Source organism: Paenibacillus pasadenensis, assembly GCF_023715725.1.
Taxonomy (GTDB): Bacteria; Bacillota; Bacilli; order Paenibacillales; family Paenibacillaceae; genus Paenibacillus_O; species Paenibacillus_O pasadenensis_A.
Genome location: NZ_JAMBOT010000004.1, coordinates 172557 through 401956, shown reverse-complemented (window position 1 = coordinate 401956; position 229400 = coordinate 172557). Strand labels below are relative to the sequence as shown.

At 54.2% G+C, this 229400-nt stretch carries 215 protein-coding genes, 5 tRNA genes, 1 pseudogene and 2 riboswitches (1 of these 223 only partly in view); of the genes and pseudogenes, 159 read left to right on the top strand and 62 right to left on the bottom strand.

What is annotated here, in order from left to right; all coding sequences use genetic code 11:
- The 7 genes from M3223_RS13300 to M3223_RS13270 all read left to right on the top strand — a co-directional run.
- Window positions 1-123, top strand: partial view of a PA14 domain-containing protein gene (locus M3223_RS13300; protein WP_251562146.1) — the 3' portion only. Its footprint begins 1821 nt before the window's first position; only the last 123 of its 1944 coding nucleotides appear in the window; its start codon lies beyond the left edge, outside the window; its stop codon occupies window positions 121-123.
- A 32-nt stretch (window positions 124-155) separates the two neighbouring features.
- Window positions 156-1859, top strand: coding sequence for a carbohydrate binding domain-containing protein (locus M3223_RS13295; protein ID WP_251562144.1), 1704 nt, complete (start codon window positions 156-158; stop codon window positions 1857-1859).
- Window positions 1860-1872: 13 nt separating this feature from the next.
- Window positions 1873-4065, top strand: coding sequence for a hypothetical protein (locus M3223_RS13290; protein WP_251562143.1), 2193 nt, complete (start codon window positions 1873-1875; stop codon window positions 4063-4065).
- 369 nt (window positions 4066-4434) lie between these two features.
- The gene (locus M3223_RS13285; protein ID WP_251562140.1) at window positions 4435-5343 is read left to right on the top strand and encodes a haloalkane dehalogenase; all 909 of its coding nucleotides are present in this window, start codon (window positions 4435-4437) and stop codon (window positions 5341-5343) included.
- An 89-nt stretch (window positions 5344-5432) separates the two neighbouring features.
- Window positions 5433-5777, top strand: coding sequence for an ArsR/SmtB family transcription factor (locus M3223_RS13280; protein ID WP_285891276.1), 345 nt, complete (start codon window positions 5433-5435; stop codon window positions 5775-5777).
- Window positions 5778-5845: 68 nt separating this feature from the next.
- Window positions 5846-6346, top strand: a complete 501-nt coding sequence (locus tag M3223_RS13275) for an SRPBCC family protein (RefSeq protein WP_251562323.1) — start codon at window positions 5846-5848, stop codon at window positions 6344-6346.
- Entirely contained in the window at window positions 6346-6891 is a 546-nt protein-coding gene (locus M3223_RS13270) for a hypothetical protein (protein WP_251562136.1), read from the top strand. The genes M3223_RS13275 and M3223_RS13270 overlap by 1 nt, the downstream gene beginning before the upstream one ends.
- Window positions 6892-7008: 117 nt before the next feature.
- Here M3223_RS13270 and M3223_RS13265 read toward each other — a convergent pair whose 3' ends face one another.
- The 4 genes from M3223_RS13265 to M3223_RS13250 form a co-directional block, all read right to left on the bottom strand.
- A complete protein-coding gene (locus tag M3223_RS13265; protein WP_251562134.1) occupies window positions 7009-7434 on the bottom strand; it encodes a helix-turn-helix domain-containing protein in 426 nt (141 codons plus the stop codon).
- 205 nt (window positions 7435-7639) lie between these two features.
- Entirely contained in the window at window positions 7640-8473 is an 834-nt protein-coding gene (locus tag M3223_RS13260; protein WP_251562132.1) for a lipase family protein, read from the bottom strand.
- A 171-nt stretch (window positions 8474-8644) separates the two neighbouring features.
- Window positions 8645-10570, bottom strand: coding sequence for an NAD(P)H-hydrate dehydratase (locus M3223_RS13255; protein ID WP_251562131.1), 1926 nt, complete (start codon window positions 10568-10570; stop codon window positions 8645-8647).
- 486 nt (window positions 10571-11056) lie between these two features.
- The gene (locus tag M3223_RS13250; protein WP_251562129.1) at window positions 11057-11221 is read right to left on the bottom strand and encodes a DUF1328 domain-containing protein; all 165 of its coding nucleotides are present in this window, start codon (window positions 11219-11221) and stop codon (window positions 11057-11059) included.
- Window positions 11222-11489: 268 nt separating this feature from the next.
- Here M3223_RS13250 and M3223_RS13245 point away from each other — a divergent pair, with 268 nt between their 5' ends.
- The gene (locus tag M3223_RS13245) at window positions 11490-12089 is read left to right on the top strand and encodes a DUF948 domain-containing protein (protein WP_251562126.1); all 600 of its coding nucleotides are present in this window, start codon (window positions 11490-11492) and stop codon (window positions 12087-12089) included.
- A gap of 179 nt (window positions 12090-12268) precedes the next feature.
- Here the strand turns inward: M3223_RS13245 and M3223_RS13240 are convergent, their stop codons facing one another.
- The gene (locus M3223_RS13240) at window positions 12269-15475 is read right to left on the bottom strand and encodes a LamG-like jellyroll fold domain-containing protein (RefSeq protein WP_251562124.1); all 3207 of its coding nucleotides are present in this window, start codon (window positions 15473-15475) and stop codon (window positions 12269-12271) included.
- A 518-nt stretch (window positions 15476-15993) separates the two neighbouring features.
- Between M3223_RS13240 and M3223_RS13235 the strand changes: the two genes are divergently transcribed.
- The gene (locus M3223_RS13235) at window positions 15994-17151 is read left to right on the top strand and encodes a PP2C family protein-serine/threonine phosphatase (protein ID WP_251562122.1); all 1158 of its coding nucleotides are present in this window, start codon (window positions 15994-15996) and stop codon (window positions 17149-17151) included.
- 53 nt (window positions 17152-17204) lie between these two features.
- Here M3223_RS13235 and M3223_RS13230 read toward each other — a convergent pair whose 3' ends face one another.
- From M3223_RS13230 to M3223_RS13215, 4 genes are all read right to left on the bottom strand, one after another.
- Window positions 17205-18533 carry a magnesium transporter CorA family protein gene (locus M3223_RS13230; protein ID WP_251562120.1) on the bottom strand — a complete coding sequence of 443 codons (1329 nt, stop codon included), beginning with the start codon at window positions 18531-18533 and terminating at the stop codon, window positions 17205-17207.
- A gap of 192 nt (window positions 18534-18725) precedes the next feature.
- Window positions 18726-19508 carry a sigma-70 family RNA polymerase sigma factor gene (locus M3223_RS13225; protein ID WP_251562118.1) on the bottom strand — a complete coding sequence of 261 codons (783 nt, stop codon included), beginning with the start codon at window positions 19506-19508 and terminating at the stop codon, window positions 18726-18728.
- The gene (gene rsbW, locus M3223_RS13220; RefSeq protein WP_251562116.1) at window positions 19505-19963 is read right to left on the bottom strand and encodes an anti-sigma B factor RsbW; all 459 of its coding nucleotides are present in this window, start codon (window positions 19961-19963) and stop codon (window positions 19505-19507) included. Before rsbW ends, M3223_RS13225 begins: the two co-directional genes overlap by 4 nt.
- Before the next feature lie 32 nt (window positions 19964-19995).
- On the bottom strand, window positions 19996-20316 hold the full coding sequence (locus tag M3223_RS13215) for an STAS domain-containing protein (RefSeq protein ID WP_028600769.1): 321 nt from the start codon (window positions 20314-20316) through the stop codon (window positions 19996-19998).
- A gap of 210 nt (window positions 20317-20526) precedes the next feature.
- On the opposite strand from M3223_RS13215, the gene M3223_RS13210 reads away from it, so the two are divergent.
- From M3223_RS13210 to M3223_RS13200, 3 genes are all read left to right on the top strand, one after another.
- Window positions 20527-20685, top strand: a complete 159-nt coding sequence (locus tag M3223_RS13210) for a hypothetical protein (protein ID WP_251562114.1) — start codon at window positions 20527-20529, stop codon at window positions 20683-20685.
- Between the two features lie 102 nt (window positions 20686-20787).
- Complete coding sequence (locus M3223_RS13205; RefSeq protein ID WP_251562112.1) at window positions 20788-21330, top strand: general stress protein; 543 nt, start codon at window positions 20788-20790, stop codon at window positions 21328-21330.
- Window positions 21331-21398: 68 nt separating this feature from the next.
- Window positions 21399-21788, top strand: a complete 390-nt coding sequence (locus M3223_RS13200) for a hypothetical protein (RefSeq protein WP_251562110.1) — start codon at window positions 21399-21401, stop codon at window positions 21786-21788.
- Window positions 21789-21853: 65 nt separating this feature from the next.
- Here the strand turns inward: M3223_RS13200 and M3223_RS13195 are convergent, their stop codons facing one another.
- Window positions 21854-23083 carry an NAD(P)/FAD-dependent oxidoreductase gene (locus M3223_RS13195; RefSeq protein WP_251562108.1) on the bottom strand — a complete coding sequence of 410 codons (1230 nt, stop codon included), beginning with the start codon at window positions 23081-23083 and terminating at the stop codon, window positions 21854-21856.
- A 57-nt stretch (window positions 23084-23140) separates the two neighbouring features.
- Between M3223_RS13195 and M3223_RS13190 the strand changes: the two genes are divergently transcribed.
- Window positions 23141-23290 carry a hypothetical protein gene (locus tag M3223_RS13190; RefSeq protein WP_251562105.1) on the top strand — a complete coding sequence of 50 codons (150 nt, stop codon included), beginning with the start codon at window positions 23141-23143 and terminating at the stop codon, window positions 23288-23290.
- Here M3223_RS13190 and M3223_RS13185 read toward each other — a convergent pair.
- On the bottom strand, window positions 23281-23481 hold the full coding sequence (locus tag M3223_RS13185) for a hypothetical protein (RefSeq protein WP_251562103.1): 201 nt from the start codon (window positions 23479-23481) through the stop codon (window positions 23281-23283). The two genes, M3223_RS13190 and M3223_RS13185, sit on opposite strands and share 10 nt — an antisense overlap.
- 12 nt (window positions 23482-23493) lie before the next feature.
- On the bottom strand, window positions 23494-23979 hold the full coding sequence (locus tag M3223_RS13180) for a YtxH domain-containing protein (protein WP_251562101.1): 486 nt from the start codon (window positions 23977-23979) through the stop codon (window positions 23494-23496).
- A gap of 200 nt (window positions 23980-24179) precedes the next feature.
- Between M3223_RS13180 and M3223_RS13175 the strand changes: the two genes are divergently transcribed.
- From M3223_RS13175 to M3223_RS13165, 3 genes are all read left to right on the top strand, one after another.
- Window positions 24180-25265 (top strand): asparaginase, encoded by a 1086-nt coding sequence (locus M3223_RS13175; RefSeq protein ID WP_251562098.1) that lies wholly within the window; start codon window positions 24180-24182, stop codon window positions 25263-25265.
- A gap of 431 nt (window positions 25266-25696) precedes the next feature.
- Complete coding sequence (locus M3223_RS13170) at window positions 25697-25861, top strand: hypothetical protein (RefSeq protein WP_251562096.1); 165 nt, start codon at window positions 25697-25699, stop codon at window positions 25859-25861.
- On the top strand, window positions 25858-26124 hold the full coding sequence (locus M3223_RS13165) for a hypothetical protein (protein WP_251562094.1): 267 nt from the start codon (window positions 25858-25860) through the stop codon (window positions 26122-26124). Before M3223_RS13170 ends, M3223_RS13165 begins: the two co-directional genes overlap by 4 nt.
- A gap of 67 nt (window positions 26125-26191) precedes the next feature.
- Here the strand turns inward: M3223_RS13165 and M3223_RS13160 are convergent, their stop codons facing one another.
- Window positions 26192-27040: an AraC family transcriptional regulator gene (locus M3223_RS13160; protein WP_251562092.1), complete on the bottom strand. Its 849-nt coding sequence runs from the start codon at window positions 27038-27040 to the stop codon at window positions 26192-26194.
- Between the two features lie 262 nt (window positions 27041-27302).
- On the opposite strand from M3223_RS13160, the gene M3223_RS13155 reads away from it, so the two are divergent.
- The 4 genes from M3223_RS13155 (at window position 27303) to M3223_RS13140 (ending at window position 32131) form a co-directional block, all read left to right on the top strand.
- A complete protein-coding gene (locus M3223_RS13155) occupies window positions 27303-28493 on the top strand; it encodes a galactokinase (RefSeq protein WP_251562090.1) in 1191 nt (396 codons plus the stop codon).
- Window positions 28494-28612: 119 nt separating this feature from the next.
- Complete coding sequence (galE, locus tag M3223_RS13150) at window positions 28613-29599, top strand: UDP-glucose 4-epimerase GalE (RefSeq protein WP_251562088.1); 987 nt, start codon at window positions 28613-28615, stop codon at window positions 29597-29599.
- Window positions 29600-29686: 87 nt separating this feature from the next.
- A complete protein-coding gene (locus tag M3223_RS13145; RefSeq protein ID WP_251562086.1) occupies window positions 29687-31363 on the top strand; it encodes a UDP-glucose--hexose-1-phosphate uridylyltransferase in 1677 nt (558 codons plus the stop codon).
- 300 nt (window positions 31364-31663) lie between these two features.
- Window positions 31664-32131: a hypothetical protein gene (locus tag M3223_RS13140; RefSeq protein WP_251562084.1), complete on the top strand. Its 468-nt coding sequence runs from the start codon at window positions 31664-31666 to the stop codon at window positions 32129-32131.
- A gap of 98 nt (window positions 32132-32229) precedes the next feature.
- Here M3223_RS13140 and M3223_RS13135 read toward each other — a convergent pair whose 3' ends face one another.
- A complete protein-coding gene (locus M3223_RS13135; RefSeq protein WP_251562082.1) occupies window positions 32230-32457 on the bottom strand; it encodes a DUF1128 domain-containing protein in 228 nt (75 codons plus the stop codon).
- A 226-nt stretch (window positions 32458-32683) separates the two neighbouring features.
- On the opposite strand from M3223_RS13135, the gene yyaC reads away from it, so the two are divergent.
- The 8 genes from yyaC (at window position 32684) to M3223_RS13095 (ending at window position 41969) form a co-directional block, all read left to right on the top strand.
- A complete protein-coding gene (yyaC, locus tag M3223_RS13130; RefSeq protein WP_251562080.1) occupies window positions 32684-33274 on the top strand; it encodes a spore protease YyaC in 591 nt (196 codons plus the stop codon).
- 39 nt (window positions 33275-33313) lie between these two features.
- Entirely contained in the window at window positions 33314-34150 is an 837-nt protein-coding gene (locus tag M3223_RS13125) for an alpha/beta fold hydrolase (RefSeq protein ID WP_251562078.1), read from the top strand.
- Between the two features lie 38 nt (window positions 34151-34188).
- Window positions 34189-34863 carry a DUF6483 family protein gene (locus M3223_RS13120; RefSeq protein ID WP_251562076.1) on the top strand — a complete coding sequence of 225 codons (675 nt, stop codon included), beginning with the start codon at window positions 34189-34191 and terminating at the stop codon, window positions 34861-34863.
- 68 nt (window positions 34864-34931) lie between these two features.
- Window positions 34932-36122: a class I SAM-dependent methyltransferase gene (locus tag M3223_RS13115; RefSeq protein WP_251562074.1), complete on the top strand. Its 1191-nt coding sequence runs from the start codon at window positions 34932-34934 to the stop codon at window positions 36120-36122.
- 123 nt (window positions 36123-36245) lie between these two features.
- Window positions 36246-37934, top strand: a complete 1689-nt coding sequence (locus M3223_RS13110; RefSeq protein WP_251562072.1) for a histidine kinase N-terminal 7TM domain-containing diguanylate cyclase — start codon at window positions 36246-36248, stop codon at window positions 37932-37934.
- Between the two features lie 156 nt (window positions 37935-38090).
- Window positions 38091-39173, top strand: coding sequence for an HD-GYP domain-containing protein (locus M3223_RS13105; protein WP_251562070.1), 1083 nt, complete (start codon window positions 38091-38093; stop codon window positions 39171-39173).
- Between the two features lie 30 nt (window positions 39174-39203).
- Entirely contained in the window at window positions 39204-40109 is a 906-nt protein-coding gene (locus M3223_RS13100) for a hypothetical protein (RefSeq protein ID WP_251562068.1), read from the top strand.
- 150 nt (window positions 40110-40259) lie between these two features.
- On the top strand, window positions 40260-41969 hold the full coding sequence (locus tag M3223_RS13095) for an O-antigen ligase family protein (RefSeq protein WP_251562066.1): 1710 nt from the start codon (window positions 40260-40262) through the stop codon (window positions 41967-41969).
- On the opposite strand, the gene M3223_RS13090 is transcribed toward M3223_RS13095, so the two are convergent.
- Both M3223_RS13090 and M3223_RS13085 read right to left on the bottom strand, forming a co-directional pair.
- On the bottom strand, window positions 41890-42213 hold the full coding sequence (locus tag M3223_RS13090) for a dehydrogenase (protein WP_251562064.1): 324 nt from the start codon (window positions 42211-42213) through the stop codon (window positions 41890-41892). The two genes, M3223_RS13095 and M3223_RS13090, sit on opposite strands and share 80 nt — an antisense overlap.
- A gap of 218 nt (window positions 42214-42431) precedes the next feature.
- Window positions 42432-42896 carry a cupredoxin domain-containing protein gene (locus tag M3223_RS13085; protein WP_251562062.1) on the bottom strand — a complete coding sequence of 155 codons (465 nt, stop codon included), beginning with the start codon at window positions 42894-42896 and terminating at the stop codon, window positions 42432-42434.
- A 222-nt stretch (window positions 42897-43118) separates the two neighbouring features.
- Here M3223_RS13085 and M3223_RS13080 point away from each other — a divergent pair, with 222 nt between their 5' ends.
- The 4 genes from M3223_RS13080 to M3223_RS13065 all read left to right on the top strand — a co-directional run bounded on the left by M3223_RS13080 (window position 43119) and on the right by M3223_RS13065 (window position 47381).
- A complete protein-coding gene (locus M3223_RS13080) occupies window positions 43119-43727 on the top strand; it encodes a DedA family protein (protein WP_251562060.1) in 609 nt (202 codons plus the stop codon).
- A gap of 132 nt (window positions 43728-43859) precedes the next feature.
- A complete protein-coding gene (locus M3223_RS13075) occupies window positions 43860-44426 on the top strand; it encodes a thioredoxin family protein (protein WP_251562059.1) in 567 nt (188 codons plus the stop codon).
- 8 nt (window positions 44427-44434) lie between these two features.
- Window positions 44435-45070, top strand: a complete 636-nt coding sequence (locus tag M3223_RS13070) for an MBL fold metallo-hydrolase (RefSeq protein WP_251562057.1) — start codon at window positions 44435-44437, stop codon at window positions 45068-45070.
- Between the two features lie 82 nt (window positions 45071-45152).
- On the top strand, window positions 45153-47381 hold the full coding sequence (locus M3223_RS13065; protein ID WP_251562055.1) for a Tex family protein: 2229 nt from the start codon (window positions 45153-45155) through the stop codon (window positions 47379-47381).
- Window positions 47382-47515: 134 nt separating this feature from the next.
- Here the strand turns inward: M3223_RS13065 and cmpA are convergent, their stop codons facing one another.
- Both cmpA and M3223_RS13055 read right to left on the bottom strand, forming a co-directional pair.
- Entirely contained in the window at window positions 47516-47662 is a 147-nt protein-coding gene (cmpA, locus tag M3223_RS13060) for a cortex morphogenetic protein CmpA (RefSeq protein WP_251562053.1), read from the bottom strand.
- A gap of 105 nt (window positions 47663-47767) precedes the next feature.
- Window positions 47768-48121, bottom strand: a complete 354-nt coding sequence (locus M3223_RS13055) for a hydrolase/acyltransferase (protein WP_251562051.1) — start codon at window positions 48119-48121, stop codon at window positions 47768-47770.
- A gap of 96 nt (window positions 48122-48217) precedes the next feature.
- Here M3223_RS13055 and M3223_RS13050 point away from each other — a divergent pair, with 96 nt between their 5' ends.
- The 6 genes from M3223_RS13050 (at window position 48218) to M3223_RS13025 (ending at window position 49330) form a co-directional block, all read left to right on the top strand.
- The gene (locus M3223_RS13050) at window positions 48218-48697 is read left to right on the top strand and encodes a SprT family protein (protein WP_251562050.1); all 480 of its coding nucleotides are present in this window, start codon (window positions 48218-48220) and stop codon (window positions 48695-48697) included.
- 36 nt (window positions 48698-48733) lie between these two features.
- A tRNA-Asn gene (locus M3223_RS13045) sits at window positions 48734-48809 on the top strand.
- A 4-nt stretch (window positions 48810-48813) separates the two neighbouring features.
- A tRNA-Ser gene (locus tag M3223_RS13040) sits at window positions 48814-48904 on the top strand.
- A 155-nt stretch (window positions 48905-49059) separates the two neighbouring features.
- Window positions 49060-49134 (top strand) — tRNA-Glu (locus tag M3223_RS13035).
- A 13-nt stretch (window positions 49135-49147) separates the two neighbouring features.
- A tRNA-Lys gene (locus tag M3223_RS13030) sits at window positions 49148-49223 on the top strand.
- Window positions 49224-49244: 21 nt separating this feature from the next.
- Window positions 49245-49330: transfer RNA gene (locus tag M3223_RS13025), tRNA-Leu, on the top strand.
- A gap of 53 nt (window positions 49331-49383) precedes the next feature.
- Here the strand turns inward: M3223_RS13025 and M3223_RS24505 are convergent.
- Entirely contained in the window at window positions 49384-50319 is a 936-nt protein-coding gene (locus tag M3223_RS24505) for a helix-turn-helix transcriptional regulator (protein WP_251562048.1), read from the bottom strand.
- Between the two features lie 116 nt (window positions 50320-50435).
- Between M3223_RS24505 and M3223_RS13015 the strand changes: the two genes are divergently transcribed.
- The 7 genes from M3223_RS13015 (at window position 50436) to M3223_RS12985 (ending at window position 59306) form a co-directional block, all read left to right on the top strand.
- Window positions 50436-50879, top strand: a complete 444-nt coding sequence (locus M3223_RS13015; RefSeq protein ID WP_251562046.1) for a VOC family protein — start codon at window positions 50436-50438, stop codon at window positions 50877-50879.
- Window positions 50880-51834: 955 nt separating this feature from the next.
- The gene (locus M3223_RS13010) at window positions 51835-52908 is read left to right on the top strand and encodes a M42 family metallopeptidase (protein ID WP_251562044.1); all 1074 of its coding nucleotides are present in this window, start codon (window positions 51835-51837) and stop codon (window positions 52906-52908) included.
- A 517-nt stretch (window positions 52909-53425) separates the two neighbouring features.
- Window positions 53426-55183, top strand: a complete 1758-nt coding sequence (locus M3223_RS13005) for an ABC transporter substrate-binding protein (protein ID WP_353057695.1) — start codon at window positions 53426-53428, stop codon at window positions 55181-55183.
- Between the two features lie 151 nt (window positions 55184-55334).
- Window positions 55335-56303, top strand: coding sequence for an ABC transporter permease (locus M3223_RS13000; RefSeq protein ID WP_251562042.1), 969 nt, complete (start codon window positions 55335-55337; stop codon window positions 56301-56303).
- Window positions 56300-57277: an ABC transporter permease gene (locus M3223_RS12995; protein WP_251562040.1), complete on the top strand. Its 978-nt coding sequence runs from the start codon at window positions 56300-56302 to the stop codon at window positions 57275-57277. The genes M3223_RS13000 and M3223_RS12995 overlap by 4 nt, the downstream gene beginning before the upstream one ends.
- Window positions 57244-58281, top strand: a complete 1038-nt coding sequence (locus M3223_RS12990) for an ABC transporter ATP-binding protein (RefSeq protein WP_251562038.1) — start codon at window positions 57244-57246, stop codon at window positions 58279-58281. Before M3223_RS12995 ends, M3223_RS12990 begins: the two co-directional genes overlap by 34 nt.
- Complete coding sequence (locus M3223_RS12985; RefSeq protein ID WP_251562036.1) at window positions 58278-59306, top strand: ABC transporter ATP-binding protein; 1029 nt, start codon at window positions 58278-58280, stop codon at window positions 59304-59306. Before M3223_RS12990 ends, M3223_RS12985 begins: the two co-directional genes overlap by 4 nt.
- 82 nt (window positions 59307-59388) lie before the next feature.
- Here M3223_RS12985 and M3223_RS12980 read toward each other — a convergent pair whose 3' ends face one another.
- Window positions 59389-59877: a hypothetical protein gene (locus M3223_RS12980; RefSeq protein WP_251562034.1), complete on the bottom strand. Its 489-nt coding sequence runs from the start codon at window positions 59875-59877 to the stop codon at window positions 59389-59391.
- A gap of 171 nt (window positions 59878-60048) precedes the next feature.
- Between M3223_RS12980 and M3223_RS12975 the strand changes: the two genes are divergently transcribed.
- On the top strand, window positions 60049-60450 hold the full coding sequence (locus M3223_RS12975; protein WP_251562032.1) for a DUF2500 domain-containing protein: 402 nt from the start codon (window positions 60049-60051) through the stop codon (window positions 60448-60450).
- Between the two features lie 76 nt (window positions 60451-60526).
- Here the strand turns inward: M3223_RS12975 and M3223_RS12970 are convergent, their stop codons facing one another.
- The 3 genes from M3223_RS12970 to M3223_RS12960 form a co-directional block, all read right to left on the bottom strand.
- Window positions 60527-61513 carry a lipoate--protein ligase gene (locus M3223_RS12970; protein WP_251562030.1) on the bottom strand — a complete coding sequence of 329 codons (987 nt, stop codon included), beginning with the start codon at window positions 61511-61513 and terminating at the stop codon, window positions 60527-60529.
- 181 nt (window positions 61514-61694) lie between these two features.
- Complete coding sequence (locus tag M3223_RS12965) at window positions 61695-61925, bottom strand: 3-dehydroquinate dehydratase (protein WP_251562028.1); 231 nt, start codon at window positions 61923-61925, stop codon at window positions 61695-61697.
- Between the two features lie 406 nt (window positions 61926-62331).
- The gene (locus M3223_RS12960; protein ID WP_251562026.1) at window positions 62332-63225 is read right to left on the bottom strand and encodes a phosphatidylinositol-specific phospholipase C/glycerophosphodiester phosphodiesterase family protein; all 894 of its coding nucleotides are present in this window, start codon (window positions 63223-63225) and stop codon (window positions 62332-62334) included.
- 240 nt (window positions 63226-63465) lie between these two features.
- Here M3223_RS12960 and M3223_RS12955 point away from each other — a divergent pair, with 240 nt between their 5' ends.
- The 23 genes from M3223_RS12955 to M3223_RS12840 all read left to right on the top strand — a co-directional run bounded on the left by M3223_RS12955 (window position 63466) and on the right by M3223_RS12840 (window position 91346).
- Complete coding sequence (locus M3223_RS12955; protein ID WP_251562024.1) at window positions 63466-63900, top strand: GtrA family protein; 435 nt, start codon at window positions 63466-63468, stop codon at window positions 63898-63900.
- Between the two features lie 67 nt (window positions 63901-63967).
- Entirely contained in the window at window positions 63968-64177 is a 210-nt protein-coding gene (locus tag M3223_RS12950) for a hypothetical protein (RefSeq protein WP_251562022.1), read from the top strand.
- 215 nt (window positions 64178-64392) lie between these two features.
- Window positions 64393-64695 carry a hypothetical protein gene (locus tag M3223_RS12945; protein WP_251562020.1) on the top strand — a complete coding sequence of 101 codons (303 nt, stop codon included), beginning with the start codon at window positions 64393-64395 and terminating at the stop codon, window positions 64693-64695.
- A gap of 109 nt (window positions 64696-64804) precedes the next feature.
- Window positions 64805-65578 (top strand): YveK family protein, encoded by a 774-nt coding sequence (locus M3223_RS12940; protein ID WP_251562018.1) that lies wholly within the window; start codon window positions 64805-64807, stop codon window positions 65576-65578.
- On the top strand, window positions 65559-66260 hold the full coding sequence (locus M3223_RS12935; RefSeq protein ID WP_251562015.1) for a CpsD/CapB family tyrosine-protein kinase: 702 nt from the start codon (window positions 65559-65561) through the stop codon (window positions 66258-66260). The genes M3223_RS12940 and M3223_RS12935 overlap by 20 nt, the downstream gene beginning before the upstream one ends.
- Window positions 66261-66700: 440 nt before the next feature.
- The gene (galU, locus tag M3223_RS12930) at window positions 66701-67615 is read left to right on the top strand and encodes a UTP--glucose-1-phosphate uridylyltransferase GalU (RefSeq protein WP_251562013.1); all 915 of its coding nucleotides are present in this window, start codon (window positions 66701-66703) and stop codon (window positions 67613-67615) included.
- Between the two features lie 29 nt (window positions 67616-67644).
- The gene (locus M3223_RS12925) at window positions 67645-68544 is read left to right on the top strand and encodes a glycosyltransferase (protein ID WP_251562011.1); all 900 of its coding nucleotides are present in this window, start codon (window positions 67645-67647) and stop codon (window positions 68542-68544) included.
- Between the two features lie 110 nt (window positions 68545-68654).
- Window positions 68655-70358 (top strand): lipopolysaccharide biosynthesis protein, encoded by a 1704-nt coding sequence (locus M3223_RS12920; protein WP_251562009.1) that lies wholly within the window; start codon window positions 68655-68657, stop codon window positions 70356-70358.
- Window positions 70355-71350, top strand: a complete 996-nt coding sequence (locus M3223_RS12915) for a polysaccharide pyruvyl transferase family protein (protein ID WP_251562007.1) — start codon at window positions 70355-70357, stop codon at window positions 71348-71350. Before M3223_RS12920 ends, M3223_RS12915 begins: the two co-directional genes overlap by 4 nt.
- Before the next feature lie 36 nt (window positions 71351-71386).
- A complete protein-coding gene (locus M3223_RS12910; RefSeq protein ID WP_251562005.1) occupies window positions 71387-72064 on the top strand; it encodes a sugar transferase in 678 nt (225 codons plus the stop codon).
- Between the two features lie 544 nt (window positions 72065-72608).
- Window positions 72609-73541, top strand: a complete 933-nt coding sequence (locus tag M3223_RS12905) for a GDP-L-fucose synthase family protein (protein WP_251562003.1) — start codon at window positions 72609-72611, stop codon at window positions 73539-73541.
- Window positions 73542-73713: 172 nt separating this feature from the next.
- A complete protein-coding gene (gmd, locus tag M3223_RS12900) occupies window positions 73714-74709 on the top strand; it encodes a GDP-mannose 4,6-dehydratase (RefSeq protein WP_251562001.1) in 996 nt (331 codons plus the stop codon).
- A gap of 42 nt (window positions 74710-74751) precedes the next feature.
- On the top strand, window positions 74752-76290 hold the full coding sequence (locus M3223_RS12895; RefSeq protein WP_251561999.1) for a hypothetical protein: 1539 nt from the start codon (window positions 74752-74754) through the stop codon (window positions 76288-76290).
- Window positions 76291-76296: 6 nt separating this feature from the next.
- A complete protein-coding gene (locus tag M3223_RS12890; protein WP_251561997.1) occupies window positions 76297-77442 on the top strand; it encodes a glycosyltransferase family 4 protein in 1146 nt (381 codons plus the stop codon).
- 26 nt (window positions 77443-77468) lie between these two features.
- On the top strand, window positions 77469-78689 hold the full coding sequence (locus M3223_RS12885; protein WP_251561994.1) for a glycosyltransferase: 1221 nt from the start codon (window positions 77469-77471) through the stop codon (window positions 78687-78689).
- On the top strand, window positions 78686-79501 hold the full coding sequence (locus M3223_RS12880) for a WcaF family extracellular polysaccharide biosynthesis acetyltransferase (RefSeq protein ID WP_285891253.1): 816 nt from the start codon (window positions 78686-78688) through the stop codon (window positions 79499-79501). The genes M3223_RS12885 and M3223_RS12880 overlap by 4 nt, the downstream gene beginning before the upstream one ends.
- Before the next feature lie 792 nt (window positions 79502-80293).
- Complete coding sequence (locus M3223_RS12875; RefSeq protein WP_251561992.1) at window positions 80294-81679, top strand: glycosyltransferase family 4 protein; 1386 nt, start codon at window positions 80294-80296, stop codon at window positions 81677-81679.
- A 51-nt stretch (window positions 81680-81730) separates the two neighbouring features.
- Window positions 81731-83107 carry a sugar phosphate nucleotidyltransferase gene (locus M3223_RS12870; protein ID WP_251561991.1) on the top strand — a complete coding sequence of 459 codons (1377 nt, stop codon included), beginning with the start codon at window positions 81731-81733 and terminating at the stop codon, window positions 83105-83107.
- Window positions 83108-84568: 1461 nt separating this feature from the next.
- Window positions 84569-85912: a UDP-glucose dehydrogenase family protein gene (locus M3223_RS12865; protein ID WP_251562317.1), complete on the top strand. Its 1344-nt coding sequence runs from the start codon at window positions 84569-84571 to the stop codon at window positions 85910-85912.
- 46 nt (window positions 85913-85958) lie between these two features.
- Window positions 85959-88598, top strand: a complete 2640-nt coding sequence (locus M3223_RS12860) for an S-layer homology domain-containing protein (protein ID WP_251561988.1) — start codon at window positions 85959-85961, stop codon at window positions 88596-88598.
- Between the two features lie 131 nt (window positions 88599-88729).
- Complete coding sequence (locus M3223_RS12855; RefSeq protein WP_251561987.1) at window positions 88730-89311, top strand: hypothetical protein; 582 nt, start codon at window positions 88730-88732, stop codon at window positions 89309-89311.
- A 51-nt stretch (window positions 89312-89362) separates the two neighbouring features.
- Entirely contained in the window at window positions 89363-90523 is a 1161-nt protein-coding gene (locus M3223_RS24285) for a copper amine oxidase N-terminal domain-containing protein (protein WP_285891252.1), read from the top strand.
- A gap of 13 nt (window positions 90524-90536) precedes the next feature.
- Window positions 90537-91346: a hypothetical protein gene (locus tag M3223_RS12840; RefSeq protein ID WP_251561985.1), complete on the top strand. Its 810-nt coding sequence runs from the start codon at window positions 90537-90539 to the stop codon at window positions 91344-91346.
- A gap of 48 nt (window positions 91347-91394) precedes the next feature.
- Here the strand turns inward: M3223_RS12840 and M3223_RS12835 are convergent, their stop codons facing one another.
- Window positions 91395-91760, bottom strand: a complete 366-nt coding sequence (locus M3223_RS12835; RefSeq protein ID WP_251561983.1) for a helix-turn-helix domain-containing protein — start codon at window positions 91758-91760, stop codon at window positions 91395-91397.
- A 365-nt stretch (window positions 91761-92125) separates the two neighbouring features.
- Between M3223_RS12835 and M3223_RS12830 the strand changes: the two genes are divergently transcribed.
- The 3 genes from M3223_RS12830 (at window position 92126) to M3223_RS12820 (ending at window position 95124) form a co-directional block, all read left to right on the top strand.
- The gene (locus tag M3223_RS12830; RefSeq protein WP_251561981.1) at window positions 92126-93001 is read left to right on the top strand and encodes an HNH endonuclease; all 876 of its coding nucleotides are present in this window, start codon (window positions 92126-92128) and stop codon (window positions 92999-93001) included.
- Between the two features lie 301 nt (window positions 93002-93302).
- Window positions 93303-94106 carry a CAP domain-containing protein gene (locus M3223_RS12825; protein ID WP_251561979.1) on the top strand — a complete coding sequence of 268 codons (804 nt, stop codon included), beginning with the start codon at window positions 93303-93305 and terminating at the stop codon, window positions 94104-94106.
- A gap of 322 nt (window positions 94107-94428) precedes the next feature.
- Window positions 94429-95124, top strand: a complete 696-nt coding sequence (locus tag M3223_RS12820; protein ID WP_251561976.1) for a 3D domain-containing protein — start codon at window positions 94429-94431, stop codon at window positions 95122-95124.
- 50 nt (window positions 95125-95174) lie between these two features.
- Here M3223_RS12820 and M3223_RS12815 read toward each other — a convergent pair whose 3' ends face one another.
- Window positions 95175-96041 (bottom strand): polysaccharide deacetylase family protein, encoded by an 867-nt coding sequence (locus M3223_RS12815; protein WP_251561974.1) that lies wholly within the window; start codon window positions 96039-96041, stop codon window positions 95175-95177.
- Between the two features lie 113 nt (window positions 96042-96154).
- Window positions 96155-97411, bottom strand: coding sequence for a methyl-accepting chemotaxis protein (locus M3223_RS12810; protein ID WP_251561972.1), 1257 nt, complete (start codon window positions 97409-97411; stop codon window positions 96155-96157).
- 311 nt (window positions 97412-97722) lie between these two features.
- Here M3223_RS12810 and M3223_RS12805 point away from each other — a divergent pair, with 311 nt between their 5' ends.
- The gene (locus M3223_RS12805) at window positions 97723-98139 is read left to right on the top strand and encodes an O-methyltransferase (RefSeq protein WP_251561970.1); all 417 of its coding nucleotides are present in this window, start codon (window positions 97723-97725) and stop codon (window positions 98137-98139) included.
- A gap of 63 nt (window positions 98140-98202) precedes the next feature.
- Here the strand turns inward: M3223_RS12805 and M3223_RS12800 are convergent, their stop codons facing one another.
- From M3223_RS12800 to M3223_RS12790, 3 genes are read right to left on the bottom strand one after another with little or no spacing between them, the layout of a single operon-like run.
- Window positions 98203-98427 carry an alpha/beta-type small acid-soluble spore protein gene (locus M3223_RS12800; RefSeq protein WP_251561960.1) on the bottom strand — a complete coding sequence of 75 codons (225 nt, stop codon included), beginning with the start codon at window positions 98425-98427 and terminating at the stop codon, window positions 98203-98205.
- A gap of 55 nt (window positions 98428-98482) precedes the next feature.
- Window positions 98483-98905: a DUF1980 domain-containing protein gene (locus M3223_RS12795; protein WP_251561958.1), complete on the bottom strand. Its 423-nt coding sequence runs from the start codon at window positions 98903-98905 to the stop codon at window positions 98483-98485.
- Between the two features lie 11 nt (window positions 98906-98916).
- Window positions 98917-99921: a permease gene (locus tag M3223_RS12790; protein WP_251561956.1), complete on the bottom strand. Its 1005-nt coding sequence runs from the start codon at window positions 99919-99921 to the stop codon at window positions 98917-98919.
- 435 nt (window positions 99922-100356) lie between these two features.
- Between M3223_RS12790 and trpS the strand changes: the two genes are divergently transcribed.
- Window positions 100357-101340: a tryptophan--tRNA ligase gene (gene trpS / locus M3223_RS12785; protein WP_251562314.1), complete on the top strand. Its 984-nt coding sequence runs from the start codon at window positions 100357-100359 to the stop codon at window positions 101338-101340.
- A gap of 456 nt (window positions 101341-101796) precedes the next feature.
- Here trpS and M3223_RS12780 read toward each other — a convergent pair whose 3' ends face one another.
- The gene (locus M3223_RS12780; protein WP_251561954.1) at window positions 101797-101964 is read right to left on the bottom strand and encodes a hypothetical protein; all 168 of its coding nucleotides are present in this window, start codon (window positions 101962-101964) and stop codon (window positions 101797-101799) included.
- A 133-nt stretch (window positions 101965-102097) separates the two neighbouring features.
- Between M3223_RS12780 and M3223_RS12775 the strand changes: the two genes are divergently transcribed.
- A complete protein-coding gene (locus M3223_RS12775) occupies window positions 102098-102319 on the top strand; it encodes an alpha/beta-type small acid-soluble spore protein (RefSeq protein WP_251561952.1) in 222 nt (73 codons plus the stop codon).
- Between the two features lie 161 nt (window positions 102320-102480).
- Here the strand turns inward: M3223_RS12775 and M3223_RS12770 are convergent, their stop codons facing one another.
- Complete coding sequence (locus tag M3223_RS12770; RefSeq protein ID WP_251562312.1) at window positions 102481-103467, bottom strand: metal-dependent hydrolase; 987 nt, start codon at window positions 103465-103467, stop codon at window positions 102481-102483.
- A 161-nt stretch (window positions 103468-103628) separates the two neighbouring features.
- Between M3223_RS12770 and M3223_RS12765 the strand changes: the two genes are divergently transcribed.
- Window positions 103629-103916: a hypothetical protein gene (locus M3223_RS12765; protein ID WP_251561950.1), complete on the top strand. Its 288-nt coding sequence runs from the start codon at window positions 103629-103631 to the stop codon at window positions 103914-103916.
- A gap of 12 nt (window positions 103917-103928) precedes the next feature.
- Here M3223_RS12765 and gerQ read toward each other — a convergent pair whose 3' ends face one another.
- Together gerQ and M3223_RS12755 are read right to left on the bottom strand one after the other, a co-directional pair.
- Window positions 103929-104399: a spore coat protein GerQ gene (gene gerQ / locus M3223_RS12760; RefSeq protein ID WP_435368014.1), complete on the bottom strand. Its 471-nt coding sequence runs from the start codon at window positions 104397-104399 to the stop codon at window positions 103929-103931.
- A gap of 49 nt (window positions 104400-104448) precedes the next feature.
- Window positions 104449-104871 (bottom strand): cell wall hydrolase, encoded by a 423-nt coding sequence (locus tag M3223_RS12755; RefSeq protein WP_251561948.1) that lies wholly within the window; start codon window positions 104869-104871, stop codon window positions 104449-104451.
- Between the two features lie 295 nt (window positions 104872-105166).
- On the opposite strand from M3223_RS12755, the gene cyoE reads away from it, so the two are divergent.
- From cyoE to M3223_RS12735, 4 genes are all read left to right on the top strand, one after another.
- Entirely contained in the window at window positions 105167-106069 is a 903-nt protein-coding gene (cyoE, locus tag M3223_RS12750) for a heme o synthase (RefSeq protein WP_251561946.1), read from the top strand.
- Between the two features lie 157 nt (window positions 106070-106226).
- Window positions 106227-106862, top strand: coding sequence for an SCO family protein (locus tag M3223_RS12745; RefSeq protein WP_251561944.1), 636 nt, complete (start codon window positions 106227-106229; stop codon window positions 106860-106862).
- A gap of 102 nt (window positions 106863-106964) precedes the next feature.
- Window positions 106965-107897: an AEC family transporter gene (locus M3223_RS12740; RefSeq protein WP_251561942.1), complete on the top strand. Its 933-nt coding sequence runs from the start codon at window positions 106965-106967 to the stop codon at window positions 107895-107897.
- Window positions 107898-108021: 124 nt separating this feature from the next.
- Window positions 108022-110379, top strand: a complete 2358-nt coding sequence (locus M3223_RS12735; RefSeq protein ID WP_251561941.1) for a bifunctional diguanylate cyclase/phosphodiesterase — start codon at window positions 108022-108024, stop codon at window positions 110377-110379.
- Between the two features lie 22 nt (window positions 110380-110401).
- Here the strand turns inward: M3223_RS12735 and M3223_RS12730 are convergent, their stop codons facing one another.
- From M3223_RS12730 to M3223_RS12720, 3 genes are all read right to left on the bottom strand, one after another.
- On the bottom strand, window positions 110402-110776 hold the full coding sequence (locus tag M3223_RS12730; RefSeq protein ID WP_251561938.1) for a toprim domain-containing protein: 375 nt from the start codon (window positions 110774-110776) through the stop codon (window positions 110402-110404).
- 113 nt (window positions 110777-110889) lie between these two features.
- Window positions 110890-111033 (bottom strand): YjcZ family sporulation protein, encoded by a 144-nt coding sequence (locus M3223_RS12725; protein WP_251561936.1) that lies wholly within the window; start codon window positions 111031-111033, stop codon window positions 110890-110892.
- Between the two features lie 129 nt (window positions 111034-111162).
- Window positions 111163-112356, bottom strand: coding sequence for an MFS transporter (locus M3223_RS12720; protein ID WP_251561934.1), 1194 nt, complete (start codon window positions 112354-112356; stop codon window positions 111163-111165).
- 270 nt (window positions 112357-112626) lie between these two features.
- Here M3223_RS12720 and M3223_RS12715 point away from each other — a divergent pair, with 270 nt between their 5' ends.
- The 9 genes from M3223_RS12715 (at window position 112627) to M3223_RS12675 (ending at window position 120853) form a co-directional block, all read left to right on the top strand.
- A complete protein-coding gene (locus M3223_RS12715; RefSeq protein ID WP_251561932.1) occupies window positions 112627-113055 on the top strand; it encodes a hypothetical protein in 429 nt (142 codons plus the stop codon).
- A gap of 53 nt (window positions 113056-113108) precedes the next feature.
- A complete protein-coding gene (locus M3223_RS12710) occupies window positions 113109-114467 on the top strand; it encodes a transglutaminase-like domain-containing protein (RefSeq protein ID WP_251561930.1) in 1359 nt (452 codons plus the stop codon).
- 215 nt (window positions 114468-114682) lie between these two features.
- Complete coding sequence (locus M3223_RS12705; RefSeq protein ID WP_251561928.1) at window positions 114683-115630, top strand: metal ABC transporter solute-binding protein, Zn/Mn family; 948 nt, start codon at window positions 114683-114685, stop codon at window positions 115628-115630.
- A 73-nt stretch (window positions 115631-115703) separates the two neighbouring features.
- The gene (locus M3223_RS12700; RefSeq protein ID WP_251562308.1) at window positions 115704-116477 is read left to right on the top strand and encodes a metal ABC transporter ATP-binding protein; all 774 of its coding nucleotides are present in this window, start codon (window positions 115704-115706) and stop codon (window positions 116475-116477) included.
- Window positions 116474-117409 carry a metal ABC transporter permease gene (locus M3223_RS12695; RefSeq protein ID WP_251561926.1) on the top strand — a complete coding sequence of 312 codons (936 nt, stop codon included), beginning with the start codon at window positions 116474-116476 and terminating at the stop codon, window positions 117407-117409. The genes M3223_RS12700 and M3223_RS12695 overlap by 4 nt, the downstream gene beginning before the upstream one ends.
- Before the next feature lie 11 nt (window positions 117410-117420).
- Window positions 117421-118299 carry a metal ABC transporter permease gene (locus tag M3223_RS12690; protein WP_285891271.1) on the top strand — a complete coding sequence of 293 codons (879 nt, stop codon included), beginning with the start codon at window positions 117421-117423 and terminating at the stop codon, window positions 118297-118299.
- A 544-nt stretch (window positions 118300-118843) separates the two neighbouring features.
- Complete coding sequence (locus M3223_RS12685; protein WP_251561921.1) at window positions 118844-119596, top strand: Cof-type HAD-IIB family hydrolase; 753 nt, start codon at window positions 118844-118846, stop codon at window positions 119594-119596.
- Between the two features lie 7 nt (window positions 119597-119603).
- A complete protein-coding gene (locus tag M3223_RS12680) occupies window positions 119604-120083 on the top strand; it encodes a DUF456 domain-containing protein (protein WP_251562305.1) in 480 nt (159 codons plus the stop codon).
- 41 nt (window positions 120084-120124) lie between these two features.
- Window positions 120125-120853 carry a ThuA domain-containing protein gene (locus tag M3223_RS12675; RefSeq protein WP_251561919.1) on the top strand — a complete coding sequence of 243 codons (729 nt, stop codon included), beginning with the start codon at window positions 120125-120127 and terminating at the stop codon, window positions 120851-120853.
- Window positions 120854-120963: 110 nt separating this feature from the next.
- Here the strand turns inward: M3223_RS12675 and M3223_RS24500 are convergent.
- A pseudogene (locus M3223_RS24500) lies at window positions 120964-121038 on the bottom strand (hypothetical protein); the annotation flags it as partial.
- Window positions 121039-121189: 151 nt separating this feature from the next.
- Here M3223_RS24500 and M3223_RS12670 point away from each other — a divergent pair.
- From M3223_RS12670 to M3223_RS12640, 7 genes are all read left to right on the top strand, one after another.
- Window positions 121190-122869 (top strand): putative polysaccharide biosynthesis protein, encoded by a 1680-nt coding sequence (locus M3223_RS12670; protein ID WP_251561917.1) that lies wholly within the window; start codon window positions 121190-121192, stop codon window positions 122867-122869.
- Between the two features lie 75 nt (window positions 122870-122944).
- Window positions 122945-124567, top strand: coding sequence for a copper amine oxidase N-terminal domain-containing protein (locus M3223_RS12665; RefSeq protein WP_251561915.1), 1623 nt, complete (start codon window positions 122945-122947; stop codon window positions 124565-124567).
- 18 nt (window positions 124568-124585) lie between these two features.
- Complete coding sequence (locus M3223_RS12660; RefSeq protein WP_251561913.1) at window positions 124586-124930, top strand: thioredoxin family protein; 345 nt, start codon at window positions 124586-124588, stop codon at window positions 124928-124930.
- Window positions 124931-125159: 229 nt separating this feature from the next.
- Window positions 125160-126092, top strand: coding sequence for a COX15/CtaA family protein (locus M3223_RS12655; RefSeq protein WP_251561911.1), 933 nt, complete (start codon window positions 125160-125162; stop codon window positions 126090-126092).
- Window positions 126089-127861: a UbiD family decarboxylase gene (locus tag M3223_RS12650; protein WP_251561908.1), complete on the top strand. Its 1773-nt coding sequence runs from the start codon at window positions 126089-126091 to the stop codon at window positions 127859-127861. Before M3223_RS12655 ends, M3223_RS12650 begins: the two co-directional genes overlap by 4 nt.
- Window positions 127862-127888: 27 nt before the next feature.
- Entirely contained in the window at window positions 127889-128614 is a 726-nt protein-coding gene (locus M3223_RS12645; RefSeq protein WP_251561906.1) for a Cthe_2314 family HEPN domain-containing protein, read from the top strand.
- Between the two features lie 31 nt (window positions 128615-128645).
- On the top strand, window positions 128646-129434 hold the full coding sequence (locus tag M3223_RS12640; RefSeq protein WP_251562303.1) for an SDR family oxidoreductase: 789 nt from the start codon (window positions 128646-128648) through the stop codon (window positions 129432-129434).
- A gap of 69 nt (window positions 129435-129503) precedes the next feature.
- On the opposite strand, the gene M3223_RS12635 is transcribed toward M3223_RS12640, so the two are convergent.
- On the bottom strand, window positions 129504-129749 hold the full coding sequence (locus M3223_RS12635) for a NifU family protein (RefSeq protein WP_028600524.1): 246 nt from the start codon (window positions 129747-129749) through the stop codon (window positions 129504-129506).
- Between the two features lie 111 nt (window positions 129750-129860).
- On the opposite strand from M3223_RS12635, the gene M3223_RS12630 reads away from it, so the two are divergent.
- Window positions 129861-130130, top strand: a complete 270-nt coding sequence (locus M3223_RS12630; protein WP_251562301.1) for a YuzB family protein — start codon at window positions 129861-129863, stop codon at window positions 130128-130130.
- Between the two features lie 25 nt (window positions 130131-130155).
- On the opposite strand, the gene M3223_RS12625 is transcribed toward M3223_RS12630, so the two are convergent.
- On the bottom strand, window positions 130156-131223 hold the full coding sequence (locus M3223_RS12625) for an NAD(P)/FAD-dependent oxidoreductase (protein WP_251561903.1): 1068 nt from the start codon (window positions 131221-131223) through the stop codon (window positions 130156-130158).
- Window positions 131224-131288: 65 nt separating this feature from the next.
- On the bottom strand, window positions 131289-132392 hold the full coding sequence (gene mqnE / locus M3223_RS12620; protein ID WP_435368013.1) for an aminofutalosine synthase MqnE: 1104 nt from the start codon (window positions 132390-132392) through the stop codon (window positions 131289-131291).
- Window positions 132393-132932: 540 nt separating this feature from the next.
- Here mqnE and erpA point away from each other — a divergent pair.
- Entirely contained in the window at window positions 132933-133295 is a 363-nt protein-coding gene (gene erpA, locus M3223_RS12615; protein WP_251561902.1) for an iron-sulfur cluster insertion protein ErpA, read from the top strand.
- Between the two features lie 175 nt (window positions 133296-133470).
- Here the strand turns inward: erpA and M3223_RS12610 are convergent, their stop codons facing one another.
- Complete coding sequence (locus tag M3223_RS12610) at window positions 133471-134865, bottom strand: TraB/GumN family protein (RefSeq protein ID WP_251561900.1); 1395 nt, start codon at window positions 134863-134865, stop codon at window positions 133471-133473.
- A gap of 280 nt (window positions 134866-135145) precedes the next feature.
- Between M3223_RS12610 and M3223_RS12605 the strand changes: the two genes are divergently transcribed.
- Both M3223_RS12605 and M3223_RS12600 read left to right on the top strand, forming a co-directional pair.
- Window positions 135146-135559 carry a thiol-disulfide oxidoreductase DCC family protein gene (locus tag M3223_RS12605; protein WP_251561898.1) on the top strand — a complete coding sequence of 138 codons (414 nt, stop codon included), beginning with the start codon at window positions 135146-135148 and terminating at the stop codon, window positions 135557-135559.
- Window positions 135560-135755: 196 nt separating this feature from the next.
- Window positions 135756-136439 (top strand): hypothetical protein, encoded by a 684-nt coding sequence (locus tag M3223_RS12600; protein WP_251561896.1) that lies wholly within the window; start codon window positions 135756-135758, stop codon window positions 136437-136439.
- Between the two features lie 328 nt (window positions 136440-136767).
- On the opposite strand, the gene M3223_RS12595 is transcribed toward M3223_RS12600, so the two are convergent.
- The gene (locus tag M3223_RS12595) at window positions 136768-139089 is read right to left on the bottom strand and encodes a helix-turn-helix domain-containing protein (RefSeq protein ID WP_251561894.1); all 2322 of its coding nucleotides are present in this window, start codon (window positions 139087-139089) and stop codon (window positions 136768-136770) included.
- A gap of 236 nt (window positions 139090-139325) precedes the next feature.
- On the opposite strand from M3223_RS12595, the gene M3223_RS12590 reads away from it, so the two are divergent.
- The 7 genes from M3223_RS12590 (at window position 139326) to M3223_RS12560 (ending at window position 146532) form a co-directional block, all read left to right on the top strand.
- Window positions 139326-140660: an ABC transporter substrate-binding protein gene (locus M3223_RS12590; protein WP_251561891.1), complete on the top strand. Its 1335-nt coding sequence runs from the start codon at window positions 139326-139328 to the stop codon at window positions 140658-140660.
- A gap of 249 nt (window positions 140661-140909) precedes the next feature.
- The gene (locus tag M3223_RS12585; protein WP_251561889.1) at window positions 140910-141887 is read left to right on the top strand and encodes a carbohydrate ABC transporter permease; all 978 of its coding nucleotides are present in this window, start codon (window positions 140910-140912) and stop codon (window positions 141885-141887) included.
- Window positions 141841-142698: a carbohydrate ABC transporter permease gene (locus M3223_RS12580; RefSeq protein ID WP_251561886.1), complete on the top strand. Its 858-nt coding sequence runs from the start codon at window positions 141841-141843 to the stop codon at window positions 142696-142698. The genes M3223_RS12585 and M3223_RS12580 overlap by 47 nt, the downstream gene beginning before the upstream one ends.
- A 150-nt stretch (window positions 142699-142848) precedes the next feature.
- The gene (locus M3223_RS12575; RefSeq protein WP_251561885.1) at window positions 142849-143760 is read left to right on the top strand and encodes a YncE family protein; all 912 of its coding nucleotides are present in this window, start codon (window positions 142849-142851) and stop codon (window positions 143758-143760) included.
- A 40-nt stretch (window positions 143761-143800) separates the two neighbouring features.
- Entirely contained in the window at window positions 143801-144670 is an 870-nt protein-coding gene (locus tag M3223_RS12570; protein ID WP_251561883.1) for a hypothetical protein, read from the top strand.
- A gap of 19 nt (window positions 144671-144689) precedes the next feature.
- Window positions 144690-145622 (top strand): hypothetical protein, encoded by a 933-nt coding sequence (locus M3223_RS12565; protein WP_251561881.1) that lies wholly within the window; start codon window positions 144690-144692, stop codon window positions 145620-145622.
- Window positions 145615-146532: a cytochrome D1 domain-containing protein gene (locus tag M3223_RS12560; RefSeq protein WP_251561879.1), complete on the top strand. Its 918-nt coding sequence runs from the start codon at window positions 145615-145617 to the stop codon at window positions 146530-146532. The genes M3223_RS12565 and M3223_RS12560 overlap by 8 nt, the downstream gene beginning before the upstream one ends.
- Window positions 146533-146640: 108 nt before the next feature.
- Here the strand turns inward: M3223_RS12560 and M3223_RS12555 are convergent, their stop codons facing one another.
- From M3223_RS12555 to M3223_RS12540, 4 genes are all read right to left on the bottom strand, one after another.
- Window positions 146641-146955: a DMT family transporter gene (locus M3223_RS12555; protein ID WP_251561877.1), complete on the bottom strand. Its 315-nt coding sequence runs from the start codon at window positions 146953-146955 to the stop codon at window positions 146641-146643.
- A 16-nt stretch (window positions 146956-146971) separates the two neighbouring features.
- On the bottom strand, window positions 146972-147349 hold the full coding sequence (locus M3223_RS12550) for a DMT family transporter (protein ID WP_251561875.1): 378 nt from the start codon (window positions 147347-147349) through the stop codon (window positions 146972-146974).
- A gap of 133 nt (window positions 147350-147482) precedes the next feature.
- Complete coding sequence (locus tag M3223_RS12545; protein WP_251561873.1) at window positions 147483-148058, bottom strand: TetR family transcriptional regulator; 576 nt, start codon at window positions 148056-148058, stop codon at window positions 147483-147485.
- 159 nt (window positions 148059-148217) lie between these two features.
- Window positions 148218-148547 carry a hypothetical protein gene (locus tag M3223_RS12540; protein WP_251561871.1) on the bottom strand — a complete coding sequence of 110 codons (330 nt, stop codon included), beginning with the start codon at window positions 148545-148547 and terminating at the stop codon, window positions 148218-148220.
- Window positions 148548-148726: 179 nt separating this feature from the next.
- On the opposite strand from M3223_RS12540, the gene M3223_RS12535 reads away from it, so the two are divergent.
- From M3223_RS12535 to M3223_RS12520, 4 genes are all read left to right on the top strand, one after another.
- Window positions 148727-149563: a response regulator transcription factor gene (locus M3223_RS12535; RefSeq protein ID WP_285891251.1), complete on the top strand. Its 837-nt coding sequence runs from the start codon at window positions 148727-148729 to the stop codon at window positions 149561-149563.
- Window positions 149560-150675: a sensor histidine kinase gene (locus M3223_RS12530; protein WP_251561869.1), complete on the top strand. Its 1116-nt coding sequence runs from the start codon at window positions 149560-149562 to the stop codon at window positions 150673-150675. Before M3223_RS12535 ends, M3223_RS12530 begins: the two co-directional genes overlap by 4 nt.
- A gap of 174 nt (window positions 150676-150849) precedes the next feature.
- Complete coding sequence (locus tag M3223_RS12525) at window positions 150850-151626, top strand: ABC transporter ATP-binding protein (RefSeq protein WP_251561867.1); 777 nt, start codon at window positions 150850-150852, stop codon at window positions 151624-151626.
- Entirely contained in the window at window positions 151601-153577 is a 1977-nt protein-coding gene (locus M3223_RS12520) for an FtsX-like permease family protein (RefSeq protein WP_251561865.1), read from the top strand. The genes M3223_RS12525 and M3223_RS12520 overlap by 26 nt, the downstream gene beginning before the upstream one ends.
- A gap of 72 nt (window positions 153578-153649) precedes the next feature.
- Here M3223_RS12520 and M3223_RS12515 read toward each other — a convergent pair whose 3' ends face one another.
- Complete coding sequence (locus tag M3223_RS12515; protein WP_251561864.1) at window positions 153650-154162, bottom strand: hypothetical protein; 513 nt, start codon at window positions 154160-154162, stop codon at window positions 153650-153652.
- 265 nt (window positions 154163-154427) lie between these two features.
- Between M3223_RS12515 and M3223_RS12510 the strand changes: the two genes are divergently transcribed.
- Together M3223_RS12510 and M3223_RS12505 are read left to right on the top strand one after the other, a co-directional pair.
- Window positions 154428-155348, top strand: coding sequence for a YheC/YheD family protein (locus tag M3223_RS12510; protein ID WP_353057694.1), 921 nt, complete (start codon window positions 154428-154430; stop codon window positions 155346-155348).
- 259 nt (window positions 155349-155607) lie between these two features.
- Entirely contained in the window at window positions 155608-155751 is a 144-nt protein-coding gene (locus M3223_RS12505; RefSeq protein WP_251561862.1) for a sporulation histidine kinase inhibitor Sda, read from the top strand.
- A gap of 392 nt (window positions 155752-156143) precedes the next feature.
- On the opposite strand, the gene M3223_RS12500 is transcribed toward M3223_RS12505, so the two are convergent.
- Window positions 156144-157145, bottom strand: coding sequence for an NAD(P)/FAD-dependent oxidoreductase (locus tag M3223_RS12500; RefSeq protein WP_251561860.1), 1002 nt, complete (start codon window positions 157143-157145; stop codon window positions 156144-156146).
- Window positions 157146-157348: 203 nt separating this feature from the next.
- On the opposite strand from M3223_RS12500, the gene M3223_RS12495 reads away from it, so the two are divergent.
- Together M3223_RS12495 and M3223_RS12490 are read left to right on the top strand one after the other, a co-directional pair.
- The gene (locus M3223_RS12495; RefSeq protein WP_251561858.1) at window positions 157349-158542 is read left to right on the top strand and encodes an NAD(P)/FAD-dependent oxidoreductase; all 1194 of its coding nucleotides are present in this window, start codon (window positions 157349-157351) and stop codon (window positions 158540-158542) included.
- On the top strand, window positions 158542-158820 hold the full coding sequence (locus tag M3223_RS12490) for a hypothetical protein (protein WP_251561856.1): 279 nt from the start codon (window positions 158542-158544) through the stop codon (window positions 158818-158820). Before M3223_RS12495 ends, M3223_RS12490 begins: the two co-directional genes overlap by 1 nt.
- A 729-nt stretch (window positions 158821-159549) precedes the next feature.
- Here M3223_RS12490 and hemQ read toward each other — a convergent pair.
- Window positions 159550-160296 (bottom strand): hydrogen peroxide-dependent heme synthase, encoded by a 747-nt coding sequence (gene hemQ / locus M3223_RS12485; protein ID WP_251561853.1) that lies wholly within the window; start codon window positions 160294-160296, stop codon window positions 159550-159552.
- 153 nt (window positions 160297-160449) lie between these two features.
- Between hemQ and M3223_RS12480 the strand changes: the two genes are divergently transcribed.
- The 7 genes from M3223_RS12480 (at window position 160450) to M3223_RS12450 (ending at window position 166975) form a co-directional block, all read left to right on the top strand.
- Window positions 160450-160737, top strand: a complete 288-nt coding sequence (locus M3223_RS12480) for a YuiB family protein (RefSeq protein WP_251561851.1) — start codon at window positions 160450-160452, stop codon at window positions 160735-160737.
- 258 nt (window positions 160738-160995) lie between these two features.
- Window positions 160996-162522, top strand: coding sequence for a helicase DnaB (locus tag M3223_RS12475; protein ID WP_251561849.1), 1527 nt, complete (start codon window positions 160996-160998; stop codon window positions 162520-162522).
- Window positions 162523-162642: 120 nt separating this feature from the next.
- Window positions 162643-163617, top strand: a complete 975-nt coding sequence (gene dnaI, locus M3223_RS12470; RefSeq protein ID WP_251561847.1) for a primosomal protein DnaI — start codon at window positions 162643-162645, stop codon at window positions 163615-163617.
- Between the two features lie 251 nt (window positions 163618-163868).
- On the top strand, window positions 163869-164999 hold the full coding sequence (locus tag M3223_RS12465; protein WP_251561845.1) for a sulfate ABC transporter substrate-binding protein: 1131 nt from the start codon (window positions 163869-163871) through the stop codon (window positions 164997-164999).
- Window positions 165000-165041: 42 nt separating this feature from the next.
- Window positions 165042-165875: a sulfate ABC transporter permease subunit CysT gene (gene cysT, locus M3223_RS12460; protein ID WP_251561843.1), complete on the top strand. Its 834-nt coding sequence runs from the start codon at window positions 165042-165044 to the stop codon at window positions 165873-165875.
- 11 nt (window positions 165876-165886) lie between these two features.
- Window positions 165887-166783 carry a sulfate ABC transporter permease subunit CysW gene (cysW, locus tag M3223_RS12455; RefSeq protein WP_251561841.1) on the top strand — a complete coding sequence of 299 codons (897 nt, stop codon included), beginning with the start codon at window positions 165887-165889 and terminating at the stop codon, window positions 166781-166783.
- Between the two features lie 3 nt (window positions 166784-166786).
- Complete coding sequence (locus M3223_RS12450; protein WP_251561838.1) at window positions 166787-166975, top strand: YezD family protein; 189 nt, start codon at window positions 166787-166789, stop codon at window positions 166973-166975.
- A gap of 146 nt (window positions 166976-167121) precedes the next feature.
- On the opposite strand, the gene M3223_RS12445 is transcribed toward M3223_RS12450, so the two are convergent.
- On the bottom strand, window positions 167122-167274 hold the full coding sequence (locus M3223_RS12445) for a YqzM family protein (RefSeq protein ID WP_251561837.1): 153 nt from the start codon (window positions 167272-167274) through the stop codon (window positions 167122-167124).
- A 277-nt stretch (window positions 167275-167551) separates the two neighbouring features.
- Here M3223_RS12445 and uvrC point away from each other — a divergent pair, with 277 nt between their 5' ends.
- Complete coding sequence (gene uvrC, locus M3223_RS12440; protein WP_251561835.1) at window positions 167552-169495, top strand: excinuclease ABC subunit UvrC; 1944 nt, start codon at window positions 167552-167554, stop codon at window positions 169493-169495.
- A 3-nt stretch (window positions 169496-169498) separates the two neighbouring features.
- Complete coding sequence (locus tag M3223_RS12435; RefSeq protein WP_251561833.1) at window positions 169499-170473, top strand: hypothetical protein; 975 nt, start codon at window positions 169499-169501, stop codon at window positions 170471-170473.
- A 536-nt stretch (window positions 170474-171009) separates the two neighbouring features.
- Here the strand turns inward: M3223_RS12435 and M3223_RS12430 are convergent.
- On the bottom strand, window positions 171010-172638 hold the full coding sequence (locus tag M3223_RS12430; RefSeq protein ID WP_251561830.1) for a CPBP family intramembrane glutamic endopeptidase: 1629 nt from the start codon (window positions 172636-172638) through the stop codon (window positions 171010-171012).
- 236 nt (window positions 172639-172874) lie between these two features.
- Window positions 172875-173056, top strand: a riboswitch (cyclic di-AMP (ydaO/yuaA leader).
- A gap of 85 nt (window positions 173057-173141) precedes the next feature.
- Here M3223_RS12430 and M3223_RS12425 point away from each other — a divergent pair.
- Window positions 173142-174497 carry a TrkH family potassium uptake protein gene (locus M3223_RS12425; protein WP_251561828.1) on the top strand — a complete coding sequence of 452 codons (1356 nt, stop codon included), beginning with the start codon at window positions 173142-173144 and terminating at the stop codon, window positions 174495-174497.
- A 19-nt stretch (window positions 174498-174516) separates the two neighbouring features.
- Window positions 174517-175194: a potassium channel family protein gene (locus M3223_RS12420; RefSeq protein ID WP_251561826.1), complete on the top strand. Its 678-nt coding sequence runs from the start codon at window positions 174517-174519 to the stop codon at window positions 175192-175194.
- A gap of 105 nt (window positions 175195-175299) precedes the next feature.
- Here the strand turns inward: M3223_RS12420 and M3223_RS12415 are convergent, their stop codons facing one another.
- On the bottom strand, window positions 175300-176229 hold the full coding sequence (locus M3223_RS12415) for a LysR family transcriptional regulator (protein ID WP_251561824.1): 930 nt from the start codon (window positions 176227-176229) through the stop codon (window positions 175300-175302).
- Window positions 176230-176469: 240 nt separating this feature from the next.
- Between M3223_RS12415 and M3223_RS12410 the strand changes: the two genes are divergently transcribed.
- Genes M3223_RS12410 through sdhB form a run of 3 tightly spaced genes read left to right on the top strand, consistent with a single transcriptional unit; the run spans window position 176470 to window position 179702 of the window.
- Window positions 176470-177135: a succinate dehydrogenase cytochrome b558 subunit gene (locus M3223_RS12410; protein WP_251561822.1), complete on the top strand. Its 666-nt coding sequence runs from the start codon at window positions 176470-176472 to the stop codon at window positions 177133-177135.
- A gap of 29 nt (window positions 177136-177164) precedes the next feature.
- Window positions 177165-178913 (top strand): succinate dehydrogenase flavoprotein subunit, encoded by a 1749-nt coding sequence (gene sdhA, locus M3223_RS12405; RefSeq protein ID WP_251561820.1) that lies wholly within the window; start codon window positions 177165-177167, stop codon window positions 178911-178913.
- A gap of 18 nt (window positions 178914-178931) precedes the next feature.
- A complete protein-coding gene (gene sdhB / locus M3223_RS12400; protein WP_251561818.1) occupies window positions 178932-179702 on the top strand; it encodes a succinate dehydrogenase iron-sulfur subunit in 771 nt (256 codons plus the stop codon).
- Between the two features lie 116 nt (window positions 179703-179818).
- Here the strand turns inward: sdhB and M3223_RS12395 are convergent, their stop codons facing one another.
- Complete coding sequence (locus M3223_RS12395) at window positions 179819-180751, bottom strand: J domain-containing protein (protein WP_251561816.1); 933 nt, start codon at window positions 180749-180751, stop codon at window positions 179819-179821.
- A gap of 151 nt (window positions 180752-180902) precedes the next feature.
- Window positions 180903-181211 (bottom strand): winged helix-turn-helix transcriptional regulator, encoded by a 309-nt coding sequence (locus M3223_RS12390; protein ID WP_251561814.1) that lies wholly within the window; start codon window positions 181209-181211, stop codon window positions 180903-180905.
- 168 nt (window positions 181212-181379) lie between these two features.
- Here M3223_RS12390 and M3223_RS12385 point away from each other — a divergent pair, with 168 nt between their 5' ends.
- From M3223_RS12385 to M3223_RS12350, 8 genes are all read left to right on the top strand, one after another.
- A complete protein-coding gene (locus M3223_RS12385) occupies window positions 181380-181775 on the top strand; it encodes a DoxX family protein (RefSeq protein ID WP_251561812.1) in 396 nt (131 codons plus the stop codon).
- 187 nt (window positions 181776-181962) lie between these two features.
- Window positions 181963-182784: a DUF695 domain-containing protein gene (locus M3223_RS12380; protein ID WP_251561810.1), complete on the top strand. Its 822-nt coding sequence runs from the start codon at window positions 181963-181965 to the stop codon at window positions 182782-182784.
- Between the two features lie 143 nt (window positions 182785-182927).
- Window positions 182928-184670: a sensor histidine kinase gene (locus M3223_RS12375; protein ID WP_251561808.1), complete on the top strand. Its 1743-nt coding sequence runs from the start codon at window positions 182928-182930 to the stop codon at window positions 184668-184670.
- Window positions 184671-184674: 4 nt separating this feature from the next.
- Entirely contained in the window at window positions 184675-186342 is a 1668-nt protein-coding gene (locus M3223_RS12370; protein ID WP_251561807.1) for a response regulator transcription factor, read from the top strand.
- Between the two features lie 96 nt (window positions 186343-186438).
- The gene (locus M3223_RS12365; protein WP_251561805.1) at window positions 186439-188166 is read left to right on the top strand and encodes an extracellular solute-binding protein; all 1728 of its coding nucleotides are present in this window, start codon (window positions 186439-186441) and stop codon (window positions 188164-188166) included.
- A 183-nt stretch (window positions 188167-188349) separates the two neighbouring features.
- A complete protein-coding gene (locus tag M3223_RS12360; RefSeq protein ID WP_251562295.1) occupies window positions 188350-189204 on the top strand; it encodes an ABC transporter permease in 855 nt (284 codons plus the stop codon).
- A gap of 17 nt (window positions 189205-189221) precedes the next feature.
- On the top strand, window positions 189222-190109 hold the full coding sequence (locus M3223_RS12355; protein ID WP_251561802.1) for a carbohydrate ABC transporter permease: 888 nt from the start codon (window positions 189222-189224) through the stop codon (window positions 190107-190109).
- A 27-nt stretch (window positions 190110-190136) separates the two neighbouring features.
- Window positions 190137-191396, top strand: a complete 1260-nt coding sequence (locus M3223_RS12350; protein WP_251561800.1) for a Gfo/Idh/MocA family protein — start codon at window positions 190137-190139, stop codon at window positions 191394-191396.
- Here M3223_RS12350 and M3223_RS12345 read toward each other — a convergent pair.
- From M3223_RS12345 to M3223_RS12335, 3 genes are all read right to left on the bottom strand, one after another.
- Complete coding sequence (locus M3223_RS12345; protein ID WP_251561798.1) at window positions 191393-192295, bottom strand: EamA family transporter; 903 nt, start codon at window positions 192293-192295, stop codon at window positions 191393-191395. The two genes, M3223_RS12350 and M3223_RS12345, sit on opposite strands and share 4 nt — an antisense overlap.
- A 280-nt stretch (window positions 192296-192575) precedes the next feature.
- Entirely contained in the window at window positions 192576-193385 is an 810-nt protein-coding gene (locus tag M3223_RS12340; RefSeq protein WP_251561796.1) for a histidinol-phosphatase, read from the bottom strand.
- A gap of 48 nt (window positions 193386-193433) precedes the next feature.
- Complete coding sequence (locus M3223_RS12335) at window positions 193434-194336, bottom strand: LysR family transcriptional regulator (RefSeq protein ID WP_251562293.1); 903 nt, start codon at window positions 194334-194336, stop codon at window positions 193434-193436.
- 186 nt (window positions 194337-194522) lie between these two features.
- On the opposite strand from M3223_RS12335, the gene M3223_RS12330 reads away from it, so the two are divergent.
- Window positions 194523-195848: an MFS transporter gene (locus M3223_RS12330; RefSeq protein WP_251561794.1), complete on the top strand. Its 1326-nt coding sequence runs from the start codon at window positions 194523-194525 to the stop codon at window positions 195846-195848.
- Window positions 195849-195957: 109 nt separating this feature from the next.
- On the opposite strand, the gene corA is transcribed toward M3223_RS12330, so the two are convergent.
- Window positions 195958-196893, bottom strand: coding sequence for a magnesium/cobalt transporter CorA (gene corA, locus M3223_RS12325; protein ID WP_251561792.1), 936 nt, complete (start codon window positions 196891-196893; stop codon window positions 195958-195960).
- 512 nt (window positions 196894-197405) lie between these two features.
- Window positions 197406-198704 (bottom strand): uracil permease, encoded by a 1299-nt coding sequence (uraA, locus tag M3223_RS12320; protein ID WP_251561790.1) that lies wholly within the window; start codon window positions 198702-198704, stop codon window positions 197406-197408.
- A 230-nt stretch (window positions 198705-198934) separates the two neighbouring features.
- Window positions 198935-199051, top strand: a riboswitch (SAM riboswitch).
- A gap of 125 nt (window positions 199052-199176) precedes the next feature.
- Between uraA and metA the strand changes: the two genes are divergently transcribed.
- From metA to mqnC, 4 genes are all read left to right on the top strand, one after another.
- A complete protein-coding gene (gene metA / locus M3223_RS12315; protein WP_251561788.1) occupies window positions 199177-200094 on the top strand; it encodes a homoserine O-acetyltransferase MetA in 918 nt (305 codons plus the stop codon).
- A 35-nt stretch (window positions 200095-200129) separates the two neighbouring features.
- The gene (locus M3223_RS12310; RefSeq protein ID WP_251561786.1) at window positions 200130-201299 is read left to right on the top strand and encodes an aminotransferase class I/II-fold pyridoxal phosphate-dependent enzyme; all 1170 of its coding nucleotides are present in this window, start codon (window positions 200130-200132) and stop codon (window positions 201297-201299) included.
- Window positions 201296-202465 (top strand): aminotransferase class V-fold PLP-dependent enzyme, encoded by a 1170-nt coding sequence (locus tag M3223_RS12305; protein ID WP_251561784.1) that lies wholly within the window; start codon window positions 201296-201298, stop codon window positions 202463-202465. The genes M3223_RS12310 and M3223_RS12305 overlap by 4 nt, the downstream gene beginning before the upstream one ends.
- 303 nt (window positions 202466-202768) lie before the next feature.
- The gene (gene mqnC / locus M3223_RS12300) at window positions 202769-203902 is read left to right on the top strand and encodes a cyclic dehypoxanthinyl futalosine synthase (RefSeq protein WP_251561781.1); all 1134 of its coding nucleotides are present in this window, start codon (window positions 202769-202771) and stop codon (window positions 203900-203902) included.
- Between the two features lie 113 nt (window positions 203903-204015).
- On the opposite strand, the gene M3223_RS12295 is transcribed toward mqnC, so the two are convergent.
- Window positions 204016-205404, bottom strand: a complete 1389-nt coding sequence (locus M3223_RS12295) for an MFS transporter (protein ID WP_251561779.1) — start codon at window positions 205402-205404, stop codon at window positions 204016-204018.
- Between the two features lie 110 nt (window positions 205405-205514).
- Between M3223_RS12295 and M3223_RS12290 the strand changes: the two genes are divergently transcribed.
- On the top strand, window positions 205515-206402 hold the full coding sequence (locus M3223_RS12290) for a LysR family transcriptional regulator (protein WP_251561777.1): 888 nt from the start codon (window positions 205515-205517) through the stop codon (window positions 206400-206402).
- Window positions 206403-206453: 51 nt separating this feature from the next.
- Here M3223_RS12290 and M3223_RS12285 read toward each other — a convergent pair whose 3' ends face one another.
- The gene (locus M3223_RS12285; RefSeq protein ID WP_251561775.1) at window positions 206454-207572 is read right to left on the bottom strand and encodes a GGDEF domain-containing protein; all 1119 of its coding nucleotides are present in this window, start codon (window positions 207570-207572) and stop codon (window positions 206454-206456) included.
- 208 nt (window positions 207573-207780) lie between these two features.
- Here M3223_RS12285 and ytxC point away from each other — a divergent pair, with 208 nt between their 5' ends.
- The 3 genes from ytxC (at window position 207781) to M3223_RS24645 (ending at window position 211963) form a co-directional block, all read left to right on the top strand.
- Entirely contained in the window at window positions 207781-208728 is a 948-nt protein-coding gene (gene ytxC, locus M3223_RS12280; protein WP_251561773.1) for a putative sporulation protein YtxC, read from the top strand.
- A gap of 355 nt (window positions 208729-209083) precedes the next feature.
- Entirely contained in the window at window positions 209084-211021 is a 1938-nt protein-coding gene (gene thrS / locus M3223_RS12275; protein ID WP_251561770.1) for a threonine--tRNA ligase, read from the top strand.
- A 111-nt stretch (window positions 211022-211132) separates the two neighbouring features.
- Window positions 211133-211963 (top strand): 3D domain-containing protein, encoded by an 831-nt coding sequence (locus M3223_RS24645; RefSeq protein WP_435368012.1) that lies wholly within the window; start codon window positions 211133-211135, stop codon window positions 211961-211963.
- A 42-nt stretch (window positions 211964-212005) separates the two neighbouring features.
- Here M3223_RS24645 and M3223_RS12265 read toward each other — a convergent pair whose 3' ends face one another.
- Entirely contained in the window at window positions 212006-212464 is a 459-nt protein-coding gene (locus M3223_RS12265; RefSeq protein WP_251561769.1) for an Lrp/AsnC family transcriptional regulator, read from the bottom strand.
- 369 nt (window positions 212465-212833) lie between these two features.
- Between M3223_RS12265 and liaF the strand changes: the two genes are divergently transcribed.
- From liaF to M3223_RS12200, 13 genes are all read left to right on the top strand, one after another.
- On the top strand, window positions 212834-213988 hold the full coding sequence (gene liaF, locus M3223_RS12260) for a cell wall-active antibiotics response protein LiaF (protein ID WP_251561767.1): 1155 nt from the start codon (window positions 212834-212836) through the stop codon (window positions 213986-213988).
- 10 nt (window positions 213989-213998) lie between these two features.
- Window positions 213999-215036 carry a sensor histidine kinase gene (locus M3223_RS12255; protein WP_251561765.1) on the top strand — a complete coding sequence of 346 codons (1038 nt, stop codon included), beginning with the start codon at window positions 213999-214001 and terminating at the stop codon, window positions 215034-215036.
- A complete protein-coding gene (locus M3223_RS12250) occupies window positions 215033-215695 on the top strand; it encodes a response regulator (protein WP_251561763.1) in 663 nt (220 codons plus the stop codon). Before M3223_RS12255 ends, M3223_RS12250 begins: the two co-directional genes overlap by 4 nt.
- 161 nt (window positions 215696-215856) lie before the next feature.
- Window positions 215857-216276: a YugN family protein gene (locus tag M3223_RS12245; RefSeq protein WP_251561761.1), complete on the top strand. Its 420-nt coding sequence runs from the start codon at window positions 215857-215859 to the stop codon at window positions 216274-216276.
- A gap of 180 nt (window positions 216277-216456) precedes the next feature.
- A complete protein-coding gene (locus M3223_RS12240) occupies window positions 216457-218115 on the top strand; it encodes a S1C family serine protease (protein ID WP_251561759.1) in 1659 nt (552 codons plus the stop codon).
- A gap of 133 nt (window positions 218116-218248) precedes the next feature.
- Window positions 218249-218944: a response regulator transcription factor gene (locus tag M3223_RS12235; protein WP_251561757.1), complete on the top strand. Its 696-nt coding sequence runs from the start codon at window positions 218249-218251 to the stop codon at window positions 218942-218944.
- Window positions 218945-218947: 3 nt separating this feature from the next.
- A complete protein-coding gene (locus tag M3223_RS12230; RefSeq protein WP_251561755.1) occupies window positions 218948-220429 on the top strand; it encodes a sensor histidine kinase in 1482 nt (493 codons plus the stop codon).
- A gap of 78 nt (window positions 220430-220507) precedes the next feature.
- Complete coding sequence (locus M3223_RS12225; RefSeq protein WP_251561752.1) at window positions 220508-221458, top strand: 4-hydroxy-3-methylbut-2-enyl diphosphate reductase; 951 nt, start codon at window positions 220508-220510, stop codon at window positions 221456-221458.
- On the top strand, window positions 221458-221997 hold the full coding sequence (locus tag M3223_RS12220) for a DUF2062 domain-containing protein (RefSeq protein ID WP_251561750.1): 540 nt from the start codon (window positions 221458-221460) through the stop codon (window positions 221995-221997). Before M3223_RS12225 ends, M3223_RS12220 begins: the two co-directional genes overlap by 1 nt.
- Window positions 221998-222109: 112 nt before the next feature.
- On the top strand, window positions 222110-224368 hold the full coding sequence (locus M3223_RS12215; protein ID WP_251561747.1) for a glycosyltransferase family 39 protein: 2259 nt from the start codon (window positions 222110-222112) through the stop codon (window positions 224366-224368).
- Between the two features lie 286 nt (window positions 224369-224654).
- Complete coding sequence (gene aroF, locus M3223_RS12210) at window positions 224655-225716, top strand: 3-deoxy-7-phosphoheptulonate synthase (RefSeq protein WP_251561745.1); 1062 nt, start codon at window positions 224655-224657, stop codon at window positions 225714-225716.
- A gap of 334 nt (window positions 225717-226050) precedes the next feature.
- Window positions 226051-227475 (top strand): type I glutamate--ammonia ligase, encoded by a 1425-nt coding sequence (glnA, locus tag M3223_RS12205; RefSeq protein WP_251561743.1) that lies wholly within the window; start codon window positions 226051-226053, stop codon window positions 227473-227475.
- Window positions 227476-227621: 146 nt separating this feature from the next.
- Window positions 227622-229343 (top strand): methyl-accepting chemotaxis protein, encoded by a 1722-nt coding sequence (locus M3223_RS12200; protein WP_251561741.1) that lies wholly within the window; start codon window positions 227622-227624, stop codon window positions 229341-229343.
- Window positions 229344-229400: the final 57 nt, after the last annotated feature.

The window sequence follows — 229400 nt, the reverse complement described above, 5'->3', positions numbered from 1 at the left end:
GGAAAAATTGAATACCACTATGATGCAGCAGGCAGGTTAATTCGTATTCAATATCCGACCGGCGAGCAAATTATTTTTGACTATGATGAGAATGGTAATTTGTTGAAGAAATATGATGCGTAAGTAGTCGAATAACGGTTAATGGAGGAAATTTAATGCCGCCGAAAAAGGCGTTTCTAAGTTTTTTCATAATTTGGTTTATCTTTCTCAATACGATTCCCGCAGCATCTGCGGGGGATAACTCGCTTAACTATCACTACAACGAGTCCAACCAGCTCATTAAAACTGAATCTCCTAAAGGAGAGTACGTATTCGCGACTGATTTTGCGTATGACTCAAACGGTAATCTTAAATCGAAAAAATTTAGAAAAGAGACGAGAAACTTTTTAGTAAATGGAGGCTTCGAAAAATATACGGGCACAAACGGAGTGGCTGACGGCTGGAGGAGCTTTGACGGTTCAGGTGTCGGAGGTACTTACGAGGTAATTTCAAGTGAGGCACCCGCCGGGGCGAAAAGCCAGAGGGTGGCAGTAAACGGCATGGGAGCCGGAGGATATTTAAATGTTGTCCAGGACGTGGCCATCATGGGAAATAAATCGTATGCTTTCAATGGACGAATTTGGATAAAGTCGATTAACAATGCAAAGTTTCAGATCGTGATGCAGTACTATAACTCGGCAGGAACTTTAGTCGGAGATTCCGTACCGGTTGAACTTAGTAAGGCTACAAATGATTGGGTTAGTATAAGCGGAATAAATACTCCTCCATCAAGTGCGGTAATAGCGCGTATTCATATTCACGGAACAGCTACCGCAGCCAACGCCTCCATTGATTTTCTGGCAGATAGCATGACGATCACTCAAAGTACCGTTTTCAATATGCTTAGTAATCCCGGTTTTGAAAGCAATCAGAGGCTGAACGGGGTTGCAGACGGCTGGAGGAAGTTTGAGGGTTCTGGAATGGCGGGGACCTTTGAGGTTGCGACAAACGATGCGGCTTCTGGAATTAAGAGCCAGCGTTTAGCCGTAAACGGAATGGGAACCGGCGGATACTTAAATGTTGTGCAGGACGTTGCTGTTGCCGGAAACACTACGTACGCGGTAAACGGAAGAGTGTGGATTAAGTCCATTAACCGCGCTAAATTCCAAATCGTAATGCAATATTTTAATAATTCTGGAGCATTGGTAGGAGAAGCGGTTCCCGCCGAGCTCACTCATTCTACAAATGGATGGGTAACTGTTGGAGGAGCATTTACTACATCGGCCACCGCTGTAAAAGCGCGAATCCATATTCATGGAACAGCAACTGCAGCTAATAGTTCTATTGATTTTCTGGCAGATAGCATAACCATGGCTAAAGGCAGCACAGCTAACTTACTTAGCAATTCCGGGTTCGAAGATTTTCTTGGGTTTAACGGAGTCGCTGACGGCTGGAGAATGTTTTACGGTGCTGGCGTTGAAGGCACCTACGAGGTAATGACAAGCGGAGTTGCTGCAGGGACTAAAAGTCAGAGAATAGCAGCGAGCGGCATGGGGGCCGGAGGATATATAAATATTGTTCAGGACATTGGGGTACTGGGCAATACGGCTTACACAGTGAATGGGCGTCTGTCGATTAAATCCATCCAGAATGCCAAATTTCAAGTGGTCATGCAATACTACAACGCTGCTGGAGAAATCATGGAGTACTCGTTTCCCATTGAAATGAGTCAAACTACCAATGGCTGGATAAACGTTACCGGAACGTTTACGGCACCGGTAAATGCTGTAAAAGCGCGAATCCATATTCATGCGGCTGCTTCGACAGCAAACGCTTCTGTGGACTTTTCAGTTGATTCATTTTCTATAACTAAAAATTGAGAGCAGGGTAAATATGCAAAAGAAAGTTCTTTTATTTCTGTTAATGTTAATGCTGGTCACTCCGTCTTTGGCTGTCTATCCGACAGCCTCTGCTAACTCTACTGATAGTAAGGTTATTCAGAATCCTGATTTTAATGACTATACAGGTACTAATGGCTTAGCTGATTTCTGGAGTCCGATCAACTGGAGCTCAGGCCAGGCTTCTTTTGAAACGTTAACGGATTACAACGGTGTGAAGATACAAAGAGTTACAGGAGCAAATATTAATACCAATGAAATCGTTGGTGTAAGTCAAATTATTGACGTTGAGCCGGGAAAACCCTATACGCTGCAATCAAGAATACATGTCGAGAATCTTCAAAATGCAATCGTTCAGATGTATGTGGATTTTAGTAATGGAAGCGGAACAACGGGTTACGATGTAGTTGATCATGCTAAAGCAACTGGTGGGTTCATTACGTTAACTACGAGCGGTACCGTCCCAAAAGGAACTTCAAAAGCCAGAATATATATCTTGATCCGTTCTCAAGGCTCCAGCGGCTCCGGCGTTGTACAAGTAGACTATCTGAACATAGACTACAAAGAAACCTCTCAAATCTATAATTCCGATTTTCAGCGCTACTCAAACACACCCACCGGAGTGATAAATGGATGGTATAGTGTAAACTGGCAAGCGAATGCAGCTTCTTATGAGAAATTGACTACCCCAGAAGGAAACGGCTATCAGAAAATTGGCGGATCTGGTATAGCGCCTAACGGAAATGTAGGTATATTCCAATACATTCAAGTAAGCGCGGGTAAACCTTTTAACGTTCAATCAAGAATTAGGATATCTAGCTTATCTCAAGCAAAAGTACAAATGTATGTCGATTTTGAAGGAGACGCGGGATACACTGGCAGCAACATAACCGAGCATTCATTTGTGACAGACAGGTTCATTACGTTAAGCAATAGCGGGGTCGTTCCAACAGGGACAAAGTTTGCTAGAGTTCACATACTTATTCGTTCTTTAAGCAATAATGCCCAAGGAGAAGTCTTTGTTGATTCAGTCGAATTTAATCAGAACCAACAGGCGCTCCCTGAATCCATTCTGTATAATCCAAACTTTAACAAGCCGTATCCAAGTAACGGAGTGGCTGAAGGCTGGGATATTTGGAACTGGCAAGCAAGTCAATCTGCATTTGAAACTCCAATTAATTCGGAAGGGAAGAGAGTTCAGAGAATTCAAGGCTCTGGAATTAATGCTAACGGCTATGTTTCCATTAATCAGTCTGTTCAGTTGGCTCCTGGGAAACCGTATCATATAAAGTCCAGGCTTAAAGTAGAAAGTTTAAACAATGCAAAAGTTCAGCTGTATATTGATTTTATTGGCGTTAACGGAATCGTGAACGCTCATGTTCTGGATCACGCCATTGTACGAGACGAATATGTCACATTATCCAGCTCCGGTGTTGTTCCAACGGATGCAATTGCGGCAAAGGTGTACATCATTATTCGTTCAACGGGTGTAAACGGCGCGGGTTCCATCTTAGTGGAGTCAATGGATATGAATTACGGTAATTCCGACGGATTACTAATAGATTCTAAATTTGAGCAATCGAACCGTGAACTAAGCTCTGCTTGGAACTTGATTCGTGATGTTAGTTCAGACAAGTGGGGAGTCAACCCGTCTCAAGCCGGCCAATCCGCGATTTATGAGTATAACAATTCAGGACAATTATTATTCATCCAGCAAAAACAGGCAAACGCAGCCGTCTTTGCCGCTTACAAATATGATTTGAACGGCAATTTAATTAAACGAATCAAAGCCCAGGGAACGCAAGTCGTGTCGCCTTTATTCGAGGGGAATCGGAGTTTTAAGCTATCTGCATGGTGGGTAAAGCAGCATGATATTAGGGGTATACATCAATTTGTGAAAGCAGAGCCGAATAAATTGCTGAAGGTCAAAGCTTCTGTCAATATTCAGAGTCTATATAAAGCGAAAGTACAGCTTTATGTCGATTATTACAACGCTTCAGGACAAATTATTGATGCTTCTGTAACGGATCTGGCTGGAACGACAAACGGCTCTTTTAGTAACATGCAGCTCCAAAAAACTACACCTCCACAAACTGCTTATGCCCGAGTATTAGTCATTCTCAGAGCTCTTGAAGACGACGCGGGCGGAGTATTTTATGTGGACGATGTAAACGTCACTTATGGATAAACTTGTTTTTCATTAAAATATCGATTAATGGCGATTGCCTCTACGGTTTTCAACCGAAGAGCGGTCGCTATTTTTCATTCACATATATTTCAATATCGAGTTACAATAATACGAGTAAATGATTTGATCTCGGAAAGGGAAACTTTGATTCTGCTTAAACGATTCCAGCCCTATCCGATTTTGAGCCGTTATATGGAGAGCATTTTAGTTCAAGAGGATATGACGCCAATCAATTACTGCTGCGAGCCATGTGATGTATCACTAATACGGGATAATGTCTTGAATATTGACGCTTTTTTACAATGGCGCTTCGGGCTGGAATGATACGATAGAACTCGTTAGCTTATCCATAAGGAGTGACAAGAGTTCATGTCCTATATTGATCATAAATCTATACGCAAAGACTATCCCTTCCAGTCTCGTTTTCTCGAAATTAACGGCCACCGGCTCCATTACATTGAAGAGGGGACGGGCGATCATACCGTTTTATTTTTGCATGGCAACCCGGAATGGTCGTATTACTACCGCAATGTCATTCCCTATCTGTCGCAATCTGCCCGTTGCATTGCGGTTGACAACATTGGGATGGGCCGTTCGGATAAACCGGATATCGGTTATACGTTTTTGGAGCAAGTTGATTATATCAGCCAGTTTATTGAAAAGCTGAACCTGAACCAAATCGTTCTAGTTGGTCATGACTGGGGTGTTGCCATCGGCTTGCAGTATGCCCTGCATCATCCCGGCAAGGTTAAAGCGGTTGCCATGATTGAGCCTCAAGCTTTGAAGCCGTGCAGCTGGTCGGAATTTTCCCCTCCGGAAGCTGCGGATCTTTTCAAAAAACTGAGAGATCCCGAAGAGGGCTGGGAGTTTATGAGAGACAACAGCGTGTTCATTGAAGGCCTGACCCAATCGATTATCAGCCGGAGCATTACGCCGGAGGAGCATGATTTTTTCCGTGAGCCAGCCAGAGAGATCGAGAAACGCAAGCCGATGTGGGTGTTTCCGAATCAAATCCCGATTGAAGGGCAACCGGCCGAGGTGGTAGAGGCGGTTCAGGCGCGCAACGATTGGTTCACGGCTTCGAGTATTCCGAAACTTCTCATTTATGCGCAGCCGGGATGTAACGTAAGGGAGCCGGAAATAAAGTGGTGCCAGGAGCATTTGCCCAATCTGAGCTTGTTTGACAGCGGTAAAGGCTTTCATTATTTGCTTGAAGAAAATCCGCATGGCATCGGAGAAGAGCTTTTGCGCTGGTATTCGGAGGATGTTTTAGGTTAATAGAAACGGCAGTCACCGGGGGCGTGTTTAACGCCTCCTTTTTCATTTTCCAGTTGAACTCTGTTCGTCTTGCACTTATACTTAACCATATGGTTAACAATATAGAAGAAGAGCAATTAACTTTAATCTTTAGAGCGCTTGCAGATCCTACCCGAAGGGGCATGCTACAGTTATTGACCAGCGGTGACAAAAGCATTTCCGAGCTTGCGGAGCCGTTTGAGATGTCGCTCGTAGCTGCGTCCAAACACGTTAAGGTGCTGGAAAGGGCTCGTTTGCTGGAGCGGTCAATTGCTGGTAGAACGCATTGCTGCCGGCTGAACGGAGATACTCTCTCCCGCGCCTCGCAATGGCTCGACATGTACGAGCGTTTCTGGGACAGACGGTTTGACCTGCTGGAGCAGGAGCTGCTGAAGGAAAAGCGGAAAGAGCATTGACACCGCGGTTAACAAACAAGGAGGAATATGAATTGAGCACAAAGCCTTTTTCCACGACAACTCTTGTAATGAAGCGCCACTTTGATGTGAAGGCGGAGCGTTTGTACGATGCCTGGCTGAATCCTCAGATGATGCGCAAATGGCTGTTCACGATGGATGCCTCCAATAAAGTATGCGTTAACGATCCGCGTGTAGGCGGGGAATGGGAGATCGTTGATCACCGGGGCGGCGTGGACTATCGCGCAGTTGGCAATTATGTGGAGCTGACGCCTCCAAGCAAAATCGTGCTGACGTTTCGGATGCCGCAGTTCAGCGACACGGAGGATGTTATTACGGTGGAAATCGAAGCTCTCGGCGACAGCTGCGAGATGACATTTACGCAAGAGATCGTCGTGCCGCATGAGGAAGGCTGGACGGCTGACGATGTGGCCAAGGCGCTCGGAGAATACCGCGATGGCACAGAGCATGGCTTCAGCCTGATGTTTGGCGGCCTGAAGCAGCTGCTTGAACAGGGCATTACGCCGGTCATGCCTGATTTTGGTACAGGCTCTGACAGCGAGAAAGGCTGATGAACAAGAGGGCGGAGCAGCTTTTTCAAGAGCTGGAGGGAGACGACAAGTCTTTACAAATGGAAGCTTTTTCTTCGCTTGTTCAGGAGATGGAGAACCCGGTCGATTGGGCTTACGAAGTATGGGACAAGCTGGAGAGCTGGCTGACCGATAAGGACAACCATAAACGCTCTCGAGGCGCTCAATTTCTTGCGGCGCTTGCCAAGAGCGACCCGGAAAAAAGGTTATTATCTGCTTTTCCTGCGCTGTGGAAAGTAACCTTTGACGATAAAACAGTCACCGCCCGCCATGCGCTGCAAAATATTTGGAAGGCTGCTCTGTCCGGACCGGAACAGAACGAGTTAGTTGTAAACCATCTCGAACAGAGGTTTCGGAAGGCGGCGGAGGATAAACATCCAACGCTCGTCCGGTTCGATATTACGGAATCGCTCCGCAAGCTGTACGATAAACAGCCGGATGAACGGCTGCGCGTCCTGGCGCTGGAGCTGATCGAACGGGAACAGGATGCCAAATATAAAAAGAAGTACGCTGCGCTTTGGAAGTGAATCAGCGGTGGAGCAAGGGCCGGATGAGTGCGGAACGAGTGTGCGGAGTGGAACAGGATTAAAAAGCGGAGGCTCAGCCTCCGCTTTTTAGCATAATTAGCGCGAGCATAAGGCCGCTTATTGTTTTAAACGTTGAGCCTGCCGGTAGGCGTCCAGACTGGCAAGCAGAAAAACTTTCTCATCAGCAGTCAAAGTCATTTCCGGTGCGTTGAGCTCCTGTTCCATGCTGGCTGCTGGAGCCGGAGAGGCGATGCTCAGCTCCGCTGGCTGCCCTGAACCGGAGGGCTGTCCGGTTTTATTTTCATCCGGAGGAGGCTTGTCCAAGCCAAGCATATAATCCGACGTTACGTCAAGCAGACGGCAAAGCCGGATCAATACGGCATAGTCGGGCTCGTTGATGTTATTTTCATATTGGGAGACAGTTGATTTGGCCAGGCCCAGCCGATTCGCCAGCTGCAGCTGGGTCCAGCCGAGCAGCTGGCGCTGCCTGCGCAGCCTGGAGCCGATGCCGCTCCAGCCGTTATTTGTCGTCGCAGCGCTCACGAAGCCGCTCCTTTCCATAAGGGAATAGGGGCAATGGATGAAGTCGTCCTATTATACCGTACTCACTAGGGGAAGCAAGGGAAATGCAGCCTCTGCTCTCGCGAACGAAGGAGAATTACAAGCCATATAGCCCGGAAGTGCCGCGTCTGAGACGACGGTCTGCCGGGCTTTTTAACGTACAGAAGTTAATTCCTAGCCGTTCTTTTCAGCTGCCCTGTCCGGGCAGAATTTGCTCATGCGGGCACCACCCGATTGGATTCCGGCACATGGCCAGGGCAAATTCGGGGTCCTCTGCCGCAAGCGCTTTAAAGTAGCCGACCAGCACATGGTTTCCCGCAACGCTTCCGCCGTTAAAATCCAGCTCGTACAGCTCGCTGACATGAGAGTAATAATAGATAACTTCTGTGCGCGGGTCCTTGAAAATAAGCGGAGGCAAATGCGCGACGAGATCCTGGCTGTTCGCCAGCCGGAAGCTGCGGGGAACGTATTTGCCAAACGTTCTAGCGAAACCGCCGTTTCCCACTCTCGGTGAACCGAACGTGTAGATGATCGGGGCTCTGCCTCTGACATTTGCAGCCAGATCAATACTTGCTAGCGTAGCAAGAGCGGCGCCAAGGCTGTGCCCCGTCACGAACAGCGGCTTGCGGGCGGATGTTTGTTCAATTAACCTCATCAGCTGCGGCCGCAGGCTTTTGTACAAGGCGGTGAATCCCCTATGCGTGAACCCGCCATCCTTGACCAGATCGAATTCGGTCTGATCGGCCATGAAATCGGTCATCCAATCGGAAGGCGACACGGTTCCGCGAAATGCGGCCACGACGGAATGCGGCGACTCCGCGACAAAACCAAACGGCTCCGGGGCTGTCCCGGTGCTGGCTGAAGATTGAATGATTCCCGTTATGTTAAAATCCTCCGGCAGCCGGATCTGTCCCGTTCCGTTGAGAAGCATATAGCTTTGTCCGCACATTGCCGCTAAAAAGAGGGCCGTAGGAGTATCCATGGTAAGGTTGGCGCTGCTGAGTTTTATTTTTTTGCTCATGCTGCCCAGCTCCTTTCCCGCTTATGGCTTATAGTGCCAGTATATGCAGGCGATAGTGGAGTTGCGCCGGGGAGCATGAGGAAAAAAGGAGCGGACAAAGGAGAAATTTAGTGGGAATTGGAAGCGGAAAAAAATTCGCCAAGCTCGGAGCTGATCGAGCTTGGCTGAATGCTACAGCCAGTCTAAAATATCGCCCGCGATAAGGGACGCAGGCGATTGAAGGGCTGCGGCGGCACGGTCGCCGGCGGCCCCATGCCGCCAGACGCCGAGCGCAGCTGCGGCCGGAGCGGGCAGCCCCTGCGCCAGCAGGCTGCCGATGACGCCGGCAAGCACATCGCCTGTGCCGCCGGTCGCCATGCCGGCGTTGCCTGTGGGGTTAATATAAGCGGAGCCGTCCGGAGCTGCAATGACGGTTCGAGCTCCTTTGAGCACGACGGTTACTTCGTGCTCAAGCGCATACCGCATCGCGCAGCCGATGCGGTCCCGCTGCACTTCGGCTGTGGGAATGCCAAGCAGCCGGCCCATTTCGCCGGGATGAGGCGTCAGTACGACGCCTCCTTCCCGGCGGGGCCAGGCGGCGAAGCTGTCCGCCGCCGCATGGTTCAGCCCGTCCGCATCGAGGACGAGCGGCAGCTTTGCCGGCAGCAGCTCCCATAGCTGCCGCAGCCATCCGCCGGGCAGCTTGCCCATGCCCGGCCCAATGACGAGCGCGTCGCGCTGCTTCGCCAGCGCGGCGAGCTCCTCCGGCGCCGCCTGCTGCCAGGCGCCGGTGCCGCCGTCTTCGACGGCGGCAAGCATGAGCTCAGGCCGCAGCCCTGCGGCGGCCGGGGCGAGGCTTTGGGGCACGGCCCATGTAACGAGGCCGGCCCCTGCGCGCAGCGCCGCGGTCGCTGAGAGCAGCCCGGCGCCGCTCATGGAAAGCGTGCCAGCGGCCACAAGCACATGGCCGTACGTGCCTTTATGGCTGTCGGCTTCGCGCTGATCGCGAACCTCAACATGCAGCCTTTCCCGCAGCAGCTGCGGAGTTAGCAGGAAAACTCCCGAAGCTTGAGCTTGCAGCTCGGATTCGCTGCTAGGTTCTGCGAAGTCTGTTTGCGGCTTGCCGGTAAGCTCCTCTTTAAAGCCGGATGCAGCATTGATTCTAGTTCCTCTGTTGGTCTCCGCTCCAGCACTGGAAGCGGCATCTCTTTCGCTTTCTGCTCCATTGCCTTGCCAGTTTTTGTTGTCCGGTCCCAACGGGACTCCCAGCGGAGCAACGAGGACGGTGCCTGCATGACCGGCGCCCGGGTACTGAGCCAGTCCGCGTTTTGCCAGACCAAAGGTGACCGTAACTGCCGCGCGGATAGCAGGATCGGCAACGGCTCCGGTATCCGGGTCCAAGCCGCTTGGCAGGTCGGCCGCTACAATTGGGAGGGCGCTGGCGTTAACTTCCCGAATCAGCGAAGCGAGCGGCTCGCGCGGAGCGACGACGGAGGAGCCCGTTCCGAGCAGAGCGTCGATTATACCTTCACAGCGGCTCCAGTTCTGTTTATTCGGACTGTAAATGGTCCATGGCAGTCCGCAGCGGGCGGCGAGCTGCCGCTGCCGTTCTGCTTCAGAGTTAAGCTTTTGCGGGGATTCGGCAAAAACAATCCATACCGGCACGCCAAGCTGATGAAGATGTCTCGCTGCGACAAGCCCGTCGCCTCCGTTGTTTCCTTTTCCGACGAGTATGGCCCATGGCTTGGCAGTCTCCGCATACGATTCATTCGAGTCCGGCACGTTGAACGCCCCCTGTGTGATCCCTCCTACTGCTGCCCTCCCGAGTTCCGAACACCGCGGTTGAACCTGTTTGCTGGAATTCAAGCGCCCGTTATGGAATTCATCCCGTGTTTCTGCCGCTCTCGGGTATCCAGTCTCATATTCAGCTTCTGCACTATATGAACCCGGAAGATGTGCGGCATAGGGCCCGTTCAGAGGGAGGCTTTGCCGATAGCGGAACACTGCCTCAGCGAGCGCCCGTCCTGCCGTTTCCATTAAAATAGATGCCGTCATCCATCCGTCCTTCATCGCTTCTTTTTCCCATTGCCTGATTTCTGACGATGTGGCTAACCTCATATTGGTGGCCTCCTTTTTACTGTAATAATAGCTTCTGTTCTCCAACAGAATGTGCTTAAGCCCAATCGAAGCAGAGCGAGTTCATCGCTAACGCAACTGAGAAGCGCTAAACGTGCATTTCTAGCCGGTTTTAAATTCTAACGAAACTCACAAGCGTTATAAGTGGAATTTTATCGTGGCTTGGTGCGAAAAGGCTCGAATAAGGCGTTACAGTTGCGTTACGTTTGAAAAAGGTGGTTTTTCGGCTAAATAAGCTCTCTCAGTAGCGTTAGAAAATTGAAGGGGACTGCACCACGTAGTTTGTCCCGCAGGTACAGCAGTTAGAGGAACTGTGACCTCAATTAAGCCCGTCTCCGCAGGTGAGGCGAATGTGGTTCACGTTTTGCAAACCATCCCGCAGGCAGAGGCGGCACTAGGCCTAACCTTCCAGTCCACGCAAACATCCCGGCCCCCTGAATGGGGGCCGGGATGTTTATGCTCATTCGGCTAATTTGTCGTTTTGCGTCCCGTTATGAGGGAAACAACGAACAGAATCAGGAAGACGAAGAACAGCACTTTGGCAATGCCTGCAGCTGCTCCTACAATGCCGCCAAAGCCGAAAATGGCTGCGACGATCGCGATAATCAGAAAAATAACCGCCCATCTTAACATGGGAATCACCTTGCCTTTCAAAAGGAATTTTAACGCGGATTTTAAGGTTAACATCCGTGTTGGCGGCCGCCCTGACTGTTGAACCTGCCGGACCGGCCATCCGCTGTTGTAGCAGTATTAACCCCTGCCTCACCGGGCGAAACAACCATCGCTTCTGCCAAAATAATCCTGTTCCTTCGTTCTCCATCATTGATTGGAACGCCCGCGCCGGGGGTATTAACGCTTAAATCAACCCGGACCGTCAAGGCCGTCAAAGGGAGGACATGAAATGAATACAGTCATTGGAATCAGCGTGCTGATCATCGCGGTTTCGATTGCGGTTCTCGTCGTTTTTCTCGTTCAAACGCTGCAAAAGGTTCAAACTTCGCTGGAAGCGGCAAGCGGCGCTATCCGCGAGGTGCAGGGCGCGGTTAAGGAATGGAAGGGCGACGTGGATGAGCTTGTGATTAGCGTTAAGGATTTGACCAAACAGGTCAATCATCAGATTGATGCGGTCGACCCGCTGATGGCTTCTGTGCGTGAGGTCGGAACGACGGTCCACGAAGTGGCGGCGGCAGCGCGCGAATTCTCCAGCGGCTGGACGAGCCGGCTGCGCCGCAAGGCGCATGACTCTGCAGTAGCGGCTGAACTCGAGGAGGAGGGCATTACGGCGGACGTGACCCCGGCACCGGCTCCGATGCGTGCCAGCGCAGCCGCTTATACGGGAACGGCAGTACCGCTCCGTTCCGGCGCAGCCGCAGTAGGGCAGCCTCCGAAAAAGGTTCCCGTTGTCGCCGAAGAGCCGGCCGGAGCTCCGGCCTGGGTCGGCTGGCTGGATGTAGGCATTCAGGCAGCACGTCTCATCCGTTCCAGCCGCACGAAGGCTTAAACAAACGGCCTCTAAAACCTCGCTGGTTGCCCGTCTCTCTATCAAAAGAGCAGCTGGTGTTCAGCGCATGCCTCTCATCCGATAATAACCAAAAGGAGCGAACCCCGTCGGGGCTCGCTCCTTTTCTCTTTTCTTAAAATTCCTAAAATCCCTAAAATTCCTAAAATTACCAAAACGTGTTACGGCGTCAAGTTATACAGATTGCTAATCTGAGCGGCTGTGAAAGCTTTTTTAGAAAGCTTCACTTCATCAATAGCGCCGTTCCAGTTCGCGCTTGTTGCGGAAGGAGACTTATGCGCGCCAATGCGGAAATTGCCGGTGGAGGACTCTGCCGTCACGGTTCCCGTTGTATCCAGCGCGCCGTTGATATAGAGCTGAATGGCGCTTCCGCTTTTGACCAAGGCAACATGGGTCCAGCTGCCCACCGGTATAGAAGCTGTCGAGGTTGTATTAACGCCGCCAAGATAAGATTTCAGCTTACCCGTATCCACGTCTCTGAATAGGATGCTGCGTCCCACTGCGCCCTCCTGGGCCAATATCGTCTGATTAGAGCCGGCAGACGATGCTTGATCGAGCTTGACCCAGGCGGCCACGGTAAAATCGGTAGCGGCAGGGTCGAAGAAATTCGGAACATTTACGTAATAGTTGCCGTAAAGATTTGATCCCGTTGGCGCAAAAGCAATAGCTCCGTTCACTTTTCCTTGCGCTGCCCACGTTACGGCTCCTCCGGCGGACGAGACATAGCCCGTATAAAAATTGCCCGAGGAGTCGTGAGCGACAGTCCCTGAAGCCTCATCCAATGGGTAAAAAACCGTGCCGTTAAAAACGTTGCTCACCTGGGCTGCTGTCAGCGCTGTTTTGGAAATTTGCACTTCATCCATGGCGCCGTTCCAGTTGGCGCTTGTCGCGGAAGGCGACTTATGCGCGCCGATCCGGAAATCGCCGGTTGAGGATTGCGAGGCTGCTGTCCGGGTTGAATCCAGCACGCCGTTGATATAAAACTGAAGACTGCTGCCGTTTTTGACCAGTGCCACATGGGTCCATGCTCCCGTTGGAATGGCGCCAACAGAGCTTGAGGTGACACCTCCGAGATAGGATCTGAGCTGACCGGAATTGACATCCCGGTAAAGGATGCTGCGTCCAGTGCCGCCCTCCTGGGCAAATATCGTTTGATTAGAGCCGGCATCCGACGCTTGATCGAGCCTCACCCAGGCTGCCATCGTGAAGTCAGTCGCCGCAGGATCGAAGAAATTTGGAACCCGGATATAATAATCGCCAAAAGTGCTCGTTCCCGCAGGCGAAAGATCAATCGCTCCGCCTGATTTGCCTTGTGGAATCCATGCTGCCGTTCCGCCGGTGGACGAAACCGTGCCTGTGTGGTTATTGCCCGAAGAATCGGCCGCTAGTGAACCGGAGGTTTCATCCAGCTTGTACTGCGCTGTGCCGCTATCGTAAGGAAGCGAGATTGAACCCGTTAATTTGATTGCGGTCAAGGTGTGAGCAGGAAAGGTATAAGTGAACGAGCTTCCCGGCACAGGAATCGTCGAAACCTGATTCACAACCGTCGGCGCTTGACCGGATACATTCTGTTGGTCCAGTGCCAGCCCTTCTCCAAGCTTCCAAACCGTGGCGGTTGCTCCCGGCGTATAATTCGCAATGTTCATGCTTGTGGTGTGGTCATTTGCCGGATCTTCATTCATGACAAGCAAGAACAAATCGCCATTGGCATCCTTGGTTGCCACTGCATTAAGCGAATTTGCCGGTTTCGGATTTGTGCCCGGCGGAGTGTAGGTAGGCATATTTTGAATCGAAGGCGCGTCCAGCGCCGTTGACCCTGTCATATTAACGAGCATTTTGAACATGTGAGCCGTTGCGCTTTGCGAGAAATTATAGGGGCTGCCCGGCGTATTGTTGCTGTTGAAAATGGCTGCAGGCCCATTTCCCAAGGTGTCGTTTGTCGCCCAATCATCAATCATGCTATGTTTGGCTGCGACCGGAACGCCGTTTTGAATAAAATTGAACTGGTGTTTGGCTACAATCAAAGCGCTGCCTAACCCGAGCTGATAGGTTTTGGATACGTCCGGGTGAGAATCCTGGCCAAGCCCGTATTCGGAGGGATAAACGATTCCGCCGGATAAGGGGTCATTTTTTAAAAGCCTCTGCAAATTATTCACTTCATAGAGGGCGGCGCCGGCTTGGCTCATCGTGGCTTTATAGTAATCGACCAGGCTTAAAGATCTGTTTTGATTTACGGTATAGGGATGAATGGCCATGCCGTCGTAAGTCACGTTGGCAGCGTCAAGCGCCGCTATTGTTTTGCCGTCATGCAAGCAGCTGAGCACCTTTATGGACGGATCTGCGTTTTTCATAGCTGTAATGTAGTCTTTATACCCGGAATGGTAGGAGCTATAGGATACAGTGATAGCCGCGCCAGCCGGCGGAATTTTGCCGTTTAAGCCATTGCCGAAAGTAATGAGGCCGCTGCTGTTGTCCAGCTGGTAAACCTGATCGTTCGGGCCGTAACCCGCAAAGGAAGACACTTTTGTCCACGCGGTATTGTTCACATATACGGAGTCGGTTCCCGCTGTGACAGGTCCGTAGGCGGCATAAACCTGCTGTCCCACAGTTCCTGTGCTGGAATACTTGTTGTTTAAAGAGCTCCAATCGCTTTTCAGGACAACAGGCTGTTTCGTGAACGACACCGTGCCGCCATTCACGTAATACGTTTGGAAGTCTTGTCCTGCCGGAATTCCATTTAACCAGTACTTTTGATAACCGAGATACATCTCATTCCCGATTTCAAAATAGTTGATGTTATACGGCGCGGGATGGCCATTGCTGATCCGCAGCTGCACATAAGGATTATTCGTATCCGTGCCGTTCAAATATTGCACCAGATTAGCGGCATCCGCCGGACTGCCATTGCCCATATTGTACATGTACGTCAGTTCGGTTCCCGTATCCTCGGAGAATTCAAGCGCTGCATCCAGATTGAAGTCGGAAATTTCCGGTGCGTACGTTTTGCCGTGAATTTGAGGCAGTCCGCTGTCTGGATTCGTATTGTTGCCGTTGCCCACGCCGCGCTGCCACTGAAACAGGTTGGCAATGGTGCCGCCAGGATACCGCATTGTTTTTAGGCCGATTTCGTTATAGCTGGTTTCAAAATCAGGATATACTTGCTGGCTTACCGAATCATACATGCCAATTCCATTTTTGTAATACCGGTTATTGCCGCCAAACAGCAGGGGGGAGACGCTTGTGGCATTGGTATTTGCATTAAATGATATAACCGGATTCGCCGTTGCATGAACTGCGGATAGAGGCACCAGTGTACTGGCCAGCGTGAAAGTGCTTAGCAGCGTCATGAAACGCTTTTTAAATTTCATTACCGTTCACCTCGTTTGAAGTAGTTTGTTTGTATCGATGCACGTAAGTTGCATCCGTATCCTTAAATGTCCAGCCCCTCCTTTTTGAAGCCGGGCTTCCAACTTCTACTACAATTATATTGAAACCGTTTTCATTTTTTAGTCAAATGTTCTGGTTTTTTGGTCATAACTTCGGAAATGCAAGGCCGGCTGACGCATCGGTTCAGGCAGCCCGTTTAATCCGGCCCGGCTTCGGTTAATGTGGTCTTAATAGTAGTGCAGTTGCTGGCCGTTTGGAAAAAATCATATTTTGACCGTGCAGTCCGCAATTAAGGACGGACTGTGTGCCGGGACGGAAGTCCGGCATAGCGGGGCTTCCGTCCCGCTGGACTTTGCCGGAAAGTTCCGCTACGATAAATCACGAGAATCATTTCGGATAACGCTTACGTCACGGTACGGCACGGCACAGGTTATGACTCAGCTTTTAAACAGGCAAGCAGTTCATCTGCTTTGCTATGATTTGGGGAGAATGAATCTACATGCGCATTGTGGTAGTTGACGATAACGCGATGAATATTACCGTTGTTCAGGAAATGCTCAAACGGGCGGGCTACTGGGACGTCCGCGCGGCATCCTCCGGTATGGAGCTGTTTGCCTTGTTTGGGCTGCGGGAGGACGGAACGGAGCCGGAGGGCAGCTTGCCTGCGCCGGGCGTTGACCTGATCCTGCTGGATATGATGATGCCCCGGATAGACGGCATAGCGGCTTGCCAGGCGATACAGGCGTCTGACCGCTTGCGCGATATTCCGGTCATTATGGTAACGGCGATTGGCGATTCCAAAAAGCTCGCCGAGGCGCTGGACGCCGGAGCAATCGATTATGTGACAAAACCGATCAACCGGATCGAGCTGCTTGCCCGCATCCGGGTGGCGCTGCGGCTGAAGCAGGAGAAGGATTGGCATAAGGAACGCGACCGCCGCATTCGGGAAGAATTGCAGCTGGCCAAGGAGGTTCAGTCGGCAGCTCTGCCGTCCAGGCTGGATGAAAAGGGCATCGTTATCGATGCCATCTACCAGCCGTCGGAGGAGCTGTCCGGGGATTTGTACGCCTGGAACCGGATTGATGACAACCGTTATGGCATTGCCGTCATCGATGCGATGGGACACGGCATTTCCTCATCGCTCGTATGCATGTTCATCGCTTCCGTGCTGCGGGACGCGATGGTGACCAAGGTGGAGCCGGTGCGTGTTATGGAGGAGCTCAACCGCCGCGCGCTGCAGCTGCAGTTTGCGGATCAGCTGATCCAGTATTATTTCACGGCGCTCTATTTGGTCGTTGATCTTGGCCGGGGCACGGTGGAGTATGTCAATGCTGGACATCCGCCCGGACTGCTCGTGCGGAGCAACCCCGATCTGCAGCCGGAGCGGCTGTCGGGCGGCGGGATGGCGGTCGGTCTGTTCGAGGATGTTTCGTTTACGAAACAGGTGCTGAACGTCCAGGAGGGCGATCAGCTTGTGCTCTTTACGGATGGGCTGCTGGAGCTTGTGAGCGGCCCCGAGGAAAGCAGGCTCGATTTGCTGCTGGAGCGGATGGCCGGCTCGATGCGGCAAAACGCTTCCTTGCAGGAGCTGGTCCAGAGCGACCCCGGACAGCCGCGTCCGGACGATTGCTGTCTGGTGCAGATTGGAATTCGTTGAACTTAAAAACCTTCCTTCGGTCGATCCGAAGGAAGGTTTTTTGAATGGAACATCTAATGCTCTCCGGAACCGGGCCCAGTCCCGTCCTGTCCGGGATACGGGCGGCTGCTGCGGCTGCCGCCGGATGATTTGCCGGAGGCTTTTGAAGGCTTGCGCTTTGTCTTGCCGCGCATACGGGATAGAGGAGCAGCCTCAGCATGTGAACCTGCCGCCGCTCCGTTAACCCGGCTTCCTTGCGGGAAGCGCGCCTGATTTACCGCCGCTCCGGCTGAGCCGCGCCCTGATTGTTTTCTATTTTTACGTTTCGTTGATCGGGAGCTGACGCGGTCGGTCAGCAGGTCGCCCGTCCAGCCTTTATACCATAACCATGTGTACAGGCAGGCTGCGAACAGCGCGATAGCAACGCATAAAATAGCAAAGCCAAAGCGGCTGTTTGTTCCCGGCAAATAGTTAAAATTCACGCCCCAGAGAGAGCCTGCGATTGTCGGCGGGACGGACAGGGCGGTGAAAATCGTCAGCGTCTTCATAATATCGTTGCCGCGAAAGCTGGCAATGGCATCGTCCATGGCGATGAGAGTGTCCATTTCAGCGGTATAGCGGGTTAACAGCGTGTCGATACGCTCCAGCTTGTAGCTGAGCCGCTGAAAGGCCGGCGTGTCGATCAGCTCGTCCATGAAAGCTTCCTTGGCGGAGTCCTGTATTTCCCGGATCGGCAAAAACTGATGAGTCCAATGGAGCAGCTCATGTCTCCGCTCAAAAATAACAGGCAGCAGGGCGGTTTTGTTGCTGCTGCGCATTTCCCGCTCCAGCTCCGTCAGCTTGCGCTCATATTCGTCGAGTCCGCTATGGAAAACTTCCAGCAGCGCTCCTAACAGAACGAGAAAGGCTTCGCGGGCGGAGGTGCAGGTTTCCAAAGTAGAGGACCATGCGCCTGTCTGCAGCCGGAGCGGAAGCCGGGCATTCTCGTGCCAGGTGACGAGCCGGCTGCCGCTCAGCCAAAAATGGATCGGCTGCAGCTCAAAATCCAGCTCGGTCGGCTGCACCATCAGCGTGCCCGACAATACCGGCTGGGAATCCTCATCCAGCGAAAAGCTGATCTGATTAAAGGTGCGGTCCGCCGTTTCCCGCAGCCAGGCTTTGCAAAAGCCGAGCTCGCCGCCCAGCTGCTCCGCCTCGCGTGAGCGCTGCTCCGCAAGCGCCGCCGCAGCTTCACTTCCGGGGGGAGCGCCGCCTTGCTCATCCGTTTTTGCCGCCGGTTTCTGTTTGCGCGCGGAACGGGAAGGGGGCAGAGGCATGTCTCGATCCGTTTCGCCGTCTAATGAACGATTTTGAATAAAATGCCACTCCCAGCCTGACGCGTAGCGCAGCTTGCGATAAATCATGCCTCTAACCTCCTTTCCGTATGATGTGAACCAATCCTCAACATCATACCCCGAAGCAGCGGCTCTTACAACTTGCGGAAGGACCGGAGCGAAGGCTTGAAAAGGCTGCGAACAGGTAAACAAAAGCCGCATCCGTTACAAGCCGGATGCGGCCTCGTGTGCGTGCGGATAGAGATAACCGACCCAATTGGCTCAGCTCTCGTCATAGGGTTGCCCGTCTTCGGATAACAGCCGTTTGAGCTTTTCGATCGCACGTCTTTGAATGCGTGAGATGCTCATCTGGGAGACGCCAAGCCGGTCGGCGATCAGCCGCTGCGGAATGCCTTCCTCAAATGCCAGCTGCAGCACCTGCTGCTCCTCAGGCTTCAGCTGCTCCAGCGCAGACTGGAGGTCCATTTTTTTGTCGACGGAATCAAAATCATCCGCTTGGGAGCCAATCAGCTCGCCGAGCGTTGTTGTGCTCTCGTCCTCGGAAATTGGCGTATCAAGCGAAATATAATGATATAAGTCCCGTCCGCCGAGAATTTCCAGCGTTTCCTCAACTGACAGCTCCATCCGCTCGGCGATTTCTTCTACTCGCGGAGAGCGCTCAAGGCGCACGGTCAGCTCGTCAATCGCTTGCTGAACGGCTATGCCTTTTTCCTTAATGCGGCGGGGTACTTGAATGTACCAGGACTTGTCGCGCAAATAATTTTTCATATGGCCGATAATGCTCTTCATGGCATAAGGCTCAAACTGTACGCCCATGGAGGCGTCGAATTGAGCGAACAGGCGGAGCAGCGCCATCTGGCCTACCTGATACAAATCCTCATACAAGTCCGGACGGTTACGGGCAATTTTGCCTGCAGCCATCTTCACCATCGGCTCATAGTGGGTAATGAGCGTTGTAGCGATTTCGTTGTTGGGATTGTTCTGATATTCCAGAATAAGAGCTGTCCCCGCTTGGGAGGATTGACTGGCGGGTTGCATGGTCATGCCATCTCCCCACTTTTTACCAGACGTTTGGTAAGAACAACCTCCGTCCCTTTTTCGCTGCGCACTTCTACTTCATCCATAAGCGCCTGCATGAGATAAAGGCCGAGTCCTCCCGCCTGAATATCGTTGATCGATTTGCCATGGAGCGGTTCGGAGCGCTGGGCCACGGAAGCGGCGTCAAAGCTTTCGCCCTCGTCCTTAACGACAATGGACAGGGAATCATTTGTGCGGACAAAGCTGACTTCCATATCTCCGTGAGGATCGGAGGCAGGACGATCGGCATAAGCGTACAAAACGGCATTGTTGCAGGCTTCCGACACGGCTACTTTCATATCCTCGATCTCTTCGTAGGAAAAGCCGATTTTCGTGGCGACTCCATACAAGGTGAGACGGATCAGGTCCAAATAATCCGATTTAGCCGGCAGTCTGAGTGTAATTTTTTCTTCAGCAGTCATGTTGGTTCGGTCCTTTCTGGGCGCTTGCGGCTTCAGGATTTGGTAAGGAATGAAGTAATGCCGGTCATGTCAAACAGCTTGCGGATGCCGGGCGGAATCGCCTCGACTTCGAACGGGGCGTTTTTCGCGTGACGCGCTTTTAGCACCGAGACAAAAATACCGATGCCAGTGCTGTCGATGTATTTGAGGTCTCTCAAGTTAAGGATCAGTTCCCGGTCCGTCAGCTCCATGAGCGGCGCCATGGCGGCGCGAAGCTGGGACGCGGAATCAAGGTCGAGCTCTCCGCTCAGATAGACGATGCAGCGTCCTTCCTGAGTCTCGGTGCGTAATTGAAACTTTTCATTCTGGTTCATAGATCCCTCTCCTGATAAAGTGACTTGGCACATAATTGTTTATCTCTACCTACATAAGTAAATAATAACCCGTCCCAGCCGGGTTGAAACGCATTTTGAGCTGGCGAATCCATATATTTTTTTGCCTTGTTTTGGAACCAAAAACGGTTTTTAGCGGCTTGACCTGGGTAATACAGCAATAAGCGGCAAAATCGAAGGAGGTCAATCGTTATGGACAACCGAAATGTGCAGGTCGAAGAAAGACATGTCGAGCATAAATCGGATTCCAGCATGGTGGCGTCAACGTTTATCAAGTACGCGGCATATCTGATTATTTTTTTCGGAGTTCTGTATTTCTTAGTTAAATATATCATCCCCATGGTCGGATAAAGCTATCCTGGCAGCAGGCAGGACAGGCAGTACGGAGAGCGCTGCGGATGCGGGCCGGACGAGCGGGGAATAGTGAAAAGAGATCAAAGGAGGAGAAAGCCTATGAGCAAAACGATCGCGATTTTTAACAATCAGGAAAGTGTAATCCAGGCCGTAAAATCACTGCGTGACAGCGGATTTGCCGCCGATGAAATTAAAGTAGTAGGGCGTGACAGGGAATCGGTGCGTTTTGTGGAATCGGACACGGATGTGCACGCGGAAGAGCTTCAGGAGATCAGGGATGCGCGCGGCGCGGACGGCGCATTCATTCCTGGAGACGGATTTATTGTAGGAGCGGCTCCGCTCGGCGGTTCCTCCGTATCCGGAACAGGTGCAGCTCCATACTGGGGAGGAGCATATCCAGCCGCAGTAGGAACGGGCATTTTTAGCGACGATACGCCATTTGAGGATATTTTCAAGGATTTTGGCCTCAGCGAAAAGAACGCCGAGCGCTGCCGGGACGCAATCTCTGAAGGAGGGATCGTTGTTGTCGCTGAGCGCGAGGACGGGTCCAAAGACAACTATGTTGCTGACGGCCCGACGGATGATTCGTTAGCCAGCGCGGAGACAATTTTACGTTCCAATGGAGCATCCGAGATTCTGTAAGGCTATTGCTGCCGCGTCTATATGAAGCCCGAAAAACCGCCTTCCCATGGGAGCGCGGTTTTTTAATTTTGACCGAGCCGTGCGAGCCGCTGCACATCGATTTCCATTTGACCGTTCTATACGGCACGGCGATGTCCAATACGCTGAGAACGGTTGGCGGCGCGCTCGGTACGGCGCTTCTCGTTTCCATTATGAGCAGCCGCGCTAAGCAGCAGGCCGCTGACATGATTCAGGCGGCGGGCATCAACCCGCAGGATGCGGCGGCCAATAAGGAGGCCGTCGCTTATATTGCGATGGAATCCACCATTCACGGCATTAACACCGCCTTTGTGGTAGCAACTTGTATTTCGGCGATTGCGCTGGTGCTGGCCTTTTTTATCCGAAAAACCTCGCCGCATGAGCAGGTTAGGCCTACTGTTTCGGCGAGACAAGCGGCAGACCGCGGCATGGAGGGCTGATCTTTAACGCAAAAACCCGCTGCCAACCGTTTCGCTGAAACGGGGCTGCGGGTTTATCTGCTTTTTCAAACATTAGCCAGCGTAGGACGCGTCAACCCGACAATCTCCTCCAACGGATGGGATTCGCCTCGAATGAGATCCCTCAGCATATGGGCGGCCATCATGCTGTATACCGTCCCGTTGCCTCCGTAGCCAAGGCAGTAATACACGTTGGTTTGGGATGGATCGCGCCCGATAAACGGAAGATTGTCGCGCGATTCGCCAAATGCGGCGCTCCATTCGTATTCCAGCTCGGAGTCGAGCATAGGAAACAGGTTAGAGAGCTGCTCCGAAAGCTGGCGAATCCGTTTGTGGCGGGCATTCTCTCCTTGAACCGGATTTGGATTTTCCTCGTCTAGCCCGCCAATGACAATCCGCCCGTCGATCGTTGTCCTCATATAAAGATAAGGACGGGCCGTTTCCCAAATCATCATCTGCTGATGCCAAGGGGAGAGCGACTGCTGGACGCGGGTCACTCCCGCAAAGGAGCGGTTGATGGATGCCTTGACCAGCTGTCCGCGCAGCTCTTCCGGTTCATATCCGACCGCGTAAATAACATGCTCCGCCTCAATTGAGGAGCCGTCGGCCGACTCCAGCCGATGAATGCCAGTGTTAGTTGCCGTATGGCTGACGATATCGGTATGCTCGCGAATCAGCAGCCCTTCCGCAGCACCGGCGCGAGCCATCGACTGTACAAAATGAAATGGATTCACATCGGCATCTCCGCTTGTGACAATGGCGCCGGGCTTACGGAACGGAAAGCGGGACGCGATATCGTCCGGGCCCCACCAGTCCACGGCAAATCCGTTGCTGTGAAGCATGTCGTATTCAGCGCGCAGCTTGGGAAGGTCCTGCTCCGAGCTGGCGTAGTACAGGCTTCGCTGCCTGCGGAATGCGGTTCCCCCGGGAAGCGAGGCAGCTACGATTGCCAGCTGCTCTACGGCATGCACGCAAGCTTGATAGAAACGGACGGCATCCTTGCGCCCGATCTGTCCGGCTAGCTCGCTTAACATGACGTCATTCGAAAACTGCAGCAAGCCTGTATTAGCCGAGGTGCTCGCTCCGGCGACCTGCTCGCGTTCAATGACGCAGGCGGAGATGCCGCTGCGCGCCAGCACAAGGCCGCAGCAAATGCCCGACATGCCTCCGCCGATAATCGCTACCTGAACCTTTTCTTTTCCGCTCAGGACAGGATATTTTTCTACATGGGTCATTGTCAGCGGCCAGTAAAGCTTGCCGGTATGGTGGTCCATCATTATCAGCTCCCGATGTTAATATGACCCAAGCCGCAGCGTTCCTATGCGATATGCGAAATGGTTTTCGGACCTAGCGGCAAGCGGGAGGAAGCCCCGCCTGCATCCAGAAGGATGCAGGCGGGGCTTCCGTTTGAGTTGAATCAGTCCATCATGAAGGATGACACCGCATCGGAGCTTCGGCAGTTCCCGAATGCCGCTTATTCCTGAATCGGATCGGGCACAAGCCCGTCCTTTTCCAGCTCGGCATTGGTCCGGACGCGCTCCATATCCTTGCCGAGCCTTTTCATATCTTGCTCGTCTTGAACCATAGAGCCGTTATTCGCTTTGCTGACATCCCGGTGAGGGGTGCCGGCTTGTCCGTCGCGCATCGGGAAGGCTTCCAGGTCGCGGCCGCTCATTTTCTCATCCCCTTAATTGGAGTAGGTGCTGCCGTTCATGGAGTTGGTCGTTCTCATCGCTTCCTCGCGGTTGTTGTCGGCTTCCTTTTTAATATTGTCCATATGGCGGCCCGCTTCGGAGGTGACCTGCCGCGCATGATCCTTCACTTCATTGATTGCTTCCTTCGTTTCAGCCATCGCGGTCGCCGCAGTTTCCTTAACGCCTTCCTGATGAATCATCGCTGCATCCTTGGCTTTAATCGCCAGCTCTTGAACTTTGGAGCCGATAGCCGACGCTTTGTCGCTGCATACCGCAGCGGTTGACTTAGCCTGCTCAGCGAGCAGCGCGCCTTGGCGCTTCGCGTAATCCGCCGCATCGGACGACTTGCGGGCAATGTCGGAGCGGAACTCCTTGCCGGTTTTCGGGGCGAAGAGCAGAGCCGCCGCCGCGCCGATCGCTCCACCGATCAGAATACCTTTTGCCATGTTGCCGCCTTTAACTGCTGTTTCGTTTGCCATAACCGTTCATCTCCTTTAGTCGTTGTTGATGATTTATAAACGCATTGGGCAGGCTTGAAACGAAACGGACGAGTGGTGAAGGCGGGCTTCCGGCTGTTATAATGGATTGCTGATCGCTGCCAGGCCTAACTGGCGCCCTAATTTTTTTGCGTAAAGTCAATTATATATAGGAAATGAAATGGAAAGGATGCTTGCCGACTATGGAATCTATTCAGCAACGTTTCCCTGGCGTACCGTTATCGGGCACGACTAGAGGACAATGGACGGAAAATCTGCATACCGGTTTTGCCGCAATCGTGTCCGCTCGACAACCGGAACGTCCATTGGCTGCGGCGGGGGATTCTGAGGCCATGGTATTTATGCGTTCAACAGCAAAGCCGATTCAGGCTGCGGCGGGCATAACGGCCGGATTAATGGAGCATTACGGTCTGCCGGAAGCGTCCATTGCGCTGATGTCCGCCTCTCATCGGGGAGGCCCGGAGCATATCGAGCTGCTGGAGCGCATGCTGGAGCTAACCGGCGTTCGGGAAGAGCAGCTTGCCTTTGGCGACGATCTTCCTTTAGGGCCAATAGAGCGGGATTATGCCATGCGTTCCGGTTTTGGTCCCCGCAAGCTATATCATACCTGTTCCGGCAAACATATCGGTCTGCTTGCATACTGCCGCATGATGGGTTGGCCCATGGAGGGCTATACCGATTCTGGACATCCGCTGCAGGCTAAGCTGCTGGAATCTGTCGCTGCCTATACGGGCATGGAGCAGAGCTCCATCGGCCGGGCGATAGACGGCTGCGGGCTGCCGGTATTCCGTATGCCGCTCTCACGGCTGGCGTTAGCTTATGCCAAACTGGGGGATGTTTCTCCGGCGGCAGAGGCTGCAGGCCCGTTATCCGCAGCTTCCCGAATAGCCGCTGCGATGCAGGCTTGGCCGGAAATGGTCGAGGGTGAGGGGAGGCTTGCAACCGTGCTGCTGCAGCGCGGAATCGTCGCCAAAAGCGGCGCGCAGGGCGTATTTGCCTTGGCTGTGCCCGCTGCGGCGATTGGAGCCGCTGTACAGGTGGACGACGGCGGGGAGTCGGCTTGGCCGGTTATTGTTGCGGAGCTGCTGGACCAGCTGCGGCTGCATTTGAACGAGGCCGGCGTGCCGGAGGACCGGCAGCCGGAGCTGGAGCGGCAGCTGTCAGGCGCCGCCGAGGCGGTGCGCGGACAGTTCCCGGAGCGCATGTTCAGCTCAACAGGGGCAGAGACGGGCGCGCGGCAGGCGCTTTTACAGCTTAATTGGGCCTAATTTCCCTGGAAGATGCAGTGTAAGAGCATAAGGTAAATCTATTCAATATTCACGAGTGCTAGGTTATTATCTCTGTCCGTCATGCTCTCGCTTTCATATAGTAGTAGAAAAGAAAGCAAGGGAGAATATCCGCTATGAACGGTTATTGCAGAAATTGCTGCTGCTGGTGCTGGTGCTGGTGCCCGTGGCGATGCTGCTGGGTGCCATGCCGCTGCTGGACGCCTTGCCGCTGCAGGTAGTAGAGGTGTAATTCAATTTTAATCCGCTCGTCGGCCGCAAGCCGGCGGAACTATGGGACAAGAAGGGCCTCTCTCAATAAAAAAGAGGGGCTCTTACCTGTTTTCTGACAATTGGGCACCTATCTCTGTCAGGCAGTCTCTCACTTTCATATGAGTAGTAGAGAAGAGAGGGAAGGGAGAAGAGCTGCATGCATGAGAATCCGAGATACCGCGCTTACGGCTGTTGCGGCAAATGCTGTTGCCTCCGTGCCTGCAAATGCAGCTGGCGGCCAACCCGCTGCGGCCCGCAGGACGGGCAAAGCGAAAATGCAGCGGGACTTATTGTCCGGTGGGTGGATACAAACGGGAATCCAATGAGAAATGCACAGGGTTACATCGCATGGTTGACGTACGGAAATCCCGGTGGAGGAAATCCCAATGCCGCTTACAACAGTTTTGACAACAACGCCGTCACTGCGCTTAACGTCAACGTTCCGACTGAGGTACTGTATAAATTGGAAATATTCACGCCAACCTTAAATCCGCGACTGGTGCAGTCCGTGTACATTCAGAGAGGAACGACGGAATACACCGTTCGGAGCGGTGCCTCTCTGCGCCTGCAAGCATCTCGGCGTGGCTAAAGCAAGCATAAGCTCCTCTACCGGTACGGTGAGGGGCCTTTTGCTGTGCTGATAGCCGGACAAGCCCTCATCCGCCCCATACCGCTTCGCGGTATTCGCTCGGGGATTCTCCGTAGAAGCGCCGGAACTGCCTGGAAAAATATAAAGCATCCTGAATGCCGATGCTGGATGCAACCTGCTCCACGGTCAGGCTGCGATGCTCGCGCAGCATGAGCCGTCCCTTGTCGATGCGCAGGCGGAGCAGATAAGACACCGGCGAGACGCCGGTTTGCCGTTTGAATACGCGGGACAAGTACGCCCGGCTGTAGCCTAGCGATTCGGCCAGCCCTTCCATCGTTATCGGCTCCGCATACTGGGTTTCCAGTAGGCGAAGCAGGCTTTTGACCAATCCGTTATCTTCGTCGCCATCGCCGTCCCGGTCCGGCTCGTTCCTTGCGGCGGTTGAGGCGGCGATATCGGCCAGCACCAGCTGCAGGCATCCGGCAGCGCCAAGCTGAGCGCCGGCAGGCTGCTTTAAATAGTCCATCGCTCTGCGCAGCGCAGCGGCGGGACGGCGGTGTCGCCCGGTATCGGCAATCGGCAGGCTGCTGCCGAAAGCAGCCACTGCCTCGCGGGCGAGCGGGCCCCGAAAGGCTATCCAGCGGTACGCCCAAGGTTCCTCGGGATCGGAAGCATAGGCGACGAGCTGTTCCGGCTCGATCAGAAACGACTGCCCGGCCTCCAGCCGGTGAACAACTCCTCGGCTTGTGAACTCCCCTTTGCCCGACAGGACATGATGCAGCAAATAAAAGTCGAACACTCTTGGACCGAGCCGATGGCCGGGCCTCGTTTGGCTTTCGCCGGCGTAAAGCACGTCATAGGCATCCCCGTGCTCCGCTTCCGGGCTCAACGCGACGCGGTAGTAGAACTCCTTCAACGGTTCACCCCCTTATCGTTTTCCCTCTAGTAAAATTGTATCCATTTTTCGCTTCCCCGAATAGAAGAAGTCACAAATATCCATATACAGTTCACATCATGCCATTCCGTGTTAGCTAACCCCGGAGTATACTGGCACTATACTCGCAAAAAGAATTTAAGTTTGGCAACCGATTGCAGATGGGTAACGGCATGCCCGATTTATCCTCAAGCAGCATGCGTATCAGCGACTTTTTAAATAATAGAAGAAAAGGATGATCAACATGGCGGATCTGAAGCAGCTGACGGAGCAGTTCCTTACTTTGTTTGGTGGAGAGGCCGACGGAATCAGGTATTACCAGGCTCCAGGCCGGGTTAATCTGATCGGCGAGCATACCGACTACAACGGCGGCTACGTATTCCCTGCGGCTCTGACGTTTGGAACGACGCTTCTTCTTCGTCCACGCGGCGACCGTGTGCTCAAAATGGCATCCACAAACTTTCCCAATACGCTTGGCGAAGTCTCTCTGGATTCGATTGAATACCGTGAGGAAGACGACTGGATGAACTATCCGAAGGGAGTCGTCAAGGAGCTGCAAAACCGCGGCCGCGGCCCGGCGGCCGGGTACGATTTCCTCTACCATGGAGAAATTCCGAACGGCGCAGGTTTGTCCTCCTCCGCTTCCATCGAGGTGCTGACGGGGTACGCGCTTCTCTCCGAAGGCGGCCACCCGGTCGACCGGACGGAGCTGGCGCTCATTTCGCAAAAATCCGAGAACGAATTCAACGGCGTTCAATGCGGCATTATGGACCAGTTCGCCGTTGCAAACGGCAAGAAGGATCAAGCGATTTTGCTGATGTGCGATACGCTTGAGTACCGCCATGTTCCATTTCAATCGGAGGACTACGTGCTTGTTATCGGCAATACCAACAAGCGCCGCGGACTGGTTGATTCCAAATATAATGAGCGCCGCTCCGAGTGCGAGCAGGCCGTGCAGGAGCTTAAAGGGGCTTATCCGGAGCTGACGCTGCTTGGCCAGCTGACGCCGGAGCAGTTCCATGCCGAGTGCGAGCGCATCGAGAGCGACACGGTTCGCCGCCGCGCGCTGCATGTCGTGGATGAGATCGACCGCGTGCTCCAATCGGTAGCTGTTTTGGAAAAAGGCGATCTGGAGTCGTTCGGCAAGCTGATGAACGCTTCTCATGATTCGCTTCGCGATCTGTACGAGGTAACCGGCAAGGAGCTCGACGCAATGGTCGAGGCTGCACGCAAGGTGCCGGGCGTTCTCGGCTCCCGCATGACGGGCGCAGGTTTTGGCGGCTGCACCGTATCGCTCGTCCACAAAGACAGCGTAGACCGCTTCCGCGAGCAGGTTGCTGCGGAATACACGGAGGCAACCGGTCTTGTGCCTGACTTCTACGTCTGCTCCATTGGCGACGGCGCTTCCCGCCTGGACTCTCCCGCTCAGCCGTAACAGGCTTTGGAGCGCCTGAAGCCTAGTTCCCCGGACAGTAGGCCGCTTCAGCGTAATGTCGTATGATCGTAGAGGCGGTTCGCCAGACATAGACGAGATTCGGAGAGGAGAGAACGCACATGGCAGTTTTGGTTACAGGAGGAGCCGGTTACATCGGCTCTCATGCAGTTGCGGCGCTTTTGGAAAAGGGAGAAGAGGTTGTTGTTGTTGACAACCTGCAGCAGGGGCATCGCGCCGCGCTGCTCGGCGGCGTCTTGTATGAAGGGGATTTGCGCGACGAGGAGCTGCTCGACCGCGTTTTCCGCGAGAACAAGATTGACTCGGTGATCCACTTTGCGGCTAACTCGCTTGTTGGCGAAAGCATGAAGCTCCCCGGCAAGTACTACCATAACAACGTATACGGCACGTTGTGCCTTCTTGAAGCGATGAACCGCGCCGACGTAAAGCGGATTGTTTTCTCCAGTACGGCTGCCACATACGGCGAACCGGAGCAGGTGCCAATTCGCGAAACGGACCGCACCGAACCGACGAACGCATACGGCGAAACGAAGCTTGCCATGGAGAAAATGATCCGCTGGTTCGAGGTTGCGCATGAGTTCCGCTTTGTGTCGCTGCGCTACTTTAACGCTGCCGGAGCCCATGAAAGCGGCCGGATCGGCGAGGATCACAGCCCTGAAACGCATCTGGTGCCGCTAGTGCTGCAGGCAGCGCTCGGCAAACGCCCGCATATTTCGGTGTTTGGCGAAGATTATCCGACTGAGGACGGCAGCTGCGTGCGCGATTACATTCACGTGAGCGACCTTGCAGACGCCCATATTCTGGCTGTAGAGCGGCTGCGCCGCGGTGAAGGCAGCGCGGTTTACAATCTCGGCAACGGCTTCGGCTTCTCCGTTAAGCAGGTCATCGACATCGCCCGCCGCGTGACCGGCCGGGAAATCCCGGTAGTTATGGAAGACCGCCGTGCGGGAGATCCTGCCGTGCTTGTCGCTTCCTCTGAGAAGGCCCGCACGGAGCTGGGCTGGAATCCCCGCCGCAGCGACCTGGAGAACATTATCGGCTCGGCCTGGAAGTGGCATTTGGACCGTCCGGAAGGTTATAACGACTAATTCGGACTGAATAACTTTGCGCCGGAACGGGAGGAGGTCTCACCGCGATCCCGTCCTGCGCCCGATTTGAGAAAGGAGCTGTACCCCATGTCAACGCATCGATCCGCGCCGTCTGCCGAAGAGGCGCTCCAGGCTGTCGAGCGCTTAGTCGCCGGCGCTTTGAATAAAGGGATGCTGGAGCTGCTCGACGCCGGCGCTGCCCGCAACGCCATTCTGGACTTGCTTGGCTTTAACGAACCGCTTCCAGGCACGGAGGAGCGGCCCGCCTGGAATCAAGCGCTGCTGGAGCTGCCCGCATGGGCTGGCGGCGCGCCGGCTCCCGCCGAAGCTGATTCCGGGAATGGCCAGCCGGGAATTCCCGAGCTGCTTGCTCCGCTGCTTGATTATGCCGCGGCAGCCGGCATTGTGCCCGACCATACGGTGACGCAGCGGGATTTAATGGATGCGCGTATCATGGGGCTGCTCATGCCTCGCCCTTCGGAGACGCAGGCCCGGTTTGCTTTGACCGCTTTAAAGGACGGTATTGGCGCGGCAACGGACTGGTTCTATCAGTTGAACGTGAACAGCAACTATATCCGCATGGACCGCGTGGCGCTTAACCAGAGCTGGAAACATGCGACGAAGTATGGCGAGCTGGAAATTACGGTCAATCTGTCCAAGCCGGAGAAAGACCCTGCCGAGATCGCTCTGCTCAAAACGCTGCCCCCGTCCAGTTACCCGAAATGCCTTCTCTGCAAGGAGAACATGGGCTATGCGGGAAGAAGTGATCATCCTGCACGCCAAAATCACCGGATTTTGCCGATGCAGCTGAACGGCGAAGCGTGGTTTCTTCAGTATTCGCCTTACGTGTATTACAAGGAGCACTGCATCGTATTCCGGGCGGAGCATCTTCCGATGGCGATCAGCCGCGACAGCTTCGGCAGGCTGCTGGAATTCACGGAGCAGATTCCGCATTATTTCGTCGGCTCCAACGCCGATCTGCCGATTGTAGGCGGATCGATTTTAAGCCATGACCATTTCCAGGGCGGAAACTATACGTTCCCGATGGAGACGGCTCCTGTTGAAGCGGAATTCCGCCATCCCGATCATCCGGGCGTTTCGTTCGGTATTGTGAATTGGCCGATGAGCGTGCTCCGCTTGAACGGAATGGACCGCGAGCGGATTCAGGAAGCGGCAAGCGATGTGCTGGATGCATGGCGCGGGTACAGCGATCCCGAGGCGGACGTGCTGGCCTTTACAGACAAGGACGGACAGCGTATTCCGCATAACACGATCACGCCGGTGGCGCGCCGCCGCAAGGACGGCTCCTTTGAGCTCGATTTGGTGCTGCGCAACAACCGTACGAGCGAGGAGCATCCGGACGGCATTTTCCATCCGCATCGCGAGCTGCATCACATCAAGAAGGAAAATATCGGTCTGATCGAAGTGATGGGTCTTGCCGTGCTTCCGGGACGGTTGAAGCAGGAGCTCGAACTGGTTGCCGCTTGTCTCGACGGTTCGATGACGTGGGAGGAAGCGCTGGCGGCAGGGCCGGCTACGATGTCTCAGCACCGGCTTTGGCTCGATGAGCTGCAGGAGGCGTATTCTGCTTCCGCTGTACGGGGTCACGAAGAGGCGCTGGCAGCGGTTCAGGCTTCTGCCGGAGACAAGTTCCTGCAAGTGCTGCGGGATGCCGGCGTTTATAAGCTGACCGAGGATGGAAGACAGGCATTCCGCCGCTTCCTGCTTGCTTCAGGTCATATGGCCGGAGTTGCAGCGGAATAGGATCAAAAAGACGGCGCCAGTTAGCGCCGTCTTTTTGGTATTCACTCCAGATTTCACCAAAACTAATGTCGCAATCTGTTACCCGTTGTCGACATATATGGTTTTTGAACAAATTTTCTGAATGATTTTAACGAATGTGCACGATTGTGAAAAATGTGGATCAAATACTAGACTTTTTTCATAATTATTTTTGAAAAAATGAATTGTATAACGAGCTTACTTATGGTATTTTTTTATATATAAACGTTAATTAATAGACTAATGTCACAATCGATATGTTAATGGAGGGAAACAAGCACGATGCCAATTATGCCGCTTGAGGATTTTTTGAAACTCGATTCCGACGAACAGGTAGAGAAGCTTAAACGCTGGAAGACGGATTACACGCTGAAGGACATCCGCGAAGCTTGGAACTTCAAACATTCCGCTCAATACTACATGCTGCTCAAAAAGCTTCGCATTTACGAGCGTGTCGTGAACAAATCCGATAAATTCTACCCGGACCAGCTTTCCAGCCAATCCGGCGCAAGCGACCGTAGCGGAGATTATTCCTATGGCGCACGCGAGCAAAAGCTTCCAGCCGATCAATTCGGCTACCAGCTTAACGTTGCTCTGACCGGCCCTGAGCTGGCTGACAAGCTGGAGCGTCTGGCTACCTTCCTCCGTGGTGAGCAAAAGCTGGTCAACGTGCGTCTGGCCGTTGAAGCGGCAGCTGAAGAAGCGGCTGCTTCTGAAGAAGCAAATGCAGTAGAGCAAGCGGCAGTTTAAGGATTTATTTACCAATTAATAAAAAGGTACCCGCAGCTGCGGGTACCTTTTTGCAGCCATAGGGCTGTTTTTGTTTGGTTATGTTTGTACAGAGCGCTCTAGCTGTTTCTAAGCTTGCCAAGCTCCGATACAAGCGCCTCCACCTCGGAGATGCTGAACGAAGGTTTGGAAGCAACGACCTCGTACAGGTCGCGGATATCCTCATACTTGTCCGTCCCGAAATGCGAAGCTTGCATCGCGGCGGCTGTTGCCATGCGGAGCTTGGATTTGATTTCTTCAATCATGAATTCCACGTTCTGCTGGGTTGGCTGGTTAAGATCTGGCATGGGGGCCTCCTATGCGTTATTGTCGGCTGTAGACGAATGATTTGGGTCGCCAGCGGGCATTCTTCAAAGCGGTCTGCTTGAAGCGTCGTCCACATTGTACCACGAACCGCCTCCTTCTGTCCGAGAGGCGGCGGCAAATTGAATCTGCCTGCTTGAATCCGTTACAATAGTAACAGAAAGAATTACGGGACTTACCAAATCTGCCAGGGCAAAGAGGTTGCAGACCATGAGTCGGGAGACAAAAGTAAACCGGACCGAAGATGCCGCCAAATGGGCGCGTGTGGACAAGGCTGGATTGGTAACCTTTTTCGAGGCAATCGCAGCCAAATATCCGACCCGGAACGAGGTCGTGTTTCTTTGCGTCGGAAGCGACCGTTCCACCGGGGACTCCCTCGGACCGCTGGTCGGCTCGCTTTTGTCGGAGCAGGGTTTTCCTCATGTGGTGGGCACACTGGAACAGCCCTGCGATTCAGAGCAGGTGGGTCCGATGCTGGCATCGCTTCGCGAGGCAACCTGTGTCATAGCGATCGACGCCTGCCTGGGGCGGGCGGAATCGACGGGACTGTACCTTGTCCGCAGCGGACCGCTTCAACCGGGCCAAGCCATTGGGCAGCATTTGCCTGCAGTAGGAGACTTTAGCGTTGCGGCAGTTGTTAATACCCAAGGCCATAAACCTTACTGGATCATTCAGACGACGAGCCTTTACCGGGTGCTGGGGATGGCCCGCACCATTGCGGATGCTGCAGCGGCCGTCTGGCCGTCTCCAGATGCGCAGACCGCCTCAAGCGGAAGTTTGATTCCCGGCTCGTTGCGTTAATGACGACAGAACTAAGATGGAGATGGAAGGATGATGAGCATGTCGAACCGTTCTTTGGCGAACCGCAGGTTGACGCTGCCTGGCGGTGCGGATTTGGCCTACCGCGATAATGGGAGAGGTCCGGAAGCTGCTGCTGCGCAGCCGGCTATTGTGCTGCTGCACGGCTTCTGCGGCAGCTCCGCCTACTGGGAGAAGCTGCTGCCGATGCTGGAGAGCCGGCACCGGGTCATTGCTGTAGATTTGCGCGGTCACGGCAAATCTTCGGGCGCAGGGGATCAAATTTTGCCGATGGAGCAGCTTGGGGAAGATGTGGCCGAGCTGCTGAAAAGCCTGGAGACAGGCCCCGTCGTGCTGATGGGCCATTCGATGGGCGGGTACGCCGCGCTTGCGCTGGCTGAGAAATATCCTGAGCTGCTGGCGGGTTTTGGCCTTATTCATTCCACGCCGCTGCCGGACAGCCCCGAAGCTCGCGAAGGCCGCGACAAAGCCGCCGCCGCTTTGGCGGATAATGGAATTGTTCCATTTGTGGACGGGCTTGTGCCTAAGCTGTTCGCTCCTGCCTACGCCGGCACTGAGCTGGCGGACCGGGCCAAGGAGATCGGCTACGGTACCGCTCCAGCAGATGCAGCCGCTGCCGCGCTGGGCATGAAACAGCGGCCTGACCGCAGCGCCGTGCTTGAAGCGCTGGAGCTGCCGCTGCTGCTTGTGGCGGGCAGCGAGGACGGCGTCATCCCGCCCGCAAAGGTGTTTGCGGCAAAGGGCAGCCGCACCCGCGCGGAGGTGCTGGACGGCGCAGGCCATATGAGCATGCTGGAGCAGCCCGAGCAGCTGGCCTCCCTGATCGGGAGCTGGCTGGAGAACGATACGACGGCTTGATGCTGCGCGGCCATACAGCCGCATGAAGGAGAGATGGAATGTTCCAGCGGGATTATTTCATGCGGATGATTGAGCAGATGGCTGAGGTTTCAGCGGCGATTCTCGGTCTCAAAAAAGCCGGTAAGCAGGAAGAGGCTTTGCAGGTGATCGAGGAGCTGCTGGACAAACATTTTCGGATGAACGCCCGGCTGCTTAAGGGGCTGTCGGACGAGGATCTGGTGCGCATGATGTCGCGCTCCGGCGTGCCGGACGCTTCCATGCTGCACGCGCTGGCGCTGCTGGTCAAGGAGGAGGCGGACTTGCACGAGGAGTCTGGCCGGGAAGGACTGGCGTTCCAGTCGCGGCTCAAGTCGCTTCATCTTTTGCTGCGCGTCTCTTCGCTTGGTGCGGAGCCAAGCCCGGACGACACGATAAGAGAGCAGCTTCGCCGCCTTGCGGCCTATGAGCTGCCTCCGGCTACAAAGCGGCTCCTGGCCTGCTGGCGCGAGGAGCAGGGCGAATATGCGATGGCCGAGGATCTCTGGCATGAGCTGCTGGAGGACGGAGAGCTTGAGCCGGCTGAAATGGGCGAGTTCTACCGCAGGCTTCTTCCGCTGGAAGAGGCGGCTTTAACCGCTGGCGGGTTAAGCCGCAGCGAAGTGCGGGAAGCGGCGGAGCCGTGGGTATCCGGTGGCGCCAGCCTGGCGTCGTCGGCGAATAACCGATTGGATTAGCGGAAAGGCCCCAAGCCGGACGACGGCATGGGGCCTTGTTGCTGAATAAGGAAAGGGGCAGGATCAGCATGGCACAGGAACAATGGGAACAGGAGCTGGCCGACACGGTCGGGAAGGGCAGTCTGCTGCAGGCTACATTCAGCGGACCTTCCGGCGGGGGCGAGCTGCCGCCGCGTACGGTGGTGCGCCCGGTGAGGCTGAAGGCGGGGCTGCGCTATCAGTTTGAACTGCATTATCCGACCAAGGTGCTGCACGAAAATGTTCCGCCGGAGGAAGCTGCTCTCAAGATGGCGGGCCTTCTTAAAGGCGGTTACCGCCAGGCGCTGGTCAAAACCGAGGAAGCGGATTTGCAAATTTTGCTGAGCAAAAAAGGCAAAGCCGCCCTGCTGCGCAAACCGCCGACGGCAAAGCCGAAGGAAGGGGCGCCTGCTCATGACCGCAGCAAAAAACGTGTTTTGGCGCAGGGAGAACCGCCCGCCTTTTTGCAGGAGCTGGGCATTTTGACTCAGGAAGGAAAAGTGAAGGCGGACAAGCAGGACAAATACCGCCAGATCAACCGTTTCCTCGAAATGGTTACCGATGTCGCAGGCGATCTGCCGCAAGGAAGGGAAATTACGATTGTCGATTTTGGATGCGGCAAATCGTATCTTACGTTTGCGCTGTACCATCTGCTGGCGATCGAGCAGAAGCGCAGCATCCGTGTCATCGGGCTCGATCTCAAGCAGGACGTCATCGCCTTCTGTTCGAAGCTTGCCGACCGGCTCGGGTATGACCGGCTGAGCTTTCAGGTCGGGGATATCGGCCAATTCGGCGGTCTGGATAAAGCCGATATGGTCGTAACGCTGCATGCCTGCGATACCGCAACCGACGCTGCGCTGGCTAAAGCGGTCGGCTGGCAGGCCTCCGTCATCCTGTCAGTTCCGTGCTGCCAGCATGAGGCGTTCCGCCAAATTCAAAACGAGGAGCTGGCGCCGCTGCTCGGACACGGGCTGCTGAAGGAAAGGTTTGCAGCGCTCGCTACGGATGCTGCGCGGGCTGCGCTGCTGGAAAGTGTCGGCTACAAAACGCAGATGCTTGAGTTTATCGATCCCGAGCATACTCCCAAAAATTTGCTTATACGAGCGGTGCGCAGACAAGGGTATAACAAACCGACACAGCGCGAGCAGCAAAAATGGGAAGAATACGTCCGCTACCGCGATGCGTTAAGCCTGGACCCCGCTTTGGAAAGAATGCTGGCTCGTATGCCGGAGCAAGCTTAACCGCCCTGCTTTGGAGCGGGCGTCGTGTCCCGCTCCGGCTTTGTCCTATTCCCTGCTGTCAATGTCAGCCTGCTATGCTATAATGGAAGACAATGGATGCTGTCGCAGGGATGGGTGAAGAGCTTGGAATCATGGGTATGGATTGATTTCAGTTTGTCGGTCTTCATGCTTAGCCTGTTTGGTTATGTTTTTCTCCGCAATCCTATAACACGTCTCCATAAGGCCTATTTATCCTTTCATTTTTTAATGCTGATGTGGCCTGTCTCCCATTTTCTTATGCATATGACTGAACCGCCTGCGGTTCAGCTGTTTTTCTTTTCTCTCTCTTTCGCCGCGTTATCGCTTCAGGGTCTTGGGTGGGCGGTGTTCATCTATTTTTTAACGGGACGTTCCTACTTGCTGACCCGGCGCATCTGGATTCTGCTTGCAGCGCCTACGGCGCTGTCCGTTTTGTTGATTATCTCGAATCCTTCCCACCGATTCGTAGGGTTTGGCACGGAAGCCGATTTTGATTTTGGCCCCTTCTTTTTGATATTCCTCACCCAGCTGTTCCTATGTTTCTTGGTTTCAATTAACTGCATCATCCGTTCCCGGCTGGAGGGGATGCCGGTCCGGCGCCGCGGCCAAGTCAGCATGGCGCTGAAAGGGCAGCTGATGTTTTTGCTGTTTGTCGGAGCGGATATTTTACTGAATGTGCTATTTGACGACCGCTTTCCCGATATTGCTGGTTTAACCTCGTTCGGCATGGCTGTTGCTGCACTTTATTTCTGTATCTCGATTCAAAGATATCGAGTATTTGATATTGTGAGAATTGCCCAGCGCGATATTGCCAACTCCATGACGTCCGGATTAATGGTGTTGGATGCCGACGGCACTGTGCTGGAGGTCAATCATGCTCTGCAGTCATATTTGTCCGTTCGAAGCGGCGACCGTTTCGATATGAGGGCGTATTTACGTTCCCGGCAGCTTCCGGCTCATACCGTTGAACCTTTTCTTCGGCGTTATAGCGATATTGTGCCCCACCGGGCTGTACAGGAGCTTGCTCTGGAGCTTGATGAAGGGCCGTTTTCCGGCTCGCTCCGCCATGTTCAGATGGAGGCCTCGCCGATCCTGACGCCGGAGAAAGAGCTGCTTGGCCGGGTTATCACATTCCAGGACGTCACGGAAATCCGGCATCTGGTGGAAGAAAAGCATCGCCAGAACGAAATTTTGCAGCTGCGCAACCGCGAGCTGGTGCAAATCCGGGACGAGCTGTTCAAAGCCAATCTCAAGCTGGAGGAGCTGGCGACTACCGACAGCCTGACCGGCTGTTACAATCGCAGGTTTTTGATGCAGCGGTTAGAGCATGAGGTCGTGTCCAATATGCGCTACCGTATTCCGTACGCAATTATCGTTTTTGATATCGATCATTTCAAAGGAATCAATGACAGATACGGCCATTTGGTTGGCGATGAGGTGCTGCTTGCAACGGCGGTTGCGGTAAAAGACATGCTGCGGCGCTCGGATGTGCTGGCCCGATACGGCGGGGAGGAATTCACCGTTTATCTGCCGCATACGACGCGGGCTCAGGCGGAGCGGCTTGCTGAACGGCTGAAACTGGGCGTTGAATCCAACCGGGTCCGAATCGGCGATTCGGAGATGACGCTTTCGATTACAATCAGCCTGGGCCTATTATCCATAGAGAACCAAAGTCCACTGACGGTAATGGAACCGAAGTCCTATTTGCGCGATCTGTTTCAGGAAGCGGACAATGCTCTGTACGAAGCCAAAAACAACGGGCGGAACTGCGTAGTCGGACGGATGAGGGCCTGATTCGCAAAGAGGGACATTCGACCCCCTCAAAGGAATGACAAGATTCCGAACCATCTGATAGAATAGAACCAAATCCTGCACAATCAGCTCATTTACAGGGTCGGGACTGACGGTCACGATCCCGCGGGGCTGTACGTTAGAAAGTGGAGCCCAAGCATGAGAAAAGTACAATTGGACCGGATCATTCCCGGCGCAAAGCTGGCAAGACCGATCTTACGCGAGGATGGCAATGTTCTGCTTGGAACGGGAATGCCTTTAAGCGACCGCTTTATTCAGCGTCTGATGGATCTTGGCGTGGACAGCGTTTACATCGAGGATGAGCTTACCGATGGCATCGAGCCGAATGAGACGCTGCGGGACGAGACCAGAAAAAAAGCAGCAGAGGCGCTTCACAAGCTGATGACCACACAAATGGACCAGACTGGGGCGAAGGGCCGGGCGGCGCGTCCAGAGCTTGGCCGAACATTCCGCACGGTGTTTAATGACATTTTAAACGATGTGATGACGCGGGAGGATGTATTTGCGGGGCTGAGCCAGATGCATACGCATGACTCATATCTGTTCCATCATTCGGTCAATGTGGCGGTGCTGGCAGGTATTATCGGCATTGCTAAAGGTTACAACCGCAACCAGCTGGAGGAACTAGGCATCGGAGCGCTGCTATTCGACATCGGCATGACTAAAGTACCGCGCGAGCTGTTGAACAAAAAAGGGCCTTTAACACCGCAAGAAAGAGAAATCATGCAGCGGCATACGACGGACGGCTACGACCTGCTGCGTAAAGAGCATGATTTGTCGCTGCTGTCCGCTCATTGCGCGCTGCAGCACCATGAGCGTTATGACGGAAGCGGTTACCCGCGCGGCATCTGCCGGAACGAGATTCATGAGTATGCTCAGATCATCGGCATTGCGGATGTGTTTGACGCCTTAACCTCGTATCGGCCTTACCGCAAGCGGTATTCTCCTTCGGAAGCGATTGAGTTTTTGTTTGCGGCCGGCAATACTTATTTTGATCTGGATCTGGTGCGGTTGTTCTGCAATCATGTGTCCATGTATCCGGTATCGACCAGCGTTTTGCTGAATACCGGACAGGTTGGCGTCGTTGCGCGCAACTTCCAGGTTGCTGTGCATCGGCCGGTGCTGCGGATCATTCGCGAAGCTGACGGGTCGATGCCTGCGGAATCCTACGAGTTGGATCTGCGGGACCAGCTTCATCTTACGATTATCCGCGAGGTATAACTTGGAATTAAGAATTGGGGAGGATCTACTATGATGCAGCCTGATTCATCGTCCGCAATGACGGAAGCGGAGGATAAGCTGCCCGTTCAAGAGAGCGAAGGATTAGAGACAACGCTTATACCGGCGCTTCTGCTGGGCAGCCGCACGTTTGTGGAGCAGGAACATTGCTCGGCGTCCGGCACGCTGACATTGCTGGAAGGCGACTTGATCGAGGTGGAGGTAGAGCAGCCTGATCGCTTCAAGCTGGGCGACTCAATCTGGCTGACGGTGGAGTCCCCGTCCGGCAGCTACCGGATGCCAACACGGGTAATTGGGCGCAGAAGCAAATCGCTGGCGCTGCTTTTCCCATACGAGAGATACCGGCTCATGACCGAAAAAAGGGTCCATCCGCGTGTTGAGGTCAATTGTCCGGGCAGATTGTTGCTGGAGGACCAGCGCTGGAAATACGAGCCAAGCCAGACAGACCTGCTGCGCAACCGCTGGTCGGACGAGCTCCGTCATGAGGGTTTGGACGAAGCGCTGCTGCAAAAGCTGGTCAAGCTGATGGATGAGGACGATTTGAACGGACTGGCTGAAGAGGACCGCAATCGCCGGGAGCAGGCTGCCCGCGCCGAAATTACGGTATCCAATATCAGCCTGGAAGGCGTCGGTTTCCGCACAAGCGGCGGCATGGAGCTGAACTGCCACGGGACGGTTGGCGCCGTGCTGGATCTCGGGTTTGAGCTGAGCTGCACGCTGGAGATTTTGTGGCGTCAGGATGCAGGCGGCATACTCAGCTATGGAGCGCGCATGAGCGGTTTGACTGCTGAGGGTGCGCGTCAGCTGCGGGCGTTCGTGCTGCATGAACAGATGAAGCAGTATTATCAATCCCGCCGCAGTAATACGCCGGAGGAAGAAACGGCGACAGCGCAGGAAGATGCGGAGCCGGGTCAATAAGCAGGCCTCTCTTTAGCCGTAACGGCTAGAGAGAGGCTTTTTTTATATGCGAGAAAAGATCGGCTTGGCCGCTCCTAAAGGTTACCAGGATTCCAATCGGGCAAAGCTTTTACTAAATGGCCTGTAGCGGGAAAGACGGGAGGGCGAAAGTTGCAAAAGCCAAGTTTGGAGTTTAACGGTGTATGGAAAAGGTATAACCTCATAGCTGGGGCCGCAGCGCTAGGAGCGGCCGTGCTGCTCGCCTCCGTTTTCCGCCGTGCAGGCTGGTTTTTTGATCGGGATGGGGATGGAATTGCGCTTTTGTTAGGCGTACTGGGAATCATTACGCTGGTGATAAAAGGCTGGCAGCATCGGCGGGAATCCAGGCTGGATGCAGCGGATATATACGTTATGGGCGGCCTGTCCTCAACAGTCTCTGCTCCGGGCGAATTAGTCCGGCATCGGCCGTTTAGGGCAATGGATGCCGCAGCATTTTGCTGCTTCGGCTTGGCCCTCATGTATACAGCCGGCTTGCTTGCGGAGCCGGTCTCGCCGGAAGGAAACGTACAGGAGGCTTTGCGCTGGGCGGCTTACGGCTCCTTTGGACTGCTGCTCGCGGGCTGGCAGGCGATGCAATCAAAGCTGTTGCAGGCAAGCGGCAGCGGTCGGCGGAGGAGCAGCACTGAAAAGCTGCCCGCAGCTGCCAGTGATGCGGCTGCATGGGGTGTGCAGCTTTTTACACTATATGCCGTAGGGAGTTCTCTAGCGGTCTGGCTGGGATGGATCGGCGGTACGGACTATATGCTGAGAACCGGCGATATCCGCTTAAGCTCCGCAGCCGCCAGACTGGCCGGTTATGTTCAATACAGCAATACGTTGGGAGCCATCGCGGCTGCGCTGCTCGTCTGGCAATGGCTGCTTCAGCAGCTTTCCCGCAGCCGGTTGCTGCGGATCAGCGGCGCACTGCTTGCCGCCCCCTGTTTAACGGTGTTGCTGCTGACGGAGTCGAGAGGGGCGCTGCTTGTTCTTCTAGCCGCTGCTGCCGGCGGAGTGCTGCTTGCGCCCCGAGGGAGCAGGCTGAACTGGGCAGGCAGGGTCGCTTGGACGTTTCCGGGAGCGATTGCCGCTGCGGCGATGGCCTGGAGCTGGGAAGCAGGCGGCGGAGCGGATAATGGAGCGGGGCAGAATATCGCCGCTGTTCTCATGGCTGGCCTGTTATACGCATCAAGCGCCGTGCTGCTGATCCAGACTTCACTTCACAGCACACACTCCGCTGCCGCTGGCATGAAAAGAATGCAAAGCGTTATAGGAATTCTGCTAGCTTTTACCGCTCTTCGGACGGTTGCCTACAGCTGGAGCTCCGCCAGGTTCAACCCGGGTGAGGAGGAGGCGCTGGCAACCGGCATGTCCCGTCTGAGCATGTATAAGGACGGCTGGCATGCAGCCGGGGATTCCTGGCTGCTTGGCTACGGAGCGCGCGCCTGGGAATTGCTGCGCGGCTCGCTCCCGTCGGCGCCGCATGCCTCCACCGAAATTCACAACGGCTACTTGGACATGCTTTTGACCGGCGGAGCGGTCGGGCTGCTCCTGCTCGCCGGGCTCGGCGTCTTGCTCATGAGAGAGGCCGGTGCAAAGTCGAGGCTGGGCATGCTGCCGCCGTTTGTTCTGCTTCTGCACGCTGCGATAGACGTGGACATGTGCTTCGGCATCTTTTGGCTGCTGCTGTTTGTGCTTGCTGCTGCAGGCTCAGGGCTTGAGATGACCGCAGAGCAGTCAAAAACCGGGGAGGCGTCTCCCCGGTTCAGCCGCCGAACGCATCCCGAAATGCTTGACGCAGTCGCTCCGGATCAACTTCCCACAGCTCCGCGATTTCGGCGCTGACGTTTTCGTCCCACCAATCACAAAGCTTTTTGCGGTTGTCATGGTTTTCATGTACAAAAACAATGCTTAAACACACTTTTTTCGTATAAAGCTTTTCCGCTTCCTCAACTTTTTCCTTGGAAATAAACGTTTTGAGGCGTTTGACGGTCCGATACAGCTCATTGCTGCAGGCGCGCCGGATTTTGCGGACGGTGGGGAGGTTTGGCTGATGCTTTTTGGAAGACGGGTTCTGGCTGCCGTTCATAAAGCCCACTCCTTTCGCTCTCCACATGTATATGCCGGGCGGCCTGCGGTGTGCAGCGCATGAAACATCCTGTTCAGCTGGCATGCCAGGCTCAATGCGCGGCTTCGTTCCAATAGAATTAGTTCAAAATAAGCGCAAATAAGCCCCCGTCCTGCCGGCCGCTGCCGCATGGAAAGGGGGCTTATGGATTATGCGCTGCACAGGTTCGGGCTTGCCTGTTAATGCACCGTGATATATCCGACCATCGGACCGTTATGCTTCAGATCGGTATGAATTTGGCATTCAATAGGGTAGGTGCCGGCTTTGGCAGCGGTGAAGCTGACTTCGGTCGTTTCGCCCTTTTTCACCTCGCCATTAACGCCAAGTCCTTTAATTGTAAAAGGGTGGGATTCTCCATTAACGCCGGTAATGCGCAGCGTGACCTTTACACCTTTCGGCACGGTCAGCGAGCTCGGACTCCACTGGTACACCTCAAGCTCCTCGCCGCCGCGCGTCGTTGAACTGAATTCGCCGGTGACCATCTCATACACATGCCCGCCGTCTGGCTGCTGCAACGCTGCAGAGACGGGAGCCTCTGAAGCGTTCCAAGGATAGAGCTGCCAGCAGGCAAAAGCGAGTACCGCAATAGCAACGGCAAGCCCGGTAACCCTCAGCTGCCGCTTTGTAATAATGATTGCTCTCATAACGTTTCCCTCCTCGTCCGTATCGAAGCCTATTCTCAAAATCGGCGGAAGCCGCCGAGACGGCAGCGCCGCATGGCTTGTATCGCTGTCCTATTTTTATGCGGGGAGTTGTCCTTCCATGCCAGCTTTGGACAACATTCTCATCTGGCATGTCTTCCCAGATCCATGCTAGAATACCGTTGAATATTATAAGAGCGGATAAAGAGAAGGAGTGGAGAGTAAATGCAGCTGCTGCATGATTTGGCGGATTATTTGCTCGGCATCGTCGAGCAGCTAGGTTATTTTGGCATCATTCTTGGACTTGCCATGGAAGTGATTCCGAGCGAAATTGTGCTAGGTTATGCCGGTTATATGGTTTCAGGAGGCAGCATGACGTTCTGGGGAGCGGTCGTTTGCGGCACGATCGGCGCTGTGGTCCAGCAGTGGATTCTTTATGGGATCGGGCTGTATGGCGGGAGGCCGTTTCTGGACAGATACGGCAAATACCTCAAGCTCAAACCAAAACATATGGATATGGCCGAGAGCTGGTTCCAGCGGTACGGCTCCGGCATCGTGTTCACGGCCCGTTTTGTGCCGGTAATGCGGCAGGCCATCTCCATTCCCGCCGGCATCGCGCGCATGCCGCTGGGACGGTTCACGATGTTAACCGCGATCGCCTCGCTGCCATGGTCGATTCTTTTTGTGTCGATTGGACAAAGTCTCGGCAGCAATTGGGGACAGATCAAAGAGACAGCCGCCCCGTATACCATTCCGGCGGTCATTGTAGCGCTTGCTGTACTCATCGGTTATGTGCTGTTCAAACAGCTGCGCTCGCGCGGTAAAACAGTTTAATTGAGACGAGTCCTCGTCATTTGTTACAATGGAGGAACGTGGACAAAGGTCTCATAGGATACAGACAGGAGAATGTACGGCGTCCCCATTTAAATCGTAACCAATTACATTTTGAGCAGGGAGTGGTATTTAATGGCGCGCAGCGTAGCAAATAAGCTGAATAAAGGTATTTCCCCCCGTCAATTTCGCGAAGGCATGACGAAAAATCAGGAGGCGTTCGACAGCTGGGGAGAGAAGTTCCAGTGGGCGAGCGACGAGGACCGCGAGTTTTTTGAGCAGCTGAACAACCGGGACGATCTGCGGGTGCTTATTTTGATGGCGGAATGGTGCGGCGACGTCGTGCGCAATATTCCGGTCGTCTTCCGTGCGCTGGAAAACAGCGGCGTGCCGGTGGAGGTGCTCGTTATGGAGGAGCATCTGGATACGATGGACGAGTTCCTGACGATGGGCGGCCGCGCCGTTCCGGTTGTCATCGTTGCAGATACGGGCGGTCATGTGCTCGGAACGTGGGGCCCTCGTCCGAAGCATGTCCAAGAGGCGATGACGGCATTTAAGCTGGAAAATCCCGACCGCGAAGCGCCTGACTACCAGGACAAGCTGTCGCAGGTGCGCCAGGAAATGGGCCGCCGCTACGGCGAAGGCACGGAATATCAAGCCGTCATCGTCCGCGAGCTGCGCGAGCTCATTTCCCAGTTCTGATGAGCGCGATGAGAATAGAGTCGTTTGTGCTTGGTCCCATTCAGACCAACTGTTACTTGCTCGTCAACGAAGAGACGAACGAGGCTGTCGTCATCGATCCCGGCATGAATCCGAAGCCGCTGCTGAACCGGATTGCAAAAGAGGGCATCAAGCTGCAGGCGATCCTGCTTACGCATGCCCATCTCGATCATATGGGCGGCGTGGACGAGGTGCGCAAAACGGCCGGCTGCCCCGTTTACATTCATGATCTGGAGGCGGACTGGCTCACGGATCCGGCGCTCAACGGCTCGCTTCGCTGGAGCCATATGACGCCTCCGCTGACGACGGAACCCGCTGAATACGCGCTGGCGGAAGGGCAGCGGCTGCAGCTGGCCGGGTTTGAATTTCTGGTGATGCATACGCCGGGCCACAGTCCCGGCAGCGTCAGCTTCCTGCACGGCAATAATCTGTTCTCCGGCGATGTGCTGTTCCGGCAGTCAATCGGACGGACCGACCTTCCTGGCGGGCGTGAAGCCGATCTGTACAATTCCATCCGGGGCAAGCTGTACCGGCTTGACCCTGAGGTTACGGTATATAACGGGCATGGGCCCAAGACAACCATTGGCTATGAGATGGCGAACAACCCTTACGTTCGTCTGGGCTAGCCGTTTCTCCGCTTCCTTTTGCCGAATGAACGGCGGAAGGAAGCGTCTCTTTTTGCACGGATTGACGGGAGGAAGTGGAACGATGGACAAAAGCATCATGCAGGAGGAAAACGTCGCTGCGGCGTTAACGCCGGAGCAGAAGGCGGCGGAGCAGGAGCGGATCGTGAAAGGCATCGCCGCGGAGCTTGGCTTGCCCCACAGCAAGGTGAAGTCGGCGGTAGGCCTGCTTGACGAGGGCAATACGATTCCGTTTATTGCCCGCTACCGGAAGGAAATGACCGGTGAGCTGGACGAGAACGAGCTTCGCTCTATCGAGGAAAGGCTGGCTTACCGCCGCAATTTGGAAGAGCGCAAGCGCGAGGTGCTCCGGCTGATCGGCGAGCAGGGCAAGCTTACCCCGGAGCTGGAACAAGCGGTTGTTGCGGCTGTAAAGCTGCAGGAGGTCGAGGATCTGTACCGCCCCTACCGCCAAAAGCGCAAAACCCGGGCCTCCGTCGCCCGCGAGCGGGGCTTGGAGCCGCTGGCCAATTGGCTGCTTTCCCAGCCTAGACAGGGTGAGCCTTTAACGGAGGCGCGCCGCTATATAAACGAAGAGCTGGGCGTAACTACTGCCGAAGAGGCGCTGCAGGGGGCTATGGATATCGTCGCAGAAGGATTAGCTGACGATGCGCGCATCCGGGCCTGGGTCCGTAAGTTTACGGCTGATCAAGGCAGCATTCGTTCCGAGGTCCGTCAGGCGGGCGCGGAATCCGTTTACGAAATGTATTATGACTACCGTGAGCCGCTGCGCAAGCTGCCGCCGCACCGCACATTGGCGATGAATCGGGGAGAGCGCGAAGAGGTGCTGCGCGTCGCGCTGGACATTCCTGCTGAGCGGATTCACGACTATATTAGCCGCCATACGCTCCGCCAAGGGACGGCGCAAGCCATCAAGGATACCTTGAACGCAGTCATTGAGGATGCTTACAAACGGTTGATTGCCCCATCGATTGAGCGCGAGGTGCGCGCAGAGATGACAGAGAAGGCCGAGGAGCATGCAATCGGCATTTTCTCCGCGAATTTGCGCAGCCTGCTGCTGCAGCCTCCGGTCCGCGGCCATGTCGTGCTTGGCGTTGACCCTGCGTTCCGGACCGGCTGTAAGCTGGCCGTCGTCGACGCGACAGGCAAACTGCTGGAGGTTGCCGTTTCGTATCCAACGCCGCCAAATAACAAGGTGGCTGAGGCGGAGCGAATTATCGGCGGCCTGTTAGACAAGTACAAGGTGACGTTGATCGTCATCGGCAACGGCACCGCTTCGCGTGAGACGGAAAGTTTTATTGCTGATTTGATTCGCAAGCGCGGCGACGGCTTGAAATACATTATCGTCAATGAGGCGGGAGCGAGCGTTTATTCGGCCTCAAAGCTTGCGCAGGAGGAATTCCCGTCGCTGGATGTTGCGGAGCGCAGCGCGGTATCGATTGCCCGCAGGCTGCAGGACCCGCTTGCGGAGCTGGTCAAAATCGAGCCGAAGGCCATCGGAGTCGGCCAATATCAGCATGATGTCAGCCAGAAGCGGCTCGGCGAGACGCTTGGCGGCGTCGTGGAGTCTGCGGTTAACCATGTCGGCGTTGACGTCAATACCGCATCAGCTTCGCTGCTTTCCTATGTGGCGGGCATTAACGCAACGACGGCTAAAAACATCGTTAAACACCGCGATGAAACCGGGAGCTTCGCTTCCCGCAAGGAGCTGCAGAAGGTGCCTCGTCTCGGCGCCAAAACATATGAGCAGTGCATCGGCTTCATCCGGATTCCGGAAGCGGCTAATCCGTTGGACCGGACGCCGATTCACCCGGAGTCTTACGGGTTTGTGGACAAGCTTTTCCGTGAGCTGAAAATTGGTCTTGAATCCATCGGCAGCGATTCGGCTCGTGAACAGCTTGCTTCTGCCGATATTGCCGCGCTGGCAGCCGCGATTGGCGTCGGAGAGCCGACACTGCGCGATATCGTAGAGAGCCTTATGCGTCCGGGACGCGATCCGCGCGAGGAGCTGGCGGCGCCCGTGTTCCATCAGGATGTGCTGGCGATTGAAGATCTTCAGCCGGGCATGGAGCTGCAGGGAACGGTGCGCAACGTGATCGATTTTGGCGCTTTTGTCGACATCGGCATCAAAAACGACGGTTTGGTGCACATTTCGCAGCTTAGCAACCGGTTCGTCAAACATCCGATGGACGTTGTCTCCGTTGGCGATGTCGTAACCGTATGGGTGCTTAACGTTGATCTCAAAAAAGGCCGGGTCGGCCTGACGATGCGCCAGCCTTCCGCGAGCCAATAAAAAAATCGCTGCGTACAGAACAAGAGGACGCCCCGGCTGCAGTCGGGACGTCCTCTTGTTTTTTGGTGAGGGGGAATTATGGATAAGGCTCCCAAAGAATTGCTGCCTTCGGCGGAGCCTTCCGTCTGTAGGGCTCAAATTTCTTGCCCGGCAGACTGGGTTTCCTGATTCGCCTGCTGTTTATTCCGGTAATAAAACCAGCAATCGTTCAGCAGTCGAACCTGCCGGAGGTCCTTTTGCTGGAATGCGCGTTTTAGTTGATTGCTCAGCCATTGAGGCATAACAACCATCCTCCTCTGCTGTGGAATCGTTTCAACAGCATATGGAGGGCATAGGCTCAGCGTGCAGGTCCAGCAGGTTAGGCTGGCGTAGGGCGGCCGGTAATGTTAACCCTCGTATTCTTCCTCGTACCACTGCTCCAGCTGCGCTTGCAGAGCGCGGATCTCAGTGAGCAGCGAGATAAGCGGATATGATTTTTCCTGGATGGATTTGAACGCTTCCTCCAGCTCGTTAAGATAATCGAGTCCGCTCTTAACATCCAGTCCGCGCTCGTGAAGCTCGGCCGGAGAGAACTCGGCTATGCAGCGCGCCAGCGGCGGCACATGCTCAGCCGTCAGTTTGTCCAGCTCTTTGTGAAGGCGCAGGTTAAGCGCAGACAGCTGGTAAGCGTGGGAATCGGGCATTTCAACAAGGCTCAGCTGCGGCCCGTGCTGAAACAGGACATATTTCATTGTAGGCATGGCGAAACATCGTGCTCCTCTCGCAATCGGTCGGTTGTCTACTTGACAGTGTAGCCCAGGATGCCTTTACAATTCAAGGGGAAAGGGGGGCCGGCCATGGAGGATAAAGAGCTGCAGGCCTGGGTGGAAAAAGTATCGCTGGAGACTTTTGGGCTGCCGTTCCGGCACAGGGCCGCGTTCAACCGCAGGCTGTCGTCGACCGGCGGACGTTATTTTATGAAATCCCATCATATCGAGATTAGCGCCAAACAGCTTGAGGCATACGGAGCAGAAGAAACGGAGAAAATTATCAAGCACGAGCTTTGTCATTATCACCTGCATTTGCTGGGGCGGGGATACCGTCACCGCGATGCGGACTTTAAACAGTGGCTGGCCCAATCGGGCGGATCGCGCTACTGCCGGCCGCTTCCGGACAAAAAAGCGAGAAGGCCGCTGCCGGTCCGCTTCAAGCTTGTTTGCGGCTCTTGCCGCATGGAATATCCGCGCAAGCGGAAGGTGGATCCGTCACGTTATGTATGCGGTCGCTGCCGCGGTAAATTAACGTTGTATGCGCTTGACACCGCCGGTCGGTCATGATAAATTATTCCTTGTCAGACTTGTTTTACTGACTATTCCCTGATAGCTCAGTTGGTAGAGCACTCGACTGTTAATCGAGTTGTCACAGGTTCGAGTCCTGTTCGGGGAGCCAGTATGGAGAGATACCCAAGTGGCTCAAGGGGACCCTCTGCTAAGGGGTTAGACTGCGTAAGTGGTGCGAGGGTTCGAATCCCTCTCTCTCCGCCATCTTCTTTTTAAGAAGAAGAGACCTTAATGGTCTTTTTTCTTTGTCCGGATCTTGGCTTCGACAAAAGCTTCAAAAAAGTGCTTGCAATGATTCGGTTCCTGTGATAAGATCATTCATGTTGCTTTGAGAAATGTCCTTCTGGACAAGCTATCATGGCCCGTTGGTCAAGGGGTTAAGACACCTCCCTTTCACGGAGGTAACAGGGGTTCGAATCCCCTACGGGTCACCAATTTTTTCCTCAAGAGCCATTAGCTCAGTTGGTAGAGCACCTGACTTTTAATCAGGGTGTCGAAGGTTCGAGTCCTTCATGGCTCACCAGTTTTTATTGCTGCAAAACGTGCGGTAGTGGTGGAATGGCAGACACGCTATCTTGAGGGGGTAGTGGGCGTACGCCCGTGGAGGTTCGAGTCCTCTCTACCGCACCATAATTTTAACTGACATATCCCGCTGAGGCGGGATTTTTTTTGTTTTTATTAGGTTATTTTGGTTCATATAAATGAAGCATGGATCGAATTTGTTGACATACTTCTTGGCGTACATGTTCTGGAGCCAGGCATTCACAATCCTTTCCTAAGCCTAAAAGAAATTTATACCCATAAGAATCAGGCATAAAAGGGAATTCTACAATTAAATATTCATCCTGTGTCTCTAAAAGCGCATAATCGTTGAGTCGCTCCGCAATGATTGATTTTATGGAGCGATGAATGCGCAGCTGAACCGGAATTAATTTTGTTTCCGAAAACGGTTTCTCAAGGAGATGATCAGGTACTTTCCGGAATTCAAAGGTTCCATTCAATAAGCTTGCGGATTGAATTCGGCTTAACTTAAAAAAACGGAACCCCTCTTTTTCACGGCAGAAAGCGAATAAGTACCAGCTGTTTTCTTTGAACATTAAACGATGCGGCTCGAGAGTGCGCTCAGAAAACCGGCCTAATCTATTTTCGTAGCTTATCGTTATTAATCGCTGCTGCTCCATAGCCGTATTTACAGCAATATGCGCAGAGGTTAATGGATACCCTGAGCTTATCCAAGGCGCATAATCAATGATAATTTGCTGAAGCTTGCGCTCGATGTTATCGGAATGCGCAGCAGGGATGAGGGACTTTAATTTTTCGACTGTATGCTGAATGGAAACAGGTGCATTCGCCACAGTTAAGCTCTGAAGGGCAATTAACAGTGAAGCTAGTTCCGAGCTGCTGAAAAAACGGTTGTTTAATTTGTAGTTTTCCATGATTTGAATGCCGCCGTTTCGGCCTGTTTCCGCGGTGATGGGAATGCCTGCTTGCGCGAGTGAATCCAAATCCCGATAGATGGTCCGTACAGACACTTCAAAGCGTTTAGCTAACTCCGGGGCGCTCACCCGTCCTTCCCCTAATAAAACCATTACAATGGCAAATAAGCGCTCTGTTTTCACCGTTTCTCCTCCTTTTCTAAGAAATTATAAACACTGACAATCTGTTGTCAAGGTTTGCTTGGTATATTAACAGTGTCGAGAGGCAGAATACCGTGAAAGAGGAAGGAGCAGCTTCAATGAAAAGAAATCAGAGCTGGTTTGAAAATGTGGACAACCGCCCCCATCCTTGGCCGGGACTTAATTGGCTTACCACTGGAATCATCGTTTCTGATGTCGAAAGTGCTGTTGATTTTTATACTCAGGCCATGGATATGGTCTGCATTTTTGAAGGTGAAAATGATGATGGTAATCTGTTTTTTGCCAGAATCAGATATCGGGGAACCAATATTACGATTTACAAGGAGCATTTTGACACGGACATTCTTGCTCCTTCATCCACGGGTCAAACTCCACCGTTTATTTTCTACCTCTATGTCGATGACGTTAAAGGGCTTTTTGATAAAATGACGCGTGCAGGGGCAGTAGTTCTGATGGAGCCTGAGGAAACGTTTTGGCAAGATTTAAGAGCCCGCTTGAGAGACCCTTTTGGGTATGTTTGGGACATCGCTCAAAAATTATAGCAAAAATCTCCAACCAGTCCGTCACGGGCTGGTTTTTTGTTGTTTGTCGGATCAATCAGTGCACCGCTGTAGCAGGCGCGGCGGAGGTACGGCATCCGCAATGTGCATGAGCTCATCCGGCTCATTACGGTGCTGCTTAAGGTGTAAGCATAGAAAGCAGGCAGGATGGCAGCAGCACGCTCGTTCGTGTGCGTATCCTACCCGAAAAGGGCAGGAGGGCGACTCTTTGCCGGAGGAGAAGTATTGGCCGACTAACGCAACTGAGGAGCGTTATTTGGCCTTTATTCGCCGTTTTGGGAATCTAATGCAACTGACAAGCGTTATTTAGGTGGTTTACGGGTCCAAAAACTTCCAAAGTGATGAAATAAGATGTCTTAGTTGTGTTACGTTTCAGAATAGGGCCAAAACTCTCGAATAAGCCTTTACAGTTGCGCTAGAATTTCAAAGTAAGACAAGCGAAGCCAGTGTTTGAGCGTTTAGGCGTTCGTATTGAAGTGAAGCAAAGAGGCGAGCCGCCATTGACACTAGTTAGAATTTGTACACAGAGCGAAGCTAAGCTTTGGCCCGGCTTATGCCATTTAGAACTCCGGTGCATGAGAGCAAAGCTAAGGTTGGGCCAGGCGACGCTATCTAGAACTCCGGTGAAAAGCGAAGCCAAAGGTTGAGCCTGTAGAAGCGGCAGCGTTCGCCTTTGACGTCGGATTTCCACCTCTGGGAGGTTAAATTCAGGGAAATCTGAGGTCAACAGCTATCGGAGGGCCGACCTTTGGCGCAGCGGGTATCATACGGGAATTAGGTTTTGCATGCGGCGCAGCGGGTATCACACGAGAATTAGGTTTTGCATGCGGCGCAGCGGGTATCACACGAGAATTAGGTTTTGCATGCGGCGCAGCGGTCTTCACCAGCGAGATGTAGTATACTGTATTCGTTCAATCGACAAAGCAGGAGGTAGCAGATGAATCAGGAAACGATGGAGCTTTTCCGTACGATTACGGAAATGAGAGCCGTTCCGGGGCAGGAGCGGGAGCTGCGGCAATTCGTAGAAGCGGAGCTGAAAAAAAGCACCGATGAGCTTGTATATGACCGTTTAGGAAGTGTATTTGGCGTATTTCGCGGCAGCGAAGAAGGACCGCGCATTTTAGTGGCGGGACATATGGATGAGGTCGGGCTGATGGTCACCTCCATTACGGAAAGCGGGATGCTGAAGTTTGTTACGCTTGGAGGCTGGAACGCGCAGACGATGCTGGCCCAGCGTATGGAGGTCGAGACGGACAACGGCCCGGTCATCGGCGTAATCGGCTCGACGCCACCCCATCTGCTGGACGATGCCGCCCGCAGCAAAGTTGTTGAAATCAAAACGATGTATCTGGACGTCGGCGCCGATAGCCGTGAAGACGCGATTGCAATGGGCATCCGGCCTGGGCAGGCCATCGTGCCTGTATGTCCGTTCACCGTTATGTCCAATCCGAAAAAGATTATGGCGAAAGCTTGGGACAACCGCTACGGAGTCGGCCTGGCGCTGGAGCTGGCCAAGGAGCTGAAGGGCGGCGGGCACCCTAACGTCGTTTACGCCGGCGCAACGGTGCAGGAGGAGGTAGGCCTGCGCGGAGCGCGGACGGCGGCCAACCTTGTTCAGCCGGACCTGTTCCTGGCGCTGGATGCAAGCCCTGCGGCAGACGCAACCGGGGACAAAAACGCCATGGGACAGCTTGGCAAAGGCGCGCTGCTGCGTGTGCAGGATCCCGGGATGATTACGCATCGCGGGCTGGTGGAGCTGATCCGGGATACCGCCGAGGATCGCGGCATCCGCTATCAGTATTATTTTTCGCAGGGAGGCACGGATGCGGGCCAGGTTCATCTGTCCGGGATCGGTGTGCCGTCGGCAGTTATCGGGCTGCCGGCGCGATACATCCATACGGCGGCTGCGATTATGCATATCGACGATTACGATGCCGCGAAGGAGCTGCTGTTCACTCTGATTCGCAGCATCGACCGGAGCACCTTCGAGACGATTTTGTCCAAATCATAGAGTCAGACTTTAGACCCCGTACAGCGGGGTCTTTTTTGATGAGAAAAGAGGAAATTCCATGAGCCTCTGGTTTCAAGTTTTTGGGCTTTGATGGGACTTATAGGATAACTATAGAAAAATAATTGCAATGTTAATTTAACGTGTTAATCATATGTTGCGTTAAAGCGTTGCAACAAAAACATGTAAATTAATCAAAAAGTTATGGTATTTTTAGTGATAATGTATTAGGGGTTGAAACGGTTGCGAATCGCAATAAAAACGTCGATTCTGTTAACAAATTGTTTGAATATCCCTAAATTCGTATACTTAATTCAGGTTTTTACCGTCGCCAAAAACCGACATAAACCTTACAGCAGCAAGGATGAAAGCGCTCTACATACTCCAAAGTGTATATGAATAATTATGCGTATAATAAAATTTTAATTATTTTCAGACGAATCTATATTCTAACCTTAAAAAAGGTGCTACAATGAACCGGAAAATTACATGTTTGGCAGAAGCCGAGGAGGAATGTGTAGTGGCACCTACATCGATTAAGTGGAAGACCATGATTGCAGGCTTGTCTGTAATGGGGGTCATTGCAGCAGGTTGCGGCGACAACGCAGGCAACAACACAGCCGGAAACACAAATACGCCGGCGACGAACACAGCAAATGAAGGCGCGGCGAATAACGCCGGCACGCCGGAAACGACCGGCCCGGTTAAGGGCGGCACGCTGACCGTATCTTCCTTCTCCGACATCGTGAGCCTTAACCCGCTATTTATCGGGGATACCGCTTCGGGAGATATCGCTTATCTGATCTTTGCCAACCTGCTGGACTACGACCGGAACGGCAACGCGGTTGCCGAGCCTTGGTCGCTGCTTGAGTCGGTTCCGGAAATTTCGGAGGACGGCAAGACTTACACGCTTAAGCTCAAGGCGGACGCCAAGTGGAGCGACGGCACGCCGGTTACGGCGGACGATATCATGTTCTTGATCAACACGGCGAAAAACCCGGAAGCGGCTTCCCCGGCGATCGCGTCCTTTGACAAAGTGGACAAGGTAGAAAAGGTAGACGACAAAACGGCGAAAATTACGCTGAAGCAGGTTTATGCTCCGTTCCTGAACGTGCTCGTCACCAATGTTGTTCCGAGCCATATTCTGAAGGATGTTCCAGCGAAGGAGCTTAAAGGTCATGCCTACGGCAAAGACCCGGCCCAGACGGTAACCAACGGCCCGTGGAAATGGTCCAGCTGGACCCAAAAACAGAATCTTATCATGGACAAGGACCCGAACTACTGGGCTAAGAGCACAAATGACGTCAACATCGACAAAATTGTCTACAAAATTTACGCCGATCAAAACACGGAAGTACAAGCCTTCATCAAGGGCGACGTAGACACAATAAGCGCCATTCCGGTTACGCAGGTTGAGGCTGTCCGCGGCAAAGGCCTGGAGGTTAACGTCGAGCCGGGACCGACTTACGAGTACCTTGGCTTTAACTTTAACAAGGACAACTTCGGCGGCAAGCCGTCCCTGTTCGAGGGCCAAAAAACCCGTCAAGCGATTGCTACGGCGCTTAACCGCGATGCGATGATTGAGGCGATTTTGAAAGGCACGGGCAAAGCGCTGAACGCGCCGTTCTTGCCGGGCAGCTGGGCGGATCCTGGCGCCGATGCGATTGAGTATAAGTTCGATCCTGAAAAGGCAAAAGCATTGCTCGCGGAGGACGGCTGGAAAGATACGAATAACAACGGCACTGTGGATAAAGACGGTCGCGAGTTTGAATTCGAGCTGCAGTACAATGCCGGCAACAGCCGCCGTGAAGCGGTATCCAGCGCCATTCAGAACGATCTGAAAACGATTGGCATTAAGGTCAACACAAAGGGCATCGACTTTGCTTCCTGGATCGAGCAAAACGTAACGCCGGGCAAATATCAGGCGATGCTTCTGTCCTGGTCGCTTTCCAACCCGGATCCGGACAGCGAGGCGATCTTCTCGTCCAAATACTTTGCGCCTGAAGGTCAAAACTCCGGCTTCTACAACAACCCGACGCTCGACAAGCTGTGGGTGGACGGATACTCCACGACGGATCAAGAGAAGCGCAAAGAGATTTACAAACAAGTCGGCAAAGAAATTTCCACCAACCTGCCTTATGTATTCATGTATCAATACGGCCTGCCGCAAGGCATCGGCAAACGCATCAAATGGGCGGACGGAGACGGCCCGCAAGCATCGCTCGCTTACGGTTACTTCTACGGCATCAACAAATGGTGGGTCGAGGATCAGAAATAACAATCGCATATCACCCTTAGATTTGACTTCACGCGAAGCAGAAGGGGGAGGGGCGGCAGTCCTTCCTCCTTCTCCTTTGTCCTGAAGGCCGGACGATCAGCTCCGCTAAACGGAACGGTCGGTTTGATGAACTTTTGAAGGAGGACCCTTTATGGGCGAGTATTTTATCCGGCGGACGCTCCAGTCGGTCGTTGTGCTTTTTCTAATTACGATTTTTACCTTTGGACTTATCCATGCCGCTCCGGGCGGACCAACCTCCATGTTTCTTTCTCCGGGCCTCTCCCAGGAGGCAATGAAGCAGCAAGCGGAAAATATGGGGCTTTACGACCCGCTGCATATTCAGTATTTCAGATGGCTGGGGGATATTCTGCAGGGCGACCTCGGCAACACGTTTAAGAATAACCTGCCGGTGGCCGACATTTTGTGGCCGACGGTTAAAAATACATTGGTGCTCATGGGTGTCGCGTGGCTGCTCACGCTTATCATTGCCATCCCGTGGGGCATCTACAATAGTACGAGGGAGTACGGCTTGTCCGATCAGACGGCGTCATTTATTTCGTATATCGGATTTGCGATGCCAACGTTCTGGTTCGGAATTATACTGCAAAGCTTTTTTTCTATCGAGCTGGATTGGCTGCCTCTATCCGACATGTATACGATGGGCAAAGAAGGCGATGTTGGCGACCTGCTCATGCACTTGATTCTTCCGGTGTCGGTGCTGACGCTCGGATTTCTGGCCTCCTATCTGAAGTATTCCAGAGCGAGCATGCTGGAGGTTCTGGAGCAGGATTATATCCGCACCGCGAGGGCAAAGGGCGTGCCGGAGCGCAAGGTAGTGTTCCGTCATGCGCTGCGCAACGCGCTTATCCCGATCATTACGATCATTGGCCTCGATCTGCCGCTGCTTGTCGGCGGCGCGGCTCTGACCGAAAACGTATTCAACTGGCCGGGAATGGGGCGTCTGTTCGTAGAGGCAGCCTCGGGCCGCGAATATACGATTCTGATGGCGCTTACGCTGTTGACGGCGGTTTTTGTTGTTATCGGCAATTTGATTGCGGATATTTTGTACGCCATCGTTGACCCGCGCGTGCAGCTTGGCAAAGGAGGCAAATCGGCATGAGCACGAATCTGCAGCCAACAGCCGGCACCAATGCGGCTCCAACTCCTGCGCCGGCAGCTAAAAGCCCAAAGCCGATGGGGCCTTGGCGGCTGACCTGGAACAAGTTCAGACGCAATCCTTTTGCCATGAGCGGGCTGGTCGTATTGAGCATATTTGTAATTGCAGCAATATTTGCTCCGTGGCTCGCGCCGCATAAGCCGGATGCCGTCAATTACTACGCAAACAGCCTCAAACCTGGGGAACAAGGGTATATCCTCGGTACGGATGAGCTGGGCAGAGATATTTTATCCCGTTTGCTGTACAGCGCGCGGATCTCACTTTCTGTCGGATTTGCCGTTGCGGCAGGAGCGGTTTTAATCGGCACGTTAATCGGCTCTATGTCAGGTTTTTTCGGCGGATGGGTTGACATCATTTTCATGCGCTGGGTCGATGTGATGAACTCTGTCCCGCTGCTGTTTCTAAACATTTTGATTCTGGCGATATTCGGCGACAGCTTCTGGTATATGATCGGCATTATGATTTTTACAAGCTGGATGGGCGTCGCCCGTCTCGTGCGCGGCTCGTTTCTCCAACTGCGGGAGATGCAGTTTGTTGAGGCGGCTAAGGCCATTGGCGTATCGAGCTGGGGCATCATTTTCCGCCATCTGCTCCGCAACGCGAGCTTCCCGATTATCGTCAACGCAACGTTGATGGTCGGCGGGGCGATTCTTGCGGAATCCGGCCTGTCCTATCTTGGACTTGGCATTCAATCGCCGCAAACGAGCTGGGGCCAAATGCTCAGCAAGGCCCAGGAATTCATGCTTGTGGATCCGATGCAGGGCGTATATCCCGGCCTTTGTATTTTACTGGTAGTGCTTGCGGTTAACTTTATCGGCGACGGTATCCGCGATGCGCTTGATCCCCGTCAGAAGATGCATCTTTCCCCAAGGAGGCTGGAGCAATGGCGCGCAAAATTCTCGAAGTCAACCAAATGACCGCCGGATTCCTGGTCAACAAGGAGATTGTGCGGGCGACCGACCGGATTTCCTTCGACCTGGAAAAGGGCAAAACGCTTTGCATCGTCGGCGAGTCCGGCAGCGGCAAAAGCGTCACCTCGCTTGCTGTCATGCGTCTTATAGATTACGCCGGGGGCATGATTCTCGAGGGTGATATAAAGTTCGACGGCGTAGACCTGTCGGTGAAAAGCCAGGAGGAAATGCGCAAAATCCGCGGCAACCGGATTGCGATGATTTTTCAGGATCCGATGAGCTCGCTTAATCCGGTGTTCACTGTAGGCGAGCAGATTGCAGAAAGCCTGCGGCTGCATCAGAACAAGTCCGACAAGGAAGCGATGAAAGCCGCGGTTGATCTGCTGCGGCAGGTCGGCATCCCGTCGCCCGAGGTGCGTGTAAGGCAGTATCCCCATGAGCTGTCCGGCGGCATGTGCCAGCGTGTTGTCATTGCGATTGCTTTGGCCTGCCAGCCGGAGCTGCTCATTGCGGACGAGCCGACGACGGCGCTCGACGTGACGGTGCAGGCGCAAATTCTCGATTTGCTGCAGCAGCTCAAGAAGAACAATGACATGTCCATCATTATGATCACTCACGATATGGGCGTGGCGGCGGAAATGGCGGACCGCATTGTTGTAATGTATGCGGGCGGCATTATGGAGGAGGGCTCCGTTCATGAAATTTTCGCCAAGCCGAGCCATCCGTACACCGTTGGCCTGCTGAAGTCGATCCCTGGATTCGAGGTGATTGACGGCGAGGAGCTTTATACGATTAAAGGCAACATTCCGCGTATTAACCAGCTCCCGACAGGCTGCCGATTCCATCCGCGCTGCGAGCATGCGATGGATATTTGCCGCAAGCGGGAGCCGGGCTTCTTCCAGCTCGGACCGGATCATAAAGCGGCCTGCTGGCTGTATGAGGAGCATGCGGGCGAATCGTCAGTATCTCCGGCCGGCGCAGCCATTGCGCAAGGGGAGGTCAGAGTATGAGCAAACAGCTGTCCAACGAGACGCTGATTGAGGTTAAGCACATCAAGAAATACTTCCCCATCAAAAAAGGCTTGCTGAGCCGTGTTGTCGGCCAGGTGAAGGCGGTTGACGACATTTCCCTGGAAATCAAAAAAGGGGAGACGTTTGGCCTTGTCGGCGAATCCGGCTGCGGCAAGTCAACGCTCGGCCGCGTCATTCTCCGCTTGCAAAGCGCAACGGAGGGCGAAGTCATCTATGGCGGCGAGAACATCCACGCGCTCGGCAGCTCCAAGCTGCGCGACCTGCGCCAGGATCTGCAAATCATTTTCCAGGATCCGTTCGGCTCGCTGAATCCGCGCTTTCTAGTGTCGGACATTATCGGAGAGCCGCTTCGGGTGCATACGGATATGAAGTCTGCGCAGATCGACGCGCGTGTCGTGGAGCTGATGGAGCTGGTCGGCCTCGACGCCTCCCGCCGCAACCGTTACCCGCATGAATTTTCCGGCGGCCAGCGGCAGCGGATCGGCATTGCCCGGGCGATTGCGCTGAATCCGAAGTTTATCGTCGCCGACGAGGCGGTCAGCGCCCTGGACGTGTCCGTCCAATCACAGGTGCTGAACCTGCTTGCGCGCCTGCAGAAGGACCTTGGCCTTACGTTCCTGTTTATCGCGCACGGCTTGAACGTCGTTCGGCATATTTCCGACCGGGTCGGCGTCATGTATCTGGGCAAAATGGCGGAGGTAGGGCCGACGGAGGAGCTGTACAATAAGCCGCTTCATCCGTACACAGCGGCGCTTCTCTCCTCAATTCCGCGCCCGAATCCGGCGCTCAAGCGCGAGCGGATTATTCTGAAGGGCGATGTGCCGTCCCCGGCCAACCCGCCGTCGGGCTGCCGTTTCCATCCGCGCTGTCCAATCGCCAAGGACCGCTGCAAAGCGGAGGAGCCGCTGCTCCGAGAGGCTCTTCCGGGGCGGCAGGTGAGCTGTCATTTTCCTCTAGTGGAGGATGGGGACTTGCAGCGGATGGCCGCAAAAACGCTGGGTTAACTTTTAAGCAAATATCACAAAAGAACAGCCTCCAACGGTTAGAAATCATCTAATCATTGGAGGCTATTTTTCAGACTAAAAATCAAATTTGAGAAATTCTTATCGTTTTTGGAGTCGTCGTACCGGTTGCAACTCCAGATTGTACCGCGGCAAATGAATCCGCCACGTAAATATAGAATAAACCATATAATCTATAGGGGGTTAACAGCATTCTTATCTCAGCGGTTCCGACAGACTGGCCTTGAGATCTAATGCTGTAACTTGCTTGAGCGCTTGAGGGGTTACTTCCTCTCTCCAACACCTGAAAGGTATAGCTCCTGCCCGGAAGAATAGTATGCAAAGACGGAAAAGGGGACTCAAAGTTGCCAGTAAGAGATGTAGCAACCAAGTCATAGCTTTGAGTATCATTATAAACGGTGAAACCGGTGGTACCAGCTATGCCTATATCAGAATTGCTGGATGAGCTAATTGAAGTACAAGCAAGGGCTACAACGAGTAAAATAAATAAAACTAAAATTAACCCCATGTGTTTACCCTTTACATGGTTGGTAACTGCCCATCGCTCATTCATTCTATCATCCTCCCAAACATTCTATTTTAAAGTATGAGAAATACATAGAAACGTTCGGGCGATTCTCCGTACACGGGACGAGCGGAGCAAATCCCTTCGAATATGCTGCCCATAACCACATAAAATGGGACTAAGGCATAATCAGGCCAGTCATCTGGGGAGGGAACGGGAATGGGAACCGATTCGGGCATCGATTCGATCTTTTCGGCGGCGGGAACTACGTTGACGATTTTGATCGCGGTCATCGCAGTCATAATCGGAGCGGGCCTGCTGAAGACTTATATGAGCTGGAGCCGGAACAACGCTCAGCCGCTCCTCTTTGTTAAGGCGGCCGTTGTCAGCAAACGCTCCAGAGTTCGAAGCCAGCAGCCATACGAAGAAGGGCAGCATCAGCAGACATTTACCGATTATTATGCAACCTTCGAGGTGGAAAGCGGCGACCGGATGGAGTTTACGGTTAGCGGACGCGACTTCGGCCAATTGGCCGAGGGGGATGTCGGCAAGCTGAGCTTTCGCGGAAACAGATATCAAGGGTTCGAGCGGGATAATAATCGGGTAATTCAGTTTGGTTAATTCCAATCACATAGCAATAAGCAACCCCCCGTCAGCATGACGGGGGGTTGCTGTAAATATAGGAAGCAATAACTTTTTAAAACATCAGCTCCAAAAACTCCTCCAGCTCCACCGGACCAAGATAAGGCGTCAGCTCAACTCCCGCCAGCGCCTCCCGCACGGAGCCCGGTTCGTACCGGATTCCGGCCAGCAGCTCTTCCAGCTCGCTGACCTCAGCCGTGCCGAAAAAGTCGCCATAGATGGAAGCCCGCTCGATCCGCCCTTGCGCTACGTTAAGGCGCACATCGTAGGTGCCGGCGCTAAGCCGTTTGACCTGCCGCATGTTAAACTCCGGCGAACGCCCGTAATTCCAATCCCAGCTCCTATAGCGCTCCTCGGCAATGCGGCGCACGCCTTCCCAGTCGGCCTCAGTCAGCTCGTACGTTTGCACCGGCTCGCCTTTGTACAGAAAACCCAGCAGGCGGGAGCGGAACTGCTCAACCGTCATTGGCTCCAGCAGAAACTCCGAAATGTTGGCGACGCGGCTGCGCACCGACTTCGTCGACTTGGATTTGAACTTTTCCGGGTTCACCTTTAGCGCGGCTGCGACATGGGAAATGTCCGATTGGAACAGCAGCGTGCCGTGCGTGTACATCCTTCCGCGGGTCGCGAACTGCGCCGTGCCGGATATTTTGCGCTCGCCGACCTGGATGTCATTACGGCCGCTCAGCTCAGCCTCAACGCCCATAGAATGCAGAGCTTCGATAACCGGCTGGGTGAATTTGCGGTAATTGCGGAACGATTCTCCGTCATCCTTCGTGATGAAGCTGAAGTTCAGGTTGCCATGATCATGATAAACGGCTCCGCCTCCCGACAGGCGGCGGACGACATGCAGCCCGCGCTCCTGCACGTAATCCTCATTGATTTCCTCCAGCGTATTCTGGTTTTTGCCGATTATAATGGAAGGCTCATTAATATAAAAAAGCAAATAATCGTTATCGGCCGGAAGATGACGGAGCACATACTCCTCCAGTGCCAGATTAAGGGACGGATCGTGAAGATCCCCGTTATGAACAAACAGCATGCGTTTTCCTCCCATTCATGTGCACAAGTTCACCACATGTTTAACTGTACCATATGCAAAGACGCAGCCCAAACCAGGCGCACTTTGCGCGGATGCCAAAAGGCCCCATCCCACATAGAGCGGGATGGGACCATAACGGGCTGTTAGCAGCAGTCAGCATGGAGCGCTGCCTGTGAACGGCTTAATAAAGCGAAATCGTCAGCGTATCCTTCTCGTTGATCGTATGCAGCGTTGCTTCACTGCCGGTAATTTCTACGCTGATAAGGGAAAGGATGCAGCTTTTCAGCGCGTTTTTGCCGGTAAGCAGCTTGCGGTTCAGCACCTCGCCGAGTTTATCGAGAGCTTTTTTATTGTTTTGCTCCGTAACGTAAACGGGGATGTTTTTATTTTGAAAAGAAATTAAGGTTCTCATAGCCTCTCCACTCCAATTCTGATCAAGTTGTTCGTGCATGTATCGGTCCGGCTTAGTTGGTTAAATTGGTTATTCCTATTGTAACCAACTAAGATTAATAGATTCTTAAAAAACAATTATAAATTGGTTACAAGACCATTGACGCTCCGTCTGTAAAGCATCAATCGCATGCAATTTGTTTCTTTCGCAAAGTAAGTATAATCAACCTTGACAAAAGATGCAACAGCTTAAAGTCTGAATTTTATGACATTCTTGAGACGGGCGGAATAGCCGCGTTGTCTGGTCGTCTACATGTTCTTCATGAGCCGTTTGTTTCCTGCTATATCTGTGAGCCTAAATTGGATTTCTTTTCCTCCAAATACCGACAGAAAGCTTATCCGATGAATCTCCGCCCGGGCTTCCACATTTATGAACGAGCAGCCAGTCTCAGTCCTTTTTTGTCCAGTTCTTTATAAGTGAGAGAGTCGCTGTAGAAGCCGTATACACCTGCCGCTTCCAGACTGCGGACGGCTCCCGCTTCATTAATCGTATTGGCGTAAACGGGAACGCGCAGGGAGGCCAGCCTGCTAATAAAGGGGATGAGGCTTTCCACCCGTTCGCCCGGAATGGTAACGGCGTCGATGCGGTTGTTGGCACGGACAAAGTCCAGCACTTCCTCGTCCGAATCCTTCGACTGATAAAGCGTATATATATAGGAAGAAAAAGAATGAACCGATTCTACCCATGCGAGCATATCTCGGCTGTACAGCTGAGGAATAACTCGTGCGAGCACCTCTTCTTTGCCTTCTGCAGCCCGGATAATGGCCGAAAATTGCTGGCGGATTTCCTCAGGCGTTGTTCCCTTTGTATCGGTAACGATCCAAATATCCGGATAGTTTTGCATAAGCTCGGCGATTTGTTCAAAGCTCATCGCTTGGTACTTGCCAAGAATCGGCAGCTTCAATATTTGGTTCAGCTTAAGCGGCTTGTCCATCTCGGTTCTGGGCAAGCTTTGCTCAAACCGGTCGTACAGATAACTTCCCCAGTCATGGCGGCTGACTAAATATCCGTCCGTTGTCAGCTGCAGATCAACCTCAAACACGCGGTAGCCTTTGGCGTAGTTTTCCTGAAAAGCCTCTAGCGAATTTGTATACAAATTCTGATCCACCGAGCCCATCGCGTGGGCGATCAAAGCATGCGAAGTCCAAGCCGGCGGAGGCTGCCGATTCGTCATAACGGCGGGTTTGGCTCCGGATAAAAAGGGCGAGGCGCACAGCAGCAGCGCAAAGGCCGTAGTTGTTCCCTTTAACCATCTGTTCATGGCCTTTCCCTCGCTTTCTGGATGCGGTTTACCATTACATACCCGATTTAGCCGGTTTATATCCAAACGGGCTGGACATTGTCCGTCCGCTTGACTGGCCATACTTCATGGATTACCGTAAAGAAAGTGCGGCTTGGAGCCGGTAAAAGAAGCGAAGTCAAACCCGGTCCAGACGAACGTCGGGCTGGCCAATGACAAATGGTGATAGGATCGCCCTATGCGAGGAAAGGAACGTTTACAATGGGAACATTAATTAAATACGGCATTACCGGCGTATTGAACACGCTGGTGGATTATGCCGCTTTTTTTCTGCTCAGCTCGCTGTTTGGCGTTCATTATTTGATTGCCCAGACAATCAGCTATGCTTGCGGTACTGTGAACAGCTATGTAATGAATCGGAAATGGACCTTTAGGCGCACCGGCCGGGCAACTAAAGGAGAAATGTTAAAGTTTCTCGTCGTAAACGGATTAATGTTCGGATTATCAACCGCTGTTTTGGCTATTTTCCACGAAATTATCGGTTGGAATGCGCTCGTTAGCAAAGGAATTGCCATCGTTGCAGCGACCGGAGCCGGATTTTTAGCGAATAAGCTATGGGTTTTCCGGGATTCCGGTCCCTCGGTCCATGTGACTGAAGTCTCGAATCATGTCGAATCGAGTCCGAGAGAAGGATGAATTAGGACCTCTTCCTCTCTTATGATTCAGAAGTCCTTCCTAACATTTATGGGAGCTGCTGTTAAAATTGTTTCCAAAGTATGATTTCAACGATGCCGAGATGGAGCGAACCCGCTATGCAGCGGGTTTTTTTGTTGAAAAGCTGACAGGCGTCGTCATGAGTCTTAGGTCTGCTTCTGCTGACGCGGGAATGGAAGCTCTTTGGGAGAAAGGTAGCGCATACAAAACGATGAAACCGGAAACAGTTCTGAAAATTCTTTTTTTAAGATGCGGTTAAAATAGGAGCAGGGTACTTGAAAACGATTCTCAAAAATGAACAGGATAGCCTAATCCGAAACATGCCTTTCTTCCCTCTAGCTTTTGCTACTATCTGTGTCATAATCGTTACCAACAAGCTTCCGCATGTCGGAATTTGATCCGATAAGCTGCGGTTCGCTTGGCTAATCATGTCAGATCGTTGCGAAGACTGAAGATTCAGGGAGGATAATAAGCATGATGCTTCATCATCAAGCGGAATCTTTGTCGGGTGCAGAGAAGCAGGTAAGAGTACGCGCTTTTCTAGATAAGCTGGCGGAGGATAAAAGTTTAAACAAAGCTGGAGCGGCACAGTCTGCGATCAACAACGGGAGCGCTGCCGATATTTCGGGCTCCGTCGGATCGGTCAATGTAGCGGACGTGCTTACGGGGCTGCTGCGGGAACAGGGGCTGGGACGAAGTTCGGAAGAGCTTGTCGAGCATGTTTTGGAAGGCGGCAGCGTGGAGGCATTTCTGAACCGCAGGCAAAACGAGAGATAGAACAATACCATCTTTGCCTCTCTTTTTTTTGGCTCGTTGTTCTCGTTTTGAATAATTAACTTCTTTTAATAATTCGTTTAGAATTCTCATTTTTATTGGAGGCGACATCTTGGAACTTAAACACTACGCGTTCATGATCCGGAAAAGGCTGTGGCTCATTACGGCGATTGTCGTCATTAGCTGCTCGCTTGCTGCCACCTATTCCTATTGGTATGCCAAGCCGCAATATGAGGCGTCGGCGAAGCTGCTGGTCGGCCAAGTGAAGGACGGAGGCGGGCTGATGTCCAGCCTGGATCTGAACCTGATCAACAGCAACATTCAATTGATCAAAACCTACAAGGAAATTATCAAGACGCCGCGCATTATGGGAATCGTTGCCGAGGAATATCCCCAGCTCAATCAAACGGCCGGCGAGCTGGCGAGCAAGGTGACGGTCACCTCGGTCAACGACACGCAGGTCATGTCCGTTACGGCGCGGGATATGAGTTATGAAAATGCGGCGCGCATCGTCAACGCGGTGTCGGTCGTATTTTCAAACGAAATTCCGAAGCTGCTGCAGGTCGACAACGTGTCGATCCTTAACCAGGCCGACCCCAAGGCAAAGGCCGCTCCGGTTGCACCCAACGCAAAGCTGAACATCGCGATGGCATTTGTTCTGTCGCTGCTGGCGGGCATGGGCGTTGCCTTCCTGCTCGAATATCTCGACGATACGATCAAAACCGAAGAGGACGTGGCGGAAGCGCTCGGTCTGCCGGTGCTTACCGTTATTCCGAAGTTCAAGGAAAGCGAGGCGCAGCCGTCCGGCGGCAGCAGCCGCAATATGAATCAAATACCGGCCCCAGGCCGAGTGGGGAGGAAAAGCAATGTCTCGCTCGACGCGTAAATGGAGTCTCATTACGGAAAACAATCCTAAGTCGCCTATTTCGGAATCGTATCGGATGCTGCGGACGGGAGTTGAGTACGCCGGCGTTGATGAGCCGGTCGATCTGATTATGGTCACCTCCTGCAGAGCCGGCGAGGGTAAAAGCACGACCTCAGCCAATGTGGCGGTCACCTTTGCGCAGACGGGCCAACGGGTGCTGCTGATCGATGCGGATATGCGCAAGCCTTCCCAGCATCATATTTTCGGCGTGTCGAACCGGGGAGGCCTTACCGGTGTGCTGCAGGGGCGCTCCAGTTTGGAGCAGGGCATTCAGGAAACGTCCGTGGACAATCTTGATGTGCTGACGGCAGGACAATCGCCGCCTAATCCGTCCGAAATGCTGGGCTCAAGGGCGATGAGCACGCTGCTGGAGCAGGCCAAGGGCAAGTACGACCGGATTATTATCGATACCCCGCCGATCATGGCCGTTACCGACGCTCATATCGTTGCCGGCAAATGCGACGGCGTTCTGCTCGTCATTGACGCCGGAAAGGTGAAGAGCGACATCGCCCGCAAGGCGAAGCTGTCACTGGAAAGCGCGGGCTCGCGCATTCTCGGAGTTGTGCTCAACAACGTGGACCGCAGCAGCGGCGGCGGGTACTACTATTACTACTACGGCGGCGACGAGCAGCAAAAGGCTTAAGAATCAGCTCTCGCTTTCGGATAGCCGAAAAGCATTCATACATCATGGTGCAGCATACAGCATGAAACGCAGGGAACGGCGGTTCGACCGCCGAGGTCATGTCTCCTGCACCTTTATCACCGGAGGCACTCGGTCATGCTGTGGGCCAATCGGCCTTAGACGTTTATCGTCATTGGCATGATGTGAGGCGGGGTTTGATGCCCCTGATAGGTTTGTTTGTGTTGAAGCTTTAGCCTTTGTTAGGAATTGTGATGAAAAGGGAGCGGAGCCAAAGGGCGAGCCCGTAGAAGCGGCAGCGTTCGCCTTTAACGTCGGATTTCTACCTCAGCAGGAGGTTGAATTCAAAAAAATCCGAGGTTAACAGCGATCGGAGGGCCGGCCTTTGGCGCAGCGGGCATTTTTCAGTGACATTCTAAGATAAAAGAGAAAGGGTGAGCGGTATGCAAAAAGTAAGAAAAGCGATCATTCCCGCAGCGGGCCTTGGAACGAGATTCCTCCCGGCGACCAAAGCAATGCCGAAGGAAATGCTCCCGATTGTAGACAAACCGACCATCCAGTATATCGTCGAGGAAGCGATTGAGTCCGGCATCGAGGATATCATCATCGTAACGGGCAAGGGCAAACGCGCCATCGAGGACCATTTTGACATCGCGTTTGAGCTGGAGCATACGCTGCAGGAGAAGGGCAAGCTGGACATTTTGGAAAAGGTGCGCCGCTCGTCTAACGTTGAGATTCACTACATTCGTCAAAAAGAAGCCAAGGGTTTGGGCCACGCCGTCTGGTGCGCGCGCAACTTTATCGGCAACGAGCCGTTCGCCGTATTGCTCGGCGACGACATCGTGCAGTCGGATACTCCTTGCACAAGGCAGCTGATCGAGCAGTACGAGTTATCCGGCAAATCAGTCATCGGCGTACAGCCGGTCGGCATCGATCAAACGCATCGCTACGGCATCGTTGATCCGATTGGCCAAATCGAAGCTCCGCACGGACGTCTGCACGGCGTGCACCGTTTCGTTGAAAAACCTGCACCCGGTGAAGCGCCGTCCAATCTGGCAATCATGGGGCGTTACGTGCTTACGCCGGAAATTTTTGAATTCCTTGGCCGGCATGAAACAGGCGCAGGTGGAGAAATTCAGCTGACAGACGCAATCCAACGGCTTAACGAGAACCAAGGGGTGTTCGCTTACGACTTCGAGGGCGTGCGTTATGACGTCGGCGAGAAGCTTGGATTTATTTTAACGACACTTCAGTTCGCGATTCGCAGCCCTGAGCTACGGCATCCGCTGTTGTCCGAGATGAGCGAGATGGTGGAGCGCGAGCTTGGACGAGGGCTGCTGGCGGCGCGCAGAGACTAGTAAGCAGAGAGAGAAATGGAGTGGAAGCGATGAAAGTAACGGCAGCCATCTGTACCCACAACCGGGCGCGTGATACCCGCGAGGCGGTGCTGAGCGTACTGGAGCAGCAGTTCGATGAGCAGCAGTTCGAGGTGCTCGTTATCGACAACCGCTCAACGGACGGCACGGAGGCGGCGGTGCGCGGCATTCAAGCGATGCCGGGCGTTGGACCGCAGCGAGTCCGCTATGTGCGGGAGGAAAAACTCGGTTTGTCGGTGTCCCGCAACCGGGCGATTCGGGAAGCGAACGGGGACTATATTCTGTTCCTCGACGATGACGCCATCGCAAAGCCGGGCTGGATGGGAGCAATCGTTGACGTGTTTGAAAGCGATCCTTCCATCGGCTGCGTCGGAGGGCGGATCGACCCCGTCTGGGACGGCGGCGAGCCGGAGTGGCTGCCGGATGCATTCAAAACGCTGTATACCGTACTGGATTATTCGCCCCGGGTGACGGAAATGGAATTTCCGCGCATTCCGTTTGGCGCGAATGTAGCTTTCCGGGCGTCGCTGTTCCGGCAGTATGAGCCGTTCCGCGAGGATCTTGGACGCGTCGGCAGCAGCCTTCTGTCCAATGAGGAGAGCGAGCTGATCGGACGTATCCGCCAGAGCAGCCGGGTGTTCTACACGCCCTATGCAACCGTTGATCACAAAATCGACCGGAGCCGGATCAGCCGTAAATGGTTCCTGCGGCGTGTGTACTGGCAGGGCATCAGCGATGCTGCCAGAGGCGGACGCGGAGCCGCGTATCTGATCAAGCAGGCGCTCAAAATCGCTCCGTCCGCCGTGCTGCTGCTGTTCTCGCTGGCCAATCCGCGCAAGCAGATTGTGCAGCTGCGCAGAATCCAGTACAGCAACGGTTACATTGCGGGCAGGCTGGGCTGGTTCAAATAAGAGCCAAGAGTGAATGGCGGCCAAACGGGAGCCAAGTAAAAACGCTATATTTTTTTGTACCCACAAGTTCGCGTTATGAATAATTAAAGTTCGCAAAAGGAGGAGCATCCATGAGCACGGAAGCGGTCCGGCCGCCAGCCGGAGGCGCTGGCAGACAGCCGGTCCATAAATCCGGCGCAGGCCCAGCTTCTCCGCAGGACGGTTCCGCAGCAGAAGCGGCGGGCACCCGCCAGGACGATGGAGCTGGCGCAGCTAACCGTCCGTCCGGAGCTGCTTCAACCGGGATGGAGCTCGGAAGCAGCGCAGCGACGGCGAGAGTGGATGCTGCTGCTGGAGCGGCGGAGCGCCCGTCCGGAGCCGCTTCAACCGGCATTGCGCCCGGAGGAAGCGCTGCAGCGGCAGCTCAGCTTCCTGCAGGCCGTTCCGCTGCGGGCAAAGCGGGCCGCTTAAGCGCCAAGCTTGGCGGAGTGCTGCGAGGCAAAGGCTCGCTGGCGACGATTGCCCGCACGAGCGGAGCCAATGTGCTCATTATGCTGCTTGGCACACTGAGCTCCATTCTGACCGCCAGGATGCTCGGCGCGGAAGGCAAGGGCGAGCTGGCCGCCATTCTGTTCTGGCCAGCCTTTCTAGCCGGAATGACCGGCTTCGGTCTGCCGACGTCGCTCATTTATCAGGTGAAACGCGGCGCGCAGCTGCGGGAAACGGCGGCACTGGCCCTGTCGCTGCTGCTGCCGGTCAGCCTCATAACGGCTGCGGTCGCATGGATGTTCCTGCCGCAATGGATGGACGGCTACAGCGCTGAGGCAGTCCGCTCGGCGCGGCTCTACACCGTCCTTGCCGTTCCGATGGCGCTGGCGGTCAACCTGATTGCCGCCGCCGCGCAGGTTAAAGGCCGCTTCGGCGTTTACAACGGCATCCGGCTTTATGTGCCGCTGCTGAATCTGGCCGGTCTGGTCGGCTTATGGGCGGCCGGCTCGCTGACGATTCCGGCAGCAGCCATCGTTTATCTCGTTACAACAGCGATAGTCATCGCGTTGGCTCTGTTCGGAATGAGGGACGAGCTCGGGCTTGCCCCGCTGAAACGGATCTGGAGCCGCCGTGTGGCGAGACCGCTGCTCGGTTACGGCAGCCGTGTATACGGCACCGATCTGCTCGGCACGCTGTACGGCCAGTTCGACAAGCTGATTATTTTGGCGCTGCTGACGCCTCGCGATTTCGGGATCTACTCCGTCATCTTCGCTCTCTCTCGCATGTTTAACGTGGTGCAGAATGCGATAACGAGCGTTGTTTTCCCAAAAGTGACTGGCGCGAGCAAGGAGGTTGTCGTCGCTTCGGTCAGCCGGGCTTTCCGCCTGTCGATGCTGCTGATGCTGATCGCTGTTGTGCCGGCAATGATTATCGGCAACATGCTGATCGGGCTTGTGTTCGGTCCGGATTTTGCGGAGGCGGGCGCGGCGTTTTATCTGCTGTCCATCGAGTGTATTCTCGGCGGCGGCTCATGGATTCTCGCCTCGGCCTTTAATGCGATGGGGCGGCCGGGCATGGTGTTCGTGAGGCAAATCATTGCGCTGACGGCGACAGTCGGATTGTTTTTCGTTTTCACCCCGATGATGGGGCTGGAAGGACTGGCGCTTGCGCTGCTCTGCGGAGCGGTCATCCGCATGGCGGTATCCGTCGCCTCGATGAAGCTGCTGTTTGGCGTGCCGCTGCGCAGCATCGTATCCGGCCGGGAAGACCTGAAATTTTTGAAGCAAAGAATCCAGTCAAGAAGAAGGGCGGCAGCCGCCGCAGGAGAGGGAGCTGAAAGGGCATGAGCAAGTTCGAGCAGGGAGGGCCTCAGCAAGGCGCCGGCAAATCCGGGCAGCATCCGATGGAGCAGCTGAAGGAGAAGCTGTCGCTCATTACAAGGAGCATTCCACGGGGTTCGGAGATTATTTATATCGACTATCCCGTGCACAGCAATGGCGGAGACATTCTGATCATGAAGGGGACCGAGGCTTTTTTCAAAGCGTACGGCATCCGCGTCAGAGCCCGCTACAGCGTGCTGGATTTTCCGGACGAGCTGAACGTTCCGCCTGACGTCATCCTCGTTCTGCACGGCGGCGGCAACTTCGGCGACCTGTACGCCAAGCATCAGCTGCTGCGCGAGCGGATCGTGGAGCGTTACCCCGGGCACCGCATCGTCATGCTGCCTCAGACGATTTTTTATAAAAGCGAGCTGAACTTCGGACGGACGGCGGCTATTTTGAACCGGCACCGGGACGTGCATCTGTATGTGCGGGATTCCATCAGCTACGAGATGGCGCGCAAAAAGTTCAAAAACGTGCAGGTGTTCCTGTCGCCCGATATGGCCCATCAGCTGTACCCGATCGCGCAGCCGGAATCTCCGCAAGGAAGCACGCTGTTCTTTTTACGGACGGATATTGAAAAAACGCCGATGCAGGAGCGGCTGGAAAGCCAGAGCGGCGCACAGTCCGCCTCCTTGGATTGGACGAGCCTGTACACGCCGATGGAGCGGAAAGCGCTCGTGCTGATGATGAAGCTGTACCGTCTGCCGGGGGCGCGCAAGCCGATGCAGCGGATCTGGTATCAGTATTCGCAGTATTTGGTCGACAAAGCGATCCGGGAGTTCAGCCGTTACGAAAGCATCGTCACCTCGCGGCTGCACGGTCATATTCTCAGCTGTCTGATGGACAAGCCGAACGTGCTTCTGGACAATTCCTACGGAAAAAACACGAGTTATTATACCGCCTGGTCAAGCGGCGTTCCGGGTGCGGAGCTGTCCGCAGGCGAGGTTGCGAACTAGTCCAATTCAAATTCCAATAGGCGGGGGGTTGATAACTTGGCTTATCAAAAGAGGAGCGAAGAAGCGGCGGTTGCTGGAGCAAGCTGTCCGGCTCAGGAGCGGCAGCTTGTCCTATACGAGGGGATGAAGCGGGCGATGGACATCGTTTGCTCGCTGATCGGGCTTGTGCTGCTCAGTCCGGTGTTCGTCATGATCGGACTGCTGATCAAGCTGGAGGATCCCAAGGGCTCGGTGTTCTTTTATCAGACGCGGGTCGGCAAGGACGGCAAGCTGTTCCGCATGTATAAGTTCCGTTCCATGGTATCTAACGCGGAGGAGAAGCTCAAGGAGCTGCTGGCGCAGAACGAGGTTCAAGGCGCGATGTTCAAAATGCGCGACGATCCGCGCGTAACGCGGGTCGGCCGTTTCATCCGCAAAACGAGCATCGACGAGCTGCCGCAGCTGGTCAACGTGCTGCAGGGCAGCATGTCGCTCGTCGGCCCCCGTCCCCCGCTTCCGCGCGAGGTGGCAGAGTATACGCCTTACGACCGCCAGCGGCTGGATGTGACGCCGGGCTGCACCGGACTGTGGCAGGTAAGCGGCCGCAGCAACCTCAGCTTTGAGCAGATGGTTGAGCTGGATCTGAGTTATGTGCGGAATCGCTCCATCTTTATGGATGTGCGCATTTTGCTGCGCACCGTGCGTGTGCTGCTGGGCAGCAAGGATGCGTTTTGAGCAGACGTTGGAATTTCGGCTGAGCGCTTCGCTTAGGTGAGAAGTTCCGCTGATGCGGGCAGGCGCCGGTAAGGGCGTCAAACGACCTTAAGCGGAGCCGAAACGGCTGGATGGTCGCCGGTAAGGGCGTCAAACGACCTTAAGCGGCACCGAAACGGCTGAATGGTCGCCGATAAGGGCGTCAAACGACCTTAAGCGGCGCCGAAACGGCTGAATGGTCGCCGATAAGGGCGCCAAACGACTTTAAGCGGAGCCGAAACGGCTGAATGGTCGCCGATAAGGGCGTCAAACGACTTTAAGCGGGGCCGAAACGGCTGAATGGTCGCCGGTAAGGGCGTCAAACGACCTTAAGCGGCGCCGAAACGGCTGAATGAGCGCCGGTAAGGGCGTCAAACGACCTTAAGCGGCGCCGAAACGGCTGAATGGTCGCTGTTAAGGGCGTCAAACGACCTTAAGCGGCGCGCCAACCAAAGTTTGAGCAACTGGCTAACGTCATACCAGCAGCCAGCTTTTATAACAATGGACGAGCAAAGGAGCCCGAATGATGGACAAACAGGCAGCAATATACGTGGCGGGCCATCGCGGCCTGGCCGGTTCCGCGATCTGGCGGGCGCTGGAAGCCCGCGGATATACAAATCTGATTGGCCGTACGAGCAAGGAGCTGGATCTCCGGGAACGCGACGCTGTGGAGGCGTTTTTTGCAAGCCAGACAGTCGATTATGTGTTTCTGGCAGCGGCTAAAGTAGGCGGCATCGTCGCGAACAACGATTATTGCGGCGACTTCATCCGCGACAATCTGCTGATCCAGACCAATGTGATCGACGCGGCGCGCCGTCATGGCGTCAAAAAGCTGCTGTTCCTCGGCTCGACCTGCATCTATCCGAAGCTTGCGCCGCAGCCGCTGCAGGAGGAAAGCCTGCTGCGCGGCGATTTGGAGCCGACGAACGAGGCTTACGCCATCGCCAAAATCGCCGGCATCAAAATGTGCCAGGCGTACAACCGCCAATACGGCACGAAGTTCATCTCGGCGATGCCGACGAACCTGTACGGCCCGGGCGACAACTTCGACCTGGAAACGTCGCATGTGCTGCCGGCTCTGCTTCGCAAAATCCACGAGGCCAAAGAAGCCGGGAGCGCCGAGGTGGAGATTTGGGGCACGGGCAACCCGCGCCGCGAATTCCTTCATTCCGACGATTTGGCGGATGCTTGCCTGTTCCTGATGGAGCATTACGAGGGAGACGATATCGTCAACATCGGCGTCGGCGAGGACATCGCGATCCGCGAGCTGGCGGAGCTGATCGGCAATGTAGTCGGTTACGATGGCCGGCTGGCGTTCAACACTTCCCGTCCAGACGGCACGCCGCGCAAGCTGGTCGATACGAGCCGCATCAACGGCCTTGGCTGGCGGGCAGCAAAGCCGCTTGATGAAGGCGTCCGTGAAGTGTACGCGGGTTATCGCCAGGCGGTATTTGCCTAGAGAGGCCCGGCCGGTGCACAGGAGCCGCGCGTTGCGTTCAACAACCGGTTCTAAGCCGGTATGACGTCCGAGACGGAGCAGTTCTCAGGCGGCCACTCAAACTACCACCACCAGCAAACTGCGAACACAAGAACATCAACACAAATTAATCATCCATAGGGGGATGCGGCATATGAAAAGAGCGCTAATTACAGGAGTAACCGGTCAAGACGGATCTTATTTGGCGGAGTTTTTGCTCGGCAAAGGGTATCAGGTGTACGGCATGCGCCGCCGCACCAGCACGCCGAATTACGAAAATGTCGAGCATATCAAAAATCGGATCAACTGGGTATCGGGCGATCTGACCGACCTTGCATCGCTTATTGAGGCGGTGCGCGTGTCCGATCCGGACGAGGTGTACAACCTGGCGGCGCAGTCGTTCGTAGCCGCGTCCTGGCCGCAGCCGCTGGCAACCGGCCATCTGACAGCAATCAGCGTGACCAACATGCTGGAGGCGGTGCGCATCGTCAAGCCAAGCGCGCGCTTTTATCAAGCGTCCAGCAGTGAAATGTTCGGCAAAGTAATTGAGACTCCGCAGAAAGAGACGACGCCGTTTTATCCGCGCAGCCCGTACGGCGTTGCCAAAGTATACGGCCACTGGATTACGGTCAACTACCGCGAGAGCTTTGGCATGTTTGCTTGCTCCGGCATTCTGTTCAACCACGAATCCCCGCGCCGCGGCGTGGAATTCGTTACGCGCAAAGTGTCCGACGGCGTTGCCCGCATCAAGCAGGGCTTGGCGACGGAGCTGCGCATGGGCAACTTGGACGCGCTTCGCGACTGGGGTTTTGCCGGCGACTACATCAAGGCGATGTGGCTGATGCTGCAGCAGGACGAGCCGGACGACTTCGTCATTTCAACTGGCGAAATGCACACGGTGCGCGAGCTGCTTGAAGTCGCGTTCTCCCATGTCGGACTCGATTACCGTGACTATGTCGTCATCGACCCGGAATTCCAGCGCCCGGCGGAGGTTGATCTGCTGCTTGGAGACTGCACCAAGGCGAAGGAGAAGCTTGGCTGGACGCTTGATGTCGGCTTTGAACAGCTGGTGAAAATGATGGTTGACGAGGATATGAAACGTGTCAGCCATGAGGCTTCCTATCTTCAGGCTATGAGCGTGCACGCCTAGAGCGATGATCGAACACGGGAACGGGAAGGAGCTGAGCGACGCTTGAAAGACAAACAAAGTCAGTCCAGCGCTGCCAGCTCGGCCGGCGTAACGCTGGCGGCTGGCGGCACAGTCGCGGCCAGACATTCCTGGAAAACGAGCGAAAGTGTCCCGGCCGAGCGGTTAACGGGAAGAGGCTCACAGCCAGCCATATACTCCCGGCCGAAGTCTTTCCGAAAGCGTGACGAAGGCGCTCCGTCCGAGCGCCGCCTGACGGCTGAGGACTGGCTGCGGCGCGGGCTGCTCGTCTATCTGATCTTTGCAGCGATGGCGTATTTGCCGGAAGCGCTCAACGACATCGTAAACGCCCGGATTTCGTACGCCAAGTTCGCGCTTGGCGAACCGATTTTCGGTCCGAGCGTCCGGTATGTCAAAGACATTCTGATGGTGGCGCTGCTGGGATTATTTTTCTGGATGGATGTGCAGAAACAGGAACGTTACCGGCTGGCCGCCCACTATCTGCCCATACTGCTGCTGCTTCTATATGGAACGAGCGTGCTCGCTTTCCGCGAAGCCGGAATCAATGTGTACCAGGTGGCGGCCGGCGGGCGTTCGCTGCTGCTGGTCCTTTTTTGCATCAAAGCGGTCGGTTATATTCGCGGGCAAAAGGAGTTTATCCGCTCCATCGCCAGCTGTCTCGGTTGGCTTATTCTGATCGAATTTATCGTGCTGGGCATTCAGTATGCGCTGTTTACGGGACGTTTCGGCGTCGTCAATCCGTTCTCGCTGCGGCTGATCGGCACGTTCGGCGGCATATCCATTGCGGGATATATGGCGCTTGGAAGCTCGATGTTCCTTTACGCAGCCCGTTCGCTGCTCGGCCAAACACAGCGCAGGCTGGGGCCGGTTCTGCAGCTGCTCTGCCTGGGAATAGCCGGCATGTCCGGTACCCGCTCGGCGATTATCGGCTGTTTTCTGATCGTGTTTTTCCTCGTCGTGGAGGCAGTGTTCAGCGGACGCAAACGTCCGGGCTCGGTTTATTTGACGCCAGCCATCGTCTGCTTCTCTATCCTGGCTTTGATGGGAGGAGTGCAGGCGGCAACGCTGATGGCCGACCGGGGCAGCATCGTGGAGGCTCAGGTGCAGGGCGGTCGGATTGACATGCTGACAGGCTTTTTTACCAACAATTCGCTCAGCGTCGTGCTGTTCGGAGACGGCATCGGTTACGGCACAAACAGCGGCGTTAATCTGAACAAACAGATGGACGTGCAGCTGGACCATCAGATTATGGACGGCACCTTCAACTCCATTCTGACGCAGTTTGGCCTTGTGACGCTCGCAGCGCTGATTGCCGCCGTTATCATCTCCGCCCCAGGGCTGATCCGGAGCATGCAGGGAAAAAGCATTCAGCTGTACGTGTTCATCATTGTCAATCTGGTGCTGTGCATCTCGACGAATATTTTGGAGCAGTTCGTTTACCTGTTCCTGCTGGCTGCCTGCTGGGCGGTGCTGACGGATGAAAAGTCCGCTCCATCCACTGTCCAGTCGGCGATGCCGGAGCCGGAATGGTCGCCCCAACGATTTCATTTTCAAAGGAGATAAAGCTCAATGAAGCCGCTTGTACTACTTACAGACGCCTACGGCGGGCACGGTGGAATCGCCAAGTTCAACCGGGATCTGCTGGGGGCAATTTGCACAAGCCCCGGGCTGGATCGCGCGATTGCCATTCCCCGCATCATGCCTCATCCGCCAGGCGAGCTGCCGTCCAAGCTGGATTACGTGACCTCGGGGCTGAACAGCAAGCAGCGTTACTTGCGGACGGTGCTCGCCTCGCTGTTTGGACGCGCCAAAGGCTGCGACCTCATTGTGTGCGGACATATCAACCTGCTGCCTTTTGCGGCGCTGGCCAAAAAAATAACCGGTGCCCCGATCGCGCTTATCATTCACGGCATCGACGCCTGGGATCCGGTCACCCGCCGGGGAACCGCATGGGCGCTGCGCCAGGTGGACGCGGTCATCTCGGTCAGCCAGCTGACGCTGGAGCGTTTCACGGATTGGTCCGGACTGGGCGGAGTTCCTGCCTATGTGCTGCCGAATTCGTTCGAGCCGGGTCTGTTTACGCCGGGACCGCGCCCGGTTTATCTGCAGAAGCGCTACGGCCTGAAGCCGGACGAGCCGGTGATCATGACGCTGGGACGGCTTGCCGGAGCTGACCGCCGCAAAGGTTTTGACGAGGTGCTGGAGGCGCTGCCGCGCTTGCGGACGCAGGTGCCGCGGCTGCGGTATCTGATCGTCGGAGACGGCAGCGACCGGACGAGGCTGGAGGAAAAGGCGAAAGCGCTCGGTGTAGCGGATTCCGTTGTTTTTACCGGCATGATCTCCGAGGAGGAAAAAGCTGATCACTACCGGCTTGCTGACGGCTTTGCGATGCCAAGCCACGGAGAAGGTTTCGGCATCGTGCTGCTGGAGGCGATGGCCTGCGGCGTGCCGGCGATGGCAAGCCTGAAGGACGGCAGCAGCGAAGCGCTGATGCACGGACGGCTCGGCGAGCTGATCGATCCCGCTGATCCCGGGCAGGTAGTCGGCGGCATCATCCGGCTGCTTGAAGCTCCTCGCGGAACGGTGCCGGAGGAGCTCGGTTATTTTAGCTACGCAAACTACACAGCAAGGCTGCACGGTATTTTGGAGCGGATCGGCAGCGACACAAAAGCAGCGCCATCCGGCGCGCGAAGCCCGGGCAGGCTGTCCGGCTAACCTATTGGAGAACGGGAAGTGAAGGAATGAAGATTCTGCATGTAATCGCCAATTTGGCCCCTCGTTACGGCGGGCCCGCCAAGGCGGGAATGGAAATGGCGGCGGCACTGGCGGCGCGCGGCCATGAGGTGACGATTTTCAGCACGAACCAGGACGGCAGCGGTGTGCTCGATGTGCCGACGGACCGTGTCATCCGCAAAAACGGGGTTGATATCCGTTATTTTCCGGTTGTACAGCCGAAATTCTGGCGCACTTCCCCGGCGATGGCTTTTGCGCTGAATAAGGAGATTCCGAACTTCGACATCGTGCACATTCATTCGCTGTATTTGTTCCACGGCATGGCGGCTGGTCATTATGCGCGCAAACACGGAGTTCCTTACATCGTCCGTCCGCATGGCACGCTGGACCCCGTCATGTACGCCCGCCATCGCTACCGGAAACGAATTATGGAGGTGCTGTTCGAGGACCGTAACATCCGGCTTGCGGACGCGCTGCACTATACAACGGAAGAGGAGCTTGTGCTGGCAAAACCTTACGTGCACGGCAGCACTGGTTTTGTCGTACCAAACGGCGTCAACTCTTCCGACTACAGCGAGCTGCCGGTGCGCGGCACGTTCCGCTCCCGCTACAAGCTGCTCGAGGGCAAAAAGATGCTGCTGTTCTTCAGCCGCATCAATTTCAAAAAAGGTCTAGACGTGCTCGTCGAGGCGTTCAAGCATATTCACCGCCAGCATCCTGACACGGTGCTCGTGCTGACGGGTCCCGATGACGAGAATTACGGCCAAAAGGTGCGCGAATGGCTCAAGGCTGCGGGATTAAGCGAGTTCGCGATTTTCACCGGCATGCTAACAGGCCAGGATAAACTCGCTGTACTGCGCGACGCCGACCTGTTCCTGCTTCCGTCCTACTCCGAGAACTTTGGCATCGCCGTTGTGGAAGCAATGGCTTGCGGCATTCCGGTTGTCATCTCCGACAAGGTCAACATTTGGCGCGAGGTTGTGCAGGAGGGAGCCGGACTGGCGACTCCAGTCGACCCGGTCAAAGTAGCGGAGGCAGCCTGCCAGCTGCTGGACGATCCCGCGCTGCGTGCCCGAATGGGCGAACAAGGCCGCAAAATGGTGTCGCATTATTACGAGTGGTCCCAGGTGGGCGCACAGCTGGAGCAGGAATACCGTCAGCTGATCGGCGAGGCCGATCCGGCAGACGGACGAAGCGGCGCGGCGGCCGGGCTAAACTGGGGCTCATGAGCGCAGTGATTCGAAAGCCGCTGGAGGAAGCCGTGCAGCCGGACACGATTGGCGCGGAAGCGCGGTGCGAGCTTGCGGGTAGCTCGCGCGGTGGAGCCGTTGTGGACGGGACTGGAGCAGGAGCGCAGAGCGTTCAAGCGGGTAACCAGCGCGGCGGAGCGAAGGCGGATGCGGATCGAATTGGCTCCGCTGCAGGAAACGCCGCAGCTCTTTCGCCGATGAGAAACCGGATCCGGTTGGATCAATACGACCAGAGCTGGTACTCGCGCGGCAAAAGCGGGCTGTTCGTCCTCCTGTGGTGGCTCGTCCAAGGCAGCCTTTTCCGTTATTCCCTGCATCCGATGTACGCTTGGCGCCGCTTTCTGCTGCGGCTGTTCGGAGCGCAGATCGGCAAAGGCGTTCAGGTGCGCGCAACTGCGCGATTTACGTACCCGTGGAAGGTCAGCATCGGCGATTACTCCTGGATTGGCGATGACGCCGAATTTTACAGTCTGGACCGGATCGAGGTCGGCAGCCATTGCGTCATCTCGCAGCGGAGCTACCTTTGCACAGGCTCGCATGATATTGCAGATCCTGCTTTCGGGCTGATTACGAAGCCAGTTGTTATCCGGGACGGAGCCTGGGTGGCGAGCGACGTTTTTGTTTATCCCGGAGTGACCGTTGGTGTGATGGGCGTCGTCGCGGCGCGCAGCACGGTAACCCGACCGGTGCCGGACGGAGAGGTGCATGCAGGCACGCCGGCTGTTTACGTGAAGCAGAGGTTTGTGCAAACGGCAGACGAAGCAGCGAGACCGGCAGTCAGACGTGCATAGAGCTAGTTAGTTTAAACCGGCAAGACCGGCAGTCCGACGTGCATAAAGCTAGTTAGTTTAAACCGGCAAATCGGGCAGGGCGAGCGGGTTCAAGCAACGATTACTCGTTGGCTCTCGGCATGAAAGATGCGGTTCGGCGCAAACGGACGGAAATAAGGCCGAAAACGGCCTTAATTTCGCCCAATCGGCGCAAACGCACCGAGATAAGGCCAAAAACGGCCTTAATGCGTCGAAATCGGCGCAACTGCACCAAAATAAGGCCGAAACCGGCCTTAAACGCGCCTGATCGGCGCAAACACGCCAAAATAAGGCCGAAACCGGCCTTAATTGCGCCCAATCGGCGCAAACACACCAAAATAAGGCCGAAACCGGCCTTAATTGCACCTGATCGGCGCAACTGCACCGAAATAAGGCCGAAAACGGCCTTAATTTTGCCCAATCGGTGCAAACGGACCGAGATAAGGCCGAAACCGGCCTTAAATGAGCCTGATCGGCGCAAACGGACGGAAATAAGGCCGAAAACGGCCTTAAGTGCGCCTGATCGGCGTAAACACGCCGAAATAAGGCCGAAAACGGCCTTAATTGCGCCGAATCGGCGCAAACGCCCCAAAATAAGGCCGAAAACGGCCTTAAACGCGCCTGATCGGCGCAAACGCACCGAAATAAGGCCGAAAACGGCCTTAAACGCGCCGAATCGGCTCAAACACACCAAAATAAGGCCGAAACCGGCCTTAAATGCGCCCAATCGGCGCATCGGATTCACCGCTTTTACGGAAGGGGGGTCATCTGAACATGAACTTGAAAAAGCCTCATATCGTGTTTGTCATCAATTACTTTTATCCCGATTACGCTTCGACCGGCCAGCTGCTCACGGAGTTATGCCTGCATCTGCAGCATGATTTCCGCATTACGGTTATCGCGGCGCAGCCCGGTTACGCCGGGGAAAAAAGTGAAGCGAAAGCGCCGCGCTACTCCGAGGATTACCTGGAGCAAATCCGCATATTGCGCATACGGCTGCCTGAGGTGAACAAGCGCAGCAAGGCCAGCCGCATCCGCTACATCTCCGCTTATTTCGCCCACGCGGTCAAGCTGCTGCTGAAGCAGCGGAACGCGGACTTCATTTACACCATTTCGCAGCCTCCCGTACTGGGCGGGCTGATCGGCACGATCGGCAAGCTTGCGCTGCGCTCCCGGCATATTTACAACATTCAGGATTTTAATCCCGAACAGGCCCAAGCGGCCAACTTCATGAGCCAGCCGCTGCTGCACAAGGCTGCTTTGGCTGTCGACAAGCTGAATTGCCGCCTCTCGGATCATGTCATTCTGGTCGGCCAGGACATGAAAGAGACGCTGGAAAGGCGCTTTAACGGACGCCGCGTGCCAGCCCATTCGGTCATTAACAACTGGACGAACGAAGAGGAAATTGTTCCGCTGAAGCGGGATGAGCCCGGCGTGATGGAGTTTTTGCGGGAGCACGGGCTGGAGGACAAGTTTGTCGTCATGTATAGCGGCAATCTAGGCCTTTACTACGATCTGGAAAATCTGATTCGCATCGCGCCGCAGTTCAAGGAGCTGTCCGATCTCATGTTTGTCTTCATCGGCGAGGGAGCCGTGAAGGGGCAAATGGAGGATTTTGTGCGGGAGCAAGGGCTGCAAAACGTGCTTTTCCTGCCTTACCAGCCGAAGGAAAAGCTGCGTTACTCGCTGAACGCCGCCGACGTTCACCTGGTCGTGAACCAGAAAGGGATCAAGGGCGTGTCGGTGCCAAGCAAAATTTACGGCGTCATGGCGGCGGGTAAAGCGGTCATGGGCGTGCTGGAGGAAGGCAGCGAGGCGCATCGGCTCATCGTCGAAAGCGGCTGCGGCAGCACATCGGAGCCTCAGCGCTACAGCGATGCCGCGCGCCAGCTCATGGGGCTGTACCGGCTTGGTCGCAGCGGCTTGACCGAACGCGGGCTGCAAGGGCGCGGGTATTTGGAGCGGCATCTGCGGCGCAGCCTGTCGCTGGAAAAATACCGCCAGCTGCTGCTGTCGCTTTACACAGGCGGTAAAAAAGGGCGCAAGCTGAGCGTTCCGGCGGAGGAGCATTCTCCTCGATTGGCTCCATCTTCAAGTGCCGCGCAGCAGCCGGCTGGAGCCGCTGGAGGGGCGATGCGAGCCGGAGGCGACGCACGTTAGGCCGTTATCGTTTTGCTTCATCCATCCACTATCGAAAGGCGGAGATTGCTTATGAAGCTCGTCCTATTGTCCGGAGGTTCCGGCAAGCGGCTGTGGCCGCTCTCCAATGACCTGAGGTCGAAGCAGTTCCTGAAAGTGCTCGAAGACGGCGAAGGCACGCGCGTGTCGATGGTGCAGCGGGTATGGGGGCAAATTGCTGATGCAGGCTTTGCAGGCTCGGGGTATATCGCCACCGGCAGCTCGCAGACCGAACTGATTCGCGGGCAGCTTGGCCCGGATGTGCCGCTCATTGTGGAGCCGGCGCGGCGCGACACTTTTCCTGCGATTGCGCTTGCCGCCGCCTACCTCTACTCGGTCGAAAAGGTTCATCCCGACGAAACGGTCGCGGTGCTGCCGGTTGACCCTTACGTAGAGGATCGTTTTTTCACCACGGTCGCCAGCTTGGACGGAGTGCTGCGCAGCACCGGAGCGGATCTCGCTCTGATCGGCGTTAAGCCAAGTTACCCTTCGGAAAAATACGGCTACATCGTGCCGGAAGGAGACGCCGGGGCAGAAGCGGGCAGCGATTCGTTCCAGGTGGGCGGCTTCCGGGAGAAGCCGTCCGAGCAGGCGGCGGAGGAGCTCATTGCTCGCGGCGCCCTGTGGAATTGCGGCGTGTTCGCCTTCCGTCTCGACTACATGCTGAACATTATGGAAGCCAAAGGCGTTTCGCTGTCCTATGAGCAGCTGTCCGCCAATTACGAAAGCCTGGAGAGCATCAGCTTTGACTATGAGGTTGTGGAGCGGGCGCGCAACGTCGCGGCTGTCGCCTATGACGGCTACTGGAAGGATCTCGGCACATGGAACACGCTCACCGAGGAAATGAAAGATTCCCGGATGGGACGCGGCATTGTAAGCGGAGACTGCGTGAACACTCATTTGGTCAATGAAACGGATATCCCGGTTACGGTGCTCGGCTTGTCCAATGTAGTCGTAGCGGCAAGTCCGGACGGCATTCTCGTAGCGGAAAAGGGCGCCAGCACAAAGCTGAAGGATTTCATCGGCTACAATCAGCGGCCTATGTACGAGGAGCGCCGCTGGGGCTGGGTGCGCGTGCTGGACGACCGGGCTTATGACGACGGCAGCGTTGTTTTGACAAAACGAGTCGGCATCGACAAGGGACAAAGCATCGGCTACCGGCTGCATCAGCACCGCGAAGAGGTGTGGACGGTCGTTAAGGGCGAGGGAGAATTCATCTGCAACGGGACTTATATGAAGGTTAGAGCGGGCAATGTGATGCACATTCCGATGAAGACGCTTCACGGAGTGCGCGCCACGAGCGACCTTGAGTTCATTTCCGTGCAAACCGGCATGAAACAGCTTGAAAACTCCATCATGGAGCTGTACAGCAGCTGGGAGGAAATCGAGCAAAACTGCTTGCGGGCGTAACATTGGAAAATTTCCGGCCGGGATAAACGAAAGCCGTTTCCGCCAGATTCAAATTCCTCCGTTACCAGCATCTGCACTCCGCTTGCGAATTTGAAAAGCATGTCCAAAAAAAGGAGGCCGCCCGGCATGACGTTGTCGATCGCCTATTATGTATCGGATTACGGCTACGGTCATGCCGCGCGCTCCATCGCGGTCATCCGCGAGCTGCTGCGCCAGACGGCAGAGGCGGGAGAAACGCTGCATCTGCATGTGGCCAGCGGCCGGGCGCTGCCTTTTCTGGAGCGGTCGCTGACGGGAGCATTTGAGCGGGAGCGCGGCGGGGGACACCGTCTATTTTTGAGACAGCTGGAGCAGGAGCCGGGTTATTGTCTTCGCCCCGGCAGCATGCAGGCGGATCTGCCGCGGCTGCAGAGCCGAGTGCTTTCCTATTTGGCTGAGCTGCCGAAAAGAATTCGCAAAGAGTCCGGGTGGCTGAGCGCGTCCGGCATTGATCTGACGGTATCGGATATAACGGCAGAAGCATTTCCGGCTTCTCGCCGCGCCGGTATTCCAAGCGTTGGCGTGTCCAATTTCACGTGGTACACCGCCTATCAGGAGATGCTTCCGGCAGAGCTGCTTGCTCCACTGGGCAAAGCCTATCTCGATATGGATGCTTTTATCGCATTAGCCGGCTCCCGGGAGCCTCATTGGGGCCTGAAGCCCGCTGCAAGAGCCGGATTTTTTTGCCGGCATGCGGATCCAGTCAAAGTGCTAGAGCTGCGAAAACGGCTGGACCCCGGGGGCGAGCGGCTGCTGATCGGCTTGTTTCCGGGCATGGGGATTGACAAGGGCAGTCCGCTTGAAAAGCTGCCTTTACTAAAGGATTCCCGTTGGCTGCCGGTCGTTTCATCCGGGATGGAACTGCCGGACACGGTCCTTGATGCGGCGCGCATACCGGATGATGAAACGGAATCTCAGCTATACATGGCGGCATGCGACATCGTGCTGACCAAGCCGGGATGGGGCACGGTGGCGGAAGCGGTATGCCACGGCAAACCGCTTGCTCTGCTGGAGCGCAGCCTGTTCCGCGAGGATCGCTGCACCGTAGAGGCGCTGATCGGCAAACATCCGTTTCTGCTGCTCCAGGAGGACAGCCTTGCATCACCGGATCTGAATATGCGGCTGCAGGAGCTTGCAGGCTCCTGCAGCCGCAGTGCCGGAATTGTACCGGGGCGCAAGGAGCACGATCAGGCTTTTACCAGAGCGGGGCTGGCGGGAAAAGAGTACGAGCCGCTCGCACGCAGCGGAGAAACGGCCCGTGTGGCGTCGCTGCTGCTTGAACGGGCGAGCAAGGCCTCGTCCGCTGGAGCGCCAGGTTTCACGGGTCAGCCGCTGCTTTCGGCAGACGAATATCAATCCGGCCCAAGCCGGCCTCCAAAACGGACGGCGGAGCCAATCAATCATAACGGGAGTGGAGAAGCGATGAAGATTACGGTTGTAGGGACAGGATATGTCGGCCTCGTATCAGGCGTTTGCTACGCGGAGCTCGGCCACAGCGTCATTTGCGTGGACAAGGACCCGCTAAAGGTGGCAACACTGCAAAACGGGGAGATCCCGATCTACGAGCCGGGGCTGCAGGAGCTGTCCGTGCGCAACTCCGAGCTGGGGCGGCTTCAATTCACATCGAGCCTTGGCAACGCCGTCAAAGGGGCGGACCTGATCGTAATTGCTGTCGGAACCCCGCCTTTGCCGAGCGGTCAGGCCAATCTCGCGTATATTGAGCTGGCTGCGCAGGAAATTGCGGATTCAATGGAGGGCAATCCCGTCATTGCGATCAAAAGCACGGTGCCCGTCGGCACGAACGAGAAGGTGCGCGACCTCATCCGGTCGCATACGGACTGCCCGTTCGACAGCGTATCGCTGCCTGAATTCCTGCGCGAAGGCTCCGCTGTATCGGACACGATGAACCCGGACCGGATCGTCATCGGCACGGAATCGCCAAGGGCGGAAGCGCTGCTCCGCGAGCTGCACGCCGGATTGAATCCGTCGTTTGTCGTCACCGATATCCGCAGCGCGGAAATGATCAAATACGCCTCGAACGCTTTTCTCGCTACCAAAATTTCCTTCATCAACGAAATCGCCAATATTTGCGAGAAGGTAGGGGCGGACGTAACGCAGGTGGCGGATGGAATGGGCCACGACAAACGCATTGGGGCTTCGTTCCTCAAGGCAGGCATCGGTTATGGCGGGTCCTGCTTCCCTAAAGACACGCAGGCGCTTATCCAAATCGCCGGACATGTGGACTACGAGTTCAAGCTGCTGCGCTCCGTCGTTGAGGTCAACCAGGATCAGCGCTACAACGTCATCCGCAAGCTGGAGTCGATTTTCGGCGAGCTGCGCGGCCGTACCGTCGCGGTGTGGGGCCTCGCCTTCAAGCCGGAAACCGACGACGTCCGTGAAGCACCGGCCCAGGAAATTATCGGCGAGCTGCTTGCGCGCGGCGTTGAGGTAAGAGCGTACGACCCGATTGCAATGGACAACTTCCGCAGCACCTTCGGCAGCGGAGACGGCAATGTCGCTTGGTGCGACAGCGCGCTGGAGGCTGCGGCGGGCTCGGATGCCGTTTGCCTGCTGACGGAATGGAAAGAGTTCGGCGGGACGGACCTGCAGCTGCTGCGCGCCGTCGTGCGCGAGCCGGTGCTGATCGACGGACGCAATGCGTTCAACGAAGCCGATTTGCAGGATACGGATTTCATCTACTACTCTGTCGGGCGGCCAAGCCTCGCAAGAGGCGTCAAAGCTCCGGTGCCGGAGCTCAGCTACTAGCAATTGCGCAAGTGCAAGGCCAATCAGGATCAATGAGGTGATGAAGATGATGAAAAAAACGAGCAAATTGACCTTAGCGATGCTCGCCGCCATGGTGGCGGCGGGCACGCTTCCCGCGCTTCCGTCCTTGCCAGCGGTTAAGGTGGCAAACGCGGCCGATGGAGAGCTGCCGCAGCCGCCGAACATTGACGGAGCGCTCCGTCAGTTGTATGCGCTTCATGATGCGCTGTTAGCCGGCGATCCGGCCGATGTGCGCGATGTGGTCAACTTCCGGGATGAGCTGGAGTCGCTCGACCCGGCAGCTGAATTCCATCTTGCCGCTCCGGTATGGGACAAAATCGATGCCAAGCTGCCTGCTTCCGTGGACCGCGATTTTACGAAAGAAAATCTATTCCGCCTGTCGCAGGACATCCTGGCGCTGCTGTATACGCCGCAGTATAAGGATTTGCAGAAAATCCGCTCCAACGCCGACTACCGCCGCGCGCTCGCTCCAATCGTGCGCGCCGGGGGCGACAGCGACTTGACGATGGACGAAATCGTCGTGTTCCTGTACGGCGACGGCGGACAGCGCCGCGGAGTGGAAGGCACGGTGCGCGAGTTCATTTCGCGGATGAGCCAGCAGGAACTGTTCCAGATGCTGTACGTCCCGGAAAAGCGCAATGAGCTTATGCTTCGTGTGCTGACCGACCTGCTCGGCCGCACGGATGAATACACGTTCAGCGCCATGCTGAAGGAATACGGCATTACGAGCATGGACCTGCAGCATACGATGATTAATTTCCAGGAGCGCCTGCAGCTTGAAAAACCGGCTGGAACAGCGCTGCTCATCGCCTTCATGCGCATGACGAGCAAGGAACAGGTTCAGGTGTCGCAGCAGGGCCGCCAGCATAACTACTCGCTGCTCGTCAACGGCATCGCTGTCCCTTCCGTCGCGCTCACTTGGTCCAAGCTGTCGGGCAGCGCCGATGTGACGGTCAGCGGCAACGGGACCGTGACGATTCCATCCTCCTCGTCAGGAGCCAGCGCTGTCATCCAGGCGAAGCTGCTGAACCCTTACGGCGGAGCGGACAAAGTCATTTTCCAAAAAGAAATTACGCTGACTGCGGACGGGGCAGCCACGCCTACGCCGACCCCAAGTCCAACTCCGGACCCAGGCACGTCGCCGACACCGACACCGACACCTACGCCTACGCCGGACCCTGGCGGTACGCCAACGCCGACCCCAACACCAACACCAACTCCTAGTCCGGGCGGCGGAGGCGGTTTCCCAGGCTTTCCAGGCTTCCCGACGCCAACTCCAGGCACAGGCGGCGGCTCTGGAGAAGAGCCCGGCAATACCGGACCTGGCAGCGTAGCGGAGCAGATCGCCGTCATTTTGCAGCAATATTTCGCCAAGCTGGAGTCCATCAAGCAGCGGTTTAACGCCACAAACTCGATTTCGGAGAAGCTGACCCTGATTCGCGAGGCATTTAAGGCCGCTCAGGAAGCGCTCGATGCAATCGGCAAAATTAAAATTCCGGCGCCAACGCCGCGCACGGCAGGCGTGTACAGCGCAGATTGGGGAGCGGCCGAGGCGCAGGAGCAATTCTCCGCCATTTCGGAAGCGGCAGCCTCGATCAAAGAAGGCCTGCTCGGCTTGGAGGGAGCGGGAGTTGAACGGACCGACTCGCTGCGGGTGAGCGCCGAGCTTGATTTTGATACGGAGCAGGGCGAGAGCTGGTCGCTTAACGTACCGGCCGACGTGCTGCAGGCAGCCAAAAATTCCGGCATCGCATACCTTGGGCTGAACGCCGAGGGAGCCCGCGTATCCATTCCGGTTGCCGGGCGCACAGGCGAGCTGTCTATCGTACTGTCCCGTCTCGACGATTCCGCTGTTACGTCCGCATCCCGTCTTCCGCTTGCCTCCAGAGCCTATTCGTACGAGGTGACACAATCGGGCCGCAAAATTACGAGCTTTGGCAATCCGGTCCGGCTGGAACTTCCGCTGGACGGAGCGGCTAATCTGAAGCAGGACAGGCTCAGCCTGATCAAGGTGCGTTCCGGCAAAGCGCTGGATTTCCAATCCGGCGTAGCGGGATCGGTATACGCGACAGATGTGCAGGATGCCAGCTCGGTTTATGCGGTCGTCGAAAATAACGTTACGTTCAAGGACATACCAGCTGCGCATTGGGCGCGCGCCTCGATTGAAACGATGGCTTCGCAGGGCATTATGACCGGCGTTGCCGCAGGCAAATTTGAGCCCTCGCGCAATGTGACGCGGGCTGAATTCGCCAAAATGCTCGTCCGCGCCTTCAACTTGGGCGGCGAGCCGGTGAGCCTCACGTTCAAGGACGTGAAGGAGTCGGACTGGTTCGCTCCTTATGTGCGGACAGCCGTAGCAAGCGGCATTACGAGCGGCCGCAGCGCGGACAGCTTTGCTCCGCACGCGGCGATCAGCCGCCAGGAGATGGCGACGATGATCGCGCGGGCGCTGCAGCAGTCCGGAGGGTATCCGAAGCAGTTCCAAACGGAGCAGGCGCTGGCAGGTTATAAGGATCAAGCCTTGGTGAGCGCTGGTTTGAAACCGGCGGTTGGCGTAGCCGCGCAGCTTGGCATCATCGGCAGCGGCGGCAAGCTTGATCCCCGTAAATCGGCATCGCGGGCCGAGGCTTCGGCCATGCTGCAGCGTGCGATGGGCAAGCTTTAGTTCCCGGTTACAGCAATTGAATGGACGTTGCGGCCCGACAGCAGATTCCCTCTGCCTCGGGCCGCTGTTTTATCGGGCTCCATCGCCTGATGCGGTTAACCGGTCCGGCTAGCCAAAAGGGAGGGATGAGGATGAAAGCCTGGTGGAAATGGGGGATGGGCATCGTTGGAGCCGCTATTATGCTTGCTGGCGGCGGCGCGTATGCGGCAGATTACGCGGTGAAACAGGCGTTGTCCGGCTTAGCGTCCGAGCTGCCGGCGGCGGCTGTACAGGAGGAAACGGTTCTGTCCGGCTCAACGGGGTCAGAGTCCGCCGGAACATCGGAGACGGAATCTTCCGGGTCTCCCGGGGCAGAGCCCAATCAGTCCGCTGGCAGCAGCACTCGCTCGTCCGAGGGCGCTTCGGCTTCGGGAGCATCGGACACAAGCCGTACCCAGCAAAAGCCCGATGCTGCCGATAAAGCTGGCATTATTACCGAGGATGCAGCGGATTCTGCTGCAAAACGCCTCACGATTGCCGAGAAGAGCGAAGCCCTTGGCATGGTGCTGAAAAGTTTGGACAAATCCGAAATCCAGCAGTTCAAGCAGTTTGCAAAGGGCGGCCTGGATGCTGGAGAGAAACAGAAAATCAAGGAAACGCTGCGGGATAAGCTAAGTAAACCGGATTATGCGCGGCTGTCCGAATTGGCGAAAAAAGCTCTGCAGGCGCAGTGAAACAGAACGTGGTTGCTTTATGCACTTACAGCTGTCTAGGAGGGGAAAAGCTTGTATCAACCGATTCGTTCAGGCAAAACAGTCCGGCTGCTGCTCGCGGTAATGCTGTCAACGGCAGCGGTAGGCGGAGCAGCAGGAGTGAAGTCCGCTCCAGCTGCTGCGGCAGTCAAAACTTCGGCTGCCAATCCGGAGGTCAAACCGGTTGCAGCGGCTAGCGCTGCCGCTTCAATTGTCATCGACGGCAAAGTGCTGACGCTGGATAAAGGCACGTCGGTATTTATGCATCAAGGCAGAGCCTATCTGCCGCTTCGGGCGGCAGCGGAAGCTCTCGGTTTGGTTGCCTCATGGGAGAACAAAACCAAAACGTTATCGCTACTAACTCCAACGGAAGCTCAATACGAGGTTCTGGACAAAAAGCGGGCCGCGCGGCTGAAGGACGGGGGACGCTCCTCAAGCGAAGGCAAAAAGCTGAAGCTTACGCCTTTGAAGGTGAAATTTTTTGTGCAGGGTAAAGCGGTGACGCTGCCCGCAGGCCAGCAGGTTTTCACGGCGGAAGGATCGTTATACGTGCCGCTTCGGTTCGCAGCCGAGCTGACGGGAGCGTCTGTGCAGTGGAATGCTAAACAAGCGCGCATCGATATTGTGCCCCGCAGCATTGAAGGCGGCGGCGGAGACGGAGAAAGCGGCCTAAGTGGCGGTGAAACAGGCGGCCAGCCGGGCGGCTCGGAGCCTCCGGCGCCAACGCCAACTCCTCCGCCAACTGGCGGGACGCCGACAGACCCGGCTCCTTCCGCCTCGCCGCCTCCAGTCCAGGTCCCTTCGCCAGGAGGAGGCCTCCCGACTCCTACACCTCCGCCGGGAGGAGGGGCTCCAACGCCAACGCCTCCGCCGTCGGGCAAGCAGGAAGAGCAAATTCATCGCGAGGGGCGTGAAAAGGCCGATGCGCTGCGCAATAAGTGCCGCCAGGAGCTTGTGACGCTTGCGCTTGTTTATGCAAATGCAACAACTGCTGAAGCCAAGGCTAAAGCCAGACAGCAGGGCAGCGAAGTGTTCGCAACCTGTAACGCTTCCTTTGACGGCATTTTAAGCGAGATGAAACAGCAGCTTGAGGCAGGCGGTTACTCTACGGCGAGGCTGGAAGAGTATCGTGCCGAATACGAGAAGGAGCTTGCGGAAGGCAAAGCAATGCTGGACGGTCTGATCGGCGGCTGATAAGGAGGACATCATGAGCGAACGAATCAAGCGCAGAAAAAAATCCGTTAAACAGAGGTTTAGCCGGCAGGGCTGGGGCAAGCTGTTGCTGGTGCTGCTCATGGCTGGCGCGCTGGTTCCGGCCGTGCTTGGTTATTTGAATCATCGAGAGCTGTCCAAGGATACGACGGAAACTGAAATAGCTGTGGCGGTAAAGACCGAGGAAAACCGGAACGAAACAAATCCGGAGCGCGAAAACGCGCCAAAGGAATCTCCGGGGGACGTAGGGCCAACCGGAACGCCTTCCGCAGCCGGCAGCAGCAACCAGGAGGACAAACAAAATCCGCCGCAGCCGGAAAAGAGCAAAAGCGAGCCAACATCCTCTTCCAAACCGAATGTTGCTCAGGGCAGCAATCAGGTAACCGAAACGCAGAAAAAAGGCGGCGGAACGAAGGAAGCGGACAACACCGGCGGCAAGCAGCAATCCGGCGGCGACAGGGAGCAAGCGCTCCAATACGAGCGGCGTCTCGAAACGATCCGTCAGCAATGCGTTCGCGATGCAGCAGCTGTGCTTGAGCAAGGGGAGTCGAAAATGAACGCGGCCCGCCGCGGCGAGCTGGCGGAGGATGAGCTCAGGCAGGCAGGGGCGGAGCTGTCCCGGCAGATGGAAGGCGCGGAGGCTGGCTGCAAGTCCAGCTTCGACGGTCTAATCGCCGAGGCGGAGCAGGCTGAAATTCCGGAGAGCGAGCGCGCGGAATGGACCCAAAGCTATGTGCAATCCCGCGATCTGCTCCGGGCGAAGATGAGCGAGCAGCTTCAATCGCTTCAGTCGGCCGCCGGATAAACATCGTATTAATAGCAGCTGGCAATAAAAAAACCGGTCAGGCTGGTATCAGCCTTGACCGGTTTCGTCTTTTCTTACAATGCGTTCTCTCACAACACGCTCGAGCAGAAGCCGTACAAGCTCAACATCCTCGGCTTCGAGAGGAATCCCGTCCCAATGCAGCTGTTGAAGATTCAGCCATTCTCTTGCGTTGCTGCTCGGTTCCACAGGCTCGGCATATTCCGTAAGTCCCAGAAGATAGTCTGAAGTTGTGTGCAGCTTGCGGGCAATCGTCTGGATGGATTCCAGAGTAGGCTGGCGATATCCCGACTCGTAGCCGGCGTAGGTGCTTTTGGCAACGCCTACATAATCGGCTACCTCCTGCATGGTGAGCTTTCTTTTTTTACGCAGCGCCTTGAGTCGTTTTGCGAACATGCCCCCACCGTCCCCCTGCGGCAATAGATACCCAGAGAGGAAACTTCCGCGGACTGGGACTATGCCTGCAAATAAATAAATATATGGTATGTAATTCGATATCCGTATTATAGCATGGGTATTAGGAAGTTGCACTCTAAAATATAGGACGTTAGTAACAGAATTTCATGACTAAAGTCGCTGACGACTTCCATGAGACTTCTTTTTGTGGAAGAGGATTCCAAAGAATTTCATAAACAAATATATAGGGGTTGCAAAGACTGCCTCTTTCGCGAACATGCCCGGAAACAGCGGCATATTTAAAGAAGGGCCCCGTTTATGGTATGCTTTGGAGAGAACATTCGGCGAACGGAGCGTACTCATTCATGGATACCAAACAATGCGCCGTATGCGGCCGCGACAAACCAGAGGGGGCGTTCCCCAAGCGAACCGGCCGCAAAGGGCGCAGAGGGACCTGCCGAGCGTGCCAGCGCCGCAGAAAGAGAGATACCGGAAGCGAGGAAGCAGCCTTCGTTCAGCCGTCCCCGGCAGCTTCGCGGCGCGCGGCTGCCCGTCCTGCTGCAGCGCTCCAGACCGCAGGCGAGCAGCCTGGACCGCCAGCGGAATTCCGCCCGGCGGCAGCCGCGAGACCGGCCGCGCATTCTGCGCCAGTAACGCTGGCGCTCGATCCGCTGCATTCGGACAAGCCGTCCTTAAGCGAACTGAGTTCAGCCGTATTGGATACCGACGGCGGGAGCCAGGAAGATGCGGGCCAATCCAAGCGCAAGCGTAAGCGCCGCCGCCGCCGTAAAACCCGCAAAGCCGTCGTAGCGGGACATTCCCATACTCCGGGAACGAGGCTTCCTTTTAAGCCGATCAAGCCGTTTAAAGGAGCATTCTCATATGACCCGTCAGTGCTTAATGACCGGGGAACCGGCATGATTCAGCTGCGCGGCCGCCGTGAAAGCGGCAAGCGCTGGCATACCGAGATTGACCGCGACATTGCGGTGAGAATGGTGCAAGAGGGAGCGGCAGGAATTTTGCACCCGCGGCTCATCCATAAGCTGTACACGAAGAGCGACTTCCGGCTGTTGATTTTGCAGCGGGACAACTATGTCTGCCACTATTGCGGACGTTTCGGAGATACGATTGATCATGTATTTCCGAAGTCTAAGGGCGGTCTCAGCACACCGGCGAACTGTGTATGCGCCTGCTCCGCCTGCAATCTCAAAAAGGCGGATACTTTACCGGATTATTTATAAACATCAGTATCGAAAGATACGATTTCAAGACCGCGATATTAGCCTTGTAGAGGCGATTCGCGGTCTTTTTGCATGGGATGAGAGATTTCTCATCCTCCATTCGGAGATTCTCTATAACCCGCGCCGGGACTGGCGTTAACGGAGCAAGGAATTCTCATTTTTGTACGGAATGAACGCGTTTCCAATAAATCACAACCATTTCCGCTCCGCAGCCGTGCTACTATAGCCCTGTCCGGTAAACGGATGCCACACCAACATGCTTCTCCGCCAAGCGGGGGAACAAAATAGGGGAGGATTCATCTTGAATAAAAAACGTCTGGTAGTCACAGCTGCACTTGCAGCGAGCGTAGCTTTTTCCGGAGTTACGGCAGCTGGAACCGCAAGTGCGGCAGAAGCCAAAACGGAAAAAACGTCCGTTACATTGCAGCAATTATATAGCGCATACGGAATTAACCTGGACGAGCTTCTGAGCAAGCTGCAGCAGAACGGCGGATTTAACTGGTCCGGCTTGATCATTTTCAAACCGCTGCCAAAACCGACGCCAGGCCCGTCGGCTTCTCCGAAGCCATCGCCAACGGCAAAACCGACGACAACGCCAGCGCCAACAGCCAAACCGACTGTAACGCCATCGCCAACGGCAAAACCGACAACAACGCCGGCACCGACGGCAAAACCTACCGTTACTCCATCGCCGACAGCCAAACCAACGACAACTCCGCAGCCGACGACTGCCCCAATCGGGGATTTTGAGCAGCAAGTTGTCAGCCTGGTGAACCAGGAGCGCGCGAAGCAAGGTTTAGGAGCGCTGTCCAGCGATGCTGAGCTGGCTAAAGTTGCCGACGTTAAAGCTAAAGATATGTACGACAATAATTATTTTGACCATAACTCGCCAACCTACGGATCTCCGTTTGATATGATGAAATCCTTTGGCGTGAGCTACAACTATGCCGGTGAAAATATCGCTAAAGGCCAGCGTACAGCTGAGCAAGTAATGAACGACTGGATGAACAGCCCGGGTCACAGAGCGAACATCATGAATGGCAATTACACCAAAATCGGCGTTGCTTATTACAATGGCGTATGGGTTCAAATGTTTAAAGGTTAATGCACTTATACCGTAAAGGCTTGCCGGCATGTGCCGGCAAGCCTTTTATTTTCCCGAATTCCGCCTTATAAGCTTGGATTAGAAATTTTTCATTGAGTTCCTGATCTCTCTGCCTGAGAAGGCGGTTATCCCTTGCGGAGCCTGAGATTGCCCCAATTATCACAAAAATGAGAGCTTTTCATAATTGAAATCTGGTTTTTTTTGGTTGGTCAATTGGGTTGGATGCTGTGTTATTCTGACACCCGTAGGTTTCGTTCGGAGATCCAACCCAAATCACGCTGCATCGCTGAATGCTGCGAACCGACCCAGGAGGACCAATCTGATGCAACTTAAAACAAAGCTTTTTAACATTGTGAAAACCGCAGCCGCCGCTCTTGCCGGCATCGCCATTTTTGCCGCACCTGCTCCGGCATTCGCCGCTTATGATTACAACGCCAAATCCGGCGATACATTCTGGGAGCTGTCGCGTACCTTCGACGTGTCCCTTGAAAGACTGATTGAACTCAACCAGCATGTTGAGCCGACGAACATTTATGTTGGCCTCAAGCTTTCGATTCCGGGCAGCGCCAAAAAGCCTCCCGTCAGCGCAAAAGCCGAAAGCAAGGTGAAGGCTGCGTCATTGAACACAACCCCTAAGCTGCTCAAGAAGGATGACGGCGCGAAACATGTCGTAGCATCCGGAAAGACCTATCAGGTAAGCCGCGAGCTTAACGTTAAAGCCAGCGCTTATACGTCTGCCGCTTCGGAAAACGGCAAATGGGGCGCAGTAGATTACTTCGGCAATCCGCTGAAGGTCGGAACCGTCGCTGTTGATCCTAAAAAGATCCCCCTCGGCACGAAGCTTTACATTACAGGCTACGATTATAATGGACTTCCGACAGGTGGCATGATTGCGACTGCATCCGATGTCGGCGGAGCCATCAAAGGCGACCGGGTCGATCTGTTCGTTCCCGGCACGACGGCTCAAGCCAAAAAGTTCGGTTATCAGTGGGTAAAAGTTCACGTTCTGAAAGCATAAATCAAAAGCAGCCCGGTCTCCCCGTAAAGGAGTTCGGGCTGCTTTTTCTTTTAATAAAGCCGAATGCTCTCCAGCTCTTCCGGTTTGCCTAACAGCTCTGGGACGGTGACCAGCTCATAATTTTTCTGTTTAAGCAGCTGAATCAGCCGCGGCAGAGCTTTTACCGTTCCGCTTAAATCCTCGCCGATGCCTCCGCCGGCATGCTGAAGAATGATGCTCCCGGGGCCGAGAGTCCGCCGTACATTGCGGAGAATCTGATCCGGTCCGAGTCCCTTCCAGTCCTCGGTGTCCACATTCCAATTGACGACATAATATCCCCGGCTTTGGGTCCACAGGAGCTGCTCCGGGAGAATCTCCCCGTATGGAGGCCGGATGAAGCGTGGAGTGAAGCCAAGCTGGCTGTGCAGCAGCTTGTTGGTCCGCTCCACTTGATCCTTAAATTCGCTCATGGAAAGGCTGGCATAGGAGGTATGGTCGTAGGAATGATTGCCTACGGCATGTCCCTCTGCCACGATGCGTTGCACCATATCGGGATGTTTAAGCGCGCGCTCCCCGACGATAAAAAAGGTTGCCTTTACTTTTTCGCGTGCCAGAATATCCAGCACCTTAGGCGTATAATCGTTATCCGGCACATCGTCAAAGGTGAGCGCCACCCGCCTGGAAGTGGCAGGCCCGTGGGTAGCAAACGCGCCGGGAAAATTGCGGGTGAGCGTAATCCATGACACGAGACGTTTGCCAGGACGCAAGGTGGCGGCAGTCTCGGATGAGTGCTCCTGGTCAGATCCAGCAATTGGCTGGGCTGAAGCCTGTTGCGGAATTATAACCAGCAGCAGAGCAAGCAAAGCCGCCGCAAGGAGGCTTGCCGACGGTTGAAGCCATTCCGGTAACCGGCTGCAACGCTTCAAGAAGAAGTGCACCGCCTCACCTCCTAGCTGGGTTTGAGCGATTAGGCCCTCGGCGAATGAAAGAGGCTTGCCGGTTAGCTATTCCCAGTGCGGGCGATGTCCATTCCTTGAAGCGCTAAGTATCATTAAAACTTGAAAATTTGAATCGTGCGTTGAAGCTGGGACGCCATCTGCTGCATCCGCGCGGTTTCTTCCACGATGGATTGAATGGAGACAATTTGCCCGTTCATCGAGGATGCTACCTGCTCGGTGCCTGCAGCCGATTGCTGCGTAATTGCGGAAATATTCCCGATTGCCGAAGAAATCGTCCGCGCATTGTCCAGCATGCTCTCGCTTTCACTGGCAAAAAGCTGAATTTGCTCGGAAATGAATTGCATGCTGGTTACAATCTCGCTGAATACCGCTTCGGTCTCGCGCAGCATTTCCGCCTGCAGCTCAACCGCTTTTTCATTGATGATCATATTGGCAGTGGCGTCCTTGACGCCCTGCTCGATGCCTTTTACAAGGCCGAACACTTCCTTGGTCGAGGCGGTAGACTCCTCAGCCAGCTTGCGAACCTCCTGGGCGACGACGGCAAACCCTTTGCCATGCTCGCCGGCACGGGCCGCTTCGATTGAGGCGTTGAGGGACAGCAGGTTCGTCTGCTCCGCAAGATCGGATATCGTGCGGGTGATGGCAGAGATTCCGCTGGCCGCTTCGGACAGGCGTTCAATAGCGGAGGAGACATGTGCGGCAGCTTCAGCCGTGCGCCGTGTGCCGTCCGCTTGCGTTTCCACCGATTGCTGACCGCGCTGGACGAGCTGCAGGGCAACTTCAGACCGCTCGTTCATCAGCCGGCTGGATTCCGCATAGGAGGCTACCTTCGCTTCAATCTGGCGGATCGACTCGCTCATGTCGCCGACTTCCTCGGAAATCTCATTGGCGCCGGTAGCAAGCTCGCCTGCGGAAGTGGCTACCTGCTCCATTACGCTTTTGACCCCGTTGTTCTTCTCGTAAATGCCTGTGCTCGTTTCGTTAACGAGCCGGCTGATCCGGGACGTATCGCCCAAAATCTCGCGCAGCTTGTCAATCATGCTGTTGAAGGAATGGGCAAGCTGTCCCAGCGAGGAGTTAGAGGCGTCTACGCGCTGAGTGAAGTCGCCTTTAGCAATCCGGTAAGCGACAAGGGTCATATCCTCCATAGAGCTTGTAAGCGATTTCTCAACAACGGAGGAGAGTGGCAGGGAGACGGCAGCGCCGATGATGACGACCACAGCAATCGGCCAGAGCGGCGAGCCGGCAATAAGGCTCAGAATAAGAAAAAAGATGGAGGATGCAGCCAGCGAAGCGAAAATTCCGACACGCACTTTGTTTTTGATGGACAGAGCATGATACCAGTTCATGATTATCGACTCCTATCGCTGCATATAGTGGGCGAATGAAACCATATCTGATATTGTAATCGGCATTCTTTAGGAGAAAATGTAGACCGGGGAAACAGATATAGGGGGAATGATCTAGTTCTGAAGATCGGATTTTTCCATTGGATTCGAGAGGTAAATGAGTCTAAATGCCCGTATTACGGTAAAATATTATCATATTTTGTAAATTTTTAGTTGATGATGGAAAACGCTTGTCCTATAATGTCGCTACAGCTGTGATATTCCTCAGCATGTCAGGTATTTATTCAAAGCATATGAATGGAGGTGAAATTATGACAAGCAGCAGCTATTCGCCTTTAGCCCGTCAGGTGGACTTTGTTTTTCGCCAGCTTGAACCCGAACTCACCCATGCTCCCGCAGGTACGGTACTCATTCATATCCGCAACAACACGGTTGGCAAATACGGAATCCGGCATAATCCGATCGAGCTCAAGTCCTCATCTCCCTCCCCTAAAGGATTGAGCGCCGATCAGGTGAAGGAATTCAGGCAAATGGCCGTTGACGCGCTTAAGCACAAATCGAATTGGACGCATGGCGAAATTTTGTATGATTTTTCCGTTCGCCAAGGGTCTGCATCCAGCTGGTCCGCCAGTATGGCTTGTGAATCAAATTATAATATGGCCAGCTCCCACTTCCGCTACGAGCCGAAACATCCGTCCATATGGGACCGGACCGTTTCGGAAGAGTAATCCGGGTATGTTCCCAAAAAAACAGCCTTTGTCCGCAATGGACAAAGGCTGTTTTTTTGGGGCTTAGCGCATGCGCGCTGCGCCTCCGGAAAGCTGTTGCTCCGCAATTTCAACCAGGCGTTTTGTTATGTATCCGCCCAGAGAGCCAGCATCGCGAGTCGCCATGTTGCCGTAGTAGCCGTCTTGAGGAATTTGAATGCCCAGTGCTTGAGCGGCTTCGTACTTCATTTGCTCGAGAGCGGCTTGGCAACCCGGGACGACCAGTCTGTTGTTGCGAGATCCTGCCATATGTCTCACCTCCTCTTGTTAGGAGGTAGTATGCTTATTCATTTCCATTCTATACTCATTTTGGCAAAAGGATTTTTGAATGCTGTTCTTTTCCTTCGGCAGGCATGGCGCCATGCTGGTGAGCCTCCCCTTCAGACAAGCCGGAAACGTTCGAAATAAGCCCTAGAAATACGGGGAGCAGAAACAGGAAATAGAGGCAAAATGCCTTAAGCGGACTGGCTGGAGGCGCATGTCCTCCGCAATCGCATCCGGCATCGGCTGAGCCGCTGCGCCTGGCGCGCAGTGCTGCAAGCAGTTGGCTGAATGCTAGCGCAAGCAGCATAACAGCGGACAGCTTGACGGGGAAATACAGAGAGGCGTCGACATAAAGCGGAAGCGAGCCGCTCTTCGCCAGGGCAATCAGCGATGCTCCCAGCACGCCAAGCACCGATGCTTTTGCTGCATGGTGAAAGGCAGGGGAAACAGTAGCTAAGCGCATATGCTCACCTCCTAAGGAAGATAGAACGCTTCAAGCAGCCAGGAGCCGGTCAGCACGAGCACGGCGGTTAATCCAATTATTCCGAGCACGACCCGTGTGCGGAAGCTGGCAAACAGCAGCAGCGCGCTTTTGAGATCGATCATAGGTCCGAAGACGAGAAAGGCAAGCAGCGCCCCGTTCTCAAAGCTGCCGCTAAATGAAGCGGCAACAAACGCATCCGATGTTGAGCAGAGGGACATCAGAAAAGCGAGCCCCATTAAAAAAAGATGGGATAGAAGCTGGTTGCTGCCAAGCGCCTCCAGCCATTCCCGGCTCACTGCGGTTTGAAACAGAGCGGCGAGCGCGGCGCCAATAACCAAATATTTGCCCATATCGAACAACTCGTCGGAGGCATGCAGAACGGCCGAGCGCATTTTACCGCCCGAAAGGGAAGCGTTATTGGAGGAAGCTTCGGGAAGACCGGCGTAAAGCGAGGCCAGATCCGCCTTGAGCGGATTGCTCTTCAGCAGCTTCCACAGCATCAAGCCCGTAATTGCTGCTACGGCAAAGGCGAGTCCGACCCGAGCAAAAGCCATCTGTGGCGTATCGTTAAATGCGGTCCATGTCGCGGCGAATACGACCGGGTTGACGACGGGGCCGGCCAGAATATAGACGATGCCCCCATACGCCGGCATTCCTTTACGAATGAGCCGTCTGACGACGGGAATCATGCCGCATTCGCATACAGGAAAGATGACGCCAAGCAGTCCCGCCGCCGTAACGGCAAGCAGAGGATGGCGCGGCATGAGGCGGCGGATGAGACGGTCCGAAACGAATACCTGCAAAAAAGCCGAAAGCGCGACGCCAAGCAGGACAAAGGGCAGCGCTTCAAGCAGGATGCTTATAAAAACGGAACTGAAGCGTGTAATATCCGTTAGCGCCATTCCGGCGGCATCTCGGCGAATAATGAGCCCGGCAGCTAATGCAGCGCCAAGAGCGGAGGCAGCTGTAAGCAGCGGCAGCAGCGATTTGCGCAATTGAATTTCAGCCCTTCCACTGGCTTGTCCAGCCTAAATTCGCCCGTAACGGGCTTTAAAGAAATGTATTCGAGAAGGAGAAATTCTAGAATGAAGGCTGCCGCCCGGTTCCCTTGACAATTTTGTGGTGAAAGCTATAATCGGGCTAAAGGCATTGAACAGAATGGAGTACGCGTCACAAAGCCATTTCCCAGAGAGCCGGCGGCAGCTGTGAAGCCGGCGAAATGAGCAGACGCGGAATGGACTCTGGAGCCGGGCGGATTCGCCCCGAATGATCCCCGTTAACGGATTCTAAGGCCGGTCCGCTCCCTCTGAGCGTTACCCGGTGAATTAGGGTGGCACCACGGTCTCTCGTCCCTTGCGGCGGGAGGCCTTTTTTGCGTCTATATCGAGGTTTGCCAGTAACATGGAAGAAGAAAGGGCATGGTGAACGCAATGAAAAAAGTATTGTCCGGCATTCAGCCGAGCGGGCAGCTTACGCTTGGCAACTATATTGGAGCAATCAAAAACTTTGTCAGCCTGCAGGAAACGCATGAATGTTTCTTCATGGTTGTTGATCTGCATGCCATAACCGTTCCTCAAGATCCCGCCGCTTTGCGGGAGCAGTCCCAATCGGTTGCGGCGCTGTATCTGGCGGCGGGCATCGATCCGAAACGTTCGGCTGTGTATATGCAGTCGCATGTGCGCGCCCACGCCGAGCTGGGCTGGTTGATGACTACGCTGACTTCAATGGGCGAGCTGGAGCGCATGACACAGTTCAAAGACAAGGCAGCCGGTAAAGATTCGGTAGGCGCAGGCCTTTTTGTATACCCGTCGTTGATGGCTGCCGATATTCTTGCCTATAACGCGGATCTTGTGCCGGTTGGCGACGATCAGAAGCAGCATCTGGAGCTGACCCGCGACTTGGCTGGGCGTTTCAACAGCCGTTACGGTGATTTTTTCACCGTACCGCAGCCTTATTTCCCTGAAATCGGGGCTAGGATCATGTCGCTCGACGACGCGTCCAAAAAAATGAGCAAGAGCAACCCGAACGCTGGCAGTTATATCGCACTGCTTGACCCGCCGGATGTTATCCGCAAAAAAATCAGCCGGGCTACGACCGATTCCGGCCGCGAGGTCAAATACGATCCGGCCGGCAAGCCGGAAGTAAGCAACCTGATGGGCATCTATGCCCAAATGTCAGGATTGTCGCTGCAGGAAGTTGAAGCGAAGTATGAAGGCCAAGGCTACGGATCGTTCAAAAAAGAGCTGGCGGAGCAGGTCGTTGCTCAGCTTGAGCCGATGCAGCAGCGCTACCATGAAATCCGCAGCTCCGGTATGCTGGAGGAAGTGCTGCGCGAAGGAGCCGCCAAAGCTTCGGAGACGGCAGAGCTCGTCGTTGAAGGAGTAAGAGAACGGATGGGCTTCTTGAAACGTTAACGGGTTATGCGCGGAAAGCCGTAGGTGGGTTCTCTTAAGGGCGTGGAACGACCTCACGGAGCATGAAAAAGCGAGAACCCGCCCCCGTAAGGGCGTCAAACGACCTTACGGAGCATAAAAAAGCGAGAACCCGCCTCCGTAAGGACGTCAAACGACCTTACGGAGCATAAGCAGGCGAGAACCAGCTCCCGTAAGGGCGTCAAACGACCTTACGGAGCATAAAAAAGCGAGAACCAGCCCCCGTAAGGGCGTCAAACGACCTTACGGAGCATGAAAAAGCGAGAACCCGCCTCCGTAAGGGCGTCAAACGACCTTACGGAGCAAAAGCAGGCGAGAACCAGTTCCCGTAAGGGCGTCAAACGACCTTACGGGTCTAAAAATTCTATCTCGCTCTACAGATTGAACAGGGGCAGGGCAAGAAGTCACATCGCGTGACTTCTTGCCCTGCCCCTTTTTCTATCCGCGCTTCAAACGCGACTTAAGAGCAAAGCCTAATCCGATAAAACCAAACGTGACGACACCGAGTCCAAGCGCGAGCCAGGCATTGTAGCTGATGGAGATTGCGGTGGCGGTCATAAGAGCTATAGACAGCAGAGAATAGATCAAAGCAAGGGGCTTGGACATAAGGCGGGCGCCTCCCGAAATGAATTTGAAAAAAATTTGAATCGCGTAGAATAGAACTTTGCGTTCGGAACATAATAACTTTGCAAGCTTGCAACACACAACACAGTGCGAACTTCGAAAGGAGCAAATCACAATGGCAAGCAACAACAGCGGAAGCAACAGAGTACTCGTACCAGGCGCAAAACAAGCTCTGGAGCAAATGAAATTCGAAGCGGCACAAAGCCTGGGCGTTCAAATCCCTGCTGACGGCTACTACGGAAACGTAGCTACTCGCGATGCAGGTTCCCTGGGCGGCTACATCACCAAGAAACTGGTGCAAATCGCCGAGCAACAACTGTCCGGAACTCAACGCTAAGCTTAGATACAAGATGGTCGCGGCGCCTTAATTGGCGCCGCAGACAGGAAAGCCCAAGGGAAACCTTGGGCTTTTTGCTGATTCAACGTACATAAAGCCGCAAAAAAAGACCCCCTTTATTGTGAGGCAAGGGGGCCTTGCCGGTCAACCGTTGTACGGAGTCAATAAGTGTTCATTCGAAGTCTTTTTTGCAGCCGTTCGTCGCTCAGCCATCCAACATAGGAGCCCAGCGTAACGTAATCCCGGTCCATTACGACAACGGCGACAAAGGGGTATTGCTTGCGATGGCGGTATCTGACGTCAAACCATCTCACCTCATAACCCCAGGTATGCTCCGTAACCTCGGAACAAGAAAAGGAGGTGAAGTAGAGGAATGCTTTAACGGAGGCGTCGAATTTGGATTGATCAATGGCGGGATGCTCCTGGCAGCGGGCGATATTGCTCCAGGTCAGCTTTCCCCGGCGGAGGTCGCCGATGCGGAATGCTCCGTCCTTCATTTTTTTGACGACATTCCAGACGCGGTACGTCAGTGTAGGAATTAAAATATACTGCTCGCCGTCTGCCGCCGATTCGTCCAGCTCCCGCAGCGACCGGGCTGTTCTTCTGTGCTCCAGCGTCCGCCACACATAATAAAGAACGATAAACGAGTAAAGGACCGGAAATATAACCTGCGGCGCAGCAGCTTCAAACGCCCAGAGCAGAAGCGCCGCCACATGGCTTGCAAACAGGAAAGGGTCGAAGATGTGGATGATATTCCACGAAATCCATTTGGATGAAATCGGCCGGGCCGCCTGTGTGCCGTAAGTGTTAAAACAATCGCTGAAAACGTGGATAGAAACGGCAAGCAGCACCCAAAAGCCCAGATGAGTCCAGGGAATCGAGCCTTGCCAGGCCCAAGCGATAGCGGCTGTTATAATGACGGTCCATGCCGCAACAGCCGGCAGGGAATGGGAGGCTCCCCGATGATTGCGTATATAAAGAGCATTGCTCTTCAGCCTTAGGAGCCCGTCTAAATCCGGGGCTTGAGAACCGATAATCGTACCGGCCATAACGGCGCCGAACAGCGCGGGGCTTGCGGCTACGGCCGGATCGACCGTTGCGAGACCGGCTAAGCCAAAGCCGAATACGAGATGTGTGCCAGTATCCAGCGGAGTTCCCTCCCTTAACTTGTCGAGTTTTTATGACGGTAGCATTCCCTTTGAGAACGGGGGCTATCCTGAAGGGGCTTGGACACTTTTCGCAGCAAATGCTAGGATAAGGAAATGTGTATTCGCACAGCGGAAAAGTGACGAGTTAGGAGGGGGTAGAAATGTCTCGGTATGCGTTGATGGTGGAATACAAAATAAAAGAAGAACATCTTGCCGAGTACAGCAGCTTGCTTCGCGAGCTTCAGCTGCAGCATCCGGAAGTGCAGCTGTTTCAAGGAACGGATCAGCCTGGCTTGTACGTGGAAATTTGGCCAGCGGATTCCGAAGAAGAAGCGGCGGCGCGCCAAGAAGAGCGTCTGGACGGACGCTCTGCATGGAAGCCGATCGGCGATTGGACAGCTGGCGAGCCGGGCCGTATCCACGCCTGGACCTTCAAACCGGCGCTTTAGCCAGCTTAGACGTTACATAGCCGGAGTTGTGTTCGTAATCAGCTGGCCTTGGAACGGATATTCATAGTTGATCGGGCCGTCGAAGGTCACGTAATCGAGATTAAGCGTAAGCAGCAGGTAGCGCATTCCTGTAGCGGGATCGCTAATAATGATGTGATCCCGGCCGGCAGCTTCGATTACGCCGCGGAAAATTTTAGCGTTCCACTCTTTGTTGTTTTCGTACGTCATGTAAAACGTGGCCATTTTGCCGCGGTTTAGACGAAGAATATTTTCAATATAAGATTCTTCGGTAGCGGGCAGCGTTTGGACCGTGCCGCCTTGGGGAGTGACAACTGCGCCGCTCGGAACGGCTGGGGGCATCGTCGTCTGAGCAGCGTTCATCATGCCGCCGCCATACATATAATGCATAGGCATTCCGGGATAGGCATTTGCGGCCGCAGCTTGTTGTTGAGCGTACATACGGTAATCATAAGTATTGGACATGGTAATTCCCCGCTCTCTCTGATATTAATGGCTGTTAATGTTTTGCCGGTTAGTACACTTTTGGACAGTCAGACGCCGTCGGGGCGAAGAAGCAATGCGCTTTGTAGCGGCCCGTATTGGCCTGGTTGTACCAGGTGCCGGGGCAGCTGCCGGAAGGGCGAAAAAACCATAATGCGTTGCTGGCCGGATGCTGGCGTTCGCCGTTTATGACACGTTCGGCAAGCCGGATTTCCCGGTCGCGCGCCTTCTGATAAAAATAGCTTTTCTGAACTGCTTCATATCCGCCCGGACTTTGATACACCATATCAGGTATGGACCGGATATTTTTGAAGTCGAGGCAATTGGAACGAATCCGATTTACTCCGACATTGCCGACCATTAACATGCCGAGGTCGCCTTCGCCCTCCGCTTCAGCCCTTAACAAACGGGCAAGCAGCTTGGTGTTTTCCGAGTTCGTTTTGATAACCGCCATCTCTGGAATCACGCTCCTCCTGCGGGGGTCTGGCAACAACTAGCCGGATACCCTCCCGCCTGGGCTCCTGACCACATCTCTAATCTATGCGGCTCATTGGCTGGTGTGCCTTCCGAACAAGCGGTTCCGATGAAAAAAAGTCGAAATCTTGGACGCGGACATGTCGAATTGATGAACAACTGAGCCGCTGCGTTGTCACCACGTTTTATTTTCGGTATCATTAGTACCGTTGACTATTGAAGCTCTTAGCGCTGCGATGCGCTTTTGCTGCTCCAAAAACAGGAGGCGCACGACTGTGCTGAAAGACCTGATTGCACTTACCAAGCCGGGAATCGTTCGGATGAACGCTTTTGCAGCTTTTGGCGGATTTTGGGTAGCATCCCAGTGGAGCATTGACTGGCTGCTGCTGTTTTGGATGCTGCTGGGAAGCTGTCTAACGATGGCTTCGGCCTGCGTTGTTAATAATTACTGGGACCGCGAGCTCGATACGCGCATGGAACGGACCAAAAACCGCGCCCTGCCGACGGGACGTTTGTCCCCGCGTTTTGTATTGATTTATGGCCTTGTGCTTGGCGCTGCCGGACTAGGGCTGTTGTTCGGAATGGTCCATTCCTTAGCTGGCTGGCTCGGCCTGCTTGGCTGGTTCGTCTATATCGTCATCTACACGATCTGGCTGAAACGCAGCTCCACCTGGAGCACCTCGATTGGCGGCATATCCGGCGCGATGCCTCCGGTTATTGGTTATTGCGCGGTGACGGGGACGGTAGATATCGGCGCTTGGATACTGTTTGCGCTGTTGTTTCTGTGGCAGCCGGCTCACTTCTGGTCGCTGGCCATCCGGCGTGTCGAGGAGTACCGCGCTGCAGGTTACCCGTTGCTTCCGGTCGTGAAAGGAATTAAACGCACGAAGCTGCAAATGATTCCGTACGTGCTGCTGCTCATTCCGACCGTCATTCTGATGTACACGTATGGTTACACGGGGCAGTGGTTTCTGTGGATCAGCGGCATTCTTACTCTTGTCTGGTTTGCACATACGCTTACCGGCATGAGCGCCAAGTCGGAGGAAAAAACAGAGAAGTGGGCTAAAGTGAACTTTCTCATCTCTGTGAATTATTTGCTCGTTGTGTTTCTGCTCATGATTGCCGATACGCGCCGCGACGCGGACGCATCGGCCTGGATTACGAGCCTGTTCCCTTGATCCGGAGCCTGTTCGGCTGCGCCGGACAGGCTTTTCATTTTCAAGAATCATAAGTGCATGTATGGTTATCCCCGCTGTCCGCTAAGCAGCGGGTTCATGTTTGCGCAAGCTTGCTTGCGCTTACATGACGAATTATGGAATAAAGGAGAGAATACCGATGTCATTTGTTCGCAAACATGCGTTCAAAATTGCTCTATTTGCCTTGTGCGCCCTTATGGGATTATATCTGTTATACGTTAACCTTCAAGAAAACAGCAGCAGCGTCAACTTGCCCATCGACAAGCCGGCACCGCATTTTACGCTTCAGAACGCTCACGAGGACGGCAAACAGGTCAGCCTTGAGGAGTCCAACGGCAAGGTGCGCCTGATCTATTTCTATTGGGCAAGCTGCCCGGACGTTTGCCCGGCAACCACGTTCATTCTGTCCAAGGTACAGGACAAGCTGAAGGAAGAAAAGCTGTTCGGCACTAAAGCCGAAATCCTTTCCGTTTCGTTTGATCCCGAACGCGACACGCCGGAAAAAATCCAGGCGTTTGCCACCAAGTTCCAAGCCGATACGACCGGCTGGAAGTTCCTGCGCAATCCGAACGCCGCCGCTTCCGAGAAGCTGGTGAAGGACTACGGGCTGATGCTGATTAAAGACGAGAATAACAACTACAGCCATAATGACGTGATTACCGTTGTAGACAAAAAAGGCAATATCCGCAAATACATAACCGGCGGCATGGACACCAAAAAAACGCCGGATGAAATTGCCGCTTCCATCGTTGAAACGGTAAAAGCATTGGACTAAGCATGCTGGCCTGCGCCGCCGTCCCCCTGCCGGGAGACGGGGGATCGCCGGCTTTTTTCATTCCATCCAGCTGCGTTAACCGCTCAAGGAGGTGCCTTTTAAATGGCATTATTAGGTTCAATCTTGCTGAACAACATCATTCCATTGTGCATCATGATTATCATCGGCGTTGTTTTACAGCGGATTTTTGAGCTGGATATCCGGACGCTGTCTAAGCTGAACTTTTATTTGTTTTCACCGGCAGTCATTTTTAAACTGCTTTATACGACAGATATTCCGGTGGCCCTTATCGGACAGGTGCTGCTGTTTTTTGGCGTGTTCATGGCGCTTCAATACGCGCTGCTCGAGCTGGTCGTGCGGCTTCGCGGTTATGAAGGAGGAATGCGTGCGGCGATGCGCAACAGCGTGCTTTTTTACAATAGCGCTAATTATGGCATACCGCTAAACCAGCTTGCTTTTGCCGCGAATCCGTTCACGCTCTCGATCCAGGTGCTGGTAATGATGATGCAGTCGCTGCTGCCGAACACGTATGGAATTTACAGCGTTAATGCCCATAAAACGAGCATTGCCGGGATCCGCCGCCAGATTGTTTCCCAGCCGGTCATTTATGTCATTCCGCTTGCTTTTGCGCTTAACTGGGCTGCTATGCCGATTCCGGTGTACCTGTCTACGCCTCTCGATTACGTCGCTAACGCTTTTATCGGAACGGCGCTGCTGACGTTAGGCGTACAGCTCGGCAGCATGAAACGGGAAGGGGGCTTGGGCGGCAAAAGACAGCTCGATCTCGTTCTTTCGCTGTCGCTTCGTCTGATTGCCGGACCAGCCCTTGCCGCGCTGACGGTATGGATGCTCGGCATTGACGGGCTAGCGGCTAAAGCGCTCATTGTCAGCTCCGCCGTGCCAACCTCGCTCAGCAGCGTGCTGCTTGCCGTTGAATTCGACAACGAGCCGGAATTTTCATCCCAGACCGTGCTGCTGTCCACCGTCCTCAGCATTGTTACGGTAACGGCCGTTATTGCGCTGCTCGGCATTTAAGCTTCCTTCAAAAAATATGTGCGTCCATTATTAGATCGCTGGCAGTTGCTGCCGATAATGGTAAGTACATCATGATTTGTGCCTGCCCGCAGTGCGGCGCGGAGCCCGGAGGGAGTCCGGATAAATGAGAACGGCATTTTATCGTTTTATCGCTTATCGCAAGGACAAGCTGGCACTATGGTCACTGCTGGTTTGCGTTTTTATACTGCTATCGCTGCTGATTGGATGGACGACGTCTTTATATAAGCAGCAGTTGATGAATGAGGCTTACGAAGACGCATCGCTGCAGCTGGCTTCCAAGTCCAATGAGCTAAGGCTCGGTGTGGAGCGCCGGCTGCTGCTGTCCGAAAGCCTCGCCGCCTTTGTTACAAGCGAGGTGCGCGACAGCGGCGTGGTGAATTCCCAGAGGTTCAATGAATTCGCCGCCCATTTTGTGCCGGCTTTGCCGGATGTCCGCAATCTTTCGCTTTATCCGGGCGGGGTCGCCGGCTTTATCTATCCTTATAAAGGCAATGAGGGTGTGCTTGGCAACGACCTGTTTAAGGACAAACGCTCTGAGGTTCGGGAGAACGCGCTGCGGACGAAGGAGCAGCGGAAGATTACGATGCTTGGACCGGTTAATCTCCTGCAGGGCGGAAGCGGAATCGTCACCAGGCAGTCGGTATATATCGACGGGAAGTTCTGGGGGTTTGTCTCCGTTGTGATTGATTTGCCGGATTTGCTGTCCGGAATTTCGAAGGAGTTTGAGAGCGATCTGTTTGATGTTGCTTTAAGGCTCAATGGTCACGTGCTGCTCGGCGATGAGAAGCTGTTTCAGCAGCAGGAGCTGAACGAGATCGTAAATGTGCCGGACGGCAACTGGGAGCTTGCCGGAGCGATTAAGCCGGAGAAACACCGGGCGATTTCGTTGAAGCTATTATTAGTCCGGCTAATCAGTCTGATTTGTATGGGACTCGTGCTATTCCTGCTCTATATTCAGCTGACAGGCAGAACGAAGCTGGAAGAGAAGGTTTCCCGCCGCACCCGTGAGCTGCAGGAAGCCAATGAAGAAATTGAGGCGTCCAATGAGGAGCTGCTGGCCATTGAGGAGGAGCTGAGGGAGCAGAACCGGATGCTGGAGCGCAAGGAGCGCGAGCTGCGTTTCTTGGCCTATCATGATCCGCTCACCGGGCTGTACAACCGGTCCTGTTTCAATTTGCATTTGAAAAATTCGATTACCTCCGCTGCCCAGTCCGAGTCGCGCATCGCGCTTCTGTATCTTGATCTGGACCAGTTCAAGCTGGTCAATGATACGTTTGGCCATGGCTGGGGTGACGAGCTGCTGCGGGAGTCGGCCAGAAGGCTGACCGGGCGTTTAAATGCGGAGCAGGGGCCAGTTCCAGAGGACGAACCGGCTTATTTCCGGATTGGCGGCGACGAGTTTACGGTTATTGTGCCGTGGGTGACGGACCGGGAAGATGCGGAGCAGCTGGCGGCGGCCGTTGTCGAGCGCTTCCGGATGCCGTTTTTCATTCGCGGTACGGAATATTACATGACGACCAGCATTGGCATCGCCCTTTATCCGGATCATGGGGAGGACGCCACCGCACTGGCGCTTCATGCGGATTCTGCGATGTATAAGGCCAAAGAGGAAGGAAAGAACCACTACAAATGGTTCGACGGCAAGGAGACGCCGGAGGCGGCGGAGCTGCTGGAGCTGCGCAGCGGCCTTCGCAAGGCGCTGGAGCGCGGAGAATTTGAACTCTATTATCAGCCGCAGATCGAGGCGGCTACGGGCGAGCTGTCCGGTCTGGAGGCGCTGCTGCGCTGGAAACATCCTAAGCTGGGGCCGGTATCGCCGCAGCAATTCATTCCGCTTGCGGAGGAATCGGGTCTGATCGTAGAAATTGGAGAGTGGGTGCTCCGCACCGCCTGCGCTCAGAATAAAGCGTGGCAGGATGCGGGCTGTCCAAAGCTGAGAATTGCGGTGAATTTGTCGGCCCGCCAGTTTGCAGCTCCCGATCTCGTCGGCACCGTGCGAAGCGTGCTGGAGCAAACGGGCCTGGACCCTTGTTACCTGGAGCTTGAAATTACCGAGAACATGGCGATGAAAAATGAAAATCTCGGCACGCTGGAGCAGCTGCGGGATATGGGCATACTGCTTTCCATCGACGATTTTGGCACGCAGCACTCCTCGCTCAGCTATTTAAAGAGTCTGCCTGTGAGCCGGATCAAAATCGACCGCTCCTTTGTCAGCGGAATCGGCATGGATGAAAGAGACGAAGCCATCATACACGCTATGCTGCTCATTGCCCGGCGTTTATGCTTGTCCGTCGTAGCGGAGGGAGTAGAGACAGAAAGCCAGCTCGGCTTCCTCAAGGAGCATGATTGCGATGAAATTCAAGGGTATCTGTTCTTCAAGCCGCAGCCTGCGTATCAGACGGAGCAGGTGCTGCATAACAGCATGCAGAGCGGCAGCAATTTGGCGATGAACGGGGCGTAGCTCCTGGTTAGTTGATAAGACTCTACAAACCGTCCTCTTTGCTCCAGCGGGGATCAGGGCCGGCTTCCGGGAAGATTAATTCTTCCTCGAAGCCGGCCTTTTGCAGCTGCTCCAGCAAATATTCCGGCGGCGTCTTCTCCACGCCGGGATAACCGCGCCGCGTATAGATATGCTCCGCATCCGGGAATTGGTCGCGAAGGATGCCGCGGATGCGTTTGCCGGAAGAGTCATTGTCCGTAAAAATAAACACCTGGCTGTCTCCCGCCTGCTTGCGGAGCATCTCCAGCTGGGCTGTTCCCGGCGTGCCGTAGGTGCACAAAATATTAACCTCTTCGCGGAGCACCTTGCGCAGGCGGCTGCGGTCGTTTTTGCCCTCGACGATAATGACGCTTCTCATAACGGAGCTCCTTTCCGGTTCGTAAAATAAGTATAACCAAAAAAAGAAGGCCCGCAAAAATGCGAGCCTTTAAGTGCAGTTGTATGAGAGCGGGTGCTCTTGCTGGTGATCTTTTAGAAGCAGAAGCTGCTGATGATGATGACGAGCAGAATGAACAGAACCAGGATCGCTCCCGTGGAAGTCCAAACGCCGCCTACATTGCCTAATCCGCATTCGGGTCCGTAGTTCGCACCTGCAAGACCTTTGACATAATTCATCTCATTAGTCACCCCTTTGCAGCTTGTTGGGGTCATTCGGTAAGGAACCGCCGCAATTGGCCGCCTTGCCGTCAGACATGGTGCAGTATATGTACCCGGATGGCATGCGCCCTGTGCATTCACCCAGATTTAGCGGAATTGGGCGGCTGCGGACGAGGAGTCTCTTTTGCCTCCGTAAAAGGGCAGTATCGCTGCGGCAATCATCAGCACAATGAACGAGATGAAATACGGCGACACATAATCGCGTACGTGTCCGGCAACGAGCGGACCGAGAAAAGCGCCGATGGAGAAGGAAATCGACAGCAGGGAGAAGGTGCGCCCATAGCGGGAGCGCGGGCTTAGTTCAATGAGCAGCGTGGACAGCGCCGGAAAAATAATTCCTTTGGCCATGCCGACTCCGAGCAGCAAGTAGACAAGCGGCAGAGGAGCTTCCGTCGCAATGCCGTAATAGGCGGCCGCAAGCATGAACGCGCCCCACATCGTCCGGCTTAACGCGCGGGTCCGGTTCAGAAACAGCATGCTGAGCGTAATCAGGCCGCCAAGGCTGACAACGGAAAATAACAGTCCGGTCCGCATCATGCCTTCCGTATTGGTTGCCATCAAAGGCAGCTCAAAAGAAAGAATGCCTTGGGAGCAGCTGAGCGCAATCGGCAGCGCATAGAGCAGCCAGGGGAAGCCTCGGTTCTCTTCTTCCTCGGTTTCGCTGTTTGCAGCGGGAGCAGGCTGTTCCGTTGAATGGGCAGCTGACGCCGATTCCGGTCCGGCAGCAGCTTGAGACTTTGGATCACGAACAAAAATGACCGCGCAGATTGCCGTTCCGATCAGTACCCAGCCCAGCAAATAAAACGCGCTGGAAAAGCCGATATTGGCGACGAGAAACGCGCCCGCTGCCGGGGATACAACAGAGGCGAGCGTGTGCACAAAACCGCTGCCGGACATAAGCTTTCCTTGCTGCAGCGCGTTGCTCGCCATTCTCGCCAGCAGCGCGCTGCACGCGGGGGAAAGAAAGGCCAGCACAAAGCCGCTGATGGAGCGCAGCACGAGCAGCTGCCACGGGTTGGTGACTCCGGCTTGCAGAAGCAAAATGATTCCGGCGCCAAACAGGCTGAGCGCAATAAAGATTCGGCTGCCAAAACGGTCGATGCCAAATCCGGCGATCAGATTGCCCGGGAGATGCGTGATGGAATATAGGCCCATCATCAGGCCGATAAACGACGGCGCCGCTCCCAAGGACACCGCAAACGGCGTCAGAATAGGGTACTGGGCATGCAGATCAAAAAACGCCACGAATAAAAACAGGTACAGCCAGATGGCTGTTTTCACGGCGGAAGCCTCCTTTGCTGCTATGCTTTCGAATGGGATCGCTAAAACCGAATTGCCGCCCGGCTCGTTGTTAAATTGCATATGCTTGGCGTCCGGATCGGGACGGCTTGCAGCGAAGCCGGACTCTACTACTTGTACGCCCGGGGCGGACGAGATATGCCGCACGGAGGTTTCTGCCTGCGTTTACGCCCCCAGAGGGCTCGGTTATAATGGGAATTGGGGATGAACGATTCGCGGGGAGGCCCGCGTTAATAGGGGGTACTTCAGAACATGGATGCTTTCGGCTACGATCTGGATACATGGAAGGCTTTTTTTGAAGAGAATTGGCTCATTCTGGCGGCTGGATTGATTGTGCTGCTGCTCGTCATCGGCATCGTCAAAACGGTAGCCAAATGGGCGCTGGCGGCAGTCATCGTGATTGGGCTTGCGCTTTACAGCGGATACAATTTGCAGGATCTTCGCGATCTTGGCGGCAAGGTGCGCGACCAGGCCGTTGAAGCGATGGCCGGCGAGGCGGCTGAGGCCGTTTATAAGGACAATGGAGACGGAACATTCACGGTCAAAACCCGCAACCTTGAGCTGAACGGTTCAAAGGGCGGGGATAAAGTCAGTGTTTCTTTTAATGGCGCGCCGCTCGGCTCCTGGAGCATCGACAGCACGATTCGCGCGCTGATTGATGGGGCCAAAGCTGGCAGCTGAACGGAGATAGCTGGTTAAACGGCACCGGCGATTGGAAGGGGAGAGGAGCCGGAATGGACAACACGGGCTGGCTGCAGACGCTCTTGAATTTGGAGCCGGTAACGCTGATCGTATTGCTGATGATTTTATTTTCGTTTGTGCAGGGGCTGCGGCGGGGAGCTAGAGGCTCCTCGCAGCGGCTGTTCTCTTTCCTATGGGAAGGACTGCTGCTCATCGTCTCGCTGGCAGGCGCCGCCCGGCTTGCACAGCTGGCAAGCGAACCGGCTGCCGAGTGGCTGCGAAAACGCATTATTCTCCCGTCTCATGAGCTTGGAGCGCCGGAGCAGGCTTGGTATACGTTTCTGACGAGTGTCCGGGATTTGCCCCTGCTGCGTGCTGGCGTGCTTTTTCTGTTGGCCTACCTGCTGCTCCGTCTCTTGTTGTCGGCGCTGACGCCGCTGGCTTGGCGGCTGTTCGCCGCCCTGTCGCGGCCTCGGCGGGATGAAGAGGCGGAAGAAGAGGCTTACCGCCGATTCAACGAGCGGCAATATCGGGATGGGCCGTACGACAGCAGAGGGCATGTACGGGCGCATGAGCCGAACGGCCGTTACGATAGGCGCTACGAATCGCTTTACGATAATAGATATGGGTATGGCGAAGAGGAAGAGGAATACGGCTACGAGGAAGAGGAAAGGCCGAGGCGTTTTCGGCGCGGAGGAGGGCGGCTGGCAAGCCATGCCGCAGGAGCTGTGCTCGGCGGGCTGCACGGTATTGGCCGGGCGATTGTGCTGCTGGCCGTGCTTTTTCTCTACGTATCGCTTTTTCCGACCGCTCCGCTGGCAGCCGGGATCGAAAGCTCTCCGGTCTATCGGCAGGCGGCGGACAAGCTGCTTGAGCCGGTTGCCGGCGGGCTGCTGGAGGGCGGCGGGCCGGTCATTACGGAGGCGGTCGGCAGCGAGCTCCAGCAGGTCATGCAGCGCAAGTACGAAATTGTCGACAATCATATTCCAGAAGAGATCGACAAGGCGGCGCAAAAAATCGTGGAAGGCGCAGACAGCGACCGCGAGCGTGCGAAGCGGCTGTATGACTGGCTCGGAACGAGAATCGCCTACGACTGGGACAAGGCTGATAATTACACGGAGCGCGGGGTATGGAAGGAACAGACGCCGCAGGAAACGTTCCGCAGCCGGAAGGGCGTCTGTATCGATACCTCAAGGTTATACGCCGTTATGGCTCGTTCCGTAGGCCTGGAGGTCAAAATAGTAACAGGTCTTGGAGCAGATGGCCGCGGAGGCTTTGGCTCCCACGCCTGGAATCAGGTCAAGCTGGCCGATGAGAATGGCAAATGGATTAAGCTCGATGCGACATGGGCTTCATCCGGAGCCTGGTTCGACTCCCCGGATTTCGACAAAACGCATATTGAGCAGGCTTAAGGAAAGCCGCTTCGGATGGAACATCCGAGGCGGCTTTTTTGCCGTTTGGACGGCTGCGGGAAGACAATACTTGCGCGGAAGACATTTAATTGTCTAAGGGCATATAAATTAGCTGAATAAAAATATGTTGCACATAAGAAACATTATTGTGTAGTATAAAAATAAAGAGCCTGGAGCAAAAGTGGAAATTAGCTGAAGCAGAGGAGAGATGACGGTTGTTGGGACGGGGGAAACGGGGAGGAAGATGGATCGGCGGCCTGCTGCTCGCCGCTGCGCTTGCCGTTCAAGGCTGCGCTGGCGGTGCCAAGGAGCGCAATGACGGCAAAATCGCCGTAACTGCGACGACAGGCATGATTGCCGATGCGGCCAAAGTGGTCGGCGGGGAGCGGGTCAGCGTTGAGGCGCTGATGGGACCGGGCGTTGATCCCCATCTGTATAAGGCTTCGCATGGAGATATGGTGAAGCTGGATGAGGCGGACATCGTCTTTTACGGCGGTCTGCATCTGGAAGGCAAGATGACGGAAGTGCTGAAAAAGCTGGGGCAAGTAAAACCGGTCGCCGCCGTTACGGATACGATGCCTCCGGCTAAGCTGCACGAAAGCCAGCCTGGCTCCGGCATACCGGATCCGCATGTGTGGTTTGACGCCAGCCTGTGGATTTATGCGGTGGAGAAGGTCAGGGACACATTGATTGCTGAGGATCCGTCCCATGAAGCCGGGTACCGCGAGCGAGCCGACAGCTACATGGCTGAGCTGAAGCAGCTGCATGCTTACGCGCTTGAGCAGCTGGGCACGGTGCCGCAGGAGCGGCGCGTGCTCGTTACGGCGCATGATGCGTTCGGTTATTTCGGCCGCGCTTACGGCCTGGATGTGATGGGGCTGCAGGGGATGAGCACGGCCTCGGAGTACGGCTCCAAGGATGTGGCGGCGCTGCGCGATTTTCTCGTTGAGCGGCAAATCCCGGCCGTATTTGTGGAGTCCAGCATTCCGCGCAAATCGATCGAATCGGTTCTCGAAGGAGCCGCCAAGCTAGGCCATAAGGTCGTTATCGGCGGGGAGCTTTTCTCGGATGCGATGGGAGAAGAGGGAACGCCGGAAGGCAGCTACATCGGCATGTTCCGGCACAATGTAGACACGATTGCCAAGGCATTAAAGGGGGAGTAACGCGATGACAGAAGCAAAACACTTTCGGCTGGACGGATTGATAAATGCCGCCGCCGACGGACTCAAGTCCTCGATGAAAAACGGCGTCCGTCCTTCCGTGCTGGAGGTAAATGGGCTCAGCACAGCCTACCGCAGCCAAACCGTGCTGCGGGACGTAAGCTTTGCCGCGCCGGAGGGCGAACTGATCGCGATTGTCGGGCCGAACGGAGCCGGCAAATCCACGCTGATTAAAACTGTACTGGGCTTGACGCCTTCCCTTGAAGGCAGCGTAACCGCCTTCGGCCGCCCGATCAGCCAGGTGCGCACCCGCATCGGTTATGTGCCGCAGCGTGAATCGGTTGATTGGGATTTCCCTACGCATGCGCTTGATGTTGTCATGATGGGAAGGTACGGGCGTCTCGGCTGGTTCCGCCGCCCGGGCCGCAAAGAAAAGGCCATTGCGATGGAATGTCTGGCTGGAGTCGGCATGGAGGCGTTCGCCGAGCGGCAGATAAGCCAGCTGTCCGGCGGACAGCAGCAGCGGGTGTTCCTGGCCCGCGCTCTTGCGCAGGATGCCGACCTTTACTTCATGGATGAGCCGTTTGCCGGAGTTGACGCGGCGACCGAAAAAGCGATTGTAGAGCTGCTGCGCCGCCTGCGGTCCGAAGGGAAAACGGTCATCGTCGTGCATCATGATTTGGCGACGGTGCCGGATTATTTTGACAGTGTGCTGCTGCTGAACGTATCGGTGCAGGCGTTTGGCCCGACCGCTGAGGTATTCACGGAGGCGAACCTGCAGCGCACCTACGGCGGACGGATGGCTTTTGCTGCTGCGGCGGCGGGAGCGGCAAGGGGGGCGGAATTATGATTTCCTTGTGGGATTCTATTGCCGCACTCGCTTCGGATCCCAATCTCCGCTGGATTACGCTTGGCTGCATGCTGCTTGGATTGAGCAGCGGAATGATCGGCTGTTTCGCCTATCTCCGCCGCCAAAGCCTCATGGGCGATACGATCGCGCATACGGCGCTGCCGGGAATCTGCGTCGCCTTTCTTTTGACCGGCGTGAAGTCGCTTCCGGTGTTCATGCTCGGCGCGGTTGCCGCCGGGATTCTGGGAACGCTGGCGATCCGCGTCATAACGGCGCGCTCGCGGATAAAGGCCGATGCGGCGATGGGCATCGTGCTCTCCTCGTTTTTTGGCATCGGCATCGTGCTGCTGACGATGATTCAGCATAGCGGCGACGGCAGTCAAAGCGGCCTCGATAAATTTTTGTTCGGGCAGGCCGCCGCCATGGTCGCCTCCGATGTGTCGCTGATGGGCGGCGTAAGTCTTGTGCTGGCCGTTGTTTGCGCTCTGCTGTTCAAGGAGTTCAAGCTGCTGGCTTTTGATCCCGCTTTTGCCAAAGGCGCCGGCTTTTCCGTGTCGCTGCTCGACTTTCTGATGCAGGCGCTCGTCGTGACGGCAGTTGTAGCCGGAATTCAGGCCGTAGGCGTCGTCCTCGTCGCCGCTCTGCTCATTACGCCGGCCGTATCGGCCCGCTTCTGGACGGAAAGGCTCGGTCGGATGGTTGTGCTGTCGGGCATATTCGGAATGGCGAGCGGCTTGCTAGGCGCCTGGATCAGCTCTCAGGCTCATCAGCTTCCGACGGGTCCGGTCAGCGTGCTGGCTGCCGCCGCCGTATTTCTAGTGTCCGTTCTATTCGGAAGCAAAAGAGGGCTGCTGACCGTCCGGTTGACGCGCCGCCGCGCCCGGCTGAATTTGCAGCAGGCTTCGGCATCATCGGTAAAGGAGGCGGGATAACGATGAGCAGCATGGATTTCTGGATTTTGCTTACGGGCTCGCTCGCCGCCGTCAGCTGCGCGATTCTGGGTTGTTTCCTTATTTTGCGCAGGATGGCTTTAATGGGGGATGCAATCAGCCATTCCGTCCTGCCGGGAATCGTCGTCGCTTATATGATCAGCGGCTCGCGCGATTCGATCTATATGCTCATAGCAGCCGCTATTATGGGCTTGTTATGCGTGCTGTTCATTCAATGGTTCAACAATCGGGGCATTCAAAGCGACGCCTCCATCGGGGTTGTTTTCACCTCTTTGTTCGCTATCGGCGTTGTGCTCGTCAGCATGAACGCCCGCCAGGTTGATCTCGATCTCGACTGCGTGCTTTACGGGGAGATCGCCTACACCGCTTGGAATACGCTGCAAATAGGCGGAGTTGATCTTGGGCCGCGCTCTGTCTGGCTGCTCGGCGGTACGCTGCTGCTCGTCTTGGCCGTTATCGGGCTGTTCTATAAACAGTTCAAGCTTTGCGCGTTTGATCCAATGCTTGCCGCTGCTCTCGGCATTCCGGCCGCGCTGTTCCACTACCTGCTGATGGGGCTTGTATCGGTTGCAACGGTGAGCTCGTTTGAGAGCGTCGGCGCGATTCTGGTCGTCGGACTGCTCGTCATTCCGCCGTCCACGGCTTACCTGCTGACCGACCGGCTGGGCGTCATGATCGGTCTTAGCGCAGCAAGCGGCGTCGCCGCGACGCTGCTCGGTTACTTGATCGCCATTTGGCTGGACGCCTCCATTGCCGGTTGTATCGTGGCTGCCGCCGCTCTGTTGTTCGCTGCTGCCTTCCTGCTCTCGCCCAAACACGGCCTGTTGGCCGCAAAGCTGCGCCACTCGCGGCTTAGCCGTTCCGCTGCGTAGCGAGGGAAGGGCAGCGAGCCGGACGAAAGCAGATTTTCTAGTCTATGCTGCCGCCGATAGGCAGATTGCTACAAGCCGTCTCCTTGGAGGCGACTTGTAGCTTTTTGATCTGTAACGCAACGGAGAAGTCTTAATCTGCTTCTGAAACGCGATATAGCGATATTTTTAGAGGATTAACGTCTTGCAGTTTCGTTAGAAGAATTAAACGCGCCAAAGTAACGGAATAACGCATTTCAGTTGCGTTAAAAACTCGGAAGTCTTTTTCACTGCTACAGCCTCACATCGTTCTTACAACGCAGCTTCAGATAGACCCTATACAAATTCACGCCAAAATCGAACGAGGATTAGCCAAATTCGGATGGAGATGTGCGGCCGAGGCTGTTCTATAATGGGTATGCCGGCTTGTTCAAACGTTTGAACGAACCTAAGCAGCCGAAGCTATCCGGTTGTTTTACCTGGAGCATCTGTCCGTCTTGTGGAGAGATTTTAACTGCCTGCTATGATAAAATGTCAGACAAAGAACATGGCAAGGGGGAACCGCAGGATGTATAAGCTGCTTGCTTTAGATATGGATGGAACGGTGCTGACGGATCAGGATACGATCAGCGAGGAAACGGCCCAGTGGATTCGCCGGGCGATGGACGCCGACATTACGGTTTGCTTTTCGACGGGAAGGGGCGCTCAAGGCGCTGTGCCGTTTGCGGAACAGCTGGGATTGGATACGCCGATGATTACCGTCAACGGAAGCGAGATTTGGAGCAGGCCGAACGTGCTGTACCGCAGAACACTGATGAATACGGCCGAGCTGCGCAGGCTGCATGAGATGGCAGTCGGCTACGGGGAACCGTGGTACTGGGGGTATGCGGTAGAAGGGGTGTTCAACAAAGAAAAATGGATTGAACCCGCCGATGACTACGAAAGCTATCACTGGTTGAAATTCGGCGTGCATACCGAAATTGACCGGATTCGGGAAAAAATCCGCCATGAGATCGAAAGCTGGGGATCTCTGGAGATTACCAACTCCTCCCCGTGGAATCTGGAGCTGAACCCGCTTGGCGTGAACAAGGCGTCTGCGATCCGCGAGCTGTGCGGCGTGCTTGGCATCGACATGAAAGAAGCGGCGGCAATCGGCGACAGCTTGAACGACATCGCTGCGATTCGTGAATGCGGGCTCGGCATCGCCATGGGCAATGCTCAGGCAGAGGTGAAGGAGGCGGCGGACGCCGTCACGCTCGGCAACAACGAAAACGGAGTTGCTTATGCCATTCGTGAATTCGTGCTGAAAGGCGGGCGCTGACATGACGCTGGACATTATCGGCTGGGTGCTTGTCATTCTTCTGTTTGTTGTCGGCATGGCCGGGGCGGTATATCCGATCTTGCCCGGCGCACTGGCGATTTACGCTGCGTTTTTTGTCTACGGCCTGTTCATCAGCTTTGAGCCGTTCGGCTTCTGGTTCTGGACATTTCAGACGATTATCGTAGCGGCGCTATTTCTGGCGGACTATGCCGTTAACGCCTGGGGCGTCAAAAAGTTCGGCGGTTCAAGAGCCTCTGTCATCGGCAGCACGATTGGCATCATTGCCGGGCCATTCCTCATCCCGGGCTTCGGTCTCATCATTGGGCCGCTGGCTGGAGCGGTTATCGGGGAGCTGATCGCCGGCTCCAGCATCGACAAGTCGCTTAAGGTCGGCTTTGGAGCCGTCGTCGGACTGCTCTCCAGCACTCTGGTCAAAATCGTGCTGCAGCTCGTAATGATCGTCTTGTTCGTGATTTGGCTACTTTAGATTGCGTTATGAAGGATAAAAGACGATAAGGAGATTTTCCTATGACAAAACTGACGATTTGGAACGAATTCGTTCATGAGCAAGAGCATGAAGAAGTACGCAAAGTATACCCGGACGGAATTCATCAGGCGCTGGCGAAGGGCTTGGCCGAAGCAGGCCTCGACATCCGCACCGCTACGCTGCAGGAGCCGGAGCATGGACTAACCGAAGAGGTGCTGAACAACACCGACGTTCTTGTCTGGTGGGGACATATGGCGCATGACCGGGTTGATGACGCTATCGTCGAGCGTGTGCACCAGCGTGTTATGGACGGTATGGGGCTGATCGTACTGCACTCCGGCCATTTCTCGAAAATTTTCAAAAAGCTGATGGGCACCGGCTGCGACCTGAAATGGCGCGAAGCCGGCGAGCGCGAGCGCATCTGGGTCGTCAACCCGGCGCATCCTATTGCAGCTGGACTGCCCGAGCAGTTCGTGCTGGAGCAGGAGGAAATGTACGGGGAGCATTTTGACATCCCGGCGCCGGACGAGCTCGTGTTTCTGAGCTGGTTCGAAGGCGGCAACGTATTCCGCAGCGGCTGCACGTTCTATCGCGGCCAAGGCAAGATTTTCTACTTCCGTCCGGGCCATGAAACGCATCCGACGTACTATGACGCCAACGTGTTGAAGGTCATCTCCAACGCCGTGCAGTGGGCAGCTCCGTCCCGCGCCGCAGCTCCGGTTCGCGGCCAAAGCGTGCCGTCCCTGGAGCCGATCAGCTCCAAGGGTTAAGCCTCAGCGATCAAGCGGAGCCCGCTTGAAACGCTCATTTATCCATAAAAGACGTGCCAACCGGCACGTCTTTTTGACTTATTTGAAGTAGATGCTACGGTACAGATAGCTTAGTTGCGCATTCTATCAATCGGCCGCAAAACTTTTTCAAGAAAACGTCCGTATTCATTAGGGATTTCAAATGCAACGCCTCTATCAGTAGGCGAACGGGCTTTTTTCCGTACTGGCCCCTAAATTGTGATACACTGTCAGAGGTGTATTTTGTTCATAGGACGGCAGCAGCCGGTTCACCTTGTCCGTACGGATAAATTGCAAGGAAGAAGGATTGACCCTACCATGTCCAAAAAAGACTCTCTCATTCGCGGTACGCTCATCCTCGCAGCGGCTGCCCTTATTGCCCGCGTGCTGGGGTTGTTCCAGCGCGTTCCGCTGGACTATCTATTCACTGGCGGCGGTTCCGGATATCTCGCCATCGCCAATAACGTCTATCTTTATCTGCTTGTCATCGCGACTGCAGGTATTCCAAGCGCAATCAGTAAAATGGTATCGGAGCGTTATGCGCTTGGCCGACCCGACGAAGCCCAGCGTATTTATCGCGCAGGTTTGCTATTTGGGGCCGTCACGGGCGTATTGCTAGCCGTACTTCTCTACGTTCTTGCTCCTTGGTATGCCACACATATCGTCAAATCGCCGGAAGCGACTTCATCCGTCCGGGCGATAGCCCCTGCGCTCATCCTGTTCCCGGTTATCGCCATGATGCGCGGCTACTTCCAGGGCCGACAAATGATGAGTGCGGGCGGCATCTCGCAAATCATGGAGCAGATCGCGCGCGTTGTGCTGGGTATTGCGCTTGCCGTCACTGTGTTCAATTGGGGCTGGGGGGATTCGTGGGTATCCGCAGCCGCTACGTTCGGCAGCGTATTCGGCAGCGTCGGAGCTTTTCTCGTTATGCTCTATTACGCACGCAAGCTGAAACAGTCGGATCTCGCAGAAGCGCTCGCCGCTGGAGCGGAAGCATCGGCAGCAGCTCAGGCTCCGCGCACTGCAGGTTCCCCGCTGAAGCTCAGCAGTATCTACAAGGAAATTTTCTCCATGTCGATCCCGGTTGTTGTCACGGCAATGACCGTGCAGTTCATCTATTTGATGGACTCATCGTTTTTTGTACGCTGGACAGCGGGATTCTACGAAACGGAAGCGGCTGCAAAGTTAATCCGCGACTACTTAATTTACAACGGCCAATCCATAGCCGGCATCCCGCCAATACTCGCCATTGCGCTCAGCCAGTCGATTTTGCCGGTGCTGTCCGCCGCTTATTCCGTAGGCAAGCTGGACGAGGTGCAGCGCCAGGCATCCCTCGTTATGCGCATTGTTGTATTTACAGGCGTCCCGGCTGCGCTGCTGCTGACAGTAGGCGCGCACAGCATCAACGGCCTGCTGTTCGCCGATCCGGCGGCAAGCGGCATGGTTGCCGCGCTGTCCATCGGTACGATTTTTCAAATTACAATGATGACGACCAACTCGATTCTGTTTGGGCTTGGCAAGCCGCGCCCGGCGATGATCAGCACTCTGATCGGCTACGGCGTCAAGGTGCTCGGCAGCTTCCTGCTTGGCCCGGTTATGGGCGGTTACGGCTTTGTGCTTGCATCGACGCTCTGCTTCGTTGTCATAACAGTGCTCAACCTGCTGGCAATCCGTCAAAAGGTGCAGCTGCGGGTGCTTGGCAAGCGCTGGATGCCTTACCTGATCGCAATCGCAATTACGGCTGGCGCTGGCTTCGGCACGGATATGACCGTCCGCGGCATATTGGGCACGGTGATGCACGCCAAGCTTGTGTTCCTTGCCGGAACAATTGCGACAAGCCTCGTCTGCGGCCTGTTCTATCTGTTCCTGCTCATTGCGCTCGGCGTTATCCGCGAGGACGATGCGAAAAGCTTCCCGGGCCCGCTGCGCAAGCTGCTGCTTCCGTTCGTCCGGCGTTTCGGTCGCCGCTCTTCCGAAACATCGGCAAGCGCCTAATAGATTCTGTTCCCATCCGTTCCCAGTCGTGATAGAATAGACGAGATTTTAGGAGAGCGAGAGGGACGTGGGTCTATGAAAAAAATTAAAATGAAGGCGATCATCGCGCTCTGCACAGTGATGCTCGTCGTTGCCGGCTGCCAGTCGGTAGCAGGCCTTGAACTGAATTCTATGATTGTTAAGGCATTAAAAGCCGAGACGCAAGAAAGCCGGGGCAGCGTAACGCTGAACATTGATTTTGCGGAAGAGGCTTATGAAGGTTTGAACGATCGCGAACGCCGCATGCTGGAGCTGCTAAGCGAAGTGAAGATCGTCATTGACTCCAGCAAAAAGGAAAACGCCTCCCGGCAGTCTATTGATGGTGCGCTGGTGCTTGGCGATAGGGAGGTCGGCTTTTCTTTCCGTCAGGATGAAAAGCAGGCCGTTCTTCAAATAGACGGGCTTAAACGTCCAGTCGTCATTCCGCTTGATGAGGAGTCGCTGCTTGGGCTTGGAGGCGATCTGGTAGACGGCGCGCCGCTTGATTCGGTTCTGGAGGAGGCTGTTGCTCCGGTTGGCGAACAAGTCGCGACGGATGCTTCTACGGAGTCTGTAGGAGATGTTGCGGAAGAGCTGATTGATCGAGTCGGCGGTTACTGGATTTCCAATCTGCCGAACGCAACCAGGCTTGATGTAAAACCTGTTACCGACGATGTATATGGAGGCGGCAAAGCGGCTTGGCAGGTTGACGCAGGCTGGCAAGGAATGGAGCTGTTTGACTGGGCGCAATCCTATGTGAAAGCTCTGATCGCCGATCCGGACGGTATGCATGAAATGCTGAACAGCTTATTCGAGGTGTTTCAGGATCACCCGGAATCGGGAGTAACCGGGGAGGACGGTGGACCGCTGCTGGACTCCGATAAGGAAGCCTTCGTTGAAGAAGGCACGGAAGCAATCGGCGAGCTGCTTCAGGAAACGGCAGACTCCATGCAGGAGGCCCGTGAAGCTGGCGGCTTGGAGGAAATGTTCTCTCCTGCTTCTTCCGTAAACGTGAAGCTTCTGCTGGATGGAAGCCTGGACATTCGCAAGCTGGACGCTGCGCTGCTTTGGAAGCCGGCGGTTGCGGACGCAGACGGGGAAGTGTTCCCGATCAGCTCGGTTTCCTTGCGCATTCAATCGGACAGCTGGAACGTGAACGGCGCGGTTAGCGCAGACCGTCCGGCTCCATCGGACAAAAGCTGGACGATGGACCGCTGGGTTAGCAACGATGCCGGCTCGTCCCGTCTACTGCTTGATTTTGATAAAAGCTCCGATGCCTACAAGCTGCTGAAAAACGACTTTCAGGCAGGGCTGCAGTCAGCCGCGTTTTATTCCTATGGGTATTATGATTCCTTTATTTCCACGCCGTCCGGCGTAACGCTTGTTCCGCTGCGCACGCTTGCGGACAGCTTCGGAGCAACGGTAGCGTATGATAAAGCGCGTAAAAAGTGGAGAATAGATGACGGGGCTAAAGGCCGCACCATCTACGTAGCGAAAGGCAGCAAGGTGGTTTACGCAAACGGCGTTAAATCCCAGCTCAGCTTCCCCGCTACCGTAGTGGACGATGCGCTTTATGTGCCGGCACGTGATTTTGCCAAGCTGTTTGGCGCATCACTTAAGGTGAATCAGAGCGACTATGATTACGATCGATACCTCGAGCTCCAGCGTGAGGTAGGCTAGAAGAAAGGAAGATCATCGATGCAGAAGCTTACAACCGAAGAGCAGTTTCGCGAAACAGCGGCACAACCAATCGTTACGGTAGCCGTATTCAAAACAACCTGGTGTCCGGATTGTCATTTTATTGACCCCTTCATGCCGGACGTAGAGCAGAAATACGCAGGCCGAATCGTATTTGTCGAAATTGACCGGGACGATATGCCTGACCTTTGCTCCGAGCTGAATATTTTGGGCATTCCGAGCTTTATCGCTTTCCGCGAGGGCAAAGAGCTTGTCCGCTTTGTGAATAAGCTGCGCAAATCGCGTGAGGAAATCGAGCAATTTCTCGACCGTGCGCTGGAAGTTGCGGATGCACTTCCGGGCTGATAAGGAAGCGCAGAAAGCCGGGCCATTTGGCCCGGCTTTTTTCATGATGGAACAATCCGTCTTCGGGGCACACTATAGCCGGTACTAACCGCCCACAAAGGCGCTTCAAAGCTCTCATTAAAGCCTTGGAATGCTGACAGTATCGTCACATTTTCAACATGGCTTTTGCATTTTTTTGCCGCTATAATGAGGTTTGTATCCATAGGAAGAAGGGGTGAAAACCTAAGTTATGATCTCCCGAGCTTACCGCCTGCTTGCATGGATGTCCTGTATCGGCATGTTTGCCGTCCTTATGGCAGGCGCACTTGTGACCAATACCGGCTCCGGTCGGGGCTGCGGCGATGACTGGCCGCTGTGCAACGGCGAGTTTATACCCGCATTCACGCTTGAGACCGCAATTGAATATTCTCATCGCGCTGTAACCGGCGTTGTTGGCATTATTGTTGTTGCCACCTTTGTGTTAACCTTGCAATTATACCGGCGCTACGCCTACCGCGAGCCGCTCTGGTATGCGGGCGCTACGCTCGCATTCACGATTATTCAAGCACTGATGGGAGCAGCTGCCGTCATGTGGCCGCAAAGCCCGCCTATTATGGCGCTTCACTTCGGCATCTCGCTGCTTGCTGTCGCCTCCACTGTTTTGCTAGTGCTTTGGATTTCAAGAATAAGCAAAGGCAAACTAGCGGGCGAGGATCGCTCTATGCCGCGTTCGATCTATTCGCTTGTGCTTGGCGCTTGCATTTATTGCTATGTCGTTGTTTATTTGGGCGCTTACGTTCGTCACACGGATTCCGGCGGAGGCTGTCTCGGCTGGCCGACCTGCAACGGAGAAGTTATTCCGAGCGATCTGAGCGGAGCGACTGGCGCTGTGTTCACTCACCGCGTAGCGGCGATGCTGCTGTTTTTTGTATTTGTTTGGCTGTTTGTTCACATCCGCAAACATGCGGGAGCGGCAGACCGGATGACAAAGTCGGCGATGTGGATTCTGATTTTGGTTATTTGCCAAATTTTTAGCGGAGCTTGGCTGACCGCGACAATTGGCGATGAAAACTGGTTTATTTTTACGAATATGATTCACAACTTTATTATTACGATCTTGTTTTCCATTCTGGTCGACCTTGGCTTCCAGGCTTGGAAAAGACAGGAAGGACGGACTTCATGAATTTTGCGAATTTGAAGCAGTTCACGGAAGCGCTCCGTGCGGACGGCGATCTGGCCGTTATCGATGCGCCGGTTGATCCCAATCTGGAATTGGCTGAGATTCACCGCCGGGTTATTGAGCAGGAGGGTCCAGCCCTGCTATTCACGAATGTGAAAGGAAGCACATTCCCCGTGCTTACCAATATGTTCGGAACGGCTCGCCGTGTTGATCTGGCCTTCGGCAGTAAGCCGGAGCAGCTGATGAAAACAATTATAGGCGCCGCCGACAGGCTGCTTCCCCCAACGATGAGCGCTATCTGGGGCGAGCGCAACATGGTATTCGACCTGCTCAAGGTCGGTCTGAAAGAAGTTCCGAGCAGCTCCGCGCCCGTGCTTCAGCAGGTGCGCCGAGAGGCGCCTTTGAAGGGGCTGCCGTTCCTGACCAGCTGGCAGGAGGACGGCGGTCCTTTCGTCACGCTTCCGCTTGTATATACGGAGCATCCGCAGCACCCGAAAAAGCATAATCTCGGCATGTACCGCATGCAGATTTTTGATGACAATACAACCGGCATGCACTGGCAAATTCACAAGGGCGGCGGCTTTCACTACCATGAAGCCGAGAAGCTGAATCAGGAGCTTCCCGTAAGCGTATTCCTCGGCGGTCCTCCAGCATTGATCGCGGCGGCAATCGCCCCGGTGCCGGAGCATCTGCCGGAGCTGTTGATCGCTTCGCTTATTTTGGGCAGCAAGCTGCCGGTAACGCAGGACCCGCTTGGCCGCCACCGCATTCCGGCAGAGGCGGAGTTTGCCATCCACGGCACGGTGCCGCCTCATCTGCGCCGCCCGGAAGGGCCGTTCGGCGACCACTTCGGTTATTACTCGCTGCAGCATGACTTCCCTGTGTTCAATGTCAAACATGTGCATCACCGCAAGGACGCGATCTATCCGGCGACTATTGTCGGCAAGCCGCGCCAGGAAGATTATTATCTCGGCGAATATTTGCAAAGGCTGCTTAGCCCTGCATTTCCGATGGCGATGCCTGGCGTTAAAGACCTTTGGGCTTATGCTGAAACGGGCGTACACGCGCTCGCAGCGGCCGTCGTGCGCGAAAGCTACTCGCGTGAAGCTCTGGCGACAGGCTTCCGCATACTTGGCGAAGGCCAGCTGACGCTGACCAAATTCCTCATGCTGACGGACCAGCCGGTAGACTTGTCCAAGTTTGACGTGCTGCTGGAAACAATTTTGGAGCGGTTTCAGCCGGAAACGGATCTGTTCATATTTGACAATACGGCGCATGACACGCTGGATTATACAAGCGGCAAGCTCAACCATGGCAGTAAAGCGCTGCTGATGGGCGTCGGTGAGCCGGTGCGCAGCTTGCCCTATGAATATACCGAGGGGCCGATTGCGGAGATTAACGACATCGCCGTTTACTGCAAAGGCTGTCTCGTCGTTTCCGGTGCAGCTTACGAGGCGGATTCTGAGCTTCCTTCCAAGCTGCTCGAGCGAGTTGCGTCACGCGGCACGGAATGGCCGCTTATCGTGCTTGTGGACGACGCCAAAGAGGTTGCATCCGCTCAGACGCCATTCCTGTGGACGGTATTTACGCGCTTCAACCCGGCGGATGACATTTATGCGCTCGCTGACGCGCGGCGCCATCATCTGGCGTACCATCTGCCAATCGTCATCGATGCCCGCATGAAACCAGGATATCCGGATGAGCTTTTCCCGCGCGAAGATATCGTTCAACTGGTGGACAAGCGCTGGAAGGAATATTTCCCCGGAGCTTGAATTACAACGTAGAGGAGGCAGCGACTGATGCTTCGGATATTGTTTGGCGAAGAGCCCTACCAGCCGCATGGACCGATTGCCGAAGCGGTTCAGGCAATGCAAGCTTATGCTTCCGCGCTGCATGAGGTTGTCGCTTCCGGGCGAGACCGCGATCATAAAACACGCACGCGTGAAGTAATGACACTCGGTTTATTGGCTTCGCTGGATGAGCTGGAGCAGAGCTGTTATGCCTCTTCCCGTTTCGGAGCGCTGGTGACAAGCCGCTCTCTGGAGCAAATGCCGCCTGAGGAAAGATTGAATTACCGCCGATACGTTTATTTTGACAAAAACGCGTTCATCCGCCTTTTTGCCCTGCTGGACAAGCTGGGCACGCTGCTGAATGACGCTCTCGAGCTCAACACCGAGGAGTTCAAGGAGCGTTTCTCCTACTTCACGGTGCTGCGGCGGATGCGGGAAAAGCAGGTTCATCTTGAACTCGCCCGCCCTCTGACCGAACTCAAGAACAGCTACGACAAACCCGTCGTAAGGCTGCGCAAACGGCGCAACGAGGAGATCCACAACTTAAATTCGGAGCTGCAGGACGATCTTATTCAGATGCATCTGAACTTGGGCGACGAAATTAAGCTGGAGGATGTAAAGTCGCAGATGGAGGATTTGCAGAGCGGGCTTGATATGGCCTCCGCTTCTCTAAAGCTGGCTTTTGTCTATATGGAAAAAGGGATCACCCGCAACCCGAGCCCGACGGCCGGGTAATCCGGCGAGGAGGAGACGTGTGGAGTTACAGCTGCAAGGGAAAACAGCGCTGATCACCGGCAGCGCCAAAGGGCTGGGCAAACGGGCGGCTGAGGAGCTGGCCCGTTTTGGCTGTGATGTCGTGCTTAATTACCGCTCCAGCGCCGCAGACGCCGAACAGCTGGCTGAGCAGCTGAGAAGCCAATATGGCGTACGGGTCAGCGCGATCCAGGCGGATCTTGCCCAGCAGGGTGAAGCCGGCAAGCTGGCGCGGGAAGCGTTGGAACTGACCGGACAGATTGATATTCTGGTCAACAATGCCGGACCTTTCATTCGCGAGCGGCGGGTATTCGCCGATTATGAGGAAGAAGAAATTATCGCGATGCTGCACGGCAACCTGCTCGGCGCGATGCTGCTTGACCGCCATTTGCTGCCAGGCATGAGAGAGCGGCGCTGGGGGCGCGTCATTCATTTTGGCTTTGGCCATGCGATGGAAGGGAGAGCTTGGCCTCATCGGGCCGTTTATGCGGCAGCCAAAACAGGCCTCGTCTCCTTCACCAAAACATTGGCGGTAGAGGAAGGGCAGTACGGCATTACTGTCAACATGGTCTGTCCAGGAGATATTCGCGGAGCTAACAAGGAGAAATCAATATCCGACGTCCAGGGCATCTCTGATGTCGAGTCCCCGCTCGGCCGTCCCGGAACCGGTGAAGACGTTGCCCGGGTTATCGCTTTTTTGTGCCTGCCGCAATCGGATTTTCTGACCGGCAATATCATTGACGTAACCGGGGGCTTCGATCCTATTCGGACAAGCATCAAACCTTCGCCCAAAAGTGAATAAACAAAAAACGGCTGGCATCCCTGCGGGGGAGCCAGCCGTTTCAAATTCCGAACATCCGGAAATGCTGGATTAGAATACTTGGACAACCTCTTGCACGCCTTCCACTTCTTCAAGCAGGGCGCGTTCGATGCCGGCCTTCAGCGTAATCGTGGAGCTTGGGCAGCTGCCGCAGGCGCCTACGAGACGGAGCTTGACGATGCCGTCCTCTACATCCACGAGTTCAACGTCGCCGCCATCGCGCTGCAGGAAGGGACGAAGCTTGTCAAGAACATCCAGAACTTCATCGTACATCGTGCTTTGTGCGTTTTCGCTCATTGCAATCAACTCCTTTCTTACCTATTATAATACAAAGCAACGCAATTGAAAACGGAGGCGAGCGCCGACTGTTAAGGCCTGGCTTTCCATTTTGAAGGTGGTCAAATCATGCTGAAGCCCGTCATCGAATTCTGTTCCAGCAACATGCACCATGGCACGGACAGGCTGATGAACGCTCTTGAACAGGATGACCGATACGAGGTCATTGAATACGGTTGTCTTGGCAACTGCGGCGAATGTTACCTGTCGCCCTTTGCTATGGTCGACGGCGAGATCGTCAGCGCCGAGACGATTGAACAATTGGAAACGGCCCTGCAGGAGAACATAGTCCGCAAGGCCGCTGAGCGCGAAGCGCTGGACAAGCTGATCGACGATTTGTAACTTGGATTACAGGTACAGCCGACGGTCAGCCGAAATGGTTTTTGGAACGCCATAATACGCCGGTTTTGAGTACTCGCGGCACGCGGCCCATAATGGCCGTTTTGCCCATGAGGCCGAAGCCGGCTTTTTTGCCGAGCGAACCGAGCGTACCTTTCAGCTTGATTTTGCCAACCTTCGGCGTCCGGCCTTTCCAGTATGCCTGCATAACCCCGGCTACCTGGCCTCCCATCGCTCCAGCCAGCTGGCCGCTTGGAGAGAAGGGCACGGATGCGCAGTCGCCGATTACGAACACCTCGGGGTATTCCGGCAGCTGGTGCAGCTCGTTTACGACGAGCCGTCCCTGATTGTCCTTCGCTACGTTCAAATCCTCTACAACGCCGACAGGTTTGATGCCTGCCGTCCACACCGTCGCATCGGTGTAGATGGACTCCGGGGAGTTGCCGTCATGCAGAATGCCGCCTTCCAGCAGCTTCAGCGATACATGCCCGCGCATTTCCACATGATGCTCCAGAAACCAGGCGGACACGTACGTTTTCAGCTTTTGGGGGAATGCCGACAAAATGCTCGGTCCGCGGTCGATAATGCGGATGTTCAAATCTTTGCGTGCCTCGCGCAGCTCCGCTGCAATCTCGACGCCGCTCAGGCCGCCCCCGATAATGGAGACTTGACCGTAAGGCTTCACATCGCCAAGCATCTGATAGGTGCGGCGCGTAGAAGCGAACGTCTGGAGGCTGCAGGAGTATTTCTCCGCCCCGGGAATGCCGTGGTAGTTGTCCGTGCAGCCGAGCCCAATCGTCAGCCAATCGTACGACACCGGATCCTGGCCTTCAAGCAACACACGTTTGTTGTCCAAATCAATGCCGGTCACTTCGCCATAGGTAATGAGCAGCCGCGAATCGCTCGGAAAAGCGACTCTCAGGTCAATTTCCGGCGATGTGCCGGCGGCGAGTGAATAATACTCCGTTTTGAGGCCTTGAAAAGGCATGCGGTCAATCAGCACAATAATGGTGTCGGAAGGGATGTCTCCGTCCAGCAGCTCTTCGGCAAGAGCCATGCCCCCATATCCGCCACCCAAAATAACAAATCTTTTCATTGTATCCCAACCCCTGCTTTAATTCAGCTGATGGATGAACCTAATATGCTCGCAGACGGCACGCTTTACTCAAAAACTTTGATCTCGTTGTAGAAGGTGTCGCGTTCTACCGGAATTCTGCCCGCACCTTTTATTAACCAGATCAGGTCTTCTCTTGACAGTCCTTCAGGAGTCAGAGCCCCGGCGGAATGGCTGATGCGTTCGCGCACGAGCGTGCCGTGTACGTCGGAGGCTCCCATCGTCAGCGAAACCTGCGTCAGCTGAGGGCCAATATTAATGAAGTAAGCTTTAATATGGTTAAAGTTGTCCAGCATCAGACGGCTGATCGCAATCGTCTTCAGATCCTCATAGGCCGAGTTGCGGCGGCGGATGCCCGCTTTTGGACTATGAGGCTGCATGGATAACGGGATGAACACGAGGAAGCCGTTTGTCTCGTCCTGCAGCTCGCGAATCGACATCATATGCTGAATGCGCTGCTCGTGGGTTTCCACGGCTCCGTACAGCATCGTCGTATGCGTTTTGATGCCAAGCTCGTGAGCAGTGCGGTGGACCTGCAAATACTGGCTGACATCGGCTTTTTCAACCCGCATCTTTTTGCGGTATTGATCGGAAAGAATTTCTGCGCCGCCGCCGGTAAGCGACTCCAGGCCCGCTTTCTGCAGCTCTTGAAGCACCTCGCGGTAGCTAAGGCCGCTGATGCGGGAGAAGAAATCGATTTCGGCAGCCGTGTATGTCTTAAGCGTCACATGCGGATACTGCTTTTTGAGTGCGGCGATGGAATCAATGTAATATTGGAACGGGACATGCTGGTTATGGCCGCCGACAATATGGAACTCGCGTACGGTTGGCGTAATATGCTTATCGACATAGTCGATCATTTCCTGCGGAGTGAGCGTATATGCGCCCTCGTCGCCCTCGTCCTTGCGGAAGCTGCAAAATGCGCAGCGCGCTTCGCACACATTGGTGAAGTAGAGCGTCATCGTATCGATAAAATAAACCCGCTTGCCGTTCTTGCGCAAATTGGCTTCATTGGCCATCTGGCCGATGCTGAGCAGATCGTCGGACCGGTACAGGAACACACCGTCTTCGAGGCTGAGCCGTTCGCCAGCTGCGACCTTCTCGCGAATCCCTTGCATGACGGACGCTTCCGTCGGGGTAATGATGTTCATCTAAAGGACCTCCTTGTCCGGTAACCCTGAGGCCCGTCCGGCTGGCCGTGGCGGGCAATGCGATAAAGATATAATCGGCAGGCGATAACAGCACTTGTTAGCCCATCCGACCTTGTGAAAAAAAGAACTTTCCCGAGCGTTTACTGCAAACAAATCGTATTCATTATAAACCTTCGGTTGTGAAGCTTCAACAGGAAAACAGGATTTGGGAACGTAATGCAGAGATGGCAACAAAGCCGTTCTGTCCGTCTTGAGCGGACGCGGTGACGGAGTAAAGCGGCAAGCAAGAGCGAGTTTGTCTTTGTACGGCGGATAATAGCGGAGGAAACGCGCGGCGGGAGATTCGATATTTTGAGCAGACGGATTGAAAGCTTCATGAGGTGTCGACGTTCCATTAAAAGCAGGCTGACGTTCCAGAGAGGAGTGTTTCGTGCGCGTTCATCCCTTGAGCCGGACGGGGAAGAGGAGTATACTTGAATTATGTAATCAGGCCGGGTACAGTTGGCCTTTAGTTCGTTTCTGAACAGGAGGATGAAGAATATGATCGAGATCAGTGAATCGGCCTCGGATAAAATAAAAGAAATGCTGGCGGCGGAGGAAGGCCAAGGGCTGTTCCTGCGCGTGGGCGTTAAGGAAGGCGGCTGCAGCGGCTTTTCCTACGGCATGGGCTTTGACGACGAGCAGAAGGCAGAAGACCAGGAGCTGGATGTGAACGGCGTTAAAGTAATCGTAGATAACGAGAGCGCCAAATACTTGCGCGGCCTGGAGATTGATTGGAAGGAAGGCGCCATGGGGGGCGGCTTCACCATTCATAATCCGAATGCCACTGTTACCTGCGGCTGCGGATCGAGCTTCCGCACGGCCAAGGATGCTGGCAAGCCGGCTGCGGCTGGCGAGTGCTGATTGCTGTAGTGGCGTGATGGATAGGAACGGCCTTCATGACGAAAGTAGCCTATTGCTAATTCGTAATGGGGGCCGTTTTTGTGTTAGAAATAATTTTCACCTGTTAATCAAATCGCCAAAAACCCTCGAATCAGACTGCCAAGCAGCCAGATACGAGGGTTTCAGTTTTAATTGCCTACTCGCCTAAAAACTCCACATTGTAGCCTTTTTCTTTAAGCAGATCGATGACCATACCCTTCTGAGCAAAATGCCCTGCGCCGACAACGACAAAAGAGGTCGATTCGCCAGGCTGCTTCAACAGCTCGTCCAGCTTGGCCGCCATATTTTTGTCGCGTTCGCCGAAGAGACGGCTAGACAGTCCACTCGAAGTTGACTCTGAACTCTCACTAAAAATCCCGGAAAAATCGGTCAGGTTTCCATCGGTCCAAAGCTGCTGCATACGTTTGAATTGCTCTGCACTTTGCTTGACGGCTTCAGGGGACAACAGTAAATCCAGCAGTTTGTTCAACTCTTTCTCTTGATCGGCAGCCGGAACCCCGCTGAGCAGATCCGCTTGGAATTTGATGCCCTCCAGTTCTTTGATCGGCATCTCATTCATCATCGCACTGGTCGTAAAGTACAAATCAATGCCCGACGAAGCGGCTTGAGCGAGCTGATCCGGCGATTCCACGAGGGATGCGAGAGACAGATCGTTGGAAACCACCCAAGGCTTGTAGCTGTCGTAAGCGCCTTCGGGAATACCCATCTGTTTGGATACGTCAACCAGCTTTTGATAGGTTTCCGGAGCAATATGATCCTTGATCGTACTGTTATCGTTGAAGGTAGTTTTGTTCATATAGTATTGCATCGCTGCAGGATCGGATTGCAGGTTGGCTTCCAGCCACAGCGAGTCAGAGCTGTTGAACGCTTCCTTGACACTTGGGTGCATCGGGTACATCGCCGGGGAGCCGATATGGATGGATCCCAGCAGGTAAAGCGTATTGCCGCCATGCGTCACTTTCCACATCAAGCCTTTGGCGCCTTTGTCTGCGGCGGCGAAGGCGTACTCTACCAGACGGCTTGCCAGTACGGCTGCCTGCTCAACGGTAGCGGGCTGGTCCAGGCCAAGGCTTTTGCCGCTGCCTTTTAATACCCCGATTTGTTGAAAATATTGCGCTGCATCAGCCGAGGAAGCTTTGAGCTCAGCAGGCAGGTCGTATTGCGCCAGAGCGTTATATAGCGCTTTCACAAGTTGGCCTCTATTAATTGTTTTGGAGGACGCGGCGCCGGTTTCCAGTGTTCCGGTTTTGGCAAAGCCTAATCCGGCAAGCTTTTGGCCCGTCGCTTCGATTAGAGCGCTGTACTTCTCGTCTGTAATCGGCTTGCGGAAGCCGTCATAATACCATTCCAGCGGGTAAATGCCGTATTTCTCCCCTTCATGGAGAGCAGGGATGGACCAGGCACTGATGTCAGGAATGGGAGGAGCGGCTTCGTTCGCCTTAGTAATCGGAACGTTAGCGAGCAGTACCGAGCTTGCAAGCAGCGCGCCTGCTGTCAGGCGCAGGGTGTTCTTGTTTAATAGGTATACCATAGGACGACTCCTCGAAATAGAATAATATGGAACAACAGTAATTCTAGTGGCTCTTTAATCGTTGGTCAATAACCAGTAATGGATATTTAATCCTTTACATGTTCGGAGATTTGTAAGTTTTCTTTTATGTAAATGGTTAGTTAATTGCTTTCCGTGTATGTTACATTCGCCAAATGTTATAGTAGAGCTAACATGGAGGACATGCTCAAGCTTTGGAAATCGTAGTTTAAAAAGAGCGCGGAGTCCCGGACGAGATAACGATAATAAAGGAGCCTCGCGCATGAACGATCCTGCCAGCAACAATGCCGTCATCCTTTTTGACGGAGTCTGCAATTTATGCAGCGGGGCCGTGCAGTTTGTCCTGCAGCATGACAACAATGGGTATTTCCGTTTTGCATCGCTGCAATCGGATGCCGGACAGAAGCTGCTGGAGCAGTACAAGCTGTCCGGGGATAACTTAGGGACGATTGTACTGATTGAAAATGGCCGGGCCTTTACGCGCTCAACAGCGGCGCTTCGGGTCACCCGGCGGCTGCGATGGCCATACTCTATGATCAGCGTAGCTAGAATCGTTCCTTCTCCCTTGCGGGATTCGGTTTATGCATTTATAGCACGCAACCGCTATAAGTGGTTCGGCAAAACGGAGCAATGTATGATTCCTAAACCAGAATATGCGCGGAGATTTTTGGAGTAGGGATTATTTAAGATTTTGCGCTTGTTATTCAAGCGGCGGCTGGCTACAATCATAAACAGGTAGAATTTTCTATAAACGGTGACGAAGAACGTCCTGTATTCCCGTTAAGCGTTGTCGTAATCCTTGCCAGAAGGGTTGCGCTTCTCTTAATGCGGATTCAGGGCGTTTTATTTTGCGTTCCAGAGGGAGGATAGCAATGAAGAAAGTTGATTTAGAAGGCTTTGAACAAGCCCATGAATTGTGGCTGAATGCCCATCTCCGAGCACGAAAAGGAGAGGGTAAGGACCGGCTCAAACGAGGTCACGCGCATGGCGAAATTCTTTTTCTAAAAGAGATATGGTGGCCGCTATTTGGTTCTTTTGACGATTTGCATCCAGAGTATGAGGTACTGGATTGGAGAGGGGCGCCGTGTTACTTGGATTTTGCATGGCTGCCGGGAATTCATCGTATTAACATTGACGTTAAGGGTTATGGACCGCATGTGCAGCAAACGGACCGTACCCGATACAGCAGAGAGCTGCTGCGGGAAATTTATCTTCAAACTCTCGGCTACCGGAACATCTCGATTCCTTATGACAGTCTGCAAAATGATCCTTCTTTAATCCGGCAGATGATGAAGAATTTGCTTGGTGGAGTGACAGCTGCACCTGTTCAAGAAGCGCCTGTGTTTAGCTTAATTGAATTGGGTTTGTTGCGATTTGCCAGAAGTTGCAATGGATACATCTACCCTGCTGAAGCGGCAAAATCTATCGGCACAACCCCTAGAACAGCCGCAAAATATCTCAAATCCCTGTGCGAACGAGGAGTTATGAGAGAGATAGGCGCCAACAATTTACGGATAAAACGATACAAATACGTTAAAGAGATTTACGAGTCATAGTAAGTACCCGCTAGGGTAACACGCGTTAAGGTCGTTTGATGACCTTACGGAGGGTATAACCCGGGAAAAGGAACTCGCTAAGGTCGTTTGTGGACCTTACGGAGGGTATAACCCGGGAAAAGGAACTCGCTAAGGTCGTTTGACGACCTTACGGAGGGTATAACCCGGGAAAGGAACTCATTAAGGTCGTTTGACGACCTTACGGAGGGTATAACCCGGGAAAGGAACTCGTTAAGGTCGTTTGACGACCTTACGGAAGGCGCAACGCTGGAACCGAGCAGCCAGCCTATATCCATCCATAATTCATAACCTCAATCTACAACCTCAACTATCGGTTCGACTTTCGGTAATCCCCGGGAGTAAGCCCTTCGTAACGTTTGAAAAACCGGATAAAACTGTTCACGTTGTTGTAGCCCACACCGGATGCGATGTCGTTTACGGTATGCTCGGTATCCTTTAGCAGCCCTTTACTGACCTCCAGCCGTTTGATCGTCAAATATTCCAGAATTGTTTTGCCCGTCTCCTGTTTGAACATTCGGCTCAAATAGGCATAGTGCAAATTTACTTGCTCAGAAATCGTCTCTACCGATAAGTCCAGATGATAGTTTTGGTCCATAAAAGCAGTGACCGTATCGATATAGCCGTTTTTTTTAGGCTGCAGCTGCTGGCCTGCTTCGTGGACTTTCCCGATAACGCCGCACATCCATTCATGAATGGAGCGGACGGTCTCTTTGGCGGCGAGCTCACGGAATAGATGGTGGTTCCGACCGAATATTTTTTCCGCGCTGACATTCATGTCCCCCAGATTCCGCAGCAGATCCTCAATGATGAGGCTGTATATACGGAAAATAACCTCCTCGTTTAGCTTTGTGCGGGCCTTGATCTGCATATAGAGCTCGTTCAGGCTGGACAGCGCTTCATCCAATTGACCGGCTTTCAAAAAATTAATCAGATGGGTGGAAAAATGAGGCGGCAAATAAAAATCATCGTCCGCTTCCTTCACCAGGTCGTCGTAGAGCAGCACCATATTTGTTCCGGCTACGATTTTGGCGCGAATGACTTCGCTGGCCTCTTTATAACAATAGTGCGTCTGCATGATTTGGGAATAGGGGTTGCCGATGCCGATCGTAACGGAGATGCGCAGCAGCTGGTTAATCGTATGTTTAATCTCTTCGCCTAACAATTGAAGCTTTTGCTGAAGGGTCTGGACGCCTGCCGCATCGGCATCCAAGTTAACGAGCAGGACAAACTGATTCTCATCCGACTCCGCCGAAAGACAGACGGAACCCGCAGCGGCTATTTCCTCGGCAATATTCACAATCGCGTACTTGTACAGATTCTGGTCGGTCGCGGAATAACTGTCCATCAGCAGGCTGTATTCATCGATTTCAATGACAAACACGGCTAACACCTGATGTGGAAAATGAAGATGCAAAAACTCCAGCTTGCTGTTAATCTCATGAATGCTGCTGAACTTGTTATTCAGCAGAGACAGCAGGAAACGCTCGCGGAGAGCGGGCAGGTTCGTTCGGAACTGCTGCTCCCATGCTTCGTTTCGGCTGAACACATTGTCGAGAATCTGAGAGATCGTTTCAAGCTCGTTTTTGCGTGGAGCGGCCAGCTGGCTGGAAAACTCCGCTTTTTTGTTGTAAGGAAGGGACTTGTCCATCAGTGATTTAATTGGACTGTACATCCTTCTCGACATAACGTAGGACAGCAATACGCCGAGCAGCATGAGTATGCCAAACGTCATCCATGCGACACTGCGAATATAGGACAGCTTGGAGAGCAAATATTGCAGCGGCGTTTCGGACACTACGGTCCAGTTTGTATGCAGCGTTTTGACATAGGTGAGCAGATGTTTTCCGTCTGAGAGGCTTGTCGTCCCGTATCCGGTTTCTGAACTGGATTCGCTGCTTACCGCAAACAGCTGTTTGATATGCTCCAGATCCGGCTCGGAATGTCCGGAGGAGGTAATGACATTTCCGCTCTCGTCCAGGATGTACGTCGTCGTGAACGCATTGCTCTCCGTTTTTTGGAGCATTTTTTTCAAGGAGGATTCATACATGTGCAGAGCTAACAGACCTTTGGAATCCTTGCGCTGAACAGGAACTTTAAGCACGTAGGTCATAATGGGGTTATTCTCGTCCCGGTCTCGTGAGCTCAGCCAAAAGCCATGCTCCGCGGAGGTCTGACCCCGGTCAATCCACAGATCTCTTTGAGAGTTGGTGTAAGTGCGCGTATACCCGTCTGACGAGACGATTAAATTGGCCCCCTTGGCGTAAAAGTCGATGGAGGCGATCGCTTCGTTTGTTGTTGAAAACGTTTTCAAAATATCTCTAGTCTCATTCAGCAAATACTGGTTGCCCGAATCGTTCAGATAACTTTCCAATCGTCCGTCCAGACCGATCCGGATGGCAATGGATTGCATCTCATTAATGATTTCTTCAATAGAGGCGTTTTTTTGGGTGGAGGAATGAAGCATCGCCCGGCTCATCTCATCCTCAAGCGTTGCAACAGTGAAGCTGTAAGAGGCATAACTCAAAATAACGATAGGCAGAAGAATGACCATTAAATAGGAAAGCAGATACGTCCAGAAAACACGTGGTAACCCTTGCACATAGTTGCGAACGCGGATCATTGCGGCCATTGTCATCACCTGCCTGATTTGTGTACCCACATTATGCCACAGACTTTTCAATACTTGAATGGATAATGATGCGGGAAGTCACGATTTGGAGAGCTATGTCATAACTTCATGATCCGCAATGTCACGTTTTGATAACCGGAATCGAGGATCGGGGATATCTAGCCCATTCATCATGATCCATAATAAGGGTGTGAGCAGCGCTGGGACGATGCAGCGACTAAGGGGAGGATAACAGGATGAACATGAAAAAGACAGCTTTGTTGACGGTATCTTCAGTTTTAATGGCTAGCGTGCTAGCGGCATGCGGTTCCGAATCGAACTCGAACTCAAATTCGAACACAAATACGAATGCGGCCGCCCCGCAAAACGGCGAGACGTCAGGCGAACCAGTGAAGCTGACCTTTGCATCGTGGAGCATCAGCGAGGCTGCGACCAAACCGGCCCTGGAAGAGATTGCGAAAAATTATGAAGCGAAAAATCCTAATATAAAGATAGAATTCATCGGCATTCCGTTCGGAGACATCAAGCAGCAAACGTTCGTTATGGCTTCGACGGGCAACGCGCCGGATATCATCCAAACGTTCCCGGCCTGGTTCGGCTCTTATGCGGCTTCCGACATCGTGGCGCCGCTTGATGATCTGCTGGGCAAAGAATATGTGGATGACCTTCTGCCAAGCTTTAAGGAAGACTTCTCTTATGACGGCAAGCTGATGGGCGTTCCATGGGCGGCGACGCCGTACATTTTATATTGGAACAAAGAGCTGTTCAAAAAAGCAGGGCTTGCAGAGAAAGCGCCAGCGACAATCGATGAGATGCTGGAGGCGGCAAAGGCGATTTCCAAGCTAAAAACGGACTCCGGCGAAGATATTTACGGATTTGGCGAGCCTTCGGACAAATTGGCAATTAACGGCATGATTGGACTGCGCAACCTGTACAACTTCGGCGGATCGCTGCTGGACAAGGACGGCAACGTCAACGCCAATACGCCTGAGATGGTTCAAACGCTGAATTACTACAAAGGTCTGGTCAAGGACGGCATCGGGCCTTCCGGCGCAAAGCTGAAAGATTTGAGAAACCTGTTTGCGATCGGCCGGCTCGGCATGTACGTTGACGGTTACTACGGCAAGGCGGTATCCCGCAATCTGAGCGGCAAAGGCGAAGCGTTCGACAAGGAATGGGCAACCGCAGTTGTTCCGGCAGGGCCGTCCGGCGCAAGCATTTCCATTGGTGAAGCTCACGGGCTTGTCGTATCTTCCGAATCCAAAAACAAAGAAGCCGCTGCCGAATTCATCAAATATTTGACGAGTGAAGAAGCGATGTCCATTTATCATAAACAAAGCGATGTCTTCTCGGCGCGCAGCTCCCTGAGCGGTCTGTTTGCAGAAAGCGATTTTGATAAAGTGATGATGGAGCAGATGAAGTCGATTAAGCCGCTTCCGCAAAATCATCCCGGCATGGAGCAAGGTTATATTGATATCGCTGATGCGCTGTTAAAGGTAGTTTCCGATGCGGCTACGCCGGAAAAAGCAGCCGAAGAGCTGGACGCCAAGCTGAAAACGACTCTGAAATAATAATCGAGCGACTTTAAAAGGCCGGTTAAAAAGAACTTAAAATGAGGTTGCTGAAAAAGAAGCGGAGCCAAAGGTTGAGCCCGCAGAAGCGTCAGCGTTCGCCTTTGAAGTCGGATTTCCACCTCTATAGGAGGCATAGTTCAAGGAAATCTGAGTTCAACAGCGATCGGAGGGCCGACCTTTGGCGCAGCGGCTGTATTTCCAGCAGCACTTTTAACCGGTCTTTTAAACTAGAGAAGAGGAGATAACATGAAAGAAAAGGCGCTCGGTATATCAGAAATAGCGAAGGATCGTCTGTTTCTGCTCGTTTTGATCGTACCGGCCATGGCCATGCTGATTTTTACAATCGGAATTCCCATTGTGAAATCCATTTACATGAGCTTTTTTGATGTGACCCTGCTGCGCATGAAGAGCCAGCCGTGGAACGATTTTGCCAACTATGCCGCTATTTTGAAGGATGGAGAGTTTTTCGGCGCGCTGCGCGTCACGTTGACGTATGTGTTTTTCATCGTGTCCATCCAGTTTGTGCTGGGCATGCTGCTGGCGCTGCTATTGAATTCCAACATCCGCTTCAAAAGGCTGTTCCGTACGCTTATTCTTATTCCCTGGATCGTTCCGACCATCGTCTCGGCGCTGTTATGGATGTGGCTGTTCCAGCCGCAATACGGCCTGATCAACTATGTGCTGCAGCAGTTTCATCTGATTAGCGGTCCAAAGGACTGGCTGACGAATCTTGATCTTGCGCTCCCAGCCGTAATCGTTGCTGCGCTGTGGCGGCAGCTGCCGTTCATGAGCACGATGCTGCTTGCAGGCATGCAGGGAATTCCCGACGACATGTACGAGGCCGCCCGGATCGACGGAGCGAACCGCATTCAAATTCTGCTGAACATTACGCTTCCAATGCTGAAAAATAATATTAAAACCGTCACTCTGATCTCAATTATCGAAAATTTCAAAATGTTCCCTCTATTCTGGATCATGACTGGCGGCGGGCCGCTCAACTCTACGACCACTTTGGCGATCTACAGCTATAAAGCTGCATTTGTCCAGCTTGATCTGGGTAAAGGCGCTGCAATCGGCGCGCTGTGGCTAATTATTATGATTCTGATCTCAGGCCTGTACAACAAGCTGTTCTCGATCGGAGAAGAAAAGCCGGAGAAAACCGGAAGGAGGAAAAACCGTGTCAAGCCAAAGTCAAAGTCAGCCAAACAAACGGTTACTTCCTAATACCGTTCCGTACGCCGGTTTGTTTGTCTTCATTCTGTTTCTTATCTTTCCGCTGTATTGGATGTTTGTCACCTCCTTTAAAGACAATTCCGTTCTGTTCAAAATCCCTCCGGAATGGTTGCCGTCCGCTCCGGTCGTTTCCCACTATATCAAGCTGCTGTCGGACAACGTTTTTCTGATCTACTACAAAAACAGCCTTGTCGTTAGCTTCAGCACAACGCTCATTACGCTGCTGTTCGCGATGTTCGCCGGTTACGGCTTCTCGCGGTTTCAATTCCGGTTCAAAGGGTTCATGATGTTCTCTATCTTGTCCACTCAAATGCTGCCGGTTGTATCGCTGCTGATCGCTCTTTATGCGATGTACAACTCCTATGGGCTGCTGAACACCCAACTGGGCCTTGTCATTGCTCTGACGACAGCATCGCTCCCGTTCTCCATTTGGATGATCAAGGTATTCTTCGACAACATCCCGATCTCGCTGGAGGAGGCGGCTAAAATTGACGGCTGCAGCCGTTTCGGCATCTTGTTCCGCATCATTTTCCCGCTGTCGAAACCGGGCATTTTCTCGGTTGGCATCTACACCTTCATCCTCTCGTGGGACGATTTGCTGTACTCGTTGACGCTGATCAACAAAGATCATCTTCGCACGCTGAATCCCGGCATTTCCGTCCGTTACATGGGCGAGGTGGCTTACGATTGGGCCAACATTATGACCGTTTGCGTGACGGCGACGATCCCGATTGTCATCCTGTTCCTCTTCTTTCAAAAGTATATGGTTGCTGGTTTGACAGCCGGCGCCGTAAAAGGATAAAAGCATCGCCAAAACCGTTCGACCCGCAGGGGGCCGGACGGTTTTTTTGGTTTTCTATTTGACAGCCGTGCCGTCCCGTTTCATTATTGCATGCGTCTACATAAGATAATTGCAAAATCGGAATCCAACAGTTCGAGGAGGAGGGGGCAGATGGCTGAAGCGGGAAGAAGAACCGACCGCCAGCTTGCCTATGTCAGCAATCATAATGCGGCCTCTCTCTCGGTCATAGATTTGGCTGCGCAGCGGATTTTAACCAAGATTCCGGTCAGTCAGCTGCCCAATGCAATTGCTGCATCGGCGGATCGCGGCCGGTTATACGTTCCGAATGGCGGAGACAATTCCATCTCGGTTGTGTCCACGCTTGCGAACAAGGTCATTCATACGATTGAAGGGATAAACTTGGAGCCGTTCGGCGTCATTGTCTCGCCGTATAGGCAGCGGCTTTATGCGCTTTCCCTGTTTACGGGAACTGTGCTTGTAATCAATTCCGGCACGAATAAAATAATCCGGAACATCCCGATTGGAAACGGTCTAACGGGAGGAGCGGTGTCGCCTGACGGAAGCCGGATTTATTTTACTTCCCAGGAAAAAGGAATTTCGGTTGTTGATGCGGCCACTCATCATATTGTGCGGACAATTCCGGAAAGGGACTGCTGGGGAGTCGTATTTTCGCCGAGCGGCAAACGGTATTACATCATCAATCTAGCCGCCAACCGAATATCGGTTTATCAAACGAGTACCAACAGGCGCATCGCCAAAATACCTGTTGGCAAAGGACCTCTTGGATTAGCCGTTTCGCAGGACGGAAGCCGAGTATACGTCACGAACTCGGGAAGCAATTCCATTTCGGTTATAAGCGCATCTGCCAATCGGGTCATTCATACCATTCCTGTTGGAGACACTCCGTTTTTGGTCGCGCTATCTCCAGATAACCGTAAAGCTTATGTGACTAATTCCGGCAGCGATACCGTTTCCGAAGTCAGCTTGAGGATCAATCAAGTGAGCAAGACGATTCCGGCAGGGCCAGCGCCACGGGGGATTGTACTTGTTCCGGTAAAATGAGGCGCTGGGCAAAAACATAGGTTCTAGAAAGGTAGAGCTCATGAGCTTGGTCTATGCAAGTATTCAAAACAACAACACCGTATCGGTAATTGATACGGAGTCGGATGAAATTGCGGAAGTGATTCCCGTAGGCAACAATCCGGTCCAAATCAATGTTTCTGCCGACGGTACCCGACTATTTGCGGCAAACGGAGGCGCCCGCTCCATCTCGGTCATTTCCGCAAGCACAAATCAGGTAATCCGCATGTTGCGTGATGTCGGTTCCGAACCATTCGGATGCGTTCAAGCGCAGGGAAAGCTTTTTGTGCCGGACCATTTTTCAGGTTATGTGACCGTATTGAATGCGCGGACGGGCAGGGCTGTCCAAAAAATACCGGTGGCGAGCCGATTATTAAACGCCGTTACCGACACCGCCGGGAGAAAACTATATGTTACCAGTCTCGTGCGCAACATCTGGATCATAGACACGCTGCGGAGCAAGCTTCAAGCCTCCATCCCGGCAGGCGCGACCTGGGGGTTAGCATTTTCCCCAAACGGGCGCAGACTTTTCGTGAATCATTATGTGTCCAATCAGACTGCCATTTACAACGCCGGGACCAACCAGCTGCTGAAGCGAATTCCGGTTGGCCTTGGCCCAATCGGCATTGCTCTATCCAACGACGGAAAGCGCGCTTATGTAACGAATTCCCGAAGCGGCACCGTTTCAGTCATTCAACTCGCAGCCTGTCGCGTAATCAAAACCATTCCGGTTGGAAGGCTTCCTTATGGAGCCGTCATTACTCGCGATGATCGTAAAATCTATGTCACGAATTACGGCGCCGATACGATCTCCGTTATTGACTCTGAACGGCTGCATGTTTCACGCACGATAACTGTTGGTCCAGGACCGCGGGGACTGGTCATCATTTAATGATGAACGGAGGGAGAACTTGAGTCCGGGTAAAATAACACAGCAGCGAGTGTTTGCCTATATTACGAATCAAGATCAAGACACGCTTTCCGTGCTGGATACTCGGACGAACCGGATCATGAAGACAATTCGGGTAGGCCAGCTGCCCAATTCAGTGGCTGTCTCGCCCGACGGCAAGCGAATTTTTACGACCAATGGGGCGGGCGACAGCGTAACGATAATTTCCACCGGGACGAATCTGGTCGTTCAGACCGTCAAGGGGGTCGGCGCGGAGCCTTTTGCAGTCGACTTTTCGCTGCGCCGAAACCGTTATTATGTGCCTTCTTTTTATAGCGGCTCCTTGTTTGTGCTGGATATTCAAACGAATCGAGTTCTGAGTGAGATTCCGGTAGGGAACGGGCCTGTCGGTGTAGCGGTATCGCCGGATGAAAACAGCGTGTACGTCACCTCAGTAGGAGCGGGCATCTCGATCATTAATGCCGATACCGATCGGGTGGTGGGGACAGTTGCTGAAATGGACAGCTGGGGCATTGATTTTTCACCGGACGGCTCCACATATTATGTCAACAATGTAGGATCGAACTCGGTTTCCATGTACGATGCCAGGTCAAATAAACCTCTCCAAAGGACATCCGTCGGATTGGCTCCTATCGGAATTGTCGTGTCAGGAGACGGGCGCCGTGTTTACACGGCCAACTCGCGCAGCCGATCCGTTTCCGTTATCGATGCTGCAACATTGCGGATTATGCGCACCGTTTCCGTTGGTGCTGTTCCGTTTGGAGTTGCCATTACGCCGGATAATCGGACGCTGTACGTGACCAATTTTGGCAGCAGCACCGTTTCGGTCATCGATACCGCCACGAACCGGGTGGTCGATACGATTCGTACCGGGTTCAACCCGCGCGGCATCGCCATCACACCGCTGCGTCTACAGGAGGCACCCAATGGCTGAACCCAAAAAGCCGATTTCGCCAAGCCACGGTTGGAGGAACAGGTTTCTCGTATATGTTGGCAACCAGAATGACAGTACAATTTCCATTATTGATCCTTCCGCTAACCGGATCATCAAAACAATTCCAGTCGGCAAAAATCCCGGGCAAGTTAACGCATCTCACGATGGAAAGCGGGTTTATGCCATTAACGGCGGCGACCGGTCAATCTCAGTTATATCCACAGCGACGAATGAGGTCGTCCGTACCATTCGGAATGTAAGTCCGGAGCCCTTTGCGGCGGTAACAATCAGGAATAAGCTCTATGTGCCGGATCTGTATACGGGCGGCATTACTGAATTTGACACGCTTACGTATGAAAGAGTGGATCGTTTTCCGGTGGCTAACCTTCCCTTATCAGCTGCTGCTTCTCCTGACGGCTCAAAAATCTATGTAACCACGCAGGCGCGTAATATATGGATTGTTGATACCCGTCTGAACAAGGTTGTTCAGTCAATTCCGGACGGTGCAACCTGGGGGCTCGATTTTACAGCGGATGGCCGAAAATTTGTTGTGAACAGGTTTGGCTCGAATGAAACGAGTGTTTATTGCGCCCGCACCAATAGGGAGATTGTCTCGATTCCGGTCGGACCCGCTCCCATCGACGTTAATATTTCCCGCAATGGGAGACGGGCTTATGTGACTAACTCACGAGGACGGACGGTTTCCGTTATTGATCTTGTCGAGCATCGTGTAATCAGAACCATTCCGGTGGGCGAGGTACCTTACAATCTTGCGCTGACTCCGGACAGCCGCAGCGTGTATGTAACCAACTACTCAGGCGATAACGTTTCCGTTATTGATACGGCTACCCTTCGCGTGGTCAAAACGATCCCGGTCGGAGATGGACCCCGAGGTATCGTTATTGTTTGAAAAAGCGGCTCGGAGAATTCACCAGGAACAGCCCGCTGAGGAACAATTACATCATAGTCCATAGCGACCCTCCTGTGATTTTTTTCTACTATATATACGAAAAGGCGGTCACGAGACCGCCTTCAGGCCGGTTACGCCGATTATGATCAGCAGCAGGCTGAACAGGCGCATCGAATTTTTGGACTCTCCGAAAAAGAGCATGTTGACGATGACAACAAGCGAGGTGCCCAGTCCGACCCATACGGAATAAGCAACGCTCAGCTGTAAATATTGAAAGGACGCGTACAGTAGGATGAAGGAAGCGGCAAATCCGCTTGCGAACATGAGCCCGTTCAGCCAAGTTTTACGCTCCGTAAACCGATTTAGACCAACTACGCCGGCAAGCTCAAAGCCTGCCGCCGCCATTACGTATATCCAACCCATTTTGAATTACCTCCAATTAAGACTTTGCTGGAGCATCAGCCTTGCCGTCGGCAAGCTTAAGCATGACAACGCCGATAATAAGCACGATCATAAAAAAGACTTTGGCGATGTTGAACGAACCGCCGAACAGAAATAAATCCATAAGGGCGGCTCCCGCCGTTCCGGCCGCGGCAAACAGCGCGTATACGGTGCCGGTAGGAATGGACTGGCAGGCCCGGTACAGGAAATAAAAATCCAGTACAATTAAAGCAATAATAAGGGCAAAATGCCATATTTGCGTTGCGGTATGAAAGCCGTACACCCAGGCCAGCTCTCCGATACAGGTCAGCACGACGAAGAGCCAGCCTTTGTTTATTCCTTGTGATTTGTCGTTCATGATGGCTTGCGCTTGCATCGTTAAGACTCCTTCCAAAGTTGAAATAATGAGATTATGCGTACAAGGTCAGGCAATTATTCATGACTGAATGTCAGTCATTTTGGTGGATGGCTCGCCGCTGTTCCGTTCCGCGCCACATTCTGCACTATAATTACTCCACCCCGAGCGCCGCAAACAGAAACAGCTTTAGTTCTTCTTTGTATTCCTGCACCGACTGGCTGTCTGTCGAGGCATACAGATAGTTCTGCTCGGCTGACGTCTCAATCAGACCTAAAACGAGCCTGGAGGCATATACCGTGCGGACGGAATCCCGGATTGAACCCTGCTCCTTAAAACGTTCGAGCCGGTCGTTGATCCAGCTGTAAATCGGATCGTAAATCGTCTCCCATTCGCGCACATGCTCGGTCTGCGTAATGCCGGAGTAGAGCAGCGCGGTCAGGTCTTTATGCATTTCCGTGACCTCAAAAATCGCATCGATGATTCCGACGAGCTGTTCCTTGACGGGGCCGTTCTCCGGCGTCTCGTTGAGCCGCACGACAATTTTCTGAGCCATAATTTCGGCAATGGCAGGCATGAGCGACAGCTTGGACGGAAAATATAAATAAAACGTGCCTTGAGCAATTCCAGCCGCTTTGACGATATCGGATATTTTGGCTTTTTCAATTCCAAGCTCCTGGAATACGGCAATGGAGGCATCAATAATACGCTGCTTTTTATCCAAGGCCATACGAATTGCCCCCTGTCCGTCGCTGAACGTAATCATGAATGAACGTCAGTCATTTTTCATAGTATAGCTTTCCATAGCGATGAATGTCAAGGCGCTGCCGTCGGAGCGGCATAAAAAAAGCCTCCCCGCGAAGGTTGCGAGGAAGGCTCTCCTTGAGCATTATAGCCGGGGCGGCGGACCGGATGGATGACGATAATCGACTCTTGGCCCCTGGAAGGCGGAAACCAGCAGGGCGAGCGCCGAGGCTGCGTGCAGCAGAAATCCGACAAATGGAATCCAGCCAAGCAGCGAAGCGGCGATGCCGGTTACGCTGCCGTAAATTGGCTCGCGGTTGGCGCGGGACACAAACAGTGTAATGATATGAAAAATGAGCATAAAGCCAAGCGCGGTGTAACCGCTCGATATGACGAACAGGCCGCCGAGCAGCGGGATAGCGAGCAGTCCCTCGCAGATGCCGCTAATGATTCGTAATGCTTTTGCCAGTGACATGGTAGTTACCTCCTGAGTTTTACTTCTTCATTAATAAACCTTAAGAGTCCATACGATTCAGTTTTCAAGAAGTTTCAGGCCTAAACTATATTTGGGCAGCGGAGCGCCGAGAGCAGGGAACCGCCGATATGTTAAACTGTCTTAGAAAGAAAAGCGGGTCGGAGAGAGGAGGTAAGCTGATGTATCGTATCGCAATTGTGGAGGATGATGAAAAAATTGCCAAGCTGCTGGCGGGGGCGCTGGAGCGTTACGGATTTCAACCGCTGAGAATGGGGCTCAAAGAGCTTGGCGAGGACCTTCGGAAGCAGCAGCCGCAGCTTGTGCTAATGGATATCAATTTGCCTTATTACGATGGCTTTTACTGGTGCCGCCAGTTCCGCCAGCATTCCAAAGCTCCGGTCATTTTTATCTCGGCGCGGTCGGGAGAGATGGATCAGGTGATGGCCATTGAGAACGGCGGGGACGATTACGTGACAAAGCCGATTCATCTGGACCTGCTGCTGGCAAAAATCAAAAGCGCCCTGCGGCGGGCTTACGGGGAATACGCCGCGTTTCCGGCGGAGGGACAAGCCGAAGCCAGGGAGTCCTCCCAGGATTTTAAGGCCGAGGTGACGGATCGTTCCATTGCCGGCAGCTTTGAGCTGGCCTGCAGCGGCTTAAAGCTGGATGTGAGCCGCAGCCTGCTGGTTTGGCAGGGTGCCTCCACACAGCTTAGCCGCAACGAGAGACTGCTTGCGGAAGAGCTGCTGGAGCAGGCAGACGTAATTGTCTCCCGCGATCGTCTGCTCGAGAGCCTCTGGGACGATACGAGTTTTGTCGATGACAACACGCTGAGCGTGAACGTAACGAGGCTGCGCCGCAAGCTGGAGGAGCTGGGGCTGAACGGAGTGCTGGAGACGCATCGCGGTCAAGGCTACCGTTTGAATAAGGAGAAGCTAATGGCTGCTGAAGCAGTTGAATTGCCCAATAATGGCGGAGCGGAGCAGCTGCATTCTTCCCGCGAGGAGGACCAATGAGCGCAGGCTCGGGGCAAGCGCCCGGACAAAGCCGATTCAGACTCAATGCCGAGGCTCTTTTGCTTTATGTAAGAGGCAGGCTTGGAACCATCGGCATTTTGGCGGCTTCACTGGCGGCAGGCTCGGCGATTTGGTATTTGGAACGGACCGGCACCGGGCAAACGATGGATTGGAGCAATTTACTGTATTTCTGGCTGCTTTCCTCGTGCATAGCAATGTCTGGATTGGCAGTTGGATTTATGCGAAACAAAACTTATCTCGTTGCTCTTCTGCGGCGAACCGATACTCCGACTCCGTTATGGATGCCGCTGCCGGAAGCCGTTACGCCGGAGCAAAAACGGACGGCGCTGCTGGTTGATGTGTTAAGCCGAAGCATACAGGAGCAGCTGACCGCATTTAACCGGGAAAGAGAGCTGCATCGGCATTTTGTATATCAATGGGTGCATCATATGAAAACTCCGGTATCGGTTATCGATCTGATCGCTCAGAACAATGGGAAGCGGACAGCGCTTCAGGAGGGCGAACTGCAGGAGATTATGGGCAGTTTGCGGGAGGAGGCCGACCGGCTGACCCGCGGGCTGGAGCAGATGCTTCATACGGCGAGGCTGGAGGAGTTCGCCCTTGATTTGCACCCTCGCCGCATCGCGCTTCATGAAGCTGCCCGCCAGGCGATTAATCAGCATAAACGGCTGCTTATTGCTGCCGGCGTATTCCCGCAAATAGAAGGCGAGGCGTGGGCCGAGACGGACGGCAAGTGGCTGAATTTTCTGCTAAGCCAGCTTATTGGCAATGCAATCAAATACTCTAAGCCGAAAGCGGGAGCAAAACGGCTCATTATTGAAATCAGCAGCTCGAAGGACGGCAAAGCGTCGATTGCCGTCGCCGATGAGGGCATCGGCATTCCAGTTCAGGATTTGCCTCGTGTGTTCGATCCCTTTTTCACAGGAGAAAATGGCAGACGCACTGAAGAATCGACGGGAATGGGACTTTACCTGTGCCGCCAGGTGGCAGGCAAGCTTGGCGTCTCGCTGGAGCTGCACTCACAGGAGGGCGAGGGGACGACGGCAAAGCTATGGTTTGAAACAACGGGACTTCACAAGCTCCAGCATTGAACGGCAATAGGATCAGGCAGCGCCCGGCAACATCCGGACGCTGCCTTTTTGCGCTTGCGCAGCGGCTGGTGCTGATAGGTGACAACACTGTAAGGCAGTTCGTAAGGTCTATCAATGGTTCCTTTTCCCGTAGAGGTTATACTTAAAGCAGGAAATGATGGGAGGGCATAATTCGTGAATGTACTGGAAGTAAATGAATTGGGAAAAATATACAGTACCAAAGGTGAGGTCAGCTATACAGCTCTGGAAGGAATCAACCTGAGCGTTCAGACGGGCGAATTTGTCGGTATTATGGGACCGTCCGGCAGCGGCAAAACGACACTGCTGAACTTGCTTGCGACAATCGACAAACCGACATCCGGCAGCATCAAGGTGCGCGGCATCGATCCAATGAGGCTAAATGACAACAAGCTGGCGCTTTTCCGCCGCCGTGAACTTGGTTTTGTATTTCAGGATTTTAATTTGCTCGATACGCTGAGTATTAAGGAGAACATTGCGCTGCCGCTTGTGCTGGAGGGCAAGTCCCCGTCCGCAATCGAAGCGGCAATTGCACCTATCGCTTCATTGCTCGGCATAACGGCCATTCTGGAGAAACGGCCTTACGGGGTGTCTGGCGGACAGAAGCAGCGTGCTGCCATCGCCAGAGCGATGGTTCATGAGCCGGCGCTGCTGCTGGCCGACGAGCTGACGGGCAATCTGGATTCCAAATCGGCCAAAGATGTGATGGGCTCGCTGCAGGATCTGAACGAGCGGCTTGGCGCAACGGTATTGATGGTCACCCATGATCCATTCAGCGCAAGTTACTGCAAACGGATTATTTTTATCAAGGACGGCCGGTTCTTCTCGGAAATCCGCCGCGGCGACAACCGGCAGGCGTTTTTCCAGCAGATTTTAGATTCGCTAAGCGTACTGGGGGGGAATTTCGATGACGTTCCGTTCTCTCGCGCTTAACAATATCCGCGGCAATTGGCGTTCTTATGCCGCCTATTTTCTGAGCAGCGTTTTCTCTGTGTTTATCTTTTATTTATACGCTTCCTTCGTTCTGCATCCCGATGTGACGGACGGTAAAATCATCCATGCTCAGGGAGTAACGAGCATGATGAAGGCTTGTATGTATTTGATCATCATTTTTTCGTTCTTTTTCGTGTTATATTCGAGCTCAGCCTTCGTTAAGACGCGCAAAAAGGAATTGGGACTTCTGTCCCTGTTCGGGACAACCCGCAGACAGCTGCGCCGGATGGTCGTGTACGAAAGCATGGCTGTCGCCCTGCTGTCCATCGGCTCCGGCCTTGGCCTCGGCATTCTGCTCAGCAAGCTATTCATAATGGGGCTCAGCACATTGCTGGACAACGGAGCGCCGATTCGTTTTGCGGTGCCGCTTCAGGCAGTTTGGCTGACGGCAGGAAGTTTTCTGCTGCTCTTCCTAGTCATCTCGCTGCTGACTGCAATGACGGTTGGACGATCACAAATCGTTGATCTGCTGGGTGACAGCCGCCGCCCGAAGCAGCAGCCGGCATATTCGCCGATGCTCTCTGCGCTCGCCGTGCTGTCGCTAGGCACGGGTTACGTGATGGCATACTTTTTGACGAGTAAATTGTTTCTCTTGTTTGTGATGCCAATCATAGGATTGACAGTGCTCGGCACATATTTTCTCTATACACAGCTCAGTGTAGCGCTGATTCGGCTGCTGCAGCGGAGGAAAGGCTTTTATTACCGGCGCACAAATATGCTCGTCATTTCGCAGATGGCGTTCCGTATGAAGGACAATGCGCGCATTCTGTTTGTCGTGACTATTCTAAGCGCCATCGTCATGTGCGCGGCAAGCACCGTTTATGTGTTTCAAAAAATTCAGCGAGATCAGATTATGGACTATTCTCCTTATACGGTGGGATATGTAGAGCAAGGCGAGGGCAATTCTGTCATGGCCCCGGCTGAAGCAGAAAAGCTTCTCCATGAGGGAGGAGCGCGTATTGCCGAGAAAACTTCCTTGCAGGGATTGCTGGTAGAAAAGCTTCAAGCGAATGAGCTCGGATGGAGCGAGGAAAATTCCATAACTGCGATGATGGTGCCGTTAAGCGAGTACAATCGGCTGGCGGAAAGAGCGGGATATCCAAAGCGTACGCTGGAAAATGGCTCAGACCAGTCCGCTTCTGCAAGTAAAGGATCAGCCTTCATCGTTCATCCTTATGCCTCGTCAGAGGAAGATGACAACAAGGGTGAAGGTCTGGCAGAGGGCAGCGTAGGCGGAAAGCCGCTGCGGCTGAATTTGGATTCGTCTGCTTATGGCAGCGTAGTCAGTTCGCAGGCAGAGGCGACATGGCTGCTGGTCGTTTCTGATGGGCTGTTCAACTCACGATTGCAGGATGCCCCGGCTGAGGCGCTCCTCCATTTTTACGGATTCGAGCTGGAGGACTGGGAAAATCAGCAGGCGGCGGTTAATAACTTCCTGCAGGCGGTGCCGGAGAATATGCAGGATCAGGTACAGGCTACTCGTGTCTCCTATTATAAAGATATGAGGCAAACAAGCGGGCTTACCATATTCATCGGAATGTTCATCAGCGTCTTATTCTTCATTGCCGCTGGAAGCTTGCTCTACTTTAAGCTGTTTACCGAGCTGCAGGAAGACCGGAGCCAATTCCGTTCCCTGAAAAGGATTGGTCTAACCGCCGGAGAGCTGCGCCGAACGATCGCGCTTCAGGTAGTAGTGATGTATTTGGCTCCTTGCCTCGTTGGCATTGTGCACGGTCTGTTCGCAATGAAGGCGCTTGGCACATTGTTAACGCAGCCGGTTTGGATGTACGGCCTTGCCGTCATGGGCATGTACGTCGTCATGCAGTCCGTTTACTGTTTTATTTCCTGGTTTATGTACTCGCGCAGCATTTTGAGAGAAACAGCCGTTTGAGATTTGGCATCTGACAATAGAAAAAGGACTTTCCCGTTAGCCGAATTCGGCGGGGAGAGTCCTTTTTGTCGTTCAATGCTCCGCGCGGCTGCGCTTCAGCAGCAGGAAGGAGCCAAGCAAAATGCAGACGAGTGCCGCGTAAGGGAACAACGAATTCAAGCTGCTCGTCAGAGCGCTGATGGAGAACACGGCGCCGAACAGCAGGCCGAGCACGAGCAAAATGTTAATCGGAATAAGCAGCCAGCGGTTGCGGCTCCCGAACCAGTAAAACTCCCACAGGCCAAATGCGACAGCTAGAATAAAGCCTGGCCAAATGTAAGCCCAGTTGTCCAAAAGCATGGCGAACTGGCAGACGAGGCCGGCGCTGACCAGAATGCCGCCGGGAATAAGCAGGCCGGTAGCTTTGCGTCCCATCAGCGAGAAATACATCCAGTGAAATAATATTCCGAGCGGAATTACAAACAGGCTGGGCCAGAAATGAGCGAAAATTTGGCCGGGGCCGACCTCCGTACCTTGCTGAAGCATCAGATAGGCCCCGAGCAGCACAAGCGCCGCACCGGCGACAGCTTTGGCTTGACGGTTCATGATTGAGTCCACCTTTCCAGTTGAGCATTGTTGCCTTTACTTTACCAGCTGCCTCGATTGTTGTCCTCCATCCGGAGACGGAGGCGGCGGCGGTCCTGTGGGCCGAAATCGAAGGGGATATTCCCGTCAGCAAGGCGTATATGCCTGTCCGGCAGAGGCCCGGCTGTTAGGAGCGGTGAAACAGGCGTTGGGACTCGGACAATCATCCAAGAGAACGGACGCCTTGAGGCATAAAGTAGAGTAGAAAGGAAAGGAGATTAAGAGAATGATGGAAGAATATATCGTTCCAGCTGAAGCGGCCGATTCCCCTCTGGCGCCGGAGGCCGTCCCTGCATTGGACCCGGCGATTTCGTCCCATGCGCCCGCCTTTGCAGAGGCTGCCGCAGTTCAGCCTGCGGCAGCGGCCGATGCGGCTCCAATTCAAACAATAGGTGTAGATATGGGGATGCCGGGAGAGGCGCATGCCGATCAGATGGCATTTGTCCAGGAAGCGCTCCTGTATCCATTTCCCAAAGATGTGATGACCTCGGGCCGCATGCTGTCCAGCAAATGGGCCAAAACGGCGGCGCTGCTGTCCAATCCGGCTATCGTTCCGCATATTCCCCCGACACGGCTGTATTCGGAAGAAAATCTTGCGGTCATGCTGGAGCAGCACGGAATGGTTGTCATCAAGCCGGTGCACGGTACGGGCGGAGTGGGCATCATCAAAATTTCCCGCGCCGACAATGGATATAGCTATACCATTAACACCGTCACCCGCAGGGCGGCTTCAATCGCCGCCATTCATAGAGCTGTAAAACCGCTTCAAAAGGGCCGTGCTTACTTGATTCAAAAAGGCATTCAGCTTGCGACCGTTGGCGGCCGTCCGATTGATTACCGCGTGAAAGTCGTAAAAAACCGCGGCTCCTGGGAATTCCGCTCCATGGTTGGACGTATCGCCCGCGCCGGTTTATTCGTCACCAACCTTTGCCGGGGCGGCAGAATGGTCACCTCCGCGTACGGGATAAGCCGCTCGCTGCCAAATCTGTCGGTCGCAGCCAAAAAGCAGGAAATGCGGAATTTAACGCTGATGTCCGTTGCTGCAATGGAATCAAAATTTCCCGGTGTCGGCCAGCTTGGCTTTGATTACGGTTTGGACCGCTCCGGAAAGATCTGGATTTTCGAGGTAAATACAAGACCTAAATGAAAGTGCAATATTTGGAATTGTTTATCAAGGAAGATATATCCATAAAACTTATTTATCGATATTCCTTTCCGCTTCCTTGTGCATAACTCTATCCACATCTTACATCAAGTATTTCCTTTGTTTTCCACATCTACTCACAACTTGTGCACAAGTTGTCCACTCAAACATGTGGATAACAGAACGCTTGTTCCTTTAAAACCGCCCATGCTAGAATTGGGAAGAACAACCAAGAGAATTGGTTGGAGAGGAGGCTGGTAAGATGGAGCTGTTGTCTGACGAACTGCTGATCGAGACTTATCTCAGCGCCGTCCAGTTTAACCTGGACAAAGAATTCATCAAGCTGCTAGCTGGCGAGATCAAGCGCAGACAACTGAACCCCGAGATGATTCGACTAGGAGCTTGAATCCGAATTGACGCCTGACAAGTGGGCCGAATATCGGCCAGCCGGAAAGCTAGGGGTGGGGGAATTGCCGCACCAATGCGACTTCGGCTTCGCTGCTGCAGGAACAGACGGTACAATACAACCTATGGATGCAAACTGGTTCCACTTGCAGCTCTCCCAGGAGAGCTTCCGATGACACGGCCGCTGCCGGTCCGTATGGCGCATACGGATCGGCCAGATCCCGCTCAGGGCCGCAATCGACAAGCGGTCCCAGGCAGCGGGAACAGGCCGCCTCAAGCAGTCGAATGCCATTGCATACGGGACACAACATAAGAAGGGTATCCTCCCTCAACAGATCGATGAGGGTAGGATACCCTTGCTTTATTGGAATTAATCGGATGGAGTATTCCCTGTTATAACTTCAAGTTGCTGCTATGGCCGGGCGACAGCTTGGCATTTGGATCGATGTATACCTTGGCATTGTTGATGGCAGTCGGCGCTTCACCGAAGCCGACGGCAATGAGCTTCAGCTTGCCGGGATAGGTCGTAATGTCTCCGGCTGCGAAGATGCCCGGCACGGAGGTTTCCATCCGGGTGTCCACGACAATGCTGCCATGGTCTATGTCCAGCCCCCATTCGGCAATCGGGCCAAGCGTGGACACAAAGCCGAAGTTTACGATTACGGCGTCGACATCAAGCGTTTGCTGTTCGCCGGTTTTGACATGGGCAAGCGTTGCCCGATCAATGTATACCTCGCCTTCAAGGCCAACGATTTCCATCGGGACAAGCACGTTTACGCTAGACGCCTTCAGCTTCTCGACGCTATGCTCGTGGGCGCGGAATTTGTCCCGGCGGTGTATAAGCGTCACGCTCTCGGCAATTGGCTCCAGCATGAGCGCCCAATCGACGGCGGAGTCTCCGCCCCCGCTAATCAGTACCTTCTGCCCCTTGAATTGAAGCAAATCGCTGACAAAATAGTGCAGGTTGCGCTTTTCATACTGCTCCGCTTCAGGCAGTTCAAGACGGCGCGGCTCAAATGCGCCGACGCCGGCGGTGATGATGACCGCACGGGCGAGATGCGAGCCCTTGTCGGTCTGAATTTCGAATTCGCGCTCGCCATGTTTGATGAGCCCGGTTACTTTTTCATCCAGACATACCTCGGTGGAGAAGTGGTCCATTTGCCGCCTCAAGGAATCGACGAGCTCCTGGGCAGTGACTTTGGGAAATCCGGCAACGTCGTAGATGTACTTTTCGGGATAGAGCGCAGCCAGCTGGCCGCCGAGCTGCGGCATACTTTCAATCAGCTTGACGGAAGCCTGGCGCATACCGCCGTAAAAAGCTGCAAACATGCCCGCAGGCCCGCCCCCGATAATCGCGATATCCGTCGGCTCTACATGTAACTCTGATCTTTCCATCTGTCGCACCTCCAGCTCAGGGTCCAATCTCTTCCAATTATACGCCTTCCCGGGACGCCTTTAAAGGGAACATAAAACGAGCTGTTTTGTATGTTCTTCTAATTAATTTCGTAGGATATGACCTTGAAGTGCCAATCATAATTTTGATATTATGGCTTGAGTATAAAAAAGGGATTAGAGATGGATTGGAAGGGACGCACCATATGAGCAATATACCTAAGATCGTCATATTGGGAGCCGGCTATGGCGGGATTTTGACCGCCCTCAAGCTTCAGAAGCAGCTTAACTACAATGAAGCTGACGTTACCCTTGTCAACAAACACGATTATCACTATATTACGACTCATTTGCATATGCCTGCCGCCGGCACGGATCAGCCCGATAACGCCCGCGTTAATATTTCGAAGCTGATTGACGAGTTCAAAATCGACTTTGTGAAGTCCACGGTTGTGCAAATTCGCACCCAGGATAAAAAAGTCATTCTGGAGGACGGAACGCTTTCCTATGACTACCTCGTCATCGGACTTGGCGGCGAGCCGGAAACGTTCGGCATTCCGGGACTGGGCGAACATGCCATGAGCATCCGCAGCATCAACTCGGTGCGCCTGATCCGTGAGCATATTGAATACCAATTCGCCCGCTACAAGCGCGAGCCGCATCGTACCGACTACCTGACGTTTATCGTTGGCGGCGCCGGCTTTACGGGCATCGAGTTTGTCGGCGAGCTGGCCGACCGGATCCCGCAGCTATGCCGCGAGTTCGACGTGGACCGCTCGCTTGTGAAGCTGTACAACATTGAGGCTGCTCCTACGGCGCTGCCGGGCTTTGACCCCGAGCTGGTCGAGTACGGCATGGATGTGCTGACGAAAAAGGGCGTTATTTTCCGGATTGGAACAGCGATTAAGGAATGCTCGCCGGATGGCGTCATCGTTGGCGACGGAGAAGAAATCCGCTCCAAAACGGTCATTTGGACCGGCGGCATCCGCGGCAACCGGCTGATCGAGGAAGCCGGCTTCGAAACGATGCGCGGCCGCGTGAAGGTGGACGAATCCTTGCGCGCTCCGGGGCACGACAATATTTACATCGTCGGCGATAACTCCTTAATGTTCAATGAGGAAGGGCGTCCCTACCCGCCGACCGCTCAGATTGCGATGCAGCAGGGCGTTACCTGCGCCCATAATCTGGTAGCTTCGATTCGCAGCCAGCCGCTCAAAACGTTTGCATTCAGCAATAAGGGCACGGTCGCTTCGCTTGGCAAGGGCGAGGGCATCGGCGTCGCTTTTGGCAAGAAGTATCAGGGCCGCAAAGCCGCCTGGCTCAAAAAGCTCATCGACCTTCGCTACCTGTTCATTATCGGCGGTATTCCGCTCGTGCTGCGTAAAGGAAAATTCCTCTAATGCGGCATTGCAGCGTGCAGGTGCGCGGCCTGTTAACCCGCGAAGAGCTGGACCGCTACAACGCGCTGATTGAGGTCGGTTCCTTCCTGGAGTCGCAGAACCGGTACGACCTGGCCTATACCGTTCAGAAGGAAATCGATTTGCTGATTATTCCCGGCATCGAGCGCCTCAAGGAAAAAGGCCGGCAGCGGGATCGGGACACGGAGGCTTATTTGAACAGCAAGCGGGATGCGGAGTCGGATGACGACGAGTTTGAGGATGAAGACGAGGATCTGTAAAAGTTTGGAACATAGAAGAGCAAGCCGCCGGCACATAAGCCTGCGGCTTTTTTGAGTTGGGCAGCGGAGGCGACGAAGTATTTCTTCTGATATAATTGGGGGCTACCCAATAATGAGTGTTTGACCGTTCCTTAATTTAAATCAGGATCTTTAGCGGTTCTGCCAATAATAAATCTAATGAAACTCAGAAGCGTTATTTGATTATTTTTCGGCTGTTGAACAGTTTAACGAAACTCAGAAGCGTTATTTCAGTGCTCTGGTGTATTTCAGGGCCCGAAAACGCAAAATAACGTCTCTCAGTTTCGTTACAATTTCAGAAGGGACATTTTCGGGCAAATAAGGCTTTATAGTTTCGTTAGAACTTATTAGATTCTTAAAAAAACCGCGAACTCCCCCGGAGTCGAGTCGGAAACTACGATGCACCTACCATTCAAACGCAATTGCGGGATACATGTTTACGATTCAAGAAACGGCATTTTGCGGGAAGGGTTGATGGTTAAAAGAAATTCGCTGCGGGAGCATCTTGAGATTGTTTATCATCCGGAAGCGGTTGATTTCTTGAGTGAAGGTAATAATTTTGCGGCCGTTTCCCATTATAGTTTAATCTTGAAGTTATGCTGTCCGCGTAGGCAGCGCAGTTCAAGGAGCTCTGAAACACAACAAGCCCTTCGGGCCTCTAGCAGAGGTGGAAGGGCTTGTTCACAGTAAATGAAGTGGCTGTTTAAATCTTTATACGCGGAGCAGCTGCTCCAGCTTGCCGGAATCCAGCAGATTGCCGACGTAGAAGTCGCCGAAGTCGCCGTAGCGGGCGCTTACTTCGTCGAAGCGCATTTCGTAGATCAGCTTTTTGAATTGGAGAGCGTCCTCGGCAAACAGCGTCACGCCCCACTCCCAGTTGTCGAAGCCGACCGAGCCGCTGATGATCTGTTTCACTTTGCCGGCGTACTGGCGGCCGATCATGCCGTGGCTGCGCATCAACGTGCGGCGCTCGTCCATGCCCAGCATGTACCAGTTGTCGCCGCCTTCACGGCGTTTGTTCATCGGATAGAAGCAAATATGGCGGGCTTTCGGAAGCGTTGGCTTCAGGCGGGCGATAATATCCGGATTTTGCAGCGGATCCTCGCCTGGTTTGCTCATATAGTTGCTCAGCTCTACGATGCTGACGTAGGAGTGAGCCGGTTTGGTATAATCGGCGAGCGGGCTTTTGTTAAACCGGGTTTCCAGCTCGTTCAGCTCTTCCAGCGTTTCGCGCAAATGCATAATGACAAAGTCCGCCTTCTGGCCAACGATAGCATAAAATGCGGTGCTTCCTTTACGATCCTGCTCTTCGGCGGTCCATTCAGCAAGCATGCTCTGAATGGAATCAAGCGCGGCGGCTCTGTTGCTCTCGCCCGCCCCTTTCCAAGCCTGCCAGTCGATCGTGCGGAAATCATGGAGAACGTACCAGCCCTCCAGCGTTTGTGCAGCTTCACTCATAATGGCGTCTCCTTCCCTTACCTGGACATACTATCCATCATTGTATCTCAACCCGCTTCTATTGTTCAACCAAAGTCGACAATCGCAAATTGACTTGCCGGGAGGCTTGTCATAAACTGAAAAGGAACGCTATCCGAAGGGATGATCGGCCGCATGCTTCAAATCGCGATTGCGATGGTTTTGTTCTTTGTGATGATGTTTGGAATCGGCTTCATTCTCAACATGCTGATGAAGACGACCTGGTTCCCGATTTATTTGTTTCTTATCGTGCTGGTGCCGCTTTACATATGGTCGACCTGGGATCACAGTTTGTCCTTCGGCGCCAACTTCTCCGTATTCACCTTCGTGGACTGGCTGCCAGTTTTCGCGGCTTTGATCGGCGCTTATGTGAGCGGTTATGCGATTCGCGCTTTGAGAATCGGCGGGTACAAAATGTTCTAAAAAGCAGCGCCCAGCATGCGGCGTGCTTGCGTGAAGAAGCTCCGGGCGAGCGACTTGGCGAAGCGCGCCGCTTCTTTTTTTCTTGGCGGCCGAACATAGTTTCGCATGTGCCGCAGACCCGGATCTGGAGCGAGGCGCAGCCGAATTGCCAGCGGGTTCCGGGCGTTTTCCGATGACGAATGCTGTCGGTTGCGGCTTCGCTATGATACACTGATAGGACGGGTAAAATACCAAACACGAAAGGAGGACGGATGCTCCATGCGCATCGGGAGAAAGCTTGATTTTACGGAGCACCACAGGTTTTGCGTCTACCGGAGCTTCTCGCTCAGCCCGCTTAACCAGCGGATGCTGACCCTCATTTATCAGCCGATGACCGGGGCGTCCGCCTCCTCGTTATATCAGCTGCTCTATTATCAGGTGGCAGAAGGCTTTAGCGGATATTCGGCTCTCGATACGCAGCGCCGCCTGCTGCTCGGTCTTGGTCTCGATATGAATGAAGCTGGACGAGGCGAGCTGGCGCGCAGCGCCTCCGTGCTGGAGGCGCTCGGCCTGATGACGACTTGCCGGCTTTACTTGCCGGGGCAGGAGGAAGTTGTGTACGAATACGAGCTGCATGCGCCGCTGTCGCCGGCGGAGTTTTTCCGCAATCAGCATCTGAGCATGCTGCTCCGGGACAAGGTGGGCAAGTACGGCGTTGTCGCCCTGCAGGATTCTTTATTCCGGCGGGAGCCGGACGAGCTGGCTCAGCATGATTTGCAGCGTGAAAATATTTCCATGCCGTTTTATGAGCTGTTTCGTCTCAGCGCCGCCGTTGACGCCGAATTGGAGCAGGCGCTGGAAGAAACCGCTCCTGTCCGCCAAACGCCGCCGCCTGCCCAGCAGCCGGGCGCGGGCATTGAGTACGGAGAGATTCTGTACCGGTTTCCGCGAGGCTCGGCCAACCGTTCTTATGTGGAAAGACTGCGCGGCGACAAGGACGCGCTCGCACAGCTTAACTATATCGCTTACAAGTATGATCTGTCGGCGGCAGACCTTTGCCGTCTGCTCGACGAGGATAACGCCTTCGACAACCGCGGCGGACTGCAAACCGACGAGCTGCAGCTGAAGGCGGCTCAGCTGTACCGGCTCGACCGCAAGCGCGAGACGGACCGCCGGGCCGGCACCGCCAAGCTGCAGGAGGAGGCCGAGCCGGAGCTGGCGGAGCATGGCGTGCAAGCGGAGCATTATTTGCCGGTTCCGGCTCAGCTGGCGGGGCGCTGCGATATTCAGCAGTACAATATGCTGATGCGCAACGAACCGCATACACGGTTCGTGCGCCGCTTTTTCCCCGGCGCAGTGCCCGACTGGATCGAGCGGCAGTTTGAACGGATCGATCTTCACTACCGGCTGCCGGCTCCTGTCATCAACGTGCTGGTGCACTATGTGTTTGGCATGAAGGGAACGTCCAGGGTAACCAAAACGTTTATTGAGGCGATCGCCTCCAATATGCTTGTGCAGCAGGTGGACGAGTTCGAGAAGGCAGTGCTGTACGTGCGCAGCCAGCAGGAGATGGAACGATCTAAGGAAGCGCAGGGCGAGAGCGGCGGAACGCGCACCGGAAGCGGCCGGGCGGCAGCCTCAGGCGGTACGACGCGGAGCGGCGGCGGATACCGCCGCGGCCAGAACGGAGTCCCGCGCAAGCCGGTGCTGCCGGTTGCCGGAGAGGACGCCTCCACGGATCAGGAGATTTCGGACGAGGAGCTGGAGGAAATGCGCAAGCTCGCCCGGAAGCTGGACGGCAGGTAGGCTCGTTGAAAGGGACGCGCTCAAACGGCAGAACTGTCGGATATAAGGGAAACAAACGCCCTTAAGAAGGGCCAAAGTTGCCGAACTGCGGCAATTGGTGGAATAAGGAGGAGAGGGCAGATGGAATCTCTGCGCGACCTGTTAAAAACAATGCCGGGCGGGAACAAGATTCGTGCCCGTGCGGCGGAGCAGCTGAATGAGCTGATGAACGATCCCAAAGTGCGCAAGCTGCGGGAGCAGCATCCTGAGCTGGACGAGGATATGCTGCGCCGCAACTCCAATCTGGTGTACCAGTACGTTCGGGAGCATCGCAACTGCACCGAATGTCCCGGCTTGGATCAATGTCCGAACGATTTTCAAGGGCATTACACGCTTCTATCGGCGGATTCCTCTGCCGGGGAGCTGCGGCTAATTGACCGCAAAACGGCCTGCCGCAAGTTCATTGCCCGACGCAACGAGGAAGCGATTCGCTCCCGCATCCGTAGCTTTTACGTGAGTGAAAAGACGCTGGCGAATGCCTATTCCGCGGACGAGATATTGATGAAGGACCGCTCGCGCTCTCCAGCCGTAATGAAGGTGCTAGAGTACATCCGGCGTACGAAGGAAGGCGGACTCCAGCCGGAGGGGCTGTATTTGACCGGTACGTTTGGCACCGGCAAAACGTTCCTCATGGGCTACCTGCTCGGCGAGCTGGCCAAAATCGGCTATTCTGGCGTCATTGTATACATGCCGGATTTTGTGGAGGATCTCAAGGCGATGTTCGGCGAGCCCGCGCGGCTCAAGGAAACGATCGACCTGATGAAAGAGGCTGACATTCTCGTTTTTGACGACATCGGCGCGGAGAATTTAAGCCCGTGGGTGCGCGACCATGTGATGGGGTCCATTCTAAACTACCGGATGGAGCGCAAACCGACCTTTTACACCTCGAACCATATGCTGGACGATCTGGAGCAGCATTTCAGCTTCACCAGCAAGGACGGGGAGGAATATCACAAGGGACGGCGCATCATGGACCGGATTCGTCCGTTTGTCGATGTGGTGTTAGTTAAAGGCACCAACAAGCGCGGACGTAAGGAAACCGGCAGCGAAGAGTAACTGACTTGAATGAAGCCCGGCTCAGCGAGCTGGGTTTTTTTTTGTTTTTTTACGTAAAAAATGAGGGGAGCAAACGTAATATAAGCATCTCTTATACGCTTAATAAAATCAGATGAAAAAACCCGTTGACACCTATAGGAATAGACTGGTATGATTTGTGGCATAAACCAACTAAACAACTAGGAATTATCGACTTGTTTCCGGACCACCGGTATGAGCGGACCTAAATAAGCCAAGGGGTGTGTATTTAAATGACACAGACAAAAAACAGCCTTCGCAAGCTTCCTGTCCTGCTTCTTACCGCTTCGCTCGCATTTGGCCTGACGGCCTGCGGCTCCGGAAACAACAGCTCCAACAACGCATCGCCAACGAATGCTCCTTCCGAGAACACAGCTGCAAATGCGGCGAACAATGCTGGAGGAGACCCCAAGCCGGCTTCAAAGGAACCGGTTGAACTGCTCAACGTATCCTACGATCCTACCCGCGAGCTGTACGAATCGTTCAATGCCGCTTTCGCCAAGTACTGGAAGGAAAAAGCCGGCCAAGAGGTTACGATCAAACAATCGCATGGCGGCTCCGGCAAACAGTCTCTATCCGTTATTGGCGGGTTGAAAGCGGACGTGGTGACGCTCGCTCTGGGCTACGACATTGACGCCATTGCCGAAAACGGCCTGCTGAATAAGGATTGGAGCACCAAATTCGAATCCAACAGCGCCCCGTACACATCCACCATCGTATTCCTTGTTCGCAAAGGCAATCCCAAAGGCATTAAAGACTGGGGCGATCTGATTAAACCGGGCGTAGAGGTTATTACTCCGAATCCGAAAACCTCTGGCGGAGCGCGCTGGAACTACTTGGCTGCATGGGGCTACGCTCAGAAACAGGACGGCGGCGACGAAGCCAAAACGAAGGAATTCGTCAAAAAGCTGTTCCAAAACGTTCCCGTGCTTGATTCCGGGGCGCGCGGCTCCACGACGACGTTCACGGAACGCGGCATCGGCGACGTGCTGCTGGCTTGGGAGAACGAAGCTTTCCTGTCCCAGAAAGAGCTTGGCGATAAATTCGAGATTGTGTATCCTTCGCTCAGCATTTTGGCGGAGCCTCCGGTAGCTGTGGTGGATAAGGTTGTTGACGATAAAGGCACCCGTGAGGTGGCCGAGGAGTATCTGAAGTATCTGTACAGCGAAGAGGGGCAAAAAATCGCCGCCGAAAACTTCTACCGTCCAATCAATCCCGATATTGCGGCGCAGTACAAAGACAAATTTAAAGAGCTGGAACTGCTGCAAATTGACAAAGATTTCGGCGGCTGGGCCGAGGCGCAAAAGAAACACTTTGCCGAAGGCGGAACGTTTGACGAAATCTATACGCCGGGCTCCAAATAAGCTGGGGCTGCCGATTAATTTCCCGACAGGAGCTGACCTCACATGAAAGGTTCCCGGTCCCGCAGCGTTCTTCCCGGCTTCGGCTTGACAATGGGTATTACCGTGTTTTATCTCGGCATTATCGTACTGATTCCGCTGTCCTGCATTTTTCTGAAAACGATGGAGCTCAGCTGGGGGGGATTCTGGTCCACCGTGACCGGCCCCCGCGTGCTGGCTTCCTACAAAATCAGCCTGCTGACCTCGCTCGCCGCGGCGCTCGTCAACGTCGTCTTCGGCATGATCGTGGCATGGGTGCTCGTACGTTACCGCTTTCCTGGCAAAAGACTGCTCGACAGCCTCGTTGATCTGCCGTTTGCGCTACCGACCGCCGTTGCCGGCGTGGCGCTGACCGCAATTTATGCGCCAAACGGCTGGATCGGCAAATGGCTGGAGCCGCTCGGGCTTAAGGTGGCCTTTACGCCGCTTGGCATTACGATCGCGCTGATTTTTATCGGTCTTCCATTTATCGTGCGGACCGTTCAGCCGGTGCTGGAGGATATGGATAAAGAAGTGGAGGAAGCAGCGGTTATGCTGGGAGCAGGGCGCTGGCGCACAATCTTCCGGGTTGTGCTGCCGGAGCTGACCCCGGCGCTGCTTACCGGCTTTGCGCTGGCGTTTGCAAGAGGCATCGGCGAATATGGCTCCGTTGTGTTCATCTCGGGCAACATGCCGATGAAAACCGAAATAGCGCCGCTGCTCATCATGACCCGGCTGGAATCGTTCGAGCTAGAGCAGGCAACAGCGATTGCCGTTGTGCTGCTGCTGATGTCCTTTGCCATGCTGCTTGTCATCAACTACATTCAGTGGCGCGCCGGCAAGCGCACGCTGGCGGAATAGGAGGCGACCGCATGGCTGGAGGAATTGCAACCTCGCGTGCAACAAAAGCCGATCCGGCTGCCGACCGCAGCCGGACAACTCCGACAACCGAGCCGCGCGCCGTCAAATGGCTGCTGATCGGCATCGCCGTCCTGTTTCTGACGGTCGTCGTGCTGCTGCCGCTCGTTACCGTATTTGTCGAAGGCTTGAAACGCGGCTGGGACGTGTACATCAGCGCGCTTACTGATCCTGACGCCGTATCCGCTCTGAAGCTTACGCTTCTGGTGGCTGCCATCGCAGTGCCGCTGAATGCGATTTTTGGCATCGCAGCCTCGTGGCTCATCGCCAAGTTCTCCTTCCGTGGCAAAAATCTGCTGCTGAGCCTGATTGACCTGCCGTTTTCGGTGTCGCCGGTTATTGCAGGATTTATGTTTTTGCTGCTGTTCGGCGCGCAAGGTTATCTTGGGCCTTGGCTCGATGACCGCGGCTTGCAAGTTGTATTTGCAACTCCGGGCATTATTTTGGCGACGATGTTTGTTACGTTCCCGTTTGTTGCAAGAGAGCTCATCCCGCTGATGCAGGCGCAGGGCACTTTGGAGGAAGAAGCTGCGGCGACGCTTGGCGCCAAAGGCTTCCGTATTTTCTGGAGCGTAACCCTTCCGAATATCAAATGGGGGCTGCTGTACGGGCTTGTGCTCTGCAACGCCCGCGCCATGGGCGAATTCGGCGCCGTGTCGGTTGTATCCGGGCACATCCGGGGGGAAACGAACACATTGCCGCTGCATGTGGAAATTTTGTATAACGAATATCAATTTTCAGCCTCTTTTGCCGCGGCGTCGCTGCTGATGCTGCTGGCACTGCTTACGCTTGGGGCCAAAAGTCTGGTTGAATGGAAAACCGCACAGCGGAACGAAGATCGGGAGGGATAACGTATGGCTAAACCTGTAGAATTGGATGAAGCGTGGCTGGATCGGATCGCGGATCAGGTTAACGGCTTGGAATATGGCTCCGTACTGATCACGGTACATGACGGCCGCATTGTGCAGATTGACCGCACGGAGCGCAAACGCTTCGACGCAGCCTCGCTGACCAAACAGCAGGCGGCTTCGAGCTCTTCCTAGCCCATGCACAAAAAGCCTCAACTTCGCTTTTAAAGCGGGGTTGAGGTTTTTTGTTATTATTTATTATGCTGACATTGGCTAGCGCGATCGTATAGTTGCAACGAAAAAAGATGCCGCCTGGTTAATCAGGGAGCATCTTCTGTAATTTAGTCCATCATATATTTAACAATGACCATAATAATGTAGGCTACGGTCATGAATCCGAGCATTCCGCCGAATCCGAACATAAGGTCCTTCAGATCGTCGCGCGGTTCCTCATTCACATGCTCGCGCGGATCTCTGACGTTGACGTTCTCCATAATGCGTCCTCCTCGTTTCATAATCGCTGTCCCAGCCTTGTGGTGACGATGTACGGTTCAAAAGGAACAGTCGCTTTCGTGACAACTTATACTAGTATACCCAGAGTCCAGAAGTTATGTAAAGGCGAATTTTGGTTGTCCGGCTTAAAATGAAACCGATTGCGAGCCGTTCTCCTTCCATGGATAACTGCCCAGGCTTCCCCTGCTATGTTACAATAGAAGATACGGCTCCATGCGGATTTTCGCCGCGGGCCGCGGAGAGGAGGCCTTCCAGGCGATGGACCCGATCAAGGACAAGCTGGCGCTTTTGCCCGACCAGCCGGGCTGTTATCTTATGAAAAATAAAGAAGGCACCATCATCTACGTAGGCAAGGCAAAGGTGCTCAAAAACCGGGTCCGCTCGTATTTTAACGGAACCCATAACGGAAAAACCCAACGTCTCGTTTCGGAAATACGGGACTTTGAATATATTGTAACGGGCAGCAATATGGAAGCGCTCATTCTGGAGTGCAACCTCATCAAGCAGTACCATCCGCGTTATAATGTGCTGCTTAAGGACGACAAAACGTTTCCTTACATTAAAATCACAAACGAGAAACATCCAAAGCTGGAAGTGACGAGGCGGATTGTGAAGGACAAGGGCAAGTATTTTGGCCCTTATCCAAATGCCTTCGCGGCGCAGCAGACCAAAAAGCTGCTGGACCGGCTGTACCCGCTGCGAAAATGCAACACGCTGCCGGACAAAGTATGCCTGTACTATCATCTTGGCCAGTGTATTGCGCCTTGCGAATTCGAGGTGGAGCCCGCCACGTACGAGTCAATGGTGCAGGAAATTGCCCGTTTTCTGAACGGCGGCCAGGATGAAGTGAAGGCGGAGCTGCAGCGGAAAATGGGCGAGGCGGCGGAGGCGATGGAGTTCGAGCGGGCTAAGGAATTCCGCGACCAGATTCAGGCGATTGACGCGGTTATGGAGAAGCAGAAAATTACGCTGTCCGATGCGCTGGACCGCGACGTGTTTGGCTACGCCACCGATAAGGGCTGGATGTGCGTGCAAATTCTGTACATGCGCAGCGGCAAGCTGATTGAGCGGCGCACAACGTCTTTCCCTTATTACGGGGAGGCGTACGACGATTTCATGACGTTCGTCACTCAGTATTACAGCGACAATCCGGCGCTGCCGAAGGAGATTTTGCTGCCGCTGCCGGAATTGGCCGCTGCTGCATTAGCTGCTGCCGGACAGGCAGCGCAAGCTGGAGCTGTGCATACGGTTGAAGCTGAAGCAGCTGGTCTGTCTGCTGAGGGAGCTGATATGGGACAAGCGGAGAGAGCTGCTTCGGAAGATGCAGATTCCGGCCCCGCGCCGGGATCGGCGGCGGAAGAGCTTCGCTCCTCGCTGCAAGGCTGGCTGAAGGTGAAGGTGCATATGCCGCAGCGCGGGCGCAAGCGCGATGTTGTCTCCATGGCGGTCGACAACGCTAAAGTGGCGCTCGACGAGAAATTTAAGCTGATCGAGCGCGATGAAGAGCGCAGCGTCAAAGCTTCGAGCGGGCTGGCCTCTTATCTCGGGATGACGGATATACGCCGCATCGAGGCATTTGACAATTCCAACATTCAAGGGACGAATCCGGTGTCGGCGATGGTTGTGTTCACGGACGGCAAGCCGGACAAAAAGGAGTACCGGAAGTACAAGGTCCGTACCGTGCAGGGACCGGATGACTACGAGACAATGCGAGAGGTCGTCCGCCGCCGGTACGAGCGCGTGCTCAAGGAAGGGCTGGCGCTGCCCGATCTGATCGTTGTGGACGGCGGCAAAGGGCAGATTAGCGCCGCAATCGATATTCTCGAAAACGAGCTTGGCCTGAGCGTGCCCGTATGCGGCCTCGTCAAGGATGCCAAGCATAAAACAGCTCAGCTGATGGTCGGCGATCCGCCGGAGCCGATTGCACTGCCGCGCGACAGCCAGGAATTTTATCTGCTGCAGCGCATTCAGGAGGAGGTTCACCGCTTCGCCATATCGTTTCACCGCGAGCAGCGCGGCAAATCGATGGTGGAGTCCCGGCTCGATTCCATTTCCGGCATCGGGGAGAAGCGGCGCAAACAGCTGCTCAAACATTTCGGCTCGCTCAAAAAAATTCGTGAAGCGTCGGTGGAGGATTTCCGTCCGCTCGGCATTGGCGAGAAGCTGGCCGAACGAATCGTCGAAGCTCTGAAGGAGGAGTAGGCTGTGCAGCGATATGACGACCGGAATTTAGGCTTGCTCCTCTACGGCGTCCGCGCAATTGCCTCGTCGCGCGCGCTGACCGGCGACATCTGGCATGCCCATTACGGCGCGGCTGCGATTTCAGCTGTACTATGGGCGAATAGCGGACAATTAACAGCCGTTGCCCGCGATGCGATGCTCGTTCAGGCGGAAGAAATGGCCGTAACGCACGGAATTCCCGATCATTTTTACACAGATAAGGCAGGGAGACTTGTAACGGTTGAGGAAGCGAAGACGTTAATTGCGGAGGCTTTGGACGAGGGGATCGGAGAGCTTCACTGGGTTGGGCATAACGTAATTTATGCCGCCCTGAGCCTTCAGGCGATTGCGCTGCTGGAAGATAACATACCGCGTTCGCTCGTGCAAGATCTGGCCGATTTGATTTGCTCCTTCCGCTCAACGATTCCGGGCCGATCTTGGCTGGGATTAACAACGAAGCAGGTGAAGGGGCTCAAGCCAAGCCTGGTCACGGACGCGGAGCGAAGCCATTTTGAAGAGCCGTCAGAACTGTCCCGATTTGTGCTGAATGAGCTGAGCCGCTTCAATGTGATTTATCGAGCGGAGGCTCATCATGATCTGATCGGACATCTGCTAACGTTCTCCCATGCGCTGAATGTGTTGCACGATCTTGAATTGACGGAACAGCGGCGAAAAGGCCTGTCCGCCTGGCTTGTTCTTGCCGAAGTGCTGCGAGCCAGCCGCAACATGACGGAGCAAGAGCTGCTGCCGCTGCATTCTCCAGTGGACAAGCTGCCGCTGCAGGTAGCGCTCCGCTCGCAGCTGTTGCCGGCCGAAGCGGAATATTGGAGCCGCAGCTACCGCGAGGCCGACTGGGATTTCGGCCATACGTTCAAATTTGCCTCAAGCTTTTATGAGCATATCCGGCGCGCTGGCGGCTCCCATCCGAAAGCGGAGGAGTCGTTTCGGCGGATATGCTAGCCGGGAAATTCAGTCCTGACTGGACTAACATTCGTAACATGCCTAGCCGCTGCACTTTCCGGGTGCCGGCAACTTCTAACGCAACTGAGAGGCGTTATTAGCCTGTTTCCGCTCAATTTTAAATTCTAACGCAACTGAGAGGCGTTATGAGGGCGGTTTGGCAGAAAAATGGCCGTTAAGTCGTAAATAAGCTCTCTCAGTAGCGTTACGCTGCTAAAAGAGGCATTTTCGACTAAATAAGCTCTCTCAGTTGCCTTAGAGCAGCGCAGTCTATCGTTTTTCTCAAGCAGGCCTCCAGTTGAGTTCTAGCATCAGCATTGTTCTCAAGTAGCCTCCCCGTTGCGTTAAATTAGCGCGTACATGTTAGCGACTGCCGCAGCAAGCAATTCTCAACACTCAAGCAACAAATAAAGGACCTCGTTCTCCGCATCATGCGGAAGACGAGGTCCTTTATTTAAGCTAATTTCCACTTGCCGCTAACTAAGCTGAGTGCAACTTCGGAGGTGCAGCAAATCGATGCCGCCGCACTCTACAAACTACATCGGCGCAAAAGGCTGCCGCATCCGCGAAGCTCCGTATCTGCGCATCAGCCAGGCGACGAGCGCCGGAGCGGCGACGTAGACGATGGCAGCTGTAACCTCCAGCGGCTGATCGCTCAAAAAGAGCGGAACGGACATCAGCAGGGAGTTCATGATGGCATGTGTGAAGACTGCGGTAAAGAAGCCGAATTTCAGAAAAATATAGCAGAACAGCAGACCAAGAATCGTTAGCTCGATCAGTCTCGTCGTTGACGGGTAGATCGGGTAGGAGACGTGGCCGAGCGCCCAAATAACCGTTGGAATTAACGAGGCGATAAAAGGATTTTTCAGCCATTTCATCAGCAGCCCAACGCCGAACAGACGGAAGACGGCTTCCTCCTGAATCGCAGCGCACCAGGCCAGCAGCGGCATCAGCCACAGAGCGCCGGTATTGTATGGAGATTGCGACACGTCCGTAGTCGACCAGGCGCCGGTAGCTGCGGAAAGTCCGCCAAGGATAAGAGTTTGCAGGCCAAGCAGCACAAAGGCCAGCACGTAGGCGAGCTTCATGCTGCTCCAAGCCTCCGAGCCGAAGCCCGGTTCGGAGCCGGTTGTCCATAACGGACGGCCCTGCGCCCGCCATAACCCGTCGCCGGCGACAAGCGAGAAGTAGGCGGACAGCGCCATAATAAGCGTAAGAAACAGCATAATGACGAGCTGTACCATGACCGCGGCCTCCGCATTAGCAAGATCGCCGTACATCGCTCGCAGCCCATCCAGCATATTAAAGTTGTTGATGGCGTAAAAAATCAGAAAAATGAGCGATATCGTCCAGCCACGCCGAAACGAGGTGAAACGGCGCATAGCGATAGCGTAAATGACGGCCAGTATAAGCATAATGCCGGATGGAAGCAAATTGCCGAGCAGCGACAGCGTTGACGCAAGCTGATCCTGCTTTTCGGTATAGGCATTGTAAGCGGCTGGAGCTTCATACTGCGCCTGAAAACGGGTGAGCAAAACATCCGATTCGGATTTAACTCCCGTTGCCGTAACAAACAGGCGGGCTTCGCCGATCGTAATTCCGGTAACCTCATAACGGGCGGAGTTGGCCTCATCGTCGCCATCCGACTGAACCCGCTTCAGCGGCCCTAATCCCAATTGATCCGCTTTCAGCTGAATCGCTTCATCCAGCTCCGTTCCAAGCAGAGCCTCTTTTTTCTCCAAGCCCCCTGCTGGTTTCAGCAGATGGCGCCAGCCGACGACGTCTCCGCTTGTCATGCCGATATCAACGATCAAGCGGCGGCCGTCTTCAAAGTTCTGGGTAACCTGCCACAGATCAACCGGTATTTTGCGTCCAGCGCCCTCATCAAAGGTTTTAGTCAGCTTTTCTTTCGCTAAATACCCGATCATTTGCCGGTCTGCCTGATGCACGGCGCGCGACGTTTGAGGAAGCGTCTGAAATTGCTGCTGCGAAAAGCTGGAGGCAGCCTCCAGCGCCTGTTCGCGGCTGATTGGCTGCGGTGTCTCCGTTTGTCCGGCAATGCCGGGAGCAGAGGGAATAATCTGCAGGAAGAAGAATAAGGCCGCACCGATTATGCCATACCAAAAATACCTTCGGGTTGCCTGATTCAGGCGGGATGAGTTCATGAATTTCCTCCTTGTCGATGCTTCCGCTCCATGCAATGCTATAACCTTACCACAGCGGCTTTATTTTTATCCATGCCGCTTTCCCGTCCGGGTGAGCCAGCGCTCAAAAGAACGAGCGAGGCGGGGATACCCCCCTGCTTGGACGATGCCAGCGCGTTAAAAGGAGCTAGATCGCCTGCCATGCCTTGCGGGCGCATTTGGTAAGCTGTCCTCTATCCTATATAATCAAATCCGACCATATAGAACAGCCGAATCCCGCTTTTTTTGTCGATGGCGGGAACGGGGGAACCAACGCGCGCCGAGTCAGGTATCGGCGGGCAAGGGGTGAATTCCGGCCGGAGATCATTCTCCGCACCGGATAGGGCGTCCGTCATGCCCGAATCCGTCAGCTAACCTCGGAGGCTTCATGACAGGACTCACAGGCGCTAAGCACCGGGTGTTTCCGGTGCTTTTTTGTCATGCTGGAATTTGTAATTGTGCAACTAAAAAGGAGCAGGAACCGAATGATGCAAGCCTTAAAGCGGCAGTTAAAACAGCTGCTTATCCTATCGCCGCCGCGCATTCTGATTGCCGGTTTTGCGCTGATCATTTTCATCGGCTCACTGCTGCTTATGCAGCCGTTTGCAACGGCCGATGGAGCAGGAACGCGCTGGATTGACGCGCTGTTCACGGCGACTTCTGCCGCTTGTGTGACAGGGCTCGTTGTCGTAGACACCGGGACGCACTATTCAACGGCCGGCCAAGTCATTATTTTGATTCTCATTCAAATCGGCGGCCTTGGCTTCATGACGATGGCGACGCTGTTTTCGCTTGTGCTGCGCAAGCGGATATCGCTCAAGGAGCGGCTGCTGCTGCAGGAAGCGATGAATCAAGGATCTATGGAAGGCATCGTCCGGCTGATCCGCAGAGTGCTGTTGTACTCCTTTGTGATTGAGGCGTGCGGAGCTCTGCTGTACGCGATCCGGTTCATGTATGAAATGCCGCCGGGCAGAGCGCTTTATTTAGGTGTTTTCCATGCAATATCGATGTTTAATAATGCGGGATTTGATATTATGGGCGACTACAGGAGCATGACCGAATATGTGAATGACCCGCTTATTAATCTGGTCACCGTTACCCTTATTATTTTGGGCGGGCTCGGATTTATCGTCCTGTCGGACCTGATGGATTTCCGGCGCAAACGGCGGCTAACGCTCCATTCCAAGGTTGTGCTGCTGGCGTCGGGAGGGCTCGTAGCTATCGGGGCCATCGTTATTTTCCTGTTCGAGTTTGCAAATGCCAAAACGATGGGCCCGCTGGATCTCGGGGGCAAGCTGTTCGCTTCGCTTTTCCAATCCGTTGCAACAAGGACGGCCGGCCCGAACTCCGTGGACATTGGAGCGATGACGCAGGCGAGTCTGTTTTTCATGATTATTCTTATGTTTATTGGCGCTTCTCCCGGCTCAACCGGCGGCGGCATCAAAACGACGACGTTTACCGCGCTTGCGGCGGCGATGTGGGCAATGCTGCGCGGCAAGGAGGACATCGTGCTGTTTCGCAGCAGGCTGGCCAAGGAGCGTATTTTGAAGGCTCTGACGATTACGATGCTTTCGATTGCCATTGTGTTGTTGGGAGCAATGATTTTGAGCACATTGGAGGACCGGGACTTCCTGCGGATTCTGTTTGAAACGGTCTCTGCATTCGGTACGGTTGGCCTGAGCACCGGAATTACGCCGGGACTGCATGACGCCAGCAAAATTGTGCTCAGCATGATGATGTTCGCAGGGCGGCTTGGACCGCTCACGATGGCCTATGCGCTGCGGCCAAAACAATCCAAGGAATCATATAAGCATCCAGAAGGCAAAATTATTATTGGATAGGAAAGGATACAAAATAATCATGGGCAAGGGCACAAAAGGAAGTCAATTTTGCGTAATCGGGCTGGGCCGATTCGGGGCCAGTCTGGGCAAAGAACTGGTTCAGCTGGGGCATGAGGTGCTTGGCATCGACAGGAACGAGGAGCTGGTCGATGATTTAAGCAGCGTGCTGACGCATACGGTGTGCGCCGATTCTACGGATGAAGAGGCGCTGCGCTCGCTCGGCATTCGCAATTTTGACTGCTGCATCGTCGCGATTGGCGGCGACATTCAAGCAAGCATTATGAGCGCGATTTTGGCGAAGGACAGCGGCGTGAAAAAGGTCGTCGTTAAAGCGGTGAGCGAGCTGCACGGACGGGTGCTGGAAAAGCTCGGCGCCGACCGGGTTATTTACCCGGAGCGTGACATGGGCATTCGGGTCGCGCATCAGCTTGTGTCGCCGAACCTGCTGGATTACATTGAGCTGTCTTCGGATTATTCCGTAGCGGAGCTGGCCGTGCCGCATTGCCTCTCCGGCAAAACGCTGGCCGACATCGATCCGCGTAAAAGGTTTGGCTGCAGCATTGTTGCCGTTAACAAGCCGCATGGCATTGTCATTGCGCCGAAGGCGGAGCAGGTGCTGGAGGAGAGAGACGTTATGGTCGTCATCGGCACCAATGAGGGCATTGAAAGCTTCGAGAACGATGTGAGCGAGCGTTAGAGACGGGATGGACAAGCAGCGGAGCCAAAGGCCGAGCCCGGAGAGAGTAGTCTTCCCCAACCGGAGCGGCAGCGTTCGCCTTTGAAGTCGGAAATTCGTAACGGCTCAGCTGCCCGCCTGCCCGTTGCGAGGATGCAGCGGAGTCCGTGTCATCGAGGAGTAACCGGAGGCAGCCTCCGCGATCCACTGGCGGACGACCGGCTCCAGCAGCGCCGGATCGCCGTGAATCAGCGACGTTGTGCGGCGCGTTCCTTTCAGCTCGGGAATCGCGGCGACGACCAGATCGTTGTCCTCCAGCATCTGCGGTCGGATGTAGGAGCGGGGGAGCAGCGTCGCGGCGCCGCATGTATGCAGCAGACGGAGAATGGCTTCAAAGGAATCGATCTCCATGCGCACGTCGGGATGCAGGCGGAACTTATCCAGCAGCTCGTCGGTCAGCGTGCGGAACCACGTTCCTTTGGAGAACAGAATCATCGGCAGGCCGTGAAGATCCTGGATGGAGAACCGGTCTCCCAGCACGCGGCCGCGCGGCAGCACCAGCTCCAGGTGATCGTCGAACAGGCGCACGCAGTGCAGCAGAGGGTCGTCTATGACCGATGCCACAAGGCCGAGCTCAATTTTTTTGTCGCGGACGAGCGAGACGATCTCATGGGTTTTGCCGGTGACGGCCTTGATGTCGATTTCCGGATGGCTGGCCGTAAGCGCCTGGATGAAATCCGGCAGCGTCGTCTGCAGCGTCGTCAGGCTGGCGCCAATCGTCAGCGTGAACCGGTGGGACTGCTTGAATTCCGCCAGCGTGAGCAAATACTGCCGGTGCATCTGCCGCAGCTGCACGGCGTAGTCGTACGTCAGCTCGCCAATCCGCGTCAGCTCCAGCCGCCGGCCGACGCGGCGGAACAACGGCGCGCCAAGCTCCTCTTCAAGCTTGGCGATTTTGCGCGAAAGCGCCGGCTGGGACAGGTTGAGCAGGGCGGAAGCCTTGTTCATGCTGGACTGCTCTACAATGACGGCGAACAGCTGCAAATCCTCTTGCATGGCTCATTTCCTCCCGATCAGCAAATTTGCTTATGCGTCTATGTTATAACATTGTATAAAAAATAAACAATATCTTTATAAGCCGAAAAAGAGTACGATGGAATCTGTGGCTAATCTGTGTCGGGCTCCCGTCGTAACTTGTCGTCATTTGTTGACGCTCCCTGACGCGAGAGGTAAAATAATGAGGTTTGTTAACAATGATTACGTATTCAAACGGCTGGAAAGGAGATCGCATTTGTTATGAAAGGAAATTCCTATTTGACGCGCAAGCTGCACTCGCTGCTTGGGGTAATTCCGCTTGCATTGTTTCTCGTCAATCACGCCATTACGAACTATTCGGCGTTTGAGGGGGGCCTGGAGGGATTCAATAAAAGCGTTAAGATGCTGAACGGCTTGCCATTGATTTACTTCCTGGAGATTTTCGGTATTTTCCTGCCGCTGATATTCCATGGGGTCTACGGGCTGTATGTTGCATATCAGTCGAATTGGAACAACTCCCGTTTCCAATACGGCCGCAACTGGGCATTTACGCTTCAGCGCCTGACAGGCGTCATCACGTTTATTTTCATCGTGTGGCATGTGTATCAGACCCGTTATCAGGTTCTGGTAGGCAATTTGACCCATGAAGAGCTTGGCCATCAGATGAATGAGATCTTTACGAATCCTGTCAGCGTTGTGCTTTACACGATCGGCGTTCTCGCTGCCGTTTTCCATTTTGCCAACGGCATGTGGTCGTTCCTCGTCAGCTGGGGCATCACGGTCGGTCCGCGCGCTCAACGCATCTCTTCCTATATCTGGATCGGGGTGTTCATCATCGTATCGGCATTGTTCCTGCTCTCCATTGCAGCGTTCAGAAGCGATGAATTCGCAGAAGCGGCTTCCGCCGTACAGACCTGGATCGGTTAACACGATAGACAAGGAGGACCTATACAGTCATGGCTAAAAATAATATTATCGTCGTCGGCGGCGGACTCGCCGGCCTGATGGCTACGATTAAAGCGGCCGAGGCGGGCGTGCACGTCAATCTGTTCTCGCTCGTCCCGGTAAAGCGGTCCCACTCCGTGTGCGCGCAGGGCGGCATCAACGGCGCCGTCAACACGAAGGGCGAGGGCGACTCTCCTTGGGAGCATTTTGACGACACCGTATACGGCGGCGACTTCCTGGCGAACCAGCCTCCAGTTAAAGCGATGTGCGAAGCGGCTCCCGGCATTATTCACCTGATGGACCGGATGGGCGTTATGTTCAGCCGTACGCCGGAAGGTCTGCTTGACTTCCGCCGCTTCGGCGGTACGCAATATCACCGCACGGCGTTTGCCGGCGCAACGACAGGGCAGCAGCTGTTGTACGCTCTGGACGAGCAGGTGCGCCGCTGGGAGGCTGCCGGCCTCGTCAGCAAACATGAGCATTTTGAGTTCATGGGCGCGGTTGTAGACGACGACGGCGTTTGCCGCGGCATTACCGGTCAGGATCTGCGCACGATGGAGATTCACTCCTTCCGTGCCGACGCCGTTATTTTGGCGACAGGCGGTCCCGGCATTATTTTCGGCAAAACGACCAACTCGGTCATCAATACGGGTACGGCTGCGAGCGCAGTGTACCAGCAGGGCGTCAACTACGCCAACGGCGAGATGATCCAGATTCACCCGACGGCAATTCCGGGCGACGACAAAAACCGTCTCATGTCGGAGTCGGCGCGCGGCGAAGGCGGACGCATCTGGACGTACAAAGACGGCAAGCCTTGGTACTTCCTCGAAGAGAAATACCCGGCTTACGGCAACCTCGTGCCGCGCGACATTGCGACCCGCGAGATTTTCTCCGTCTGCGTCGACCAGAAGCTCGGCATCAACGGCGAGAACATGGTTTATCTCGATCTTTCCCACAAGGATCCGAAGGAGCTTGACGTTAAGCTCGGCGGCATCATCGAGATTTACGAGAAGTTTGTCGGCGACGATCCGCGCAAGCTGCCGATGAAGATTTTCCCTGCGGTTCACTATTCCATGGGCGGCATGTGGGTCGACTACAACCAGATGACCAACATTCCGGGCCTGTTCGCCTGCGGCGAATGCGAGTACCAGTACCATGGCGCGAACCGTCTCGGCGCGAACTCGCTGCTGTCCGCTATTTTCGGCGGTATGGTCACCGGACCAAAAGCGGTTGAGTACATCAAAGGGCTCAAATCGTCCGCTGAGGATACCGCGTCCAGCATCTTCGATCGCGAAGTGAAGCTGCGCACGGACCGTTACGAGTCCATCCTCAAGCTGAACGGCACAGAGAACGCTTATGTGCTGGCCAAGGAGCTTGGCGAGTGGATGACGAACAACATGACCGTCGTACGCTACAACGACCGTCTGGAAAAAACGATCCACAAAATCAAAGAGCTCAAGCAGCGCTTTAACAATATCAACATCAACGATACGGCGCGCTGGAACAACGCCGGCGTTGCCTTCACCCGCCAGCTGTGGAACATGCTGGAGCTGGCCGAAGCCATGACCAAGGGCGCTCTGCTCCGCGACGAAAGCCGCGGCGCGCATTACAAGCCGGACTTCCCGGAACGCGACGACGAGAAGTTCCTGAAGACGACGATTGCCAAGTGGACGCCGGAAGGCCCGGAAATTTCCTACGAGGAAATCGACACTTCGCTGATCAAGCCGCGTAAGCGCGATTACTCCAGCAATAAGTCCTAACGAGGAGGGAGAACGACAATGGCAACCGAAACACCAACCAAAGCGGGCAAAATGGTTAAATTCATCATTACCCGTCAGGACTCGCCGGAAGCGGCTCCTTATACCGAGGAGTTTGAAGTTCCGTACCGTCCTAACATGAACGTCATTTCCGCCCTGATGGAAATTCAGCGCAATCCGACCAAGTCGGACGGCAATTCGACCACTCCGGTATGCTGGGAGTCCAACTGTCTGGAGGAAGTTTGCGGAGCCTGCTCCATGGTCATCAACGGCAAGCCTCGCCAGGCGTGCAGCTCGCTTGTAGACAAGCTGGAGCAGCCGGTGCGCGTTGCCCCGATGAGCACCTTCCCAATCGTGCGCGACCTGGTCATTAACCGCGAGCGCATGTTCAACGCGCTGAAACGTGTTAAAGCCTGGATTCCGATCGACGGAACGTACGATCTCGGTCCTGGTCCGCGTATGGCTGAGACGAAGCGCCAATGGGCGTATGAGCTGTCCAAATGTATGACCTGCGGCGTCTGCCTGGAAGCTTGTCCAAACGTAAACGACCGTTCCAGCTTTATCGGTCCAGCGGCCGTTTCTCAAGTTCGTTTGTTCAACGCTCACCCTACAGGCGAGATGAACAAAGCCGAGCGTCTGGAAACGCTAATGGAGGACGGCGGCATCGAGGGCTGCGGCAACTCGCAGAACTGCGTGCGCTCCTGTCCAAAGGGCATTCCGCTTACGACATCCATTGCTGCAATCAACCGCGATACGACGGCGCAGCTGTTCAAAAACTGGCTGAGCTTTTAACGGCAAGACCTCTCGTCCCCGCCTCTGCAGCGGGAACGGGAGGTCTTTTTTTGTTACGGTTTGGCACGAGAATGAAAAAGAGCGGCCGTATAGGCCGCTCTGGGGCGAGGAAGAGGTTAAGGCGCAGCCGTATCGGATAGTGCAGCACGGATGAGCTCCAGGGAGTTGTCCACCTTTTGCGAATCGCTGCGAATGGCGGCAATGAATTTTTGCCCGGCGAAGCCCATGCTTTCAATGAACGGGCTTTTGGTCACGTCTACGCCGAACATTTTGCGGGTTGGATCGTCGGTTGTGGCAAACATGACGGAACGGCTGTCATCCGTATTAATGCCAAGCTTATCGGCATGGGCGCCAAGATCAATCAGCGAATTGTCACGGGCCAGCTTCTCGAAATTGACTTGATCCATAATATAAACGTCGTCTTTGTTGGAGATAAGATCGATCAGGCTTTTTTGCAGCAATGCCATGTCCTGGCCGCTCTTAGGATCATTCGGGATGTACGTCAGGTGGACAATTGCACGCTTAAAGTCCGGAAGACGCTTGACGATCTGCTCCTCGGCAGTTGTTAAGGAGACGCCGCCGCCGATTGGACTGCTGCCGTCCGTGCCGATAAAATCGCCGAAAAATGACACTGCAACTGCTGCGGGAGGCAGCTTGGCCAGCTCGGCCTTTTCCCGTTGATTGTCCATGTAAGAGTTAACGCCGTAGATCACAGCTGCAATAAGCACAATCGCTCCAAGCAGATGGAATTTGTAGTAGCTGAAAAAATGATCCACCTTTTGGGCGGTGCCGGCCATGCCTTTGTATTTGCCGTATGCCTGCTCGTTGAACGCTTCCGTCGTTTCGGCGTGCTCCTGCTCCTGAATGGTGCGATAAGCCGCATTAATGCGCTCCAGAATGACCTCGCCATCACGCGGAGCTTCACTGCTCTTCTGATGGCTTCTTGCCCGTCGAAGCAGAAGATCGTATTTCTTCTCGACCTCTTCTTTGGTGGCGTCCGCTTCCAAGCCCAGCTCCGCATAGGCCTGCCTGATTTTTTCCTTGTCCATACCTCACCCTCACTGTCCACAAATAAGTGTCTCTTCTAGTATAAGCCGCGAGCAGGCCTGAGCCAAGTCTTCCCATGGACCGGTCTTATTTTGAACAAGCGCCGCATACAATCAGAATAAAAAAAAGCCGCCGGTGTCGGCGGCGGGCAAGTTACATCCAATGTTCTCCCCAGCTTTGAATGGATTCAATAACTGGCTCCAGATTATGCCCTTTATCTGTAAGCTCGTACTCAATCCGGACCGGCATTTCCGGATAGACTTTGCGCGTCACTATCTCGCAGTGCTCAAGCTCTTTCATCCGGTCGGTAAGCATCTTGTCGCTCATCTCCGGAATCTGTTCCTTAATTTCCTTAAAGCGCTTCGGCCCGCCAAGCAGCACACGGATAATTAACCCCGTCCACTTTTTGCCGAGCAGCTCCATGGCCGCTTCGTATTTAGGACACATTGTGGAGTAGTCCATTTCTCATCACTCCTTCTGTTGCCGTTATTGTACCATATTGACTAAGGAAATGTAAGCGACTCACGTCTAATTAAATAACATTTAAATATATGCTTGACTAAAGTTAGTAACTTACGATATGATAAGCGCATCCAGTAAACAGAGACTTATTCAAAGGAGCGGGTAAACATGGTGGATGTTGGATTATTGATTTTGCGGGTTGTAGTAGGGCTGTTGTTCGTAGGTCACGGAGCAAAAACGCTGTTTGGATGGTTCGGCGGATATGGCATTAAAGGAACGGCCGGATGGATGGAATCGATCGGCGTTAAACCAGGCGTGCTTATGGCGGTGTTAGCCGGCCTTTCAGAGCTGCTTGGCGGCCTGCTGCTGGCTCTCGGCCTGTGGGTATGGGTTGCAGCCGCATTGATTATCGTGCCGATGCTGGTGGCGATTTTCAAAGTCCACGGCCGGAACGGACTATGGGCCACCTCCAACGGTTATGAATACAATCTCGTGCTGATCGCGGTTGCGGTGGCGATTGCTCTGATCGGCGCCGGTGAATATTCCATCGACGCTTTACTATAAACCCAAATGGAAAAACCCCTCCTGCGAGGGGTTTTTTGGGCTTTTCCAAAAAGCGGAATCTGCGCGAAAAGCGCAACTTTTTCGACTCCATTTCGTCTCTCACATAAGAAACCCGGTTAAAAAGGATGAGAAGGCGGAATGGTTTCGCTATAATGAACAGACGACAGATTACGAGAGGGGTGTAACCATGCCGGATGATTGGGGATTTTTTGAACGCGTGTCGGAGTCGAAGGAGCATATGCGGATCCTGGTCAATTGCGCCTGGAAAAAAGAAGCTCCTCCGCAAGAGCTGGGCCGTCTCCTGTCGATAACGATTAATCTGTACTCGGTGCGCAGCCAGCAAAAAAACAAAACCCGTATGATCGCCGAGCTGGAAAGCCTGGAGCAGCAGCTTGAAACAGCTGTTTCGGCATCGGGCCAATCGATTTATGTTGGACGAATCAATACGCCAAAAAAGCTGGAATATTATTATTATATGAGCGAAAACGCCTCGTTCGAGCCGTTGGAATCGGCGCTTGCCGAACACCGGGAGTACCGGCTGCATTATTACTCCAAAGCCGATCCCGATTGGACTTTTTATCGATATATGCTGCCCAACACGCTGGAGGAGCTGTTTATTCATAACGCTCAAATGGTTTTCGCGCTGCTCAACCGGGGCGACGATATCCGCCAGCCGCGCAACGTTTATCATTGGCTGCTGTTCCGCGAGCCGGATGACCGCACCATAATGAGAATGAAGCTGGAAGGAATGGGCTACCGGATTGAGGAGGGCAAAAGCGGCGAGCCGGAGCCGGAATTCCCGTACCCGCTTGTCATAAGCCGTTACGAAGATGTGCGCCTAGAGACGGTAAACGGCAGGGTGGATGAGCTGTACCGGATGCTTGGGGGCAACGGAGGCAAATATGACGGCTGGGGCTCGGTTATGAAACAATCGGCGATTTACCGTCTGAAGCTGTGGATCAAAAAAAGACTTTGTCCGCCAGGCTTATCGGGCAGATCAAAAAGTTAACGGATGAAATAGATGCGCCAGCCTCTCTAAATTTAATTAGAGGGGCTTTTTGTTATGCTGGACTTTCATCTGCCTTTCCATTATTTTTTGTACAGGAGAGGTGTTTTTTATTTTGGATGCAACGAGATGGAAGGGGCAGGCCGTTGAAGCAGCTAAAGAAACTTTCAGATTTGCACGTGTATCAGCGGGTGATTATCGTTTTTGTCATTATGATGCTGCCGGTTTATCTCATGAATTTATGGATGAACATGTCCGGGCTTTCACGGATGAAACAAGGAGTCGCGGACACAAGTTTATCCAACATCACCTTTTATTCCAGTCAATTAAACGATCAAATCGATTTTGTCCGCAAACAGCAATATCATCTCTTGAACGATTCCGATCTGCAAAAATTAAGCTTTTTGGGCGGACAGCTGAGTGAATTTGAAGATTTCCAGTCCATTAACCGGGTCAGCGAACGGCTGGTTACGATTCAGGATTCCAGCGCTTTTCTCGTTGATGTTGGAGCCTATGTAAAAACGCTCGGAAGAACGATTTCAACGAAAAAGGGCGTTATGAGAGCCGGCGGAGATATTGAGTTTTCGATTTTATCCAGCTATGACATACGCCAGCCGGGGAAGCCTTTTCATTACATGAACGGCAAGATGTTTCTGATCCAATCCATCAACAACGGCAGTATTATCGTGTATATGGAGCTTTCAATTCCGAAGCTGGAGGAGACGCTTCTGAATCTGGTTCAATATACGAAGGATTCCGGCGCCCTATTAGCTAATGACTCATTTGATAAGATTATATCGGTGAAAACCAAAGAGCCGATGGTGGAGCTGATTCGCGCCAATGCCTCTCTCCTGGCCGAAAAAGAGGCGAAGGACTTTGTTACGGTTAAAGCCGAACGTGAAACATATATGATAACCAGCACGCCGATTCAAGCATTAGGCTTGACGCTTTATACATTTACCAACGAAAACGAGCTCACTCAACCCCTCAAAAAATTCAACTTCTGGTTCATTCTTTTCTCCTTCATCTCAATTGGCATCGTTATTCTTTTCTCCTACTCCATTAATGTTATGATCCATAAGCCGATTAAAAAGCTGATTCAGGCGTTCAAAAAGCTGGAGACGGATAATCTGATCGTAACCCTTCGGGACCAGCAGCCAAATAATGAATTTGGATATATGTACCGCAATTTTGAACGGATGGTTGATAAGCTGAGGTATTCCATCAATGAAAATTATGAGCAAAAAATCGCTCTCCAGCAGTCCGAGCTGAAGCAGCTGCAGTCGCAGATCAATCCTCATTTTTTATACAACAGCTTTTTTAATCTTTATATGATTTGCAAAAGCGGCGACATGGAAAGCTCTGCCATGCTTGCGCAAAAGCTTGGAGGTTATTACCGGTTCATTACGCGCAGCGGCAAGGATAACGTCATGTTAGCCGAGGAGTACCAGCATGCGCTTGACTACTGCGACATTCAGAGCATCCGGTTCTCTAACCGGATAGAGGTGGAGGCGTCCGTGCTTCCTGAAGCCGTCACATCGCTGGAGGTTCCCCGTCTTATCGTACAGCCGCTGGTGGAAAATGCTTTTGAGCATGCGTTCGAAAACGGGATGCGCCGCGGGAACGTCAGAATGGCCGTAACGTTTCAAGACTATATTTTGTCCATCGTTGTTGAGGATGACGGAGATGCCCTGACGGACGCGTCGCTGTCCAGCCTGCAGCAAAAGCTTTCGAACGCGTCAACGCTCTCGGAGAAAACAGGATTAATTAACGTAAGCCGCAGAATTCAGCTTCAATTCGGAGAGCGGAGCGGCGTTACGGTAGCCCGCAGCGCATGGGGCGGATTACGCGCCGAGCTTCGCATTTACTTTGACAACCAGGGGGACTGAGGCTATGTACCGCTTATTAATTGTTGACGACGAGCCTGCTATCGTAGACGGGCTGCTGCAGCATCTGCAGGAGAACGCGGAGCAAGAGCTTGACATATGCAAGGCTTATTCAGCGATTGAGGCAATGGAGATCGCCAAAAAAACAAAGATTGATCTGCTGATCAGCGATATTCGTATGCCGGGAAAAAGCGGCTTGCAGCTCATCGACGAGCTGCTGTTTTATTGGCCAGCCTGCAGAGTCATTTTATTAACCGGACACAGCGAGTTTGATTATGCCTACAAAGCAATTCAAAAAAACGTAGACAGTTATATTTTGAAAATGGAAGGCATTGAGGTCATTCATCAAGCGGTAAACGCGGCACTCGGTAAATTGGACGAGGAATACCGGAACCGCAGCATGCTGGAGAGGGCAAGCTTGAAGCTGAGCGCAGCGGAGCCTTTAGTCAAAAAAGAATTTTTTGAGGCGCTGCTCACCGGAGATTTGGTGGCGGACGCTTGGCATGCAGAGCTGTATGAAGGGTTTAATTTGCAGCTTGAGTTTGGCCGTCCGCTGATGATGGTGGCGGGAAAGGTTGACGCATGGGAAGAAAAAACGACCTATATGCAAAAAATGCAGCTTTATTATTCCGTTCAGAGCCTGTTTGCAGAGCATCTGCCCATGCAAATCAAGACGGAGATGGTCGTTCATGATCATAACGTGCTGGTATGGTTTGTTCAACCTGATGCGGACGCGGATAAATTTAGCGGGGAGAGGGCTTTGGCCGACTATTTGAAGGGGATGCTGGAGCCGATTCAAAATAGCTGCCGCGAGGAGCTCCGCTTGTCGTTGTCTTTTGTTATCGGCAAAGGCGCCGTCAATTGGGATGGCATTGGCCGTGAATTCGATTCCATCAAGGAGGCATTTAAACAGAGGGCTTTATTCGGTCCTGCAATGGCTGTTATCGATCTGGACATGTCCGATATGTGGTTCAAACGTGAGAATGCTCCATCCACCGGCATTCCTTCCTCCGAATTCAACAAACAGCTCAATCAATTGGAAAAGCTGCTGGATAACGGGGATGAAAGTCGCGTATCCGCTTTAACCCGGGAATTGGTCAAAGTATGCAAGCTGGAGATGAGCGTGGATCATATGGTCGGGATGGAGCGGTATTACAGGCTTCTTCTCGTTTATTTGAATTCGTTAAACCGGATGAATGGAAGTGGCCATACGGATTATGACATGAGGGTTGCCAGCCTTTATGTGACGGAGCCTGCATCGGGATGGGATACGATTGAGGAGCAGCTGATTCGATTATGCGGGTCCATGTGCCGGTTGAAAGAGGAGCAGGTTGAAAAAAGCGATCATCAGGCCGTAGAGCGAATCCACCGGTTTGTAAAGGAGAATTTAGGCAACGACCTGTCCCTTGCCCGAATTGCGGAGCAGGTGCATTTCAACCCCTCTTACCTTTCCCGCTTTTACAAACAGATTACCGGACGGAATCTATCGGATTATATCAATGAAATCAAGGCCGACACCGCGATCGACATGCTGGTTCATACGCCGCTGAGAGTAAACGAAATTGCTCTGAGGCTGGGATTTGAGTCTCCCTCTTACTTCACATCCTTTTTCAGGAAAATGACAGGTTTTGCTCCTCAGGAGTATAGAGAAAGCGCTCACACAAAAGGTAAATAGAACGAAAGCATGTAAAGATCTTGTTATTGTTGAGAGTTTTGAAGCGAGATATGATTATTACGTAAAGAAAGCTTACACCATTCGAGGGGGAAAAACATGAAAAGGAAGAACGCTAACTACGTACTAAGCGCTGCCCTCATTGCCTCTATGCTCGTACTTCCCGCATGCAGCAACGGAAGCGGAACGAATAACGCCGCTGCGGAATCTCCGGCGGTTAACGCAGCCGGTAATGCGGGAGCTCAAGAGCAGGAATCCTTTGACCCGATGGGCAAATACGAAGAGCCGGTGACGGTAACGCAGATTCTATCCTATCGCGCCCCGGAAGAAGCCGATGCCCTTGCAGGCGTGACGCCTGAAACGAACGGGTACCTGAAAGATTTGAAGGAACAGCTGAACATTGATGTGAAATATTTATGGTCGGTTCCTACAGACCAGTACGCCCAGAAATTTAGCCTGGCATTGGCGTCGGGGGATTTGCCGGATGTGATGCAGGTGGATCTGGCTACGTTTGAACAGCTGCGGAGCCAGGATATGCTTGGCGATCTGTCCGAAGTATACAACAATTACGCCTCGCCCGAGATGAAACAAATCATTGAAAAAGATGGCGGGTTCTCGTTAAAACAACTGACATATGATGGGAAGTTATTAGGATTATCAGCCTCGCCAACAGGCGGCACGCAAATTGTCTGGATTCGTAAAGACTGGCTGGACAATTTGAAGCTGCAGCCGCCAACTACGGTTCAGGAACTGGAAAAGGTGGCAGAGGCGTTTACTAAAAGCGACCCGGATCAGGACGGCAAAGCAGATACCTACGGCGTTATTTTGAACAAAAACCTGACGGGCTGGGCATTCGACGCTAAAGGTTTGTTCTACAGCCACGGCTCTTATCCGTCTGCATGGCTTAAGGGCGCTGACGGCAGTCTGCAATTCGGCGGCATTAGCCCGGAAACGAAAGAGGCGCTGGCTACTTTAAGATCATGGTACGAAAAAGGAATATTGAGCAAGGAATTCATGCTGGCCAATGAAGACAAGATCAGTGAAGATATCGTAAACAGCAAGGTTGGTATTTCCTTCGGCGAATGGTGGTACCCGAACTGGCCGCTGAATTTGAATAAGGATAATGATCCGAAGGCCGAATGGATCCCGCTAGCTCTCCCTGCGTATAACGGCAAGCCGGGAAAAACGTTGAACTTCCGGTCTCTGAACAGCATCTTGGTCGTTAATAAAAACTTCAAACATCCCGAAGCGGCAATCAAGATGGGAAATTACATGTTAGAGACAACAAAGCCAAAGTACACGGACAAAAACAGCCCCGATTATAAAGGAGCCTCCAAAGGATATATCGCGCAGTGGTATGCGCCCAGGTTTTTCTACCCTGGAGTTTTTGACTTGATTATGGAAACGGTCAGCAAAGCGGTAGAAGAGGGCAAAGAAACGCTGGAGCTGCCTGAAGATTTTCCAAATGCAGGGGAAGCGCAAGCGGTGTTTGATAACGCCAAAAAATATGCCGCAAATCCGAAGGATAATGCCGCCTGGGGAATGTGGTTCAGCCGCGGCGCGAAAGACGGCGGAGTCGGTTTCTCCAAAAAGATTGTGGACGATGGACTGTTTGTGTTAGACGAGTATTTCGGACCGCCTACAGCAACGCAGGTCGAGCGCGGCTCATCGCTGGATAAGATGCGGGATGAAACGTTTATGAAAATTATCGTTGGCTCCGCACCAATTAGCGACTTTGACAAATACGTAGAGGATTGGAAAAAACTAGGAGGAAATGACATTACGGACGAAGTAAACGAGTGGTATAAAAACAACGTCCAGAAATAGCGGTATGTCTTATTAGTTGGAAGGAGGGGGAACCGTGCGCAGACGCCCCCCTCTTTTTTTCTGAACATAAATGGATAAACGGGAGGACTCGGCTTGAATTTAACGACCACTAACACGGGCAAGGAAGTGTTGACGCGAGCTCGGAAGCGCTGGAGATGGAAAAGGGAGTTCCCCCTGCATCTGATGCTCCTTCCCGGTGTAATTGTAACGCTGATTTATTCTTACGGACCGATGTTCGGCATTGTGATGGCATTCCAAAAGTTCCGGCCGGCGCAGGGCTTTTTTAACTCGGATTGGGTCGGATGGAGAAACTTCGAATACGTGTTTAATTTGCCGGACTTTAATCAGATTTTATGGAATACGATTTTCATTTCAATCATGAAAATTATATTTAGCTTGGCGGTTCCTCTGCTTCTGGCCTTGCTGTTGAATGAGGTGGCCAAAGACTGGTTTAAGCGAATGGTGCAAACCAGCATATTTTTGCCGTTCTTTTTATCCTGGGCTGTGCTTGGCGGGGTTATGATTGAGCTCTTTTCGTTAAACGGGCCCGTGAATGCGCTCGCGAAGGTGTTTGGCGTCGATCCGATCATGTTTATGGCGAGCAATAACTGGTTTGTAACCATCCTCATCGGATCGGATGTATGGAAGGGCATGGGGTACAACATGATCATCTTCCTTGCAGCCATTGTCAGCATTAACGCCAATCTGTACGAGGCTGCGGAGGTGGACGGAGCGGGCAAGTGGAAACAGATGCTTCATATTACGCTGCCGGGAATGTCTACGATCATTATTTTACTGGCGACCTTGAGCCTTGGAAGCGTGCTGAACGCAGGCTTTGAGCAAGTATTGATCCTGTACAACCCGATCGTGTATGAAAAGGGCGATGTCATCGACACCTTTGCCTACAGATTGGGCTTGTTCGATCAGCAATATTCCCCTGCGGCGGCCATCGGTTTGTTCAAATCCGTTATTTCATTCTTCTTGGTGTCAATGTCGTACTACTTCGCGTACAGATTCAACAACTATCGGATATTTTAGAAAGCGGGTGGCAGACATTGCATTTTTATCGGCAGTCGATAGGAAGAAGATTGTTTAACTGGACGAACGTGATTGTGCTAGCTTTAGTTACGTTTATCTGCATTGTGCCTTTCATTCATTTGCTTGCCGTGTCGTTAAGCTCCAATGCAGCTGCTTCGGCTGGCGCGGTCAAGCTATGGCCGGTTGGATTTACGCTGGAGGCCTACAAGTTTTTGGGGCAGAAACAGGAGTTTTTCAGCTCGCTCTGGATTACGCTGCAGAGGGTGTTAATCGGCACGTCAATCAATATGTTCCTTGTGTTTCTTACCGCCTATCCGCTTTCAAAGGCATACGAGCAGTTTCGCCATCGTGTGTACTATGTCTGGTTTTTTGCCATCACGCTGTTTTTTGGCGGCGGCCTTATTCCCACTTATATCATTGTCAAAGAGACAGGTTTGATGAACAGCATCTGGGCGCTTATTCTACCCGGAGCGCTGAGCGTATGGAATGCCGTATTAATGCTCAACTTTTTCAGAGGCATCCCAAAGGATATGGAAGAAGCCGCTTTTATCGACGGCGCCGGGCACTGGTCGATTTTGTGGAAGGTTTATTTGCCCGTATCGCTGCCGTCCATTGCGACAATCGGATTGTTCACAATCGTCGGCCATTGGAACTCATGGTTCGACGGGATCTTATACATGAATTCGCCGGAAAAATACCCGCTGCAGACGTATCTTTCCACATTGGTCACCGCGATTAACATTAAGGCGGTTACAGCGGCAGACTTGTCGCTGCTGCAAAATCTAAGTGAAAGAACGCTCCGGACGGCGCAAATATTTCTTGGAGCGCTGCCGATTATGATCGTTTATCCTTTCCTCCAGCAGTACTTTGTGAAAGGAATGACCATAGGCAGCGTCAAAGAGTAAGGGAAAAGCAGAAGGGATGGAATTCAGATGAAACATCAAATTAGCGTTGCCCTGATTGGGGCTGGCTTGCGCGGCGGAACCTATACGAGTTATGCGCTGGAGCATCCGCTCGATATGAAGGTTGTCGCCGTTGCGGAGCCGGACCGGCTGCGCCGGGAGTCGTTTCAGAGGAGCCACGCGCTGGAGGACGAGATGTGCTTCGAAGGGTGGGAGGAGCTGCTGGATGCCCGTGTAACAGCGGATGCGGTCATCATTTGCACGCAGGATCATATGCACTTTGAGCCGACGATGCGGGCTTTGGAGAGCGGTTATCATGTGCTGCTGGAAAAGCCGATGTCTCCAAGCTTCGAGGAATGTATCGCCATGCAGGAGCAGGCGGAGAAATACAATCGTGTGCTGACGATTTGCCATGTTTTGCGTTACACCCGCTTTTTTCAGACGCTCAAAAATCTGCTGGATGAAGGGAAAATCGGGCGGTTAATGTCCATTCAGCATATTGAAAATGTGGGCTACTGGCATCAGGCGCACAGCTTTGTGCGGGGCAATTGGCGCAATTCCAAGCAATCCAGTCCGATGATACTCGCCAAGTCCTGTCATGATATGGATATATTGCTGTGGCTGGCGGGAGCGGATTGCACAAGCCTTAATTCTTACGGCGACTTGTCGCATTTCAAAGCCGATCAGGCGCCAGAAGGCGCCCCGCTGCGATGTCTGGACGGATGTCCGGTATCCGACGAATGTGTATACTACGCGCCAAAAACGTATTTGACGAACAACCCGGGCTGGATGGATCAGGCGATCAGCAGCGATTTGAGCTATGAAGCCCGTTACGAAGCGCTGCTGACGGGACCTTACGGCCGCTGCGTTTATCATTGCGATAACGACGTGGTCGACCATCAGGTCGTCAGCATGGAGTTCGCCAATGAGGTGACCGCCGTATTTACGATGACAGCCTTCTCGGAAGAGAGCAGCCGAAGCATCAAGCTGATGGGCACCAAAGGTGAGATACAAGGATCAATGGAGAAAAACGAAATCGAATTGATTTATTTTGGCACCGGCCGCCGAGAAACGATCAAATTCAGCGATAGCGAAGGCCACATCGGCCATGGCGGCGGGGATTTTGGCTTAATGCGGGATTTTGTGAGGACAATCCGCAGCACAGACAACAAGGATACGCTGACTTCGGCCGCCAAATCGGTCAAAAGCCACTTGATGGCTTTTGCCGCGGAGCGCTCGAGGCTGGAAAAACGCGTCATCCGTTTGGATGAGTTTGCAGCCCGAGCTTAAAGCCGGACCATCACGAGTCCAGCCATCAAACAGCCAAAAGCGAGCCATTGCAGCCTTGTCAGGCGTTCCCGGTAAAGCAAGATCGAGCCGGCAGCCACGACAAGGCTGTTTGTCGCGAAAATCGGCGCGGCGAGGTTTGCCTTGCCCGTTTCCAACGCAAGAGCATATAGCTGCAAGCCGCCATAGGAAAAGAGGCCTGCAAGCATTCCGAAGCGCAGCCCGATGGTGCGCGCGGTTTTGGCGCCAAGTCTGCTTCCAGGCATGACTGCTTCCTTATTCCCGTTGCGGGCGCTTCTCGCCTGCCAGGCGAACCAGCAGAGCGACAGCAAATATCCGCTGAACAACACGGCGGAGGAGGGCAGGCCAAGCTCTCCCGTCACTTTCAGGCCGCCGTTGCGGAAGGTGAACAGCAGCACGGCCGCTCCGGTGTAAAGGAACCAGATTCGGCTTGCCAGCGACAGCTGTTCCGCCGGACGAATCGCGATGAGTACGGCTGAGGCCAATAACAGAGAGATGCCTGCTGCCTCCCATGGCCCAAGCGTTTCTCCGTACAGAAACACCGACAAAGCGATTACAAATACGATGTTCAGATTTGTAATCGGGGAGGTAAGGCTGGCGGGGCCGTGCTGCAAGGCTTTCATAAAGACGGCGTTGCCCCAGGCCGAGCCTGCGCCGATGACGGCTCCATACAGCCAGAGCTGCCCGCTGCCAAGCGACTGCCAGCCTCCGTCAAGCAGGCATTGAACGAAAAATCCGGCGGTGCCGGTTATGTAGAGGCCAAGCAGCAGGGATGTGTTGTCTCCGCCCTTCATCTGCGATACTTTCATCCACCAGCCGGCAAAGCCGAAGGTTACGGCGCTGCCGATCGCAATCAGCAGCCAGGTTGTTTCGCTCAGCATAGAGTCTCCTTCACAACGGCCGGTCATGCACCAGCGTTCGGCTCGCGTTTTTGTTACACAAATGAAATATTTCTGTCACGTGCTTATTACAATGAACGGTTAAGATAGTTGCATGACCCCCTTTTAATAAATATCTTGGGACCTTCCACCGTGGAAGGTCCACTTTTTTTTGCGCTCGCAAAATAAAAAAAGCGAAGGACGGCTGCGCAAGCAAGCCCATCCCTTCGCCCGTTCGTGCATCCTGGAGCTTTTGACACGGCAGCTACCGATTTAGGAAAGGTTACAGCGGCACCGAAACCTGCTGTTTTTTCCGGTAGTACACCCATTCCTTAAAGCCAATTTCCTTCAGCTTGCTGCGGACCTCTTCGAGATCGTCGCCAACCCGGGAAGGCTTGTGCGCATCCGAGCCGAAGGTGACCTTTACGCCATAATGCAGCGCGCGTTCCAGAATTGCTTCCGAAGGGTACCAGCCGCCGACCGTTTTTGTTTTGCCGGATGTATTGATTTCGATCGCAGTCCCGCTTCCCGCGATTGCCTGCAGCGTCAGATCGATGCTTTCCGCAGCGGGAATGTCGGAGAAGGCCGGGTAATAACCTTTCATGGCGTCGATATGGCCGAGAATCTGGAACATGCCGCATACGGCGGACTGGCGGATCAGCTCATAATATTCCTTTTTCTGCTCCACCTGAACGGCATCGGACAGCCCTTTCCAACGGTTGCGATTGAATATGCTTACTCCCCCGGACAAGTGAACGGAGCCGATTAAATAATCAAACGGATAGAGCTCAAGCGCTTTGCGGTACGTCTCGGCGTGCTCGGGGAAAAAGTCCGATTCCATGCCGAGCAGAACTTCAATCCGGCCCTCATACTTGGCTTTCAGCGACAGCACTTCCCGCACGTAGTCCGGCAGGGAGGTGCAGGCCATCGCAATGCCCGGCTGGGCATGATCCTCGTCGCTTCCGAAATACGGCGAATGGTCGGAAATTCCGATAACGTCCAGTCCGGCGTCGATTGCCGCCACAATATAATCCTCAATATCGCCTTCCGCATGGCCGCAGCGGGAATGATGCGTATGCAGGTCGAATTTCATACCGTGCGCCTCCTTGTAGAGTTTCAAAAGCTGGCCTAATCCGGCCCGTTATTCGCTGCTGATGAATTGATCCTCCGGCATGCCCTTCAGGTCGCTCAAAAACTGCTGCATCGCCGAGTTCAAATAACGCCCGGATTTGTAAATGACGCCTACGGGGTGGCTGACCTCAAGCTCGGTAACCTTAATCATGCGCAGCGTGCCAAGCCGCAGCTCGTTGGCGATCGATTGTTTAGAGACAACGGCGGCGCCCAGATCAATCTCAACCATCCGTTTGACCTCTTCGCTGCTGGACAGCTCCATGACGATGTTGGGCGTAATGCCGTGTTTGGCGAATACCCGGTCGACGAAGCGGCGGCCAAGCGTATCCGGTGAGAGCATAATAAGCGGAATTTCCCGCAGCTTATCCACGGAAGCATGCTTCAGATGGGCGAGCGGGTGATGCGGAGATACGACAAGCTCAAAGGTGTCGTAATACAGCGTTGACATCTGCACGTTCGGGTTATGCTCCATCAAATACGTCAGGCCGAGATCAACGCTGCCGTTCTCCACGCTGGATAACACCTGGGCGGAGGGCATCGTATGAATCGTCGTTTTGATGAGCGGAAATTGATTCTGAAAATAGGACAGTACGCGGGGCAAAATCTGAATCGCAATGGAACTAGTCGTCCCAAGCACGATATGCCCTTGGGGCATCAGACTCAGATCGGACAGCTTCTGCTTCAATTCCTCCACGATATCGAGAACCCGGACGGCATGCTCCAGAAAAACCTGGCCGCGATCGGTTAATGTAACCGGCTGGTTCCGGTCCACCAGCACCGTTTTGAATTCCTCTTCCAGGCTTTTGATCTGGGCGGATACGGCGGGCTGGGTCAGGTTAAGCAATTCACCTGCTTTGCGGAAGCTCATCGTTTTGGAGATCGTAAGCAGCGTTTCGAGCTGGCTAATATTCAGAGGCGGGCCTCCTGACTTTATAAATTGGGGTTTCGTCGCTGCATTGGCTTGGCGTACACTATCCTTCTAGTATATCCAACACAAAGGCAGGGGTAAAGCTGGCTCCGCTTTGCATAAATTTAATGTGGGAGCCATAGCCGACAGATGCGGGAGGAAGCAGATTCCGAACATAACGGGGGGATACCGATGGACAAAAAGGCGGTCCGGGGCTGGATTTGGTACGACTGGGCGAATTCCGCTTTCGCCACGACGATGCTTGCCGCCGTCATGCCGGTTTATTACGAGTCGGTCGCTGGCAGCGGTCTGGAGGGAAATCTGGCGCAAGCCTATTGGGCCAATACGCAGAGCATCGCCATGCTGCTCGTTGCTCTGCTGTCGCCGCTGGCCGGCGCGGCTGCGGACTTATCTCGCTCCAAGCTCCGTTTTTTGATGGCTTTTACGATTATCGGCGCCGTGCCGAGTTCTCTGATGGCGTTTGCCGGGGAAGGCGACTGGATGCTCGCCTCTATTTTGCTTGTGCTGGGCATCGTCGGTTTTTCGACGGGCAATACATTTTACGATGCACTGCTGCGGGACGGGGTGCCGGAGGCGGAGCGGCATTCTGTCAGCGCGAAAGGTTACGCTTACGGCTATGCGGGAGGCGGCGTGCTGCTCGCCGTTAATCTCGCGATGATACTAATGTGGGACCGGCTCGGCTTCCCGAGCAAAACGGCGGCTACCCAGACGGTATTCGCGACGGTCGGCGTCTGGTGGCTGCTGTTTGCATTGCCGCTGTTTACGCGCTGGAAAGAGGAGCGCGGGGGCTCTGCCGCAGCAGGCTCAGGCTCCTTAACGGTGCTTCGGGCGGCTGGGGCTTCGTTCGGCCGGCTGGCGCAGTCGCTGCGCAGTCTGAAGCGTTATCCCGAGCTGTTAAAGTATATGGCGGCTTTCTGGTTTTTCAATGACGGCATCAGCACCGTTATCGTAATGGCGACTATTTACGGAGCGGGAATCGGCATTGGCTCCAACGAGCTGATTATGGCGCTGCTCGTCACCCAGTTCGTCGGCCTGCCGGCAACGCTGCTGTTCGGAAGGCTGGTGGCGCACTTCGGCGCAAAACGGATGCTCGGGGGCTCGCTGCTCGTGTATCTTGGAATTGTAGTGCTCGGTTATTTCATGACAAGCGCGCTTCACTTTTTTGCGCTCGCTTTTCTGGTCGGACTTGTGCAGGGAGGCAGCCAGGCTGCGGCGCGTTCTCTGTATGCGCGGCTCGTTCCTGTCGGCCGCTCCGGCGAATGGTTCGGGTTTCTGGCGCTCAGCAGCAAATTCACCTCGATACTGGGGCCGCTCATATTTTCCATCACGGCAACGCTGACCGGCTCCAGCCGGCTGGCGATTCTCTCGGTTGCGGCCTTTTTTGTCATCGGGTACGCGCTGCTGCAGCTTGTCGATTTTGGCAAAGGGGAACGGCAGGCTGGAGCTGAAGCGCATGGTGACGCAGCGGCGAAAGATGGAGGGAGCTTTACGATTTAACCCATAAACACACAGCCCCCCTTGCGGTCTGACGTCCGGCGTCAGCGGCAAGGGGGGCTGTTTAGATGCGGAGGCTCTCCAGACAGGGCGGAGCAGGACTGCGCGGCGCTCATAACCAGCCCTTTTTGCGGAAGAGGAACAGCATTCCTCCGCCGAGCAGCAGCATGAAACCGAGCAGGAAATAAAAGCCGAAATAGAAATCCTGGCCGGGCAAATGGCCAAAGTTCATCCCGTAAATGCCCGTAATAAACGTAAGCGGCATGAAAATCGTCGTCAGCGCAGTAAAGATGCGCATGATTTCATTCGCCCGGTTGGACAGGCTGGACTGGTACGCCTCTCGCAAGTTGCCCATCAGATCGCGGTACGTGTCAAACGTCTCGGTAATTTTGACCGCGTTCTCGAGAATATCGCTAAAATATTTTTGCAGCTGGTCGTCGATCAGCCGTAAATCCTTTTTGTTGAGCGTGGCGATTACGTCGCGCTGCGGTCCCAGCACCTTCTTGAGCCATAAAATCTCGCTGCGCAGACCGATAATTTCGCTCAGATGGGATTTTTTCGTGTGCATCAAAATGTCTTCCTCAAGCCGTTCAATCCGGGCTTCGATGCGGTCTCCGACAAGGAAATAATTGTCCACGACAAGGTCGACCAGATGGTACAGGAAGCGGTCCGGGCGGCTGATCTCCTGCTCCCACAGGAGCGGCTTGAGCGAGCGCAGCTCGTTGATCTTCTGTTTTGTCACTGTAATGATATAATGCCGTCCCAGAAAAATGTTCAGCGCGCGCAGGAAAATTTCCTCGTCGTCGAACCGGATGCTGTTAATCACGATAAAATAATGTCCTTCGTAAAGCTCGATCTTTGGACGCTGCTCCTCTTCGGTGAGGCAGTCCTCCACGGCCAGATCATGCAGCCCGAACAGCGGCTGCAGGTAGGCAAGATCCTCGACGTCAGCGTCAATCCAATAAAAACCCTCCAGCGGAGGGGAAAGAGTCGCTTCCAATTGATCGACCGGCGTAAACACGCCGTTGTTGACCATTCTAATTTTCATGGCCTTACATCTCCTCTCGTACTTGAAGACGGAAGAGAAGCCGGATGCACGGGCTCGAACAGCCCGCCGTCCGGCGGAGAAGGCACTCCTTATGGGCGGGAGATGCGCTCCCCGCGAGGCGGCATTCGGAGATCAACGGCCATGCAAGGCGCGATCCGGCTTGTCGTCTTCGTGGTGATTGCTACTTGCTGCGGCTTGCGGTGCAGGCTTTGGCCTATCGCCTTCCATGGCGTTTCACTCCTTTCAGCGGTAAAGTCTTGTCTAGTATACCTTTCCCGCGAACCACACTCAAGCGGAAAAATCAAGTCCGGACGGCACTTCCGCGGGCCGGGCGGAAATAGCCTTTGATGCGTTGATTACGTAGTCTCAGCTTATTCTGGCAGTAGCTGCATGGTTCCATTCCGAAGGAGCTGCTGCGGCACGAAAAAAACCATGACGCTTCGGAAGCGTCATGGCTTGGATGAACATTTAGGATAGGCAATCGCTCAATAGCGAACTTGGTTAAGCGGCGCTTAGTGCCCGTTTTCTTCACGCTCGTTGGACAGACGCGTTACCTCGAACAGCTTGAACAGCAGGCTGAACACGATTGCGACAGCTGTGGCCAAGCCCATGCCGGACAGATGGAATTCGCCGTAGGTAAGCTTCGTGCCGCTTAAGCCTGCGACAAACACAATCGTCGTTAAATACAGATTGGTCGGGCGGCTGTAGTCGATCTTAGCTTCAACAAGCATGCGCAGACCGGAGGCTGCAATGACGCCGAACAGGAGCAGAGAAACGCCGCCCATAACCGGCGTCGGGATGTTGGCGACAAGCGCGGAAAATTTTCCAAGAAAAGAAAGGCCGATTGCAATGACGGCTGCGCCGCCGATGACAAAGGTTGAATACACCTTCGTAATAGCGAGCACGCCGATATTTTCCCCGTAGGTCGTATTAGGGGTTGCGCCGGTAAAGCCCGAGACAATCGTGCTGATGCCGTTGCCGAGCATGGAGCGGTGCAGTCCTGGGTCCTGCGACAGATCCTTTTTGACAATGTTGCCGGTTACGACGAGATGCCCGACATGCTCGGCGATGACAACAAAGGCGGCCGGGATAATAATCAGAATGGCTTCCCAGTGGAATACTGGAGTTGTGAACACCGGAAGCTTGAGCCATGCCGATTCGCTGACAGCGGAGCCCGCCGCTTCCGTCATGCCCATGGACCAGGCTATCACATATCCGCCGACGATGCCGAGCAGAATCGGAATGATCTTGAGAAAGCCGCGCAGCAGCACGGAGCCGAGCACCGTAATGAGCAGCGTGACAACCGACAGCAGAATTGCGTCGCGGTCCGGCGTCCATGTTTGGCCCGGCTTTGGATTGATCCAACCGGCCATGCCTGCGGCAACCGGAATCAGCTCCAGGCCGATTATGGCGACAATTGCGCCCATGGCCGCCGGCGGGAAGATCACATTGATCCAGCCGGTTCCGGCGTAGTGAATGATGAGAGCGACCAGCGTGAAAATAACGCCGGCGGCGATAAACCCGCCAAGCGCGGCGGCATAACCGTCGCCGGTCGCCTGAGCGGCGATGACGGAGGTAGCCGGTGCGATAAAAGCGAAGCTTGAGCCCAAATAGGCGGGTATTTTGCCTTTTGTGACAAGAATGTAGAACAGCGTGCCGACTCCGTTCATCAGCAGGCAGACTGCGGGGTCAACGCCAAGCAGGTTCGGCACGAGCACAGTTGACCCGAACATGGCGAACAGATGCTGCAGGCTGAGCAGCAGCCCGAGTGCGCCGCCGGGCCGTTCATGCACTCCAATTTCCCTTTTCATCGAGGTATCTCCTTTGTAAGTGAAGCATGATGGCATAAGTCCGTACATAACTGCCTGCAACGAGAAGCATGTCCAGGCACAAACGTGTTTATTTTACAGGCATTCCCTCCATATTACAATGATTAATCCTGCTGGCCGGGCATATCCCTAATTCCGGTTCTTGACGGCGGGTATCACATCTATTATTGTAGGAAGGGAGCAACGACGAACTGTTAATTGAATACGTAACTTTCTTATCAAGAGTAGGCGGAGGGACCAGCCCGATGAAGCCCGGCAACCGGCGTTTTTAACGCACGGTGCTAATTCTTGCGGATATGCCGAACCCGGCGTTGTCTGAGAGATGAGAGAGGCGCATGTGTTTATATACACGACCCCTCTCGGTTACGGCAGGGGTCTTTTTTCATGCATAGTCGCATCCCCTGACGGCAGACGTTCTAGCCTTTTACTTACATGAACCGAAGGAGTGACGATCATGCCTATTAAAGTACCTGATCATTTGCCGGCCAAGGGCGTTCTGACCGAGGAAAACATCTTTGTCATGGATGAAAGCATCGCTTATCACCAGGATATCCGGCCGCTGCGCATTGCGATTTTGAATTTGATGCCGACTAAAGAAACGACGGAGACGCAGCTGCTCAGGCTGATCGGCAACACGCCGCTGCAGGTGGAGGTTGTGCTGCTGCATCCGAAGTCGCATACGTCCAAAAACACCTCTTCACAGCATCTTCAAGCGTTCTACAAAACGTTCGAAGAGGTTGCCCATCTGTACTTCGACGGCCTGATCATTACCGGCGCGCCGGTGGAACAGATGCCGTTTGAGCAGGTTAACTATTGGGAAGAGCTGAAGGACATTATGGACTGGAGCCGCAGTCATGTCACTTCGACATTTCATATATGTTGGGCGTCCCAGGCGGGGCTGTATCATCATTACGGCGTGCCGAAGCATGATCTCGACCGGAAAATTTTCGGCGTGTACCCGCACACGATCAACAAGCGCAACATTAGCCTGCTGAGAGGCTTCGACGAGCAGTTTTTTGTGCCGCAATCACGCCATACGGAGGTGCGCCGCGAGGATATCGAGGGCATTTCCGATCTGGAGATTTTATCGGAATCGCCGGAGGCGGGCGTGTATCTCGTCGCTTCCAAGGACGGCCGCCAGATTTTTGTAACGGGCCATTCCGAGTACGATCCCGAGACGCTTAAGTACGAGTATGACCGCGACGTCGCCAAAGGCATGGCCATCGCGCTGCCGGCTAATTATTATCCCGGCGACGATCCGAGCCGCCAGCCGCTGTCAACCTGGAGAGCCCACGCCAATCTGCTCTACAGCAACTGGCTGAACTATTATGTGTATCAGCAGACGCCGTTTGAGCTTGGAGCCCATATCTAAATTTATTATTCCGACCATAAAGGAGCCTGCCCTTCATGAAGATTGAAAGCCGCCTTGCCCAGATCGGATCCATCAAAGAGCCCGTCACCGGCGCCATAAGCTTCCCGGTATACCAAGCGACCGCCTTCCGCCACCCGCGGCTAGGCGAAAGCACCGGCTTTGACTATGCCCGCACCAAGAGCCCGACCCGCGCTGTGCTGGAGGAAGCCGCAGCTGAGCTGGAGTCCGGCGATGCCGCATTTGCCTGCAGCTCCGGCATGGCCGCGCTGCAGACGATTTTTGCGCTATTCAGCCAAGGCGACCATCTGATTGTATCGCTTGACCTGTATGGCGGCACGTACCGGCTGCTGGAGCGCATCATGTCCCGTTTCGGCGTGAGCGCTTCGTATGTGGACACGGACGACCTGGAAGCGATGGACAAGCTTGTGCAGCCGAACACCAAGGCCATCGTTATTGAGACGCCGACCAATCCGCTCATGTTGATTACGGATCTTGAGGCAGTCTGTACGTGGGCCAAGTCCAAAGGGCTGCTGACCATTGTGGACAACACGCTGCTCACGCCGTTTTTCCAGCGGCCGATTGAGCTTGGCGCGGATATCGTCATTCATAGCGCAACCAAATACCTGGGCGGGCATAACGACGTCTTGGCCGGACTGATTGTAACGAAGGGCAAGGAGCTGTCCGCCGAGATGGCGGTTTTGCACAATTCCATCGGGGCGGTGCTGGGGCCGCAGGATTCCTGGCTCCTGATGCGCGGCATGAAAACGCTGGCGCTGCGCATGGAGCGCCATCAATACAACGCCACCCGCATGGCGGAATATTTGCTGACTCACCCGGCGATTGCCGAGGTTTTTTATCCGGCCCTGAAAGACCATGCCGGCCATGAGGTGCAGAACCGGCAGTCTTCCGGCAATACGGGCATTTTCTCCTTTAAGGTGAAGGACGCCCGTTATGTCGAGCCGATTTTGCGGCATATCAAGCTGATTGCGTTCGCGGAAAGCCTCGGCGGCGTTGAGTCGCTGATGACTTACCCGGCCGTACAGACGCATGCGGATATTCCGGTAGAAATCCGGAACGCCGTCGGCGTTGACGACCGGCTGCTGCGCTTCTCCGTCGGCATTGAGCATATCGACGATCTTATTGCCGATCTGGGAGCGGCGCTGGAAGCGGCGCGCGCGGAGATCGCCGGCGAGGTGAGCGTATGAGCAACAAGGATAAAGGCGCGGCGGACCGCCGCTTTGCAACAAAGCTGCTGCATTTCGGCTCGGAGATTGATCCCCATACGGGAGCGTCCAGCGTGCCGATCGTTCAGGCGTCAACCTTCCATCATCATGATATTTTCAATCCGCCGGGCTTTGACTACAGCCGGTCCGGCAACCCGACCCGCGCCGCGGTGGAAAGCGCAATTGCGCTGCTTGAAGGCGGCACGCGCGGTTTTGCCTTCGCCTCCGGCATGGCGGCGATCTCCAATGCGTTTCTGCTCCTGTCGGCAGGCGACCATGTCATCGTAACGGAGGATGTGTACGGCGGCACGTACCGGCTGCTGACGTTGATTTTGACGCGTATGAACATTGAAACGACCTTCGTGGACATGACGGATCTGGATGAAGTCAAATCGGCACTGAAGCCGAATACGGCAGCGGTGTTCATGGAGACCCCATCCAATCCGACGCTCAAAATTACGGATATTGCGGCTGTAACCGGCTGGGCAAAGGAACACGGGCTGCTGACGATGCTCGACAACACGTTTATGACGCCGTATCATCAGCGTCCGCTGGAGCTTGGCGTCGACATCGTGCTGCATAGCGCCACGAAATTTCTCGGCGGCCATAGCGACGTGCTGGCCGGTCTTGCCGTCACGAAGGACGAGGAGATCGGAAAGCGGCTGTATACGCTGCAGAACGGGCTTGGCGCCGTGCTTGCGCCGCAGGAGTGCTGGCTGCTTATGCGCGGCATGAAGACGCTCCAGGCCCGGATGGAGCACAGCGAGCGCAGCGCGCGCAAGCTGGCCGAGTGGCTGGACAAGCGCAGCGATATCGTGCGTGTTTATTATCCGGGCTTGGCAGAGCATCCGGGACGCGCCGTTCATGAGAGCCAATCGCTCGGTTACGGCGCCGTCGTTTCGTTCGACGTCGGCAGCGGCGAGCGCGCCAAGTCCGTCCTCAGCCGCGTGCAGCTGCCGCTTGTGGCGGTCAGCCTCGGCGCGGTTGAGAGCATCCTCTCCTATCCGGCGATGATGTCGCATGCGGCCATGCCTCCAGAGGTGCGGGCGCAGCGCGGCATCGGCGACGGGCTGCTCCGCTATTCCGTGGGCCTGGAGGACATCGACGATTTGCTGGACGATCTCGACCAGGCGCTGCGGGGAGAATAAGCGGCATTCGAGCTGTGATAGGGGTCACAGAAGCCCGGAAGGCATTATGCTTTCCGGGTTTGTCTTTTGAGCGCGGTTAACAGGCAATTCTCATGGTGTAGCGCTATCGGCTGTTTAAGCGATAATTGCCGGGGCGCGCTCGTCCGGGCTCGTGTTTGGACACGGGATTGAAACGTGACGTTAGGGCGGCGTTCATGGTACGATAAGCTATGATAGTTGTGAAAATAAGAACATACTAAGCAGGAGCGGCGGCGCATTGGCAGCAAGCGGCGCGCCGCCTCGCTATAGAAGGAGGCTCGCAGGATGCAACAACTGGACCGCGTGCTGGACAAGGCGCTGCAGGGCGAGAGAATCGGCCTTGAGGACTGCATCGTGCTTTTGGAATCGGATGAAATTGAAAAAATGGGGAAGGTTGCCAATGAGCTTCTCATTCGGCGGCATCCCGAACCGATTGTAACCTTTAACATTGGCCGCAACATCAACTACACGAACGTATGCGATGTTTACTGCCGGTTCTGCGCATTTTACCGCCCGCCAGGCTCGAAGGAAGGCTACGTGCTGCCGGACGATGTGATTTTGCAGAAAATCCAGGAGACCGTCGACGTAGGCGGAGACGAAATTCTGATGCAGGGCGGCGTTAACCCGGATCTGCCGTTCGAGTACTATCTCAATATTTTGCGCAAAATCAAAGACCGTTTCCCGGGCATTACGATGCACAGCTTCTCTCCGGCGGAAATTCAGAAAATGAAGGTGCTTTCCGGACTGTCCCTGGATGAGACGCTGCGCCAGCTTCATGAGGCGGGCCTCGATTCCTTGCCGGGCGGCGGCGGAGAGATTCTGGATGACCGGACACGCCGCAAAATCAGCCGTCTGAAAGGTTCTTGGACGGACTGGATGGACACGATGAAGTCAGCCTGGCGCAACGGCATGAACACGACCGCTACGATGGTATACGGCTTCGGAGAATCGATGGAGGAGCGCGCGCTCCATATGCTTCGCGTCCGCGAGGCGCAGGACGAGTGCAAACAGCTCGGTTATCCTTCTCCAGGCTTCCTGGCGTTCATCACATGGCCGTTCCAGCCGGACAATACGAATCTGAAGCGGGAGAAATCCAAGCCGGAGGAGTATTTAAAAATGGTCGCCATTAACCGCATCATGCTGGACAACATTCCTAATATGCAGGCGAGCTGGGTGACGATGGGGCCGGAAATTGGCAAGCAGTCGCTATCGTATGGCGTCAACGACTTCGGCAGCACGATGCTGGAGGAAAATGTCGTTTCGGCAGCGGGCACAACGCATAAGGTGAACATCGAACTGATTTTGCAATATATCCGCGAGGCGGGCAAAATTCCTGCGCAGCGGAATACCCGCTACAATATTTTGCGGGTTTTCCATGAAGGCGAACACGCCGACCGGGATTTTGTAATGCAGAACTAATTAATTGGTAAACATGAAATAGCCCGGACAACTAACGCTTTTGACCTTGGATTTTACTAAATCCGACGTCTGAGGCGAAAGCTGTCCGGGCTTTGCTATTTTTATCTGCTGGTCTATCCGTCTGTCCGGCCGGGAACCCGGCCCGATTGTTTTAAACTCATGAATACGAGAGACAGCGCTATTGCCGCAAGTATAATACCCAACGATTGAAGCCCCCCGGTGCTGAGCTTATCTCCCATGACGATGCCGATCAGCAAGGAAGAGATAATGGTCCCTAAATACCTTGAAGTGTTAAAAAGTCCAAAAGCTACGCCAATGATTTCTTTTGGTGTATGTTCGAATAAGGCCGCTTGCATGCCCACGCTATTCAATCCGTTGCTGATGCCAAATGCCGCTAAGGCAAGGCACACATTTATAATTGGGGAGTTCTGAGTTAAAGTGACCAGCCATACGGACCCGAGCGCCATCAATATCGTGGATACGATCAAGGCTGGCCGAGGCCCTGATTTATCAATCCATATCCCTGCTATTGGAGCGGCAAGGAGCGAGCATAAACCAAGGCAAAGCATAACCATTCCAGTATGGAATTCGCTGACATGACGCACATTTTGCAAGTAGGATGGAAGACCAAAAAAGAGCGAGTAAAAGAGCAGGTTAACGAGCATATATTCAATATTCACTTTTGTCATCGCGGGATATTTGGCGAATGCGCGCACAGGAATGAAGGGGGAGGCCGCTCTTCGTTCATGGCGAATAAAAGTCCCCAAAGCGATAAGTCCAGCCAATCCAACCATAATATGCCTGAATTGAAGCCCGCCGGCTGATTTTGCCGAAAGCACAGCGACGAGCAAGCCAACCAAAGCCGCCGTAAAAAGCAGAATTCCTGCCGCGTCAATCAGGTGCAGCCAGCTTCGGAAAGACTTATTTTGCGGAATGGCTGTTGGCGGTTCTTCCTTAGGAATCATTTTCCAGGCTAAAGCAAAGCTTGCTATTACAATAGGAATATTAACAAAAAAGACAGCCTGCCAGCCCCATCCGTAAATGAGGCTTCCTCCAATAAAGGGGCCGATAGCAGCTGCTCCAGACAGGAAAATGGATAACAGTGAAAGGGCAGCGGCTTGTTTCTCGGTAATATGAACTCGTACAATAGCCATTCCGACCGCAATCATCATGCTCGTCCCTATGGATTGCACAACGCGGAATACAATGAACCATGCGAAGGTTGGTGAAAGCGGAGCTAATAGGGATGCGGCAAAGGATACAGCAAGCCCGGATAAAAATATCCTCTTTCGGCCAAACAGATCGCTGGCTTTGCCCATAACTGGCTGTGCAACAGCACTCGCAATATAAAACGAAAAAATAATCCAGGAAGCCTCAGTAAAGCGGAGCCGGAAAACATCCTGCAATGTTGGAATGGCAATTGAAATCATGGAAGAGTTCAACGGATTTAACATAATCCCTAATCCAATTGCAGTCATTAACCACCAGTTGCGAGCACTCATTGTGAATTCCTCCCAAGCGTTTATGCTATCGTACCTGAACTCAAACATTTACTCTAACGCATTTCATGGTATGATGTCATAGACTTGATGGAATGAATGGGGGAGAAAACATGGAGCTGCTTCAACTGCATTATTTCGTAGCAGTAGCCCGGTTGGAACACTTGACAGAGGCTGCAAGGGCATTGCATGTTACTCAGTCGTCCTTAAGCAAAACGATTCAACGTCTTGAGGAGGATTTGGGAGTTCCTCTATTCGACCGCACGGGAAGAAAGCTGCGATTGAATGAGTTTGGAAGCAGATTCCTTATTCGTGCCGAAAAAGCGCTGTTTGAATTGGAGCAGGGGAAACAGGAGCTTCGTGATTTGTCGCAACTGGAATCCAGCACTCTTGAGCTGGCTGTAACTACTGCGAGCACGCTGCCCAATCTCCTTCGTGAATTTCGCAGCATTCATCCCCGTATTCAATTTCATGTTCAGATGCAAACCGCTCAGGAAATTGCGGAGCTGCTTAACCGAGGCGAAGTCGACTTCTGCCTGTCCTCGCCCCCGATCCAGGGAGAGAATATCGAATGCCAGATCGTTTACATTGCTCCTATTCTTGTCGCTGTTCCGAACAACCATTGGCTTGCAGAACGAAGCACTGTTTCATTGAGGGAGCTTAAGAATGAATCCTTTGTAGGCTTAAAAAAGGGTTATCGTGTTCGTGATTTAGTGGATTCCGTTTGTGAAACAGCTGGATTTACGCCGGAATATGTGTATGAAGGAAATGAGCCGGCCCGGCTTAGCGCTCTTGTGGAGGCTGAAATTGGCATTGCTTTCATTCCAAGCACGGCAATAAATTTTAGGGAGCCTATTCATTATCTCCAAATTGAGGATGATGGCGGCCTGGCACTGGAAATTGCATTGTTTTGGCATAAAGATCGTTTTCTTTCGCAAGCTGCACTGAATTTTCGCCAGACTGTAATTGAATATTTCAGCTCTTACTCCGGACCGCAATGAAAAATGCCCCAAGCCATCCTCAATGGCTAGGGGCATCCTTCTAAACACAGCTTATTTCCAGGCAAACCGAGATTTTTCGCCTTCCATGCCGTCACCGGCCAACACAATTTGATTTTTGCCTTGAGACTTGGCGGTGTAGAGCGCCCGGTCGGTGCGAATAAAAAACTTCTCCTTGCCTTCCTGATCGTAGTCTGCAAAGCCGATGCTGACGGTGATTTTGCGTGACCCCAGCTCGCTGTACTCCGCCTGCTCGATGTTCTGGCGCATCGTCTCCAAAATTTGCAGCGATTTGTCGGCGGACTTGTCGGTGAAAATGACGGCCAGCTCTTCGCCGCCGTAACGGGCGACAAAATCATTCATCCCAGCCTGGGAGCGCACCAGCTCGGCAACCTGTTTCAGCACGGAGTCGCCCGCGCGGTGTCCGAACTGGTCGTTGACCGATTTGAAATCATCGATATCGATCAAGGCCAGCTGCAGCGGCATACGAGTGGATTCGTGATGCTCTATCAGCTTATCGAGATATTCATGGAACGTAATATGGTTGTATAGCTCGGTTAAAGCATCCGTTTTGGCGAGTTTGTCCATCAGAATGTTTTTGACCAGCAGTTCCTGGTTGGACTTAGCCGTATGAATATAATATTGCCGCATTTCTTTGCCACGGGAAATAACGCCCCATGCGATTAGGCAAAACGCGCCAAGCATGGCGGTAAGCGCCAAAATGCCAACGACGGAAATATTAAGCTTTACATTAAAAAAGTAAAGGCAATAAAGCGTTATCAATGACATGATCGAGGCGGCAATCAGCTTTCGCGCTGAAAAGTAAAAAATAGATACGAAAACAGGCGTAAACAACGCCGGTATAATATATCCGATTTCAACATTGATATCCACAATAATGAAGGTAATGACGGAAGCTGCGGCAAGCAGCGTGTAATCCCGAAGCCGTTCCTCCAGAAAGCGCAAACAAAGCTCTGTCAGCACAAGAACGCTTAAATGAAGCGAAGTTGGGACAAGCATGTAATATCTGATAAAATCCTCGGAAGCAAGAGGAGTGATAAAAATCAGATAGAGGCACTCCAATATAACCATTAAGACCAGAAGGCACCAGAATCCGTTTAATAACATACGGTTCCAGCGGGCCCGGGTAAAATCGAGCAATTGATCGTCCAAGGTTAGATTCACTCCAGCTTGAAAGCTTATTTCGCACGTTAAACAATATACCATGAAAAAACCTTCAATCCAATCCTCCTATAAATAGATATTTCATGCTCAACCACCTTTTTCCTTTCGCGATTCGAGACTTTCCTTCTGCATAGGGCACTTCGCATAACCCGGACCCCTCAGCCATATACTAAAGGAATGAAGGGGGCTGAAGGCGATGGAGTTGCTTGTCGTGGATCTCATTAATGAAGAGGAGAACAGCGGAGCAGCGCTGTGCAGCCGGCTCAACGAACAAGGCGCGCTTGCGGCAGTCAGCGGAGAAGATTGGTTTCGGGAGCCGCTGTGGAGCTGGTCGATATCTCCGGAAGGGGATTATTTGCGCTGCACAGCCAACCTGCCTGGATTCCGTCTGGCTGACCATGGAGACCGGTTGTATGAAAGCGCAGCGAGAATCCTTTCTGATTATATCGTCGAGCGGCATGAGCCGGAAATAATTCGTCAAATCATCCGTAAGCAGTTCCGCTATTCCCGTGAAGAGGAGGCGGCGATTGAGCGCTGCTGCCGTCTCGTTTTATCTGGAGAGCAGTGGAGCATACCTAATGAAGAAACGTCGCAGGCTGGAGATGAAGGGCGCAGCAGCCGAAGCATTAAGGTAGCGGCGGAGCTGTTCGGCTATATGTCGGAAAATACGCGTCTGCACTTGCAGGGCTTCCTTACGTTCCGTCTGCACGGATATTGGCAGGAGCTGCGTGAAGCGGCGGAGTATGCAGTAGAAGAATATGTAATGGATAAACAATACCAGGAGTTCATTTCGCTGCTCAAATATTTTGTCTCCGCTCAGCCAAGCCGGCGGAATCTGGTGCATGTCCTGCAAGGGCCGGACAGCGTCATACAGCTTTTAGATGAGCGTTATGAGCCTTTGGAAACCAAGGGGGAAGAACGGGCATTAGCGGAGCTAGTTGATGCGGAGCTGAATATGGAGGATATGGTGCTGAGCAGTCTGATTACAGCGGCGCCGTCTGTAATTGTCATCCATGCCGCTGAGTCCGAGCATCAGGTGATTCGCACGATCCAGGCCATTTTTGACGGCAAAATTGACCTCTGTCCGGGCTGCGCTGACTGCGGCGCGCCGCGCAGGGAGGTTTTGGGCGGCAGCGAGCCTTGACTCGCAAGCCTTGGCCTTTATATAATGGCAGGTATAAAGCAATGACAAAGACAAGCGGGATTCGTTGCCCTTCCCAGAGACAGAAGCCCAGGCTGTAAGCTTCTGATGCGAGCGCGGATCGTCGTACCCCTTTGAAGCTGCAGAATGGAACGCGGCATATGAACGGTCCGCCAGTAATTTCTGACGCGTTGTCCCCGTTAACGGACATCAGGAGAACGTCCCGTTTCGGCTTTGGCCGTGCCAGGACGTTAAATGAGGGTGGAACCACGGGTCTGAACCGACAGCACTCGTCCCTTTGCGGGACGCAGTGCTTTTTTGCGTCCCTGAGATCATACTCATGGAGGCGATAGCAATTATGGCAGTAGAAATTAAGCTCCCCGATGGAGCGTCCCGCTCTTACGACGCGGGTGCGACAATTGACGATGTAGCAGCCTCGATTAGCTCAGGCCTGCGCAAAAACGCTGTAGCGGGCAAGCTGGACGGCAAAGTAGTCGATTTGAACGAAGCGGTAACAAATGGTTCCCTCGTGGAAATCGTTACGCTGGATTCGGCGGACGGTCTTGAGGTTTACCGTCACAGCACGGCCCATCTTATGGCCCAGGCAATCAAGCGCATCTATGGCGATAAAACGGTTAAGCTTGGCATCGGACCGGTTATCGAGGACGGCTTCTATTACGACATCGACATGGAGCAGTCGCTCACTCCGGAGGATTTGGAGAAAATCGAGAAGGAAATGGAACGCATCGTCAAGGAGGATCTGGCGATCCGCCGCCGCGAAGTGAGCCGTGAAGAAGCGATTCGTATTTTCAGCGAGCTGGAAGATCCGCTTAAGCTGGAGCTTATCCGCGATCTGCCGGAATCGGCCGTTATTTCGATTTACGATCAGGGCGAGTTTTTCGACCTGTGCCGCGGCCCGCATTTGCCATCGACGGGCAAAATTAAAGCGTTTAAGCTGCTCAGCGTTGCCGGCGCTTACTGGCGCGGCGATTCCAAAAATAAAATGCTGCAGCGCATTTACGGCACGGCTTTTCCGAAAAAGGCGCAGCTCGACGAGCATCTGCATTTTCTTGAGGAAGCGAAAAAACGGGATCACCGCAAGCTCGGACGTGAGCTGAAAATGTTCACCTTCTCCAAGGAAGTCGGCCAAGGCCTGCCGATTTGGCTGCCAAACGGCGCGCGCGTACGCCGCACGCTGGAGCGTTATATCGTCGATCTGGAAGAGAAGCTCGGCTACCAGCATGTTTACACTCCGGTGCTGGCGAATGTTGAGCTGTACAAAACGAGCGGCCACTGGGAGCATTACAGCGAGGACATGTTCCCGAAAATGACGATGGACAACGAAGAGCTGGTGCTTCGCCCGATGAACTGTCCTCACCATATGATGGTGTTCAAAAGCGATATGCGCAGCTATCGCGATCTGCCGATCCGCGTTGCGGAGCTTGGCACGATGCACCGCTACGAAATGTCCGGCGCCCTGACGGGCTTGCACCGCGTACGGGCAATGACGCTTAACGACGCGCATATTTTCTGCCGTCCGGATCAGATCAAGGAAGAATTTGCGCGCGTCGTGAACCTGATCCGCAAAGTGTATGAGGACTTTGGCATCAAGGAATACCGTTTCCGTCTGTCGTACCGCGATCCGCAGGACACGGAGAAATACTTCCAGAACGACGAGATGTGGGAAATGAGCCAGCGCATGCTGCGCGAGGTTGTCGAGGAGCTCGAGCTGCCGTTTTTCGAGGCGGAAGGCGAGGCGGCGTTTTACGGTCCAAAACTCGACGTGCAGATCAAGACGGCGCTTGGCAAAGAAGAAACGCTCTCAACGGCGCAGCTGGACTTTCTGCTGCCGGAGCGTTTTGAGCTGGAGTATGTCGGCGAGGACGGCAAAAAGCATCGTCCGGTCGTCATTCACCGCGGCATCATCAGCACGATGGAGCGCATGACGGCGTTTCTGCTTGAAAACTTCGCCGGAGCGCTGCCGCTGTGGCTGAGCCCTCAGCAGGCTCGTATTATTCCTGTATCTCAAGTATATGAGGATTACGCCCGCAAGGTGGAGGAAGAGCTGCTTGCAGCCGGCGTCCGCGTTGAAAGCGACCTGCGCAACGAAAAGCTTGGTTACAAAATCCGCGAGGCGCAGCTGGAGAAGATTCCATATATGCTTATCGTGGGCGAAAACGAAGCGGGAGCCGGAACGGTATCCGTCCGTAAACGCGGCGAAGGCGATATCGGCGCTCGCCCGGTAGCGGAGCTTGCCGGTGAGCTGGCCGAGGAAATCCGCAGCAAAAAAGTTTAATTTTATGCAATCTTGAAAGGGCGCTTCCTCGCGGAAGCGCCCTTTTTCGACAAAAGCTGAATAAATAAGCCCGGCAGCGGGTAACCTCCGTTTAAAGGAGAGGTTGCATCCATGCCGAAAGGCTTTTTGAACAGCTTAAAATTCATCAGATTCAATAACCATTTTTTCAAATCAGCTAGTTACGGAATTCTCGTATCCCTGATCGCAATAGCCTGTTTGGCTGCGGGGCTCGTCACAGCGGTTGCGGACGAAGAAGCGGAGCCGCTTTCGCCATTGCGTAAGGAACCCCATACAAAATCAGAACAAAGCTTCCGCAGCGTACAGAGGCCGGGTGCAATAGCAGCCGCTGATAAGCGGGCCTTGAACCGGCTGCTCCTGCCCGTTGGCCTGCGCTCCGAGCCCGTTCAGCCTGCGGCAGCGGGTAAGCTCATCAGCTTGGAGCGGACGGGCGCGCACCGGAAGGACAAGCCCAAGCCTGCCCTGCCGGAAAAGGCAGTAGCCAAAAAAACCGGCAATAAGCCGGAGATGAATCCGATCAAATCCATTTCGGTGCTCGCTACAGGATATACGGCCGGAATAGAATCAACGGGCAAAAGGCCGGGCCATCCGCTTTACGGCATCACCCGCTCCGGCGTTAAGGTCAGACGAGGTCAGGTGTCAACGATTGCTGCCGATACGGATGTGCTTCCAATCGGCACGATATTATATGTGCCTGATTACGGTTACTGCGTAGTGGCCGACACAGGCTCCAAAATAAAGGGTCATCGGATCGATTTGTATTTTGACACGATTAAGCAGGTTTACCGGGAATGGGGAAAAAAACAGGTGACAGTCCAGGTGCTCAAAATGGGCAGCGGCAAGCTGGACCAGCATACCTTGAACCGGCTGAATCAATCGATGAAGGCAGGCAAAGGCCTGCCTTTGAATGAACAAAAAAGCTAAAGCCTCCCGGCGCCGGGAGGCTTCTTTTTGCTTTAGATGGATTTAAACATCAAGCCCGCTGGCTGACTTATACTTTTTAATCATCAGCTGCGTTTCCACGTTAACGACGCCTTGCAGCACATAAAGCTTGTCGTACAGGAACATTTCGAGCTCCTCTTCATCGCGCAGCAGCGCGTGGACATGCAAAGTGCTGGAGCCGGTCATTTGATAAATATTGACGACCTGCGCTTCCTGGGACAGCTGGTGGCCCACCGCATCGACGCAGCGAGGCTCAACCTGAACCTCAAAAAAAGCGGATACGGTCCGGCCCAGCTTCGAAACATTGACTCGAACCGTGAAATGCTCCAGGATGCCGCTCTCAAGCAGCGATTCCACTCTTTTTTGAATGGCAACCCGCGATAGGCTGAGCGTCTCCCCGATTTTGGCGTAAGGCATCCGTCCGTTCTCTAGAAGAAGCTGTATGATTCGCTGATCGATATCATCCAGATGGGGGAGCTTCATAGTCTCGCCGAACTCCTTTCAATTTAAAGGTCTGGAGCTACTCATGTAAACAAACATAACATATTGATGAAGCGATGAATAGACATTTTTCCATTTCGATCGGCAACACTAGGCATGAAATCGAAGCTTTAACGTAATCGAATGACAAATATAAAGACGGAGCTCGTTCATTTTGCGCCGTTATGAAACCCGAATTGAGCTTATTAGAACTTTTGGTTGGATTTTATTCCCTGTTAGATTAATGTTAGATAAAAGCCGGACCTGCTCTCCGTCTGGAGACCGAGTACAGGATCAACCGTCAGCCTCTAGAGGGGAGAATGAGCATAAGGTATACTTTAGTCATTAAGGCGACTTCGAGGAGTGTAATAGATGAATCAATCCAAACTGAACCAGGTGTTGTTCGGACTTGCCATTGTCGGAACCGGCTTGCTCTTCCTTCTTCATATGACGGGCCTGTTCGGATTCGAGCCCCTCGATATCGGGGATTTTGTCAGCCAATATTGGCCTCTTGCTCCGCTGCTCGTCGGATTGTCCATGCTTTTGAACGGAGCTTTGCTGCCCGGTTTGATTTTAACGGCGTTTGCCGCTGTAATGCTCGCACGGAATACCGGTTACACCGATCTGGAATTCGGAGATATCATTCGCTACTTAATTCCGGTGGCGATCATCCTGTTTGGCTTGAAGATGATTTTTTCCCGTTCCGATCGCAACAAGCGCAAAACGCCGCATGAAGAGGAGTGGACCTCCTATAATTCCTTTCCTGACTCCGTGCCGCAAGCGCCGCCGCTTCATCCCGATCCGCTGAAAAAAGACGGCGGGGACAATGTTAACGGCATGCCGCATGAAGAGTATCCGCCGCCGCAGGATAATTCCGAGCAGCAGCAACGGTATGGCGGCAGAGAAACAGGGGACTGGAAAGAAGATATCAAACAAATGAAGCGGGATCTGAAACGCGATATGCGGGATATGCGCGGGGATTTGCGGGATGCGGCCAGAGATATCCGAGGCGGCCGAAGAGGCCACCATGGTCATACGCCGCATCATCGCACGGATTGCCGCTGGTGGGAGCATCAAGGCGACAACGGGCACCATCATGGCAAAAAAGGGCGTCCGGGCCGGACGGAGTGGTGGAATACCGATCCCAATGTGCAAACACGCTCCAATTTCATCGGCGATATTCATTTGGGGCATGACTACTGGGACCTTGTTCCGCTTAACATTTCACATTTTATCGGAGATACCGTGCTTGACCTGACCCGGGCCAATATCGCGCCAGGCGAGACCCGCATTACGATTAATTCTTTTATAGGCGATGTTAAAGTGTTTCTCCCGGACGATCCCGACGTCGGCATTCAGGTTGTGTCCAGCGCCTTCATCGGCGATTCCAAGGTGCTTGGCCGCAAGGAAGGCGGCATGTTCAGCCATAACGATACGGCAAGCCCGGATTTTCGCGAGAGCGAGAGGAGAATTAAGCTTGTATGCAGCACATTTATCGGCGATGTGCGCGTGACAAAGGTCGGGTGACAAATCGAATATGATGGTTAAGCTTTTGCGGAGCGGCAGACTGGAGCTGGTGATGTTTTTCATCATCAGCTCTGTGCTGCCTTGGAGCATTATATACAGCATCAAACATCAATTGATGCAGCATGCCACGATGGTGCAGCTATGGCTGGTCGGCACCTTCGTTTTTCTGCTGACAAGCCTCGCTTTTGGTTACGGAGTCGGGCGCAGGCAGCAGTCGCGCATCGATGCGCTGCATCTGGCGCTTAAGCAGGCGGCTCAAGGCGATCTGACCATTCGTTTGCCGGAGCGTGAAGGCTACATGCTGGCGGCAGTATATGCGGAATTTAATGAGCTGGCCGGGAAGCTGGAGCGCAGGCTTCAGGTCATGCAGCGGCAAAATGAGATGCATGTGCTTGAACAGGCTGCTTCTAATGAAGAGGCGGTGCTTGAGGAACGCAAACGGCTGGCGCGCGATCTTCATGATACCGTCAGCCAGCAGCTGTTTGCGATCCATATGTCGGCTTCCTCTCTGCCCAAGCTGCTATCGATCAGTCCGGAGCGCGGAGATCAGGTGATGGAGCAGCTCATTACGATGAGCTCCCATGCCCAGAAGCAGATGCGCGGCTTGATTGCCCAGCTGCGTCCGCTGGAGCTGGAAGGCCGGTCGCTCGAGGATGCGCTGGAACGATGGTTTCCTGATTACTGCCGCCAGAATGGCCTTCAGGGCGAGCTGGATTGGCGTGTAAAAGGCACCATTTCCGAGGCAAAGGAACATCAGCTGTTTCTGATCGTGCAGGAAGCAATGGCAAACGTAGTGAAACATGCCCAAGCGAACAGTGTGACGCTGACGCTGTCGGATACGCGGTCAGGCTTAACGATGCTGCTGCAGGATGACGGGCTCGGCTTCCGGGCCGATCAAGTGCGACCCGGCTCCTACGGGTTGTCGACGATGCAGGAAAGGGCGCTCCAGCTTGGCGGAGACGCTGCAATTATAAGCAAGCCGGGAGGCGGAACCCGCATTCGGGTATCGCTACCCAATTATGGAGCAGAGGAGCGGACGGAAGGATGACAGGAACGGATACTTATCGCGTAATGATCGTAGACGATCACGATATGGTGCGGATGGGCTTAAAAACATATCTGATGCTGGAGCCTAAATTCGAGGTTGTTGCTGAAGCGGGCAGCGGCGAGGATGCGCTACGGCTGCTGGAAAAAGGCTTGGAAGGCGGTCTTCCGGACCTGGTGCTGATGGATCTGATGATGCCGGGCATGGACGGCGTGGAGACGACGAGACGCGTGATCGAAGCTTATCCATCCGTGCGCATTGTGCTGCTCACCAGCTTTTTGGAGGATGAAAAGGTTGTTGCCGCCGTGGAAGCAGGCGCGGTCAGCTACGTGCTCAAAACGGTCAGCTCCGAGGAGCTCGTGTATGCGCTGACGGGCGCGCTGCGGGGAATGCCTGTTATGACGGCGGATGTGTCGCAGGCGTTGACCCGCGGACTGCGCCAGCGCTCCGCGCAAGGGGTCGACGAAGGTCTGACGGAGCGTGAAAAGGAAGTGCTGCTGCTTATTGCCGAAGGCAGGGCCAACAAAGAAATTGCCGAGGAGCTTCATATTAGCATCAAAACGGTTAAAACCCATGTAAGCAACCTGCTTATGAAATGCGAGATGGAGGACCGGACTCAATTGGCCGTCTATGCGCACCGGAAGGGCTGGGCGAAGAGCTAGCTTCGGCTGCTTTGAGCTTAAATGCGTCGTGCGTCGCGCTCTGATCACCGGACTTCAATCCAATCCATCCGGTGACGATGCCATTCTCCTCCTAATCCGCACATAAGCTGGGTTCCGTCAGGGAATGCTGACGCTAATAAGGCTTACAAGGAGAGGTGCCCATGATTGCGATTCATTCCCCTCTGGAGGGAAGCGAGCATGATTTTGTGCAGATCAAGCGCGTTCTGGAAAAACAGGGCTTTGTGCTTGGCGGCAACTGGGATTACGGAAGCGGCTCGTTCGACCTGAACCTGGACGAAGAGAACAAGGTTTGGCTGCGCCTCGGCTTTGAAGTTCTGCGCGGCAATATTGATGACCAGACGGAGGACAACGACGCCTCCGTTAAGCTGACAACGCCGTATGTGCTGCGCCATTTATACCGGGAAGGCAATGATCCGGCGGCGCAGGCGCGGACAATTGGAGCGTTATTCGATCAGTTCCAGGCTCCGGTCGATCCTGACGCCGAAGTGCATGACAAATGGATTGGGATGGCGGAGGAGCAAATACGCCGCGCAGAGGATCAGCTTATTACGGCTCGATAAACCTAGTATTCCGGAAGCAAAATAGAAGCCTTTGATCCTAAATAAACAGGATTAAAGGTTTTTATTTTGCTTTAAACCCATTTTCAGTTTGTTTTAAGGTAGATTGTGCAAGATAGGTACATGACCAGTTGAGCTACTGAAACGATGCAATTTATAGATGACATCTTAGGAGGAATAGACATGGACGATCGTAAACGGTATGACGAGTTTTGGAATGGTAACGAGGCTGGAAGAAGCAGCGAGCAGCAGGAAGAAAGAGAAGCTCGGAATGATAGAGATGATTACGCCCAGGACAATATGGAGCAGGAAAGCGCTGAACGGCAAAACTCGCAAGATGGCTCTTCCTACTATTATTCCTACGGTCCTTTCAAACAGGGCCAGCCGGCAGACAGCGGACGAGAGTATCGCGACAGCCGTCCTGTTAACCGGAGCCAAGGGGAAGAGGCTCAGCAGCCTAACGATGTTGTTGTAACCCCTCCGCGTCAGCTTCGTCCCTTTGTCCCGGCATCATCCGCAGGCAAGGGAGAATGGCAGGGTACCGGAGGAGGAGGCGGCGGCGGCAAAAGACGCGGCGGCAGCATGTTCCGCACGGCGGCAGTATCGTTTTTGGCGGGAGTGCTGGCAATTGGCGGTCTAATGTGGAAAGCCGACACGGACAACTGGTTTACCGGCGACACTCCGCAGACGGCTCTGTCCGGCCAGGGCAACAATGTACCGGCAGCGGATAAAAGCAAGAATGAATCGAACGCGAACAACGGCTCGCTTAGCGTGGCGGACGTTTCCAAAATCGCTTCGCCGGCTGTGGTGCTGATCACGACTTACTCCAGCGGCAACTCCGGCAACAATATGTATGACGATCCGTTCTTCCGCCAATTTTTCGGTGATCAGTTCGGTGGTCAAGGCGGCCAGGGCGGTCAAGGAGGCCAAGACGGACAAGGCGGTCAAGGCGGTCAAGGCGGAGAGCTGCAGGAAACCGGTCTCGGCTCCGGCTTCTTCTTCGACAAGGAAGGTTATATTCTGACGAACCAGCACGTTATTGAAGGAGCGGAGGAAGTCAGAATTAAAGTTCAGGGCCAAAGCGAAGAGCTCGTTGCTAAAGTGCTTGGCTCCAGCAAGGATCTTGACTTGGCTGTTCTGAAGGTCGAAAAAGTGAACGGCAAAGATTTTCCTACCCTTCCGCTCGGCGATTCGGGAGCGATGGAAATCGGCGAACAGGTTGTTGCAATCGGCAACCCGAACGGTTTTGACCATTCGGTAACCGCAGGAGTGCTGAGCGCAATTGACCGTACGATTCAAGCAGGCGATGAGAGCGGCACAGGCCAGCCTCGCACGTACCATAACTTGATTCAAACGGACGCTTCCATCAACCGCGGCAACTCCGGCGGCCCGCTTTTGAACACTAAAGGTGAAGTAATCGGAATTAACACGGCGGTCAGTGCAGACTCGCAGGGCATCGGCTTCGCCATTCCGACGTCTACGATCAAGGAAGTGCTGGATCAGCTGAAAAACAATCAAAATGTAACGCAGCCAACTCCGTTTATCGGCGCGACGCTGTCCAATATTACGGAAGAAATGCAGCAAAACTTGGGTCTGCCAAGCACCAAAGGCGCTATTGTCCGTGACACGACGTTTAATTCCCCAGCTTACAAAGCCGGCCTGACGCAATATGACGTCATTACGGGCATTGACGGTAAAGAATATGCGACGAGTGACGAGTTAGTAGCAGAAATTAAGAAACGGAAAGTCGGCGACAAAGTTGTGCTCGACGTAATCCGTAAAGGCGAAAAAATTCAAGTGCAGATTGAGATTGGCGACAAAAGCAAATTCAATCTGGAATAAGCAATAGTTGGAGTTCGGCTCCACAGCGGCTTCGCGGAGCGCAGGCGGATAACGGGCCTGCGCTTTTGCATGCGGCCGGATTGCGGTACGATAGATGAGACAGAATATGGTAGCAGGGGTAAGGAGGGGTCTCATGAGACCGCATATTGTAATCGTAGACGACGATGAAAAAATTATTTCGATGCTGCGCCGCAGCCTGGCTTTTGAAGGATACGAGGTGACGACAGCCAGCAACGGGCTCGAAGGGCTTAAGGTGCTGCTCGGTCTGGAGCCGCATCTGCTCATTCTGGATGTGATGATGCCGCAGGTCGACGGCTGGGAGGTATGCCGCCGCGTTCGTGAGAGCGGCAGCTCCGTCCCAATCCTTATGCTTACTGCCAAGGATGATATCAACGACCGGGTGCGCGGTTTGGACCTCGGCGCGGATGATTACCTGGTTAAGCCGTTTGCGCTGGAGGAGCTGCTTGCGCGCGTGCGGGCTTTGCTGCGCCGCAAGCCGGACAAGCTGGAGGAGGAGACGAACCGGCTCGTATTCGAGGACCTTATTCTCGATCTCGACTCGCGCGAGGCGCTGCGCGGCGGACGCCGCATTGAACTAACCGCCAAGGAATTTGATCTGCTGCAATTTTTCATGAACAATCCGAAGCGGGTGCTGACCCGAGACTCCATTATGGACAAAATTTGGGGCTACGATTACAGCGGAGAATCCAACGTGCTGGAGGTTTATATCGCGATGCTGCGCCAAAAAACGGAGGACGCCGGTCAAGAAAGCCGGTTGATCCAGACGGTGCGGGGCACGGGGTATGTGCTTCGCGGAGGAGTGAGCTGACGCGTGTCCATCCGATTAAAGCTGACGTTATGGTACAGCGGCATTTTGGCTTTTGTTCTGCTGGTTCTTAGCGGAGCCGTGTATCTTTTTTTAAGCCACAATACTTACAGCGATGTTGAGGCAAAGCTGAAGCTGCAGGGAGGCCAGCTGGGACAGCAAATTATTGAGAATAGCATCTATGATCCAGGCGAGCTCCGAATGGCTCCATCATCATACTTGCAAGGTGAATATTTTGTTCAAATTGTCAATTACCTCAACAACCGGGATCCGCAGCGCTCAGCGAATTTGCTGCAAAATAATTTAAAATTTTCGTTTGAAAAGGATCCGTCCAAAGTAAAAAAACAGAATGGCTTCCGCAAGATTAGCGTAGAAGGCAATCCATTTTATGTTTATGAGGTTGCGATTGTCAGCAGTGAAAATCAGCAGGTCGTCGGACTGCTGCAGGTCGGAGCTTTTGTTGGTACCCAAGAAAATCTGCTGCAGCAGCTGCGCACGATTTTGATCATTTCCTCTTTGCTCGGACTTATTTTGGCCTTTACCATAGGCCTCATTATGGCCCGCCAATCGCTGCGGCCGATTGAAGTTGTAATTCAGGCGGCAGAGCAGATTGATAAAGGCTCGGATCTCAGCAGACGGATTGTTTGGAACGGGCCGAACGATGAGCTGGGACGTTTGACCAATACACTAAACGGTATGCTCGGCCGAATGGAGCTTGCCTACAACGAGCTGGACGAGCTGTACGACGCGCAGCGGCGTTTTGTGTCCGACGCATCGCATGAGCTGCGCACCCCGCTCACAACCATTCGCGGCAATATTGATCTGCTGGAGAAAATGTGGATTCCCGCGCTTGAGGATGGCGACAGCCGAGCCGTGCAGCTGTCGGAGCAGGAAGCGCAGCGCCGTGAGTTGTCCCGCGAAGCGATGAAGGATATTGCTGACGAGGCGAGGCGCATGTCGCGTCTTGTCAACGATCTGCTGGCGCTGGCGCGCGCCGATGCCGGCTTTATTATGGAGAAAAGCCCGGTCGAGCTGCTGCCGCTGCTGGAGGATGTCGTCCGACGTGCAGGGCTACTGCCGCGTAAAGCGGTGTGGCTGCCCGGAGATTTGACTGCGCTAGAAGGTGTTGGCGTCATCGGCAATGCCGATTATTTACGGCAGCTGATGTTTATTTTCATCGAAAATGCCTTCAAGTACACGCCGGAGGGAAGCGTCAGAATGACAGCCGTGCTGAACGGAGGCCAGGCCGGGGTGAAAATCCAGGATACCGGGCTTGGAATGGAGGAAGCTCAAATTCCGCATATTTTCGAGCGTTTTTACCGGGCTGACGAATCTCGCGGCATTACAAGCGGCACCGGACTCGGTCTGTCGATCGCACAATGGATCATTTCCGAACATGACGGCACCGTCGAAGTTCATACCAGTCCCGGAGCGGGAACAACGTTTACGGTGTGGCTGCCCGTCGCCTTTTCCGTGTCAGATAATTAGAGTATACTGGAGGTAGTGCGGCCGCATGCGTCATGGGAGTTCAACTCACCTAAGGCGGCCGGGAAGGCAGGTACTGCGATGGAAGTTGTCAAAATATCCCCGCGGGGCTATTGCTACGGGGTTGTTGATGCGATGGTGCTGGCACTGCAAACGGCGCGCAACCTTGATTTGCCCCGCCCGATCTATATACTCGGCATGATCGTGCATAACGCGCATGTCACCGACGCCTTCAAGGAAGAGGGCATCATTACGCTGGACGGCGAAAACCGGCTGGACATTTTGGAACAGGTAGAGTCCGGCACGATTATTTTTACTGCACACGGCGTATCGCCGGAAGTTCGCCGCAGGGCGAAGGAGAAAGGGCTCACGGTTGTTGATGCGACCTGCCCCGACGTGACCAAAACGCATGATCTCATTCGCGAGAAAACAGCAGAGAATTACGAAATCATCTATATCGGCAAAAAGGGCCACCCGGAGCCGGAAGGCGCTGTTGGCGTTGCGCCCGATCGGGTTCATCTAATCGAGCGCGATGCGGATATCGACCTGCTCGAAGTATCCGGCGAGCGGATTCTTATAACGAATCAGACCACGATGTCGCAATGGGATATTCGCCATCTGATTAGCCGTCTGCTGGAGAAATACCCGCATGCGGAAATTCATAACGAAATTTGCCTTGCCACTCAAGTTCGCCAAGAGGCAGTTGCGGATCAGGCCGGGCAAGCCGAGCTGACGATCGTCGTGGGCGATCCCCGCAGCAACAACTCCAATCGGCTGGCTCAAGTGTCGGAGGAGATTTCCGGCGTTCCGGCTTACCGCATATCGGATCTGTCCGAGCTGAACCTGGATTGGCTGAAGGGCAAACAACGCGTTTCCGTCACCTCCGGGGCTTCGACACCAACGCCGCTTACACGCGAGGTCATTCAATTTTTGGAGCAGTACGACGAAAGCAACCCGGACACCTGGGAGCTTAAGCGCACAGTCGATATGGCGAAGCTGCTGCCGAAAGTCAAAGCGAAGTCGGGCGCGTAATGAAATCGCATCGGGCGACGTCCGGCTTAACGCCGGCCAAATTCCGCTCCTTGCCAAGAAGCGCTAAGCGCTGGGCCCGGCTCAAGCTGCTGCAGCTGCTGCGGGCTCCAGGGGGCGCAACCTTTGTGGCGATGGGTTTTTCAGTCGGCTTTTTTTGCGAGATGTTCACGCTGCCCACGTACGGGCTCGCTTTTTTTCTGATTTTTCCGCTTGTCTATTTGCTGCGGGGCAGCCTGGCAGGAGCTCTGGTCGGTTTTGCGCTCGGTAAAATCATTTATTTGCCGCTGGTGTATTTGCATAAAGCCGTTGGCGGATGGGTGCTGCCATCGCATATGGAGGTGCATCTGCCGCTCGTGGGCGACAAGTTTAACCATATGCTGCTTCTGAATTTGAAGCTGATTGTGGGTGGCATTGTGGACGGATTATGGATCGGCGCGCTGCTGTTCATAACAGTCCGCTCGGTTCTTGTTTATGTGAAGGCCAAGCGCAAGGAGCGCCGCCGTATGCGCCGGATTTCGGCTGCTCCTGCAGAGATTTGAGTAGTATAAGTACGGTACAGCCTCCATTCGTGGAGGCTTTTTTGTTCATGAAGGGTTCATTTTACAATTATAGGATAAGCTCAGAACCTGATTGATGAGGAGTGAAGCCTTCATGGATGATAACCGGATGATAGAGAGCGAGGGCCGTTCAAGGCGGCATTTTACGGTTGATTACTGGCTGGCTGCAGCAATTGCGGTTGCGGCATGTTTAAGTTTGTACGGAATTTGGAACGAGGCGTACTCCAATACTTACTACACAACAGCTGTCGGAAGCATGCTACAGAGCTGGCACAACTTTTTCTTTGGATCGCTGGATTCGGCAGGCTCGGTCACGGTTGATAAACCGCCGCTGGTGCTATGGATTCAGACAGCCTTTGCTTTTGTATTTGGCCTGCATGGCTGGAGCGTTATTTTGCCGCAAGCATTGGCTTTTATCGCCACGGTGCCTCTAATCTATCTGTGCGTCAAACCAACCTTCGGCACTTTAGCTGCACGGTGCGCGGCTATTGCCATGGCGCTTACTCCGGTAGCGGTCTCGGTGGCCCGTACGAATAATATGGATGCCATGGTCGTGTTTGCGTTAGTGCTTGCCGCCTGGTTTTTGCTGCGGGGCATTCGCGAACAGCGTACCGGCAGTCTGATTGCCGCCTTTGCGCTGATCGGTGTTGCCTTCAACATGAAAATGCTGCAAGCGTACATGGTGCTGCCTGCTTTTTTCTTGCTTTATGTTTTGGGCGTCAGGTGGCTGAGAACGGCCCGAAAATACTCCATTTTGGCCGTATGTACGGGTGTTATGCTGCTCATTTCCGTATCTTGGGCCGTAGTTGTGGATGCAATTCCGGCAGACAAACGCCCTTATATTGGAAGCAGCGAGACCAACTCCGTGCTGGAGCTGGCGTTTGGTTATAACGGCGTATCCCGGCTGACGGGGGATAATATCGGAGGTCCAAACGGAACCGGAACAAAAATAATCGATCCTGGCAGCGGCGATGCGGGACAAAACGGTGGCGGGCAGCTCCAAGAAAATCCGCCGCAGGGGACTAATCCTTCAAATGAAGACGGCCGGATGCGGATGGGCGGCTCGGGTATGGACATTGAGCCAGGCATGCCGGGAGACGTAGCTCCGATGGCTGGCGGCATGTTTGGCAGCGGTAAAAAAGGCCCGTTGCGCCTGTTTCAAAGCGGGCTGTCGGGCCAGGCGAGCTGGCTGCTGCCCTTTGCGCTGCTATCGGCGCTGGCGCTGCTGATTAGCTTCAGATGGAGAGGGATGACGGCCAAGCATAAAGAAGCGCTGTTCTGGCTTGCCTGGCTTATACCGGTCGGCGCGTTTTTTAGCGTAGCAGGCTTTATGCACGAATATTATCTCATCATGCTCGCTCCGCCAATTGCCGCTCTTGCGGGGGCGGGTGCGGCGCACATGTGGAGCAAGTACAGAGAAAGCGCCGGTTGGCAGGCTTGGCTGCTGCCCGTTGCCGTCGCTGTAACGGGATTGTTTCAATGGTATATTCTTCAAGCTTACGAGGATACGATTGGCATTGGCTGGTCGATTGCCGCAGCGGCTCTTGGCCTGCTGGGAGCTTTGTTTCTTGCGGCGCAGAACAGCGATAAGCGGGCAGGCTCCAGAACTATTTTTGCGCTTAGTTTAGCTGTGCTGCTCATCGGGCCAGCATACTGGTCGGCAACGCCAATCGTTTACGGCCAAAACAGCATGATTCCCAAGGCCGGGCCTGGCGGCGGGAACGGGGGCATGGGCATGCAATTCAGTGTTGCGGAGATGGGGAACGGTAATGGCGGACGCGGCGGCTCTCAAAGCAATCAATGGCCTTCAAGGAATAACGGACAGGACGATGGACGCACGATGCCGGACGGACAGCAGATGACTCCGCCTGACGGGCAGATGACCCCGCCTGACGGGCAGAAGACGCCGCCAAACGGGCAGCAGGGTTTGATGCGGCCTGTCGGAAACATGACGCTTGGAGGCCCGGAGGCCGCCGCAGCGGACAAAGGATTGCTGGAGTTTTTGCGGAGCAATCAGACAACCGATTATTTGCTTGCGGTCATGGACTATTCGACTGCAGCGCCATATATTGTGAAGGAAAAAGAGAAGCTGGTCATTTTGCAGGGCTTCAAGAGCAGTGACCCGGTATATGATGAAGCGAAGCTCGAGGAGCTTGTCCGCTCCGGCAAAGTGAAGTATTTCCTAGTGCGTGACTTTATCCGCAGCGCTGCTGGTCGCGGCACTGGGAGCGATAAGCTGACGGGATGGATAAAAAAACACGGCAAACCGGTCGATAAAAGCCAGTACAGCTCCGGGAACGGGGAGAGCGCCGGCTCCGGCGAAGCTGTTCTATATGAAGTGACGCTGGATTAAACGATTGATATGACGAAGCCTTAACGCGCAGTCTGAATAGAAACCCCGCTTGCAAAGGTGCGCCCTGCAAGCGGGGTTTTTAATACCAAGCATTAAGGCAGCATAAGCTGAATAGGATACCAGAGGATGGAACTTGACGAAACCCTGCTTAATCATGTATAGTTACTTCATTGCATAAAAGCTTAAAAGCTTAAAAGCAAACAAGCTTTTAAGCGAACAAGTGAGAAAGTGCCAAGGGTTCCATCCTAAATTAAAGCGTCCACAAGGTTAAAGGAGAGTGCAGACCATGATCGTGATTACACAACCAACTATTACCGACGAGCGGATTGCCGAGATCGTCTCTCATATCGAGCGCGCAGGAGTTGCGGCTCATGTATCCCGCGGAACGGATCGTACCGTAATCGGAATTATCGGCAAAGCGGAGCCGACCTTGGCCGAGCACCTGCGCCAGCTGAAGGGTGTAGAGAATGTCGTTAAAATTTCCAAGTCCTACAAGCTGGCCAGCCGTGACTTTCATCCCGAGGACACGATTATCGACATCAAAGGCGTCAAGATCGGCGGCAGCAATCTTGTTATTATGGGCGGCCCTTGCGCGGTCGAGAATGAGGAGCAGATTGACGAGATTGCCCGCCTGGTGAAAGCGGCGGGAGGCCAGGTGCTGCGGGGCGGGGCGTTCAAGCCGCGCACGGGGCCGTACAGCTTCCAGGGCGTTGGCGTCGAAGGGCTCGAAATGATGCGCAAAGCCGGCGAGAAGCACGGCCTGCTGACGATTACGGAAGTCATGACGCCGGAGTATGTTGATATCTGTGCGGAGCATGCCGACATCTTGCAGGTAGGGACGCGCAATATGCAGAATTTTGATCTGCTCCGCAAGCTCGGCACGATTCAGACGCCAGTTCTGCTCAAGCGCGGATTCAGCAGCACCTACGATGAATTCCTGAATGCGGCTGAATACATTTTGGCCGGAGGCAATCCGAACGTTATGCTCTGCGAGCGCGGCATCCGGACGTTCGAGACCTACACGCGCAATACGCTTGATCTGACGGCGATTCCGGTGCTGCAAGGTTTGAGCCATCTGCCTGTCATTTCCGATCCGAGCCATGGCACAGGCCGCAGAGAGCTTGTTGAGCCGATGGCCAAAGCATCGGTAGCGGCTGGAGCGAACGGTCTCATTATTGAAATGCATACCGATCCTGACAACTCCGCTACCGGCGACGGCGTACAATCGCTGTTCCCGGATCAATTCGCCCAGCTGCTTAAGGATCTGGAGAAGCTTGCGCCAATCGTCGGCAAGAATTTTGACACGAAAAAGGAAGAGGCGGAGGCATTTGCCGTCTGGCAGCGTTAATCGGGCCGAACAGAAGAGAGAGAAAGTAAACGCTTTCTTATAATTATGCAAAGATACGTATATCGACAAGGTTAAATATAAGGTTACAAACGTTCGTAAACATCCGTAAATCCTGTTTTTATTAAGGATTTACGGATGTTTATGTTTTTTGGTGCAAATAAAGATGCATATTGTATAAATGTTGTGAGTAATGCTTACACTTGTTCCAAAAATACCTGACATAGCTATTGACGGTGCTAATAGGGAGTTTTATAATAACTTCAAGGTTCAGGGCCAAAGTTGAACAATCTCGGTAATAATCAATGTTAACGTTCGGAAATGGAGGAAATTTCAGATGTCAGTTCAAGGTGTATTGGACAAAATCAAAGAAAATAACATCCAGTTTGTCGATTTCCGTTTTGTGGATCTTGCCGGCCGCGCTCACCACATTTCTCTTCCTGCGACGGAAGTAGATGGTGAAACTTTCGTAAATGGCGTTGCTTTTGACGGCTCCTCGATCCCGGGTTTCCGCGGCATCGAAGAATCTGACATGGTCATGATGCCCGATACGGAGTCGGTATTCGTAGATCCTTTCACCGATCATCCTACGTTGAACATCATGTGTAACATCCACACGCCAGACGGCGAGCGTTATGAGCGCGATCCGCGCAGCATCGCTCACAAGGCGGAAGAATACCTCCAATCCACGGGCATTGGCACGGCGGCGTTTTTTGCTCCCGAGTCCGAATTCTTCATCTTTGACGACGTGCGTTACGAAAGCTCCATGAATTCTTCTTTCTTCTCGGTTGACTCCGAGGAAGCGGCTTGGAATACGGGCCGTAAAGAAGAAGGCGGCAACCTCGGCTTTAAAGTCGGCGTTAAAGGCGGTTATGTGCCGGTTGCTCCAGTTGATACCCAACAAGATATCCGCAGCGAAATGTGCCGTCTGATGGCAGAAGCGGGTCTGCGCATCGAGCGCCATCACCACGAAGTGGCGACGGCAGGACAAGCGGAAATCAACTTCCGTTTCGACACGCTGACTAAAACGGCTGATAACCTGATGCTTTACAAATACATCGTGCACAACACGGCTCGCCAATACGGCAAAGTAGCTACGTTTATGCCTAAGCCGCTTTTCGGCGACAACGGCAGCGGCATGCACGTTCACCAATCGATCTTTAACGGCGACAGCCCGCTCTTCTATGAAAAAGGCGGCTACGCTAACCTGAGCGAAATGGCGCTGCATTACATCGGCGGCATTCTGCACCATGCCCCGGCTCTGATCGCTCTGACGAATCCGAGCACGAACTCGTTCAAACGCCTTGTTCCAGGCTACGAAGCGCCGGTTAACCTTGTATTCTCCAAAGGCAACCGTTCCGCAGCAGTTCGTATTCCGGTTGCAGCAGTTACGCCTAAAGGCTGCCGCATCGAGTTCCGTACGCCGGACTCCACGGCTAACCCTTACCTGAGCTTCGCGGCTATGCTGCTGGCAGGTCTGGACGGCGTTAAGCGCAAAATCGATCCTTCGGCTCTTGGATATGGCCCGTACGACAAAAACATCTACGATCTGTCCGACGCTGAGAAGCAAGAAATCCGCAGCGTTCCTGGCACGCTCGACGAAGCTCTGGACGCTCTGGAAGCCGATTCCGCGTTCCTTACGGAAACAGGCGTATTCAGCCAAGACTTCATCGACAACTACGTTGCTCTTAAGCGTCAAGAAGCAAAAGCAGTTGCAATCCGTGTTCATCCTTACGAGTACGGCCTCTACTTCGATTGCTAATTTTAACGCACTCATCCCTTCAAGGCTCCCCGACCGGGGAGCCTTGTTTGTTGTTCAACGGCTTACTTTGCAGCCAATAATGCCGATAAAAGGAAGAGAGCCGGCAATGCTGCCGGCAGCATTGCAGAAGGAAAGGGCGAATTCCGTTGCTGAAAAGTCTGCAGGTTCGAATCATCATTCTGTTCACGCTTTTTTTGCTGGTCTTTGGAGCCGTTTTGGGAGGAGTCGTGTACCTGTCATCCGCTCGGTTAGTGAATCAGTCGATCGCCGATCAGGCGCATCAAGCGGCTCAATACGCAGCCGAGCGCATCGATGTTCATGCATATTTGGAGCTGGCGAAGAGCAAGCAGGAGACGGCTTATTACAGTAAGCTGAGGGGCGAGCTGGACGAGCTTCGCAAGGCTATAGGTCTAAAGTATCTGTACACAATGAGCGGTCTTGAGGATGTATCCAGGCCGCCGTACGGCTATGTTGTTGACGGAATGCCTCTCGATGCGGAAGCTGAGGATTTTTCTCCGCTCGGCGAACCGGTAGAGGAGGGCGATCCGATGCTCCCGGTAGCATTCCAGGAAGGCAAGCCCCAAGTAGGCTCGCTAACGAAGGATGATGCCTACGGAGCGACGCTTACCGCCTATGTGCCGATTATGAATGAAGGTAACGTTATTGGCGTTGTCGGAGCGGATTTTGACGGGGATGCGGTATTCAGCCTCATGAACGACAATCGCAATCGTCTGCTGATGACCGGAGCAGCAATCTGGCTCGCCGCAGCCATTCTGCTGGCCATTGCGGCGCGTATGCTGCTCAAGCCTTTGCTCCGTCTGCAAGGGGCGATGGAGCAGGTGACCGCGGGTGATTTGACGGTTAGCCTGCATGTAAAGGGAGAGGACGAGATCAGCCGGCTCGGCAGGGCGTTTCAGCGTATGACCCGTTTGCTGGCAGCAATGCTTGGCAGCCTGCAGGGCAGCTCGAGTGATGTTCGGGGAGAGGCTGGCCGGCTGGCCGCTGACGCCGCCGCTACAAGCGCTTCGCTTGACCGCATGACGGAGGCGCTTGGTCAATCGGCAGTCCGTTCAGCGGAGCAGTCGCGTCTGACAACCGAAACCGCGGCTGCAATCGGGGAAGTTGGCCAAGGCGCTCTTCGAATGGCCCAGGCGACGGTGGAAACGGCGGCTGCTGCGGAAGGCGCGAGCCGCTCCGCGTATGAAGGCGAGGAGGCCGCAGCGCGCGCTGCTCTGCAGCTGCAGCGGATGGAAGAGGGCATGAGACAGGCTTCAAAACAAGCCGAACGGCTCATGGCTCAAGCGGCCGAGACAGGTGAGATTGCGGGACTTATCCGAGGTATCGCCTCCCAGTCGGGGCTGCTTGCCCTGAACGCTTCTATAGAAGCGGCGCGCGCTGGAGAGCATGGACGGGGCTTCGACGTAGTCGCCAATCAGATGCGGAAGCTGGCGGACCAATCAGCCCATTCTGCAGCCGTTATTGCCGGGAAGATGGAGGCTATGCTGGCGGAGGCGGACGGAATGCTTCAAATTTCTCGTGTGCAGGCGGGAGAAATGGAGGACGGGCTTGCATCGGTGCGCCTCGCGTCGTCTTCGTTCGGCGCCATCCGCTCCGAGGTGGAGCGTGTGAACAGCCAGGTTCAGGAGCTGTCCGCGATATCCGAGCAGCTGTCGGCCGGAGCGGGACAAACGGCAGAAGCAGCAGCCCGCATGCAGCAGCTGTCCGGCGAGGAGGCGTTAAGCCTGCAGCGGCTCGCACAGGCTGCAGACGGGCAGCGGGAGGCTATGCACCGTCTGGCGGAGCTGGGAGGCCGGCTGGATGAGATGGCGATTCGCTTGGAACAGCTGTCCGGACAGATGAAGATATAGGCGGATTCCGCATCTGAATCTGTAAAATCCGAATGATGATTAGTCAGTATACGGTAA

Bases quoted from the DNA above. Each gene is read 5' to 3' on its own strand.
- M3223_RS12560 (WP_251561879.1), top strand. From the start codon at position 145,615: ATGGCTGAACCCAAAAAGCCGATTTCGCCAAGCCACGGTTGGAGGAAC.
- rsbW (WP_251562116.1), bottom strand. From the start codon at position 19,963: ATGACTGCTGAAGAAAAAATTACACTCAGACTGCCGGCTAAATCGGAT.
- erpA (WP_251561902.1), top strand. From the start codon at position 132,933: ATGATCGAGATCAGTGAATCGGCCTCGGATAAAATAAAAGAAATGCTG.
- M3223_RS12800 (WP_251561960.1), bottom strand. From the start codon at position 98,427: ATGGCAGGATCTCGCAACAACAGACTGGTCGTCCCGGGTTGCCAAGCC.
- M3223_RS13165 (WP_251562094.1), top strand. From the start codon at position 25,858: ATGAGAAATGCACAGGGTTACATCGCATGGTTGACGTACGGAAATCCC.
- mqnE (WP_435368013.1), bottom strand. From the start codon at position 132,392: ATGAACATCATTACCCCGACGGAAGCGTCCGTCATGCAAGGGATTCGC.
- M3223_RS12295 (WP_251561779.1), bottom strand. From the start codon at position 205,404: ATGAGTGCTCGCAACTGGTGGTTAATGACTGCAATTGGATTAGGGATT.
- M3223_RS13295 (WP_251562144.1), top strand. From the start codon at position 156: ATGCCGCCGAAAAAGGCGTTTCTAAGTTTTTTCATAATTTGGTTTATC.
- M3223_RS13195 (WP_251562108.1), bottom strand. From the start codon at position 23,083: ATGATGGACCACCATACCGGCAAGCTTTACTGGCCGCTGACAATGACC.
- M3223_RS13055 (WP_251562051.1), bottom strand. From the start codon at position 48,121: ATGCCTACAATGAAATATGTCCTGTTTCAGCACGGGCCGCAGCTGAGC.
- M3223_RS12240 (WP_251561759.1), top strand. From the start codon at position 216,457: ATGGACGATCGTAAACGGTATGACGAGTTTTGGAATGGTAACGAGGCT.
- M3223_RS12370 (WP_251561807.1), top strand. From the start codon at position 184,675: ATGTACCGCTTATTAATTGTTGACGACGAGCCTGCTATCGTAGACGGG.
- M3223_RS12670 (WP_251561917.1), top strand. From the start codon at position 121,190: ATGTCCAAAAAAGACTCTCTCATTCGCGGTACGCTCATCCTCGCAGCG.
- M3223_RS12505 (WP_251561862.1), top strand. From the start codon at position 155,608: ATGGAGCTGTTGTCTGACGAACTGCTGATCGAGACTTATCTCAGCGCC.
- M3223_RS12550 (WP_251561875.1), bottom strand. From the start codon at position 147,349: ATGCAAGCGCAAGCCATCATGAACGACAAATCACAAGGAATAAACAAA.
- M3223_RS12595 (WP_251561894.1), bottom strand. From the start codon at position 139,089: ATGGCCGCAATGATCCGCGTTCGCAACTATGTGCAAGGGTTACCACGT.
- M3223_RS12740 (WP_251561942.1), top strand. From the start codon at position 106,965: ATGGCATTATTAGGTTCAATCTTGCTGAACAACATCATTCCATTGTGC.
- M3223_RS12465 (WP_251561845.1), top strand. From the start codon at position 163,869: ATGACACAGACAAAAAACAGCCTTCGCAAGCTTCCTGTCCTGCTTCTT.
- cmpA (WP_251562053.1), bottom strand. From the start codon at position 47,662: ATGCCTCAATGGCTGAGCAATCAACTAAAACGCGCATTCCAGCAAAAG.
- M3223_RS13065 (WP_251562055.1), top strand. From the start codon at position 45,153: ATGGACAAAAGCATCATGCAGGAGGAAAACGTCGCTGCGGCGTTAACG.
- aroF (WP_251561745.1), top strand. From the start codon at position 224,655: ATGATCGTGATTACACAACCAACTATTACCGACGAGCGGATTGCCGAG.
- M3223_RS12795 (WP_251561958.1), bottom strand. From the start codon at position 98,905: ATGCGCTTAGCTACTGTTTCCCCTGCCTTTCACCATGCAGCAAAAGCA.
- M3223_RS12780 (WP_251561954.1), bottom strand. From the start codon at position 101,964: ATGTCCAAGCCCCTTGCTTTGATCTATTCTCTGCTGTCTATAGCTCTT.
- M3223_RS12995 (WP_251562040.1), top strand. From the start codon at position 56,300: ATGAGCACGAATCTGCAGCCAACAGCCGGCACCAATGCGGCTCCAACT.
- M3223_RS12830 (WP_251561981.1), top strand. From the start codon at position 92,126: ATGGATACCAAACAATGCGCCGTATGCGGCCGCGACAAACCAGAGGGG.
- M3223_RS12870 (WP_251561991.1), top strand. From the start codon at position 81,731: ATGAAGCTCGTCCTATTGTCCGGAGGTTCCGGCAAGCGGCTGTGGCCG.
- M3223_RS12445 (WP_251561837.1), bottom strand. From the start codon at position 167,274: ATGGAGAACGTCAACGTCAGAGATCCGCGCGAGCATGTGAATGAGGAA.
- M3223_RS12480 (WP_251561851.1), top strand. From the start codon at position 160,450: ATGCTTCAAATCGCGATTGCGATGGTTTTGTTCTTTGTGATGATGTTT.
- M3223_RS12600 (WP_251561896.1), top strand. From the start codon at position 135,756: ATGAAGAAAGTTGATTTAGAAGGCTTTGAACAAGCCCATGAATTGTGG.
- M3223_RS12980 (WP_251562034.1), bottom strand. From the start codon at position 59,877: ATGAATGAGCGATGGGCAGTTACCAACCATGTAAAGGGTAAACACATG.
- M3223_RS12725 (WP_251561936.1), bottom strand. From the start codon at position 111,033: ATGAATTATGTCAAAGGTCTTGCAGGTGCGAACTACGGACCCGAATGC.
- gerQ (WP_435368014.1), bottom strand. From the start codon at position 104,399: ATGTCCAATACTTATGATTACCGTATGTACGCTCAACAACAAGCTGCG.
- M3223_RS12920 (WP_251562009.1), top strand. From the start codon at position 68,655: ATGAGCACGGAAGCGGTCCGGCCGCCAGCCGGAGGCGCTGGCAGACAG.
- M3223_RS12685 (WP_251561921.1), top strand. From the start codon at position 118,844: ATGTATAAGCTGCTTGCTTTAGATATGGATGGAACGGTGCTGACGGAT.
- M3223_RS12975 (WP_251562032.1), top strand. From the start codon at position 60,049: ATGGGAACCGATTCGGGCATCGATTCGATCTTTTCGGCGGCGGGAACT.
- M3223_RS12855 (WP_251561987.1), top strand. From the start codon at position 88,730: ATGAAAGCCTGGTGGAAATGGGGGATGGGCATCGTTGGAGCCGCTATT.
- M3223_RS12290 (WP_251561777.1), top strand. From the start codon at position 205,515: ATGGAGCTGCTTCAACTGCATTATTTCGTAGCAGTAGCCCGGTTGGAA.
- M3223_RS12905 (WP_251562003.1), top strand. From the start codon at position 72,609: ATGGACAAACAGGCAGCAATATACGTGGCGGGCCATCGCGGCCTGGCC.
- M3223_RS12605 (WP_251561898.1), top strand. From the start codon at position 135,146: ATGAACGATCCTGCCAGCAACAATGCCGTCATCCTTTTTGACGGAGTC.
- M3223_RS13000 (WP_251562042.1), top strand. From the start codon at position 55,335: ATGGGCGAGTATTTTATCCGGCGGACGCTCCAGTCGGTCGTTGTGCTT.
- M3223_RS13140 (WP_251562084.1), top strand. From the start codon at position 31,664: ATGCCAATTATGCCGCTTGAGGATTTTTTGAAACTCGATTCCGACGAA.
- galU (WP_251562013.1), top strand. From the start codon at position 66,701: ATGCAAAAAGTAAGAAAAGCGATCATTCCCGCAGCGGGCCTTGGAACG.
- M3223_RS12500 (WP_251561860.1), bottom strand. From the start codon at position 157,145: ATGGAAAGATCAGAGTTACATGTAGAGCCGACGGATATCGCGATTATC.
- M3223_RS13235 (WP_251562122.1), top strand. From the start codon at position 15,994: ATGCGCATTGTGGTAGTTGACGATAACGCGATGAATATTACCGTTGTT.
- M3223_RS13225 (WP_251562118.1), bottom strand. From the start codon at position 19,508: ATGACCATGCAACCCGCCAGTCAATCCTCCCAAGCGGGGACAGCTCTT.
- M3223_RS12220 (WP_251561750.1), top strand. From the start codon at position 221,458: ATGAAATCGCATCGGGCGACGTCCGGCTTAACGCCGGCCAAATTCCGC.
- M3223_RS12985 (WP_251562036.1), top strand. From the start codon at position 58,278: ATGAGCAAACAGCTGTCCAACGAGACGCTGATTGAGGTTAAGCACATC.
- M3223_RS12755 (WP_251561948.1), bottom strand. From the start codon at position 104,871: ATGGCGGTTATCAAAACGAACTCGGAAAACACCAAGCTGCTTGCCCGT.
- M3223_RS13085 (WP_251562062.1), bottom strand. From the start codon at position 42,896: ATGAGAGCAATCATTATTACAAAGCGGCAGCTGAGGGTTACCGGGCTT.
- M3223_RS13145 (WP_251562086.1), top strand. From the start codon at position 29,687: ATGTCAACGCATCGATCCGCGCCGTCTGCCGAAGAGGCGCTCCAGGCT.
- uvrC (WP_251561835.1), top strand. From the start codon at position 167,552: ATGGACCCGATCAAGGACAAGCTGGCGCTTTTGCCCGACCAGCCGGGC.
- M3223_RS12865 (WP_251562317.1), top strand. From the start codon at position 84,569: ATGAAGATTACGGTTGTAGGGACAGGATATGTCGGCCTCGTATCAGGC.
- M3223_RS12345 (WP_251561798.1), bottom strand. From the start codon at position 192,295: ATGCTGAGCGAAACAACCTGGCTGCTGATTGCGATCGGCAGCGCCGTA.
- M3223_RS12475 (WP_251561849.1), top strand. From the start codon at position 160,996: ATGCGCATCGGGAGAAAGCTTGATTTTACGGAGCACCACAGGTTTTGC.
- M3223_RS12710 (WP_251561930.1), top strand. From the start codon at position 113,109: ATGGACAACACGGGCTGGCTGCAGACGCTCTTGAATTTGGAGCCGGTA.
- M3223_RS12450 (WP_251561838.1), top strand. From the start codon at position 166,787: ATGGCTAAACCTGTAGAATTGGATGAAGCGTGGCTGGATCGGATCGCG.
- M3223_RS12810 (WP_251561972.1), bottom strand. From the start codon at position 97,411: ATGAACTGGTATCATGCTCTGTCCATCAAAAACAAAGTGCGTGTCGGA.
- M3223_RS12535 (WP_285891251.1), top strand. From the start codon at position 148,727: ATGTATCGTATCGCAATTGTGGAGGATGATGAAAAAATTGCCAAGCTG.
- M3223_RS12650 (WP_251561908.1), top strand. From the start codon at position 126,089: ATGAATTTTGCGAATTTGAAGCAGTTCACGGAAGCGCTCCGTGCGGAC.
- M3223_RS12395 (WP_251561816.1), bottom strand. From the start codon at position 180,751: ATGGACAAGGAAAAAATCAGGCAGGCCTATGCGGAGCTGGGCTTGGAA.
- M3223_RS13210 (WP_251562114.1), top strand. From the start codon at position 20,527: ATGGACAACCGAAATGTGCAGGTCGAAGAAAGACATGTCGAGCATAAA.
- M3223_RS12555 (WP_251561877.1), bottom strand. From the start codon at position 146,955: ATGGGTTGGATATACGTAATGGCGGCGGCAGGCTTTGAGCTTGCCGGC.
- M3223_RS13175 (WP_251562098.1), top strand. From the start codon at position 24,180: ATGGAATCTATTCAGCAACGTTTCCCTGGCGTACCGTTATCGGGCACG.
- M3223_RS12775 (WP_251561952.1), top strand. From the start codon at position 102,098: ATGGCAAGCAACAACAGCGGAAGCAACAGAGTACTCGTACCAGGCGCA.
- M3223_RS12715 (WP_251561932.1), top strand. From the start codon at position 112,627: ATGGATGCTTTCGGCTACGATCTGGATACATGGAAGGCTTTTTTTGAA.
- corA (WP_251561792.1), bottom strand. From the start codon at position 196,893: ATGAAAATTAGAATGGTCAACAACGGCGTGTTTACGCCGGTCGATCAA.
- dnaI (WP_251561847.1), top strand. From the start codon at position 162,643: ATGGAATCTCTGCGCGACCTGTTAAAAACAATGCCGGGCGGGAACAAG.
- mqnC (WP_251561781.1), top strand. From the start codon at position 202,769: ATGCAACAACTGGACCGCGTGCTGGACAAGGCGCTGCAGGGCGAGAGA.
- gmd (WP_251562001.1), top strand. From the start codon at position 73,714: ATGAAAAGAGCGCTAATTACAGGAGTAACCGGTCAAGACGGATCTTAT.
- M3223_RS12490 (WP_251561856.1), top strand. From the start codon at position 158,542: ATGCGGCATTGCAGCGTGCAGGTGCGCGGCCTGTTAACCCGCGAAGAG.
- M3223_RS12390 (WP_251561814.1), bottom strand. From the start codon at position 181,211: ATGGACTACTCCACAATGTGTCCTAAATACGAAGCGGCCATGGAGCTG.
- M3223_RS13205 (WP_251562112.1), top strand. From the start codon at position 20,788: ATGAGCAAAACGATCGCGATTTTTAACAATCAGGAAAGTGTAATCCAG.
- M3223_RS12835 (WP_251561983.1), bottom strand. From the start codon at position 91,760: ATGTTCGCAAAACGACTCAAGGCGCTGCGTAAAAAAAGAAAGCTCACC.
- sdhA (WP_251561820.1), top strand. From the start codon at position 177,165: ATGGCTAAAAATAATATTATCGTCGTCGGCGGCGGACTCGCCGGCCTG.
- M3223_RS13075 (WP_251562059.1), top strand. From the start codon at position 43,860: ATGGCGCGCAGCGTAGCAAATAAGCTGAATAAAGGTATTTCCCCCCGT.
- M3223_RS12545 (WP_251561873.1), bottom strand. From the start codon at position 148,058: ATGGCCTTGGATAAAAAGCAGCGTATTATTGATGCCTCCATTGCCGTA.
- M3223_RS12805 (WP_251561970.1), top strand. From the start codon at position 97,723: ATGACAAGCAGCAGCTATTCGCCTTTAGCCCGTCAGGTGGACTTTGTT.
- M3223_RS13015 (WP_251562046.1), top strand. From the start codon at position 50,436: ATGAAAAGAAATCAGAGCTGGTTTGAAAATGTGGACAACCGCCCCCAT.
- M3223_RS12365 (WP_251561805.1), top strand. From the start codon at position 186,439: ATGAAAAGGAAGAACGCTAACTACGTACTAAGCGCTGCCCTCATTGCC.
- M3223_RS12745 (WP_251561944.1), top strand. From the start codon at position 106,227: ATGTCATTTGTTCGCAAACATGCGTTCAAAATTGCTCTATTTGCCTTG.
- M3223_RS12730 (WP_251561938.1), bottom strand. From the start codon at position 110,776: ATGAGAAGCGTCATTATCGTCGAGGGCAAAAACGACCGCAGCCGCCTG.
- M3223_RS13135 (WP_251562082.1), bottom strand. From the start codon at position 32,457: ATGCCAGATCTTAACCAGCCAACCCAGCAGAACGTGGAATTCATGATT.
- M3223_RS12215 (WP_251561747.1), top strand. From the start codon at position 222,110: ATGGATGATAACCGGATGATAGAGAGCGAGGGCCGTTCAAGGCGGCAT.
- M3223_RS12960 (WP_251562026.1), bottom strand. From the start codon at position 63,225: ATGAACAGATGGTTAAAGGGAACAACTACGGCCTTTGCGCTGCTGCTG.
- M3223_RS13260 (WP_251562132.1), bottom strand. From the start codon at position 8,473: ATGAGCAAAAAAATAAAACTCAGCAGCGCCAACCTTACCATGGATACT.
- M3223_RS12255 (WP_251561765.1), top strand. From the start codon at position 213,999: ATGATGGTTAAGCTTTTGCGGAGCGGCAGACTGGAGCTGGTGATGTTT.
- M3223_RS13255 (WP_251562131.1), bottom strand. From the start codon at position 10,570: ATGAGGTTAGCCACATCGTCAGAAATCAGGCAATGGGAAAAAGAAGCG.
- M3223_RS12945 (WP_251562020.1), top strand. From the start codon at position 64,393: ATGATGCTTCATCATCAAGCGGAATCTTTGTCGGGTGCAGAGAAGCAG.
- liaF (WP_251561767.1), top strand. From the start codon at position 212,834: ATGAATCAATCCAAACTGAACCAGGTGTTGTTCGGACTTGCCATTGTC.
- M3223_RS12690 (WP_285891271.1), top strand. From the start codon at position 117,421: ATGGATTTCTGGATTTTGCTTACGGGCTCGCTCGCCGCCGTCAGCTGC.
- M3223_RS12970 (WP_251562030.1), bottom strand. From the start codon at position 61,513: ATGCTGTTTGTTCATAACGGGGATCTTCACGATCCGTCCCTTAATCTG.
- M3223_RS12880 (WP_285891253.1), top strand. From the start codon at position 78,686: ATGAGCGCAGTGATTCGAAAGCCGCTGGAGGAAGCCGTGCAGCCGGAC.
- uraA (WP_251561790.1), bottom strand. From the start codon at position 198,704: ATGAAAAGGGAAATTGGAGTGCATGAACGGCCCGGCGGCGCACTCGGG.
- M3223_RS13190 (WP_251562105.1), top strand. From the start codon at position 23,141: ATGGTTTTCGGACCTAGCGGCAAGCGGGAGGAAGCCCCGCCTGCATCC.
- M3223_RS12430 (WP_251561830.1), bottom strand. From the start codon at position 172,638: ATGAACTCATCCCGCCTGAATCAGGCAACCCGAAGGTATTTTTGGTAT.
- M3223_RS12875 (WP_251561992.1), top strand. From the start codon at position 80,294: ATGAACTTGAAAAAGCCTCATATCGTGTTTGTCATCAATTACTTTTAT.
- M3223_RS13170 (WP_251562096.1), top strand. From the start codon at position 25,697: ATGAGAATCCGAGATACCGCGCTTACGGCTGTTGCGGCAAATGCTGTT.
- M3223_RS13280 (WP_285891276.1), top strand. From the start codon at position 5,433: ATGGTTAACAATATAGAAGAAGAGCAATTAACTTTAATCTTTAGAGCG.
- M3223_RS12990 (WP_251562038.1), top strand. From the start codon at position 57,244: ATGGCGCGCAAAATTCTCGAAGTCAACCAAATGACCGCCGGATTCCTG.
- M3223_RS12610 (WP_251561900.1), bottom strand. From the start codon at position 134,865: ATGGTATACCTATTAAACAAGAACACCCTGCGCCTGACAGCAGGCGCG.
- M3223_RS13275 (WP_251562323.1), top strand. From the start codon at position 5,846: ATGAAGCGCCACTTTGATGTGAAGGCGGAGCGTTTGTACGATGCCTGG.
- M3223_RS12225 (WP_251561752.1), top strand. From the start codon at position 220,508: ATGGAAGTTGTCAAAATATCCCCGCGGGGCTATTGCTACGGGGTTGTT.
- M3223_RS12330 (WP_251561794.1), top strand. From the start codon at position 194,523: ATGGACAAAAAGGCGGTCCGGGGCTGGATTTGGTACGACTGGGCGAAT.
- M3223_RS12860 (WP_251561988.1), top strand. From the start codon at position 85,959: ATGATGAAAAAAACGAGCAAATTGACCTTAGCGATGCTCGCCGCCATG.
- M3223_RS12510 (WP_353057694.1), top strand. From the start codon at position 154,428: ATGATGGAAGAATATATCGTTCCAGCTGAAGCGGCCGATTCCCCTCTG.
- M3223_RS12515 (WP_251561864.1), bottom strand. From the start codon at position 154,162: ATGAACCGTCAAGCCAAAGCTGTCGCCGGTGCGGCGCTTGTGCTGCTC.
- M3223_RS13070 (WP_251562057.1), top strand. From the start codon at position 44,435: ATGAGAATAGAGTCGTTTGTGCTTGGTCCCATTCAGACCAACTGTTAC.
- M3223_RS12890 (WP_251561997.1), top strand. From the start codon at position 76,297: ATGAAGCCGCTTGTACTACTTACAGACGCCTACGGCGGGCACGGTGGA.
- M3223_RS12425 (WP_251561828.1), top strand. From the start codon at position 173,142: ATGATGCAAGCCTTAAAGCGGCAGTTAAAACAGCTGCTTATCCTATCG.
- M3223_RS12665 (WP_251561915.1), top strand. From the start codon at position 122,945: ATGAAAAAAATTAAAATGAAGGCGATCATCGCGCTCTGCACAGTGATG.
- hemQ (WP_251561853.1), bottom strand. From the start codon at position 160,296: ATGAGTGAAGCTGCACAAACGCTGGAGGGCTGGTACGTTCTCCATGAT.
- M3223_RS13115 (WP_251562074.1), top strand. From the start codon at position 34,932: ATGGCACAGGAACAATGGGAACAGGAGCTGGCCGACACGGTCGGGAAG.
- M3223_RS12925 (WP_251562011.1), top strand. From the start codon at position 67,645: ATGAAAGTAACGGCAGCCATCTGTACCCACAACCGGGCGCGTGATACC.
- M3223_RS12420 (WP_251561826.1), top strand. From the start codon at position 174,517: ATGGGCAAGGGCACAAAAGGAAGTCAATTTTGCGTAATCGGGCTGGGC.
- M3223_RS12700 (WP_251562308.1), top strand. From the start codon at position 115,704: ATGAAAAACGGCGTCCGTCCTTCCGTGCTGGAGGTAAATGGGCTCAGC.
- M3223_RS13180 (WP_251562101.1), bottom strand. From the start codon at position 23,979: ATGGCAAACGAAACAGCAGTTAAAGGCGGCAACATGGCAAAAGGTATT.
- M3223_RS13285 (WP_251562140.1), top strand. From the start codon at position 4,435: ATGTCCTATATTGATCATAAATCTATACGCAAAGACTATCCCTTCCAG.
- M3223_RS12735 (WP_251561941.1), top strand. From the start codon at position 108,022: ATGAGAACGGCATTTTATCGTTTTATCGCTTATCGCAAGGACAAGCTG.
- M3223_RS12350 (WP_251561800.1), top strand. From the start codon at position 190,137: ATGAAACATCAAATTAGCGTTGCCCTGATTGGGGCTGGCTTGCGCGGC.
- sdhB (WP_251561818.1), top strand. From the start codon at position 178,932: ATGGCAACCGAAACACCAACCAAAGCGGGCAAAATGGTTAAATTCATC.
- M3223_RS13125 (WP_251562078.1), top strand. From the start codon at position 33,314: ATGTCGAACCGTTCTTTGGCGAACCGCAGGTTGACGCTGCCTGGCGGT.
- M3223_RS12695 (WP_251561926.1), top strand. From the start codon at position 116,474: ATGATTTCCTTGTGGGATTCTATTGCCGCACTCGCTTCGGATCCCAAT.
- yyaC (WP_251562080.1), top strand. From the start codon at position 32,684: ATGAGTCGGGAGACAAAAGTAAACCGGACCGAAGATGCCGCCAAATGG.
- M3223_RS13105 (WP_251562070.1), top strand. From the start codon at position 38,091: ATGAGAAAAGTACAATTGGACCGGATCATTCCCGGCGCAAAGCTGGCA.
- M3223_RS12840 (WP_251561985.1), top strand. From the start codon at position 90,537: ATGAGCGAACGAATCAAGCGCAGAAAAAAATCCGTTAAACAGAGGTTT.
- M3223_RS12305 (WP_251561784.1), top strand. From the start codon at position 201,296: ATGAGCAACAAGGATAAAGGCGCGGCGGACCGCCGCTTTGCAACAAAG.
- M3223_RS12380 (WP_251561810.1), top strand. From the start codon at position 181,963: ATGCCGGATGATTGGGGATTTTTTGAACGCGTGTCGGAGTCGAAGGAG.
- M3223_RS12955 (WP_251562024.1), top strand. From the start codon at position 63,466: ATGGGAACATTAATTAAATACGGCATTACCGGCGTATTGAACACGCTG.
- M3223_RS12675 (WP_251561919.1), top strand. From the start codon at position 120,125: ATGACAAAACTGACGATTTGGAACGAATTCGTTCATGAGCAAGAGCAT.
- M3223_RS13290 (WP_251562143.1), top strand. From the start codon at position 1,873: ATGCAAAAGAAAGTTCTTTTATTTCTGTTAATGTTAATGCTGGTCACT.
- thrS (WP_251561770.1), top strand. From the start codon at position 209,084: ATGGCAGTAGAAATTAAGCTCCCCGATGGAGCGTCCCGCTCTTACGAC.
- M3223_RS13080 (WP_251562060.1), top strand. From the start codon at position 43,119: ATGCAGCTGCTGCATGATTTGGCGGATTATTTGCTCGGCATCGTCGAG.
- M3223_RS13155 (WP_251562090.1), top strand. From the start codon at position 27,303: ATGGCGGATCTGAAGCAGCTGACGGAGCAGTTCCTTACTTTGTTTGGT.
- M3223_RS12915 (WP_251562007.1), top strand. From the start codon at position 70,355: ATGAGCAAGTTCGAGCAGGGAGGGCCTCAGCAAGGCGCCGGCAAATCC.
- M3223_RS13050 (WP_251562050.1), top strand. From the start codon at position 48,218: ATGGAGGATAAAGAGCTGCAGGCCTGGGTGGAAAAAGTATCGCTGGAG.
- M3223_RS12820 (WP_251561976.1), top strand. From the start codon at position 94,429: ATGCAACTTAAAACAAAGCTTTTTAACATTGTGAAAACCGCAGCCGCC.
- M3223_RS12310 (WP_251561786.1), top strand. From the start codon at position 200,130: ATGAAGATTGAAAGCCGCCTTGCCCAGATCGGATCCATCAAAGAGCCC.
- cysW (WP_251561841.1), top strand. From the start codon at position 165,887: ATGGCTGGAGGAATTGCAACCTCGCGTGCAACAAAAGCCGATCCGGCT.
- M3223_RS12575 (WP_251561885.1), top strand. From the start codon at position 142,849: ATGGCTGAAGCGGGAAGAAGAACCGACCGCCAGCTTGCCTATGTCAGC.
- M3223_RS12530 (WP_251561869.1), top strand. From the start codon at position 149,560: ATGAGCGCAGGCTCGGGGCAAGCGCCCGGACAAAGCCGATTCAGACTC.
- M3223_RS12415 (WP_251561824.1), bottom strand. From the start codon at position 176,229: ATGCAAGAGGATTTGCAGCTGTTCGCCGTCATTGTAGAGCAGTCCAGC.
- M3223_RS13120 (WP_251562076.1), top strand. From the start codon at position 34,189: ATGTTCCAGCGGGATTATTTCATGCGGATGATTGAGCAGATGGCTGAG.
- M3223_RS12250 (WP_251561763.1), top strand. From the start codon at position 215,033: ATGACAGGAACGGATACTTATCGCGTAATGATCGTAGACGATCACGAT.
- M3223_RS13215 (WP_028600769.1), bottom strand. From the start codon at position 20,316: ATGAACCAGAATGAAAAGTTTCAATTACGCACCGAGACTCAGGAAGGA.
- glnA (WP_251561743.1), top strand. From the start codon at position 226,051: ATGTCAGTTCAAGGTGTATTGGACAAAATCAAAGAAAATAACATCCAG.
- trpS (WP_251562314.1), top strand. From the start codon at position 100,357: ATGAAAAAAGTATTGTCCGGCATTCAGCCGAGCGGGCAGCTTACGCTT.
- M3223_RS12965 (WP_251562028.1), bottom strand. From the start codon at position 61,925: ATGAGAACCTTAATTTCTTTTCAAAATAAAAACATCCCCGTTTACGTT.
- M3223_RS13245 (WP_251562126.1), top strand. From the start codon at position 11,490: ATGAATACAGTCATTGGAATCAGCGTGCTGATCATCGCGGTTTCGATT.
- M3223_RS24645 (WP_435368012.1), top strand. From the start codon at position 211,133: ATGCCGAAAGGCTTTTTGAACAGCTTAAAATTCATCAGATTCAATAAC.
- M3223_RS12495 (WP_251561858.1), top strand. From the start codon at position 157,349: ATGAGCAATATACCTAAGATCGTCATATTGGGAGCCGGCTATGGCGGG.
- M3223_RS13010 (WP_251562044.1), top strand. From the start codon at position 51,835: ATGAATCAGGAAACGATGGAGCTTTTCCGTACGATTACGGAAATGAGA.
- M3223_RS12935 (WP_251562015.1), top strand. From the start codon at position 65,559: ATGTCTCGCTCGACGCGTAAATGGAGTCTCATTACGGAAAACAATCCT.
- cysT (WP_251561843.1), top strand. From the start codon at position 165,042: ATGAAAGGTTCCCGGTCCCGCAGCGTTCTTCCCGGCTTCGGCTTGACA.
- M3223_RS12885 (WP_251561994.1), top strand. From the start codon at position 77,469: ATGAAGATTCTGCATGTAATCGCCAATTTGGCCCCTCGTTACGGCGGG.
- metA (WP_251561788.1), top strand. From the start codon at position 199,177: ATGCCTATTAAAGTACCTGATCATTTGCCGGCCAAGGGCGTTCTGACC.
- M3223_RS12265 (WP_251561769.1), bottom strand. From the start codon at position 212,464: ATGAAGCTCCCCCATCTGGATGATATCGATCAGCGAATCATACAGCTT.
- M3223_RS12625 (WP_251561903.1), bottom strand. From the start codon at position 131,223: ATGAAAAGATTTGTTATTTTGGGTGGCGGATATGGGGGCATGGCTCTT.
- M3223_RS12520 (WP_251561865.1), top strand. From the start codon at position 151,601: ATGACGTTCCGTTCTCTCGCGCTTAACAATATCCGCGGCAATTGGCGT.
- galE (WP_251562088.1), top strand. From the start codon at position 28,613: ATGGCAGTTTTGGTTACAGGAGGAGCCGGTTACATCGGCTCTCATGCA.
- M3223_RS12645 (WP_251561906.1), top strand. From the start codon at position 127,889: ATGCTTCGGATATTGTTTGGCGAAGAGCCCTACCAGCCGCATGGACCG.
- M3223_RS13240 (WP_251562124.1), bottom strand. From the start codon at position 15,475: ATGAAATTTAAAAAGCGTTTCATGACGCTGCTAAGCACTTTCACGCTG.
- M3223_RS12585 (WP_251561889.1), top strand. From the start codon at position 140,910: ATGAAAGAAAAGGCGCTCGGTATATCAGAAATAGCGAAGGATCGTCTG.
- M3223_RS13270 (WP_251562136.1), top strand. From the start codon at position 6,346: ATGAACAAGAGGGCGGAGCAGCTTTTTCAAGAGCTGGAGGGAGACGAC.
- M3223_RS13230 (WP_251562120.1), bottom strand. From the start codon at position 18,533: ATGATTTATCGCAAGCTGCGCTACGCGTCAGGCTGGGAGTGGCATTTT.
- M3223_RS12385 (WP_251561812.1), top strand. From the start codon at position 181,380: ATGGTGGATGTTGGATTATTGATTTTGCGGGTTGTAGTAGGGCTGTTG.
- M3223_RS12235 (WP_251561757.1), top strand. From the start codon at position 218,249: ATGAGACCGCATATTGTAATCGTAGACGACGATGAAAAAATTATTTCG.
- M3223_RS12570 (WP_251561883.1), top strand. From the start codon at position 143,801: ATGAGCTTGGTCTATGCAAGTATTCAAAACAACAACACCGTATCGGTA.
- M3223_RS12340 (WP_251561796.1), bottom strand. From the start codon at position 193,385: ATGAAATTCGACCTGCATACGCATCATTCCCGCTGCGGCCATGCGGAA.
- M3223_RS13100 (WP_251562068.1), top strand. From the start codon at position 39,204: ATGATGCAGCCTGATTCATCGTCCGCAATGACGGAAGCGGAGGATAAG.
- M3223_RS12590 (WP_251561891.1), top strand. From the start codon at position 139,326: ATGAACATGAAAAAGACAGCTTTGTTGACGGTATCTTCAGTTTTAATG.
- M3223_RS12245 (WP_251561761.1), top strand. From the start codon at position 215,857: ATGATTGCGATTCATTCCCCTCTGGAGGGAAGCGAGCATGATTTTGTG.
- M3223_RS13090 (WP_251562064.1), bottom strand. From the start codon at position 42,213: ATGAACGGCAGCCAGAACCCGTCTTCCAAAAAGCATCAGCCAAACCTC.
- M3223_RS12635 (WP_028600524.1), bottom strand. From the start codon at position 129,749: ATGAGCGAAAACGCACAAAGCACGATGTACGATGAAGTTCTGGATGTT.
- M3223_RS12410 (WP_251561822.1), top strand. From the start codon at position 176,470: ATGAAAGGAAATTCCTATTTGACGCGCAAGCTGCACTCGCTGCTTGGG.
- M3223_RS12655 (WP_251561911.1), top strand. From the start codon at position 125,160: ATGATCTCCCGAGCTTACCGCCTGCTTGCATGGATGTCCTGTATCGGC.
- M3223_RS13250 (WP_251562129.1), bottom strand. From the start codon at position 11,221: ATGTTAAGATGGGCGGTTATTTTTCTGATTATCGCGATCGTCGCAGCC.
- M3223_RS13185 (WP_251562103.1), bottom strand. From the start codon at position 23,481: ATGAGCGGCCGCGACCTGGAAGCCTTCCCGATGCGCGACGGACAAGCC.
- ytxC (WP_251561773.1), top strand. From the start codon at position 207,781: ATGGAGTTGCTTGTCGTGGATCTCATTAATGAAGAGGAGAACAGCGGA.
- M3223_RS12360 (WP_251562295.1), top strand. From the start codon at position 188,350: ATGCTCCTTCCCGGTGTAATTGTAACGCTGATTTATTCTTACGGACCG.
- M3223_RS12660 (WP_251561913.1), top strand. From the start codon at position 124,586: ATGCAGAAGCTTACAACCGAAGAGCAGTTTCGCGAAACAGCGGCACAA.
- M3223_RS12765 (WP_251561950.1), top strand. From the start codon at position 103,629: ATGTCTCGGTATGCGTTGATGGTGGAATACAAAATAAAAGAAGAACAT.
- M3223_RS12540 (WP_251561871.1), bottom strand. From the start codon at position 148,547: ATGTCACTGGCAAAAGCATTACGAATCATTAGCGGCATCTGCGAGGGA.